This is a genomic window from Caballeronia sp. PC1, assembly GCF_021353155.1.
GTDB lineage: Bacteria > Pseudomonadota > Gammaproteobacteria > Burkholderiales > Burkholderiaceae > Caballeronia > Caballeronia cordobensis.
Genome location: NZ_JAJUBH010000001.1, coordinates 3,080,810 through 3,301,384, shown reverse-complemented (window position 1 = coordinate 3,301,384; position 220,575 = coordinate 3,080,810). Strand labels below are relative to the sequence as shown.

Sequence of the window (220,575 nt, the reverse complement as noted above, 5' to 3'; positions counted from 1 at the left end):
GCCACAACCATACCGGCTTGCGCTGCGAAATGGGTTTACGTCACCGCGCAAATTGTTGTGCGCGCGCCGCGCTCGCGCGACAGCGATACATCCTCCTCAGCTCACGCGTGCATAGTATCGCGCCGGGTGCTTGCGCATCGCTGTCAGATCAATGCCCTCCAGCAGCCAATGCAGTTGCTCGACGCTCAGTTCCAGTACTGGTTCGCTGCGCGGCGGCAGGCAAAGCGGTCAGCCTCCAGGCGGCGCAGCATCAACCAGAACCCGTTACGCTCCCATAGCAGAAGCTTCAGGCGATCGGCACGCCGGTTGCGGAACACGTAGACCGCCCGTGCGAACGGATCGAGTCCCAGTGCCTGCTCCACGATCGTCGAAAGGCCCGTAATGCCCTTGCGGAAATCGACGGCATCGCGGTGAACGTAAACCTTCAGATCAGCGTCGAACCGGAACATGGCACCTTCCCAGCGTCTCGATCATCGTCATCACCAGGCTTGAATCGTCGCCGGCACATTCAAGGATGAGCTTGACACCGTTAGGCAGTTCGGCAATCAGTTGCGACGGCAGCGTGACGCGTTGCGCCTGCCGTGCGAGCGCAACCGGTGCCGCATGAGCCTCGCATGCCGTAACATCGGCATGTCCCGGCTGAACAACCGGGATGAACGTCGGCATTGCCTTGGCCACGCCGTTCGGCGCCCCCTCACTGGTAGCATCGCTTTGATACTGACGAATCCATTTACGCAACAGGTTGGCGTTCAGGCCGTATTCCAGCGCCATCCCGGCGACGGACACCCCTGGTCGCAGACAGGCCAGCACCAGCTCACGCTTGGCCTGTTCGTCAAAGCAACGGCGCTTGCCATCACGCTCAAAGCCCCTTACCAGCCGCTCCTTCAGATTCCTGTCCTCTGCCATGGGTAGTGTCCACTTGAAAGTTGAAGTGGACACCAGCATCGCCTATCACTCATCGCGCGGGAAGGACGCCGACAACGGACCGCTTACGGTGTATCTTTGGACGGCCTATCCGCCAAACGTCGGATCCCCGGCGGTCACGCCGTCCGTCTCGGGTCTACGCTTCCTCCCGCTCGCGCTGCTGATCGCAGTCATTACGCAACGCGATGATCGCCGGTCTACAAAACCGCCGTCCGAATACATCCATCTGATCTGGCTGGCCGGCGTTCTCTGGTCGCCAGAAAGCGCGGCCCAGGTCACAGTCGTCTGGTGGCCGTATTACGTATGGCGTTGCGCTCGAAGCGGCCGGAACGTCTTGCATGCGAATGTCCGCCTGGCTTGCTGGCTGATCGCGACCTTCGTCGCCTTCATCCTTATCTATCGGATCGCGTATGGCGTGTTCCCGAGCCTGACTACCTACCTCGCTTACGTGATGTACCCGCCTGGCCCGCTCCCGATCAACCCGTGGGGCGCAATCTGGTTCTTCGGTCTGGCAGGGCTGGCCGGCATCGTGAGCGTGCGCCGCCAGTTGCGCCGGGCGCCGGACGATCATCGGACGCAGAACCTGGTCGTGTTCGCGCTGGCATCGTTCGGTGCCGCCTCTTATTACCTTGGACGAAGCCACGACAACAATCTTCTGAATGTCTCCGTCTTTTTCCTGCTTCTGCTGCTCGCAGTACGTGAAATTAGCGACTCGCGCCTCGCGCGCTTCGTGTCGTGCGCGGCGATAGCCGCATTGATCAGCTATCCCGTTCTGTTCGGCTGGAATTCGTGGACAAGCCTGGCGCAGTCCGGCCGACTGTTCGAATTCCGACCGCGAGCGACCGTCTCGAATTTCACTTACACTTCGCCGAGGGGCCAACAGGCGAATACTGCGGGTTCAAGTCTTGCAGCGACCGCTTCCGACGATGCAGACCGCGGCATGCGGACCATCGTGAAGCAGTTCGACGAACCTGTGACCGTTCTGGACGCCGCAATCAATCTGGACGCCTCAAACGCAGGCGTTCCGTGGAGCGCCTGTCACGGCCCGGAGAATTTCGTCTACTTGCCTTCCGCTCTGCGCAGACAGTTTCTCGCCAGCACGGCGGACAGGCTCACACGGCCCGGCTGGCTGCTCATCAGCGCGAACTACGACGCCGCTTCGTTTCTTTCGGACTATGACGCGGTGTATCGTCGAGACAGGCGGCTCGATTTCGGCACCTACTACGCAATCCGCTATGTGCCGCTCGCCGATCGGCCCCGATAACCCGCGCACAGTGGCCACCCGTATTCGGATCTGACATGCAGCAAGAAGCCTTCAAACCAATCTCAGTCAAAGCGCCTTCATCGAACAAGACACTGTTTTGGATCAGATGCCTGCTCGACCTTCAGCTCAAGTCGATCGTGCATCATCTGAAACCAGCGATGGCAACGCTCAATGGCAAGGTATTGGACGTAGGCGCCGGCGAGTCGCCGTGGCGCGAGTGGTTATCGCCCAAGGCCAGTTATCACGGCATCGATATCGGGAACGCCGAAGAATTCGGCATGCATGGCGCCCGACGCGACATCACGTACTACGATGGACGGACCATTCCATTCGCGGACGCCACTTTCGACGCCGCGATCTGCATCGAAGTGCTCGAACATGTCGAGCAACCCGATCTCCTGGTCGCCGAGGTCGCCCGATGCCTCAAGGCGCGCGCTCCGTTTATCGTGACCGTGCCGTGGTCCGCACGGCGGCACCATATTCCCTACGACTTTCATCGATTCACGCGCGAACGGCTGGAGGCGCTGCTGGCCGCGCATGGCTTCACGCAGATCGAGATCGCCGAACGCGGCAACGACATCGGCGCGATCGCGAGCAAACTGGTCGTGTTGAGTCTGCGGCTCGCACCCAGGCCGAAGCTCCGCTCACTCTTGACGTTGCCCTTTTTCGTCCTGGTCGCGCCTGTCACGGCACTGTTTCTTCTCGCCGCACACGTCGCCGACATGACCGGCGCGGGCGCCGCGGAAGATCCGCTGGGATACTTCGTGCGGGCGGTGCGCGCCTGAAGTCGCTGCGGACGACTTCCAGGCGCCGGACTCACTTTGCGTCCTTGGCACGGAATATCTGATAGGCGGGATTTGCCGTCATGCCATCGACGGGTATGAAATTCGACCGGATGTATTGATCGATGAGCGGATGCGAGTTTCGATAACGCAGCTCGTCGCGGCCATCCAACGGAAAATCGAAGATGACCGCGAAGCCCGGCCGTGCCGTTTCGAGCCGGGCGATCTCCTCGCGTTGAAATGCATCGCTTCTGTTCCAGGCCGTGTAGATTTCCCAGTTTGGCGCCTTCTCGCCGAGCAACGCATAGGCGCCGGGCCAGAACGGCGCGGCGAAAAAGCTCCGGCCTTGCCCGGCGAAACGTTCGTCGAGCGCTCTGAGCAGTGCGACATCGCTCGCGGTGCCCGGATCCGCCAGCAGATGATCGTCGCCGATCGTCACGCGCTGGCAGACGCCGGAACTGCCGCATTGCCAGCCGGGATGCTGACCGATCATGGCGATCCAGCCGGCGGCGCAGAGCAGAGCAGCCGCCGAATAGCGCGTCAGCGCGTCGCGCGACGCGGCCCATGCGAGCATGCCGATCAGGGTCGGGAAAATGCCCTGTGCGAGGTGCCCCGGATCAGCTCTGGAGAACGCATAGTGCGCGTAAGGAATCGCCGAAAACGCGCACGCCACGAAGAGCGGCGGCGCAGTCGGCATACCGCGCGCCTTGCGGATCAGTACGTAAAGCATGGACGCGCAGCCGAATACGAGCGTCGAAAGGAAGAAGAGGCCGCTCAGAATCTGGCGCGCCGCTTCGGCAAGCGGAAGCTGGCTCGCTTGCACCTTCCACGGCCAGGGCACCGGAAGCGGCAAGTTGGTCGCCTTGATATCGAAAAGAAACTTGATGCTTTCGATAAAGGCTGGTGCGAAACCCTTCACCGTGAGCAGCATTCCGATGAGCGGCAGATAGCCGACCACGATGCCCGCCGCGAAGCTGAGCGCGTTCATCCACCATATCCGCCAGCTCTCGCAGCGCACGGCAAGGTAGAGAAATACGCCCGCGCCGGCGAGAAGGCCGTACACGCCGTGATTCCGTCCGAAGAAGGCCACGACGCCGAGCACGAGTCCCGCGATGAATGCACGAAAATGCGTGATTCGCTGCAGAAAGAATGCGAACGCGCAGATCAGCGCGATCGAAATCGAAATGTCGAACACCTTGTGACGAGGCACCATCCACACGACCAGCGCGAGCCCGAACATCAGGATCGATGGCAAGTCGGCGCGCTTGCGATCGATCGCAGCGAGAAACCCCAGCGCGGCCGCCAGCGCGAGCGCCTGAAGAACGACCACGGTCGTGCGAACGGCCATGATGCCCTGCGAGCCCGTCAGCGTCATGAGCGACGCACTGAAGTAGTATCGACCTGGGTCATAGGCCTGAAAGTCGCGGATGGGCACCTCGCCCGCCATCACGCGTTGAACGCCATACCACAGGTAGCCTTCGTCCCAAAGACTGAAGCCTTGATGTCCCTCCCAGACGAACATCGCCACGACGATCACGACGCCGAGAATGACCGCACGCGAAAGCCGGAAAGGCAACTGATCGTTATTCATCTTCGTTTATGGATGTTGCTCTGCGTCTTGCTCGCGACAGCAAGCGAGCGTGTCAGAAAAAGGACGTGCATCAGGCAAGCTTGCGGGCGAAGACCCATCGCGACATCAGCACGAACGACATCACGGCAACGACTGGCGAAATCAGCGCCTGACTCTCGATCGCGTTCAGATGCAGCGAAAGCAGCGCCTTGATCGCCAGATAGTTCGACAGGTAGCAGAAAAGATAAACGCTGGCGAATCGCGGCAGGCGGGACAACGAAACCTCCGAGAACACCATCGCGCCGGTGGTGAAGAAGTTGAAGAGAATGCCCGCAACGTTGCCGCCGATCAGCGCGGCCCAGACCGGCGCGCCAAGATAGATCAGAGCGGCATACGCACCGAATCCGAAAGCGGTGTTCAGAATTCCCACCAGCACGAAGCGTACGAACCGCGCTTTGTCGATCACGCGTCGGTTCCTTTGCTCTCGTGCGGCCGATAACCCACCGCGACGGTGTTGCCGACGTTGAAGGACGCCTTGAGCCGGCCCAGCCCGCTCGACGACAGCAGCCGCATCGCGCCCTGCTTCATCGCGGAATTCAAAGGCAACAGGCGCGTCCAGTAGCTGATTGCGTAGCGGTTGACAAACGGCTTCACGGCGACGTCGACATAGCCAGCGTTGCCGAGCAGCGCCGCGATGCTCGATTGCGAGAACAGTTGCATGTGCTCGATATCGATGATCGGAGAACGCCGCCCGAGCAGGCGATTCACCGCGCTTCGGTAGTCGTGCGTAACCGTTACGAAGGCGCCGCCCGGCTTGAGCAGGCGAAGCACCGATTCCGCTATCTCCAGCGGCTCACGAACGTGCTCGAGCGTCATGAAGCAACAGACCAGATCGAACGATGCCGGCTCGTAATCGTGCTCCTGAAAGATGCCTTCGCGAATCCAGGCGCGCCGGTTCGCCGGCGCCGCCGCGATGGCGGCTGGCGACGGCTCGATACCGACGACGCGCGCAAAGCCGCGCTCGACGAGTCCTTCCAGCAAGACGCCCGTGCCTGTCCCGATCTCCAGCGCGCTGTTGCGCTCCACCCGACGCAGCGCCGGCGCGAGTTCGCGCAGATAGGCTGTCGCCGCGTCGTTCGCTTCCTCGACGCTATCGAAGTCCGCCTCGTGATAAGCCTGCGCGAGCGCCTGTTGAGACGGAGGCCGGTCGACGTACACGACATCGCATTTCCGGCAACGCACCATCCGGTAGTTGAAGAACTCCGGCTCCTTTCGAGAGGCGAAGCTGAAGCTATCCAGCGTGGACGGGTCCACACGCTCGTCCAGGAATGCATCGGCATCCGAAGCGGATGCGCGGCACACGGGACACGTGCGCTCCATCCGATCCGACATTTGCGCTGGACGATCAGAAATTTCGGTCGGCATTCGGAAATCCGGGAAACGGTGAAACGAGTCCGGGCGCAAAAGCGACGCAGCCCGGACACGCCTCGTTCATTGCAGGAAACGCTGCGCTTCAGGACTGGCCGGGGCCTGCCGTCTGAACGGTCACGACGCCATGACGGATCAGTGCGGCCCGGATCAGTCGCGGACGCCCCTTTACTTCGATCATGATCTTCCCGATGTACTCGCCGACGAGCCCGATGCCGAACAGATTCAGCGAGCCGAACGCAAGAATGGCGATCAGCAGGGTCGTGGCGCCGCGCGGTGCGATGTCGGGCCATGCGATCCGCAATATGGCGACCACGACGGCTGCGATCATCGAAAGTCCGAGAAGCGCCAGGCCGGCCGTGGTGAGCAAGGTCAGCGGTACATTGCTGAACGAGAAAATGCCCTTCTTGGCCCATCCGATGTTCTTCGACAGCGTATTTGTCGTGTGACCGAACATGCGCTCGGGACGCACGTAGTCCACGCCCACCTGCCTGAAGCCGACATAGGCACGCAGACCGCGCAGGAACAAGTCGCGCTCGGGACACGTCAGAAGCCAGCGCACCACATTGCGATCGATCAGAGAGAAGTCGCCGGCATCGAGCGGTATGTCGACGTAGCTGAAAGCCTTGAAGACCCGGTAGAACGCCTTGTAAAGCAAGCCCCAACGCAAGGGCATCTCCCTCTGCACGCGTCTGCCGTAGACCACGTCATAGCCTTCTTCCCATTTCTCGAAGAAGGCTTCGATCAGTTCGGGCGGGTCCTGGAGATCGCCGTCGAGCAGCACGACCGCGTCTTTCGACGCGAGCTCCATGCCACTGCGAAACGCCATCTGAGACCCGAAGTTGCGCGAATGGGAAATGCCGATGACCGCGGGATCGGACAGCGAAAGCGCGCGAATCGCTTCGGCGCTTGCATCGGGGCTGCAGTCGTTGACGAAGATGATCTCGTGATCGATGCCGAGTTTCGCGAAGGTGTCCTTCAACCGCCGGTACATGATCGGAATGGCCGGCTCGTCCTTGTAACACGCGATGATGGCGGAGATGCTGCGACGCTTCTTGTCGGTCAGACGCTTCGAGCGCCGCGCCAGTTCCTCCGGCGTCAGCGTGGCCACCCACTTCGCCGTCTCCTTCAGCCCTTCTTCGAGCGTGACCTCCGCGCGCCAGCCGAGCGCCGCGAGCGCCTTCGATGGATCGGCGTACCACTGCGCGAGATCCCACGAGCGCCCGGTCATCGAGCCGAATTGCGGCGTTTCCTCGATGCCGAACAACGTGCTGGTCACGCCGGCCAGTTCCCTGATGGTCGTCTTGCGGCCCGAGCCGATATTGAAGCTCTCACCGTAGATATCGGGGTTCATCCGGGCCGCGGCGTACACGAATGCGGCGCATACGTCGTCGATATAAACGAAATCGCGTGACGTTTCCGGATCGACGAACGGCGGCAGCGTTCCGGAAAGCGCCTTGCTCAGCAGATTCGGAATCAGGCGAGAACTGTCCTCCAACGGCCCGAAGACCGAATACAGGCGCAAATTCACGCAGGGAAAGCGGTGATGCTTGCCCATGTATCGCAGGTACTCCGCGCCCGCGACCTTCGAAACCGCGTAATGGCTGTTGGGATCGCAAGGCGCGTCTTCGGCGGGCGCAGCGCTGTTGGTGCCGTATTCCGACGAACTGCCGGCATGCACGAAGGCGGCGATCGAACGTCCCGCAAGAAGGCTCGTCAAGCTCACCAGCGACTGAAAGTTGGTGTCGTAGATCAGGCGAGGATCCTGCTCGAACGAATAGGCGCCGTAGGCGACGCAATCGAACACTGTCTGTGGATCGATCTGATCGATCATGTGCCTGAGCGCGGCGGGATCGTTGACGTTGGCGGCCACGATGTTCGGATCCGCCACGCCTTCCAGACGCCAGTTTCTTGCATTCTGCACGACGACGTACACGTCCTGTCGAACCGCAAGAAGCTTCAGTGCCAGATTGGCTCCGACGAAGCCGCCGCCGCCCGTCACCACAATGGGCCCGCGAAGCGCCCGAATGTGCTGGTTCAAATCGCTCATATCGTTTTAGCCAGCCGCAAGGGCACTGAGGAGACTCCGGGGATCCAGGCCGGACTGGGCCCGGAGATAGTTCTGCGAACCATACCTGGAGTACTGATGAGCGCGAGCGCACAGGTGCTGCATTCTCGCGAAAACACCTTGCCCGAGCATGTATAGCGCGAACTCCGAAGCAAAGCTGCCATGCGCGACGTGCTCTTCAGCAATGCAGAGACGGCCATGCGCGGCCACCCGCTTCATGACTTCGACCGGCGGCGGCGTGAGCGCGAGCGGCAGTTCGGAGACCGCCCAGAATTCGGGGCGCACGTCCTCGGGCATGGCGCGCAGCGCTTCGATATACGTGCCCGCGAGCGGACCGACCGCGATCACCACCGGGCCGTTTCCGGACAAAAGCTTTCGCCACGGCGCGTACCCGGGCACGACATAGCCGGCGGGCGGCTCGCCACGGCCAAGCCGAAGATAGGTCGAGTGCGTGTCCTTGCCCGTTTTGGCGACGACGTGCTCGACGTCTTCATCGAAGACGGGAACGAATACCTTCATGTTCGGTAGCGTCAGCAGGATGCCGTAGTCCTCGATGGCGTGGTGCGTCGGCCCCATGACGCCATAGCCATATCCGCCGCCGTTTCCGATCAGATGCACCGGGAGCTGGTGGAACGTTATGTCGTTGCGTATCTGTTCGAACGGACGCGCATAGCAGAACGGCGCGATGCTGTAGACCCATGCATCGAAACCTTGACGAGACAGGCCGGCCGCCACGGATACCATGTTCTGTTCCGCCACGCCCGCGTTGATGAACCGCTCACCCATCGCCGCCTGTAGCGATTCGAGCGCCATGAATCCGAGATCGCCCGTCAGGAAGACCATCGCCGGATCGCTGGAACGGGCCAGCAACGCGTCACACAACTGCTTTCTCATGGGTTGCTCAACTCCAGCAATGCCTGCTGATACTCCGTTTCCTTGAGCGGCAGATAATGCCACTCCATGCGATCTTCCATGAACGAAACGCCCTTGCCCTTCACGGTTTGCATGACGATGACCTTCAGCCGTTCTGACGCCGCATCGAGCGCGGTGCGCATGGCGTCGAGATCATGGCCGGGTATGACATGAAGGTCGACCTCGAAGCCCTGCAGGCGCTCGAAAAGTGGATGCATCGACGCAATGTCGCCGGTTCGGCCGAAGCCTTGCAAACCGTTATGGTCGATCATCACGGTGAGATTGTTCAGCCGGTGATGGCACGCGAAGATCAGCGCTTCCCAGCTCGACCCCTCCTGCCACTCGCCATCGGACATCAGGCAATACACATGGGCGCGGGAGCGCTGGAAGCGAAATGCCAGCGCCGTGCCCGACGCAAGCGACAAACCGTGCCCGAGACTTCCCGTGGCGAACATGATGTCCGCGATGCCACGCGCGGGCGGGTGCCCCGGAAGCAACGTGTCGTCGCGATGGAAGGTCGTCAGGTCCTCATCCGACAATCGTCCGGCGCTCCAGAGCGCTGCATAGAGCGCGCCGGCCGAATGTCCCTTGGACAGAACGAACCTGTCGTGCTCCTCCATGCGCTCGTTGAACAGCAAGGACAATGCGTCGATCGAAGACAGATTCCCGCCGATGTGGCCCACGCCACTTTCGTAGTGCATGCGGATCAGCCGGCTGCGAATGGCCGTTAGTCGTGCTTGATCGAGTTTCATGGTCATCTGAACCTTCCCCCTCTCCGACGGATAGCCGATGAGCAAAATGACGTCGATAAAAGTGCTGCTCAAGCCGCCGATCGAAATCGCCAGCACGCCCGGCTTCCGTTCGCAGGGGCGAACTGGCGAACCAGGTCGGGTTCCATCGGGCATGAAATGAGCCGGGAGCGCCGCGAATAACGGGACGTCCGTGCTTCTGACGGATGCAGGCACTCGAAGCGTGCGAGCCCGTCTTTTTATGCAATTTTGTAAGTATAACTTGGACGGTTCACGCCGAACTCACGACTCGCAGAGCGGATTTGCGCACGGATCTCGCCGATGCATCGGGCGATGCCTCTATCAAGACATCTTTTGTCCCGATACTTCTTATAATCGGCGTATCGCTTTCGCATGACGTCCCCATGACCTCCAGCCTCGACGAAGCCATCCTCCGCGTGCTGCCCACCGAGCGTGACGCAACCGCCTGGCTTTCGACGCCCGAAATACGCAAGCGGCTCGAAGAGCGCGGTCATCGCGTTGGCTATACGAAGAAAGTGCAGCGCCATCTGACCGCGCTCGAAGCCGACGCACGCGTGGTGTCGATGCTCAATGGACGCGAACTCCTCTGGCAGCGCAAGCCGTGGCTGCATGGGTTACAGGAAGGCGTCAGCGGTCTGATGAGCGCGTCGGAGGCGGTCGCGTTTCACATCCTTCAGCGCTTCGCGGGCAACAAGCTTCCCAATGCGGTCACGCGCGACATCGATCCGCTCTTCAAGGCGGCCGAGTCGCGGCTGTCGCAGGAAAAAGCGGACAGCCGCATCTATCGCGCGTGGGCGGACAAGATCGATTCCGTCGATGGCGCCTTCACGCTGATCCGCCCGAAGCTGCGTCCCGAAATCTTCCAGACCGTGGCGACCGCCACGTTCTTCGAACGCGAACTGCTCGTGCAGTACCGCGCCGCATACAAGAACGACAGCGGCGATTCCCAGAAGACGCGCAAGCTCTGGCCGCTCGCGCTCGTCGAATCCGCCGGCGTGATGTACATGGTCGCGCAAGACCCGAGTCGCGCGCCGCGTCCGGAAAAGGGCGAAACGGAGTGGATGCGCACGCTCTACCGGCTCGATCGCATCCGCTCGGTCACGGAGTCGGGCGAATCCTTCACGTACCCGGAAGACTTCAAGCTGCGCAAGTACATCGAGACGCAGCAGGTGTTCGACTTTCTGCCCGAACCGCCCGTGCTGCTCGAACTCGCCTTCGAAGACAACGCGGGCAATCAGCTGCGCGAATCGCCGATGTCGAAGGATCAGCACATCGACACGCTGCCCGATGGCCGCATGAAAGTCACCGGCACCGTAACGCCAAGCCTGAAACTGCGCTGGTGGCTGCGCGCGCTCGGCGCGGGCGTCGAAATCCTCGCGCCAAAAGCCTTGCGCGACGAATTCGCGGATGACTATCGCAAGCTCGCGAGCCGCTACGGTCAGATGCACGCGTAACGCACGCCGCCGCTCGTCAGCGCATGTAGCGCACGTTGACCCGCGGCCCGAACACCTCACGAACGATATCGACAAGATGATCGTGGTGGCTCAGAAAGATCACCTGCGTGCGTTTCGCGATCTGCGCGAGCACGGCGAGGCCGGCGCGCGCGCGGCCATCGTCGAAATTGATGAAGAGATCGTCGGCGACGAACGGCAGCGCCGGGGCCTTCTCGCCATGCTCTTCCAGCGCCGCGAGCCGTAGCGCGAGGTACAACTGGTCGCGCGTGCCTTCGCTCATCCAGGAAATATCGACGTGCTCGCCGCTCGCCCGGATCGCGGACAGCGCCATCGGCTGCCGGTCGTAATCGACGATGAGCCGCGAGAACGTGCCGAGCGTGAGCGTCGAGAAAATCGTGCTCGCGCGTGAGAGCATCGGGCCCTGCCGGCGCTCGCGATAGCGATCGATCGCCCATTTGAGCAGCGTCGATGCCGTCTCGACCTTCACGAAACGCTCGGCGGCATCGGACATCGCGGCGAGCGCTTCCTGGCGCTTCGCTTCGGCGCGCGCGGCGTTCGCTTCGCCCGAAATGGCATCGAGTTCGCGACGCGCGGCATCGAGCGCAGTGGCCGTCTCGGTCGCGATGCGCACCGACTCCGACAACACCGCGCCGATGCGCGAAAGTTCCGCCTGCACGTTCGCCATGTCCGCGCCCTCCACTTCGGCGACGAGCTCGTCGAGCGCCAGACCGTCGCCGCCCTTGATGAGCGCGGCGCGCGCATCGTCCGCGGCGGCGCTTAGCTCGCGCTTTCTCTGCGATTGCGCGATCAGCGCCTGAAGCACGTCGGGCGCATCGACGCCGGCCAGCTCGTAGAGCGGTCGCAGCGTCGCCTTCGCCTCTTCCACGTCGGCACCGGCTCGCTTCACCTGCTCGCTCGCGGCCGCGTGCGCCTTCTTCAAGCGCTCGCGTTCGGCATGTGCCGCGCATGCGCGATCGAGGCGCGCCGAGAGCGCCGTCGCCTTCGCTTCGGCATCGAGCGTGGCGAGCGAATCGTCGAGTTCGCGCGCGAGCTGCGACGCATCGGCGTCGAGTGCGTCGAGCGCCGCGCGCATCGCGGCGATCTGGCCGGCGCGCATCGTATCGATCTGCGTCAACTGCTCGCCGATGCGCTTCACGATGTCGATGGCCACTTCCGCCGCCGCCTGCGAATCCGCCGCGTTCGCGAGGCCCGCCTTCGCGATCGCCGCCGACCACTCGCGTTGCCAGCACTCGAATGCGTCACGCGCCGCTTTCGCCGCGCTTCGGCGCGCGATGTGTTCGGCTTGCGCTTCGTCGAGTTGCGCCGAAACGTTGCGGCGCGTGACCGCGGCTTCGTCGATCGCGGCGATATGCGCCTCGGCCGTGCCGCACAGCGTATCGAGATCGGCGCGCGCATCGGCTTCTTGCAGATGCCGCGCAAGTGCGTCGCGCCGCACGGCGGCATCGGCCGAATCGCGCAAGCATTCCTCGGTGCGTGCATCGAGCGCTTGCGCCGCGGTCAGCACCTTTTCGCGTGATGCGATCCACGACGGCGCATCGTCGAGCGAAATCCCTGCGATATGCGATTGCTCCGCGAGCGCGTGCCACGCTTCATCGAACTTTTGCAGCGCCGATTCGGCTTCGCGCACCGCCTGCTCGCGCCGAACGAGCATCGCCTCCTCGCTCGCGATGCGCCGCTTCAGCGCGGCGAGCTGGGTCGCGTGACCGACCGAGCCAAGCTGACGATCGGCGAGGCCATCCGCCGCGTGCATCGCCGTTTCGAAGCAGGGCGCGCCCCGATCGAGCGCAATATCGCCGGCTCGGATCGCGCGCCACGCGGCATCGCGCGTCGTGCGGGCATCGCGAACCTGATCGGCGGTGACGACATCGTGCGTTTCGACGAGATCGTCGAGTTCGGTGCGCGTCGCGTGCAGCGTGTCCTGCGCCTCCTGGACGCGATCGGCGGCGAGCGACAGGCGCGACACGAGATCCTGACGTTCCGCGCGCAATGCCGCGATGCGCTCGGCCGCAGGCAGCGTCATCGACTTCAACTCGTCGATCGGGCGCGACCATCGTCCGAGCGATGCGAGACCTGCGTCGAGCGTGTGCTTCGCGTCGCGCCTCGCGTCCTCCAAACGCTGCAGCGCCGCGCCCGCGTCGCGATACTTCTGCGCGGCACGCCACGCCGCGCGCAATCCCGGCGGCACTTCGCCGCTCGCGATCGACGCAAGTCTCGCCTTCAGCATGTCGATCTGCGTCGCGCAGCCATCGGCGGCCTGCTGCGCATTGCGCGCGGCGAGTTCGAGTTCGCCGCGTTCGAGCATCAGGCTCGTAACCGTCTGAAGCGCGAGCGCGCCGGGCATCGCGCGGCGTGCGCCCGCTTCGTCCGGCTGCCAGCCAAGTTGCGCGGCGTCGTGCGCAATGTGCCGCACACACATCTCGACTTCCAGTTCGAGCCGCGCGATATCGCTCGCGTGATTCGCGCAGCGCTGCCGCGCGGCGTCGAGCGCACGGATGCGCGATTGCGCGGCCAGGAGGTCTTGCTCGATGTGCACTGCGTTCAGGTCCGCCTGCAACTGGTCAGCCGTTCGGGCATGCAGGTCCAGTGCGGTTTGCGCGGCCGCGAGGCGCGTGAGCGCGCTGTGCAGCGTCGCCTCGGCGTTCGCGGGCAGATCGACGACATCGCCGAGTTCACGCAAATCCGCCGCCTTCTCGCGCCACACGTTCAAATACGGCGCCACGCGCCTCACGCGTTCTAGCTTGCCGCGTTGCGCTTCGAGTTCTGCACGGCGCGCGTCCTGCTCGCGGCTCCGCTCCTCGGCCTCCTCGACGGCAACATGCGCGCGACGCCATTGCGCCGTTCTCACGCTCGCCGCCTTGAGTTCGGCGGTGGCTTCGTCGTACTGCTTCAAACCGACGTAATACGCGCGATCGCCCGACTTGCGCTTCGCCCAAAGACGATCGGCTTCGTCCGCGAGACGCTGGCGCACGTCGCCGAGACTGGCAATGCCCGCGGCCGACTGAAACAGCACCTGCCCGACATCGCTCGACGCATCGAGAATGGCTTCCCCGCCACGGCGCAGCGCGTCGTGATCGAGGCAGTACATCTGCTCGAAAAAACCCTTGTCGGCGGCGCCGAGAAAAGCGGCGAGCGCGTCGGCGGGCAGCGCGTCGCCGTTGGGCATGGCGAGCGGCGCCTTGCGGCTTTTCGAGCGATGAAACGCCAGCGTCTCGCCACCCGTTTCGATCGACGCGCCGAGCCGCAAGTCGCTTTGCGGATGCACGAACGCGAGCGGCGAGCTGTGCGGCATGCCGAAAAGCAATTCGGAAATCGCATTCCGGATGGTCGATTTACCGGCCTCGTTCGGCCCGACGACGAAATGAAAGTCGTGCTCCGCCGCCGGAAACTCCACGGCGTGGTCGGTGAACTTGCCATAGCGGATGAGTTCGAGCGTGCCGATGCGCATTGCCTTACTCCGCGTCCGCAAGCTGCGCGATCAGACCGGAGCGCACGTCGCCCACGAGCTTCGCGAGTTCGCCGTTGCGCACGTGCTCCAGTTCGGGCACGAACTTCTGCAATTCACTCGGCGCCTGCGACGCCAGCGCGATGAGTTTGTCCTTCAGCATGCTCAGGAATTCCGGGTCCGACTCGGCTTCCATCAACAGGCCGTGCAGATCGGCGAGCGCATCGGCGCGGCCGCTTGCCGGTTCGCCGTGAACGAGCGGCACGGTCGCGATCTTCACTCTTTCCAGCCACAGCCGGTCGTGGCTGATCGCCGCGATCTGCGCGAGCACTTCCGCGCGCAGTTGCGCTTCCAGACCGAAAAGCTCGCCATGCGCGCCGGTCGCGCCGATGATCGTCACGCGCACCGCATGCGGCACAAGCGACGCCGACGATTCGACCAGCGCTTCGAGCGCACGCCCGACCGCGCGCGCGACTTCGTCGAGCGTGTTCGCCTGCGACGCATCGACGGTGACGGACTCCCAGCGCAGCACGTCGATAAAAAGCCGCTCGACACTGACCGTTTCCGCCTCCGACACGGTGACGATCACCGCGCCGCGCCGGCCCGTCTCGCGGATGTTGCGGCCCTGCAGATTGCCAGGAAACACTATCGTCGATGCGTCCTGCCAGATCGCGTAATCGTGCACGTGGCCGAGCGCCCAGTAGTGATATTCCTTCGCGTGGAGTTCAGCGACGGAGCACGGCGCGTAACTCGCGTGCATCGAGCCGCCTTCCAGCGCGGTATGCAGCACGCCGATATTGAAATAGCCCGCCACGGGCGGCGGATACGCGGTCACGAGATTCGTGGTGACCGCTTTCTCCTTGAAGCTGTGGCCGTGCAGCGCGACCTTCAGCGCGTCGATGCGAAACGTCTGCGGCTTTCTCGTCGAAAACGTGTGGACGTTGTCGGGCAACTGAAGCTGGCTCGTCATTTCGCTTTCGGCGTCGTGATTGCCGAACAGCACGTAGACCGGAATGCCCGCGCGGCGCAGGCGTCCCATCTCACGGCAGAAGAAGATGCCCGTGTTGTGATCGCGCCAGGTGCCGTCGTAGAGATCGCCGGCGATCACCATGAAATCGACGCGTTCGTCCACCGCCACCGACACGAGCTTCGAGAACGCCTCGCGCGTGGCCTGACGCAGCATGTCGGCGGGTGCGTCGGCGTAGGCGGAAAGGCCGTGCAACGGGCTGTCGAGATGAATGTCCGCCGCGTGTATGAAGCGCATGCACTGCCTCCCTTTGTAGATGTCTTCGCGCCCCGCATCGATGGGGACGACGATCATATCAGCCGATTCGGACACATCGCGTCCCGGTTTCGGACGACGCTTCGAGACGTGTTATGTCCCGCCTTGCACGCAGAATTCATCGCTCGGAATCAACGCGACACGAGGCCATTACGATGAATGCAACACTCGAACGACCACGGGAACCAGCGGCCACGATCACGAGCCCGTACACGCCGCGGAATGTCGATGCCGCGATCGGGCATCTGGAGCGCGTGCTCTCGGCGGAAGGCGCCAACTCGCTGTTCGGCCAGACTTACTGGCGCACGCGCGTGCGGCAGGTGAGCGCAACGCGCGGTTTGCAGCGCGAGCAGCGCGCGCGACTGGAACGGCTGATGAAGCTGCTCTCGGATGCCGGCTGCGTTCAGGCCTTCGAGCGCTGAATGGCCTGCGCGAGCGCGACGAATTCCGCAACCGGCACTTCCTCGGCGCGGCGCGCGAGATCGAAGCCGAGGGCGTCGAAATCGATCGTGTCGCGATACGCGCTCAGGTTGTTGCGCAATACCTTGCGACGTTGCGCGAACGCGGCCTTCACCACGTCGCTCAGCACGGCTTCGTCGACTTCCGGCAACTCGTGCGGCGTAAACGGAATCATGCGCACGATCGCGGAATTCACCTTCGGCGGCGGATTGAACGACTCGGGCGGCACGTCGATCAGCTTGTCCATCACGTAGCGGTATTGCAGCATCACCGAAAGACGCCCGTAGTCATTGCTCGCGGGCTCCGCGATCATGCGCTCGACCACTTCGTCCTGCAGCATGAAATGCTGATCGACGACCTTGTGCGCGAACGTCGTCAGATGGAAAAGCAGCGGGCTCGAAATGTTGTACGGCAGATTGCCGACGATACGCAGCGTCGGCTTGTCGCCGTCGAGCGCGAGCGTGGCGAAGTCGAAATCGAGCGCGTCCGCCGAATGCACGACGAGCCTGTCGCCGAAACGCTTCTGCAGCCGGCCAATCAGGTCGCGGTCCAGCTCCACCGCATGCAGCGGCGATGCGGGCGTCGCGAGCCGCTCGATCAGCGGCTCGGTGAGCGCCGCGAGCCCCGGCCCGATTTCCACCATGCGCTCGCCGCGCCGGGGCGCGATGGCATCGACGATGGATTCGATCACGCCCTGATCGACGAGAAAGTTCTGCCCGAAGCGCTTGCGCGCGAAATGGCCTTGGTGTTTGGTCGACATACTGGTTCGGATGAATGCGCGCGCGTTCAGGCGCTGCGCTTGTGGCGCGCCATCGTGACGGCGGCGTCGATCGCGGCGATCATGCTGCCCGGATCGGCGCGGCCCGTGCCCGCGAGATCGAGCGCAGTGCCGTGATCCACCGACGTGCGGATGATCGGCAAGCCGAGCGTCACGTTGATGCCTTCGCCGAATGTCGCGTACTTCAGCACGGGCAAGCCCTGATCGTGGAACATCGCGAGCACGCAGTCGGCGTCTTTGAGATAGCGCGGCTGGAACAGCGTATCGGCCGGATACGGACCGGGTGCGTCGATGCCGCGCGCGCGGGCGCGTTCGAGCGCGGGCGTGATGACGTCGATTTCCTCGCGGCCCAGATAGCCGTTTTCGCCCGCGTGCGGATTGAGACCGGTCACGAGGATGCGCGGCGCGGCGAGCCCGAAATGCGCGCGCAGATCGTGATCGACGATGGTCAGCGTTTCGACGAGCCCGTCGATGCTGAGCGCCGCCGGCACGTCCTTCAGCGGCAAATGCGTGGTCGCGAGCGCGACGCGCAACGGACGCTCGCCCGAGCCCGCCAGCATCATGACGACGCGCGGGGTGTTCGTGCGCTCGGCGAGATATTCGGTGTGGCCGGTGAAAGGCACGCCGGCATCGTTGATCGTGCTTTTTTGCAGGGGCGCCGTGACGATGGCGTCGAAGCGGCCCGATACCGCGCCGTCGATGGCGGCATCGAGCAGGCCGAGCACGTAGCGCCCGTTCGCCGCATTCAGCTTGCCGGCTTGCGCGGGCACGGCGAGCCCGTGATGTTCGATCTCGATCGCCGCGGGCCATGCGCCGCCCGCGCGCGCGGTCAGCAGGTCGCGATCGCCGAGCACCGTGAAGTGCGCCGACGGCCAGCGCTCGCGCGCCGCTGCGAGCGCGGCCGCCGTGAGTTCCGGACCGACGCCGCCCGGCTCGCCAGTCGTGATGGCAATGGCGAGCGGTCGGTCGGAAGCGGAACCGGCGGCGGCGCTCATGGCGTTACTGCTGTTGGGCAGCGATGCCCTTGTACTGCACGTAGGCGGTGTCGCGCAGTTCGCGCAGCCAGTCCGAATACGCCTGCTCAGCCTTGCGCTGGCCGATCGCCTGACGCGCGATATCCAGTTGCTGCGACGCGGAGCCTTCGGCATCGCGGCGGCCGAGCACCTGAATCAGGTGATAGCCGTACTCGCTGCGCACGGGATCGCTGACGGCGCCGTCCTGGAGATTGTTCATCGCGCGCTCGAATTCGGGCACGGTTTCGCCCGGGCTGATCCAGCCGAGATCGCCGCCCTGCGAGGCCGAGCCGTCCTGCGAATACGTGCGCGCGAAGTTGGCGAAGTCGCCGCCGTTCGCGACTTGCTGCTTGATGTCGAGCAGTTTCTGGCGCGCCGACTGTTCCGACATGCCGTCCGACACGCGCAGAAGAATGTGACGCACGTGCGTCTGCACGAGCTTCGGCGCATCGCCCGGCGTGCCCTGGCTCGCGCGGCGATCCACCAGTTTGATGATCTCGAAGCCGCCGTCGGTGCGCAAAAGCGTGGGCACGACCTGGCCCGGACGCAGCGGCGTGACGGCCGTCACGATGCCCGCCGGCAGCGTGCCCGGCGCGCGGAAGCCGAGATCGCCGCCCTTGCTGGCGTCGGTGTCCTGCGAATTGTCCTTCGCGAGCTTCGCGAAATCGGCGCCGCCTTGCGCCTGCTTCAGCACCGCGTCGGCCTTCGCCTGGACGGCCTGAACCTGGGCCTCGGGGGCGTCGGACGGGAGCTTGAACATGATGTGCTGCAAACGCAGATCGCTCGCATTGCGCGCGCCCGGACCGCGCTGGCTCGCAATGTAGTTCGCCACTTCGCCGTCGGACACGGTGACCTTGCTGTCCACTTCCTTCTCGCGCAGCTTGGAGAGCGTGAGCTCCGTGCGCGCGTCGCGCACGAAGGTCGACCAGGGCACGCCCTGTGCCTCGATGCGCGAGCGGTAGACGTCGAGCGTCATCTGGTTTTGCTGCGCGAGACGCGAGAGCGTACGGTTGACGGTGGCGTCGTCGATGACGATGCCGTCTTCCTTCGCGCGCTGCAACTGGATGCGTTCGAGCACCATCTGATCGAGCACCTGACGCTGCAACTGGTCCGCGGGCGGCACCGGCGCGTTCTGCTGCTGCAGACGCTTGGCGATGAGCGCCGTGCGCTCTTGCAGTTCGCGCTGCGTGATGACGCCGTCGTTCACGACCGCGACGACGGAATCAGCGAGCTGCGCATTGCGGTTCGACAACGCCTGCGCACCGGCCGGCGAATTCAGAATCAGCGCGGCAGCGAGTGCGCCCGCTGCAATTGCCATCGATCGAAACTTATTCACGTTTGCCACAGATACTCCATCAAATACGGGCTGCACCCGTTCGTGTCCTGCTTGTGTATGCCGCCGCGCGGCCACCGGCGCGGCGCTCTGCCGCCCCGCGCCGCCTGCCGTGCGCGAACGCCCGGCCCGGCCTTACTCGTAATCGCTGTACCGGGAGAGCGGCGGCGCCGCCGGCGGTGGCGGCTGATAACCCTGCACGCTCGCGCGGAAAGCGCTGACGAGGCCGTTATCGACGTTCGACAGGCCCTTGAACGTCAACTGCGCGAGCACGCGCGTGCCCGAAGCAGGCTGGCCGGAGGTATTCACGCCGTTCGCGTAACGCTGCATGCCGAAGCCGAACGCCCAGCAGTCGGCATCGTACTGGAAGCCCACGAGCCCGTCGACGAGACGATGGCTCGCGAGATCATAATTTACGCGGCCAACGGCGTAGAGGCGATTCGTGAGCGGCCACTCGCCGGACAACAGAATCTGGTTGATCGGCTCGTTTGCGAGCGTGGTCTGGTTCGAACGCGTGTAGCGATAGCCGACGTTGACGACCCTGCGCTCGCCGGGGCTGAACGCGAAACCGATGCTCGAACGCACGAGCTGGTTGTTGTCCACATTATATTGGAACGCAGTTTCCGAAGCGAAACCAGCGCCCAGCTTGATGGCCGCGCCCGCGATCAGGTCCGAGTGCTTCGCCTGGCCGGGCTCCTGGCCCGGCGTGATCGTGACGCGCTGGCTCTGGAAATAATACTGCTGCGCGATGACGAAACGCGCGCGCTCGTCGCCCGTCGCCGGGTTGATGAAGCGCGTCGTCAGGCCGGCGGTGAGGCGGTTCGCGTCGGCGATCCGGTCGTTGCCGACGAACGTGTTCGGCGTGTAGATCTCGGCCAGACCGAAGTCGGCTTCGGCCGTATCGAAGATCGGTGCGAAGTCCTGATTGTGATACGGCGTGTAGACGTAGTAGAGCCGCGGCTCCAGCGTCTGGATGTAATCCTGACCGAAAAGGCGCACCGAGCGGTCGAACACGAGCCCCGTATCGAAGCTGATGGTCGGAATCGACTCGGTGAAATTCTTCGGCTGCCCCGTCACCGGCGGCGACGAGCCCGCGACCTGGCTCGTCGCGATGTGGCTCAGGTCGTACGACGCGAAGTGCCACTGCACCTTCGGCGTGACGAAATAGCCCGGCGCATTGATTCCGTAGCTCAGGTACGGGTTGAAATACAGCCGGTTGCCGTCGGTCGCGCCTTCGGTGGTGATCGTGAAGCGCGTGGCGTCCGCCTCGAAGCCGTAATCGAAGCCGCCGACGTTGTACTTGTTGTACTGAACGTTCACCTGCGGCTCGCGCGCGTACGGCGGCGTCGATGGCTGCAGCGTCTGCCAGCGCTGCTCGCGCGCGAGTACGGACCACGGGCCGTCGTTGTACGTGAGCCCCGCTTCCTGCTGATACAGCAGCTGCGTGCCGTTCAGGAACTGATTCGACGCGTTGCCCAGGTCTTCCGGATATTGATCGTCCGAGACCTTGTTGTAATTGACGTAGCCGCCGAAGCCGCCGCCGAAATTCTGCCGGTGCTGCCAGAAGATCGCATAGCGGTTCGTATGCGTCTCACGGTCGTTCGGCAGATAGTTGACGTCGAGCGAGCCCGAATACGTCGGCGACAGATAGCGGTAATTGCCCTCCATGAGCACGCCGCGGCGCGTCATGATGCGCGGCGTGATGGTCAGATCGCGATTCGGCGCGATATTGAAATAGTACGGGACCGTCAGTTCGACGCCCGTCGTGGAACTGACCGAGAAGGTCGGCGGCAAGAGGCCGCTGCGACGGCCGCTCGTGAGCGGAAACGACAGCCACGGGCTCGCGAACACCGGCACGCCCTGGAAGAACAGCACGCCGTTGTGCGCGATACCGTCATCGGCGCCGGTATCGAAGTCGAACGACGTGCCCTTGATGTACCACGCCGGATCGGATTCGCACTGGCACGCGGTGTACGTGCCGTGATCGACGCGCGTGCGCTCGTTGTCGATCATGTCGATGCGCTCGGCGCTGCCCGAGCCGCCCGTCAGGTTGAAGTGGTACTTCGGGTTCGTCATGAACCCTTCGTTGGCCTCGACCTTCAGATGCGCTTCCGGACCGATGAACGATACGCCGTTGTTTATCAGCCTGACATTGCCGAAAGCATCGGCCATGTCCGTATCCTGATCGTAATGCAGCGCGTCGCCCTTGATGACCGTCACCGTGCGCCGGATTTCCGCCGCGCCTTTCGCCGCCATGTCTTCGTCGGACGTGCCCGTGGCCTTGTCGCTCAGCAGGAAGGTCGAAGGCTGCTGGCCGCCTTGCAGCGGGCGCTCTTCGAGTTGCGGCGCGAGGCGCAGGCTGCCGGGGCCGTCGAGCGGCTGGGGATACGCGGCGTCGCCCACGAGCTGGGCATGCGCGAGAGCGGGCATCAGACCCGGAACGGACAGAAGCGCGGCAACGAGCCGCCGCCTGCGTGGCTTGTCGTCGCCTTGGATTTTCGATACGGGAAACTGTCGTGGCGGCATGTATGGGTGGCGGTTCGATCCCGTTCGCGTCCCACGCGCTCGATGTCGCGAAGCAGACAGCCGCGCTCCTGCGCAGCCGAACTTGACGGTCCGTTGCTTAAGCGGTGACGCTCGCAGTCGTCGGGAGCCTGGCGCCAGGCGTGAAACGGATCGCTTAAAAAAGTCGTGGGGTATTATATGGCAAGATGTTTTGCCTCTCGAATTTATGACGCACATTCCTTCCGACGCCCGTTTCGATCAACTCCGCTCGTGGCTTGAAAACATCGCCGGACCGTACCGGCTGAACCTCGCGAGTCTCGCGCCCGCCTCGGCGGATGCCAGCTTTCGCCGCTATTTCCGGCTCGAAAGCGACTCGGCGCACGGCAAGACGCTCATCGCCGTCGATGCGCCGCCGCCGGAAAAATGCCGCGAGTTCGTGCAGGTCGCAGGCTTGCTGGACGCGGCGGGCGTTCATGTGCCGACAATCCTCGAAGCCGATTTCGAATCCGGCTTCATGCTCGTGACCGATCTCGGCACGACGACCTACATTTCCGTGCTCGACGAGAAGAACGCGCGCCCGCTGATGCGCGCCGCGATCGACACGCTGATCCGCTTCCAGCAAACCGCGCGCGAAGGCGTGCTGCCGCCGTTCGACGAGGCGTTCCTGCGCCGCGAGATGGAGCTGATGCCCGAGTGGTTCATCGGCCGGCATCTCGGCCGCGACGTCACCGCCGAAGAGCGCAAGACGCTCGACGACACGTTCACGCTGCTCGTCGGCAGCGCGCTGAATCAGCCGCAGACGTTCATGCTGCGCGACTTCATGCCCCGCAATCTGATGGTCTGCGAGCCCAATCCGGGCGTGCTGGACTTTCAGGACGCCGTCTACGGCCCGATCACCTACGACATGGCCTCGCTGTTGCGCGACGCGTTCATCAGCTGGGACGAGGAGTTTCAGCTCGACTGCTTCGCGTATTACTGGGAGCGCGCGCGAAAGGCCGGCCTGCCCGTCGATGCGGATTTCGGCGAGTTCTACCGCCAGCTCGAATGGATGGGCCTGCAGCGGCACATCAAAGTGCTGGGACTGTTCGCGCGCATCCACTACCGAGACGGCAAGCCGCGCTATCTCTCCGACTTGCCGCGCTTCATCGGCTATGCGCGCAAGGTCGCAGAGCGCTACGCGCCGCTGTGGCCGTTCGCGCGCCTGCTCGATTCGCTCGAAGGCCGCGCGATCGAAGTCGGCTACACGTTCTGACGGCGCATGAATCATTCGATCAAGACGGCGATGATCTTCGCCGCCGGACGCGGCGAACGCATGCGCCCGCTCACAGATACCTGTCCGAAGCCCCTGCTCGAAGCGGGCGAAAAGCCGCTCATCGTCTGGCAGATCGAGCGGCTGGCGGCGGCGGGCGTCGAGACGATCGTCATCAATCATGCGTGGCTCGGGGCGCAGATCGAATCCACGCTCGGCGATGGTTCGCGCTGGGGCGTCGCATTGCGCTATTCGCCGGAGTCCGAGGCGCTGGAAACGGCGGGCGGCATCGCGAAGGCGCTGCATCTGATCGGCGATGGCGTGTTCATCGCGGTGAGCGGCGACGTGTTCTGCGATTTCGATTACGCCGCGCTTCGCGACCGCGCGGCCGCCCTGTCGGCGCTCGATGAACCCGGCATGCATCTCGTGATGGTGCCGAACCCGCCATTTCACGCCAAAGGCGACTTCGCCCTGCGCGACGACGGCTCGCTCGCGCTCGATGGCGAGCCGCGCTTCACCTTCGGCAACATCGGTCTTTACGACACGCGCATGTTCCGCGATCTCGCCCCCGGCACGCGCCGCGCGCTCACGCCCTACTATCGCGAAACCATCGCGGCCGGGCGTGCTAGCGGCGAACTCTACGCGGGCCGCTGGGAAAACGTCGGCACGCCCGCGCAATTGCAGGCGCTGGACAACGAACTGCGAAGCCGCTGAGCGTCGGGGATTGGGACGCATCCGATGGTAAAATGCGCGGTTCTCCCGTCTTTTCCTTCCGGCTGCGCCTCAATCATGTCCGATATCCGTCCCGATACCCTCTTTGCGCTCACCGCGCTCTCGCCGCTCGACGGCCGCTACGCCGCCAAGACCGAAGCGCTGCGCGACTGGCTTTCCGAAGCAGCGTTCATGCGTCATCGCGTGACGGTCGAGATCCACTGGCTGATCGCGTTGTCGCGCGCGGGCTTCGACGAAGTGCCGCGCTTCTCCGATGCGTCGGAAAAATTCCTGCTCGATCTGGCCGAGCGCTTCACCGCGCGCGACGCCGCGCGCATCAAAGACATCGAGCGCGTCACGAATCACGACGTCAAGGCCGTCGAATACTGGCTCAAGGAATCGGTCAAGGGTCAGCCGGAACTGGAACGCGCAAGCGAGTTCATCCACTTCGCGTGCACGTCGGAAGACATCAACAACACGTCGCACGGGCTGATGCTCGCCGGCGCGCGCGAACGCGTGATCCTGCCCGCACTGCGCTCGGTGCATGAGCGTCTCGTGAAGCTCGCGCACATGCACGCGGAACAGCCGATGCTCTCGCGCACGCATGGCCAGCCCGCCAGCCCGACGACGCTCGGCAAGGAAATCGCGAACGTGGCGGCGCGTCTGTCGCGCGCGATCGAGCGTGTCGCCAGTGTGCCGCTGCTCGGCAAGATGAATGGCGCGGTCGGCAACTACAACGCACATCTGTCGGCGTATCCGGAGTTCGACTGGGAAGCGTTCTCGAAGGATGTCGTCGAAAATCGCCTGAAGCTGACGTTCAATCCGTACACGATCCAGATCGAGCCGCACGACTACATGGCCGAACTGTTCGATGCAGTCGCGCGCGCGAACACCATTCTTCTCGACCTCGACCGCGACGTCTGGGGCTACATCTCGCTCGGCTACTTCAAGCAGAGGACGAAGGCCGGCGAAATCGGCTCGTCGACGATGCCGCACAAGGTCAACCCGATCGACTTCGAAAACTCGGAAGGCAATCTCGGTCTCGCCAACGCGACGCTGCGCCATCTCGCCGACAAGCTGCCGGTCTCGCGCTGGCAGCGCGACCTGACGGACTCGACGGTGCTGCGCAATATCGGCGTGGCGTTCGGCTATTCGCTGCTCGCGTACGACGCGCTGATCCGCGGTCTGGACAAGCTCGAAGTGAACGCGGCGCGTCTGAACGAAGACCTCGACAATACGTGGGAAGTGCTCGCCGAGCCGGTGCAGACGGTGATGCGCCGTTACGGCATCGAGAATCCGTACGAGCAGTTGAAGGAACTGACGCGCGGCAAGGGCATCACGCGCGAGGCACTGCAGACGTTCATCGGCGGACTGGCGATTCCCGCCGAGGCGAAGAAGCTGCTGCTGGAGATGACGCCGGCGTCGTATATCGGCAAGGCGGTCGAGCTGGCGAAACGCATCGCCTAAGTTGAAAAGCCCCGGAAAACCGGGGCTTTTTTCTTGGCGCTTACTGTCGCTTAACGACGGTTACTTACGCGTCTTCAGCTTTTCAAGCACGTTATCGACAATCTGCTCCGGCGTGAGCTCGATGCTCTCCGTGATCGCTTCGTCCTCGCCCGGCTCTTCGAGCGTGTCCAGCTGACTCTGCAGCAGCGACGGATCGAAGAAATGGCCCGTGCGCGAGCCGAGCCGTTCGCGCAGGATCTCCATCGTGCCGTGCAGATAGACGAAGCACACGTCCCGGTCGCCGTCGCGCAGGATTTCGCGATACGAGCGCTTGAGCGACGAACACGTGAACACCGCCGTCTCCCCCGCCCGCTGCTTCTCCTCGATCGCCGCGCGGATCGTCTTCAGCCACGGCCAGCGATCTTCGTCGGTCAGCGGAATGCCCTTGTGCATCTTCTCCTTGTTCGCGGCGCTGTGAAACGCGTCGCCATCGGTGAACGCGCAGTTCAGGCGTTCCGCCAGCATCTCGCCGATGAGCGATTTGCCGGCGCCCGACACACCCATTGCGATCAGAATCATCGATTTCTCCTTACACGAACGCCGCAAGCACGAACGTCAGACCGAGGCCCATCAAGGAAATGATGGTTTCGAGCAACGACCATGTCTTGAACGTCTGGCCGACCGTCATCCCGAAATACTCTTTGATCAGCCAGAAGCCGCCATCGTTCACGTGCGAGAAAATGAGCGAGCCCGAGCCGGTGGCGAGCACCAGCAATTCGGGGCTCGTGTGGCCTCCCGCCGCCGCGGCGATCGGCGCGACGATGCCGCACGCGGTCGTCATCGCTACGGTCGCGGAACCGGTCGCCAGACGAATCAGCGCGGCGACGAACCAGCCGAGCAACAGCGGCGACAGATGCGCCTGCGAAGCGGTAGCGACGATCTGCTGGGAAATGCCGCTGTCGCGCAATACCTGCCCGAAACCACCGCCCGCACCGACGATCAGCGTAATGCCCGCGATCGGCGCGAGACATTCGCCGCAGAACTTCTGGATCTGATCGCGGTTGAAGCCGCGCGCCGCGCCGAAGGTCCAGAAGCTGACAAGCACGGCAATAAGCAGCGCCATGTCCGATTGGCCGATGAAACGCAGCAAGTCGTTCGGCAGGGTTTTCGGCGTGAAGACCAGATCCGCCCAGCTTCCGACGAGCATCAGAATAACCGGCAGCAGAATCGTGAACAGCGTGATGCCGAAGCTCGGCAATTCGCGTTTGACCGAGGTATCGCCGTGCTTTTCGGTGAACTGGTCGGCGAGCGCGTTGGCATCCGGCAGCTTGATGTACTTGTGGATCAGGAGCGCGAACAGCGGGCCCGCGACGATCGCGGTCGGCACGCCGACGATCAGACCATAGGCAATCGTCTTGCCGATATCCGCGTGATATTGCTGCACTGCAAGCAACGCGGCCGGGTGCGGCGGGATCAGACCGTGCACGACCGAGAGACCGGCGACCATCGGCAGACCGATCAGCAGCAGAGACTTGCCCGTGCGCTTGGCGACGTTGAACGCGATCGGAATCAGCAGCACGAAGCCGACCTCGAAGAACACCGGCAAGCCGACGATGATCGCGACGACCATCATCGCCCAATGGATGTTCTTCTCGCCGAACAGATGGATCAGCGTATTGGCGATGCGCTCTGCGCCGCCCGATTCCGCCATCATCTTGCCGAGCATCGTGCCGAGGCCGACGACCACGGCAATATGGCCGAGCGTGTTGCCGTTGCCGGTTTCGAACGACTTCACGATTTTGTCCATCGGCATGCCGACCGCGAGCGCGAGCAGCACGGACACAATCATGAGGACGAGGAACGGGTAAACCTTATAGCGCGCGATCATCAGGATCAGAACTGCGATCGCGATCACCGCGTAGAGCAAGAGCATGCTCCCGTGGACGGCTGGCATAACGCCTCCTTTGATTTTGTTGAGGTTTTTGCGCTATGTATGCGTTTGCCGTCGCTGCACTGCACACCGCGGCAATGTCCGGCAAGCGCAAACACGGCGCTGGGCAACGGAATTTTACTTGTAAGCTGGGAAAGCGGGCGCGAAACGGTGCGCTCGGGCGTGAGCGGCATCGGCGCATCCGCGAGAAAGCACTTCGCGTCGTCGTGACCGCCGTCGTCGCAGCCCGCTACGGTGAACGCACCAGCAGCGTCACATAGCGGCAGGCCGCGCTTCCCACGACTTCGGCAATGCGCAAATCACGGACGACAGACGAACGGAATGACGTGGACGGCGCAGCGTTGAAGCAATCGCATGACCGGAACCGAGGGCGTGCCCTTCGGCGTGGGCCATTTCATCGCCTCGAACGCCAGCGCTTCGGCTACACCGATATACGCCTGACCGCCCCCCGCCCGATGGTCACTGATGCGGCGCGAGTTCACTTGCAGCTCGTGCGAGCCGCGTGACTTCCGCCCAGTCCTGCGCGGCGAGCGCCGCTTTCGGCGTCAGCCACGAACCGCCGACGCACACCACGTTCGGTTGCGCGAGAAAGCTCGTCGCGGTTTCGGCCGTGATGCCGCCCGTCGGACAGATTTTCAGATTCGGAAACGGACCATAGAAGGCTTGCAGCATCGGAATGCCGCCCGCCTGCTGCGCCGGGAAGAACTTGACGATCTCGTAGCCCAGTTCCATCGCCGTGATGATGTCGCTCGGCGTCATGACGCCCGGCAACAGCGGCAATCCGGCGTCCTGCGCGGCCTTGTGCATGTCCTTCGTCAGGCCGGGCGACACGCCGAATTGCGCGCCCGCTTTCTTCGCCTGCGCGCAGTGCTCCGGCTTCGTAATGGTGCCCACGCCAACGACGATATCGTCCGCCAATTGATTCGCGCGCTCGATCGCGGCGATGCCCGCCGGGGTGCGCAGCGTAATCTCCAGCACTTTCACGCCGCCCGCATGCAACGCGCGCGACACGTTTTCGCCCTGCTCGACCGAATCGAAAGCCAGAACCGGAATGACCGGCCCGAGACGCACGATTTCACTTACCGTTTTCATTGATGCTCCTTGTCTGTGCCTGATGGATGCCGCTCAGTGACGCGTGGCATGCGCCTTGTTCAACGCCGATGCCGCCGCGCGCGCGTTTTCGCGCAGCGGATTGCGTTCGTGCCCGGGCGCCGTGGCGTGGGCGTGGCCGTCGTGCGGCGACATCGCGCCGATCAGCGCGCCGAACACCGACGCGCCCTCTTCCGCCGGCAGCGCCGCGCTACGGAACACGCCGAACAGCTCGCGCCCGAAACCCACTTCGTTCTCCGCCTGATGCAGCGGCGCCTGCACGTCGCGAGCGTCCCATTCCTTCGCGTCGATCTCGATGTCGAGCACGCCCGCGGGCGCGTCGATCACGAGCATGTCGCCCGTGCGCACCTTGCCGAGCGGCCCTTGCAACAACGCCTCAGGCGATACGTGAATGACCGCCGGCACCTTGCCCGATGCGCCCGACATGCGCCCATCGGTAACGAGCGCGACGTGGAAGCCCTGATCCTGCAACACGCCAAGCAGCGGCGTCAAACGATGCAGCTCCGGCATGCCGTTCGCGCGCGCGCCCTGGAAGCGCACGACGGCGACGAAATCCCGCTTCAGCTCGCCCTTGTCGAAAGCCTCCTGCACTTGCTCTTGCGAATCGAACACGATGGCCGGCGCCTTCACCACGCGATGCTCCGGCGCGACCGCCGAAATCTTGATGACACCGCGGCCGAGCTTGCCCTGCATCAGGCGCAGGCCGCCGTCCGGCTGGAACGGCTCGCCGATGTGGCGCAGCACTTTCGTGTCGTGACTTTCCGGCGCGCCATCGACCCATTGCAGCTTGCCGTCGATGAGCTTCGGCTCCTTCGTATAGTGCGAAAGTCCCCGGCCTGCGACCGTCTGCACGTCTTCGTGCAGCAGCCCGCCTTCGAGCAGATTGCGCACGAGAAACGCGACGCCGCCCGCTGCGTGAAAGTGATTCACGTCGGCCTTGCCGTTCGGATAAATCTTCGCGAGCAGCGGCACCACTTGCGAGAGTTCGTCGAAATCGTTCCAGTCGATCACGATGCCCGCCGCGCGCGCAATCGCGACCAGATGCAGCGTGTGATTGGTCGAGCCGCCCGTTGCCAGCAGCGCAACGATGCCGTTCACAATCGCTTTTTCATCGACGACATGGCCGATCGGCGTGTAGTTGCCGCGCTCCATCGTCAGATCGAGCACACGGCGCGCCGCCTCGGCGGTGAGCGCATCGCGCAGCGGCGTGTGCGGATGCACGAACGCCGCGCTCGGCAGGTGCAGGCCCATCACTTCCATCAGCATCTGATTGCTGTTGGCCGTGCCGTAGAACGTGCAGGTGCCGTGACTGTGATAAGCCGCCGCTTCCGCTTCGAGCAGCGCGCCGCGGTCGCATTTGCCGGTCGCGAATTCCTGGCGGACCTTGGCTTTTTCGTCGTTCGTGAGGCCGCTCGTCATGGGGCCGGCGGGCACGAAGATCGTCGGCAGATGGCCGAACTGCAGTGCGCCGATCGCCAGGCCCGGCACGATCTTGTCGCACACGCCGAGGCATAGCGCCGCGTCGAACATATTGTGCGTGAGCGCGACGGCCGTGCTCATCGCGATGACTTCACGCGAGAACAGCGAGAGCTCCATGCCCGCGTTGCCCTGCGTGATGCCGTCGCACATGGCGGGCACGCCGCCCGCGAACTGCGCGATGCCACCGTGCTCGCGCGCCGCCTGCTTGATGATGTCCGGAAAACTCTTGTAGGGCGCGTGGGCCGAAAGCATCTCGTTATAAGACGAAACGATGCCGATGTTCGGCTCGCGCACCGCCTTGATCGCGAACTTTTCCTTGTCTTCGAGTCCGGCAAAGCCGTGCGCGAGATTCGCGCATGACAGTGCGCCGCGCGCGGGGAACATGCCGTGCGCCGCGTCGATGCGCGCAAGATAGGCCGCGCGCGTCGGCTTGCTGCGCTCGATGATGCGATCGGTGACTTTTTTGAGTTGCGAATGCGGGGAAACCATCGAAGCTCCTTCGTCTCACTCCCGGCGCGCCTGCCGTCGAGGTTGGGTTGATCACTGCGAGGGACGGCGCTTGATCTTCTATTTGGCCGTGTACGGGCATATTAGTAGAAAAACTACACGATGACAACGGCGTAACGACGCTATCTCATTAAGCGACCGCATAGCTTGAAACCCTTACGTACGCGCGAATCAGGGAAATCCCTGAGGCTTTGGCGCGTTCGAAAATGTAGTATTTGTACAAGCTCGGTCATCGGCTATAGTCCCAAGCAATTTTCAGCATAGGCGAGATTTCCGATGTTGCTGTCCCAAGTCGAAGCGATGCGCGAACAACTGCGGCCGTCCGAGCGCAAGCTGGCAGACTACGTGCTGGAGGCGCCGCGCGAAGTGCTCGACCTTTCCATGACGGATTTCGCCGCGCGCGCCGGCGTGAGCCAGCCCACCATCGCGCGATTCTGTCAGGCGCTTGGCTTTTCCGGCTTCCGCGAATTCAAGATTCGCCTGGCGCAAGGGGTCGCAGGAGATGTGCCCACGGTTTATCGAGACGTGAAAAGCGACGAACCGCCGGCGGGGGTCACGGCGAAGGTGCTTGACCGGACCATAGGTGCGCTGATCGCGGTGCGCAACAGTCTGTCGTCGGACAGCGTCGCCGCGGCTATCGCGATCCTCGCCGAAGCGCGGCGTATTGAGTTCTATGGCGCAGGCGGCTCAGGCATTGCCGCACTCGACATGCAGCACAAGTTCTTCAAACTGGGCGTGCCGTCCGTCGCCTACTCGGATCCGCACACCTACACGACTTCCGCGGCGCTGCTCGGCACGGGCGACGTGGTCGTCGCCATCTCCAATACGGGACGCACGAAAGACATTCTGGATGCGTGCAAATCGGCGCTCGACAGGGGCGCGAAGGTTATCGCGATCACGCACGGCACTTCGCCGCTCGCACGACTGGCGACGGTCGGCCTGTTTGCAAATGTCGATGAAGACACGGATATTTTTTCGCCGATGACATCACGCGTTTCGCATCTTGCGATCGGCGACATTCTGGCGGTGGGGCTGGCGCTGGCGCGCGGTCCGGCGTTGGCGGAGAGGCTCGCCGAGGCGAAAGACGTGCTGGAGAAGCGGCGGGTCGGGGCGTAGCTCAAAACGGCTTGATCACCACCAGCAGCGTCGCGCCGAGCAAACCGAGCACGGGCAGCTCGTTGTACATCCGGTACCACTTATCCGAGCGCGTGTTCTCGCCGCGCTGGAACGTACGCAATAAGCGGCCGCAGTACGCGTGGTAAGCGATCAAAAGCACGACGATGCCAAGCTTCGCATGCAGCCACCCCTGCCCGGCGCCGATTCCGACGACGAGCCACAGCCACAGTCCGCACGCGAGCGCGGGCACCGCGATGAACGTCATGAAGCGAAAGAGTTTCTTCGCCATCAACAGCAGACGCGCGGTGGCCGCCGGATCGGTTTCCATCGCCAGATTCACGAAGATTCGCGGCAGATAAAAGAGCCCCGCGAACCACGAGGCGATCAGCACGATATGCAGCGATTTGATCCAGAGCATCGTTCTCGATTGTTATTGGCGGCTCACTAACGCCTTATTGGCGAATCTCGCCGCGTCCCAGCACCACGTATTTGAGCGATGTCAGGCCTTCCAGCCCGACCGGCCCGCGTGCGTGCAGCTTGTCGTTCGAAATGCCGATTTCCGCGCCCAGGCCGAATTCGAACCCGTCCGCGAAGCGCGTCGACGCGTTGACCATCACGCTCGCCGAATCGACTTCGCGCAGGAAACGCATGGCGCGGTCGTGATCTTCGGTGACGATCGCGTCCGTGTGATGCGAGCCGTATGTGCTGATGTGCTCGATCGCCTCGTCGAGGCCGCCGACGATCTTGATCGACAACACCGGTGCAAGATATTCCGTGCTCCAGTCTTCCTCGGTCGCGTCGACGAGCGAGCCGACGTTCGCCGCTTCCAGCACCGCGCGCGCCTCAGCATCGACGCGCAATTCGACGTCTTTCGCCTGAAATGCCTGCGCGAGTTGCGGCAAGGCCTGCTGCGCGATCCCGCGCGCGACCAGCAACGTTTCCATCGTGTTGCAGGTGCCGTAGCGATGCGTCTTCGCGTTGTCGCAAATGGCCGCGGCCTTCGCGAGATCCGCGCGGTCGTCGACGTAGACGTGACAGATGCCGTCGAGGTGCTTGATCATCGGCACGCGCGATTCTTCCATCAGGCGCGCGATCAGGCTCTTGCCGCCGCGCGGCACGATCACGTCGACGAATTCGGTCATGGTGATGAGTTTGCCGACCGCCGCGCGATCCGCCGTCTCCACGACCTGCACCGCGTCCTGCGGCAACCCGGCCGCGCTCAGCCCGACGCCGATCAGCTTCGCGAGCGCGGTGTTGCATTCGAGCGCCTCGGAGCCGCCGCGCAAAATGGTGGCGTTGCCGGACTTGAGACACAGCGCGGCAGCATCGATCGTCACGTTCGGACGCGATTCGTAAATGATGCCGATGACCCCGAGCGGCACGCGCATCTGCCCGACCTGGATGCCGCTCGGACGGAACTTGAGCCCGCTGATCTCGCCGATCGGATCGGCGAGCGCGGCGACCTGGCGCAAGCCTTCGATCATCGTGTTCAGCGCCTTGTCGGAAAGCGTCAGGCGGTCGATGAAGGCTGCGTCGTGGCCCTTTTCGCGGGCGCGGGCGAGATCGCGCGCGTTCGCCTGCTTGAGCGCCTCACGCTCGCGTTCGATCGCTTCGGCGACCGCCAGCAGCGCGGCGTTCTTCGCGGCCGTCGACGCACGCGCCATCGCGCGCGACGCCGCACGTGCGCGGCGGCCGAGGTCGGTCATGTATTGATCGATGTTCATCGTGGGGTTCTCAGCGCGTTTCGGGCGGCATCCGTTTCGATGCGAATACCGACACCCAGGAAGATGATTCTAAGCCGTTGCGCGAATTGCAACAGCCTGCAACAAAGCGTCCTAGCGACGCGGTCGCGGCGCGGTCGCCGCCTGCGCTGGCTTGCCGCCCGCGACGGCCATCGCCAGTTCGAACATGCCGGCCCACGGATCGGGCGGCGGTTCGCTGCCGCGCTTGCCCGTGCTGCCCGACAGGCCTTTCACCTGCCGATCCAGCCGCGCCGCGAGCGACAGCGCTTTTTCCAGCGCGTCATCGGTCACACGCGCGAGCGCCGGGCCGATCAGCCGTTCGCGCGGCCCCCAGACGCGGTTCTCGCGCAGGAGCGTGGCAAGCGGCTTGCCCGCCGCGACGCCGCGCTTGATGCGCAAGAGCGTACGCACTTCCTCGACGAGCGCCCACAACACGAGCACCGCGGCCTCGCCCTCGCCCTTCAGGCCATCGAGCATGCGCGCGAGCCGGCCGATATCGCCCGTCAGCATGGCCTCGTTGAGCTTGAAGACGTCGTAGCGCGCGACGTTCAGCACGGCGTCGTGGATCTGCTCGAAGGTGAGCACGCCTTCGGGATACAGCAGCCCGAGCTTCTGAATTTCCTGATGCGCGGCAAGCAGATTGCCTTCCACCCGTTCCGCGATGAACGACAGCGCGCGCCGCCCTTCTTCGCCCGGCGCGACGCGCTGGCCTTGCTGCGCGAGGCGCTGGCCGACCCACATCGGTAACTGCGCACGTTCGATCGGATCGATCTTCAACGCGACGCCCGCGCCGGTCAACGCCGTGAACCACGCGGTTTTCTGCGTCGCGCCGTCCACGCGCGGCAGGGTGACGAGCGTGACCACGTCGGGGTTGTCGGCGGCGGCGAGCATCTTCAGCGCTTCGCCGCCTTCCTTGCCCGGCTTGCCCGTCGGAATGCGCAGTTCGATCAGTTGCCGGTCGCCGAAAAGCGACATCGACTGCGTCGCGCCGATAAGCGTGCTCCAGTCGAAACCACGCTCGACGGTGAATACCGCGCGGTCGGTGAAACCGCCCGCGCGCGCCGCCGCCCGGATGCGGTCGCACGCTTCCTGCGCGAGCAGATGCTCGTCGCCGTAGACGACGTATAGACCCTTCAGGCCTTTCGCAAGGTGCGCTTCGAGCGCGTCGAGCTTCAGTTGCATGTGCCAGTCGAATGCGGTCGATCAGAGCGGTGGTACCGGCAGCGGCGCACGTGGCGCGACGCCCGGCGTCTGCTCGCCCGGCGCCGGATGCAGCGAGCGCACCGTGGCGAGCCGGCGCGTCAACTGATCGACGGCGTCGTTGCGCATGTCGTTGTAGAGCAGCGTCGCCTCCTGCGATTTCGCGAGCGTGTACTGATCGCTATACGTCATCGAGCGATTCAGCGCGATGGCGCTCGGCGGAATCAGCACCGTGCCGTCGGCGCCGGTCAGAAAATAGCTCAGGTTGTAGACCAGTTCGTATTCCTGCACCACGCCTTGCGCGTTCAGGCTGAGCGTACGGGAGCCCTGGCCTTCCGACAGATTGAGCGTTGCTTCGGGCTTCTCGGACGGCCGGACGATCACCGTGTCGCTGCCGCCCTGAACCATGCGTTCGAGGCGCGCGACCATCTGCGGCGTGCCGCCCGCGATCGCGAGCCGCTTGAACGCGTAATCCTGCTGGCCGCGCAACTGGAAGCCGCACGCGGACAGCGCCGCCGCGCCGCCCAGCAGCGCCAGAAACGAGCGTCTGCTCATGCCGGCTTCACGATTCACATCGACTCCCCTGATCTTGCGCATCAGACGACCACGTTCACGAGACGTCCCGGCACCACGACGACCTTTTTCGGCGCGCGGCCTTCCGAGAACTTTTCGAACATTTCATGCGCGATGGCGGCCTGTTCGATGCTCTCACGCGACGCATCCTTCGCGACCGTCAGCGCGCCACGCACCTTGCCGTTGACCTGCAGCACAAGCTCGATCTCCGATTGCTCCAGCGCGGCTTCGTCGACTTTCGGCCAGGGCGCGTCGAGCAGCGGACCGAATTCCTTCTCGTAGCCGAGTTCGGACCACAACTGGAACGTCAGATGCGGCACGACCGGATACAGCACGCGCAGCAGCACGCCGAAGGTTTCATTCAGCAGGCCTTCGCCCGCGCTCTTCGCGCCTTCGAGCGCGTTGAGCATCTTCATCGCCGCGGAGACGACCGTGTTGTACTGAAGGCGGCCGTAGTCGAAATCGGCCTGTTTCAGCACGGTGTAGATTTCGCGGCGCAGCGCACGGCCGGCGTCGTCGAGCTTCGACGCATCGAGCTTCGCGTGATGGCGCAGCACCTCGGCATTGCCGTGAGCGAAGTGCCACACGCGGCGCAGGAAACGGCTCGCGCCTTCCACGCCCGCACCCGACCATTCGAGCGATTGCTCCGGCGGGGCCGCGAACATCACGAACAGGCGCGCGGTGTCCGCGCCGTATTGATCGATCAGCGTCTGCGGATCGACCCCGTTGTTCTTCGACTTCGACATCTTCTCGACGCCGCCGAGCACGACCGGCTGACCATCGGCGTTCAGCGTCGCGCCGGTCGGACGGCCCTTGTCGTCGTGCGTGACGGTGACATCGAGCGGGTTGTACCAGGTCTTCTTGCCCGACGCGTCTTCACGATAGAACGTTTCGTTCAGCACCATGCCCTGCGTGAGCAGGTTCTTCGCCGGTTCGCCGAACTTGACGAGGCCCATGTCGCGCATGACCTTGGTCCAGAAGCGCGAGTACAGCAAGTGCAGAATCGCGTGCTCGATGCCGCCGATGTACTGATCCATCGGCATCCAGTAGTCGGTGCGCTCGTCGACCATCGTCTTGGCGTCCGGCGCGCTGTAGCGCGAGAAGTACCAGGACGAATCGACGAAGGTGTCCATCGTGTCGGTTTCGCGTTTGGCCGCCGCGCCGCACTTCGGGCACGCGCAGTTCAGGAACGCTTCGGACTTCGCAAGCGGATTGCCCGTGCCGTCCGGCACGAGATCTTCCGGCAAGACGACGGGCAAATCCTTCTCCGGCACCGGCACGTCGCCGCAGCTCGGGCAGTGGATGATCGGAATCGGCGTGCCCCAGTAACGCTGGCGCGAGATGCCCCAGTCGCGTAGACGCCACGTGACCTGCTTGTCGCCGAGATCCTTCGCTTTCAGGTCCGCGGCGATGGCGTTGATCGCTTCTTCCGTGGTCATGCCGTCGTACTTGCCGCTGTTGATGAGCTTGCCCGCGGTCTTGTCGCCGTACCACTCTTCCCATGCGTCGGTCGAATACGTCTTGCCTTCGATCTCGATGACCTGATTGATCGGCAAGCCGTACTTCTTCGCAAACGCGAAGTCGCGCTCGTCGTGCGACGGCACGCCCATGACCGCGCCTTCGCCATAGGACATGAGCACGTAATTGCCGATCCACACTTCGACCTGCGCGCCCGTCAGCGGATGCGTAACGAAAAAGCCGGTCGGCACGCCCTTCTTTTCCATCGTCGCGACGTCGGCTTCAGCGACGCCGCCGCGCTTGCATTCGTCGATGAACGCCTGCAGGTCCGCGTTGTCGCGCGCAAGGCGCGTGGCGAGCGGATGCTCTGCCGCGACCGCCGCGAAGGTGACGCCCATGATCGTGTCGGCGCGCGTAGTAAAGACGCGCAGCAGTTTCGCTTCGCCGTCGGATTCATACGGGAAGCCGAAGTTCACGCCGAAACTCTTGCCGATCCAGTTCTGCTGCATGATCTTGACGCGCTCGGGCCAGCCGAGCCCTTCGAGATCGTCGAGCAGTTGATCCGCGTAATCGGTGATGCGCAGGTAGTACATCGGGATTTCGCGCTTTTCGACGAGCGCGCCCGAGCGCCAGCCGCGCCCGTCGATGACCTGTTCGTTCGCCAGCACGGTCTGATCGACCGGGTCCCAGTTCACCGTGCCCGTTTTCTTGTACGCGATGCCCTTTTCGAGCATCTTGAGGAACAGCCACTGGTTCCACTTGTAGTAATCCGGCGAGCAGGTGGCGACTTCGCGCGACCAGTCGATGGCGAGGCCCATCGACTGCATCTGCTTCTTCATGTACGCGATGTTCTCGTACGTCCACTTCGCCGGCGGCACGTGGTTGGCCATCGCCGCGTTTTCCGCGGGCATGCCGAACGCGTCCCAGCCCATCGGCATCAGCGTGTTGTAACCGTTCATGCGCAGATAGCGGTACATCACGTCGTTGATGGTGTAGTTGCGCACGTGCCCCATATGCAACTTGCCCGACGGATACGGCAGCATCGAGACGCAGTAGAACTTGGGCTTGGCCGACGTCTCGGTCGTCCGGTAGACGTCGTTCGCGCGCCAGTTGCTCTGCGCGGCGGATTCGACGTCGGCGGGTACGTATTTATCGTGCATGGTGTGGTTTGGCTTTCGGCAAATGCTGGGAACGGACCTCGGGACCGGCCGCTTTCGCTTCAGGGCGTCGGGCGACGAGTCCAAGCGCTGCGGCATTGCTGACACGGCGCGGCGTCGGAATTCGGGCCTGCTGGCTGTAGCCAAGCCCGCCGAACAGGGAAATCGCGATTATACCGTTCGATGCGCGGCAACTCGCGCGCTTATTGCGCCGGGGCCTGCGCCTGGCTTTTTGCCGGCGGCCGAACTGGCTGCGTGACGAAACCGATGCGTTCCAACCCCGCACCCTGCGCCGCGCCCATCACCTGAGCGATGACGTCATAACGCGTCGCGCCCGATGCGCGCACATGCAGCTCCGGCTTCTGCGCCGCCTTCCCCGCCTCGGCGAAACGCGCGCGCATCTGATCGAGACTGACCGGCGAATCGTTCCAGAAAAGCTTGCCGGCGTCGTCGATGGAAAGTGTGATGGTCTGCGGCGTTTCGCGCACGGGCTGCGACGCGACCTTGGGCAAATCCAGCCGGATCGCGTGCGTAAAGAGCGGCGCGGTGATGATGAAGATGACGAGCAGAACGAGCATGACGTCGATGAGCGGCGTCATGTTGATGTCCGCCATCGGCTGGCCGTTGGATTGCTTGTCGAGTCCGCCGAAGGCCATCGCTGCGCGCTCCTACTCCGCCGGGCCGCAGACGAACGCGTGCAGATCGTGCGCGAAGCCGTCGAGCTCCTCGGAAATCTGCCGGACGTAGCGCCCAAGCACGTTGTACGCGAGCACGGCGGGGATTGCGACCACGAGCCCGAACGCCGTCATGATGAGCGCCTCGCCGACCGGCCCTGCGACGTTTTCGATCATCGCCTGCCCGCTCGACGCGATGCTGCTGAGCGCGTGATAGATGCCCCACACGGTGCCGAGCAAGCCGACGAACGGCGCCGTGCTGCCCACCGATGCGAGCAGAACCTGACCGAATTCGAGCCTTCGTTGCGAACGCAGCAACGCGTGGCGCAGTGCGCGCAGCACGCGTTCGCTACGCTCGACGCGCGCGAGCATGGCGCCGGGCATCTCGGCTTCGGACGCGCGCCATGCGGCTTCGGCGAGCGGCAGGAACACACGCTCGCGATCCGCGCGCTGCAAGGCGCCGATGCCGTCTTTCAGGTTCGCCGCCTGCCAGAAGCGCTGCAAGGCGCGCGGGCCTTGCCACTTCGCGCGCGCGAGAATCCACGCCTTCACGAGCAGGAAACACCAGCTCGCGAGCGACATGGCGAGCAGCAAGCCGGCGACCGCGTGCGTGACGGCATCGCCGGATTGCAGATAGTGGATAACGCCCGTTGCGGCCATCGTCGAAAGCAGCGATCAGCGCAGGCCGAGCACGTCCTGCATGTCGAAGAAGCCCTTGTCGTGCCCTTGCAGGAAACGCGCGGCGCGCAGCGCGCCCTGTGCGTACGACAGGCGGTTCGCCGACTTGTGCGTGATCTCGACACGCTCGCCGATGCCCGCGAAGAGCACCGTGTGATCGCCGACGATATCGCCGCCGCGAATCGCGGAAAAGCCGATCGTGGACGGATCGCGCTCGCCCGTCACGCCTTCGCGCGCGTACACGGCGCAGTCCTTCAGATCGCGGCCGAGCGCATGGGCGATGACTTCGCCCATCGCGAGCGCCGTGCCCGACGGCGCATCGACCTTGTGCCGGTGATGCGCCTCGATCACCTCGATGTCGTAGCCCTGCGCGAAGTGCTTCGCGGCGAATTCGAGCAGCTTGAGCGTGACGTTCACGCCAACGCTCATGTTCGGCGCGAATACGACGCCGATCTTCTCGCCCGCCTTGTGGAGTTGCGCCTTTTGTTCGTCGGAGAAACCGGTCGTGCCGACGATCATCTTCACGCCGTGGCGCAGCGCCGCTTCGAGATGCGCGATCGTGCCTTCGGGGCGCGTGAAGTCGATCAGATAATCGGCATCGGCAAAGACGCGCTCGATGTCGTCGGTCAGCAGCACGCCCGTGGTCTTGCCGAGGAACGCGCCCGCATCTTGCCCGAGCTGCGGCACGCCCGGCCGGTCGAGTGCGCCGGCGAGTTGCGCGTCCGGATCGTTGAGAACGGTTTCGATCAGCATCCGGCCCATGCGGCCCGATGCGCCGGCGATGGCGATCTTCATGGCTGTCTCTCGATGAGTCGCGCGACGAACGCGCGGCGAATGATGCGGATGTGCCCTTCTGGCGCGAAGCGCGCCGTGAGGGACGCGCTTCGCGGCCGGAGAGCCGGGTTTATTGCGGCATGGTGAACTGCGTCTGACCGCTCGCGTTGGCCGGTGTCGGCGACGTGCTCGCCGGCCCCACCGCGCTGCTGTCCGGAATGTTGATCGTCTGCGGCCGGCGCTGCAATTGAATCTGCGAATTGCTGCCGGAACTGCTGTTCGATCCGGGCGCGCCGCCGGAGGTCGTCGGCGCATTGCTGAACGCGGACGAACGCTGACGGCCGGTGGGCATGTCCACTTGCGCCGTCGCGCGGTTGGCGGCCTGCGCGGCTTCCTGATTGGCGTCGCCTGCGAAGGCCGCGGAAGCGTTCGGCTGCGTGGACGGCTCGCCGACCGGCGCGGTCACGGCCACCGACGACGACGCGGGCGACGCCGCGGGAACCGGCTTCGCGACCTTGACGCCCTTGTCGCCGTCGATTTCCGCGAGCAGCTCCAGGTTCGACGGAAGGTTCTCGCCGCCCGACCAGCTCACGACCCGGTCGCTCGCGAAGTTCACGACGAAATCACGCTGCTGCACGATGGACGTCGATCCGCGCTTGAAGTAGAAGACGTAGTCCCAGCGGTCCGCGTGAAACATGTCGGTCAAAAGCGGCGTGCCGAGCAGTTGCTTCACCTGGTCGCGCGACATGCCGACCTGCATCTGACTGGCCGCTTCCTGCGAAACGAAGTTGCCCTGCACGACCGTGATCCGATACGGTGTGATGCTTTGCGCGATCTTCTGCGTAACGCTGTCGTACGCCGAACAGCCGGCGAGCAATGCGGCCAAGGTTGCTGCAATCACGGTTCCCCGCATGCGACGGCTCTCCCTGCAATTCGATAAAGATTTTGAAAACATTTGACCTTTCACGCGAGACGCGCCGAGGCCGCGCCCCTTTCGTCCGATTCGCCTTGACTCCTCACGGGATGTCAGGAATTGGAAAAACGCATTACTATGAGAACCTTGAATTGTACTCTAGGGATGCCTAGCCATGACCAATCCCGCCGATCTCAAAAATATCGGGCTCAAGGCGACCCTGCCCCGCCTCAAGATTCTCGAAATTTTTCAGCATAGTCCGGTGCGCCATCTGACCGCCGAAGACGTGTATCGAAGCCTGCTCAACGAAGAGCTGGATATCGGTCTCGCCACGGTTTATCGCGTGCTTACGCAGTTCGAGCAAGCCGGCCTGCTTTCGCGAAGCAATTTCGAATCGGGCAAGGCCGTATTCGAGCTCAACGAGGGATCGCATCATGATCACCTCGTGTGCATCGACTGCGGCCGTGTCGAAGAGTTCTTCGATGCCGAGATCGAACGCCGCCAGCAATCGATCGCGAAGGAACGCGGCTTCAAGCTCCACGAGCATGCGCTCGCGCTGTACGGCACGTGCACGAAGGAAAACTGTCCGCACCGCAAGCACTGAGCGTCGCGCGCCGGTTTTATCGGCTCGAAAGAAAACCGCCGTCCATCTCGCGATGGACGGCGGTTTCGTTTCGCCCTTACGTTCTTGCGTCTGCAACCGATTCGCAGTCGCATTTCGATTCGCGTATTACGCCGCGCGCGCCGCCGACGAGTCGATCAGCGTATAGCGTTCGGGCAAGTCGATCTCGTCGCAATTCGGCAGATCGCCGCCGCGATCCACGACGATGAAATCGCCCGCCGTATCGAGCACGACGAGCGGGTGATGCCACACGCCGCGCGCATAGTTCACGCCCTGCCAGCCGTGCGCCTGGAACGCGCGCAGGCCGGTCGCATCGAACTCGCCCGCCGGCGCCACGACGATGAGATAGCGCACGTCGCCGAGCGGCACGAAGGCCTGGCTGCCGAGCGGATGCCGCTCCATCATCGAGATCACGACCGGCTGCGCGCGCGGCTGTCCTCGAAACACGTTGATGAGCGGCCGCCCGCCGCTTTCGAAGCCGACATCCACGTTCGCGAGATCGTGAAAGCGTTCGGTCGTGCCCGCGTTGATCGGAAAATGGCGCGCGCCTTCGAGTTCGATGACATCGCCGAACGGGGCGAAGGCTTCGCGCGTGAGCGGTTCCAATCTGAGCGATTTCATTCGAGTTCCCCGAAAATGCGCAGCCGCGATACGCCGCCGTCCGGATAGATGTTGAAGCGCACGTGCGTGACGGGCCCGAGCGCGGCAATCTCCTTCTCGAAGCGATGCACGTTGTCCATCGAGAGCTTCTGCTCATCGAGCAGGACAGGCCAGAACATCGCCTGCGTGACGAGCGATTCGTCCGTGCCGCCCTCGACGCGCGCCGCCTGCAGCGAGCAGCGGTCCGGATAGTTGCCCTTGAAGTGCGCGGTATCGACTTCGATGGCGCGGATCACGCCGGGATTCGCCAGCGCGACGATCGCCCAATCGTTGCCGGGCTCGCGACGCCGGCGCGTTTCCCAGCCGTCGCCCATGTTCACGCCGCGTCCGGGCATCAGCATTTGCGATGCGGGGCCGAAGTGCTGATTGTTCGCCGCGACGAGATACGCGCCGTTCTCGATCGCCGCGAGATCGAGCAGCGTGCCGCGTTCGACGCGCGAAAAATCCGTCTTCGGCTGGCCGTAGACGCGCAGCCGCGCGATGCCGCCATCGGGATAAATGTTCACGCGCAGATGCGTGTAGGCGCGCGTATCGGCGATCTCGAGATAGTGATGATGATTGCCCTGCAAGGTCGTCGAGGGCACGATCTCGCGCCAGTCGCCGTCGTCCTGAGGATTCGCGCTTTCGCTATAGCACGCGTCGATCGACGCCGCCGGCGGGAAGTTGCCGGTGAAGTGGCTCGTATCGATGTCGATGCCGTGAATCACGCCCGCGCGCGCCAGTTTGACGATGCAGTAGTCGTAGCCCGTCGTGCGCTTGCGACGCGTTTCCCAGCCGTCCATCCACTTGCCGTGCTCGTCGTACTTGCCGGGGATGAACACGGCGGGCTGCGGCTCCAGCATGCGGTCTTTCGGTGCGAAGAATTCGTCGGTGGCGAAAAGCGCCTGCGCGCCGAGCCGCGGGTCCGCGAGATTCATGTAGCGGCGGGCGAAAGCGGGAGCGTCTGCGTCGAGAATCGGGTTGGCCATTTTGCGTGTCTCTCAGTGATTGACGGGTGATCAGATTGCGTGTGCATGTTCGTTGCCGTGCGCGGGTTCCGGCGCGGCGGGCACGAAGCGGTAATCGGCGTCCTGGTCGAGCACGCGTTTGGCGCGCGCCCGGTCGATGTCGTTTTCCCACACGGCGACGACCACCGTCGCCACGCAGTTGCCGATCAGATTGGTGACGGCCCGCGCAATGCCGACGAACCAGTCGACCGGCAGGATCAGCACGAGGCCGAGCACGGGAATCGCGGGAATCGCCGAAAGCGTTGCAGCAAGAATGACGATCGCCGAGCCGGGAATGCCGTGCGCGCCCTTCGACGTCACCAGCGAGACGAGCACGACGACGATCAGGTCATGCATCGACAACGGCGTGTTGGTCGCCTGCGCAATGAAGATCACCGCGAGCGTGAGATAGATCGAAAAGCCGTCGAGGTTGAACGAGTAGCCGGTCGGAATCACGAGACCGACGGTTGAATCCTTCACGCCCATCCATTCGAGCTTGCGCATGATCTGCGGCAGCACCGCATCCGACGAAGCCGTGCCGAGCACGATCGACAGTTCCTCGCGCAGATACCGCACGAGCTTGAAGATCGAGAAGCCCGCGAGGCGCATCACGATCGCCAGCACGACGAACACGAACAGGAAGCAGCTCGCGTAGAACACCATCACGAGCAGGCCCAGTTGCTTGAGCGACGCCACGCCGTACTGGCCGGTGGTGAACGCAATCGCGCCGAGCACGCCGAGCGGCGCGAGCTTGATGATGAACGCCATGATGCGGAAGAACACGTTCGACAGTTCGTCGATAAAAACCGTCACGCGCTGCGCCTTCTCGCCGAGCATCGAGAGCGCCGCGCCAAACAGGATCGCGAACACGAGCACCTGAAGAATGTCGCCTTTCGCGAAGGCATCGATCGCGGTGTCCGGAATGATCTTCAGCAGGAAGCCCGCCGTGTCCTTCAGGCTCTTCGCGTGCTCCGTGTAGGTCGTGAGCGACGCCGCATTGAGCGTATGCAGATCGATGTTCATGCCGACGCCCGGCCGCGTGACCCACGCGAGAATCGCGCCGATGACGAGCGCAAGCGTGGTCATGATCTCGAAGTAGATCACGGCCTTCAGCCCGACGCGCCCGACCTTCTTGAGATCGCCCGCGCTCGCCATGCCGCTCACGACGACGCAGAACACGATCGGTGCGATCACCATCTTGATGAGCTTCAGAAAACCGTCGCCCAATGGCCGCAACGACTGGCCGAAATGCGGAAACAACGCGCCTACCACCACGCCGATGACCAGCGCGATCATCACTCTGCCGAACAGCGAATTCAGAAATCTCAACACGACCGTCTCCTCGTGTAATGTCCCAGGATCAGAGCAACTGTTCCGACTGGTCGGACCAGTGCTGTGATGGGGAATATTAGAAAGCCGATATAACCCAGTCAAGGAAGTCGTCGTAACGGTTTACCCTGTCTAAAGCAGGCACGGAAATGCACGCCAGACGGTGGTTCACACGGGCGCGCGGGACGCGCATACAATGGCGGTCAGACCGGCCAATACAGTTTTCTTCTTATGAAAAACGTTCCTCACACCGTGACCGACGCCGCGATCGCCACGATTCGCGAGCGCATCGAATCGAGCGTGTATCCGGTCGGGAGCCTGCTGCCGGCGCAGCGGCAGCTATCGGAGGAACTGGCGATCAGCCGGGCGTCGCTGCGCGAGGCGCTTTCCACGCTCGAAGCGCTCGGCATGCTGCATATCCGTCCGGGCAAAGGCGTGTACGTGAGCAGCGCGCAGGCGAGCAACGCGCACCCGTGGCGTTTCGCGGATCAGGCGTCGTTGCCCGATACGTATCAGATGCGTTTTGCGCTGGAAGGATTCGTCGCGCGGCTCGCGGCGCATTCCATCGGCGATGCGGATATCGACTGGCTCGACGACAATCTCGATTCGCTGCATGGCGCGTTGACGGAATCCGCGCTCGAAGAAGCCGCGCAACTGGATTTCGCGTTCCACATGCGTATCGTGAGTCTCGCGGGCAATGCGGCGATCGAATCGATTCTGCGCGGCAGCGCCGACATCATGAAGGAAAGCCAGCGCCTGCCGTTCTATCGGCGTGAGCTGGTGCTCTCGACGTACCACGAACACGCGGTGATCATCGAAGCATTGAAGGCGCGCGACGGCGAAAAGGCGGGACGCGCGATCGAAGGCCATATCGTGAATGCCGCGCAGCGCGCGGGCGTCCACTTTCCCGTTCCGAACAAGGCATGAAAAAAGCCGCTCCGAAGAGCGGCTTCATGCACAGCTTGAACGCAGCGAAACTTACTTCGCGTTCGCGAGCGCCACGGCCGTGTCCAGCATGCGGTTCGAGAAACCCCACTCGTTGTCGTACCAGCTCGACACCTTCACGAGACGGCCCGACACCTTGGTGAGCGTCGAATCGAACGTCGACGAAGCCGGGTTGTGGTTGTAGTCGATCGAGACCAGCGGCGCGTCGTTGTAGCCGAGCACGCCCTTCAGTTCGCCTTCCGACGCTTCCTTCATGATCTTGTTGATTTCTTCGACCGACGTATCGCGCGCGGCGATGAACGACAGATCGACAACCGACACGTTGATCGTCGGGACGCGGATTGCGTAACCGTCCAGCTTGCCGTTCAGTTCCGGCAGCACGAGGCCGACCGCGGAAGCCGCGCCCGTCTTCGTCGGGATCTGGCTGTGCGTGGCCGAGCGCGCGCGGCGCAGGTCTTCGTGATACACGTCCGTCAGAACCTGGTCGTTCGTGTAGGCGTGGATCGTGGTCATCAGACCGTTCACGAGACCGATCTTGTCGTTCAGCGGCTTGACGAGCGGCGCGAGGCAGTTCGTCGTGCACGATGCGTTCGAGATCACCGTGTCCGATGCCTTCAGCACGTTGTGGTTCACGCCGTACACGATGGTCGCGTCCACGTCCTTGCCGCCCGGCGCCGAGATGATGACCTTCTTGGCGCCGCCCTTGATGTGCGCGCTGGCCTTTTCCTTCGTCGTGAAAAAGCCCGTGCACTCCAGCACCACGTCGACCTTCAGCTCGCCCCACGGCAGCTCGGCCGGGTTGCGGTTCGCCAGCACGCGGATCTTGTCGCCGTTGACGACGAGGTAATCGCCGTCCACCGACACTTCGCCCGGGAACTTGCCGTGCGCCGTGTCGTACTGCGTGAGGTGCGCGTTGGTCTTGGCGTCGCCGAGGTCGTTGATGGCGACGATCTCGATGTCATGCTTCTTGCCGTTCTCGTAGAAGGCGCGCAGCGTGTTGCGGCCGATCCGGCCGTAGCCGTTGATTGCAACGCGAATCGTCATGGTCTATCTCCTTGGCTTAAAAAAACCTGCTTCGCTGACCGCGGATTTTACGCCGCGGCGAGGACGGACTTGGCCGTCGCGACAACATGTTCCACCGTGAATCCGAAGTGCTTGAACAGCGCGCCCGCCGGGGCCGACTCGCCGAACGTGTCGATGCCGACCACGCCGCCTTCCAGGCCCACGTACTTGCGCCAGAAATCGGTCACGCCCGCCTCGATCGCCACGCGCGCCACGCCCTTCGGCAGCACGCGCTCGCGGTATTCGGCGTCCTGCTTGTCGAAGACATTCGTGCAGGGCATCGACACGACGCGTGCGCCGATGCCTTCCTTCGCGAGCGCCTCCACGGCTTCCATCGCGAGCTGCACTTCCGAGCCGGTCGCGAGGAGGATGATCTTGCGCGCGGGGATGTCGTCGTTCCAGTCGCGCAGCACGTAGCCGCCCTTCGCGATGTTGGCGATCTGCACGTCGTTGCGCGCCGAGAATTGCAGATTCTGGCGGCTGAAGATCAGCGTCGACGGACCCTGGTGCGCGATCGCATGCGTCCACGCAACGGCCGTTTCGACCGTATCGGCCGGGCGCCACGTCTGCAGATTCGGAATCAGGCGCAGGCTCGAAACATGTTCGACCGACTGGTGCGTCGGGCCGTCTTCGCCGAGGCCGATGGAATCGTGCGTGAACACGAAGATCGAGCGCGACTTCATCAGCGCGGCCACGCGCAGCGCGTTGCGGCTGTAGTCGGAGAACGTCAGGAACGTGCCGCCGAACGGACGATAGCCGCCATGCAGCGCAATACCGTTGATGGCCGCGCTCATGCCGAATTCGCGCACGCCGTAATTGATGTGATTGCCCCACTGGATGCCCGCGTGCGCCGGGTTCGCGTTTTCCGCGTCGCCCGCCGCGCGAACGGCCTTCGATGCCTTCCAGTTGGTGAGGTTCGAGCCGGTCAGGTCGGCCGAACCGCCGAGCAGTTCCGGCAGCGCGGCCGCGAGACCTTCGATCGTGTTCTGCGATGCCTTGCGCGTCGCGACGGTCTCGGCCTTCTGATTCGCGTCCTCGATGATCTTGGCGGCGGCTTGCGCCCAGTCTGCGGGCAATTCGCCCTTCATGCGGCGCGTGAATTCGGCGGCTTCGGCCGCATACTTCGCGCGATAGGCGTCGAACGCCGCGTTCCACTCGGTTTCGACGTGCTTGCCTTGTTCCTTCGCGTCCCACGCCGCGTACACTTCCTGCGGAATCTCGAACGGACCATAGTTCCAGCCGATCGCCGCGCGCGTTGCCGCGATTTCCTTATCGCCGAGCGGCGCGCCGTGCGCGTCGTGACCGCCCGCCTTGGTCGGCGCGCCCTTGCCGATGACCGTGCGGCAGCAAATCAGCGTCGGCTTGTCGGATTGCTTCGCTTGCGCGATCGCCGCATCCACCGCTTCGACGCTATGGCCGTCCACCGCGCGGATCACGTTCCAGCCATACGCTTCGAAGCGCTTCGGCGTGTCGTCGTGGAACCAGTGCTCGACGTGGCCGTCGATCGAAATGCCGTTGTCGTCGTAGAGCGCGATCAGCTTGTTCAGCTTCAGCGTGCCCGCGAGCGAGCAGGCTTCGTGCGAGATGCCTTCCATCAGGCAGCCGTCGCCGAGGAACACGTACGTGTGGTGATCGACTATCTTCGCGTCCGCCTTGTTGAACTCGGCGGCGAGCAGCGCTTCGGCGAGCGCCATGCCGACCGCATTGCCCACGCCCTGGCCGAGCGGGCCGGTGGTGGTTTCGACGCCCGGCGTCATGCCGACTTCCGGATGCCCCGGCGTCTTCGAGTGCAACTGGCGGAAATTCTTCAGTTCGCTCATCGGCAGGTCATAGCCGGTGAGGTGCAGCAGCGAATACAGCAACATAGAACCATGACCGTTCGACAGAACGAAACGGTCGCGATCGAACCAGTGCGGATTCGTCGGATTGTGCTTCAGATGACGCGACCACAGCGCGACGCCGATTTCCGCCATGCCCATGGGCATGCCCGGGTGTCCGGAATTGGCTTGTTGAACGGCGTCCATGGCGAGCGCGCGGATTGCGTTGGCCATGAGGGCGGTTTGGCTGGAAGTCGGGGTCGTCATGTCGTATCGAGTGCTTCGGGCTGGAACTGGAATGATGCGTGGTGAATCCGAGCGTCGTAACTGACCGTCGTAAGTAAGGCGCCGGACCCGCGGCACACAACGCTTTCAGGACCGGAACGACGAGAAACGACGAGGATCGTGAGCCCGTCATTCTAGCAGACCAGTCCGATTGACACCCGCCGGCGGGCGGCCCCCGAACGCATCGGCGCGCCTCGCGCGGGCACGTTCCGTGCAGCGAAAGCCGGCAAAACGCCACCTTACACGATCCTGTACGCCGCCAGCGGACGTACATTCGGCGAAATCCGTCCTCGACGTGGCGGCGAATGTTCGTACGGCTTCGTGGCAAAATGTTTGTCAACGTGCAGCAAGGCTTCAAGGAGTGTTTTCGATGACCGACCCTCGCCCCGCCGACGTGCCCTGGCTCACTCCGTACCTCACCGTGCGCGATGCGCGTGTGAGCATCGCGTTCTATGAGAAGGCGCTAGGCTTCGCGGTGCGCGACAGCGTGAACGACGACGGCACGATCATCCACGTCGAGATGACCTATCGCGGGCAGTTGATCGTGATGTTCGCGCCCGAAGGCGCGTACGGCTCGCAGGCGCGCACGCCGAAAAGCGCGGGGCAGATGGCGCCGCAGTCGTTCTATCTCTACGTGGACGACGTCGACGCGATCTTCCACAAAGCGCTCGCTGTCGGCGCGAAAGCGCTCATCGAGCCGCAGGATCAGTTCTGGGGCGACCGATTCGCGCAGATCGAAGATCCGGACGGTTATCGCTGGGCGATTGCGCGACATCTACGCTGAGTTTCAGGCAATTTCACTATCCGCGGACAACCGGTCCGCGATCGAACCTACATGCCACGATTTCATGTCGACGGCCCGCTCTCCGTGGGTCAAACCTTAGCCCTTCCCGACGACGTCGTGCGCCACGTGCACGTCCTGCGCCTGCAAACGGGCGATCCGATCACGCTCTTCGATGGCGCCGGCGGCGAATATCGCGGCACGCTCGTCGATATCGCGAAACGCGCGGCGACGGCGCGCCTCGACGAGCACAGCGATCGCGAGGCCGAGCCGCCCTATCGCGTGACGCTCGCACAAGGCGTGGCGGGTGGCGACAAGATGGACTGGCTGATCGAAAAGGCGGTGGAACTCGGCGTCGCCGGCATTGCGCCGATCACGGCGGAGCGCGGCGTCGTGCGGCTCGCCGGGGAGCGCGCGCTGCGGCGTCAGGCGCACTGGCAGGCGCTCACGCGCGCGGCCTGCGAGCAATGCGGACGCAACCGCGTGCCCGACGTCGCACCGCCGCGCGATCTCGACGCCTGGCTCGCCGACCTGCCCACCGCTATCGATGGCGAATGGCGGCTCTTGCTGTCGCCGCGCGCCGAAGTGAATTTCGCGTCCTTGCCCGCCGATGCGCCGCACGGCCCGGTGACGTTGCTCATCGGCCCCGAAGCGGGCTTTTCGCCGGCGGAAGAAAGCGCGATCGTCGATGCGGGTTTCGCCGCGCTCGGACTCGGCCCGCGCGTGCTGCGCACCGAGACGGCGGGCATCGCGGTGCTCGCGGCATTGGCCGCGCGCTGGGGCGGCTGGTAAGTTTCGCGTCGCCCGAAACGAAAAAGCCCGATGGACCGTGCCATCGGGCTTTTTTGAGCGTGGCCGCCGTCAGACGAACGAATAGAACACGCGGAAGGCCACTTTCCGTTCGGCCCAGAACTCCGCGGCGTCCCGAAACACATCGAGCAGGACTTCGCGGCCTTCCTTATCGAACTTCTGCGCAATCGGCAGTTGTTCGAGCACGATCACGAAGCCAGGCTGCGAGCCCGCCTGCTGAACGAGATCGGTGAGCGAATCGTACAGCGCGTCGTAGTTCTTGCCGAAATGCTTGGGAAAGAGAAACGAGAGTGCGATGGTCTCGAGCACTTCCTGCTTGCTCTGCGCCTGGCCGAGATACGCGTAGAGAAAATGCTGACCGAGGCGGCTGGCTTCGTCCGCGAGCTCCTGCACGCGGAACGCGCGTATCGACTGCACGATGTTCGGCCGCACCGTCGCGAACAGCGCTTCCGGATCACCCTCTTGCAGATGGGACTCCTCAGGCCTGGTCTCGTCGTCGGGTCTGTTGTCGTGTTCTGTCATGCGTAGCCGCAATACTCGCTGGAACAGGTTGCCATCGCCGGTGGCGAAAAGATCACTCGCGACGCTGTGGTCGTGCGCGTAGATGTTGTCGCTCATGCCGTTAATCCCGTAATTAATCCGCAATACGTTTGAAACTGGAGTAGTGGTCGTCCGAGTAGTAGCAATCACCGGTCTGTCTCTTCGGGCCGCCGCACACGATCCGGCGCGCGCCGCGATCCCTCGCGCGAGGCGTGGGAACGGTGTATTCGTGGTAGTAGCCGCGTGGATGCCGCGGAAGCAAACGCTCGCGATTGCCGAACACGACGCCGTCCTTCTCGTAAGGGAAAGGGCCGCCCGCTTCGATCAGCCGCAATGTCGCGACCGCCTGCCTGGGCAACTGCGCAATGTGGACGGTGGCCAGCCCGTCAACCGGCCCGCCGGTCGCTCCCGGCTGCCGCACCTGCGGCTCCTGGACCGACTCCGCCTGCGAAACCGGCAACTGACTCGCCGAAGCAACCGGCTCCCCGACGCTTCGAGGCTCGTCCTTGCCGCACGCGCCCAGAAAGACGCTCAGGGCGACGATAGAGGCGAGTGCCCTCGCGCGTATCACCAAGCGGTTGTCCTCGCGTTACACCAGAATCCGGCGACCATGAAAGATGTAAGGGTATCGCTAATGACAGAGCGAAGCAACGTTGCGCGGAAAATCGGAATTTTTTTCTCAATTTTGGTCTGTTATGCAATTCCGAACGGAGTTTGCTTTAACGATTTAGCCCAGATCTGAGAGATTTTTATCTTGCCCGAGATAATAATTTCGCTGTGGAATCTTGAGGCCTCTGGGCGGGTTGCCTCACCCGTCGTCAGCTTCACGGCAGCGCGCTCTGCCGCCGGTTCTGCCTTTATGCGGTTATTAGCAGACTAGTTCCTGCTTCTCGCAAGCGTGCCGTGGTCACACGGCACGCTCTTTTTTGCCCGGACAAAGAAAAAAGCGGCGAGAGAATCCGCCGCTTTCGTCGGACCAACTCCGCGATCAGCGTGCCGCCGATGCATCCGCCACCAGCAGCGCCGTCATATTGACGATGCGCCGCACCGTTGCCGACGACGTCAGCACGTGCACCGGCTGCGCCGCGCCGAGCAGGATCGGCCCGATGGCGATGTTGTTGCCCGCCGCCGTCTTCAGCAGGTTGTATGAGATGTTCGCCGCATCGATGTTCGGCAGGATCAGCAGATTCGCATCGCCTTCGAGCGTCGATTCAGGCAGCACGTCCTTGCGCAGGCGCGCGTCGAGCGCGACGTCGCCGTGCATTTCGCCATCCACGTCGAGATCCGGCGCGCGTTCCTTCAGGATCGCGAGCACGTCGCGCATCTTCTGCGCCGTCGGCGCGTTGCTCGTGCCGAAGTTCGAATGCGACAGGAGCGCGATCTTCGGCATGATGCCGAAGCGCTTCACCTCTTCGGCCGCCATGATCGTGATCTCGGCGAGTTGCTCGGGCGTCGGATCGACGTTCACGTGCGTATCGACGATAAAGATCTGGCGGCCTGGCAGCACCAGCGCGTTCATCGCCGCGTAGACCTTCGCGCCTTCCTTCTTGCCGATCACCTGATCGATGAAGTGCAAATGGCGATGCGTCGTGCTCACCGTGCCGCAAATCATGCCGTCCGCTTCGCCCTTCTTGACGAGCATCGAGCCGATCAGCGTCGTGCGGCGGCGCATTTCGAGCTTGGCCATCTGCTCGCTGATGCCCTTGCGCGCCATCATCTTGTAATAGGTCTGCCAGAAGTCGCGGTAGCGCTCGTCGTGATCCGTATCGACGACCGTGAAATCCGTGCCCGGCGTGAGACGCAGGCCGAACTTCTGGATGCGCTGCTCGATGACCGCCGGACGGCCGATGAGAATCGGCTTGGCGATTTTTTCATCGACGGCGATCTGCACCGCGCGCAGCACGCGCTCTTCCTCGCCTTCCGCGAACACGATGCGCTTTTTCTCCGGCTCGACGCTGCGCGCGAGCTGGAACACGGGCTTCATCGTCGTGCCGCTGTGGTAGACGAACTGCTGCAGATGCTGCTCGTACGCTTCCATGTCCTCGATCGGACGCGTCGCGACGCCGCATTCCATCGCGGCCTTCGCCACCGCCGGCGCGATCTTGACGATGAGACGCGGATCGAACGGCTTCGGAATCAGATATTCCGGACCGAACGACAGATCCTGAATGCCATAAGCCGTCGCGACGATATCGCTTTGCTCCTGACGCGCCAGTTCCGCGATCGCGTTGACCGCCGCGATTTCCATTTCCTTCGTGATGACGGTAGCTCCAACATCGAGCGCGCCGCGGAAGATGAACGGGAAGCACAGAACGTTGTTGACCTGATTCGGATAGTCCGTGCGGCCGGTGGCGAGCACCGCGTCCGGGCGCACTTCGAGTGCGAGTTCCGGCAGGATTTCCGGCGTCGGGTTCGCGAGCGCGAGAATCAGCGGCTTCGCGGCCATGCCCTTGACCATGTCCTGCTTGAGCACGCCGCCGGCCGAAAGGCCGAGGAACACGTCCGCGCCGTCGATCACTTCGGCGAGCGTGCGCGCGCTGGTTTCGCGGGCGAACAGTTCCTTGTCCGGGTCCATCAGTTCCGTGCGGCCCTTGTAGACCACGCCGGCCAGGTCCGTCACGAAAATGTTCTCGCGCTTCATGCCGAGATCGACGAGCAGGTTCAGGCAGGCGAGCGCCGCAGCACCCGCACCCGAGGCGACCAGTTTCACTTCGCCGATATTCTTGCCGACCACCTTCAGACCATTGGTGATCGCCGCCGCGACGACGATGGCCGTGCCGTGCTGGTCGTCGTGGAAAACGGGAATCTTCATGCGCTTGCGGCACTCGCGCTCGACGATGAAGCAATCCGGCGCCTTGATGTCTTCCAGATTGATGCCGCCGAAGGTCGGCTCCAGCGCGGCGATCACGTCGACGAGCTTGTGCGGATCGGTTTCGTTCAGCTCGATATCGAACACGTCGATGCCGGCGAACTTCTTGAACAACACGGCCTTGCCTTCCATGACCGGCTTCGACGCGAGCGGTCCGATATTGCCGAGGCCCAGCACGGCCGTGCCATTGCTCACGACACCCACGAGGTTGCTGCGCGCGGTGAAACGCGCGGCGTTGAGCGGATCTTCGACGATCGCCTCGCACGCGAATGCGACGCCCGGCGAGTAGGCGAGCGCTAGGTCGCGCTGGTTGATCATCTGCTTCGTCGGCGCGATCGCGATCTTTCCGGGGACGGGAAATTCGTGATAGTCGAGCGCGGCTTCGCGCAACTTGGTATTGGCGTCAGTCGTCATAAGGCGGGCTAGCGGTGCGGGAATTAGAATGGAAGTTCGAACGCATTGTAGCGCCAATCCAAGGCGGTTTCGGGCCGCGGCCCATGCATTTCGGCTACAAGTGCCGTGACTGGAAAAGGCCTGATCGGTCCGTGCGGCAAGCCTTCGCGGGCGAGAGCCGCTTATTTTTGGGATGCCGCGCGGGTTTTTCTGCGCGCCGTTTTCATCGTTGCATCGCAACAATCCAACTTCATTCGCCGACGCATGCTCTCCGAGTTTTCATTGATCGACCGTTTCTTCGCCCGCCGCGCGTCGGCGCCCGCGCCGCGCAATGAGGACGAGGCCGCGACGCCCCTTGGCATCGGCGACGACTGCGCGCTTATTGCGCCGCCCGCCGGCCATCAACTCGCCATTTCGACGGATATGCTGGTCGAAGGCCGCCATTTCTTCCCCGATGTCGATCCTTACGCGCTCGGCCACAAGGCGCTGGCGGTGAATTTATCGGATCTCGCGGCGATGGGCGCAAAGCCGCACGCGTTCACGCTCGCGCTCGCCTTGCCGCGCGCCGACGAAACGTGGCTCGAAGCGTTCAGCGACGGCCTCTTCGCGCTCGCCGAACGTCACGATTGCGCGCTCGTCGGCGGCGACACGACGAGCGGGCCGCTTAATATCTGCATCACCGTGTTCGGCGACGTTCCCAACGGCGCGGCCTTGCGCCGCGACGCCGCACAGCCCGGCGACGACATTTACGTGTCCGGCGCGTTGGGCGATGCGCGCGCGGGCCTCGGCGCGATCCGCAGCGAGTGGCCCGCGCCGGAAGGTTCGGACTGGCGGCGCGCGCTCGAGCGCCCGGAACCGCGCGTCGCGCTGGGGCTCGCGTTGCGCGGCGTCGCGCACGCGGCGCTCGATATCTCCGATGGCCTCGCGGGTGACCTCATGCACATCCTGAAGCGCTCGGGCATGCGCGCGATCGTCGACGCCGACGCCGTGCCGTGCTCGAACGCCGTGCGCGCGCTGCCCGAGGCCGCGCGCCGCCAGTGCACGCTCGCGGGCGGCGACGACTACGAACTGTGCTTCACCGCGCCCGTCGCGGCGCGAAAAACGCTCGCGAATATCGCGACGAGCGTGAATGTGCCGCTCACGCGCATCGGTACAATCGAATCATCCGGTGCGCCGGCCATTGCCTGGCGCGATGCCGCGGGCGCTCCGCTCTCCCTGACGTTGCAAGGCTTCGATCATTTTCATGCAGACTGACCCCACGCTTGCGGGTAACGCTTCGCCGCAAAATCCCAAGCCGCGCAAGGCGAGCGCGCGTTTCATGCTCGACCATCCGCTGCACATTCTGTCGCTCGGCTTCGGCAGCGGGCTTTCGCCCGTCGCGCCCGGCACCGTCGGCACCCTCTTCGCCTGGGTGTCGTTCGTCGTGTTCAATCCGCATCTGACGGTTGCGGAATGGGGCGCGCTGATCGTGGCCGGCTTCATCGCCGGATGCTGGTTCACCGGCTTCACCGCGAAGAAAATGGGCATTTCCGATCCGTCGCCGGTCGTGTGGGACGAAATCGTCGCGTTCTGGCTCGTGCTGCTGCTCGTCACGCCCGCGACCTTCACCGGCCAGTTGTGGGCGTTCATCGTGTTCCGCTTCTTCGATATGGTGAAACCGCCGCCGATCCGCTATTTCGATCGCCGTTTGAAAGGCGGCTTCGGCATCATGTTCGATGATCTCGTCGCGGCGTTCTTCACGCTGCTCGTAATCGCGCTCTGGCGCATGACCGTCTGATTTCTTCCTTCCCTTCGAGAACACCGCCATGCCAACCGACACTGTCGTTCACCAACTCGCGATTCGCGTCGGCAACAAGCTGCGCGACGAACGGCTGATGCTCGCGACCGCCGAATCGTGCACGGGCGGCATGGTCGCGACCGCCATCACGGATATTTCGGGCAGCAGCGCGTGGTTCGAGCGCGGCTTCGTCACCTATTCGAATCTGGCGAAGATCGAGATGATCGGCGTGCCGGCCGCGCTCATCGAGCAGCACGGCGCGGTGAGCGAACCGGTCGCGAAAGCGATGGCCGAAGGCGCGCTGCGCAACAGCCGCGCGCAGGTGTCGGTGGCGATCACGGGCGTCGCGGGCCCGGCGGGCGGCAGCGAGGCGAAGCCGGTCGGCACGGTGTCGTTCGCGTGGAGCAACCGACTGCATACCGGCGTGGAAACGCAGCACTTCAAGGGCGACCGCGAGCAGGTGCGCTCGCAGGCCGCGGCGCATGCGCTGAGGGCATTGCTGGAGTTTCTGGATCAGCGCGAGCGGTGAGTTCGAATCCCATTGTGTCTACAGCTTCACTCAAGTACACCCAGGATCACGTTGCCCGATGGATGGGCACGAAGACCTTCGACAAAGCACTCGGCTATGTCCGCGCCGTCGATCGGCTTCGCTGGATCGACGGCGTGCTCGTCGCAAGCGTGAAGGGAACGCAGCCTAAGGCGTACGCGGTCGAAGTCAATTTCCAGAAGGGTCGCCCGCACGGCTATTGCTCGTGCCCGGTCGGATACGACTGCAAGCATGTCGCGGCTGCGCTTCTGGCGAATTTATCGCACGAAACTTCGGCATCCCAGACCGGCGTGCGCCCGGAAGTCGAATGGTGGCTGTCGAGCTTCCGCACGCGCGTTCAGCAGGCGCGGCAGGCGCAGGCCCGGGCGGCGAAGCCCGCGACCGGCGCAACGTATCGGATCGTATATGTGCTCACGCCTTCCGCTTACGAGGACGCGTCGTTCGAGCTCGTGACGATGAAGGCGCGGCTCGGCGTGGATGGCGCGATCCGCGCGGCGGACGCCTGGACGCCGAATTACGCAGCCTGGAACAATCCGCCCAAGTTCGTTTCCGCGGACGACGCAGCGATCGTCCGCGCGCTCAAAAGCGAACTCAACTTCTCGGGCAGTCGCTTTCTGCTGACAGGCAGAAAAGGTGCCGCAGTCTGGCAGATGATGCTCGCAACCGGCGCGCTCTACTTCGAACCGGACCTCCGCGCCATGAGATTCGAGCGTCCCTTGCGCGAAGGTGAGCGGCGTCGTGCCAATATCGAGTGGATTCCGCACGGCGACGACATGATTTTCGCGTCGCTCGAGACCGAACCCGATTCCGGTCTCGTGCTGCCGATCGAGCCGCCGTGGTACGTCGATGTCATGGCGAACGAGACAGGAGCCGTCGACGCGCCGATGCCTGACGAGTTGCTCGCCGACTACCTGAAGATGCCGGTGCTCACGCTCGGCGAGGCGGCCATCGTGGGGGCGGCACTGCAGGAATTCGCACCGTCGCTGCCCGCGCCACCCGCGGAGGGCGACACGGGCCTGCGCACGATCGACGTTGCGCCGACGCCGGTGCTCACGCTCGACACGCTGCCAATGGATACGCCTCGCAAGCTGAATGCGAGCGCGCTGGAGCTCGACCTCGCCCTGCTCGACTTCGACTACGGCGCGATCACGATTCCGGCTGGCAGCCCCGAAGTGCTGACCCGGCTCGCCGACAGCGAACTGGCGCGGATCATCCGCCGCGCCGATCTGGAAGCCGCATGCATCGAACGCCTCGCCGGGTGCGGGCTGAAACGGATATTCGAGGCGTCGGTCAACCGCGACGAATCGCCCTTCGCGGGCGGTTTCATCATGCCGGAGCGCGACGCATGGCCCGCGTTCGTCAGCAATGAGATTCCCGCGTTGCGCGATGCCGGATGGCGCATCCAGATCACGCCGAATTCGCGCTTCGACAGCGTGGAAATCGAGACCATCGATACACTCGCGCACGCCACCGATAACGGCTGGTTCGATCTCGAACTGGGTATCACGGTGGACGCAGAGCGCGTGCGTCTCGAACCGCTTCTCGCCGATCTTTTCGCGCGCGACAGGCGCTGGCTCGACGGCTCGCTCGACACCATCGACGACGCCGTCGCTGTCGAATTCCGCAGCCAAGAAGGCCGGCGTTTCGTGCTGCGCGCCGCGCGCATCAAACCGCTCGTGCGCACCTTGATCGACCTGTTCGATCGCATCGACCCGCACGCCGATACGACGTTGCGCATGTCGACGCTCGAAGCCGGTCGTCTCACCGAAGATGAAAAACTGCGCTGGCAGTTCAACGGCGATGCGTCGATCATCAATCTGGCGCGGCGGCTGCGTCACGCCGATGCGCCGCGCAAGATCGAGCCACCGCGCGGACTGAAGGCGACGCTGCGGGAATATCAACGTGAGGGCGTCGACTGGATGCAGTTTCTGCGCGAACACGGTCTCGCCGGCGTGCTCGCCGACGACATGGGCCTCGGCAAGACCGTGCAGACGCTCGCGCATATTCTGGTCGAGAAGGAAGCGGGCCGGCTCACGCAGCCGGCGCTGATCGTCGTGCCGACCACGCTCGTCGCGAACTGGCAGGATGAGGCGCGACGGTTCGCGCCGAAACTGAAAATCCTCGATCTGCACGGACCGAAGCGTCACGAGCGCTTTGCCGCGATCGCTTCGAACGACCTGATTGTCACGACCTATCCGCTGATCTGGCGCGATCACGAGGCGCTCGCGCAGCACGACTATCATCTGCTCGTGCTCGACGAAGCACAGAACGTGAAAAACGCATCGAGCAAGGCGGCGGGCGTCATCCGCAAGTTGCGGGTGCGGCATCGGCTATGTCTTACGGGCACGCCGCTCGAGAACCATCTCGGCGAGCTCTGGTCGCAGTTCGATTTTCTGCTGCCGGGCTTTCTCGGCACACAGAAAGACTTCGCGGCCCGCTGGCGCAAGCCGATCGAGAAGCAAAACGACATGACGCGCCGCGATCTGCTCGCGCGCCGGATTCGTCCGTTCATGCTTCGCCGCCGCAAGGACGATGTCGCCAAGGAATTGCCGCCGAAAACCACGATCGTGCGCAGCGTCGCGCTGGAAGGTGGGCAGCGCGATCTCTATGAAACCGTGCGCGCCTCAATGCAGAAGAAAGTGCGCGACGCCATTTCGGAGCAGGGTTTCGCGCGCAGCCATATCGTGATGCTCGACGCGCTTCTGAAGCTGCGGCAGGTGTGTTGCGATCCTTCGCTCGTCAAGCTGCCCGGCGCGAAAAAAGCGCAGGATTCGGCCAAGCTCGCCCTGCTGCTGGAGATGCTGCCCGATCTCATCGAAGAAGGACGGCGCGTGCTGGTGTTCTCGCAGTTCACGAGCATGCTAGCGATCATCGCCGGCGCGCTCGACGATGCGAACATCGCCCGTGTCATGCTAACGGGCGAAACGACCGACCGAAAAACGCCCGTGACGCGCTTTCAGGCCGGCGAAGTGCCCGTTTTCCTGATCAGCCTGAAGGCGGGAGGCGTGGGCCTGAATCTGACCGCCGCCGATACCGTCATTCACTACGATCCGTGGTGGAACCCGGCTGCCGAGAATCAGGCGACAGATCGCGCGCACCGCATCGGACAGGACAAACCTGTGTTCGTGTACAAGCTGGTGGCGGCGGGCAGCATCGAAGAAAAGATTCTCGACATGCAGGAGCGCAAGGCCGCGCTCGCGGCAGGCATTCTGTCCGAGGACGCGCAGGCCGTTTCGAAGTTCTCCGCGGAGGACATCGACGCGCTGTTTGCGCCGATCCCCGACTGAAGCGCGTTACCGGTACGCGTTGATCGCGTCACGCGTCTTCTTCGCCGCTTCCGCCGCGGCCGGCGCGTAGTCATCGCCCTTGCTTGCGTAGATGATCGCGCGCGACGAGTTGATCAGCATGCCCGTGCCGTTCGCGGTGCGGCCCGCGCGCACGGTCGCTTCGACATCGCCGCCCTGCGCGCCGATGCCCGGAATCAGCAACGGCATCTCGCCGACGATGCCGCGCACCGTTTCGATTTCCTTCGGGAACGTCGCGCCGACGACCAGCCCGAGCTGGCCCTTGTCGTTCCACTTCTGCGCCGCGAGCCGCGCGACGACCTGATACAGCGGCGTGCCATCGGACGTCGTCAGAAATTGCAGGTCCGAGCCGCCCGCGTTCGACGTGCGGCACAGCACGATCACGCCTTTGCCTTCGTGCGCGAGATACGGCTCGATCGAATCGAAGCCCATGTACGGATTCACCGTGACGGCGTCGGCCTTATAGCGCTCGAACGCTTCCTTCGCGTATTGCTCGGCCGTGCTGCCGATATCGCCGCGCTTGGCATCGAGAATCACCGGAATGCCGGGATGCTTCTCGTGGATATGCGCAATCAACGCTTCGAGCTGATCTTCCGCGCGATGCGCCGCGAAGTACGCGATCTGCGGCTTGAACGACGACGCAAAGGGCGCGGTTGCATCCGCGATGGTCTTGCAGAACTCGAAGATCGCATCGGCGCGGCCGTTGAGCGCGCCGGGAAATTTCGACGGCTCGGGATCGAGGCCGACGCACAAAAGCGATTGAGTCCGCGACCACGCGGCGTTGAGCGATTCGATGAAGGACATGGCGGGATTTCGTTGAACGTCGATGCCACGCATTTTAACGTGCGGGCATCGGGTTTCCTGTGGCGTCAGCGCGCCGCCGCTCTCGCCCTTGCCTTGGGCCTCGCACGCCGCGCGGCTTCGCCGGTGCGCTCGACGGTGAAGCGGAACTGGCGCGACAGCCGCTCGCCGGGCGCGAGCACCGTCATGCCGTGCGCTTCGCCGCCGCCCGGCAGGTTCACCGCGTTGATCGGATGATCGACCGGCTCGAAGCAAAAGAAGCTCTCGCCGGGCGGCACGTACAGCACGTAATAGTCGGTATCGGCGGCGATCGTCAGCGACAGCCGGCGTTTCGGCCACAGCACGCTCGTGCGGCCGCTCCATCCGGTGAACGCGTTGTTCACCATCTCGGACGGCATCGGATACGCGACGCCGAACTGCCACGCCGGCGGCGTCGGCACATGCCGCACCGGCAGCCAGTCGTCGCCGCACAGCCACACGCCGCCCGCCGCCGCGGAAAGCTCCGTGTCCGCCTCGCGCATCAGAAAGGGATGCAGCCCGAGGCCGAACGGCAGCGCGTCGACGCCGGTGTTCTGCACGTCGAGCGTCACGACGAGCGTGGCATCCTCGAGCGCATAAGTCTGCGCGGCGCGAAACGCGTACGGCTCGCCGTCGCTGCGATCCAGCGTGAACCGCGCGCGCCCCGCCGTTTCCTCTTCGACCTCCCACGCGCCGAGCCAGCCGTCGCCGTGCAGCGGCAGCGGTTCGCAGGCGCGGTTGCGCGGCACGTCGATGGAGCGTCCCGAAAACTGAAAATGCCCGTTGCCGATGCGGTTCGAATACGGCAAAAGCGGATAGCACGCGAGTTGATTCGGATCGGTGTCCGGACCGGGCGCAACGCACGGCCGGAAGATCGGCACCAGCGCGCCGTCGTCCCGCCAGTCGAACCGCGTGATGCCGCCGCCGAGCGACGGCGCGAGTTCGAGCCGCAGATGCGCGTTCGAGAGCGTGATGCAGCCTTCGGCATTCGCCCCGCCGATCGCCACGGCCGCCGTGCCCGGGCCGGGGCGTATCGGCGGTTCGGCCGCGGCGGCCAGCCGCGATCGGCGGGCGTTCGCCTGCGCCGTGGACGTCGATGCAGGATTCGGTCTTTGCTCTGTGCGCGCAACAGTCATGACTCGTGCTCCATCGAGAGGCGAAGAACCCGGCGCGGCCGGTGTCGGTCGGACGGCGCGTCGTTGCGCACCGCCTCGTGTTGTCAGGCTTTTCCGGCGAATACGGCTTCGGCGATGCCACGCGCGCCCGGCGTCGCGACGAACACGCCGCCCGCGTGTGCATCGGTTTCATCGAGGCCGATGCGCGCCGTCGTGATGTACAAGGTGCTCAGATCAGCGCCGCCGAACGCGGCGCAACTCGGCTGCGCGGTGGGCATCCCGATACGCGCCGTCTCGCGGCCGTCGGGTGCGTAGCGCACGACGCGCGCGCCGCCCCACTGCGCATTCCACAGGCCGCCTTCGGCATCGACGATGGAACCGTCGGGCACGCCCGTCGCATCGGACAGTTCGGCGAACACGCGATCGTTCGCGAACGTCGGGTAATCGCAGACGCGAATCTGGCGCGTCGGCGAATCGCAGTAGTACATCGTCTTGCCGTCCGGGCTGAAGCCGATGCTGTTCGAAATCGCGCAATTGCCCAGCGGCAGGCGTTCGAGCGAGAGATCGCGGTTCAGCCGATAGAACCCGCCGATGGCTTGCGCGTCGTCCACATCATGCTTGGTGCCGAACACGAAGCGCCCTTCGCGGTCGCAGCGGCCGTCGTTCAGGCGCGTCGGCAGATCGGCTTCGACTTCCATGATGGTCTCGATCGTGCCCGTCGTGATTTCATAGAACGCGAGCCGCGACGCGAGCCCGAGCAGCAGGAAGCGCGCATCGGCGCAGGGCGTGAAGCACGCGAGGCGTTCGGGCATGGCGAACGAATCGGTCGAGCCGTCGCGCGGATCGTGGCGCCACAGCTTCTTGCCTTCGATATCGGTCCACCAGAACTGGCCGCTCGCGGCGCACCACGTCGCGCCTTCGCCGAGCGAGCACTGGCTGTCGATCAACAACGTGGCGCCTGGCTTGTTCATCAGACCCATCCTCCATCGACGATCATGTCCTGCGCGGTGATCATGCTGCTGTCGTCCGATGCCAGAAAGAGCGCGGCGCGCGCGAGATGCGCGGGCATCAGTTCCGCGTCGATGCACTGGCCTTGCTTGATGGCTTCGCGGCCGGCGTCGTCGAGCCAGAGACGCTTTTGCTTCTCGGTCATGACCCATCCCGGCACGAGCGTATTCACGCGGATGCCGAACTTGCCGAGATCGCGCGCAAGGCCGCGCGTCATGCCTTGCACCGCGGATTTCGACGTCGTGTAGACAGGGAAGTTGCCTTGCTTGAGCATCCAGCTGATCGAGCCGAGATTGATGATCGAGCCGCCGCCTGCGCGCTTCATGTCGTCGATCACGGCCTGCGCCGCGAAGAACTGATGCCGGATGTTGACCGCGATGCCCGCATCGTAGGACTCGGGCGTGACGTCTTCGATCGCGTGGCGCTTGTCGTTGGCGGCGTTGTTGACGAGCACGGTGATCGCGCCTAGCGCGGCTCGTACATCTTGGATGCCTTTTCTCAATGCGTCGATGTCCGTGAGGTCGACGTTGAGGAACATCGGTCGCGATTTGCCCGGCGCGAGATTTGCGCCCAGGCGGTCGGCGAGCGCTTCGCCCGCGTTCGTGTCGATGTCGAAGAAGGCGACCTTCGCGTTCTGGTCGAAGAAGTGCTCGACGAAGGCCTCGCCGATGCCGGTGGCGCCGCCGGTTATCAGTACGGTTTTGCCTTCCAGGCTGGGGTAGCTTGCTAGTGACTTGCTGATGGGTGCCATGTGTCTATTTTCTCTCTTTCTCTTTGCTTGCGCTTTTGTCGTGGAATCCTGATTTCACGTCGGTCTATTGGCTCTGCCCCTCCCCGGGGCGGGGGTAACTTTCTTTGCTGCTGCAAAGAAAGTCACCAAAGAAAGCAGCTTTCTCACCGCCCGCGGTCACACGCACGTTGGCCACTCTTCTCCTCGGGAACGGCACTCGCCTAAAGAGTGACCCCATAAGCCTAACCGGGCTTGGATCGCGCACGATCCGTCACATCGCACCGCACGACAAACCGGTACAGCCATTTCAAGTTCCGGCCCGCTTCGCGGCCGACCGGTGAATCAGGTGCGCGGGTGCGCGGGCGCCCGCGCTTCGTTCCTGCCGGTTTCCCTCGCAGACCCGGCGGCAGCGCGTAGCGCTGTGCCGGATCTATTTCGTGCTGAACCAGCGTGCTAAACGTTCTGGCTCCTCAGACCGTGCGCGGTCCAAACCCGGCACGGCAACGGGAACACTCGCTACTCTGGGTTCCATTCAACCAATCGCCTGTGCCGCGGCCGGCGTGAAGTGCTTAGGCTGGGGAGAGCTGCTTTCTTTGGTGACTTTCTTTGCAGCAGCAAAGAAAGTTACCCCCGCCCCGGGGAGGGGCAGTGCTAATAGACCGCCAAGAAAACAGGATTCCACGAAGCCCCAAGAAGACCCACAAACAGCCCGAGCTCACGAAAAAATCCTAATCCCGCGCCCCACGATTCTTCAACTGATCGAGCAACACAGCAGCGAGCAGAATAGCCCCTCTGACAAGGTACTGATAAAACGCATCGATATTGAGAAGATTCATGACGTTCTCAACAGTACCCATGATGAGCACGCCAATCACGACACCCGAAATCGTAGCCCTGCCGCCGAGCAGCGAAACCCCACCCAACACACAAGCCGAAATCACATTGAGCTCAAACCCCTGAGCAGCATTCGGCTGCCCCGAAGTAATCCGCGAGGCGAGAATCACACCCGCCAGCGCGGTGACAGCGCCCTGAATCAAAAAGATCCACACCCGGGTGCGCTCGACATTGATCCCCGCCAGCCGCGAGGCTTCAGGATTCCCGCCGATCGCCAATGTATTACGTCCATACACCGTCTGGTTGAGCAATACGCCAAAAACGATGAAACACGCAAGCGTCACCCAGATAGGCAGGGAAATCCCCAGCATCGACAGACCGCCAAGCGCGATGAAGGTATCCGACGACACGCCCACCGCCTGTCCATGCGACACGATGAAGCCAAGCCCGCGCACGATTTCCATCGTGGCCAGCGTAGTAATCAACGCATTGATGCGCAGATAAGCGATCACCGCGCCGTTCACGAAACCGATCACCGCGCCCGCCGCCACCGCCGCGATGATCGCAATGAACGTGTTGTCCGTGGCGTTCAGCACCATCGCGCAAAGCACGCCGGCGAAGGCAATCGTCGAGCCGACCGACAAGTCGAAGTCGCGCGACGCGAGACAGAACATCATCGTGCACGCGACCATGCCGATCTGCGAGATCGACAGCGCGAGACCCAGCATGTTCTCGATCGAGAAGAAGTGATCGACGGACAGCGACATCGTCACGAACATCACGATGAAGATCACGATCAGGCTGTACTCCGTGATCTGCTGCCACCACTTCTGTTTGTCGCTCTTTTGCGGGATCAGCGCGTTCGCGACGCTTTCCGTCGCCTGACCCACGATGTTTTCTCTTGCTTCCATGATTCGCTCCTCTTGTCTTTATGCCGCCTGCGCGACGCTCTCGCTCTGCGGCAGCGCGAGACTCAGCACCGCCTGTTCGCTCGCCTTCTCACGCGGCAGCTCGCCCGCGATCCGCCCCTGCCGCATCACGACGATGCGATCGGACACGCCGAGCACTTCAGGCAATTCCGACGAAATCATCACGATCGCGCAGCCGCGCTCCGCAAGCTGATAGATCACGTTATAAATCTCGTGTTTGGCGCCGACGTCGATGCCGCGCGTCGGTTCGTCGAGAATCACGACCTTCAGATCCGGCTCCGCAAGCCAGCGCGACAGAATCGCCTTCTGCTGATTGCCGCCCGACAGAAAGCGGATGCGCTGCTTGCGGCTCGGCGTCTTGATCTTCAGCAACTGGATGAAGCGGTCGGCCGTCTGCGATTCCTTCTTGCGGTCGAGAAACAGGCCGCCGCGCAAATAATGACGGCGGCACGAGATGTTGATGTTCTCCGCGACCGTCGCCATCGCGACGATGCCCTCTTCCTTGCGATCCTCCGGGCACAGCACGATGCCGTGGCGAATCGCTTCGCCCGTGCTGCGCACCTTGATCGGCTGGCCGTCGAGCACAATCTCCCCGTGCTTCTTCTTGTCCGCGCCGTAGACGAGATGCATCAGCTCGCTGCGGCCCGCGCCGACCAGACCGAAAAATCCGACGATCTCGCCGCGCTTCACATCGAAGCTCGCGGGCGCGCTCAAGGCATCGCCTTCGACGTTCTTCACCGAGAACCGCGTTTCGCCCAGCGGACGCGCGCGATAGTCGTAAATGTCGCTAATTTCGCGGCCGACCATCTCCTGCACGAGCGTGTCGCGCGGCACCTCGGCGAGCGCCAGATGCGACGCGATCTTGCGGCCGTCGCGGAAAATCGTGCACGCGTCGCACAGTTCGTAAATCTCGTCCATGCGGTGTGAGATGTAGATCAGCGCGCGGTTGTCCGCCTTCAGATCGCGCACGAGCTTGAAGAGCACTTCCGTCTCGCGATGCGACAGCGACGAAGTCGGCTCGTCGAGCGCGATCACGCGCGCGTTGCGCAGCAGCGCCTTGCAGATTTCGACCATCTGGCGTTGTGCGATCGAGAGCTTGCGCAGCTTGGCGTTCGGATCGAGATCGACGCCCATTGCCGCGAGCCGCTCGCGCACATGCGCTTTCGCCGCGCGCTTGTTGACCCAGCCGAGCCGGTTCGGCAGCGCGCCGAGCAGCAGATTCTCGGACACGGTCAGATCCGGCACGTACTGCAATTCCTGATGAATCACCGCGATGCCCGACGCGATCGAAGCCGCCGCGCTCGCGAAATGCACTTCTTTTTCATCGATGAGCACGCGCCCCGAATCGGGCTGGTACTCGCCGCCGAGAATCTTGAGCAAGGTCGATTTACCCGCGCCGTTCTCGCCCATCAGGCCGTGAACTTCGCCGGCGTTGACGTCGAACGACACGCCGTCGAGCGCGCGCACGCCTGGAAACACCTTGCCGATATTGTCAAAACGCAGCGTCGCTGACACATCGCCTCCTTTTCATGCGCGGGCCGCGCGCATGCGAGCGGCCCGCCATTGCACCTTTAGTTCGACGCCAGGCCCATCTGCTGACGCACCGACGCGACGTTCTCGCGCGTCGCCAGCATGCCGGTCGTGAGCGTGAGCGGCGGCGGCGCCTTGCCGTCCTTGATCCACGCGTACATCAGCTCGGACGTCTCTTCGCCGTGGCGCTTCGGGCTGATGATGACGGTGCCGAAGAAGCCCGTCGGATTCGGCTTCTTGAATTCGTTCAGCGCCGAGTCCGAACCGCCGATGCCGATGCCGATCATGTTGTCCGCCTTGAAGCCGCGGCCTTCCGCCGCGCGCACTGCGCCGAGCACGCCTTCGTCGTTGAGCGCATAGGCGACCCAGTGCTTGAATTGCGGATTTTTCGTGAGCGCGATGTTCGCGGCGTTGAACGCGTTTTCCGTATCGGTCTTCGCTTGCGGCGCGGCGATGATGTTCGCCTTCGGGAAGCCCGCCGCGACGAGCGCGTCGGTCGCGCCGGCCGTGCGGTCATGCGCGGTCGGCAACTGTTCGTAGGTCACGTCGATCGCGCCGACATCCTTCATGTCCCAGCCGCGCTTCTTGATCTCGGCGGCAATGCCGTCGCCTACCTGCTTGCCGATGTTATAGGCGGAAATGCCCATGTGCGGCACGGATTCGATCGGCTTGCCGGAACCGTCGACGAGGCGGTCATCGACTGTCATCATCTTGAGCTTGTCGGCCTTCGCCTTGGCGACGATGCCCGGTCCGAGCTTCACGTCCGGCGTGCAGATGATGAAGCCCTGCGCCTTCTGCGCGGCGAGGTTGTCGATGGCGCTCATCACCTTTTCACCCGACGGCGCGCCGATCTTCACGAGCGTGAAGCCCTTGTTCTTGGCGGCGATTTCGGCGAACTTCCATTCGTCCTGGAACCACGGTTCTTCCGGCTGCTTCACGAGGAAGCCGATCTTGACTTCGTCGGCCGCCTGCGCGACGGGCGCCGCGATCATGGAAGCGCTCGTTGCCGTGGCGGCGGCGATCAGCGTGAGGAACAGTCTGCGTTTCATTTTTTGTCTCCCGACTTTTTCCGATGTCGAAAAATGCCCGCGCGCGGGCGCTACGAAGGTGGTGGCCGTGTCTTGTATTTATGAGGCGCACCGCGGCCAGTGCGTCGTCATTCTTTTGCTGGTTCTCGTTCAGGTCTTTCAGTCGTGGTACAGCGCCGAGCGCCCGCCATCGACCGTGATGCAACTCGCGTTGATGAACGGCGCCTCGTCCGATGCGAGAAACACCGCCGTCATCGCCACTTCCTGCGGCTGGCCGATGCGCTTCATCGGCTGCAGATCGAGCGTCGCCTGGCGCGCGGCTTTCGGGTCCGCTTGCGCATCCCACCAGTCGAGCGTCAATTGCGTTTCGATGTAACCCGGCGCGATCGCATTCACCCGCACGTTGTTCGGCGCGTATTCGATGCCGAGCGCGCGCGTCAGGCCGATCACGCCGTGCTTGGCCACCGGATACGGAAAGCAGCCCGGAATGATCCTGAAGCTGTGCGTCGACGCGATATTCACGATGCTGCCGCGCCCGCGATCGACCATGCCGGGCAGCACCGCGCGGCAGCCGTTCCACACGCCGTCGAGATCGACGGCGAAGCAGCGGCGCCAGTCTTCGTCGGTCATCGTGAGCGGGTCGCAGAACACGTTGATGCCCGCGTTGTTCACGAGCACGTCGAGCGGGCCGAACCGCGCTTCGGTCTGCGTCACCGCTGCTTGCACCGATGCGCTCTGCGTGACGTCGGTTTCGAGCGCGATCACGTTCGCCGCGCCGGTTTCGTGTCCGATGCGTTCCGCCGTTTCACGCGCCGCCGCGATGTCCAGTTCCGCCAGCGCGACGCACGCGCCCTCGCGCGCGAACGCCAGCGCGATCGCCGCGCCGATGCCGCGTCCCGCGCCCGTGACCATCGCGACTTTGCCGGCCAGGCGGTTCATTTCGCCTCGCCTCGCGCCAGCGCCAGCCCGTCGATGAACGCCTTCGCGTGCGACGCCGTGACATCCGCGCTCTGGCCCGGCTTGTACAGCGCGGAACCGAGGCCGAAACCGTTCGCGCCCGCGGCGAGAAACGGTCCCATGTTGTCCGGCGCAATGCCGCCGACCGGCACGAGAGGCACGTCCTTCGCGATCACCGCGCGCCATGCCTTCGTGATCGCCGGGCCAAGCTGCTCGGCGGGAAACATCTTCAGCACGTCCGCGCCGTTCTTCAGTGCGAGAAACGCCTCGTTCGGCGTCGCGACGCCCGGCGCGCACGCAAGACCTTGCGCTTTCGCTGCGCGTACGACATCGGCATCGCTGTGCGGCATGACGATGAGCTCGCCGCCCGCGGCCTTCACGCTATCGACGTAACTCGGATGCAGCACCGTTCCCGCGCCGACGATCGCGTCGCGCGGCAGCGCCTGGCGGATGGCCGCGATGCTGTCGAACGGCTGCGGCGAATTGAGCGGCACCTCGACGATGCGAAAGCCCGCTTCGTACAGCGCGCGGCCATGACCGGCGGCTTCGGCCGGCGTGACGCCGCGCAGGATCGCGATCAGCGGGCACGCGGCGAACGCCTTCGCGAGACCGTCGTGCATGCCGTACGGCGCGGGCAGATTGATGGGGGGCTGCATCGTGTTGGCTCCTTGTCAGGCTGCGCGGGCGGGCGCGGCGATCAGGCCCGCTCGTGCGGCGATTCGGTGAAGGCCGTGCTCGGTGGCGTGCGCGACCGTCGGGGCATCGTGGCAGCCGAAGCGCGCGAGCGCCGCGCGATAGCGGTTGCACAGCGCGTCGTTGCCGATCAAGCGCAGCGTCCTGCCCGAAAGCGACGACTGCTGGCGCGCGAGCACTTCGTTCAGTCCGCGCAACTCGTGGCCGATCAGAAGTCCGGACAGATAATCCGGCTGCTGTTCCGCCGAAAGCTGGCCGGTCAGGCCGAGCGTGCGCGTGCTGAAGATCGTCGCGAGAAGCCCGGGATGACCGGCATCGCGCGCCGTATCGACGCCGCGCAGAAACGCCGGCTCGTCGTGCGTCGCGCTCGGATGCATCGTGCGACCGAGAATCGTGTGATCGCGCAGCGCGCCGAAGGTCTCGCCCGTCATGAAGGTGTAGAAACGTTCGATGCGCGCATCGGCGACGAATGCCCATTTCGCATGCGTGCCCGGCAGGCCGATCAGCGCGCCTTCGGCTGCGTTCAGCGACGCATCGCTCGACAGCGCGCCGAAGATCTGCGTTTCCTCGCCGCGCATTACATTGGGCAGCGCGCCTTGCTGCAGCACGCCCGGCACGACATGCAAAGTCACGCCGCGCGCCGTTTTCACCGTGACGATGCCGGCGACGAGCGCATCGGCATTGGCGGGCGTCTCGACATACGGCGCCTCGACCCAACCCTGCGCGCTGCCGACCATGCCCGCCGCGATGACGGGTAGCCGCGCATGCGCGTCGAGCCACATGCCGCAAGTGTCCTCGAACGCCTGATCGAAGCCGCCCGCGGGCAGATTCATAATGCCCGCCGCCGACGTGCGCGTATCGAGCGCAAGGCCGTCGCTGCCGAGCAGATAGGCGCGCAGGGACGTCGTGCCCCAGTCGAGCGCGATGAGTGCGGGGTTCGATCCGGATGAAGTCATCGCTTGATCCTGCGGGCGGGCTGCGGAGCCCGCCAGCCGAGTTCCTCGGAAATCGAGCGTGCCTCGCGCTGCACGACCGGGATCAGTTCTTCCATGCGCTCGTGGGGCATATAGGGAATCGTGCTCGCCACCGACAGCGCCGCGACGATCGCACCCGACGCATCGCGCACGGGCGCGGCGACGCAGCGGATCGACGCTTCGTTCTCTTCGAGGTCGAAGGTGAAGCCGCCCTGCGCATAACGCGTCATGCGCTGGTTGAACGTGTCGAAGTCGGGGCGATTATCGGGCTTGAAACTCGTCTTCGCGAGCGCGCGATGCGACGCTTCGAGCAGCCGCTTCCACGCGACCGATTCGAGGTCGAGCATCATCGCCTTGCCGATGCCCGTCGACGCGAGCGGCATGCGATGCCCGACGCGCGAGCGCATTTCCAGCCCGCGCGTGCCGGGAATCTTGTCGATGTAGAGGACGTCGTCGCCATCGCGCACGCCGAGGTGAATCGTGTCGTGCGTGTGATCGGCGAGCGCCTGCAGATGCGGGCGCGCAACGGCGGTGAGCGGCATTTGTTCGAGCGCGATCGTGCCCAGTTCGATCAGCTTCGGCCCGAGCAGATAGCCGCCCTGCACTTGCCGCAGATAGCGCGCCTGCACGAGCGAGCTGACCAGCCGGTGCGTCGTGCTGCGCGTCGTGCCGAGCGCAGCGCCGAACGAGCGCAGATCGCGCGCGCCGTTCGCGGCGGCTTCGAGAATCGCGAGACCGCGCAGCAGCGTCTGGGTGCCGGCCTGCTGCGGCGTGATGTCGACGAGCGCGCTGGGCAGTGCGATCGCGTCGGGATCGGGCGCGTGCTTCGGCGCGCTCGTGCCGACGGGCTTCACGCGAGGACCGCTCGTATGCGCGGCTTGCGCTTCGGCGTCGGTTTCCGGGTTCTGGAACTTGGTCATGGCGCGGGTCTCCCGGCTGTCACGATGCGCGCCGGTCCGCGCACGCGGGTGCGGATCGGGCGTGCAAGTCGAGCGAAGTGGCCCGCGCGTGCGGGCAGGCAATCGGATGCATGACGGTGTCTCCATTGTTCTGGTCATACGCGCCGATGGGTTTCGGGCCGTCGCACGACTATGCCGTTCAGGCTTTGGTCGGATTGTAGTTCCGGCTCTTTGATTTATTCAATATGTGACCGCACCGCTCACATAATGGGAATAAAGCTGACCACCGACAGCTTTCGCAAAACAAAAAAGCCCTGAAAAATCAGGGCTTTATATTGTTTAGCGCGGCGAACTAAATTTCATTGAGGCAGTTCCGCCGCGCCCATCCGGCGCGCGATCACACCCGCGCGCTGCGACAGATACGGCGCGTTCCGGTGATCGTCGAAATACTTCGGGCGCGGCAGCATCACGGCGAGGCGCGCGCCTTGCCACGCGGTAAGTTTCGCCGCCGAGGTTTTGTAGTAGTAATGCGCCGCCGCCTCCGCGCCGTACACGCCGTTGCCCCACTCGACCGAATTCAGATAGATCTCGAAGATGCGTTCCTTGTCCATCCAGAATTCGAGCATCCATGTGATGGCGAGCTCCTGCGCCTTGCGCACATAACTCTTTTCGCGCGAGAGGAAGAGATTGCGCGCGAGCTGCTGCGAAATGGTCGAACCGCCCGCGACGATCTTCCCGCGCGCCTTGTTCTTCTCCCACGCCTGCAGAATCGCGTCGGTCTCGTAGCCGTTGTTGTTGACGAAGTTGGCGTCTTCCGATGCGATGATCGCGCGCTTCAGATTGCGCGAAATCTGGTCATACGGCACCCACGTGCGCTGCAGCGCAACGCCGGGATGCGTCTTCGCGAGCGTCCAGGCGTCGGCGCGCATGAACGCGGTCGGACCGGGGTTCACGACCGTCCATACACCGATCTGCGCGAAGAAATAAAGCTGCGTGGCGATGAACGCAATGCCCAGCACCGACACGCCATACGCGATCCAGCGCGCCGGCCCGAGCCGCACCGCCTTGTGCGCGCGCGGCGTGCGGTGGTCGCGGCTGCCGATAGGCGCGGTGGTCATTTTCAGGCTTTGGCTGCGAGCATCTGGCGCAATTCGCGCAACACCGCGCCGCCGTCCGGGCGCACGCCGCGCCAGATGAAAAACGATTCGGCCGCCTGCTCGACCAGCATGCCGAGACCGTCCGACGCGCGCGCGCCGAGCTTCGTTGCATGCTGCATGAAAACCGTGGGCTGCGCGCCGTACATCATGTCGTAGGCGAGCGTGTTCGCGCCGAACGCGCCGTCGTCGCAATCGGGCAAGGCGGCGTCGAGGCTGCCCGCGGTCGCGTTGACGATCACGTCGTAGCACGCGCTATCGACGATTCCGGCGCTGTCCGCGCCGCCGCCCGAGAAGCGCACGCCGCAGTCGGCCGCGTTCTGCGCGAACTGATCGACGAGCTGATGTGCCTTCGCCGCCGTCCGGTTGACGATGGTGAGCGCCGCCGGTGCGCGATCGAAGATCGGCAGCACGACGCCGCGGGCAGCGCCGCCCGCGCCGAGCAGCAAAATACGCGCGCCCTTCAGACTCACGCCCAGATTCACTTCGATGTCGCGCACGAGCCCGACGCCGTCGGTGTTGTCGCCGCGCACGCCGTCGGGACCGAATGCCAGCGTGTTCACCGCACCCGCCGCCGCCGCGCGCGGCGACAGCGAATCCGCGAACGCGTGCGCGTCGAGCTTGAACGGCACGGTGACGTTCATGCCGCGCCCGCCCGACGCGATGAATTGCCTGACTTCACGCTCGAAGCCGCCGAGCGGTCCGAGAATGCGCCCGTATTCGACCGGCTCGCCGGTCTGCGCGGCGAATTTCGCGTGGATCCAAGGCGACTTGCTGTGCTCGATCGGATTGCCGATCACCGCGTATTGATCTTTCATGGCGTCGGTTCCTGCGCGTTGCCGGGCGTTTCGGAGGGTTGGGCCGTCGATGCTTCCGCCTGCGCTTCGGCTTCGCTTTCGGCGGAGAGATCGTCGGCCTCGATGATTTCTTCTTCCGCCTCGTCTTCCTCGACCGCCGCGCCCGGCGCATCGATCACGTTCAGCAGACGGCACGACGCTTCGACGGTGAGTTCATCGATGGATACGACTTCGAGCATCACACGCGTGCCGCGCGCATGCACGCCCAGGCCGGGCACGTGCAGGATCAGCGGAATCTCTTCGAGACGCACGAGATCGTCCTTGATGACCGATGCCGGAACGTGCCGCTTGTTTTCCTGCTTCAGCCAGCGCAGACACCAGAAATACTCCATGCGGCGCTGATGATCGGCGTACGCGGTGTAGGTATCGTCGAAGCCTTGCACCACGGCGAAGAGGTCGGCGTCCTTCGGCTTGAACGGCGCGGCGAGCTTCGCGGTCACGCCGTGCTGCGCGCACGCGATCAGTTGCCATTGATTGACGAGATCGACATAGCGGCGCAGCGGCGACGTGCTCCACGCATATTGCGCGACGCCGAGCCCTTCGTGCGGCGCGGGCGTCGTCTGCATGCGCGTGCGCTTCGGGCCCGGACCGCCGAAACCGCGCTGCGAACGGTAGATGCCCGGCACGCCGTGATCGTTGAGGAACGCGCCCCACGACGAATTCGCAAGAATCGCCAGCTCCGCGACGATCAGATCGAGCGGCGAACCGCGGCGGCGCGGCGTGATAGTGATGTGCTCGCCATCCACGTAAAAATTGAAGTCGTTGTTGCGCTGCACTTCGCGCTTCAGGCCATACGTGGCACGCGCCTGCTGGCGCTTTTCGAAGAGCGCCTGCGCGAGCGGCCACAGCACGGCGATGTCTTCCTTGTGCGGATAATCGCCCGTGCCGGCGGCGAGGCTTTCCTCGGTGACGTGCTCGTCGAGATGGTTGTGGCGCAGGTTGCTTTTCACGAACACGCGTTCGGCGCGCGTTTCGGTCGCGACGATATCCTGCGTCTCGCGATTCACGATGATGTAGAGCGACAGCGCCGGGCGCAATCCGCCTTCGCCGAGCGTGAATACATCGACGATGTTATCCGGCAGCATCGTGATCTTGTCGCCGGGCATGTAGACGGTCGACAGACGCCCGCGCGCGATCGCGTCGATGGCGTCGCCGCGCGCGATGCCGAGCGCCGGCGCCGCGATGTGAATGCCGATACGCACGCGGCCATCGGAAAGATCCTCGACAGAGAAGGCGTCGTCGATTTCGGTCGTGGTGACGTCGTCGATGGAGAACGCCTGCACGTTCGCTTCGGGCAGATCCTCCGGCAGTGGCCCCGGCTGCACCGACGGAAAGCCGATGCCGTGCGGAAAGTACTCCGACAAAAAGCGCGCTTCGTGCAGCGCCCGCGGCGACGCGATGCCGCCGCATTCGAGCATCAGCCGCGCCTGCGAAATACCGCGCGCGGCGGCCGCCGCTTCGAGCGCCTTGTATTCGATGGAATTCTTGTCGGGCTTCGTGAGCAGGCCGAGCGCCTTGCCCTTGAGCGCCTCGGGCAGTTTGCCCGCCTTCAGCTCGTCTTCGTAGCCTTGCTGCACGAGCGCCTGCTGACGCTTGCGTTCGAGGCCGGCGAGCGCCATCTGCAATTGCTCCTGCGGCGCGCGCTGATACTGCCCGCGCCCCTTGCGGCGGAAATACACCGGCGCGCCGTGCATGCGCAACACCAGCGCAGCGCGTTCGGAGGGGCCGAATTTGTCGCCGAAATAATCCGCGCCGAGCGCGGCGAACGGAAACTCGTCGTCGGGCGCGCATTCCCACAGAAAGTCGAGATCGATCTCCTGCGCGATGGCGTCGGCTTCCTGCATCAGGTCGCCGGCGGCGGGTTTCTCGAATTCGATCAGCACGTCTTTCGCGCGCACCTTCGCGCGCCGCCCGCCCGGCAACTCGACCTGGAACGCGTCGCCCTGTTTGGACAGCACCGATCCGGCCTTGAAACTACCCGATTCCTCGAAGAAAACGTTCACTCAATACTCTCGTAAGACGGTGGACCGGGTCGCGTCGTTCGCGCCGGTGGTTGAATGGTGTCAGGCTGCCGCGGGTGTCGCGAGCGGCGGCGGCGTCTGATCGCAGAACGCGATGACATCGGCGAGATAGGCCGGAAAGTCGCTGATCGCGTGATCGCCGCCCTGAATCAGCGTGGTCCGCACGCCGGGATAGTGGTCGAGCATGGTGCGGTAATCGAGCACTTCGTCGCCGGTCGCCGCGATCAGATAGTAGCGCTCGGGCCGCGTGATCGTTTCGACCGCGAGCGCGCGCAGTTCGTCGAGATGACGCGGCAATACGGTGATGCTGCCGTCGCCATGCCAGAGCGGCTGCTCGCCGAGATAGTGGCTCAGATCGCGATCCGGCACCACGGCGGGGTTGAGCAGCACGGCGCGCCAGCCGTGCTTTTCCGCGAGATGCGTGGCGTAGTAGCCGCCGAGCGAACTGCCGACGACGGTGACATCGCGCGCCTCGGTGCCCGCCGCGAGCGATTCCGCCAGCGCGACGGCCTCGAACGGCGACACCGGCAGCGTCGGGCACTGCCATTCGCCAAGCCGCCCGAGTTCCGCGAGCCGCGCGTGCATGACGCGCGCCTTGAACGACTGGGGAGACGAGCGAAAGCCGTGCAGATAGAGAATCACGAATGTCCTCCTGCGCCACGCGCCGAAAGCGCGTCGAGCAGTTTCTGATGCACGCCGCCAAAGCCGCCATTGCTCATCACGAGCACGTGGTCGCCGGGGCGCGCGGCGGCCGTGACCGCCTTCACCAGAGGTTCGATTTCGTTGAACGCCCGCGCCTTGTCGCCGAGCGGGGACAGCGCTTCGGCAAGGTCCCAGCTGAGCTTGTCGCGGCCTTCGCGCGCGCCATAGCCGAATACCAGATCGGCGTCGGCGAGACTCGCGGGCAACTGCGCTTTCATCGTGCCGAGCTTCATCGTGTTCGAGCGCGGTTCGAGCACGGCGAGAATGCGCGTGTTGTCCGACTTGCCGATGCGCGTGCGCAAACCGGCGACCGTCGTTTCGATGGCGGTCGGATGATGCGCGAAGTCGTCGTAGACCGTGACGCCGTCGACGCCGCCTTTCACTTCCATGCGCCGCTTGACGTTGCGAAACGCGGCGAGCGATTTCACCGACTGCGCCGCCGGCACGCCGACCGAGCGCGCCGCCGCGATCGCCGCGAGCGCGTTCATGCGATTGTGCTCACCCTGCACCTGCCAGTCGACGACGCCCTGCCGCACGCCTTCCCAGTACACGGCGAACTGCTCGTCGGCGCGCGCGCCTTCTTCCGCGGGCAGCGCCTGCCAGCCGCCCTCGACGCCGAAGCGCTCCACGCCCGACCAGCAGCCACGCGTCAGCACGCGTTCGAGCGCGGCTTCGCGCCCGTTTGTCACGATGCGGCCGATGCCCGGCACCGTGCGCACGAGATGATGGAATTGCGTTTCGATGGCCGCGAGATCGGGGAAGATGTCGGCGTGATCGAATTCGAGATTGTTGAGCACGGCCGTGCGCGGGCGATAGTGGACGAACTTCGAGCGCTTGTCGAAGAACGCAGTGTCGTATTCGTCGGCCTCGATGACGAAGAAGCTCGAATCGGTCAGGCGCGCGGAAATGCCGAAGTTGAGCGGCACCCCGCCGATGAGAAAGCCCGGATTCATGCCGGCGTCTTCGAGCAGCCACGCCAGCATGGAGCTCGTCGTGGTCTTGCCATGCGTGCCCGCGACCGCGAGCACCCACTTGCCGTTCAGCACATGTTCGCCGAGCCACTGCGGGCCGGACGTGTACGGCAGCCCGCGATCGAGAATGGCCTCCATCAGCGGATTGCCGCGCGTCACCACATTGCCGATGACGAACAGATCCGGTTCGAGCGAAAGCTGCTCGACGCCATAGCCTTCGATCAACTCGATGCCCTGCGCTTCGAGCTGCGTGCTCATCGGCGGGTAAACGCCCGCGTCGCAGCCAGTGACCTTGTGGCCCGCTTCGCGCGCCAGAACCGCGAGTCCGCCCATGAAGGTGCCGCAGATGCCGAGGATGTGGATATGCATAAAACGTGTCGCGCCGCGCGGGCGATTGAGATGCGAATCAGGGACGGCGCCGTTGCGTGCAGCTAAGAGCAACCTAAGGGCAAACCCGTGCAGAAAGGCGCCTGAAGGCGCATATTGTAACCGAGCGGGCTAAGCCTTCCGCCGCCTGCGCAAGCCCGCCGCACCCGGTCCGCAAAAGGGCCGCCCGAGGTTATCTAGTATCATTCCGGCATGGTTCGCAAATCACATTTCGATCCGCAACGCGTGCGCGAGGAAATCGCGATCGCGGCTGCGCGGATGATCGCCGAAGACGGCCTCGACTACTCCACCGCCAAGCGCAAGGCCGCTAAGCTCGTGGTCGGCGAGACGAAGATCGGCGGCGAATTCCTGCCCGACAACGATCAGATCGAAGAGGAAATCCGCGAATATCAGGCGATTTTCCAGAGCGACAGCCAGCCGGCCGTGCTGCGCCGCATGCGCGAGATCGCGCTCGACTGGATGGAGCGTCTCAAGCCCTTCGATCCGTATCTGACGGGCGCGGTGCTCAACGGCACGGCGGGCGAGCATTCCGACATCCATTTGCAATGCTTCTGCGACAATCCGAAGGAAGTCGCGATTTACCTGTTGAACGCGAACATACAGTACGACGTGTCGGAGACTCGGCATTTCGCCGGGCGCGGCTACGTGGAGACGCTGAGTTTTCTGCATCGGACGCGCGGCGAGGAGCCGGTCGGCGTGCATATCGCGCTCTATGGCCCCGATGACCTGCGCGGCGCCGTGCGCGCGGACGGCCGCGGACGCCTCGCGCGCGCGAATACGGCGGCGGTGCGCGCGCTGCTCGACCATCCCGACGCCCCGTCGCTCGAAATCGGCGGCTGATCTATCTTCCGGACGCTCATGAAAAGCACACGCATTCTTGCGGCTCTAGTGGTCGCGGTCGCCGCGACTATCGGCGGCTTCTACGCGGGCCACGTGTTCACCGGCAGCGACACCGTCGCCGCGACAACCCAGCCGGGCGGCAACGCCGTTGATCAACTTTGGAAGGCCACGCCGCCCGGCGCGTCCGGCACGGCTCAGCCGCTTTCGTCGTTCAAAGGCAAGCCGGTCGTCGTCAACTTCTGGGCGTCGTGGTGCGGTCCGTGCGTGAAGGAAATGCCCACGCTCTCCGCGATGCAGCGCGAATACGAGAAGAAAGGCATCACGTTCATCGGACTTGGCGTCGATAGCGAGAAGAACGTCAACGACTTCCTGCACAAAGTGCCCGTCGCCTATCCCGTCTACGTGACGGGTTTCGGCGGCGCGGACCTTGCGCGCAGCTTCGGCAATAATGCCGGTGGCCTGCCTTTCACGGTGGTGATCGATTCGAAGGGCGAGATCCGCTCCACGAAACTCGGCGAAGTCGATCCGGCCGAGCTGCGCCACACGCTCGACAACCTGTAAAAATTCGCAGCCGATAGACAGCGAGTTGCGTGAAGTAAGCTGTGAGTTAGCGGGCTTTACACGGAACTTGCGGAAAATTCGCCATATCGGGCGAAACCGCGCGGTAATTTGTCCCGCCGTTTCAGACGGGACCGCACAGTAAAACTAGACAAAATTCTCTAAACGGCGCTAAAGTGCGCCCAATTCCGCACAACCCGAAGCGACTATGACTACACCGCTGGCGCCAAAAGGCAAGCTCGCCGTCGAGTCCGGCTACCGTGAAACCGGTGCCGGCCGTCGCGAGGCGTCGCCAGCAGTCATGCGTGTGCGGTTCGGGCGCGCGCTTCAAAGCGACCATGCCGATGCGTTCGATTCGAACGTATCCGGCGTGTCGATCGATTCTGCCGTCGATTTTCCCGGCGGCGCATGCACGGGCGCGACACTGCGCCACGCGTCTGCGCGCGCTGAACGGTTGGCCGCGCTGGCTCGCCGCTGAAGTTAGAACACCCACAAATCAAGTCAAGTGCCGGGCCGATTCCCGGTCTCCAAGTATTGAAAGGGGATTTTTCGATGGACCTTCGTAAACTCAAAACGCTGATCGACCTCGTCTCGGAATCCGGCATCTCGGAGCTGGAAGTGACGGAAGGCGAAGGCAAGGTTCGCATCGTCAAGAACGCCGCGCCCGTCTACATGCAGGCGCCGCAGCAGTACGCGCCGCAAGTGCAGGCATCGGCAGCGCCGCAATTCGCCGCCACGGGCGAAGCGGGCGCGCCGGCACCCGCCACGCCCGCGGCATCCGCGCCGCAGGGCCATATCGTGACCTCGCCGATGGTCGGCTCGTTCTACCGCGCGCCATCGCCGGGCGCGGACCCGTTCATCCAGGTCGGCGATACGGTGAAGGAAGGCCAGACGATCTGCATCATCGAAGCGATGAAGCTCTTGAACGAGATCGAAGCGGACAAGGCTGGCGTCGTGAAGGAAATCCTCGTCGAGAACGGCCAGGCGGTCGAGTACGGCCAGCCGCTCTTCGTGATCGGCGACTAAAGGCGCGCCGGGCCGTGCCGCGGATGCTTCGCGCAGCCGCCGCCGGCTTCACCGCGCCGGCGCCCGAACGACCTCGATTCGTCGAGAAATGTGTCGAGAAGCGCGCCGCCGATTCGATCCCCGAGGGCCGCTCGCGCGTGCCCGTTGATGAGCCGACCCACTATGTTTGAAAAAATTCTCATTGCGAACCGCGGCGAAATCGCGCTTCGCATCCAGCGCGCGTGCCGCGAACTGGGCGTCAAGACAGTCGTCGTCTATTCCGAAGCCGACAAGGAAGCGAAGTACGTCAAACTGGCCGACGAAGCCGTGTGTATCGGACCGGCGCCTTCGAATCTCTCCTATCTGAACATGCCGGCGCTCATCAGCGCGGCCGAAGTCACCGACGCCGAAGCCATCCACCCCGGCTACGGCTTCCTCTCTGAAAACGCCGATTTCGCCGAACGCGTCGAGCAATCGGGTTTCACCTTCATCGGCCCGCGTCCCGAAACCATCCGGCTGATGGGCGACAAAGTCACCGCCAAGCAGACGATGATCAAGACCGGCGTGCCTTGCGTGCCGGGTTCGGAAGGCGCATTGCCGGACGATCCGCGCGAGATCGTGAAGATTGCGCGCACGATCGGCTACCCCGTCATCATCAAGGCGGCGGGCGGCGGCGGCGGGCGCGGCATGCGCGTGGTGCATACGGAAGCGGCGCTCGTGAACGCGGTCAACATGACGCGCGAGGAAGCGGGCCGCGCCTTCGGCAACCCGCAGGTGTACATGGAGAAGTTTCTCGAGAACCCGCGCCACATCGAGATTCAGGTGTTGTCGGACTCGTTTCGCAACGCGATCTGGCTCGGCGAGCGCGACTGCTCGATGCAGCGCCGTCACCAGAAGGTGATCGAGGAAGCGCCGGCGCCGGGCATCGCGCGCCGTCTGATCGAGCGCATCGGCGACCGCTGCGCGGACGCGTGCAAGAAGATGGGCTATCTCGGCGCGGGCACGTTCGAATTCCTGTACGAGAACAACGAGTTCTACTTCATCGAAATGAACACGCGCGTGCAGGTCGAGCATCCGGTGACGGAACTCATCACGGGCGTCGATATCGTGCAGGAACAGATTCGCATCGCGGCGGGCGAGAAGCTCGCGATCCGCCAGAAGGACATCCAGTTCAAGGGACACGCGATCGAATGCCGGATCAACGCGGAAGATCCGTTCAAGTTCACGCCGTCGCCGGGGCGCATCACGTCGTGGCACACGGCGGGCGGTCCGGGCATTCGCGTCGATTCGCACGCTTACGCCAATTACTTCGTCCCGCCGAACTACGATTCGATGATCGGCAAGCTGATTGCCTACGGCGCGACGCGCGAGCAGGCGATCAACCGCATGCGCATCGCGTTGTCGGAAATGGTCGTGGAAGGCATCTCGACCAACATTCCGCTGCATCGCGAGATGATGATCGATGCGAAGTTCGTCGAGGGTGGAACGAGCATCCACTATCTCGAGAACAAGCTGGCCGCGCGCCAGGCCGCGGTGGCGGAAGAGTCGTAAGCAAGGACGAGAGACACGAGCATGAGTTACCGGGAACTGATCGCCGAGCTGGATCGCGAGCACGCCGAAGCGCTGTCGGATGCGCTGCTTGAAGTCGGCGCGCTCTCGGTGTCCGTCGAAGACGCCGACGCCGACACGCCCGACGAGCAGCCGCTCTTCGGCGAACCGGGACTCGTGCCCGAAAAGAGCGCGTGGAAGCATTCGCGCGTGGTCGCCTTGCTCGCCGAAGACGCCGATCCGGCCGTGCTGCTCACGGCCGCCGCGAACGAAATCGGCTTGCAGCACGCGCCCGCGTTCACCGTGCGCGACGTCGAGGAGCAGGACTGGGTGCGTCTCACGCAGGCGCAGTTCGATCCGATTTCCATTGGCGAGCGCATCTGGGTCGTGCCCTCGTGGCACGACGCGCCCGATCCCGACGCACTCGTGCTCGAACTCGATCCGGGCCTTGCCTTCGGCACGGGCAGCCATCCGACCACGCGTCTTTGCATGGAGTGGCTGGAGCAGTCGGTGAAGCCGGGGCAATCGCTGCTCGATTACGGCTGCGGCTCCGGCATCCTCGCCATTCTCGCGAAGAAGTGCGGCGCGAATCCCGTGGTCGGCATCGACATCGACCCGCAGGCGGTCGAGTCGGCGCGCCAGAACAGCGAACGCAATCGCGCGGACGTGACCTACGGCTTGCCGGATGCCTGTCCCGATGGCGAGTTCGATATCGTCGTCGCGAATATTCTTTCGAATCCCCTCAAGCTGATGGCGTCGATGCTCGCCGCGAAGGTGAAGCCGGGCGGCAGGATCGCGCTGTCGGGCGTGCTTGCGCGGCAGGCCGACGAAGTCGCGGCGGTCTACGCGCAGTGGATCGATATCGGCGTCTGGCGCGAGCACGAAGGCTGGGTGTGCCTCGCGGGAACGCGGCGCGAAAGCCTTTAAAATAGCGCCATCTTCCACGATCAGGCCGTCAGGCCTACGGCACTTCTTATATGGCGCTGGCAACCCGCTGCCCCCACTGCGAAACCGTATTCAAGCTGGACCCGCATCTGCTCGCGCCGCATGACGGCCGCGTGCGCTGCGGACATTGCCAGGAAGTATTCGATGCCGCGCATCATCGCTTCGAGCTTCCCGACGAGCCAGCTGCGGCAGGCGCCGCGCAACATGCCGCGATCATCGACGACGACGTCGCCGTCGGTCCCGCGACCAGTTCGGGCGCCGGTCCCGTTCGCGCGCCGGAACTGCCCGCGCATGCTGCAACCGTCCCCGAACCGCCGCTGAAGCCGAAGCCCTTCGCACCGCGCAACCTGGAACTCGGCGCGGCAAAGCTCCCTGATACGCCAACTCCGTCAGCCAGCGCCGCTCCTGGCGAGCAGGACGAGCGCACGCTCTACGCGAACGCGCCCTCCTTCGCGGGCGCGCCCGGGCAAACGCGGACCGCGCCGCCGCGCGCCGAGGCGTCGCACGGCGCGGCGAACGAGCCTTCCGCGCTGCCCGCCGAACCGGGGCCGATCAAACAATTCGTGCGCGTGGGCGCGGCCCATCCCGAAGCGGCCAATTCGGCCCGAACCGGCGCCGATGCGCCGCCGCCCGGCGAGTTGCCCGCCCCGCCGTTCGATCCGCTGAAAGATCGCGCGGAGCCGTTCATCGGACCCGCGCCCCGAGTGGATGCGCCGCCTCCCCGCCCTGCGCCGGAGCCGCCCGCGTCACCCGCGTGGCGCGACGACGCCGAGCCCGCCTTCGCCGACGAGCCGCCCGCCGCGCCGCGCCGCTCGAGTGCGAACGAGAAGTTTCCGGTCATTCGCGAATCGCGCGCGGCCAGCCAGCCGCGCGAATTCCACCCGCCGGCGCGCGCGGCCGCGAGCAAGGGCAAGCGCATCGCGGGCATCATCGCCGCAGTGCTGCTGGCGCTGCTGCTCCTCGTGCAACTCGCATGGTGGCAGCGCGAAAGCGTGATGGTGCTCGTGCCCGGCTCGCACATGCTCTACTCGAATGTCTGCGATCAGATCGGCTGCACGATCTCGCTGCCGCGCGATATCGACGGCTTGCAAATCGAGAGCTCGGGGCTGCGTCAGGTGGACGGCCCGCACAAGCTCGAACTGAAGCTGTCGCTGCGCAACCGTCTGGACGTGGCGCTCGCGTATCCGGCGCTCGAACTCACGCTGCTCGACGACAAGAACAACGTCGCCATCCGGCGCGTCCTCTGGCCGCAGGATTACGCGCGACCGGGTACGATATTCGCCGTCGGCCTCGCGCCGCAGAGTGCGCAACCGGTCATCGTCCGGCTCGATACGGGCGATGCGGTTGCCGCGAATTACCGGGTTCAGGTCTTTTATCCCTGATTTCGCGACAGGCAGCGCGGCTTCGATGCCGCGTTGTCCGTCGCGCAAAGGGCTGAATCCCGTGCCGCACGACGCGCGTCGCTGCCTCAAGGCTTCGCACGCGCGATTTTCCCGTCAGCATCTGACAATTCTCTGGAGCGCAACATGAGTCAAGTTACCCTCGGCGGCAATCCCATCGACGTCGGCGGCACGTTTCCGGGCGCGGGCCAGCAGGCGCCCGAATTCACGCTCGTCGGCACGGATCTCGGCGACATCAAGCTCGCGAACTTCGCGGGCAAGCGCAAGGTGCTGAACATCGTGCCGAGCCTCGACACGCCGACCTGCGCCACCTCGACGCGCAAATTCAACGAAGCGGCAACGAAGCTCGACAACACGGTCGTCCTCGTGGTCTCGGGCGATCTGCCGTTCGCGGCGAAGCGCTTCTGCACCACGGAAGGCATCGAAAACTGCGTGACGGCGTCGACCTTCCGCGGCCACGAATTCGCGCAGGCCTATGGCGTCGACGTGACGAGCGGCCCGCTCAAAGGCCTGACGGCCCGCGCGGTCGTCGTGCTGGACGAGAACAACAAGGTTCTGCATTCGGAGCTCGTGACCGAAATCAAGCAGGAACCGAACTACGACGCCGCGCTCGCCGCACTGAAGTAAGTTTTGCGATGGACCGCCCGCATGCGGAGCGGTCCGCGCATACGAGGCGCGGTGAACCCTTCGCCGCGCGCCGTCTGCGCCTCTTCCATTCATAAAGGACGTTCGCCTTGGCTACGCTCATCTGCGGCTCGCTCGCCTACGACAACATCATGACTTTCCAGGGCCGCTTCGGCGACCACATCCTGCCGGACCAGGTGCATATGCTGAACATCAGCTTCCTGGTGCCGACGATGCGGCGCAACTTCGGCGGCTGCGCGGGCAACATCGCGTATGCGCTGAAGCTGCTCGGCGGCGACCCGAAGATCATGGCGACGCTCGGCGCGGCCGATTCGCAGCTCTATATCGACCGGCTCGACGCGCTCGGTCTGTCGAAGGACTACGTGCGCGTGCTGGCCGATCAGCACTCGGCGCAGTGCTTCATCACGACCGATCTCGCCAACAATCAGATCACCGCGTTCCACCCCGGCGCGATGATGGAATCGCACCTCAACCGTGCCGACGAGGCACAAGGCATCTCGCTCGGCATCGTCGCGCCCGATGGGGCACAAGGCATGCGTGAGCACGCCGAAGGCCTGGCGCGCGCGGGCGTGCCGTTCGTGTTCGACCCGGGCCAGGGATTGCCGATTCTCGAAGGCGTGGAACTTTGTCGCATGATTGAACTCGCCACCTACGTGGCGGTCAACGATTACGAAGCCAAGTTGCTGAGCAACAAGACCGGCTGGTCGATCGAAGACATCAAAAGCCGCGTCGAAGCCCTCGTGATCACACGTGGCGAACACGGCGCGCAGATCTATCATGAAGGTGGCGTGCTCGAGATTCCCGTCGTGAAAGCGGCTCAGGTGGTCGATCCGACCGGTTGCGGCGACGCATTTCGCGGCGGCCTGCTGTACGGCATCGAAAACAAGCTTGGCTGGGAGAAAACGGGTCGTCTCGCGAGTCTGATGGGTTCGCTGAAAATCGAACATCAGGGGCCGCAAACCTACGCGCCGACGCGCGCCGAAATCGAAGAGCGTTTCAAGCAGGCCTTCGGAAGCAGCCTGTTCTGAATGATTGGAGTAAAGGAATGAAAACGGTAAGTCGTATCGCGCTGGGAATGGCGCTCGTCGGCTCGGTGGCGCTGACCGGCTGCGCCTACAACAGCAGTTCTTCGGACGTCTACACGGCGTCCCAGGCGCAGCGCGAGGAAACGGTGCGCATGGCGACCGTCGAAAGCGTGCGCGGCGTGAAGATCAGCTCGAACAACGGCCAGCCGACCGGTCTCGGCACCATCGGCGGCGGCGCGCTTGGCGGCGTCGCGGCGGCGAGCGCGATCGGCGGCGGCAATGGCTCGATCATCGCGGGCATCATCGGCGGCCTGGCGGGCGCCGTGGCGGGCAACGCGGTCGAGAACAGCGTCGCGATGAAGAACGGTCTGGAGATCACCGTACGCCTCGATAACGGCGATCTTCGCGCGATCACGCAGACGGCGAACGGCGAAGTCTTTCAGGCGGGCGAGCGGGTGCGTCTGCTGTCGAGCGGCGGCGTCACGCGCGTGACTCACTGAGGCATTCAACCGAGGAATAGGCGCCGCCGCCGGCGAGCGCCTCGCTCAACAAAGCGCATGTATCGAAAGATGCATGCGCTTTTTGTTTGCCGCGCAAAAGCGCGCGGCCGAAGCTCGATGTGATTCGTTGGCCGAAGTGAAAAACCCGCCGCCGGATTTCTCCGGCGACGGGTTCGGGCCGGGTAGGCCTACCCGGCTAAGGGCACAGCGAAGTGTGCCTGGGTGTCGCGTACCGCGAGACGTTACGGACGGCTGCCCGTCGGGAACGGCCATGCCGCTGCCGGGTTCAACGCCGTCTTGACCGCAGCGGCCGGAGCCGGAGCAGGCGCCGATACGGTCGTTGCCGTCGTTGCAGGAGCGGCAGCCGTGGTCTTCTTCGCAGCAGCGGCCTTCTTGGCCGGAGCCTTCTTCGCGGGGGCCTTCTTCGCAGCAGGAGCAGGCGCAGGGGCAGCGGCTGCGGTCTTCGCAGCAGCCTTTTTCGCGGGGGCTTTTTTCGCAGCGGCCTTCTTCGCTGCGGCCTTCTTCGCGGGCGCCTTCTTCGCCGCGGCCTTCTTCGCAGGCGCTTTCTTCGCTGCAGCCTTCTTCGCCGCTACCTTCTTGGTCGCGACTTTCTTTGCTGCGGCCTTTTTCGCCGGCGCCTTCTTGGCTGCGACCTTCTTCGCCGCGACCTTCTTCGCCGCAACCTTCTTCGCCGCTACCTTCTTTGCAGCGACTTTCTTGGTTGCCACTTTCTTCGCTGCGACCTTCTTGGCCGCGACCTTCTTCGCTGCTACTTTCTTCGCTGCAACCTTCTTCACAGCGACCTTCTTAGCGGCAACCTTCTTCGCCGGAGCGGCCTTCTTGGCGGTGACTTTCTTTGCTGCAGCCTTTTTCGCGGCGGGTTTTTTCTTGGCAACTGCCATGATTTTCTCCTTCAGGTTTTCAGATGAGAGTCAGTTCAAACAACACCCTTCGTCAAAACCCGCTTCCCACGTGTCGCCTTCTCGATAACGCACGCTACGAAGCGGATTATTCATCGGCGTACGCTGATCCCACCTGCTTACGCTAATGAATACGGCAAGGCGCGCCGTGCCCCGAGGCACCGCGCGCCAAATTAAGTCAGCACCGCTTCTTCGCGGCGCCGGCCATCGCTTGATCGAGCCAGCGAGCTTGCCGCTGGCATTTTCCGGGGGGAAGTTTGCCCATCCCTTTGCAGGGAACGCAAAACGCCTGTCTTCTATTCGAGCCACTTGGCCCGCTAAGTCAGTAGGCGCACTTTGCATCAGGCGACCGTTCTCCTAAACCTTGTCGGCCGGGCGCGCGTGAGCGACACGCTGCTGCCCGTCCATCCCATCGATTTCGTCTGCAACACGTCCTGGATTTTTATTATTCCCAGGTCAGCGCGCCGCCGGTTTGATACTCAATCACGCGTGTCTCGAAGAAGTTGCGTTCCTTCTTCAAGTCGATCATTTCGCTCATCCACGGGAACGGGTTTTCCTCGTTCGGGAAGAGCGGGTCAAGCCCGATCTGCTGGCAACGCCGGTTGCAGATGAAGCGCAAATAGCTCTTGAACATCGACGCATTCAGGCCGAGCACCCCGCGCGGCATGGTGTCTTCAGCGTAGCGATATTCGAGATCGACAGCCTGCTTGAAGAGCTCGCGAATCTCCGCCTTGAATTCGGCGGTCCACAGTTGCGGCTCTTCCAGCTTGATCTGGTTGATGAGGTCGATGCCAAAGTTGCAGTGCATCGACTCGTCGCGGAGGATGTACTGGTACTGCTCCGCCGCGCCCGTCATCTTGTTCTGGCGACCCAGCGCCAGAATCTGCGTGAAGCCCACATAGAAGAACAGCCCTTCCATGATGCAGGCGAACACGATCAACGACTTCAGCAATTTCTGGTCCGCTTCCAGCGTGCCGGTGGTGAAGGCCGGGTCTGTCAGCGTATTGATGAACGGAATGAGGAACTCGTCCTTGTCGCGGATCGACTTCACTTCGTGATACGCGTTGAAGATCTCGCTCTCGTCGAGGCCCAGCGATTCGACGATGTACTGGTACGCGTGCGTGTGGATCGCCTCTTCGAACGCCTGGCGCAGCAGGAACTGGCGGCACTCCGGAGCGGTGATGTGACGGTACGTGCCGAGCACGATGTTGTTCGCGGCGAGCGAGTCCGCCGTGACGAAGAAGCCGAGATTGCGCTTGACGATGCGGCGCTCGTCGTCCGAGAGACCGTTCGGGTCTTTCCACAGGGCGATGTCGCGCGACATGTTCACTTCCTGCGGCATCCAGTGGTTCGCGCAACCGGCGAGGTACTTCTCCCACGCCCACTTGTACTTGAACGGAACGAGCTGATTGACGTCGGTCTGGCCGTTGATGATGCGCTTGTCGGCGACATTGACGCGCGCTTCGCTCTGCGCGGCGATCGCGCCGGCGGATGGAATTGCGGCTGCGGGCGGAACGAAGCCATCGGAAAAGATGTTGTTCGCCTGAGCAGTGTGATGGGCAGCTTGATGAGCCGCAGCTTGCGCTGCCTGCGTACCGAAAGTCGTGCCTTGAGCGTGACGCAACGCGTTCGGTTGCGAAGCGCTCGAGGGAGCTACGGCAGTGGTCTCGTCATCCCAGTTGAGCATAAATTCTCACCATCAATTTAGATCGGTTTGTACCATCTTTTCATGAGCGATAAAAGAGTTTGCTCATGAAAATTCTCGTTTTCATGCGATTTAGATTCGGCGTTGCTACCTGCATACAACACTTGGCTCTTCGCTTCATGTTCGAAGCTCGATGCCCTGCGTCTCGAATCGTGTGTGAAGCGGTCCTGATCGAGTGATGTCGAATGCTTCGCGATGTGCTTCGAGCGCTTCGTATCGATGCCCTGAAAGCCGCGCCGCGCAAGGCGTTGCGGCCGGTGCTCCGTGTGCCCCCGCAACGCGCGCCGTGCTTCGCTGCGAACATCGGCGCGTTGATGCGTTCGATAACGAACGCTTCGCAAGCGCTCTCACTTTGCTCATCGACCGATGTCTTCGCGACCACACTCGATGCGATGCGAAACATGGCTCAACGAGTGATCGATTTGCCCGCGCTTCGATGCGCTTCGATGCATGCCGTCGAACGCGCCTTGCTTCACTTCAAACATGCTCGCGCGGGCGTCTCGCATCACGCTCCGTTGCCAGCCGCGCGCCTCGAAAACCGTTGCCGAAGTCTAGCATTCTGCGTCTCTAATTTCCACAATATCTTGTGCTTGCAAATACCATTTCTACAACCTATAGCGTGTTTACGCGACGATGCTTTTCACGGCAAAAGCGCTCATCTGCCACGCAGAGGATCGAGCAGCGAGCGCAGATTGTTATGGTCGATCTCGTGCATCAACGCGAGCAGCGCACCGAGCTTGCCCTGTGGAAAACCCTCACGCGCGAACCACGCGAGATAGTGGCCGGGCAGATCGGCGAGCACGCGATCCTTGTACTTGCCGTAAGGCATCGTCTGCGTGACGAGCCGTTGCAGATCCTGCGGGTCCATCGCTTCTTCACTCCTCGTTCAATGTTCATCGCGGCACGTAGCACGCTTCGATCGCTCAGCGACCGCTCCATATCGGTGCCATAATCGCCGCTCTTGCCGCCAAGTGTCGATCGCGATTCACCATGCCGCTCGCCGTCAAAGCTTTCATCGCCCCTCTCATCGTCGCGTGCGCGATGTTCATGGAAAGCGTCGACGCGAATGTGATCGTCACCGCGATTCCCGAAATGGCGCGCGCCTTCGGGCGCGATCCCGTTACGTTGAAGGTTGCGGTCACGAGCTACGTGCTCGGGCTCGGCGTCTTCATTCCGATCTGCGGCTGGGTCGCCGACCGTTTCGGCGCACGCGCCGTATTCCGCGCGGCCATCGGCGTGTTCGTCGTCGGCTCGCTGCTCTGCGCGGCATCGACATCGCTCGGACCGTTCACCGTCGCGCGCTTCATTCAGGGTCGGCTGGGTCGCCGACCGTTTCGGCGCACGCGCCGTATTCCGCGCGGCCATCGGCGTGTTCGTCGTCGGCTCGCTGCTCTGCGCGGCATCGACATCGCTCGGACCGTTCACCGTCGCGCGCTTCATTCAGGGTGTCGGCGGCGCGATGATGGTGCCCGTCGGCCGCATCATCATCTTTCGCTCGGTGCGCCGCTCGGAGTTCATTCGCGCGATGAACTATCTCTCCGTGCCCGCAATGCTCGGACCCGCGGTCGGGCCGCTGCTCGGCGGCTTCATCACGACCTATCTGCACTGGCGCCTGATCTTCTTCATCAACATCCCGATCGGCATCATCGGCATCTATTTGACCAACCGCTACATCGCCAACTCGCACGAGGAGCATCCGGGCCGGCTCGACTGGTTCGGCTTTTTCCTCTCGGCGGGCGCGGGCGTGCTGCTCTTGCTCGGGCTCTCGCTCGTCGGCGGCGAACTGATTCCGCAAGGCACCGCCTACGCGATGTGCGCCGCCGGCGCGCTGATGGTCGTGCTGTACTGCGTGCACGCGCGGCGCGCGGAAAAGCCGCTGCTCGATTTGCGCTTCTTCCGTGTGCCGACCTTCCAGGCGAGCGTGCTGGGCGGCTCGATGTTTCGCATCGGGCTCGGCGCGGTGCCGTTTCTTCTGCCGCTCGCGCTGCAGGAAGGCCTCGGCATGACCGCGTTCAAGTCCGGCGCGATTACCTGCGCGTCCGCGTTCGGCGGCATGTTCATGCGCTCGCTCGCATCGCGCGTGCTGCATCGCTTCGGCTTCCGGCAGACGCTCTTCTACAACGCGGCGCTGTCGGGCATCGCCATCGCGGCGTGCGGCGCGTTCTTTCCCGGCACGCCGACGTGGGTGATCTGGGCTGTCGTGCTGCTCGGCGGCTTCTTTCCCGCGTTGCAGTTCACGAGCCTCAATTCGCTCGCGTATGCGGAGATCGAAACACGCGATGTCGGCCGTGCGACCAGTCTCGCGAGCTTTGTGCAGCAGGTGTCGCTGGGGCTCGGCGTGACCGTCGCGGGGATCACGCTCGAACTCTCGCAATATCTGAACGGTCATGCGAGTGTGCAATGGTCGGATTTCTGGCCTGCGTTTGTTGTTGTTGGGTTTTTCTCGTTTCTTTCCATGCCGATTACGGCGCGGCTTGCGCATGATGCGGGGACTGAGATTTCCCGCGGCACGCGGGGGTGAGGGTTGTTTGCTGCCTTCTTGCTTCTGCTGGCTTCTTGCCCCTTGCTCAGTAACCGCCTCCCCGGCGGAGGGGTAACTTTCTTTGCTGCTGCAAAGAAAGTCACCAAAGAAAGCAGCTCGTTCAGGCCCGCGGTCACACGCACGTTGGCCACTCTTCTCCTCGGGGAACGGCCCTCGCCTAAAGAGTGCCCCCATAGGCCCATCGGGCTTGGATCGCGCACGGTCCGTCACATCGCACCACGCAACGAACTGGTACAGCCATTCCAAGTTCCGGCCCGCTCCGCGGCCGACGGGAAGCGCGGGTTTGCGAGCGCCTTCGTGTCCCACTGGTTTCCCTCGCATACTCAGCGGCAGCGCGTAGCGCTGTGCCGAAGCTATTTCGTGCTGAACCAGCGCGCTCGAAGTGATGGCGAGTCAGACCGTGCGCGATCCAAGCCCGGTTGATTCTTGAGGGCGACACTTAGGCGAGGGCCGTTCCCCGAGGAGAAGAATGGCCAAACTGCGTGTGACCGCGGGCGGTGAGAAAGCTGCTTTCTTTGGTGACTTTCTTTGCAGCAGCAAAGAAAGTTACCCCCGCCCCGGGGAGGGGCAGAGCCAATAGACCACCAAGAAAACGGGATCCAGCGAAAAAAAAGCAAAACGGACCGACACCGAAAGCAAGCACAACCCTGCCCCGATACCGGCCCGCTCCGACTCACTCAGTCGAACCTTACTGACAAGCCTCGCACTCGTCGAACCCCGGATCCCCCGGACGCATCATGCACACGGGACCGTCCGCCTCGGGAGCCGCTTCGGCCGCCGGTGCGCTCGCCGCCGCGTTAAAGCCGCCATTGCCAGCTGCCGCAGCACCACCGCCTACGCCACCACCAAAGCCGCCAGCCGCGCCGGAACCGCCATCACCCGAAGGCACCGCATTCAACGCACCATGCGCCACCGTCGACTTCTCGACGTGCGTCGCCGCCATCGTGCGGAGGTAGTACGTTGTCTTGAGGCCGCGAATCCACGCCAGCTTGTAGACCTCGTCGAGCTTCTTGCCCGACGCGCCCGCCATGTAGATGTTCAGCGACTGCGCCTGGTCGATCCACTTCTGACGGCGCGACGCCGCCTCGACCAGCCACTTCGGATCGACTTCGAACGCGGTCGCGTAGATCGCGCGCAGATCGGCCGGAATGCGGTCGATGCGCGAGAGCGTGCCGTCGAAGTACTTCAGATCCGACACCATCACTTCGTCCCACAGGCCGCGCGCCTTCAGGTCACGCACGAGGTAATCGTTCACGACCGTGAATTCACCCGACAGATTCGACTTCACGTACAGGTTCTGGAACGTCGGCTCGATACACGCCGACACGCCGATGATGTTCGAAATCGTCGCCGTCGGTGCGATCGCCACGCAGTTCGAGTTGCGCATGCCGTACTGCGAGATGCGCGAACGCAGCGCGGGCCAGTCCATCGATTCGGACGAATCCACTTCCACGTAACCGCCGCGCGCGTCAGCCAGCAGCTTGAGCGAATCCTGCGGAAGAATGCCGCGATCCCACAGCGAGCCGCGATACGTCGCGTAACGGCCGCGCTCTTCCGCCAGCTCCGTCGATGCGTAGTAGGCGTAGTAGCAGACGGCTTCCATCGAGCGATCCGCGAACTCGACCGCGTCGCCCGACGCGTACGGCGTGCGCAGCAAGTGCAGGCAGTCCTGGAAGCCCATGATGCCCATGCCCACCGGACGATGCTTCAGGTTCGAGTTACGCGCCTTCGGCACCGCGTAGTAGTTGATGTCGATGACGTTGTCGAGCATGCGCATCGCGACGCTAATGGTGCGCTTGAGCTTCGCGTGATCCAGCGCGTACGTGCCATCAGCCTGCTTGACCATGTGCGCGACGAGGTTCACCGAGCCGAGGTTACACACGGCGATTTCCGTCTCGCTCGTGTTCAGCGTGATTTCCGTGCACAGGTTCGACGAATGCACGACGCCCACGTGCTGCTGCGGCGAGCGCACGTTGCACGGGTCCTTGAACGTGATCCACGGATGGCCGGTCTCGAACAGCATGCCCAGCATCTTGCGCCACAGTTGCGCCGCCGGCAGCTTCTTGAACAGCTTGATCTCGCCGCGCGCGGCTTTCTCTTCGTAAGCGACGTAGGCCTTCTCGAAGTCCGCGCCGAACAGATCGTGCAGGTCCGGGCAGGTCGACGGCGAGAACAGCGTCCAGTCGCCGCCTTCGACGACGCGCTTCATGAACAGGTCGGGAATCCAGTTCGCCGTGTTCATGTCGTGCGTGCGGCGACGGTCATCGCCTGTGTTCTTGCGCAGTTCGAGGAATTCCTCGATGTCGAGGTGCCACGACTCCAGATACGCGCACACCGCGCCCTTGCGCTTGCCGCCCTGGTTCACCGCGACGGCCGTGTCGTTCACGACCTTCAGGAACGGCACCACGCCTTGCGACTTGCCGTTCGTGCCCTTGATGTGCGAGCCGAGAGCGCGCACGCGCGTCCAGTCGTTGCCGAGACCGCCCGCGAACTTCGAGAGCAGCGCGTTTTCCTTGAGCGCTTCGTAGATACCGTCGAGGTCGTCGGACACCGTCGTCAGATAGCACGACGACAACTGCGAGCGGTGCGTGCCCGAGTTGAACAGCGTCGGCGTCGACGACATGAAGTCGAACGACGACAGCACGTTGTAGAACTCGATGGCGCGCGCTTCGCGGTCGATTTCGTTGAGCGACAGGCCCATCGCGACACGCATGAAGAATGCCTGCGGCAACTCGATGCGCGTGCCTTCAACGTGCAGGAAGTAGCGGTCGTACAGCGTTTGCAGACCGAGGTAGCCGAATTGCAGATCGCGGTTCGCGTCGAGCGCGGCGCCGAGGCGCTTCAGGTCGAACTGTTGCAGCTTGTCGTCGAGCAGGCCGGCTTCCACGCCGCGCTTGATGAACAGCGGGAAGTACTCGGCGTAGCGCTCGCCCATTTCGGCTTGCGTCACTTCGCCTTCGAGAATTTCGCGGCGGATCGTGTGCAGCAGGATGCGCGACGTGACCTGGCTGTACGCCGGGTCCTTCTCGATCATCGTGCGCGCGGCGAGGATCGCCGAGTCGTAGACCTGCGACATCGGCACGCCGTCGTACAGGTTCTTCACCGTTTCCGCGACGATCGGATCGGCGGACACCGCATCGCCCAGATTGGCGCAGGCGGAGACGATCAGCGCCTTCAGCGCGTCCATGTCGAGCGGATGCGTGACGCCGTTGTCCGTCACGTTGATAGCGCCGCCTTCGTGCGCCTGCGCGTGCTCTCCGGCCGAGCGCTCTTGCGTGCGCTGCTGCGAGCGCTTCTCGCGATACAGCACGTAGGCGCGCGCGACGTTGTGCTCGCCGCCGCGCATCAGCGCGAGCTCGACCTGATCCTGAATGTCTTCGATATGGAACGTGCCGCCGTGCGGACGGCTGCGCACGAGCGCGCGCACGACTGCTTGCGTCAGTTGCTCGACGAGTTCGCGCACGCGCGCGGAGGCTGCGCCCTGGCCGCCGTTCACGGCGATGAACGCCTTCGTCACGGCGATCGCGATTTTCGTCGGCTCGAACGACACCACGCTTCCGTTGCGACGGATGACCTTGTAGTCGGCAAACGTCGTGTTCGGCGCAAGCGCCTCTGCGCCCACGGCTTGCGCGCCGCCCATCGGCTGTGCGGAGGCGCCTTCGAAGGAAGTCGTGGCGTTCTCGGTGGTTTGCATGTGCAAAACTCCTGGTGTTCGAATGGTGCGGATGGTCCGCGGATTTATCACTTATGCCGCGCTTCGCGAGAACTTCACGACGCTCGCGCGGTGTTTTGGCGGTATAGCCGGGCTGTGAATGCAGCAGGCCAGATAACACGAATCGCGGCGCTTACGGCCCGCATTGTTCTTGGCGTCTCATGCGGTGCCCGCGTTGGCGCGCGGTGTCGGTCGACGCAACTCGCGCTCGCTTGCTTGCCTCTTCACGGTGCTGCTCGCTGGCGCCCGATGCACCCGGCGCCCCTCCCTCGCTGAGAGAACCGCCTAGCGCATCGCCCCGGGCCAGCCAAACTTCTTCTACGCCGGAAAGCCGACGGCGCCGGCTCTACTGAGCGGGCGCCGCCACAACAACACAAGATCTAGTGCCAAGTACGTCTTTCGGCACCAAGTATAGTGGACATCCGCGCAGTCTCAAAAAGTTTTATTTGCCTTCGACATGCCGCTGCGGGGTTGACTTTTGCTATGGCGAAGCACGACAAGGCCTCCCGCGCGACCCTGTTGCGCCGCAGCGAGAAAGACCTTACGCGGCGTCAGATGCTGGACAGAAAGGGGAAGAACGACGGCGGCAACGCGCTGTCATGACGCAGGCGCTGCCAGTCGAAGTGGGGACCGGGATCGGTCTTGCGGCCGGGCGCGATATCGGAATGGCCCGCCACCGCATCGATCGGATAGCGCTTCACGATGATGCGCGCCAGCCGCGTAAGCGCTGTGTATTGCGCGTCCTCGAACGGCAGGCGGTCGCTGCCTTCCAACTCGATGCCGATCGAGAAATCGTTGCAGCGCTCGCGTCCGCAGAACGACGAGACGCCCGCGTGCCACGCACGTTCGTCGCAGGAAACGAATTGCCGGATTTCGCCGTCGCGGCGGATCACGAAGTGGGCCGACACGCGCATGCCGCGCAACTGATCGAAGTACGGATGCGCATCGTGATCGAGCGTGTTGAGGAAGAACTCGGCGATCGCGTCGGTCGTGAAATCGTCGGGCGGCAGGCTGATGTTGTGCACGACGATGAGCGTCGGCACCGCGCCGTCCGGACGCGCCTCGAAGTTCGGCGACGGCAGGCGCGTCGCGTCCGTGAGCCAGCCTTGCGCGTCGATGTGCGGATCGCGCTTCGATGCGGCGTGAGCGTTCATCGCGCGTCGCGGCCGGTGGGACGGGCCGCGTAATGGCGCGCGTGATCGGCACAACAGAAGCGCTCGCCCGCGACGACGATCGATTCGCTGCGCGGCGTATGCACGCCGCATTGCGCGCAGCGGATGAGCGGATCGGCGAGTTGCGGTGCATCGTGCGGCGCGGCGCCGTTGCCGTTGCCGTTTCTCGCCCGGCGCGCGCCGAACGCGCCGCCGGCGGTCGCCCCGCCCGCTTGTGCGTCGCCTTGCTGCGCGCGCTCGTTCGCGCGGCGCAGTTTCTTCAGGAGCCATTGGCACACGAAGAAGAGGACGATCAGGAAGATGAAATTTCGCATCGATTCAATGCCGGTAAAGAGTGCGCGCTTCCCGCGCTCAGACGACCGCGCGATGCAGCAGCACTTCGAACACGAAGCGGCTGCCGACATACGCGAGCAACAGCGCGGCGAACGAAGCGAGCACCCAGCGCAACGCGGCGCGTCCGCGCCATCCGGAAATGCGGCGGGCGGTAAGCAACGCGCCGAACATCAGCCAGGAGACGAAGGCGAACACGGTTTTGTGATCGAGACGCAACGCGCGATCGACCAGTTGTTCGTTGAACGCGATGCCCGACACGAGCGTGAGCGTGAGCAGCACGAAGCCCGCCACGATCAGGCGGAACAGCAGTTTTTCGAGCGTCAGGAGCGGCGGCAGCGTGTCGAGCCAGCTCGCGAGCCAGCCGTTGCCGGCGTGACGCGTCGCCATGCCGCGCATGCGTTGCAGGCGGCGTTCGAGCATGAGCATGAGCACCGCGTGCAGCGCGGCGATCGCGAAGAGCCCGTAGGCGATGTTCGCGATCAGGAAATGCAGCTTGAACATCGGCGCGGCGGAATACGACAGCACGCGCACGCCGCCGAAAAGAAGTGGCAGCAGCGACGCAACGCACGCGAGCGGCAGCACGAGCAGGCGCAAGCCGTCGAGCGGGAAGAAGAAGCTTTCGATCCAGTAGATGCCCGCGCCGAGCCAGAACATCGCGGAGAGCGCGAACGCGAAGCCGAAGACCATCGCGTTCTGGGGAAAGATCGTGGCGTGCAGAAGCAGGCCGTGCACGAGCAGCGCTACTAATAATAGAGCGCGGCCGAGGTTGCCCATGTCGGCCGGTTTCCTGGGCGCGGCGGCCGGCGCGATGCCCGTGGGCACGCCGGCCAGCGCCGGCTCCACGGCCGTGTGGCGATGCGCGCGCCAGCCCGCCACGGCGAGTCCGCCGTAGAGAAGCGCAGTGAGGGCATACAGTACAATATCCATGTTCGAAGTTTACACTAGGCCCTTGATCCGCGACGTTTTCCCCCTTGCGCCAGCGCGGGGCGGCACGTCGTTTTACGTCGAAAAAGGGCCGCATTCTCTACCGTTTCCCCATGCTCGATAACCTGACTCAACGGATGGCGCGCGTCGTCAAGACGCTGCGCGGCGAGGCTCGGCTCACCGAGGCCAACACGCAAGAGATGTTGCGGGAAGTGCGCCTCGCGCTGCTCGAAGCGGACGTGGCGCTGCCCGTCGTGCGCGAGTTCATCGCAAAGGTGAAGGAAAAGGCGCTCGGCGAGGAAGTGCTGTCGAGCCTCTCGCCGGGTCAGGCGCTCGTCGGCGTCGTGCAGAAAGAACTGACGGCCGTGATCGGCGGCGATTACGAAGGCAAGGCCGCGGAACTGAATCTCGCCGTCGCGCCGCCCGCCGTCATCCTCATGGCCGGCCTGCAGGGCGCGGGTAAAACCACGACCACCGGCAAGCTCGCCAAGCTGCTGCGCGAGAAGAGCAAGAAGAAAGTGCTCACGGTTTCCGTCGACGTGTATCGCCCCGCCGCGATCCGCCAGTTGCAGACGGTGACGGAGCAGGTCGGCGCGGACTTCTTCCCGTCCGAGCCGAACCAGAAGCCCGCCGACATCGCCCGCGCGGCGATCGACTGGGCCAAGCGCCATTATCACGACGTCGTGATCGTCGATACGGCCGGCCGCCTCGGTATCGACGAAGCGATGATGAAGGAAATCAGCGAGCTGCATGGCTTGCTGAAGCCCGCCGAAACGCTCTTCGTCGTCGATGCCATGCTGGGTCAGGACGCGGTCAACACGGCCAAGGCGTTCAACGACGCGCTGCCGCTCACCGGCGTCGTGCTCACCAAGCTCGACGGCGATTCGCGCGGCGGTGCGGCGCTCTCCGTGCGTCACGTCACGGGCAAGCCAATCAAGTTCGTCGGCGTCGCGGAAAAGCTGGACGGCCTCGAAGTGTTCCATCCGGACCGCATGGCGAACCGGATTCTCGGCATGGGCGACATTCTCGCGCTCGTCGAGGAAGCGCAGCGCGGCGTGGATACCGCCGCCGCACAGAAGCTCGCCGACAAGGTCAAGAAAGGCGGCGACTTCGACCTGAACGACTTCAAGGCCCAGCTCGCGCAGATGAAGAACATGGGCGGGTTGTCGTCGCTCATGGATAAATTGCCGGCGCAGTTCCAGCAGGCGGCGCAAGGCGCGGACATGAACAACGCCGAGAAGCAGATGCGCCGCATGGAAGGCATCATCAACTCCATGACCATCAAGGAGCGCGCGAAGCCCGAACTAATCAAGGCGGCGCGCAAACGCCGCATCGCCGCGGGCGCGGGCGTGCACGTTCAGGAAGTGAACCGCATGCTCAATCAGTACGAGCAGATGCGCGGCATGATGAAGAAGCTGAAGGGCGGCAACCTTCAGAAAATGATGCGCGGCATGAAGGGCATGCTGCCCGGCATGCGCTGAACCGCATTTTTATTGAACCCGCGTTCTCTTCGGGCGTCCGACTCGAACGAAGCGCGGGTTTATCATATGGCGCACGCCGCCGTTTTTTTCCACACTAAGTAGTCTGCCTTTCCCCGCTTTCCCTATGAATCGCGAAGAAGCCCTCCATATTTTCAGCCACTCGGAAGAGATCGTGACGGCTGACGAAGTCAACGCATCGATCGGCAAGATGGCCTCGGCCATCAAGGCGGCGACGCAGGACGACTTCCCGCTCGTACTTTCGGTGATGGGGGGCGCGGCCGTGTTCACGGGCATGCTGCTGCCGCATCTGGATTTCCCGCTGGAGTTCGATTACATCCACCTGACACGCTATCGCAACGCCATCAAGGGCGGCAGCGAGATGCAGTGGCGCGTGGCGCCGGCGGAATCGGTGAAGGATCGCGTGGTGCTCGTGCTCGACGACATCCTCGACGAAGGCGAAACGATGGCCGCCATCCGCGACCGCATCATGGCGATGGGCGCGAAGACGTTCCTGTCGGCGGTGCTGTGCGAGAAGATCATTCCGAAGGCGAAGCCGCTGCGACCGGATTTCTGTGGATTCGAGGTGCCGGACCGGTATGTTTTCGGATGCGGGATGGACGCCAAAGGGTATTGGCGGAATTTGCCGACGATTCGGGCGTTGACCGAAGGGGCGTAAGTCAAAAAAAGCGGCCAACCGGCCGCTTTTTTCATTGAAGCTGATGCACGAAGGTGCGTATCCCCGTCAGTATCATCTCGACGGAAATCGCGACGAGCACCAGACCCATCAAGCGCTCGAACGCCGTGACGACACGCTCGCCGAGCCACTGCTGAATCTTCTCCGCAAGAATCAGCACGGTCGCGCAGACGATCATCGTGACCGTGAGCGCGCCGACCCACTCCAGCATCTTGCCGGGCGCTTGCGAGGTCAGCAGCATCACGGTTGCGAGCGCCGAGGGCCCGGCCAGCGCCGGAATCGCGAGCGGCACGATTAGCGGCTCGCCGCCGCGCGAGTCGCCGCCCATCGCGCCGTCCGGATGCGGGAAGATCATGCGCAGCGCGATCAGAAACAACACGATCCCGCCGGCGATGCGCAACGACAAATCCGTGAGGTTCATCGCGCGCAAAAAGCGGTCGCCCGCCATCATGAACACCAGCAGGATCCCGAACGCGATCGCGACTTCCCGCAGGATCACGACGCGGCGACGCTCCTTCGCGACGCCGCGCAACGCGTTGATGAAGATCGGGATATTGCCGAGCGGATCGGTGATCAGCAGCAGCAGGATCGTCGCCGACAGAAAGTTGTACTGCATTACTTCCCGAGCGCGGTCCGCACTTTTCCGATTACGACGTTAGCGGCTTCATCGACCGGCAGCAGCGTGGCTTCGGCATCGCGGCGGCCCTGATATTCGAGCTTGCCTTCCTTCAGCCCGCGATCGCCGATCACGATGCGATGCGGCACGCCGATCAGTTCCCAGTCTGCGAACATCACGCCCGGGCGCTCGCCGCGATCGTCGAGAATCACGTCGATGCCCTGTTGCTGCAGCGTGGCGTACAGCTTGTCGGCCTGCTCGCGCACGGCGTCGCTGCGGTCGTAGCCCATCGGGCAGATCACGACTTCGAACGGCGCGATGGCTTCCGGCCAGATGATGCCGCGGTCATCGAAGTTCTGTTCGATCGCCGCGCCCAGCACGCGCGTGACGCCGATGCCATAGCAGCCCATCTGCATCGGTGCGGGCTTGCCGTTTTCGTCGAGGAAGGTCGCGCCCATCGAATCGGAATACTTCGTGCCCAGCTGGAACACGTGGCCCACTTCGATGCCGCGGCAGATTTCGAGCGCACCCTTGCCGTCCGGCGACGGATCGCCCGCGACGACATTGCGGATATCCGCCACTTCCGGTTCCGGCAGATCGCGGCCCCAGTTCACGCCGGTGGTGTGGTAATCGACCTCGTTCGTGCCGACCACGAAATCGCTCATGTTCGCGACCGTGCGGTCTGCAATGACGCGCACCGGCTTCTTCGTGCCGATCGGGCCGAGATAGCCCGGCGGCGTGCCGAACCATTCGATGATCTCGGCTTCCGTCGCGAAACGATAGCCCGCAAGACCCGGCAGCTTGCCCGTCTTGATGTCGTTGAGCGAATGATCGCCGCGCAGCATCAGCAACCAGATGGTCGGTTCGGCGCCTTCGTTCTCCGTGGCGAGCACGATCGACTTGATGGTCTTCTCGAGCGGAATGCTCAGAAGCTGCGCGACCGCCTCGCATTTCGCCGCGCCGGGCGTCGGCGTCTTCTTCAGTTCTTCCGTGGGCGCGGCGCGTTCTGCGATGAGCGGAAGCGCGTCGGCGGCCTCGACATTCGCCGCGAAGTCCGAGGTCGGGCAATATGCGATGTCGTCCTCGCCCGTATCGGCGATCACGTGGAACTCGTGCGAGCCGCTGCCGCCGATCGAGCCGTTATCCGCCGCGACCGCGCGGAACTCCAGGCCGATGCGCGTGAAGATGCGCACGTACGCCTCGTACATCTTGCGATACGACTCGGCGAGGCCGTCGAGGTCCTTATCGAAGGAATAGGCGTCCTTCATGATGAACTCGCGACCGCGCATCACGCCGAAGCGCGGACGAATTTCGTCGCGGAACTTCGTCTGGATCTGGTAGAAGTTCACCGGCAACTGGCGATAGCTCTTGATGTCGCGCCGCGCGATGTCCGTCACGACTTCCTCGTGCGTCGGGCCGACGACGAAATCGCGCTCGTGACGATCCTTGAAGCGCAGCAGTTCCGGGCCGTACTGCTCCCAGCGGCCCGATTCCTGCCACAGTTCGGCGGGCTGCACGGCGGGCATCAGCAATTCGAGCGCGCCCGCGCGGTTCATCTCTTCACGCACGATGGCTTCGACCTTGCGCACCGAGCGCAGGCCGATCGGCATGTAATCGTAGATGCCGCCCGCGACACGGCGGATCATGCCGGCGCGCATCATCAGCTTGTGGCTGACAATTTCGGCGTCGGCGGGAGCTTCTTTCAGGGTGCCGATGAAGAAACGGGATGCTTTCATTCAAATTTTCCAAAAGCGGCGCGCGCTGCGGAGCCTGTGTGGCGCCGGAGCTGGCGTATCAAGGTGAACGACTGAAACGGTCGACGGCTTTGCATGAAGAAGAAGATTTTGCCGTCTTCCGGAAACCCTGGCAAAGAGCCGCAAACCCGGCGCGGAAATTCATGCCCCGCCGCCGGGGTGCGCGCCGCGGGTTCGAACCGATGCGCGGGGTCCGTTATCTGTTTATAATCAAAGCAATTTTAAAGGATTTGAAGGTGGCTGTATGCTGGATCGTGAAGGCTTTCGCCCGAACGTCGGCATCATCCTCTTGAACGCGCGCAACGAAGTGTTTTGGGGCAAACGACTGCGTGAACATTCCTGGCAGTTTCCGCAAGGGGGCATCAAATACGGCGAGACCCCCGTGCAAGCCATGTATCGGGAGTTACACGAAGAAACCGGTCTGCTTCCGGAGCACGTGAAAGTTGTCGGTCGCACACGCGACTGGCTGCGTTATGAGGTGCCGGACAAGTTCATCAAGCGCGAGGTGCGCGGTCATTATCGCGGTCAGAAACAGATCTGGTTTCTGCTGCGCATGGTAGGCCGCGATTGCGACATCTGTCTGCGCGCGACGGACCATCCGGAGTTCGATGCCTGGCGCTGGAACGAGTATTGGGTGCCGCTGGACGCGGTTATCGAGTTCAAGCGCGACGTTTATCAAATGGCTCTCACCGAGCTGTCCCGCTTCCTGCGGCGCACCAACTCCCGCGGAGAACGCGGCGAGCGCGCCGCGCATCATGGGCCGCGCTACCCGCGCGTGCTCCAGACGATGACGATCGAAGCACCTGCTGTCACTGCCTCCGGCGCGGCGGTTCAGGCAGAATGCACGGTCAGCGAAGAAGTGCATGTGATCGTCCACCGCTCGTCGTGAGAGCGGTCGCGGCGGTTCCTCGCACACTTTGACACTCAACTCGATTGCGATCGATGGCACGGCGAACTTCTCGCCGTGCCATCTCGCTTTGTTTCGCGGGCCGGCTTTTCGAGGGCCGCGCGCATGTTTCCGGGAAGACCCAATTGAAAGTGAACGCCACACTCGCGGTAATCGCGGCATCCGCGGCAGCGCTGGCCGTGCTCGCCGGCTGCTCCAGCAACAAAGCGCCGTCCACGCAAGACGACGGCGTGTTCACCTATCTGCTCGATCGCAAGCCGAACTGGACCGAGGAAAAGATCGAGACGCTGCCGCCTTTGCCGCAAGCGTCGAATCTGCTTGCGTTCAACGTTTCGCAGAACACGCCGCTCACCTTCTCCGTCGACAAGACTTCGCTCACGGTCGGCAAGGACGGCGTCGTGCGCTACGTGGTCGTCGTGACGAGTCCGGCGGGCGCGCGCAACGTCAACTATGAAGGCATTCGTTGCGATACCTACGAATGGCGCCGCTACGCGAGCATCAACGACGATCAGAACGGCTGGGATCAGGGCGTCGCCTTCGATTTCAAGCGCATCGAGAATGGCGAGCTGAACGCGTATCAGGCCGCGCTTTATCAGGATTATTTCTGCGCGAGCAAGCTGCCGGTCGGTACGGCGAAACAGATCGTCAACAACATTCAGTACAAGCGCACGCAGAGTTCGATCAACTCGCGCTGATTTTCACCGCGCCCAAAGCACAACGCCCGCTGGACTTCAGCGGGCGTTTTCGTTTTTCGGCTCAGACGAGCACGAGATTGTCTCGATGGATCAGCTCGGGCTCCAGCATGTAGCCGAGCACGGTTTCGATCTCCCCGCTCGGCCGCCGATGAATCAGCCGCGCTTCCGAACTGCTGTAGTTCGTGATGCCGCGCGCGACCTCACGCCCCTGATTGTCGATGCAGGCGATCACCTCGCCGCGATCGAACGCGCCCTTCACGTCGATCACGCCGATCGGCAGCAGACTCTTGCCGTCTGCGGTGAGCTTGTTGACCGCGCCTTCGTCGATCACGACGTGCCCGCGCACCTGCAAGTGATCCGCCATCCACTGCTTGCGTGCAGCCATGCGCGCCATGCGCGCGATGAGTTGCGTGCCGATCAATTCGCCCGACGCGAGCCGCGTCAGCACGTCGGCTTCGCGGCCGCTCGCAATCACCGTGTTCGCGCCGCTATGCGCCGCGCGCTTCGCCGCGAGAATCTTGGTCAGCATGCCGCCGCGCCCGAGGCTCGAACCCGCGCCGCCTGCCATCTGCTCCAGCTCCGGCGTGCCGGCGTCGGCCTGCTCGACGAGCGTCGCGTTCGGGTCCTTGCGCGGATCGGCGGTGAACAGGCCGCGCTGATCGGTGAGGATGACTAGCGCATCGCCTTCAATCAGATTCGCGACCAGCGCGCCGAGCGTGTCGTTGTCGCCGAACTTGATTTCATCGGTGATGACGGTGTCGTTTTCGTTGATGATCGGCACCGCGCCCAGGCGCAGCAGCGTGAGCAGCGTCGAGCGCGCGTTCAGATAACGTTCGCGATCGGCGAGGTCCGCGTGGGTCAGCAGAATCTGCGCGGTGCGGATGCCATGCGCGCCGAAGCTGCTTTCATACACCTGCGCGAGCCCCATCTGACCGACCGCGGCGGCGGCCTGCAATTCGTCGATCTCGCGCGGACGCTTGGTCCAGCCGAGCCGGTGAATGCCTTCCGCGATCGCGCCCGAACTCACGAGCACGACTTCCTTGCCCTGCTCGCGCAGCGCCGCGATCTGCGCCGCCCAACGAGAAATGGCTGCATGGTCGAGCCCGCGCCCGTCGTTGGTGACGAGGCTGGACCCTACTTTCACTACGATTCGCTTCGCAGCGGCGATGACCGAACGCATCGTGCGCTTTCTCCTCGTGGTTGCTCTTATTCCTTCGTTGCGTCGCCGCGCGCTTCGTCCCGAAAGCGCACGTCGGCGGCCAGATCTTCCGCTTCCGCCGCGCGCGACGCGTCCGAATGCTGGGAAATATAGTCGTAGATCGCGTAGGTCAACGCTTCGCAGCCCTGGCCCGTCAGCGCGGAAATCTCGAAGACCGGGCCGTCCCACTCGAAGCGCTCGACGAAATCGGCGATGCGCGCTTCGCGCTCGTCTTCCGGCACCATGTCGAGCTTGTTCAGCACGAGCCAGCGCGGCTTCTCGTAGAGCGTCTCGTCGTACTTGCGCAATTCGTTGACGATCGCCTTCGCTTCCGCGGCCGGATCGACGTTTTCATCGAACGGCGCCATGTCGACGAGATGCAGCAGGACGCCCGTGCGCTGCAAGTGCCGCAGAAAGCGATGCCCGAGCCCGGCGCCTTCCGCCGCGCCTTCGATCAGACCCGGAATATCGGCGATGACGAAGCTCTTGCTCGGCCCGACACGCACCACGCCGAGATTCGGCGCGAGCGTCGTGAACGGGTAATCCGCGATCTTCGGCCGCGCGTTCGACACCGACGAGATGAAGGTGGACTTGCCCGCGTTCGGCATGCCGAGCAGGCCGACATCGGCGAGCACTTTCAGTTCGAGCTTGAGCATGCGGCGCTCGCCCGGCTTGCCGTCGGTTTTCTGACGCGGCGCGCGATTCGTGCTCGACTTGAAGTGCAGGTTGCCGAGGCCGCCCGCGCCGCCCTGTGCAATCTGCACCTGCTGATTGTGCTCGGTCAGGTCCGCGATGATCTCGCCGGTTTCCTGATCCGAAATGATCGTGCCGACCGGCATGCGCAGCGTGATGTCGTCGCCGCCCTTGCCGTAGCAATCCGCGCCGCGGCCGTTTTCGCCGTTGCGCGCCTGATGCTTCTTGGAGAACCGGTAATCGATCAGCGTGTTGATATTGCGATCGCCGATGGCATAGACGCTGCCGCCGCGGCCGCCGTCACCGCCGTCCGGTCCGCCGAACGGGACGAACTTTTCGCGGCGCATCGACGCGCTGCCATCTCCCCCGTCGCCGGCGATGACTTCAATCCTCGCTTCGTCAATGAACTTCATGCGTTGCTCCGTCCCGTGTTTGCTGTATTTTGCCGTGACCGACTTTCCCGGTCACTCATGATTCGATTTGACGCACCAAATAAAAATGGCCCCGCAAACTTCGCGGGGCCATTTTTCCGGTCCTGAAGCCCGTGCGTAAGAACTTACGCTGCCGGGACGACGACGACCGTATGCTTGCGTGCTGCGCCCTTGGTCACGAACTTGACGTGGCCGTCAGCCAGCGCGAACAAGGTGTGATCCTTGCCGATGCCGACGTTCTCGCCCGGGTGCATGCGCGTGCCGCGCTGGCGAACGATGATGCCGCCTGCATTGATTGCCTGGCCGCCGTACACCTTCACGCCGAGTCGTTTGCTCTCGGAGTCGCGGCCGTTGCGGGAAGACCCGCCTGCTTTTTTGTGTGCCATTTGCTTAGCTCCTTACCGGTGCGCTTACGCGTTGATCGCGTCGATGCGCAGTTCGGTGTAGTTCTGGCGATGGCCAGCGTGCTTTTGGTAGTGCTTCCGGCGACGCATCTTGAAGATGGTCACTTTCTTGTGACGACCTTGCGACACGACGGTAGCCTTGACGGAAGCCCCACTGACCAGCGGCGTACCGAACTTAATCGATTCGCCTTCGCCTACTGCGAGAACCTGGTCGAGCGTGATTTCAGCGTCAATGTCTGCCGGTATCTGTTCTACTTTCAATTTTTCGCCAACGGCAACTTTGTACTGCTTGCCGCCGGTTTTTATGACCGCGTACATTGAGAACCTCACTCAGAATTCTTCCCGCTCGCGCGGGAAACTTCAAATTTCCCACGCACCACGCGGGGGAAAACACGCGATTATACATAGAGTTACGCTTGACGTCAAAGCGCAATAGCCTGCCCGGCGCGGGCGTGCGGCCGGCGCGATCCTCGGCGAAAACCCGTCGAACCACGCGCGATTTTCAGCGACACGGCGCGATTCGACACCCCGAACACCCGTCGGCTGTCGGATTCGCCTTATAATCCGCCGGATTACCCTTAATGCCGATCATGTCGTCCACCGCCACTTCCTCTCCCAACGCCGCCGCGCTGCTTGCCCCGATCGCCGAGGACATGCAGCAGGTCAATCGCGTCATCCGGCAGCGCCTGGCATCAGAAGTGATGCTGATCAACCAGATTTCGGAGTACATCATCGGCGCGGGCGGCAAGCGGCTGCGTCCGGCGCTCCTGCTGCTGGTGTCGGGCGCGCTCGGCGACACGACCGGACATCGGCACGAACTCGCGGCGGTGGTGGAATTCATCCACACGGCGACGCTCCTGCATGACGACGTCGTCGACGAATCCGACCTGCGCCGTGGCCGCAAGACCGCGAACGCGCTATTCGGCAATGCGGCAAGCGTGCTGGTCGGCGACTTCCTCTATTCGCGCTCGTTCGAGATGATGGTGAGCGTCGGCAAGATGCGCGTGATGGAGATTCTCTCGGTCGCGACCAACATCATTTCCGAAGGCGAAGTGCTGCAGTTGCTCAACATGCACGACCCGGACGTCGATGAAGCGCGTTACATGCAGGTGATCCGCTACAAGACGGCGAAGCTGTTCGAGGCGGCGGCGCAACTGGGCGCGGTGCTCTCGGGCGCGGATGCGCGCACCGAAGCGGCGGCGGCGGAGTTCGGCCGGCGCATCGGCACGGCGTTCCAGATCATGGACGACTGGCTCGACTACACCGGCACGCCGGAATCGATGGGCAAGAACGCCGGCGACGATCTGCGCGAAGGCAAGCCCACGCTGCCGCTCATCTATTTGATGGAGCACGGCACCGCCGAGCAGGCGGCGCTCGCGCGCGAGGCGATCGAGCAAGGCGGCACGGATCGTTTCGATACGATCTTCTACGCGATCACGACTTCCGGCGCGCTCGATCACACGCTGAAGTGCGCGCGGAAAGAAGCCGAAGCGGCAGCGAAAGCAATTTCTTCGTTTCCTGATTCCATTTTCAAAGAAAGCCTGTTAGAATTATGTTCTTACTCGACGTCGAGACAGTCTTAAACGAGACTGAAACGGCGAAGCAGTACAGATCGAGTACAAGTTGGTCGAATTCGGGGTGTAGCTTAGCCTGGTAGAGCGCTACGTTCGGGACGTAGAGGCCGGAGGTTCGAATCCTCTCACCCCGACCAGAATTGCAAAAACCCGCATGGTCCGCCATGCGGGTTTTTTATTTTTGCGCACGAAAGCGCGTCCGCTGGCCGAAAGGCCTAGGGCAAGCGCCGCGTCCCGTCTGCTATATTGCCTCCCATCTCCGCCCCTATCCGACCATCGCGTGGACACCCTTCCCTTATGGGCGCAAATTTGCGCCATTTTTCTGCTTCTTTTCCTTTCCGGCTTCTTCTCGATCTCCGAAACGTCGATGATGGCGCTCAATCGCCATCGGCTGAAATATCTGGCTAGCCAGGGATCGCTGCGCGCCCGCACCACGCAAGGACTGCTCGCGAAGACCGACCAGCTTCTTTCCGTGATCCTGATCGGCAACAACCTGATCAACACGATCATCCCGGTGCTCACCACGTCGATCGCGCTGCGCACGTTCGGCCATAACAATCTGGTCCTGTCGATCACCACGGGCGTCATCGCGTTTCTGATCATCGTGTTCGCGGAGATCGCGCCGAAGATCGTCGGCGCGACGTATCCGGAGAAAGTCGCGCTGCCCGCGAGTCTCGTGCTCGCGCCGCTCATGCGCATCGGGCGGCCGCTCATCTGGTTCGTCAATCTGTTCGCGAATGCGATTCTGGCGGCGCTGCACATCAACACCCGAACCAAGAGCGATCAGCGCCTCTCGCCCGAAGAACTGCGCACCATCGTGCTGGAAACCGGCAGCTTCATGCCGACCAAGCACCGCAGCATCCTGCTCAATCTGTTCGATCTGGAGAACATCACCGTCGATGACGTGATGATTCCGCGCCGCCGCATCGAAGCGCTCGATTTCGACGCGCCGTTCGAGCAGATCCTGCATCAACTCGAAACCTGCTATCACAACAAGCTGGTGGTGTTTCAGGGCGACATCGACCGCGTGCTCGGCGTCCTGCACGTGCGCAAGACGCTCTCCGCGCTGCATAACCAGGAACTGGAGCGCGACACGTTGCGCGAGTTGCTCGCCGAACCGTATTTCGTGCCGGCCGGGACGCCCGTCTTCCAGCAATTGCAGTTCTTCCAGGAAAGCGGCCACCGCATCGCGATCGTGGTCGACGAGTACGGCGAGTTGCAGGGCCTCGTCACGCCGGAAGACATCATCGAGGAACTGATCGGCGAATTCACGACGACGATTCCGCGCGGCGCGGGCTCGCGAGGCGGCTGGGACGAGAACGGCGAGTGCATCGTCGCGGGCAGCATGCCGCTGCGCGAACTCAACCGCTGGCTGCATCTGACGTTGCCGACGGACGGACCGAAAACGCTCAACGGCCTGATTCTCGAAACGCTCGAAGACATTCCTGACGGCGATATTTCGATGCGCATCGCCAACGTGACCTTCGAAGTCATGCGCAGCGACGACCAGGCGATTCGCACGGTGAAGATCTTTCATCCGGACGGGCCGCCGAAACGCGCGCTGCGTTAGCCATTCGGACGACTGGGCGAAGGCCTTCGCGGGCGGGATGATCGGATCATCTCGACCCCGACCGCACGACGCCCATGATCTCCCCTTCCCGCGACGCCTTCGATACTTTCACGCGCCCCGCTCGCCCGCCCGGCGCTACGGCGGAAGCCGTGTCCGAACACGATACGCCCGCCGTCTCGCTGCTCGCCGAAACGCTGCGCGAAGCCGCTGAGCGCGGCGCATCCGACATTCACGTCGAACCGGCCGAACACGACTGGCGCATCCGGCTGCGCGTCGATGGCGCATTGCATGTGCTCAGGCGCCCGCCGCCGCACTTGCGCGACGCGTTCGTCACGCGCATCAAGGTGCTGTCGCGCATGGATATCGCGGAGCGGCGCGTGCCGCAGGACGGCCGGCTGCGTCTGAGTCTGCCGGGCGGGCGCACCGGCGACTATCGCGTCAATTCGTTGCCGACGCTCTTCGGCGAAAAGCTCGTCCTGCGCCGGCTCGACACACTGCCGCCAGACCTGTCGCTCGGCGCGCTCGGCCTCGATGACGCGCAAAGCCGCACGGTCGAATCGGCGATTCGCGCGCCGCACGGTCTGGTGCTCGTGACAGGTCCGACCGGCAGCGGCAAGACCCTGTCGCTCTACTGCTTCCTGCAAATGCTCAACGCCGAAGCGCGCAACGTGTGCTCGGTCGAAGATCCGGTCGAAATCCAGCTCGCGGGCATCAATCAGGTGAGCGTGCGTGAAAAGGCCGGGCTGACGTTCGCCATGGCGCTGCGCGCGTTCATGCGCCAGGACCCGGACGTCATCATGGTCGGCGAGATCCGCGACGCCCAGACCGCCGACGTCGCGGTGAAGGCCGCGCAGACGGGACACCTCGTGCTTTCGACCCTGCACACCAACGGTGCGCCCGCCGCGATCGCACGTCTCATCGACATCGGCGTGGCGCCTTATAACCTCGCCTCCGCGCTGCGGCTGGTCACGGCGCAGCGGCTCGTGCGCAAGCTGTGCGAGGTTTGCCGCGCGCCCTCCGCGCTGCCGCTCGCCGACGGTTTTCATCCGTTCGAGCCGCGCGGTTGTCCGGCGTGTCACGGCATTGGGTATCGCGGACGTGCCGGGGTGCATCAGGTGATGCCGGTTTCGGATGACATACGCGAGCTGATCGTGTCGCGCGCGGCGACTCATGCGATCGCGCGCACGGCGCAGACGCAAGGCATGCCCGCGTTGCGCGATGCGGCCTTCGCACGCGTGCGCGAGGGCGTGACCAGCGTCGCCGAAGCCGCGGATGCCACGGAGATCGAATGATGCGCGAGGTTTCGTCGGAGATTCGCTTTGAGTGGCGCGGCATGGACGCCGAAGGCCAGGAGAAACGCTGAAAGATCATCGCCGCCGATGCGCCCGCAGCACGCGCGACGTTGCGGCGTGAAGGCGTCATCGTGGTCGCGCTCGAGACGCTCGGCGTCGCGCCGCCGCCCAAGACGAAGGCCGCCGAAGTCACGCTTTTCACGCGCCAGCTCGCGGGATTGCTGAACGCGGGACTGCCGCTCGCGGGCGCGCTCGAACTGCTTTCGGGCAGCGCAACGGGCGGCGGACTTCCGCGCGTCGTCGGCGCCGTGGGCCGCGATATCACGCGCGGCGTGCCCTTCTCCGCGGCGCTTGCGCAACATCCTGCGGCGTTCGGCGCGCTCTACTGCCAGCTAGTCTCGGTCGGAGAAACGGCGGGCGCGTTGCCGGCCGTGCTCACCCGTCTCGCGGACGATCGCGAGCGAGCCGCCTCGCAGCGCGCCCGGCTACGCGCGGCCCTCACCTATCCGGTCATGGTGCTGCTGCTGTCGCTCGCGATCACGGCGGGTTTGCTGATCGGCGTCGTGCCGACCTTCAAGACCATCTTCGACGGTTTCGGCGCGGCGCTACCCGCGCCGACGCGTTTCGTGCTCGCGCTTTCGGATGGCGTCGGCAGCGTTGGCGTGCCGCTGGTCATCGCGTGTTCGGCCGTGGGCGTCGTCCTGCTGCGCTGGATGAAGCGCTCTCCCGACGCACGCGAATCCGCCGATCGCGCCGCGCTGCGCCTGCCGCTCGCGGGCAAGCTGCTACGCTCGCTCGCCGTCGCCCGATGGAGCCGCGCGCTCGGCACCTTGCTCGCCGCCGGCACACCGCTTGCCGACGCCTTCGACTCGCTCGCGCAGGCCACGGGGAACCGCGTATTCGACCGCGCGACCGTGGAGATCGCCGCGCGCCTGCGCAACGGCGAGCGCCTCGCCGCCGCAATGCGTGCCGCCGGATGCTTCCCGCAAGACGTGGTGCAGCCGATCGCGGTCGCGGAAGAATCGGGCTCGCTCGATTCGATGCTGCTCGATCTCGCCACGCTCGCCGACCGGCAAGTGGACGAGCGCATCGGCGGCTTCGCGAGCCTGTGCGAGCCGGTCGTCATCACGGTGCTGGGCGCGCTCGTGGGCGGACTTGTCATCGCGATGTATCTTCCTATCATTCAGCTCGGCAACGTGGTGTAGCATCGCGGGCCAGAGCCATCGTTCGTTCATCATGCAGCCTTCGTTTGATCCATCCGCCGCGCACTTCGCGAGCCGCTACGTGTCGGCGTTCGCGGCGCTTCCCTTCGCCATGCAGTATGGCTTCGCCGTGGTGTTCGGCCTCGTGATCGGCAGTTTTCTCACGGTCGTCGTGCATCGCCTGCCCGTGCTGCTCGAACGCGCGTGGCGCGCCGAAGTCGAAGCCGCGATGCCGGACGCGGCCGATCTGCCCAAACCCGCCGCCGACCCGTATCCCGAGCGCTTCAATCTCGCCGTGCCCCGCAGCGCATGTCCGCATTGCAAGCACGTGCTGCGCGCGTGGGAGAACATTCCCGTCATCAGCTATCTCGCGCTGCGCGGCCGTTGCTCGGCATGCGGCGCACGCGTGAGCCCGCGTTATCCGCTGATCGAACTGGCAACCGGCGCGCTGGCGGCGCTCTCGCTCTATGCTTTCGGCCCGTCCTGGCCCGCTTTCGCGGCGTTCGGCCTGTGCGCGACCCTGCTCGCGGCTGGCCTCATCGACTACGACACGCGCTATCTTCCCGATGTGCTGACACTGCCGCTGCTGTGGGCCGGACTCATCGTCAATTTCGGCGAGGGCGGGTTTGCGACGCTGCACGATGCTGTCACGGGCGCGATCGCGGGCTATCTGTTCCTGTGGTGCGTCTACTGGCTTTTCAAACTCGTGCGCGGCGTGGAAGGCATGGGATACGGCGACTTCAAGCTGCTCGCTGCAATCGGCGCGTGGCTCGGCTGGGCGTCGCTCGCGCAAGTCCTCCTGATCGCGGCGGTCGCGGGCGCGGCGTTCGGCATCGTCGCGACATGGAAGAAGCGCATGCGTTTCGAAGAGCCCTTGCCTTTCGGGCCGTTTCTCGCGGCGGGCGGCGCCATCACGCTTTTCGTCGGCACGCCGCTTTACGCATTGTTCGGATGAAGGAGCGCGACGGATGTTCAGCATTGGTCTCACCGGCGGAATCGGCAGCGGCAAGAGCACGGTCGCGGATCTTTTCGCGGCGCGCGGCGTCACGCTCGTCGACACCGATCTGATCGCGCATCGGATCACGGCGACGGGCGGCGTCGCGATGCCGCTCATCGCGAGCGAGTTCGGCGACGATTTCATCGCGGCGGACGGTTCGCTCGACCGCGCGAAGATGCGCGCGCTCGTCTTCGCCGACGACACCGCCAAAGCGCGTCTCGAAGCCATCGTGCATCCGCTGATTCGCGCCGAAACGGAGCGTCAGCGCAATGCGGCGCCGGGGCCGTATCACATCGTCGTCGTGCCGCTGCTCGTCGAATCGGGCGAATGGGCAGCGCGGGTGTCGCGCGTGCTGGTCGTGGATTGTCCGGTCGAGACGCAGATCGCGCGCGTCATGCGGCGCAACGGCTTCTCACGCGAACAGGTGCTTGCGATCGTCGCAAAACAGACAACGCGCGAAGCCCGCCTCGCCGCAGCGGATGACATCGTCGTCAACGACGAAAGCGCCACGCTCGCCGCGCTCGGGCAGCAAGTCGACGCGTTGCACGCGCGCTATCTGTCTTTGGCGTCCGCCTAAGAAAACGCGTCCGCCTGAGTCGGCGAAATGCCCGAAAAGTTCCCAGTTCGGCACCGAAACACGCGGTTTGTCGCACAAACAGGCCCCGATTTGCTAGGGTGAGGATGCGGCATTAGAATGTGCTCACTTCCGCTCATGGAAGCAACCGACCCACGCCGAGGCGAGCGCTTGATCCTTTACGAGTATCCCTTCAACGAGCGTATCCGGACGCTGCTGCGGCTCGAAGATCTGTTCGAGCGCTTCACGTTCTTTCTGACTCAGGAAGACGCGCGAGAACATCACGTCGCGCTCACGACGCTCTTCGAGATCGCCGAAGTCGCAGGCCGCACGGATCTCAAGGCCGATCTCATGAAGGAACTGGAGCGGCAGCGGCAAACGCTCGCGCCATTCCGCGGCAATCCGGGGATCGAGCAGGAAGCGCTGGAAGCCGTGCTAGGCGAAATCGAGCAGACGCTCGCCGGACTCACCGACATGCACGGCAAGACCGGCCAGCATCTCGCCGACAACGAATGGCTCGCGAGTATCCGCAGCCGCACGATCATTCCCGGCGGCACCTGCAAGTTTGATTTGCCGTCGTACTACGCGTGGCAGCAGTTGCCGGTGGAAGAACGCCGGCAGGACATCGCGCAATGGGTCACGCCGATGCTCGCACTGCGCGACGCGGCCACCATCGTGCTGCGTCTCGCGCGCGAATCGGGTCAGGCATCGAAAGTCATGGCGATGCAGGGCAGCTATCAGCAGATGTTGTCCGGCCGCACCTATCAGTTGATGCAGGTGCGCGTTTCGCCGGACACGCGCGTGATTCCCGAGGCCAGCGCGAACAAGTACATGCTGTGGGTACGTTTCACGGTGCAGGACGGCGACCTGAAACCGCGCGCCGTCGATGTCGACGTGCCCTTTCATCTGACGCTTTGCAGCCTTTGAACCGGGAACGGTTTGGCCTCATATGGTCAAATATCGTTCGTTAGTCCGTTCCAGGCTCGATTCGCAACTGTCATGATCACTGTCGTCAAATGCCCGACCTGCAGCAAGGAAGTCCGCTGGGTCCCTGAAAACCGTTTTCGGCCGTTCTGCTCGGAACGCTGCAAGCAGATCGATCTCGGCGCGTGGGCGGCCGAAAAGTACAAAATATCGGGAAATTCGCAGGAAACGCCGCCGGACGACGACTCGCACGGCGGCCTGAACTAAGCGCGAATCTTTATTCGCGCTCTTCCTCTTCGAGCCATTCGAGAATCGGAAGGGCGGCGGGCAGCAGGGGCGCGACTTCCACCGGAAGCGTCTGCCATGCGATCGCCTGACCTTCGCGCCCGCGCGGCGTGCCCTTCCAGTCCGTCACCTTGCAGAAGAACAGACGCACGTAGGCGTGCGGATAGTCGTGTTCGAGCGTGCGCCAGAGCTGGCACGCGGTGACGTCGATGCCCAGTTCCTCATGCAGTTCGCGTCCGAGCGCCGCCTCGACGCTTTCGCCCGCTTCCAGCTTGCCGCCGGGAAATTCCCAGTAACCTTCGTACGGTTTGCCTTCCGGCCGCTGCGCGAGCAGATAGCGTCCGTCGTGCTGCACCATCACGCCGACGGCCACTTCGGTCACCTTGCGACCATCGGGTGCGATGTCGCTCGTCGAATCGGTCATTGCTTGCGTCCCGACCAGTCGCGCGCGAATTGCCAGGCGACGCGGCCCGAGCGCGATCCGCGTTCGAGCGCCCAGACGAGCGCATCGCCGCGCGCGCTTTCGATCTCCGTGGCGTCGCAGCCGAAATGCTTCAGCCAGTGGCCGACGATCGACAGATAGTCGTCCTGCTTGAACGGATAGAAGCTGACCCACAGCCCGAAGCGCTCGGACAGCGAAATCTTCTCCTCGACCACTTCGCCGGGGTGAATTTCGCCATCGGACGTATGCTTGTACGTCTCGTTGTCGCTCATGTATTCGGGCAGCAAATGGCGGCGGTTCGACGTTGCGTAGATCAGCACATTGTCGGATTGCGCCGTAACGGACCCGTCGAGCGCGACCTTCAGCGCCTTGTAGCCCGACTCGCCTTCCTCGAAGGAAAGATCGTCGCAGAACACGATGAAGCGCTCGGGCCGCGCCGAGATCAAATCGACGATATCGCCGAGATCGTGCAGATCGTCCTTGTCGACTTCGATCAGGCGCAGGCCGTCCTTCGACCACGCGTTCAGACACGCCTTGATGAGCGACGACTTGCCGGTGCCGCGCGCGCCCGTCAACAACACGTTGTTCGCGGGCAGCTTCTTCACGAATTGCATCGTGTTCTGCTGGATCAGGCCTTTCTGCCGATCGATGTTCTGAAGGTCATCGAGCGAGATGTTCGAAATGGCCGCGACGGGTTGCAGGAAACCGCGCCCCTGACGCTTGCGCCAGCGGAACGCCACCGCGGATTGCCAGTCGATATCGGGCGTCGCTGGCGGCAACATCCCTTCGATACGCGCCAGCACCGCCTCGGCGCGCGTGAGAAATTGTTCGAGTTTGTCCATTGTCTCTTCGGTGCGCGCCCGCGTTACGAACGGTAGTCGGCGTTGATGCTCACGTAATCGTGCGAAAGATCGCACGTCCAGACGGTCGCCGTCGCGTTGCCTCGTCCGAGCACGACGCGGATCAGAATCTCACTCTTCTTCATCACGCGCTGGCCGTCCTCTTCCTTGTAGGCCGGATTGCGGCCGCCCGCTTTCGCGACGAGCACGTCATCGAGATACAGATCGATTTTGCCGACGTCGAGATCCGTCACGCCCGCGTAGCCGATGGCCGCGAGAATGCGGCCCAGGTTCGGGTCCGACGCGTAAAACGCGGTCTTCACGAGCGGCGAATGGCCGATTGCGTACGCAATCTGGCGGCACTCCGCCGCGTCCGTGCCGCCTTCGATCGTCACCGTCATGAACTTGGTCGCGCCCTCGCCATCGCGCACGATGAGTTGCGCGAGTTCCTGCGCGACTTCCGTCACGGCATCGCGCAATGCGGCGTAGGCGGGCGAATCCGTCGACGTGATCGCGGGCAGGCTCGATTTGCCCGATGCGATCAGGATGAAGGAATCGTTCGTCGACGTATCGCCGTCGATCGTGATGCAGTTGAACGAGCGATCGGCGACGTGCTTCACGAGCTGATCGAGCACCGGCTGCGCGACGTTCGCGTCGAAGGCGAGGAAGCCGAGCATCGTCGCCATGTTCGGCTTGATCATACCCGCGCCCTTGCTGATGCCCGACAGCGTGACCACATGCCCGTCGATCGTGACCTGACGCGAGGACGCCTTCGGCAGCGTGTCCGTCGTCATGATGGCTTGCGCCGCGTCGAACCAGTGCGCGGCCTTCTGATTCGCGAGCGCGGCGGGCAAACCGGCCTTCAGGCGGTCGATCGGCAGCGGTTCGAGGATCACGCCGGTCGAGAACGGCAGAATCTGTTGCGCATCGACGCCCGCGAGACGCGCGAGCTCCGCGCAGGTTTCGCGCGCGTGCGCCATGCCCGGCTCGCCCGTGCCCGCGTTCGCGTTGCCGGTATTGACGACCAGCGCGCGAATGCCCTTGCCTCCTTCGCTCACGGCGGCGAGATGCTCGCGGCTGACGGTCACCGGCGCGGCGCAGAAGCGGTTCTGCGTGAACACGCCCGCGACGCTCGCGCCTTCGTCGACCCGAATGACGAGCACGTCTTTGCGATTGGGCTTGCGAATGTTCGCCTCGGCCCAGCCTAGCGTGACGCCGGCGACGGGATGAAGCGCTGCGGGATCGATCGAGGGGAAATTGACGGCCATGTTCGCGTCTCGCTGATGGTGGCGAGTGCCGGCAAGAACCACCGGCACGCTATGAAAGACTGACGCCGCTTCGCGGAACGAATTCGGCGCCGTGAATGATGGGTCCTGCAAAGACAAACGACGCATCGCTGCGTCGCTTGGTTCTGGTCAGCAGCCGATTACGCCAGCTTGCCGTGACAGTTTTTGTACTTCTTGCCGCTGCCGCACGGGCAGGGATCGTTGCGGCCGACCTTCGGCACTTCGTCGGAAGGGCGCGTCGCCACGCTGATGTCGTCGCCGGAGGCCATCGCCTGGCTGACCATCTGCGCGGTGGCGCTCGCCGCTGCCACCGCCGGCGTCGGGTCCGCCGCCGGTGCGTTGAAGTCCGCGTGCGTGAACGACACGTTCTCCAAGTGGCTGCCCTTCTCTTCGTACTGCTCGGCGGCCTCTTCGAGTTGCTCGGGTGACTGGATCTGCACGTTCATCACGACGCGCGTGACTTCCTGCTTCACGGCATCGAGCATGGCGGCGAACAGTTCGAACGCCTCGCGCTTGTATTCCTGCTTCGGATTCTTCTGCGCGTAACCACGCAGATGGATACCCTGACGCAGATGATCGAGCGCGGCGAGATGCTCGCGCCAGCGGCTGTCGAGCGTCTGCAGCATGATCGAACGCTCGAACGCGCTGAACGATTCGCGGCCCACCATCGCGACCTTCGCCTCGTAGGCTTCGTCGGCGGCGGCGAGCACGGCTTCGCAGATTTCCTCGGCGTCGATCGAGTTCGACTCGTTGATCATTTCCTGCACGGCTAGATCGAGCGACCAGTCGTTGCGCAGCACTTCTTCCAGTTCCGGCGCTTCCCACTGCTCTTCGATGCTGCCCGCCGGCACGAACGTGCGCACCACGTCGCCGATCACGCTCTGACGCATCGCGGCGATGGTTTCCTGCACGTCGTTCGCTTCGAGCAGTTCGTTGCGCTGCTGGTAGATCACCTTGCGCTGATCGTTCGAGACGTCGTCGTATTCGAGCAGTTGCTTGCGGATGTCGAAGTTGCGCGCTTCCACCTTGCGCTGCGCGCCTTCGATCGAGCGCGTGACCATGCCCGCCTCGATCGGCTCGCCTTCGGGCATCTTCAGGCGATCCATGATGGAGCGCACGCGATCGCCCGCGAAGATGCGCAGCAAAGGATCGTCCAGCGACAGATAGAAACGCGACGAGCCCGGATCGCCCTGACGGCCCGCGCGGCCGCGCAGCTGATTGTCGATACGGCGCGACTCGTGACGCTCGGTGCCGATGATATGCAGACCGCCCGCCGCCTTCACGTGATCGTGCAGCGCCTGCCATTCGTCGTGCAGCTTCTGGATGCGCGTGGCCTTCTCGTTCTCGGGAATCGACAGATCCGCTTCGATGAACGACGCCTGCTTCTCGACATTGCCGCCGAGCACGATGTCGGTGCCGCGGCCGGCCATGTTGGTCGCGATCGTGACGACGCCCGGACGGCCCGCTTCGGCAACGATCGCCGCTTCGCGCGCGTGCTGCTTTGCGTTGAGCACTTCATGCTTCACGCCCTGCTGGCCCAGCAGGCTGGAGAGCAGCTCGGACGCTTCGATCGACGTCGTGCCGACGAGCGTCGGCTGGCCACGTTCGACGCAATCGCGGATGTCGCGAATCACCGCGTCGTAACGCTCTTTCGAGGTCTTGTAGATCTGATCCTGCTTGTCGACGCGCTTCGGCGGACGGTTGGTCGGAATCACGACCGTTTCGAGGCCGTAGATTTCCTGGAATTCGTAGGCTTCCGTGTCCGCCGTGCCGGTCATGCCGGACAGCTTCGCGTACATGCGGAAATAATTCTGCAGCGTGATGGAGGCGAGCGTCTGGTTCTCGGCCTGAATCTGGACGTGCTCCTTCGCCTCAACTGCCTGATGCAGACCGTCCGACCAGCGGCGGCCCGTCATCATGCGGCCCGTGAATTCGTCGACGATCACGACTTCGCCGTTCTGCACCACGTAATGCTGATCGCGCAGGAAGAGCGTATGCGCGCGCAACGCGGCATAGATGTGGTGCATCAGCGTGATGTTCTGCGGCGCATAGAGGCTTTCGCCCTCGCCGATCAAACCCCACTCGGCGAGCAGGCGCTCGGCCTTTTCGTGCCCCGATTCCGTCAGGAACACCTGGCGCGCTTTTTCATCGAGCGTGTAGTCGCCCGGCTTCTCGACGCCGGTGCCGTCCGCCTTCTCCTCGCCGATCTGCTGTTCGAGCAGCGGCGGCAGCGCGTTCATGCGCACGTAGAGGTCGGTGTGATCTTCCGCCTGGCCGGAGATGATGAGCGGCGTGCGCGCCTCGTCGATGAGGATCGAGTCCACTTCGTCGACGATCGCGAAATTGAGCGGCCGCTGCACGCGCGAGTTGGTCTCGTAGACCATGTTGTCGCGCAGATAGTCGAAGCCGAACTCGTTGTTCGTGCCGTAGGTGATGTCCGCCGCGTACGCTTCCTGTTTCTGCCCGTGCTCCATCTGCGACAGGTTCACGCCGCACGACAGGCCGAGGAAGTTGTAGAGGCGCGCCATCCATTCGGCGTCGCGCTGGGCGAGGTAGTCGTTCACCGTGACGACATGCACGCCGCGGCCCGACAGCGCGTTGAGATACGCCGCGAGCGTCGCAACGAGCGTCTTGCCCTCGCCGGTGCGCATTTCGGCGATCTTGCCGTAGTGCAGGACCATGCCGCCGATGAGCTGAACGTCGAAGTGGCGCATCTTCAGGATGCGCTTGCTCGCCTCGCGGCAAACCGCGAAAGCCTCCGGCAGGATCACGTCGAGCGATTCGCCGCCCGCGACGCGCTGGCGGAACTCGTCGGTCTTGGCGCGCAGCTGGTCGTCCGAATACTTCTCGACGGTCGGCTCGAGGGCATTGATCGCCGCAACGGTCTTTTGATACTGCTTGACCAGCCGCTGATTGCGGCTGCCAAAAATCTTCTGAAGGAAACCGGTCGTCATCGGATCAGTGTCTGCGTCGCGGCTTCGGACGGGCGGCAGCGCCAGGCTGCGTCCGGCCTCGGAGAACCTCGGCGACTTAAGTCCATAGGGTGAAATCGAATCGGGAATTTTAGCACGCGAGTTTGTCAGACCTTGTGTCGGCGTGCCCGCCCGGGCGTCGGCGCGGCGCGACAGTCAACGGGTTGAAAGCTTGGCTGGAAGCAGCCTCCGGAAAGACCGCCGGCCGCCGGACAATGATCCGCCTCGCGTACAATCAAACGTTCCATCGGGCGTTCGCCTCAACGAAAATGAGCCGCTTTTCTACAAATTCAAGGTCACGCTTCGATCCGCGCCGGCCGCAGGCCGTCTCGGACGTGCTCGATCGCACGGATGCCTTTCTCGCGCTGCGTGCGGGCGTCGAGCAGGTGGCAGCGCTGCAGCGAGACCTGAGCGCGCTGTTGCCGGATTATCTGGCGTCGAACGTGGAGCCGGGTTTCATCAAAGATGGCGTGCTCGCGCTTTTTGCCGCTCACAATGCGCTCGCGGCGCGATTGCGGCATCTGGAGCCGCGCCTGCTCGCCGATCTCCAGCAGCGCGGCTGGGCCGTCGATGCGCTGAGAATCCGCGTGCGCCCGCAGCCGATGAAAGAAGCCGCCCCGCCGAAGCAGGCGCGGATGTCGCCTGCGGGCGCCTCGGCGCTTCAGGAACTGGCCGAGACGCTCGAACCTTCGCCGCTGAAGGAAGCGCTCGCGCGCATGGCCGCGCGTCATCAGGCGGGAAAAGACAAGAAGTGACATCGCCCGGATTCGGGCGTGGACGCATCGAGATTTCCGTAAATCCGTCCGCCGTCAATCGCGAATATCGATCCGCAAAAATGCAAAAAATAATTGCGCGAAAATAATCTCGGTATTCGTTGATAATCGTTTAGGCGCGCACAATTTTTATCACATCGCATTTATCCTCATTGCTAGAATTCAGCGAACTCTCGTTCTTCTAGCCCCGCCGCTCGCTATCCGCGTCAGTCAATCGTAGTAAGCCTCCCGGCATGAAATCCGGTCATTCTCAAGCGGCTGGAGGCTTACGCACGCTTGAACGCTGCGATAGGGCATTTGCTTCTCGGATTTTCCCGCCGAGCAATGACTGGCTTCGCAATGTTAAGTATTGTCTCAATCGACGCCCTTATCTCCTGTCTCGTATTTGTCGCCGCGGCTTATTCGATCGTCGCCGCATTGGCGATGCCGCGGTTCGAACGGCGTATTGCGAAGACATCCAAAAATGCAGTCGACGACCACGGCATCAGCGTGCTCAAACCGCTTTGCGGCGCGGAGCCGCGCTTGTTCGAAAACCTCGCGACATTTTGCGAGCAATCGCATCGCGAGTTCGAACTGATTTGCAGCGTTGCTTCGCCGAACGACGCGGCCATCGAAACCGTTCGCCGCCTGCAGGCCGCTTATCCGAATTGCGCGATTCGCCTCGTGGTCGATTCGCGCGTATATGGCCGTAATCTCAAGGTCGGCAATCTCATCAATGCGGCGCAGCACGCGCGCCACGGCATCTTCGTCGTGGCCGACAGCGATATCGCCGTGACGCCGCGCTATCTGCGTACCGTCACCGCGCCGCTTGCCGATCCGACAGCCGGCGTCGTCACGTGTCTCTATCGCGCGGGCCCGGTTGCAGCCTTCTGGTCGCGCGTCGGCTCGCTTTTCGTCAACGAGTGGTTCGCCCCGTCCGTGCGCATCGCGCATGGCGGCGGCTCGCGGCGCTATGGCTTCGGCGCGACGCTCGCGCTCACCCGCGCGACCCTCGACGCAATCGGCGGATTCCACGCGCTCAAAGACTGCCTCGCGGACGACTATTACCTGGCCGAGTATCCGCGCCGCCTCGGACTGCGCACGGTGCTCGCGCCGATGATCGTCGGCACCGACGTGGCCGAGTCGAGCCTGTCCGCGTTGTGGCAGCGTGAAACGCGCTGGCTGCGCACGATCCGCTCGATCAATCGCGCGGGCTTCGCGTTTCTGTTCATCACGTTCACCTTTCCGTGGATGGTCGCCGGCGCGGCGCTCGCGCTGGCGGACTCGACGTCGCCCGTGGCCATGCCGCTGCTCGTTGCGTCATGCGCCGGCAGCGCCGCGCGGCTCGCGCTTCACGCGCGCGAGTCGCGCCACGCGCGTTCGTTCTGGCGCGACCTGGCGCTCGTGCCGCTGCGCGACGGCCTGCTGGCGCTCGAATGGCTCGCGGCCGCGTTCGGTTCGAGCGTCGTCTGGCGGGGCGTGCAGTTGCCCGTTGAAGGCGGCGTGCTGCCCGAAGCGTCGGCCTCGATGCCGTCGCGACGTTAGACCCGCGATTTCCCGCGCGGCGCGTCGGCCAGGCGCGCGCATTTCATTCCATTTTTCATCGCAACATACTTTGCCGGACCTTTCATGAAGACGCTCTTTCTTCAGGCGCCGTCGTTCGACGGCTTCGACGGCGGCGCCGGTTCGCGTTATCAGGCGAAGCGCGAGATCCGCTCGTTCTGGTATCCGACGTGGCTCGCGCAGCCCGCCGCGCTCATCGCCGATAGCCGCGTGCTCGATGCCCCCGCCGATAGCCTGACCGTCGAAGCGACGCTCGATATCGCCGCGCAATACGAACTCGTCGTCATCCACACGAGCACGCCCTCGTTTCCGTCCGATGCGCTCTTCGCCGAGCATCTGAAACAGCGCGCGCCTTCGATTCTCATCGGCGTGGTCGGCGCGAAAGTGGCGGTCGATCCGCACAATTCGCTCACGGCGAGCGATGCGATCGACTTCGTGTGCCGCGAGGAATTCGACTACACCTGCAAGGACATTGCCGAGGGCCGGCCGTTTGCCGAAATCCAGGGCCTGAGCTATCGCGCGAAAGACGGCTCGATCGAGCACAACGCAGCGCGTCCGATTCTCGAGAACATGGACGAGTTGCCGTTCGTCGCGCCGGTCTACAAGCGCGATCTGAACCTGAAGAACTACTTCATCGGCTATCTGAACTATCCGTACGTGTCGATCTACACGGGACGCGGTTGCCGTTCGCGCTGCACGTTCTGCCTGTGGCCGCAGACGGTGGGCGGGCATCGCTATCGCGTGCGTTCGGTCGAGAATGTGCTCGAAGAAGTGAAGTGGATTCGCGACAACATGCCTGAAGTCAAGGAAATCATGTTCGACGACGACACCTTCACCGACTTCAAGCCGCGCGTCGAGGAAATCGCGCGCGGGCTCGGCAAGCTCGGCGTCACGTGGTCGTGCAACGCGAAGGCCAACGTGCCTTACTCGACGCTCAAGATCATGAAGGAAAACGGGCTGCGTCTTTTGCTGGTCGGCTACGAATCCGGCGACGATCAGATCCTGCTGAACATCAAGAAGGGCTTGCGCACGGATATCGCGCGACGCTTCGCCGACGATTGCCGCACACTCGGCATCAAGGTGCATGGCACGTTCATTCTCGGCTTGCCGGGTGAGACGAAAGAGACGATCGAAAAGACGGTTCGTTACGCCAAGGAAATCAATCCGCACACGATTCAGATTTCGCTGGCCGCGCCTTATCCCGGCACGACGCTCTATAACCAGGCCGTCGAGAACGGCTGGCTCGAAGAGAACAAGGCGATCAATCTCGTCAGCAAGGAAGGCGTGCAACTGGCCGCGATCGGCTACCCGCATCTGTCGCGTGACGAGATTTATCACGAGCTCGAACGCTTCTATAAGCGCTTCTATTTCCGTCCGTCGAAGATCTGGGAGATCGTGTGCGAGATGCTCACGAGCTGGGACATGATGAAGCGGCGCCTGCGCGAAGGCGTCGAATTCTTCCGTTTCCTGCGCGCGCACGAGGCGTGATGCAGTGCGCGGCCTGATCGTCACCGCAGATGACTTTGGCCTGCATGAGCGCGTGAATGATGCGGTCGCGCGCGCGCATCGCGAAGGCGTGCTCACGTGCGCGAGCCTGATGGTCGGCGCGCGCGCCGCCCGCGATGCCGTCGAGGTCGCGCGAGCGCATCCGCGTTTGCGCGTCGGCCTGCATATCGTGCTCGCGGACGGTCATGCGGTCTTGCCGCCCGCCCGCATTCCCGCGCTCGTCGATGAGAACGGCCGCTTCGCGGATCGCATGGTGCGCGACGGCTTTCGCTTCTTCTTTCTGCCCGACGTGCGCCACCAGCTGGCGCGGGAAATCCGCGCCCAATTCGAGGCGTTCGCCGCGACCGGACTCACGCTCGATCACGTCAATACGCACAAGCATTTCCATTTGCATCCGACGGTGCTGTCGCTGATTCTCGACATCGGGCGGGACTTCGGCATGCGCGCGATGCGCCTGCCGTTCGACAGCGGCGCGCCGCTCGCGCTTCGTCCGTGGATCGCGCTGATGCGCGCACGGCTCGCGCGCGCGGGCATTGCGCATAACGATCACGTGTTCGGCATGATGGCGAGCGGCGCGATGGACACCGCCGCGATACTTCGCGCGCTTGCGCATCTGCCACCCGGCGTCACGGAAATCTACTGCCATCCCGCGACGCACGCCGATGCGCCGATCACCGAATCAATGCGCGACTATCGTCACGCCGACGAACTCGACGCGTTGCTCTCGCCGCGCGTCGCGTCGGCTATCGCCTCATCCGGTGCGATTTGCGGCGGGTTCGCAGATCTCTTTCCTTCCGAGACATGAAACGCCTGCTGCGCTGGGCGACGCTGCCCGTCGGCATCGTCGCGTTGATTGCATTCGTGCTGCATCAGGGCGTACACGACGTCGCCGCTGCCATCGACAAAGCCGGGCGGGCGCTGCTGTGGCTCGTGCCCTTTCATGCGCTGCCGCTGCTGCTCGACGCGCAAGGCTGGCGCGTGCTGCTGGGCGGCCGCGCGTCGCTCGGCTTTCTGTGGTGGGTCGCGGCCGTGCGCGAAGCGGTGAGCCGGCTGCTGCCCGTTGCGAGCATCGGCGGCGAAGTGGTCGGCATGCGGCTCGCCCGATGGCGCGTGCGTGACGCGACGGCCGTGAGCGCGTCGGTGATCGTGGAAGTGCTGGTGACGATGGGCGTTCAGTACGCCTTTTCGGCGCTCGGCATTGTGCTCGCACTGACTTCACGGCGCGGCGCGGGCATCGAGTCGATCGGGCTCGGCCTGATGTTGTCGCTGCCTCTGCCCGTGCTCGCCTTCGCCCTCGTCAGAAAAGGCGGATGGTTCCAGGCGATCGAGCGTTTCGCGGCGCGGATGTTCGGCGCGTCGCATCCTTTGACGCAAGGCATCGGCGGCGCGCATCTCGATACCGCGCTCGATGCGCTCATGCGCCGCCCCGGCATGCTGCTAAGCGCGTTCGGATGGCAACTCGCCGGTTACATGCTCGGCGCGCTCGAAGTCTATTGGGCGCTGGCTCTGCTCGGCGCGCCGGTGAGCGCCGGCGAGGCGCTCGCGATCGAAGCGCTGACGCAGGCGGTTCGGCACGCCGCGTTCATGGTGCCCGCCGGGCTCGTCGTGCAGGAAGCAGCCGTGCTGGCGTTCGCGACCCTATTCGGTGTGCCGATGGACGCGGCGATTGCGCTGCCGCTCATCAAGCGCATGCGGGAAACGGTCTTCGGCTGCATTGCGCTGGCTAGCTGGCAGATCGCGGAAATGACGCGGCGCCGGCGAACGCGCGACGCTTCGGCGATCGGCGATCGGCGCAAACGGCCGTTGATACGCGTCACGCGCAAAAAAAATGAGCGGCGCTTTCGCTGCCGCTCATTCCTCACTGCTCCGTGGACGCCTGCTATCAGGCAAACGCCGTTTGCGTATCGAATCCGAAACCGCGCGGCGCCTTCTGCGTGTCCTCGAACGTGACGATCTCGTACGCGTCTTCGTTCGCAAGCAATTCGCGCAGCAGCATGTTGTTCATCGCATGGCCGCCCTTGTACGCGTTGTACGACGCCAGCAACGGATGACCGACCACGTACAGATCGCCGATTGCGTCGAGCATCTTGTGCTTCACGAACTCGTCGTCGTACCGCAGGCCGTCGTTGTTCAGGATGCGGTATTCGTCCAGCACGATCGCGTTGTCCATGCTGCCGCCGCGCGCGAGACCGAGCTCGCGCATCATTTCGACTTCGTGAGCGAAACCGAAGGTGCGCGCGCGCGCGATTTCACGCACATACGACGTCGTGGCGAAATCCACTTCCAGCGCCTGACCGGTCTTGTCGACAGCCGGATGGCGAAAATCGATGGTAAAGCTCAGTTTGAAGCCGAAATACGGTTCGAGGCGCGCGAATTTGTCGCCGTCACGCACTTCGACCGGCTTCGTCACCTTGATGAACTTCTTCGGCGCGTTCTGTTCCTCGATACCCGCCGACTGAATCAGGAACACGAACGAAGCCGCGCTGCCGTCCATGATCGGGATTTCTTCGGCGGTGACATCGACATACAGATTGTCGATGCCGAGGCCCGCGCACGCCGACATCAAGTGCTCGATGGTGGACACGCGCGCGCCGTCTTTCTGCAGCACGGACGCGAGACGGGTGTCGCCGATCGACATCGCGGACGCGGGAATATCGACCGGCTCGGCCAGATCGACACGCGAAAACACGATGCCCGTGCCAATGGGCGCAGGACGCAGGGTCAAGTCGACCTTGCGGCCGGAATGGAGCCCGATACCCACGGTCTTGACGACGGTCTTGATTGTTCGCTGCTTCAACATGATGTTCTTCCGATGTGTTTTTCCTATAAAGGAAATCAATCGCTCATTAAACACTAATAGCTCGAATTATACTCCATTCATCGCGCGCCGTCCTGATCCGGGGAGTATCAACTGTTTCCCTGTGTTACGCGGAATCGGCGTCAAAGTGAAGTAGAACGGGCCGATGCCCGGAATGGAGGCATTTCCGGTCATCGGCCCCAAGTTGCGGCCTGGTACGAGGGCGCTTTGAGCGTTGCGCGCGGGCAACGCAGCGCCGCTGCACTCAGCGCAACGTCGCCAGGATGCTTTGAGCGTCGCTGACTTCGAACTTGCCGGGCGCTTCGACGGACAGCGTCTTGACCACGCCGTCGTCTACCACCATGGCGTAGCGCTGGGAACGGATTCCCATGCCACGCGCGGACAAATCCTGATCCAGTCCGAGTGCCTGGGTAAAACGCGCACTGCCGTCCGCGATCATCCTCACCTTGCCCGAGGTTTGAAGATCGCGTCCCCACGCGCTCATCACGAACGTGTCGTTGACGGAAACGCACCAGACTTCGTCGATGCCGGCCGCGGACAGGTCCGCCGCCGCTTCGACATAACCGGGCACGTGTCTGGCGGAGCACGTCGGCGTGAACGCGCCCGGCAATCCGAAGATCACCACGCGTTTGCCTGCGCACCGCTCGCGCACCGGGAACGCATTCGGTCCCACGGCGCAGCCTTCGGTTGCCTCTTCGATGAACTCGAAAATGCTGACATCCGGCAACGTTTCACCCACTTTGATCATGCTCGGTCCTTCCCTCATCAGTGCTCGCGACATTCTCGCGATCGCATCGTCCCGCGGCGTTGCCGAACTGCGTTGCGGCGATCCCGGCTTCAACCTGCCTTCCTTGACGTCAGGGGCAAATTCGTGGGGGTCGGCTGGCCACGGCCCGGCGTCCATTTAAATCAGGACGCGGCCTTGGACAGTCGCCCCACGCGAAGCCAGCATCATCCGCGCCGGTCGTTCAGCGCGTGCACGCGGTGGGCTGCGTCGTCATGACGAACTCAGCAGCAAATACCGTGCGTGCGCTTAGTCCGCTTGCTTGCGCAGGAACGCCGGAATGTCGTACGTATCGACGCCCTTTTCCTGCAGCGCCTGAACGTGCGATGCCGCCGTCTCACGCGTCGAACGCCATACGGCCGGCGTGTCGAGCTGACCGTAATCGGTCGTGCCCTGGCCATGCTGCGTGCCGTACGAATTGTGCGGAGCGTGATGCGCATGCGCGACCGGCTGGTTGTCGGTGCCCGTGCGCAGCAGGGTCATCGGCGCTTGCTGCTGCTTCTTCGCCGCGCGGCCCAGGCCCGTTGCGACCACCGTCACGCGCAGTGCGTCGCCCATCGCGTCGTCGTACACCGCGCCGAAGATCACCGTGGCGTCGTCGGCTGCATACGACTTGATGGTGTTCATCACTTCACGCGTTTCCGACAAACGCAGCGAACGGCTCGACGTGATGTTCACCAGCACGCCACGCGCACCCGACAGATCCACGCCTTCGAGCAGCGGGCTCGCCACCGCCTGTTCCGCAGCGAGACGCGCGCGATCGACGCCGGCAACGGTTGCCGTGCCCATCATCGCCTTGCCCTGCTCGCCCATCACCGTTTTCACGTCTTCGAAGTCGACGTTCACGAGGCCATCGACGTTGATGATTTCCGCGATACCGGCCACAGCGTTGTTCAGCACGTCGTCCGCGCACTGGAAGCACTTGTCCATCTCGGCGTCATCGCCCATCACCTCGAACAGCTTGTCGTTCAGCACGACGATCAGCGAGTCGACGTGATCCTCCAGTTGTTGCGAGCCGGCTTCGGCCACGCGCATGCGGCGGCCGCCTTCGAACTCGAACGGCTTGCTCACGACGCCAACGGTCAGAATGCCCATTTCCTTCGCGATCTGCGCCACGACCGGCGCCGCGCCCGTGCCCGTGCCACCGCCCATGCCCGCGGTGATGAACACCATGTGCGCGCCGCGCAGTGCGTCAGCGATACGCTCGCGTGCGTCTTCCGCTGCTTCCTTGCCCTTGTCCGGCTTCGCACCCGCGCCGAGACCGGTCATGCCGAGCTGCAGCACCGTCGGGGCGCGCGAACGAGCGAGCGCTTGCGCGTCGGTGTTCATCACGATGAAGTCCACGCCCTGCACGCCGCGCGTGATCATGTGCTGCACCGCGTTGCCACCCGCACCACCAACACCGACGACCTTGATGATCGTTCCGTTGGTTTCCGTTTCCAGCATTTCGAAATCCATGTTGCCTCCGTCAAGAATGAAGATCGGCGTTATTCGATGAGAGATCGGGCAACCTCACATCGCGCGCCAGCCGCCGGTACCAGCGCGAAGTTCTTGTGATGCTTCTTCTTAGAAATTCCCGAGGAACCAGTCCTTCATCCTCGTGAACACTTGTCCCATCGATCCGTTCTGCACCGCGACCTTGCGGCCGCGCATGCGTTGCGAGCGTCCTTCGGCAAGCAGGCCCATGGCAGTGGAGTAGCGCGGATTGCGCACCACGTCCGCGAGGCCGCCCGCGTATTCCGGCACGCCGATGCGCACCGGCTTCAGGAAGATGTCTTCACCGAGCTCGACCATGCCGGGCATCATCGCCGCGCCGCCGGTCAGCACGACGCCGCTCGACAACAACTCTTCGTAGCCCGACTCGCGCACGACTTGCTGCACGAGTGAGAACAACTCTTCGACGCGCGGTTCCACGACCGCGGCCAGCGCCTGGCGCGACAGCGTGCGCGGACCGCGTTCGCCGAGACCCGGCACTTCGATCATTTCGTCCGGATCGGCGAGCGCCTGCTTCGCGATGCCGTAGCTCACCTTGATGTCTTCCGCGTCGGGCGTCGGCGTGCGCAGCGCCATGGCGACGTCGCTCGTGATCTGATCGCCGGCGATGGGGATCACGGCCGTATGACGGATCGCGCCTTCACTGAAGATGGCGATGTCCGTCGTGCCGCCGCCGATATCGACCAGCACCACGCCCAGTTCCTTCTCGTCCTCGGTCAGCACCGCGAGCGACGACGCGAGCGGTTGCAGAATGAGGTCGTTCACTTCGAGCCCGCAGCGGCGCACGCACTTGACGATGTTCTGCGCCGCGCTCACCGCGCCCGTCACGATATGCACCTTCACTTCGAGACGGATGCCGCTCATGCCGATCGGCTCGCGCACGTCCTCCTGCCCGTCGATGATGAATTCCTGCGTCAGGATGTGCAGCACCTGCTGATCGGTCGGAATGTTGATCGCCTTGGCCGTTTCGATCACGCGCGCGACATCCGCCTGCGTGACTTCCTTGTCCTTGATCGCGACCATGCCGCTCGAATTGAAGCTGCGGATATGGCTGCCCGCGATGCCCGTGAAAACGTTCGTGATCTTGCAGTCCGCCATCAGCTCGGCTTCTTCGAGCGCGCGCTGGATGGATTGCACCGTGGCCTCGATGTTGACCACGACGCCCTTCTTCAACCCCTTCGAGTCGCTCTGACCGAGTCCGATCACCTCGTAGTGGCCTTCGCCCTTCAGTTCGGCGACGATCGCGACCACCTTCGACGTTCCGATGTCGAGGGAAACCAGCAGGTCTTTGTAGTCTTTGCTCATAGCGTGCTCATTGCCCGTGATGTCTGCTTACTTCTTGGCCTTGTCGGTGTCGTTGATGAAACGCATGTTCGCTGCGCGTATCGCGAAGCCGTTCGGGTAACGCAAATCCGCATATTCGATGTCCTTCCCCCATCTTCCCGTCACGGACGGCCACGACGCGACGAAACGCTTGCAGCGCTCGTTCAGCGTGTCCTGATTGCGCTCGCGGCCGAGCTCGATCTGCGTGCCGTTCGAGAGCTTGACCGTCCACGCGAAGCGCGGCGACAGCGTCACTTCGTCCGGCTGCGCGTCGAGCGGCGCGAACCACTTCTGGAAATCGTGATACCGCGCAACCACTTCCTTCGCCGTGCCTTCGGGACCGTCGAACGCGGGCAAGTCGTCGTCGAGCTCGCCCTGATTCGCGGTGAAGAGTTCGCCGTCGACGCTCACCAGCTGATCGTTGCCCCAGGTACCAAGCGGCTTGTACTCCTCCAGCGTCACCGCGAGCGCGTTCGGCCATACGCGCCGCACGCTCGCATGACGCACCCACGGCACCTGCTCGAACGCGGTGCGCGCCGCGTCCAGATCCACCGTGAAAAAATTGCCCTTCAAATGACCGACCACGCTCGCGCGCACGACCGGCGAACTGATGTGCGTCGTATCGCCGTCGATCTGAAGTTCGCGCAGGCGAAACTCGGGACGCTGGATCGCCCAGTAACCCGCGGCGGCCAGCAGCAGCAGCACGAGCACGACGTGCAGCGCATTGGCGGCGAGGTTGAGTTGGCGAACGTTGTTCCACATGGTTTCGCTTATTCGTGTCCGGTGTGTGTTCGACCTAATTCTTCAGCGTGAGCGAGAGCACTTTCACGACGAGATCCTTGTAGCTGATACCGACCGCGCGCGCGGCCTTCGGTGGCAGCGAGTGGTCCGTCATGCCGGGCGCCGTGTTCACTTCGAGGAAGTACGGGTTGCCGTTTGCATCGAGCATGAAGTCGGCGCGGCCCCAGTCGGTGCAGCCGAGAATCTCGAAGGAGCGCTTGGTCAGCGCCTTCATGCGCGTTTCTTCGGCGTCTGTGAGACCGCACGGAATCAGGTATTGCGTGTCGTTGGCGACGTACTTCGCGTGATAGTCGTAGAACTCGCCCGCCGGCACGATCTTGATGACCGGCAAGTCGAGATCGCCCGCGATGCAGCACGTGTACTCGCCGCCGCCTTCGATGCTCTTCTCGACGATCACGATCTTGTCGTACTTGACTGCTTCTTCGAGCGCCGGCACGAGCGTTTCCGCGCTCTTCACCTTGATGACCGCGACGCTCGACCCTTCGCTCGCCGGCTTCACGAAGAGCGGCAGCCCCAGCTTCGCGACGATGTCCTGCGCGCGCGCCGCGTAGTCTTCGCCGCGGAAGACGGTTTCGAACGGCGGCGTGGGGATGCCGGTCTGCTGCCACACGAGCTTCGTGCGCAGCTTGTCCATGCCGAGCGCCGAACCGAGCACGCCGCTGCCCGTGTAACGGATGCCGTAGAAGTCGAGCGCGCCTTGCAACTGGCCGTTCTCGCCATAGCCGCCATGCAGCGCGATGAACGCGCGCACGAAGCCTTCGGCCTTCAGATCCGAAAGCGGACGCCGCGCCGGATCGAACGCGTGCGCGTCGATACCTGCTTCGCGCAGGCCTTCGAGCACGAGACGCCCCGAATTGAGCGAGACCTCGCGCTCGGCGGAATTCCCGCCCAGCAGCACCGCGACTTTGCCGAATACGGCCGGATCGATTTGATTCACTTGGTTGCTCATTGTCTTGCTCTTACTGAGGCTGGGGGTTAGCCAGCTTTCCGCACACGCCGCCGATGGACCCCGCGCCCATCGCGATCACCACGTCGCCGTTGCGCGCGATGGTCGTGACCGCGTCGGGCACTTCATCCACCGTTTCGACGAACACCGGCTCGACCTTGCCCGCGACGCGGATCGCACGCGCGAGCGCACGGCCATCCGCCGCGACGATGGGCGCTTCGCCGGCCGCATAGACATCGGTGAGGACGAGGGCATCGACCGTCGACAGCACTTTCACGAAATCTTCGAAGCAGTCGCGTGTGCGCGTATAGCGATGCGGCTGGAACGCGAGCACGAGACGCCGGTCGGGGAACGCACCGCGCGCCGCCGCGATCGTCGCGGCCATTTCGACCGGGTGATGACCGTAATCGTCGATCAGCGTGTACGCGCCTTCGTCGCTCGTCGTGCTCACTTCGCCGTAACGCTGGAAGCGCCGGCCCACGCCGTTGAATTCCGCGAGCGCACGCTGGATATCGGCATCGGCGACTTCGAGTTCGGTCGCGATCGCGATGGCCGCCAGCGCGTTCTGCACGTTGTGCGTGCCCGGCAGGTTCAGCACGATGTCGAGCGCCGGCGCGTCTTCGCGCAGGGTCGTGAAATGCATGCGGCCGTCGCGCGCCTCAACATTCACCGCGCGCACCTGCGCTTCCGCGCCGAGACCGTAGCGGATGATCGGCTTCGACACGAACGGCAGGATTTCGCGCACGTTCGGATCGTCGACGCACAGCACGGCGATGCCATAGAACGGCAGCCGGTGCGTGAACTCGATGAACGCCTGCTTGAGCCGCGCGAAGTCGTGGCCGTAGGTGTCCATGTGATCGGCGTCGATGTTCGTGATGACTTCGATCACCGGGAAAAGATTGAGGAACGACGCATCGGATTCGTCCGCTTCCGCGACGATGAAATCGCCCGTGCCGAGCCGCGCGTTCGCGCCCGCGCTGTTCAGCCGACCGCCGATGACGAAGGTCGGATCGAGCCCGCCCGCCGCCAGCACGCTCGCGACGAGCGAGGTCGTCGTGGTCTTGCCGTGCGTGCCCGCGATCGCGATGCCCTGCTTCAGCCGCATGAGTTCCGCGAGCATGACGGCGCGCGGCACGATCGGCACGCGGCGATGGCGCGCGGCCAGCACTTCGGGATTGTCCGGACGCACGGCCGTCGATACGACGACCGCATTCGCGCCTTCGATGTTCTGCTCGTGATGGCCGATCTCGACGCGCGCGCCGAGCGCCCGCAAGCGCTCGGTGACGGCGCCGTTCGAGAGATCCGAGCCGCTCACGTGATAGCCGAGATTCAGCAGCACTTCGGCGATGCCGCTCATGCCCGCGCCGCCGATCCCGACGAAATGAATATGTTTGACGATGTGCTTCATTTAATGTGCCTCCCGAGCTTGCGCGTCGAAACGCGCGCCGGCCACGTCGGCGCAAATGCTCGCGACTTTTTCGGTCGCATCCGGTTTTGCCAGCGCGCGCGAGCGCTCGGCCATGGCCGCGAGCGTGTCGCGCGTCTGCGCACGTAACCAGTCGGCGAGCTTTTGCGCCGACAAATCGCGTTGTTGTATCAGTTCAGCCGCGCCGTTCTTCGCGAGGAACGCGCCGTTGGTCGTCTGGTGATCGTCGACGGCGAACGGGAACGGCACGAAGAGCGCGGCCACGCCGACCGCCGCGATTTCCGAGACGGTCATCGCGCCCGAGCGGCAAATCACGAGATCCGCCGACGCGTACGCATTCGCCATGTCCTCGATGAACGGCACGAGCTGCACGTCCGCGCCCGGCGCGAAACCCGCCGCCGCGTAATTCGCTTCGAGTGCTTCGATATGCTTCGCGCCCGCCTGATGCACGATGCACGGACGCTCTTGCGGCGACAGCATCGCGAGCGCTTTCGGCACCGTTTCGTTCAACGCGGCAGCGCCCAGACTTCCACCAACGACGAGCACGTTCAGGCGTCCCGAACGCGCGGCGTAGCGTTCTTTGGGTGGCAATGCGCGCGTTAGTTCCGCGCGGATCGGATTACCGGTCCATTCGGCATTCGGCAGCGCATTCGGAAACGCGACCAGCACGCGCTTCGCGAGACGCGCGAGCACCTTGTTTGCGAGACCCGCGATCGAATTTTGTTCGTGCAGCACGAGCGGGCAGCCGGCGAGCTTCGTCATGATGCCCGCCGGAAACGTGATATAGCCGCCCATGCCGAGCACGACGTCCGGCTTCACGCGACGCAACGCGGCGAGGCTTTGCGAGCACGCGCGCAAGAGATTGACCGGCAACATCAGCTTGGTCTTGATGCCCTTGCCGCGCACGCCGCCGAAGCGCACGCATTCCATCGGAATGCCGTGCTTCGGCACGAGCGTCGCTTCCATGCCGCTCGCGTTGCCGAGCCACACCACGCGCCAGCCATGCGCCTGCATCCAGTGCGCGACCGCGAGCCCCGGAAACACGTGGCCTCCGGTGCCGCCCGCCATCACCATCAAGGTGCGATCGCGTTGCGCGGTCATACTTTTCCTCCGCGCATCAAGACACGATTCTCGTAATCGACACGCAGCAAAACGGCCAGCGCGACGCAGTTCAGCAAGATGCCCGAGCCGCCGTAGGAAACCAGCGGCAACGTAAGACCTTTGGTCGGCAAGAGGCCCAGATTCACGCCCATGTTGATGAACGTCTGCGCGCCGAACCAGATGCCGACGCCCTTGGCCATCAGACCGGCGAACGTGCGATCGAGCGCGAGCGCCTGGCGGCCGATTTCGAACGCGCGGCGCACGATCCAGTAGAACAGCAGAATCACGCAGATCACGCCGATGAAACCGAGCTCCTCACCGATCACGGCAAGAATGAAGTCGGTATGCGCTTCCGGCAGATAGTTGAGTTTTTCGACACTGCCGCCCAGGCCCACGCCGAACCATTCGCCGCGCCCGAACGCGATCAGCGAGTGCGTCAACTGATATGCCTTGCCTTGCGCGTAGCGGTCGTCCCACGGATCGAGGTACGCGAAGATCCGTTCACGGCGCCACGGCGACGCCCACACGAGCAGCGCGAACGTGCCGACCGCCGTCGCAACCAGGCCGCCGAACAGCTTGCCGTTCACGCCACCGAGGAACAGCACGCCCATGGCGATCGCGGCGATCACCATGAACGCGCCCATGTCGGGTTCGAGCAGCAGCAGCGCGCCCACCGCGCCCACCGCGACCGCCATCGGCAGAAAGCCCTTGCCGAAGCTGTGCATGAATTCCTGCTTGCGCACGGTGTAGTTCGCCGCGTAGATCGTCACCGCGAGCTTCATGATTTCCGACGGCTGCATGTTCGTGATGCCGAGCGGAATCCAGCGGCGCGCGCCGTTCACGCCTTTGCCGACGTGCGGAATCAGCACGATGACGAGCAGCACCAGCGCGACGAGAAAAAACTTCGGCGCATACTTTTCCCACATCTTGATGGGAATCTTGAACGCGATGGTCGCGCCGACGAGCGCCGTCGTGATCGAGATCAGATGGCGCACGAGAAAGTGATAGTCGCGGTAGCTCGCGTACTTCGGCGAATCGGGCATGGCGATCGACGCCGAGTACACCATCACGATGCCCAGACCGAGCAGCGCGATCATCACCCACAGCAGCGAATAGTCGTAGTCGAGCATGCGCGAGCGCGCGGGACGCACGCCGTTCACCGCGCTCGAAATGCCGCCGCGCGCACCGCCGTGGCCGCGCCCGGCGAGCGTGTCGTTCGGAACCGCGTTGCGCTGTCCGGTCAGTTTGGATCCGAAGCGTTCCGACCAGCTCATAGCATCACTCCCCGCGCGGCGGCGATATCTTCGACCGCGCCGCGAAACACGTCGGCGCGATGTGCGTAGTTCCTGAACATGTCGAGGCTCGCGCACGCGGGCGAGAGCAGCACGGCGTCGCCGGCTTCCGCGATGCGCGCGGCGGCGTTCGTCGCGGCTTCGAGCGTCGCGTGATCTTCGAGCGGCACGTTCGTCGCTGCGAGCGTCTCGCGAATGCGCGGCGCATCGCGGCCGATCAGCATCACCGCGCGCGCCCAACGCGCGACGGGCGCTTCGAGCGGCGAAAAGTCCTGGCCCTTGCCGTCGCCGCCGGCGATCAGCACGACGCGTTGCGCGAGGCCGTCGAGCGCGGCGACGGTTGCGCCGACGTTCGTGCCTTTGCTGTCATCGACATAATCGACGCCGTCGATCTGCGCGATCACTTCCACGCGATGCGGCTCGCCGCGATACTCGCGCAAGCCATGCAGGAGCGCCGCGAGCGGCAGATCGATCGCGCGTGTGAGCGCGAGCGCTGCGAGCGCGTTCGCGGCGTTGTGCAGGCCGCGGATGCGCAGCGCGTCCGACGGCATCAGCCGCTTCGACACGACGGTCGGCGCGGTTTCGTCCTTCTTGCGACGGCGCGACGGCGCTTCGTCCGACGCGTCCTGATCGACGCCCGCGGCCAGCCACGACATGCCGTTATCACGCAGCAGACCGTAATCGCCGACGTGCAACGGCTCGTTCAGGCCGAACGTCACGACGCGGTCTTGCGCGACGTACGCCGCGAGCTTCATGGTGCGGTTGTCGTCGCGGTTCAGCACGCGCGTCGTGCGCGGGCCGAAGATGCGGCCTTTCGCGGCGGCGTAGGCGTCGAGGCCGCCGTGCCAGTCGAGATGATCCTGCGTGATGTTGAGCACCGCGGCGGCATCGGGCGCGAAAGTGTGCGCAGTTTCGAGCTGGAAGCTCGACAGTTCGAGCACCCAGACATCGGGCAGCGCGGTTTGATCGATGGCTTCGGTCAGCTTGTCGAGCATGGCCGGGCTAATGTTGCCCGCGACCGCCACCGTCTTGCCCGCGCGCTCGCACAGAAGCCCGGTGAGCGCGGTCGTCGTGGTCTTGCCGTTCGTGCCGGTGATCGCGATGACCTTCGGCGCGTAGCCGTTCGCGCCGAGCCCGGCGAGCGCCTGCGCGAACAGTTCGAGTTCGCCCCAGACCGGAATGCCGCGCTCCTTCGCCGCGGCGATCAGCGGCGCGAGGTCGTCGGCGAGCGGAGACAGTCCCGGGCTGATCGCGACGAGTTCGATCCCGCCATCGAGCAACGCCGGCGTGAACGCGCCGCCGACGAAGTCCGCATCGATCTTGTGAATGGCGAGTTCGGACAGATTCGGCGGTGCTTCGCGCGTGTCGGCGATCCGCAGGCGGCAACCGTGCCTGGCGCACCAGCGCGCCATCGCCAGACCGGATTCACCCAGTCCCAGCACGAGCACCATCGGACTTTGCCGACCGACAAACTTCTCGCCAAACATCGCTTTACCTTTCCCGAAAACCTGAAGAACCGCACGAATGCAAAAAGATCAACGCAGCTTGAGCGTCGACAAACCGAAGAGGCACAACATCAGCGTGATGATCCAGAAGCGCACGACCACTTGCGTCTCCGTCCAGCCCGACAATTCGTAGTGATGATGCAGCGGCGCCATCTTGAAGAAGCGGCGGCCTTCGCCGTAACGGCGCTTCGTGAACTTGAACCAGAAGACCTGCAGCATCACCGAGAGCGTTTCCGCCACGAACACGCCGCCCATGATGAACAGCACGACTTCCTGACGGACGATCACCGCGATCGTGCCGAGCGCGCCGCCGAGCGCGAGCGCGCCCACATCGCCCATGAAGACCTGCGCGGGGTGCGTGTTGTACCAGAGAAACGCGAGTCCCGCGCCACCCATCGCGGAGCAGAAGATCAGCAGTTCGCCCGCGCCGGGAATGTGCGGGAACAGCAGATACTTCGAATAGACCGACGAACCCATGACATACGCGAATGCACCCAGCGACGCGCCCACGAGCACCACGGGCATGATGACGAGACCGTCGAGACCGTCGGTGAGATTGACCGCGTTGCTCGACCCGACGATCACGAAGTACGTCATCGCGATGAAGCCCCACACGCCGAGCGGATACGTGATCGACTTGAGAAACGGCAGCATGAGGTCGGCGCGCGCGGGCAGGCCCATCGACAGACCGCTGCGCACCCACGCCATGAAGAGGTCGAACACGCGCGCGTTGTTCGCTTCGGAGACGGAAAACGCGAGATACACCGCCGCGAAAATGCCGATGACCGACTGCCAGAAATACTTCTCGCGCGAGGACATGCCGCGCGGGTCCTTGTGCACGACCTTGCGATAGTCGTCTACCCAGCCGATCACGCCATAGCCGAAGGTGACGAGCATCACGATCCACACGAAGCGGTTCGTGAGATCGGCCCACAGCAACGTGGACACAGCGATGCCGATGAGGATGAGTACGCCGCCCATGGTGGGCGTGCCGGACTTGACGAGGTGCGTCTGCGGGCCGTCCTTGCGCACGGCCTGGCCGACCTTGAGCAAGGTCAGCTTGCGGATGACCCACGGCCCGCAGACGAGGCCGATCAGCATCGCCGTCGCCGTTGCGCCGACCGCGCGAAACGTGATGTAGGTGAACACGCGCATGAAACTGGCGTCATTCTGGAGCCATTGCGCGAGTGCGAGTAGCATACCGGTCCTTCTCTTCAGTGAATCAATGAGCCGCGGGCGTGCTGCCCGCGGCGGGTTGTTGTGGGCTCGTCAAGGCGTCCACCACGCGCTCCATCTTCATGAAGCGCGAGCCTTTTGCGAGATACGTGGCTTTGTCGCCGTAGCCGGAACTTTGAAGCGCTGCGACCATTTTGATGAAGTCATCAAAATGGTTCGCGGTCTGCTTCGATGCCTTCGCGTTGAATGCGTTCACCGAATCGAGGCTTGCGTCGCCGAGCGCGAAGAGCGCTTCGATGCCGCGCTCGGCCGCATATGCGCCGACTTCGCGATGAAACGCCGGACCTTCCTCGCCGACTTCGCCCATGTCGCCCATCACGAGCACGCGCGGCGCGGGCTGCGAGGCGAGCACGTCGATGGCGGCGCGCATCGAATCGGGATTCGAGTTGTAGGTGTCGTCGATGACGGTCGCGCCCGCGAGCGCACCAAGCACGGCGCGCTTCACTTGCAGGCGGCCCTTCACCGGCTGGAACGCTTCGAGACCGCGCCTGACCACGTCGAGCGACATGCCCGCCGCCAGCGCCGCCGAGGCCGCCGCGAGTGCGTTGCGCGCGTTGTGCTCGCCGAGCACGTTGAGCGCGACATCGATCTCGCCCTGCGGCGTGCGCATCGTGACCGTCGTGCCTTTCAGCGTGCCGGTGACGGCGGCTTTCGAGGCGTCGTCGGTCAGTGCGAAGTCGACGATCGGGTTGCCCGTCGCGGCCGTGCGCCAGAAGACGGCGTATTGATCGTCGGCGGGAAACACGGCGGTGCCCGTTTCGCCCAGCGCATGAATGACCGACGCATGTTCGAGCGCGACGGCTTCTACCGTCGCCATGAATTCCTGATGCTCGCGCTGCGCGTTGTTGACCACGGCGACGTCCGGCGCGGCGATCTTGCCGAGCACTTCTGTTTCGCCCGGATGATTCATGCCGAGCTCGACGACAGCGAGCTTGTGCGACGCGTTCAGACGGAACAGCGTGAGCGGCAAGCCGATGTCGTTGTTGAAGTTGCCCGCCGTCGCGAGCCGTGCGTCTTCGCCCACCGCGGCCGTGAAAATCGACGCGATCATCTCCTTGACCGTCGTCTTGCCGTTGCTGCCGGTTACGGCGACGAGCGGCATCGTGAAGCGCTTGCGCCAGCCGTGCGCCAGCGCACCGAGCGCGGCGCGCGTGTCCTTTACCTTGATGACAGGAAGAGGCCAGGCACCGGAGTTGCTCGGTTCGCGTGACACGAGCGCCGCAGCCGCGCCGCTCTTCGCAACCTGCTCAAGGAAGTCATGCGCATCGAAGCGATCGCCCTTCACCGCGACGAAAAGATCGCCGGCCTGAACGCCGCGGCTGTCCGTCACGACGCGATCGATCGCCACGTTTTCATCGCCCTTCAGGACGGCGCCGGGAATCATCGCGGCGGCTTCGCGAAGCGTGAACATCGTCATTCGCTGCCTCCGCGCTGTTGCGTGGCGCGCGCGGCAAGCGCGAGGCGCGCGTGATCCTGATCCGAGAACGCGCGCTTCTTGCCCATGATTTCCTGCGTGGCTTCGTGCCCTTTTCCGGCGAGCACGACGACATCCTCACGCGCGGCGCTTCGGATTGCTTGCAAAATCGCGCTCGCGCGGTCTTCGATGCGGCGCGCCTTCGCGGCGTCGCTCATGCCGGCCGCGATCTGGTCGATGATGGATTGCGGCTCTTCGCTGCGCGGGTTGTCGCTCGTGATGACGACCTGGTCCGCGAGACGTTCGGCGATCGCGCCCATGAGCGGACGCTTGGTCGCGTCGCGGTCGCCGCCGCATCCGAACATGCAGACAAGATCGCCGCCGCGCGCCTGTGCGATCGGGCGCAGCGCGGTGAGCGTCTTGTCGAGCGCGTCGGGCGTGTGGGCGTAATCGATCACGACGAGCGGCTCGTCGCTCTGGATGCGCCCGCCCAGGCGCTCCATGCGGCCATTGACCGATTCGAGCTTGGCGATATGCCCGATCGCGGTATTGAACGGCACGCCGACTTCGAGCAGCACGGCGAGCACGGAAAGCAGATTGCTCACGTTGAACGTGCCGAGCGTGCCGACTTCGACATCGGCTTCGCCCCAGTCGGACGACAGATGGAACGCGGTGCCCGTCGCGGTGGCGCGGACCTGGCTTGCGAGCAGCATGGCGTCGGCGCTGGGGGCGGCATCGGCGCGCATTTCGACGCCGTACGCGATCGTGCGCACCTTGCCGCGCAGCGATTCGATCAGCCGCTCGCCGGCCGCGTCGTCGCGATTGACGATCGCCGTTTTCAACGACGGCCACGCGAAGAGGCGCGCCTTCGCCGCTTCGTACGCGTCGAACGTGCCGTGGTAATCGAGATGATCCTGCGTGAGATTCGTGAAAATGGCGATGTCGAAATCGACGCCATTTACGCGTCCCTGATGCAGCGCATGCGACGACACTTCCATCGCCACACCTTCCGCGCCCTTGGCCTTCAGTTGCGCGAGACTGCGCTGAAGTTGCGCCGCATCGGGCGTGGTGAAACCGCTATGCACGAGCTTGCCCGGCATGCCGATGCCGAGCGTGCCGACGATGGCGCACGGACGGCCGAGCGCGGTCAGCGCGGTCGCGATCCACTGGCTGCACGAGGTCTTGCCGTTCGTGCCCGTCACGCCGATCGTGAGCATCGATGCCGTCGGCTCGCCGTACCATGCGGACGCGATCGGACCGGCGAGTTCGTCGAGCGCCTTCACGGCAAGCGCCTTCGATGCATCCGGCTTGCCCGCGAAATGCTCCGGCTGATAGAGCGCCGCAGCCGCGCCCGCCGCAAGCGCGGCGTCGAGATACGGACGGTTGTCCGCGCCCTCGACCGCATAGGCGAGGAACACGTCGCCGCTTTTGAGCGAGCGCGTGTCGGCGTGCAATTGCGCGTCGGGCTGCGCATGCGCGCGCAGCCATTGAATGGCGTGTGATACGTCCTTTTGCATCTTGCTCTGACGGGCTTGCGCGCTCATCGCACGACTCCCGGGTGCGTCTTCATATTGCTCGACACCGCGACTTTCTTCGCGGTGTTCGCGTTGTTTCTGTTCACCGGCGGCTGCGCGGCGGCTTGCGCGGCGGAGTTCGAATCGTCCGTCACGACCATCTGCTTGACCGGCATGTCGGGCGGCACGTTGAGCGCGCGCAGCGTGTCGCCGACGATGCCCGAAAACACCGGCCCCGACACCTGGCCGCCGAAGTGGCTGCCGACCGTCGGCTCGTCGACCGATACCGCCACGACGATGCGCGGATTCGGCATCGGCGCCATGCCGACGAACGAGGCGCGGTACTTCGAGTGGTCATAGCCGCGCCCCGCGTGCTTGTACGCCGTGCCCGACTTGCCGCCGACGCGATACCCCGGCACCGCCGCATCCGGCGACGTGCCGCCCTTCGCCGTCACGGTTTCGAGCATCGCGCGCACTTGACGCGCAGTGGTCGGCGAGAAAACCTGCTGACCGACGACCGGCTGATCGCCCGGCGTGCGGAAAATGGACACCGGCATGACCTCGCCATCGTGCGCGATCGCGGTGTACGCGCGCGCAAGCTGGAACAGCGACGCGGACAGGCCGTAGCCGTACGACATCGTTGCCTGCTCGATGCGCCGCCAGCTCTTCCACGGCCGCAAACGCCCCGTTACCGCGCCCGGAAAGCCGACTTTCGGCGCCTGCCCGAGTCCGAGGCTCGTGTACATGTTCCACATTTCTTCGGCCCGCAATTGCATCGCAATTTTGGTCGCGCCGATATTGCTCGACTTCTGAATCACGCCGCCGACGGTGAGCGTGCCGAAGCCGGCGTCGTCCGTGATGCGCGCGCCGTCGAGCACGAATACGCCGCCGCCGGTTTCCACGAGCGTGTTCGGCGTCACGCGATGCAGATCGAGCGCGAGCGAAACAGTGAACGGCTTCATGATCGAGCCGGGCTCGAAAGTGTCCGTGAGAATGCGGTTGCGCAACTGTTCGCCGGTCATGCGCGAACGGTCGTTCGGGTTGTAAGTGGGATAGTTGACGAGCGCGAGCACCTCGCCCGTCTTCGTGTCGATCACGATCGCCGCGCCTGCCTTCGCCTTCGATTTCTCGACGGCGGCCTTCAGGTTCGTGTACGCGATGTACTGAATCTTGCTGTCGATCGAGAGTTCGACGTCCGTACCATTGTGCGGCACGATTTGCTCGTCGACGTCCTCGACGATATTGCCCATGCGGTCCCGGATGACGCGACGCATGCCCGGCGTGCCAGCGAGGACATGCTGGTCGCCGAGTTCGACGCCTTCCTGTCCCTTGTCTTCAATATTAGTAAAGCCGATCAGGTGCGCGGTGATTTCGCCTTCGGGATAGAAACGCTTGTATTCGCCGCGCGAATAAATGCCCGGAATGTCAAGCGCGGCGACTTTCTGCGCGGTTTCGAGCGAGACCTGGCGCTTCACGTAGACGAAGGTCTTGTCCATCGAGAGCTTGGCGCGGAGTTCTTTCTCCGGCATCTCGAGCAGCTTGGACAATTGCGCGAACTTCTCCGCGCCGAGATCGTTCGGCACGGCTTCGGGAATGGCCCAGATGGCCTTCACCGGCAGGCTGGTCGCAAGCACGAGGCCGTTGCGGTCGCGAATCTGGCCGCGCGTGGCCGGCAGTTCGAGCGTGCGCTGATAGCGGCTTTCGCCCTGCTTCTTGAAGAAGGCGTTGCCCGGTCCCTGAATCCAGAATGCGCGTGCAGCGAGCGCGACGAACGCCATGAACAGCAGGAACACGACGAACTTCGAGCGCCACATCGGCAGGCGCACGGCGAGGAGCGGATTGGGCGTATGAGCGATGTCTTTCTGCTTCGCGGATTTTTTCATCGCTTGGCTCCGCGTGCAGGCGGCGCCGACGCGGGCAGCGGCGGCGGCATGGGTGCGTCGGCGGCCTTGTTGGCGGCCGTGTCGTAGGTGAGATATTGCGTGCGGCCGGTCGTCACGGGCTGCATCTTCAGCGAGTTGGTGGCCAACTGCTCGATGCGCGAGGTCTTCGACAGCGCGCTCTGCTGGTATTGCAACTGCGCGTAATCCTGTTGAAGCTGGCGCTCTTGCGATTGCGCCCGCTGCAACTCGATGAAGATTTCCCGCTGCTGGTTGGTCGAGCTGACGACCGACAGCGCGCACCCGAGCACGATGATCAGCAGGAAAATATTGAGGCGGTTCATGGCGCGATCCGCTCCGCGATACGCATCACCGCGGATCGGGCGCGCGGGTTGGCGGCCACTTCGGCTTCACTCGGAAACACGCGACCGACCACGCGCAGCGGCGGGCTGGGCAGGTCGACCGCGCGGATCGGCAAGCGACGGTCAACCGCCGGCGCGCTCGCGTGCGCCTGCATGAACCGCTTGACGATCCGGTCTTCGAGTGAATGAAAGCTGATCACGACCAGCCGCCCCCCTTGCTCCAACAATGCCAATGCCGACTCGAGTACTACTTGCAGCTCCGCAAGCTCTTGATTGACGTGAATCCGTATAGCCTGAAAGGTGCGAGTTGCCGGGTCCTTGCCCTTTTCACGGGTTTTGACGACGTTACCCACGATTTCGGCAAGCTCGCGCGTGCTGTCGAGAGGCCCAAGACGGTCGGACTCTGCCCTGCGAGCAACAAGCGCCTTTGCAATCTGAAAAGCAAACCGTTCTTCCCCATAATCTCTGATGACCTCCGTCAGTTCCTGCACCGTGGCTCGCGCGAGCCACTCTGCTGCCGACTCGCCGCGAGTCGGGTCCATCCTCATGTCGAGCGGACCTTGCGCGCGGAAGCTGAAGCCGCGCTCCGGGTCGTCCACTTGCGGCGACGACACGCCAAGGTCGAGCAATACGCCCGACACCCGCCCTACCCCTCGCTCGCTCGCCGCATCGCGCAACGCCGCGAAGCTGTCATGCACGATCGAAAAGCGCGAGTCCTGAATCTGTTGCGCCGTGGCGATTGCGAGAGGATCCTTGTCGAAAGCGATGAGCCGCCCCGCATCCCCCAAGCGCTGCAAAATCGCCCGGCTATGACCGCCGCGCCCGAACGTGCCGTCTATATAGACGCCGTCCGTGCGCGTGATCAGTCCATCCACCGCTTCCTGCAGCAGCACCGTGCGATGCTGCAGTTCGTTTCCCGACGAATTCGCCATGCTCTTCAGCGCCGCGTCAGAAAGTGAAGTTCTTCAGCGCTTCGGGCATGCCCTGCGCCATCGCCGCGGCTTCCTTCGCCGCGTACGTCTGCGAATCCCACAACTCGAAATGCGCGCCCATGCCGAGCAGCGTCACGTCTTTTTCCAGCGACGCGGCTGCGCGCAGTTCGGGCGAAACCAGTACGCGCCCGGCGCTGTCGAGGTCGAGATCCATTGCATTGCCGAGAAAGATGCGCCGCCACCACATGGCATCCATAGGAAGCGCCGCAACCTTGGCGCGAAAGACTTCCCACTCGGGGCGGGGAAACAGCAACAAACATCCATCCGGGCTCTTCGTGAGCGTCACCCGGCCTTCCGCCTGCCCTTGCAGCGCCTCCCGATAGCGCGACGGAATCGACATCCGTCCTTTCGCATCGAGCGTCAGCGCCGACGCCCCTTGGAACACTTGTGCTCTCCCCGTTCCAGACGCCCACCATGACGCCTGCCCCCACTCCGTTTTGATCGAAAATGGCCTGTGAATCACACAAAAGACCACTTTCTCACACTGTCTCCCACTTTAGAGGAACGCATTTCCTCGGTCAAGACGCGCGCCTTTTTTTCGAGTGCTTTTTATTTGCTAGAACAAGGACTTAGCGCAGGAGCTTGAAGTGGCGACAAAAGAGAAAAGCGTTATGAATTAGAGAGCTACTGAGGGATGTGAAGGTAGTACGTGAAATCTGCTGCTGAAATGAGGGAAATGTAACGGTCTTTTTGCCCGATTTGTGGGCCGCAGGTGGGATGCGGCCGCGAGTTACCGGCCGTATCGCTATGGATCCGGCCGGGCGATCGGTGCGCTATATGTAATAGGCGGTGCGCGTCATGACTTTCGAAGCCGCGCGCATCAATGCACGAACCGGAAACGGCACTTCAGTTCCCCCTGCGCCGATGGCGGCGGCGGCATGCGCGCTCTCATCGAGACGCATTTGCTCGACGATCGCGCGCGATGCGTGATCGTTCGCGGGCAAAGTTTTCATGTGACCGTCGAGGTGCTGCTCGACCTGCCGCTCGGTTTCCGCCATGAAGCCGAGACTCGCGCGATCGCCGAAACGACCCGCAACGAAACCGATGGCAAGCGCGCCCGCGTACCAGAGCGGATTGAGCAGGCTCGGCCGCGCATCCAGATCGTTCAGGCGTTTCGACGTCCACGCCAAATGATCTTCTTCTTCGCGAGCCGCCTGTTCGAAGCTCGCCTTCAGTTCGGGCGAATTCGTGGCGAGCTTTTGCGCCTGATAAAGCGCCTGCGCGCAGACCTCGCCGACATGATTCACGCGCATCAGCCCGGCCGAGTGGGCGCGCTCTTTTTCGGTGAGCTGCAACTCTTCGGAGAGGGGATCGTTCTGGAGATCGGAACCGGATATCGCCGATTCGGGCATGGGGCGCGACATGCGGCTTATTCCAGTCATGGAGCGCAAACCCCGATCGAACTCGCTGATGACTTCATCGAGCGTCATGTTGTCACCTCTCTTCATGGTCGCCGGCACAACGCGGGCTACTGCAGCAATTCATATTCTCCGCCCGTCGTCGCCTGTCGGTACGGAACAATCAGCAAGCTGGCGTTTCGCGCAAATCGCGGATTCTAGCGCACATCGACGCGAGCGACGCCCGCCCCTCGGTTCCGAACACGGCCTCGATAGGCCAACGACGGGGCACGAAACAACAGTTACTAAGCATCCGTTTTGATAATTAGGGCAAATACGGGTCGCAAAAATCCAGCAAAACCAACATCTTAGCGCCTGTTGCGTAAACGTCACATGTGTCGGGCGGACCGCCCCCTTTTCCTTTGTCCGTCAAAGGCTCTTTGTTACATTACGTCTCAACTTCGTTAAGAAGCCCGGCAGGGACCGTCAACACACTGGCGCTAGAACAGTGGCCTTGCCAACCAAGTCGCAAACACTCCCTGGAGATCTAATCAATGAAAAAGTCGCTTCTCGCTCTCGCTGCATTGGGCGCTTTCGCTGGCGCCGCACATGCGCAGAGCAGCGTGACGCTGTACGGCATCATCGACGCAGGCTTCGCGTACAACAACAACAGCAACGGCCAAAAGCTGTATGCAATGAACAGCGGCAACCTGCAGGGCAGTCGTTGGGGCCTGCGTGGCACGGAAGACCTCGGTGGCGGTCTGAAGGCCATCTTCGTGTTGGAAAACGGCTTCAACGTGTTCAATGGCCAGCTTGGTCAGGGCGGCGCTGAATTCGGCCGTCAGGCGTATGTCGGTCTCGGCTCGCAGTTCGGCACGGTCACGCTGGGTCGCCAGTACGACTCCGTGGTCGACTTCACCGGCGCATTCGAAGTCGGTAGCCAGTGGGCTTCGTACTTCGGCGCGCACCCGGGTGACCTGGACAACATGAACAACTCGAATCGCGTGAACAACGCGATCAAGTTCACGAGCGCGAACTACGCTGGCTTCACGTTCGGCGGCCTGTACAGCCTGGGCGGCAACGCTGGCCAGTTCAACCGTAACCAGATCTGGTCGGTTGGTCTCGGCTACTCGCAAGGCCCCCTGCAGTTGGGCGCGGGCTACTTGAACGTCAAGGACCCGAACTACTCGTTCTTCGGCAACACCCCGAACAGCCGCACGGCGACGACCGCGGGCGCGACGACGTCGAACTTCGGTTCGAGCCGCGTGATCAACGGTTACGCTTCGGCCAAGACGCAGCAAGTGATCTCGGCTGGCGGTGCTTACACGTTCGGCGCGGCGACTGTCGGCGCAACGTATAGCAACACGCAGTTCAAGGATCTCGGTTCGGAGCCGGGCACGGGCCTGACGCCGACGGGCGGCTTCACGGGCGGCACGGGCAAGTTCCACAACGCCGAAATCAACTTCAAGTATCAGTTGACCCCGGCTCTGCTGCTGGGCGTGGCGTACGACTACACGAAGGGCTACGGCCTGGGTGACGCCAAGTACCATCAGGCAATGCTCGGCGCGGACTACTTCCTGTCGAAGCGCACGGACGTGTACATCGACGGCGTGTACCAGCACGCAAGCGGCACGGATTCGACGAACCGTACGGCTGTGGCAAACATCAACGGTCTGTCGCCGTCGTCGACGTCGAACCAGGTTGCTGCTGTCGTCGGCATCCGTCACAAGTTCTAATAAGGTCGTAACAAAGCAGTACGCTCTGAAAGGCGCCTTCGGGCGCCTTTTTTTCGTCCTGACGGCGAAAGGCGCGTCACGTCCGGCCAACAAAAAGCCGTCGCGTCTCACGACGCGACGGCTTTCTATCTGCGGGCGGCGGCCTGACGGCTACGCGCGGCCGTCGCGCAGTTCGCGCCGCAGGATCTTGCCGACATTGCTCTTCGGCAGATCGTTGCGGAACTCGATCGTCCGCGGACGCTTGTAGCCCGTGAGCCGCTCCTTGCAATAGGCCATGACGTCGGCTTCGGTCAGACTCTGATCCTTGCGCACGATAAAAAGCTTCACCGCCTCGCCGGACGCCTGATCCTTCACGCCGACCGCCGCAACTTCGAACACGCCCGGCAACATGGCCACGACGTCCTCGATCTCGTTCGGATACACGTTGAAACCCGACACGAGGATCATGTCCTTCTTGCGATCGACGATCTTCACGAACCCTCGATCATCCAACACGCCGACATCGCCCGAACGGAAAAAGCCGTCGTCGGTCATGACCTTCGCGGTTTCGTCGGGCCGGTTCCAGTAGCCTGCCATAACCTGAGGACCGCGAATGCAGATCTCGCCGGGCTGGCCGAGCGGCACCTCGTTGTTGTCATCGTCACGAATGGAGATTTCTGTCGACGGAAGCGGCAAGCCGATGGTGCCCGTGTATTCGGTCGCCGTGACCGGGTTGCAGGTCACGCACGGCGAAGTTTCGGAAAGGCCGTAGCCTTCCACGATCGGCACGCCGGTCGCGGCGAACCACCGTTTGGCCACGGCCTCCTGGACCGCCATGCCGCCGCCGTTCGCCGCGATGAGCTTGGAAAAATCGAGCTTGCCGAAGTCCGGATGATTCAACAGCGCGTTATAGAGCGTGTTGACAGCCGGGAACGTGTTGATCGGAATGCCCTTCAACTCCTTGATCGTTCCCGCAATATCGCGCGGATTCGGTATGAGCACGCCGAGGCCGCCAGTGCGGATCGTCAGCATGCCGCACACCGTCAGCGCGAAGATGTGATAAAGCGGCAGCGCGACCACGCAGACGAACTGGTCGATATCCGGTCGGCGCTTGCGGGCCGGATCGAGCCAGACTTCGGATTGCAGCGTGTTTGCGATCACATTGCGATGCGTGAGCGTCGCGCCCTTGGCCACACCCGTCGTACCGCCTGTGTATTGCAGGAACGCGATGTCGTCGGGCGTCTGCGCGACCGACTGCAGCGTGATGCGTGCGCCATCCGCGAGCGCGTCATTGAAACGGACGCTGCCGGGGATGGACCATTCGGGCACCATTTTCTTCACGTGCCGCACGACCAAGTTCACCAGGAGCCCCTTCATGCCCATAAGATCGCCCATCGACGCGACGACCACATGCTTGATCGCTGTATTCTTGACGACGGCCTGGAGCGTGGCCGCGAAATTCTCGAGAATGACGATCGCTTCCGCGCCGCAGTCCTTGAGCTGATGCTCGAGTTCGCGCGGCGTATAAAGCGGATTCACGTTGACGACGATGTAGCCGGCGCGCAGCACCGCCGCGATCGCAACGGGATACTGCAGGACGTTCGGCATCATCAGCGCGACGCGTGCGCCCGGCTTCATGCCTCGCCGCTGGAACCACGCGGCCAGCTTTTTCGACATCGCGTCGAGCTCGCCATAGGTGATCGACTGGCCCATGCATACGAACGCGCGGCGATCGCGGTTCGCGCGGAAACTGTCTTCGAGCAACTCGGAAACCGACCGATACGCGGATGCGTCGATCTCGGCAGGCACGCCGGCCGGATAGGATTTCAGCCAGGGTTTCTCCATACGGCGTCTCCTTTATAAGATTTTAGAATGGTCGTGCGGAAACGAGATCCTAGCTTTTCGACACGTCTCCGACAACTGGGTTAGACGCCATGCCTCAGACTCGTCCGAGCCCGCCGTTCCGATACGGGTCAATGCATCCGCTCCACTTCGACCAGGCAGTCGTAGAAGGTTGCCGACCGGCCGAGGTCGGTCAATGCCTGGCTCGTGACTTGATTGGCGTTGCAGCCGTCCGGCGATAACTTCTTCCACCAGATCGACAGACCGACGACCACGCCTTCGCGCGCGCGCGGCGTCAGGCGAGCGCGTGCCTGCATCGAGCCGCGGTCGTTGAAAATTCGCACGAACGCGCCGTCGGAGATACCGCGCGCTTCGGCGTCGTCGGGATGAATGTCCAGATGCGGTTCGCGCTCCGCGGCGCGCAAACTCTCGATGTTCACGAAGCTGCTGTTTAGAAAATTGCGTGCGGGCGGCGAGATCATCGCGAGCGGATAGCGGGCGGCCAGTTCCGGCGAACCATCGACGGATTCGTACGGCGGCAAATAATCCGGCAGCGGATCGAGGCCTTCGCGCGCCAGACGCTCGCTATAGAACTCGCATTTGCCCGACGGCGTGCGAAACGCGCCGTCGGCGAGCGGTGCGTCGGCGATATCGAGCTTCAGCCAGCCCGAGGCCTTCAGCGTCTCCCAACTCTGCCCTTCGAGCGTGCGGTCGTCCCAGCGAAAGGCTTGCGATGCGATCTGCTCGTCGGTCTCGAAAAGCGCCGGCTCGGTGAGCCGCATCGCGCGCGCGAGACCGCGGAAGATTTCCGTGTTCGGGCGCGCTTCGCCGACGGGTTCGATCGCCGGCAGATTCGCCATGACGTGCGTGTGCCCGTATGACTTGTGGACGTCGAGGTGTTCGAGCTGTGTCGTCGCGGGGAAGATCAGATCGGCATAGTCAGCGGTGTCTGTCTGGAAGTGTTCGAGCACGATTGTGAACAGATCCTCGCGCGCGAAACCCGCCGCGACCTTCGCCGAATCGGGCGCAACCGCGACCGGGTTCGAGTTGTAGACGATCAGCGCTTCGATTTTCGGCCCGAAGGTTTCATCGCCCGGATGCAGCAGCGCGTCGCCGATCGCATTCATGTTGATCGCCCGGGGCATCTTCGACGGCCCGTCGGGCAACAAATCCGGGCGCTCGAGTGCGCTGCCGTCGATGGGCGCCCAACCCGACGACGAGAGCAACAAACCGCCGGCACGCTCGCGCCACGCGCCCGTCAACGATGGCAGGCAGGCGATCGCGCGGACGGCATTGCCGCCACCGCGCACGCGCTGCATGCCGTAGTTGAGGCGGATCGCGGCCTTTTTCGTTGCCCCGAAAGCGCGCGCGAGCTCGACGATCTCGCTTTCCTCGATGCCGCAGACCTGCGCTGCGCGCGCGGGCGGGTACTGCGCGGCACGCGCCGCGAGTTCGTCGAAACCTACGGTATGTGCGCTCACATAGTCGTGGTCGATCAGATTTTCGCGGATGAGCACTTCGATCATGCCGAGCGCGAGCGCGGCATCGGTGCCCGGGCGCAGCGCGATGTGCTGATGGCATTTCTCCGCCGTCAACGATCTATACGGGTCGATCGCGATCAGTTTCGCACCGCGTCGCTTGGCCTCCTGCGCACGCGTCCAGAAGTGCAGGCTCGATGCGATCGGGTTCGAGCCCCAGATCAGAATCAGCTCGCTTTCTTCGTAAAACTCGCTATGCATGCCGATGCTCGCGCCATACGTGTAGCGCAGGCCGGCCGCGCCCGCGGCGGCGCAAATGGTGCGCTCAAGGCGCGATGCGCCCAAGACGTTGAAGAACCGGGCAGCGATGCTTTCGCCTTGCACCAGGCCCATCGTGCCGGCGTAGCTATACGGAACGATGGCTTCCGGCGCTCGCCGGGCCACCGTTTCCAGACGTTCGGCGGCAAGCTGCAATGCCTCGTCCCAGCCGATCGGTTCGAATCGGCCCTCGCCCTTTTTTCCGACGCGCCGCAGTGGCGTCAGCAGCCGATCCTTGTGATGCGTGCGCTCGGCGTAGCGTGTGACCTTGGTGCACAACACGCCTTGCGTCGGTGGGTGATCGGGATCACCGCTGATCTTGACCGCTTTGCCGTCCTTGACCGCTACGCGCATCGCGCATGTGTCGGGGCAATCGTGCGGGCAAACGGCTCGGGCAAACTCGGCTGGAGCGTTCATCGAAAAGTCCGGTAAATCAGAATAAAGGGCGGCAAATGATGGAATTCTATTACGCGAACTATGCGATCGACCGTCCGGTACGGGAAATAGTGGCGACGTAGAATGAAGAACCAGGCGCGGTCCAAACGCACAATCCGAATTCAATCGAGAGAGCAGTTCAAATGAATCTGATCCCGGAAATGGAAGCATCGCACGAGGAAATCAAAACGCTCCGACGAACGATCCACGCTCACCCGGAATTGCGCTACGAGGAGGTTGGCACGGCGAAGCTGGTCGCCGATAACCTCGAACGATGGGGAATCGAAGTCCATCGGGGAGTGGGCAAAACGGGAGTCGTGGGCGTGCTGAAGCGCGGCTCTGGCGCAAAGTCGATTGGACTTCGCGCGGATATGGACGCACTGCCTATTCAGGAGATGAACACGTTCGGGCATCGATCGACAAACGACGGTCGCATGCACGCGTGCGGCCACGACGGGCATACGGCGATGCTGCTCGGCGCTGCGAAGCATCTGGCCGAGCACGGTACGTTCGACGGGACTGTCGTTTTCATCTTTCAGCCGGCTGAAGAAGGCGGCGCGGGCGCGAAGGCCATGATCGAAGATGGTCTTTTCGATCGCTTTCCGGTGGATGCGGTGTTTGGCATTCACAATTGGCCCGGCATCCCCGCTGGTCATTTCGGTGTGACCGAAGGGCCGATCATGGCGTCGAGTAACGAGTTTCGCATCACGATCTGCGGTACCGGTTCGCACGCGGCCCTGCCTCACAATGGGCGCGATCCTGTGTTTACCGCGGTTCAAATCGCCAACGGGCTTCAGAGCATCATTACGCGAAACAAGAAGCCGATCGATACGGCGGTCCTCTCGATCACTCAGATCCACGCTGGCGAGGCGGCGAACGTCGTTCCGGATCGAGCCTGGCTTGGCGGGACCGTGCGCACCTTCACTGTGCAAACGCTCGATCTGATCGAAGAGCGCATGCGCAAGATTGTCGAAGCGACGGCTGCCGCCTATGACTGCGACGTGGAAGTGCACTTCAACAGGAATTATCCGCCGACGATCAACGCGCCTGAGGAAGCGAGATTCGCGGCGGAAGTCATGGCAGAGGTCGTAGGGAAGGAAAAAGTCGATGACGCCGTCGAACCGACGATGGGCGCGGAGGACTTTTCGTTCATGCTTCTCGAAAGGCCTGGATGCTATGCCTTTCTGGGCAATGGCGATGGCGGACATCGCGAACACGGCCATGGTGCCGGGCCATGCATGTTGCATAACGCCAGCTATGACTTCAACGATGATCTGCTGTCGATCGGATCGACTTATTGGGTACGTTTGGCTGAACGCTTTATGGCGCGCTGAAAGCGTAGCAGCGTGGATGGTTGCTGCGGCTTCCGATGGTCACACGGAGCGTTTTGAATCGCTAGGGCGCGCCGAAATGCAAAAACCCCACCTTTGCGGGGTGGGGTTTTTATTTGCGGCATGAGGAGCCTGACGATTACCTACTTTCACACGGGTGATCCGCACTATCATCGGCGTGGAGTCGTTTCACGGTCCTGTTCGGGATGGGAAGGGGTGGTACCGACTCGCTATGGTCATCAGGCATGACTTGTTGCTGTGTCGTCTTGGGGACGCGACAGCCAATCTGGGAAGAAGTAGCAGTGTTTGGGGTGGTGATCGTGGCACAACGATACTCAACCAGGAAGACACACTGGTTATAGGATCAAGCCTTACGGGCAATTAGTATCAGTTAGCTCAATGCATTACTGCACTTACACACCTGACCTATCAACGTCCTGGTCTGGAACGACCCTTCAAGGGGCTCGAAGCCCCGGGGATATCTCATCTTAAGGCGAGTTTCCCGCTTAGATGCTTTCAGCGGTTATCTCTTCCGAACATAGCTACCCGGCGATGCGACTGGCGTCACAACCGGTACACCAGAGGTTCGTCCACTCCGGTCCTCTCGTACTAGGAGCAGCCCCCTTCAAATATCCAACGCCCACGGCAGATAGGGACCAAACTGTCTCACGACGTTTTAAACCCAGCTCACGTACCTCTTTAAATGGCGAACAGCCATACCCTTGGGACCGGCTACAGCCCCAGGATGAGATGAGCCGACATCGAGGTGCCAAACACCGCCGTCGATATGAACTCTTGGGCGGTATCAGCCTGTTATCCCCAGAGTACCTTTTATCCGTTGAGCGATGGCCCTTCCATACAGAACCACCGGATCACTATGACCTGCTTTCGCACCTGCTCGACTTGTCGGTCTCGCAGTTAAGCACGCTTATGCCATTGCACTATCAGCACGATTTCCGACCGTACCTAGCGTACCTTCGTACTCCTCCGTTACACTTTGGGAGGAGACCGCCCCAGTCAAACTGCCTACCATGCACTGTCCCCGATCCGGATCACGGACCAAGGTTAGAACCTCAAACAAACCAGGGTGGTATTTCAAGGACGGCTCCACCAAGACTAGCGTCCTGGTTTCATAGCCTCCCACCTATCCTACACAGATCGGTTCAAAGTCCAATGCAAAGCTACAGTAAAGGTTCATGGGGTCTTTCCGTCTAGCCGCGGGAGATTGCATCATCACAAACACTTCAACTTCGCTGAGTCTCGGGAGGAGACAGTGTGGCCATCGTTACGCCATTCGTGCAGGTCGGAACTTACCCGACAAGGAATTTCGCTACCTTAGGACCGTTATAGTTACGGCCGCCGTTTACCGGGACTTCAATCAAGAGCTTGCACCCCATCATTTAATCTTCCGGCACCGGGCAGGCGTCACACCCTATACGTCCACTTTCGTGTTTGCAGAGTGCTGTGTTTTTATTAAACAGTCGCAGCCACCAGTTTATTGCAACCCTTTCACCCTCCTGGCGCAGGCCAGTCAAGCTACAAGGGCGTACCTTATCCCGAAGTTACGGTACCAATTTGCCGAGTTCCTTCTCCCGAGTTCTCTCAAGCGCCTTAGAATACTCATCTCGCCCACCTGTGTCGGTTTGCGGTACGGTCACTATTAGACTGAAGCTTAGAGGCTTTTCTTGGAACCACTTCCAATTGCTTCGCTTCCGAAGAAGCTCGCGCCACACCCTTGAATTACGTGCCCGGATTTGCCTAAGCACCTTCTCCAATGCAGCGACCGGGACTTCCAACACCCGGACAACCTTCCGCGATCCGTCCCCATCGCATCTAACAATGGTGCAGGAATATTGACCTGCTTCCCATCAGCTACGCATTTCTGCCTCGCCTTAGGGGCCGACTCACCCTACGCCGATGAACGTTGCGTAGGAAACCTTGGGCTTACGGCGAGGGGGCTTTTCACCCCCTTTATCGCTACTCATGTCAGCATTCGCACTTCCGATACCTCCAGCATGCCTTTCGACACACCTTCGCAGGCTTACGGAACGCTCTCCTACCACACGCACTTACGTGCGCATCCGCAGCTTCGGTGACTGGCTTGAGCCCCGTTACATCTTCCGCGCAGGACGACTCGATCAGTGAGCTATTACGCTTTCTTTAAAGGGTGGCTGCTTCTAAGCCAACCTCCTGACTGTTTTAGCCTTCCCACTTCGTTTCCCACTTAGCCAATCTTTGGGACCTTAGCTGGCGGTCTGGGTTGTTTCCCTCTTGACACCGGACGTTAGCACCCGATGTCTGTCTCCCGTGATTGCACTCTTCGGTATTCGGAGTTTGCTATGGCGTAGTAATCCGCAATGGACCCCACAACCATGACAGTGCTCTACCCCGAAGGTGATACACGAGGCACTACCTAAATAGTTTTCGGAGAGAACCAGCTATTTCCAAGTTTGTTTAGCCTTTCACCCCTATCCACAGCTCATCCCCTAACTTTTCAACGTTAGTGGGTTCGGTCCTCAGTACGTGTTACCGCACCTTCAACCTGGCCATGGATAGATCACTTGGTTTCGGGTCTACGCCCAGCAACTGATCGCCCTATTCGGACTCGCTTTCGCTACGCCTGCCTTAATCAGTTAAGCTCGCTACTGAACGTAAGTCGCTGACCCATTATACAAAAGGTACGCCGTCACCCCTTGCGAGGCTCCGACTGTTTGTATGCATGCGGTTTCAGGATCTATTTCACTCCCCTCCCGGGGTTCTTTTCGCCTTTCCCTCACGGTACTGGTTCACTATCGGTCGATCACGAGTATTTAGCCTTGGAGGATGGTCCCCCCATCTTCAGACAGGATTTCACGTGTCCCGCCCTACTTGTCGTACCCCTAGTTCTTCCATCCTATTTTCGTCTACAGGGCTATCACCTGCTATGGCCGCACTTTCCAGAGCGTTCGACTAATACGATATATAAATATTACAGTCTGGTCCCATTTCGCTCGCCACTACTTTGGGAATCTCGGTTGATTTCTGTTCCTGCGGTTACTTAGATGTTTCAGTTCACCGCGTTCGCTCCACGCAACCTATGTATTCAGTTGCGGGTGACCCATACGGGCCGGGTTTCCCCATTCGGATATCGGAGGATCAAAGCTCGTTTGCCAGCTCCCCTCCGCTTTTCGCAGGCTACCGCGTCCTTCATCGCCTGTGATCGCCAAGGCATCCACCACATGCACTTGTTCGCTTGACCCTATAACGAGTGTGTCTCTCGACTCACCACGTCATAGGCTGAGTATTCGCGTTGTGCCGTATTCCAAAGCAATCTTTCGATCACCTTTTCATACTTGATACAATCACTACCCTGACTACCCGACTCGCACCCATCTCTAAGTGCTTTTAGATAGTCTCTTTACTACTTCTTCCAGATTGTTAAAGAACGTTTAGCCGACAGGATCACTTCAACTCCTGCAGCATCAACTGGCTTCAATCGCCAATGCTTAATGTTCACGCTTAGTGAACACTAGGCATTGAGGATTGGTGGAGGATGACGGGATCGAACCGACGACCCCCTGCTTGCAAAGCAGGTGCTCTCCCAGCTGAGCTAATCCCCCAAGTCTCTCGAGTCTGCTCGATCATCCGATCGACTCATCCTGACCGTGGTGGGTCTGGATGGATTCGAACCATCGACCCCCGCCTTATCAAGACGGTGCTCTAACCGACTGAGCTACAGACCCAAAGCCTGTCTTAAACAACAGCCGATAAGCGTGAGCGCTTAACTTTAAGTGCGAAGCTCGAGAAAGGAGGTGATCCAGCCGCACCTTCCGATACGGCTACCTTGTTACGACTTCACCCCAGTCATGAATCCCACCGTGGTAAGCGCCCTCCTTGCGGTTAGGCTACCTACTTCTGGTGAAACCCACTCCCATGGTGTGACGGGCGGTGTGTACAAGACCCGGGAACGTATTCACCGCGGCATGCTGATCCGCGATTACTAGCGATTCCAGCTTCACGCAGTCGAGTTGCAGACTGCGATCCGGACTACGATCGGTTTTCTGGGATTGGCTCCACCTCGCGGCTTGGCAACCCTCTGTTCCGACCATTGTATGACGTGTGAAGCCCTACCCATAAGGGCCATGAGGACTTGACGTCATCCCCACCTTCCTCCGGTTTGTCACCGGCAGTCTCCTTAGAGTGCTCTTGCGTAGCAACTAAGGACAAGGGTTGCGCTCGTTGCGGGACTTAACCCAACATCTCACGACACGAGCTGACGACAGCCATGCAGCACCTGTGCGCCGGTTCTCTTTCGAGCACCCCCACCTTTCAGCAGGGTTCCGACCATGTCAAGGGTAGGTAAGGTTTTTCGCGTTGCATCGAATTAATCCACATCATCCACCGCTTGTGCGGGTCCCCGTCAATTCCTTTGAGTTTTAATCTTGCGACCGTACTCCCCAGGCGGTCAACTTCACGCGTTAGCTACGTTACTAAGGAAATGAATCCCCAACAACTAGTTGACATCGTTTAGGGCGTGGACTACCAGGGTATCTAATCCTGTTTGCTCCCCACGCTTTCGTGCATGAGCGTCAGTGTTGGCCCAGGGGGCTGCCTTCGCCATCGGTATTCCTCCACATCTCTACGCATTTCACTGCTACACGTGGAATTCTACCCCCCTCTGCCACACTCAAAGCCTGCCAGTCACCAATGCAGTTCCCAGGTTAAGCCCGGGGATTTCACATCGGTCTTAACAGACCGCCTGCGCACGCTTTACGCCCAGTAATTCCGATTAACGCTCGCACCCTACGTATTACCGCGGCTGCTGGCACGTAGTTAGCCGGTGCTTATTCTTCCGGTACCGTCATCCCACCACCATATTAGGGCGATGGTTTTCTTTCCGGACAAAAGTGCTTTACAACCCGAAGGCCTTCTTCACACACGCGGCATTGCTGGATCAGGGTTGCCCCCATTGTCCAAAATTCCCCACTGCTGCGCCTCCCGTAGGAGTCTGGGCCGTGTCTCAGTCCCAGTGTGGCTGGTCGTCCTCTCAGACCAGCTACAGATCGTCGCCTTGGTAGGCCTTTACCCCACCAACTAGCTAATCTGCCATCGGCCGCCCCTATAGCGCGAGGTCCGAAGATCCCCCGCTTTCTCCCTTAGGTCGTATGCGGTATTAATCCGGCTTTCGCCGGGCTATCCCCCACTACAGGACACGTTCCGATGTATTACTCACCCGTTCGCCACTCGCCACCAGGGTTGCCCCCGTGCTGCCGTTCGACTTGCATGTGTAAGGCATGCCGCCAGCGTTCAATCTGAGCCAGGATCAAACTCTTCAGTTCAAACCTGTTACTGTTTTCGGTTCCGTTAAGAACCGGTCGCTCACTCAACGTACTGACGATGATTATTCTGTCCTAGAACAGAAAAACCTTCCTCTGATACTTCGTGTGAGACTCTTGATACTTTTGCTATTACTGATCCCGAAAGACCAGCCGCACTCGCTATCAAGCGCCCACACTTATCGGCTGTTAGTTTTTAAAGAGCACATCGCAAGACCCTCTACTTCGCTACCGTCTTGCGTCGCTGCGTTGTCTGCAGCAGAGAAACGAGATTATGAACACCGCTTCGGTTACTGTCAACAAGAATTTCGAAGTTTTCTCGCTGACTGACTGCGCCTCAAACCACCTAAAAGGCACACCAACCGATACCGCTCTCCCGTTCCTTCGCGTTCATCGAATCGCGAAGGAACGGAATTCTAGTGAGTGAGATCGACAAGCGCAAGCGCTTTCTCGATAGAAATCACCGATGCTTGAAAACAGGCTTGCGCTTCTCGACGAAGGCCGCCATGCCTTCCTTCTGATCCTCGGTGGCGAACAACGAATGGAACAGACGCCTCTCGAAATGCACGCCTTCCGCCAACGTCGTCTCGTACGCGCGGTTGACGGCCTCCTTGGCCATCATCACGGCCGGCAAGGAGAATTCGGCGATGATCGTCGCGGCTTCGATGGCCTCATCGAGCAGACGATCCGCCCCGACGATACGCGACACCAGTCCAGCGCGCTCGGCTTCGCTGGCATCCATCATCCGCGCGGTCAGACACATGTCCATCGCCTTGGCCTTCGAAACGGCGCGCGGCAGACGCTGCGTGCCGCCCGCACCCGGAATCACGCCGAGCTTGATCTCCGGCTGGCCGAATTTGGCGGTGTCGGCGGCAATGACGATGTCGCACATCATCGCAAGCTCGCAACCGCCGCCCAGCGCGAAGCCGGCCACTGCGGCAATGACCGGTTTGCGAATCGTGCGGATCGCCTCCCAGTTGCGCGTGATGTAGTCGCCCCTATAGACATCCATATAGGAATAGCTCGCCATCATGCCGATGTCCGCCCCCGCGGCGAACGCCTTTTCGCTACCGGTCAACACGATCGCGCCGATGTTTTCGTCGGCGTCGAACGCCTTGAGCGCTGCACCCAGTTCGTCCATGAGCGCGTCGTTCAGTGCGTTGAGCGCTTTCGGGCGGTTGAGCGTGATGAGTCCAACCCGATCACGCGTTTCGACCAGCAGATTCTCGTAAGCCATTCACTCCCCCTCTCTACCCTCAGGTAAGCCCTAATGAAAAGACATCGTCACAGCATCTCGATAATGCTACCATCACCAACCAACCGGTCGGTTAATTATTAGGCCCGGCACCTTTTCCCCTACTCTTCTCGCGACCATGACACATCCGCTATTCACGAAGCACGAAGCGACGCTCGACAAAGCGCTCGCAGCCATCGAAACGCGCGGCTACTGGAGCCCGTTTGCCGAAATGCCGAGTCCCAAAGTGTACGGGGAAACGGCCAACGCCGACGGCGAAGCCGCGTTCAAGGCGCACTTCGGCAAGACGTTCGAACTCGATCAGCCTTCGACGGGCGACACCGTCGGCAAGGAACGCTCGCCGTTCGGCATCGCGCTCGACATCCGCTATCCGAAAGCCGATCCCGACGCCCTCATCAAAGCCGCTGGCGCTGCGCAGGCTGGCTGGCGCGCCGCCGGCCCGAAGGCGTGGGTTGGCGTCAGTCTCGAAATCCTGTCGCGTCTGAATCACGCCAGTTTCGAGATCGCCTACAGCGTCATGCATACGACCGGCCAGGCCTTCATGATGGCGTTCCAGGCCGGCGGCCCGCACGCGCAGGACCGCGCGCTCGAAGCCGTGGTCTATGCGTGGGACCAGTTGCGCCGCATCCCCGCTGAAGCGCATTGGGAAAAGCCGCAAGGCAAGAACCCGCCGCTCGCGATGCAAAAGCGCTTTGCCATCGTCCCGCGCGGCACCGGGCTCGTGCTCGGCTGCTGCACGTTTCCGACGTGGAACGGCTATCCGGGCATGTTCGCCGATCTCGCGACCGGCAACGCCGTCATCGTCAAACCGCATCCGGGCGCGATCCTGCCGCTCGCCATCACCGTGCGCATCGCGCGCGACGTGCTTCGCGAAGCCGGCTTCGATCCGAACGTTGTCACCCTGCTCGCGACCGAACCCAACGACGGCGCACTCGTTCAGGCGCTGGCCGTCCGTCCGGAAATCAAGCTGATCGACTTCACGGGCAGCACCCAAAACGGCAACTGGCTCGAACGCAATGCGCATCAGGCGCAGGTCTACACCGAGAAGGCGGGCGTGAATCAGATCGTCATCGATTCCGTGGATGACATGAAAGCCGCCGCGCGCAACATCGCCTTCTCGCTCGCGCTTTATTCCGGCCAGATGTGCACGGCGCCGCAGAACATCTACGTGCCGCGCGACGGCATCCGCACGGCCGAAGGCCATCTCAGTTTCGACGATGTCGCGAAATCCATCGCGGGCGCCGTCGGGAAGCTGGCATCCGATCCGGCGCGTGCCGTCGAACTCACGGGCGCGATTCAGAACGACGGCGTGGCGAGCCGCCTCGACGAAGCCCGGGCGCTCGGCGAGATCCTGCTCGATAGCCAATCCCTCGCGCACCCGGCGTTTCCTGAAGCACGCGTGCTTACGCCGCTCATTCTCAAGCTCGACGCGAAAACCGACGAAGCCAAGTTCACGAAGGAATGGTTCGGCCCGATTTCGTTCATCGTCGCCACCGACTCGACCGCGCAATCGCTCGACCTCGCCGGCTCGATCGCGCGCACGCACGGCGCATTGACGTTCGCTGCCTACAGTACCGACGACAAGGTGATCGAAGCCGCGCACGAAGCGGCCATCGAGGGCGGCGTGGCACTCTCGATCAATCTCACGGGCGGCGTGTTCGTCAATCAGACCGCAGCCTTCTCGGACTTCCACGGCACGGGCGCGAACCCGGCGGCGAACGCCGCGCTCTCCGACGCCGCTTTCGTCGCGAACCGCTTCCGCGTGGTGCAGAGCCGGGTCCATGTTGCGCCGATGGCCGCGCCGGCGGAAGCTGGCCAAACGGCATAAGCCCAAGCGACGACGAGAGCACGAAGGGCGAACGCCGTGCAAACGGCTTATGCCCTTCGGCCGAATGGAAAGCAGTCCGCCGCGCGGCTAGTATCGGAAGGTAGAGAAACCGGTCGGCAGCAGCCGTCGCGGCTGGACTCGGCGACATAGGAGAAGCAATGACAGAGAAGTCCGTGTTGTTCCGCATCGATAGCGAGACGCGTGTCGCGACGCTCACGCTCAATCGTCCGGACAAGCTGAACAGCTTCACGCGCGCGATGCATCGCGAGTTGAACGAGGCGCTCACTGAAATCGAGGCCGGCAACGCGCGGGCGCTGGTCATTACTGGCGCGGGCCGCGGTTTCTGCGCGGGCCAAGACCTGGCGGATCTCGATTTCACGCCCGGTTCGATGTCGGATCTCGGCGATCTCATCGACGAGTTCTTCAATCCGCTGGTTCGCAGGCTGCAGGCCATGCGCCTGCCGATCATCGCAGCCGTGAACGGCACGGCCGCCGGCGCCGGCGCGAACCTCGCCATGGCGTGCGATCTCGTCGTCGCGGCGCGATCCGCGAGTTTCATCCAGGCATTCGTGAAGATCGGCCTCGTGCCCGACTCGGGCGGAACGTGGCTCCTGCCGCGCCGCATGGGCGAGGCGCGCGCGCTCGGCCTCGCGCTGACAGGCGAAAAACTCAGCGCTGAAAAGGCGGAGGCCTGGGGAATTGTATGGCGCGTCGTCGAGGACGGCGAACTGCAGCAAGCGGCGGCGCAACTCGCCGCCCAACTCGCGCAACAGCCCGCGCGCGCCGTCGTCGCGATCAAGCAGGCCATCCGCGCGAGCGCCAACAAGACGTTCGACCAGCAACTCGACCTCGAACGCGATCTGCAACGCGAACTGGGCGCGTCGCCCGACTACATCGAAGGCGTGGCCGCATTCAAGGAAAAGCGCGCGCCGCGCTTCGAAGGTCTGTGAGAATCAACCAAATCCGGAGACACCCGTGACGCCACAACAACTCGCGGAAGCCACGGCCAAGGCCATGTACGAATCCGACGCCTGCTCGCGCGCGCTCGGCATCGAATTGATCGAAGTGCGGCCGGGCTACGCGCGGCTGCAAATGGACGTTCGCCCGGATTTTCTCAACGGTCATGCGATTTGCCACGGCGGTCTCATGTTCACGCTGGCGGACTCCGCGTTCGCTTTCGCCTGCAACTCGTACAACATCAGCACCGTTGCGGCGGGCTGCTCGATCGAATTTCTGCGCCCCGTGCAAGGCGGCGACCGTCTGACCGCGGAAGCGATCGAGCAGACGTTGAGCGGGCGCACCGGCATTTACGATATCCGCGTGACGAACCGGGAAGGCGAAGCGGTCGCGATGTTCCGCGGCAAGTCCGCTCAGATTCGAGGCACCGTGATCCCCGCGTGACGGGCTCGTTCATATAACGGACGCGGCATGCAAAGGCCGCGCCGAGAAGTCAGCATCAAGGAGACAGTAATGACCACACCGCTGCCGCTCGATCCGATCGAGAAGGCGAGCCGCGACGAACTCGCGGCGCTGCAGCTGGAGCGCCTCAAATGGTCGCTCAAACACGCCTATGACAATTCGCCGGTGTACCGGCGCAAGTTCGACGAAGCCGGCGTCCATCCGGATGAAGTCACGTCGCTTTCGGATCTGGCGCGCTTTCCCTTCACGACCAAGAAAGACCTGCGCGACAACTATCCCTTCGGCATGTTCGCGGTGCCGCAGGAGCGCGTCTCGCGCATTCACGCATCGTCCGGCACGACGGGCAAGCCAACGGTCGTCGGCTACACGACGCAGGATCTCGACAACTGGGCGAATCTCGTGGCGCGCTCCATTCGAGCCGCCGGCGCACGCCGCGGGGACAAGGTCCACGTGAGCTATGGATACGGGCTCTTCACCGGCGGTCTCGGCGCGCACTACGGCGCGGAGCGTGCGGGGCTCACGGTCATTCCTTTCGGCGGCGGGCAGACCGAGAAGCAGGTGCAACTGATCCAGGACTTCCGGCCTGACATCATCATGGTCACGCCGAGCTACATGTTGTCGATCGCGGACGAACTGGAGCGTCAAGGTCTCGATCCGGCGGCCTGCTCGCTGCGGATCGGCATTTTTGGCGCGGAGCCATGGACGAACGACATGCGACGCGCAATCGAAACGCGCATGGGCATCGACGCGGTCGATATCTACGGACTCTCCGAAGTGATGGGCCCGGGCGTCGCGTCGGAATGCGCCGAAACCAAGGACGGCCCGACGATCTGGGAAGATCACTTCTATCCGGAGATCATCAATCCCGAAACCGGCGAAGTGTTGCCCGACGGCGAATTCGGCGAGCTCGTCTTCACGTCGCTCACGAAGGAAGCGCTGCCGATCATCCGCTATCGCACGCGCGATCTGACGCGCCTTCTGCCCGGCACCGCGCGCACGATGCGCCGTATGGAAAAGATCACCGGCCGCTCAGACGACATGATGATCGTTCGCGGCGTCAACGTGTTCCCGACCCAGATCGAAGAATTGCTGCTGAAGCGTCCGGTGCTCGCGCCGCATTATCAGATCGTACTCACGAAGGAAGGTCCGCTCGACGTTTTGACCCTGAACGTGGAACCTTGCCCGGAGTCGGCGCCCGATCTCGCCGCGCTCGACAGCGCGAAGGCCGCGCTCGCCTACGACATCAAGGCGTTGATCGGCGTAAGCGCCGTGGTGAACGTGCTCGCGGTGAACGGCATCGAACGTTCGGTCGGCAAGGCGCGGCGCGTGATCGACCGGCGCAATAAATAGCATCAAAAAAGCTCGCGGACCTTGCGGGCCGCGAGCTTTTCGGAAAATCACCAGACCGAATCAGGAATTCGGCATCAGCAACCACATTCTGCCGCCCTGCTTCATGCGGCCTGCGAGATCGCCCGCATCGTCGCCGAGACCCCAGAAGTAGTCCGCGCGCACACCGCCCTTGATCGCTGAACCGGTGTCCTGTGCGAACACGAGGCGGTTCATCGGCTGATTGCTGAGCGGACGCGTCGTCTGCAGGAACACCGGCGTGCCGAGCGGAATCGCCGAGGGATCGACGGCGATCGAACGCTCGGGCGTCAACGGCACACCGAGCGCGCCCACCGGGCCATCGCCGAGACTTGCCGTGACCGTGTCGTTCGCGGGCATCTCGCGGAAAAACACGAAGCGCGGATTCACATCGAGCAGCGCATCGACGCGCGCCGGGTTCGCCTTCGCCCATGCCTTGATGCCCTGCATCGTCGCCTGCGCGGGCGTCAGTTCGCCGCGATCGAGCAGTTCCTTGCCGATGGATCGATACGGCTGATTGTTCGTACCGCCGAAGCCAACGCGCATCACGCTGCCGTCTTCCATCGTGACGCGTCCCGAACCCTGCACCTGCAGGAAGAACGCTTCGATCGGATCGTCCACCCACACGAGCTCGTTGCCGTTCAAGACGCCCGAACGTTCGAGCTGCGCCCGCACGGGCAACGCCGAACCCGGCTTGTACTTGTACGGCCAGCGATAAAGCGCGTACTGATATATGCCGTGACGCGTGCGCGAGCCGCGCAGAAGCGGCTCGTAATAGCCGGTCACGAGACCGTCGAGCGTGCCGTCGGTATTGGCAAGCTGAAATGGCGTGAAGTACGTTTCGAAGAAGCTGCGCGCCGCCGACATGTCGAGGTCATCGAGCCGCAGCGCCGCCGCGCACGCCCTCTGCCAGTTGGTCTGACGCGCGAGCCGGCTGCAGTTCTGACGCAGCGCGGCCGTTGCGCCGATCAGCGAATCGTCCTGCCAGCCCGGCACCTGCTGCCAGCTTACCGCCGTCAGCCGCGACGCGGCGCGCTGGCCGGTGGTAATCGGCGTGCTCGTCGCGGTGGCGGGGCCAGGCTTCACGTAGCTGCCGCCGCCGCACGAGGCCAGCAGGACAGCGGTTGCAATCGATGCGGCCCAGGCCGCCACACGCGCGGTCGGCCGCGCGAAACGCATACAATGCTCGTTCTTGATGGGAACCGCCATGTCTGATCTGTTCGACGAATATCCAATGCTTATTTTTGCGCTCGAGTCGCTCGTGGCGCTCGCCTTGCTGATCTTCATCGTCGTGTGGACGGCATCGGGCAAGAAGAAAAACCAGAACCGCTCGAACGATCCAGCCAATCGGCGCTGAGTTGCGCCGCGTGCCGCGAGTCTTCGCTCAGTGGAGCGTGCGCGGCATATGCAACGCAAATTCCGCTATGGGCGCTTCGAAGCGCTCGCCATCTTCCGCCACGCAGAAATACTCGCCGCGCATCGTGCCGACCGGCGTCGCGATCACGGCCCAGCTCGTGTATTCGAACTGTTCGCCCGGCGGCAAGAGCGGCTGATGTCCAACAACGCCGAGCCCCTTCACGTCCTGCACGTGATTGTTGCTGTCGGTGATGATCCAGTGCCGCGAAATCAGTTGCGCCGCGACCTGGCCGGTGTTGCGAATCGTCAGCGTGTAGGCGAACGCATACTGGCGGCTATCCGGGTCGGACTGTTCCGGCAAATACCGCGTCTCCACGGAAACGCTGAATTCGTACTGGCTCATCGTTGTTCCAATTCCCATTCGATTGGCCGCTGCGCCGGCTGACGCGGGCGCGCCGCTATTTCGTCTGGCATTCTGCTTGATGCAGGCCGCGCCCGCAACACGCTTGGCGGCGAGACGCCACATCCGCGCTCGCCCGTTGGCCGTTCGGACGAGCGACCCGATCTAAAAACGCGGGTTAAAATCACGGCTTTAGGCCGCTACCCGCATACGTCCATGGCGCAATTCCACATCGCTCCCAGCATCCTGTCCGCCGATTTCTCCCGCCTTGGCGAGGAAGTCCGCAACGTCGTCGCCGCTGGCGCCGACTGGATCCACTTCGACGTCATGGACAACCACTACGTGCCGAATCTCACGATCGGCCCGATGGTGTGCGAGGCCATCCGCCCGCACGTCGACGTTCCCATCGACGTGCATCTGATGGTGCGTCCGGTTGACCGCATCGTGCCCGATTTCGCGAAAGCCGGCGCCAATGTGATCAGTTTTCATCCGGAAGGTTCGGATCACATCGACCGCACGCTGTCGCTGATCCGCGATCACGGCTGCAAGGCGGGGCTCGTGTTCAATCCCGCGACGCCGCTCAATTATCTGGATCACGTGATGGACAAGGTCGATCTCGTGCTGATCATGTCGGTCAACCCGGGTTTCGGCGGACAGTCGTTCATTCCCGAAGCGCTCAACAAGCTGCGCGAGGCGCGCGCGCGCATCAATGCGTATCGCGATCGCACGGGCCGCGAGATCCATCTCGAAGTCGACGGCGGCGTGAAGGCCGACAACATCGCGGAAATCGCGGCGGCCGGCGCCGACTCGTTCGTCGCCGGCTCGGCCATTTTCGGCAAGCCCGACTACAAGCAGGTCATCGACGCGATGCGCGCGGAACTGGCGAAAGCCGAATCGGGAGCGAAAGCATGAGCGAGATCGCAGCGGCGCAGCCGCCTTTCGTGAACCGTCCGATCCGCGCGGCGATCATCGATCTCGACGGCACCATGGTCGATACCGCGGACGATTTCGTCGCCGCGCTGAACGCCATGCTCGCGCGCATCGGCATCGAACAGCACGTCACACGCGAGGAAGTCACGGACTATGTCGGCAAGGGCTCGGAAAATCTGATTCGCAGCGTGCTGGCGGTGCGCCTGTCGCCGTCCCAGGCGGCGGCGCAGTTCGACGATGCGCTCGCGATCTATCAAAGCGAATACGCGAAGGTCAACGGCAAGCATTCGGCGCTCTTTCCCGAAGTGAAGGAAGGTCTCGTCGCGATGCGCGAAAGCGGCATCGCGCTCGCGTGCGTGACCAACAAGCCGCATCGGTTCGCCGTGGAGTTGCTCGCGCACTTCGGCATCGCGGATTTCTTCAAGGTGATTCTGGGCGGCGACTCCCTTCCCGCGAAGAAGCCCGATCCGCTGCCCATGCTCACCGCATGCGAACGGCTGGACGTATTGCCGCGCGAAACGGTGGCGGTCGGCGATTCGGAGAACGATGCGCTCGCGGGGCGTGCGGCAGGCCTCGCAACCTTGACGGTTCCGTACGGTTACAACCATGGGAAGCCTGTACAGTCGGTGAAATCCGATGGTATAGTTTCCTCGCTGCGCACTGCAGCACTGGCGATTGCCGCCACATTGGCGCCGCCGGACACCACACTGACTGAATAAGTCCATCCACATGTTTCTCAACAGAAAACGGAGTCTGAGCAGCATCGACCGGGGAGCCTGGCCCTGGCGTCGCTGGTCGCGCTAACCTCGCCCGAGGTGCGCTGAAGCCATCTTCCGATCGCGCTTCAGCATCCGTTTTTTGTTTCGCTGCGCATCTCTCTGCGCCGTTTCCGTCGAATCGCAACCCGTCGAGCTTCGCTCGTGCGTGCGCCGCTCCGTCTCAGGTCAGCCGCTGATCTGAAGCGGCGAGGCCTTCGTGTGCGATCATCACGGGATACGGCCGACCGCAGCGTCCCCAGCTCTCCCCGATGCCGCGCCGCCCAAGAACGCGCGTGTCGATAAAGGATCGCAACATGACCGAACTCGAATTCCAATCGCTGGCGAACGAAGGCTACAACCGCATTCCGCTCATTGCCGAAGCCCTCGCCGACCTCGAAACGCCGCTCTCGCTGTATCTCAAGCTCGCGCAAACCGAGCGCAATGGCGCCAACTCGTTTCTGCTCGAATCCGTCGTGGGCGGCGAGCGCTTCGGGCGCTACTCGTTCATCGGCTTGCCGGCGCGCACGATCGTCAGCGTGCAGAACGGCAAGTCGCAGGTGCTCACGGACGGCAACGTCGTCGAAACGGACGAAGGCGATCCGCTCGCGTTCATCGAGCGCTATCAGAAGCGCTTCAAGGTCGCGACGCGGCCCGGCCTGCCGCGTTTTTGCGGCGGTCTCGCCGGTTATTTCGGCTACGACGCCGTGCGCTATATCGAGAAGAAGCTCGCGCACACGGCGCCGCCCGACGATCTCAATCTTCCCGACATCCAGTTGCTGCTCACCGAAGAAGTCGCGGTCATCGACAACCTCGCGGGCAAGCTCTATCTGATCGTCTACGCCGATCCGACGAAGCCCGAAGCGTATGCCAAGGCGAAGCATCGTCTGCGCGAACTGCGCGCGCGTCTGCGTGTCACCGTGCAGCCGCCGGTGACATCGTCGAGCGTGCGCACCGAGACGTTCCGCGAGTTCAAGAAGGACGACTATCTGAACGCCGTGCGCAAGGCGAAGGAATACATCGCCGCAGGCGAGCTGATGCAAGTGCAGGTCGGCCAGCGTCTCATCAAGCCGTTCCGCGACAACCCGCTTTCGCTGTATCGCGCGCTGCGTTCGCTGAATCCGTCGCCGTACATGTACTACTACAACTTCGGCGGCGATGTTCACGTGGTCGGCGCATCGCCGGAAATTCTCGTGCGGCAGGAAAAGCGCGCGGAAGATCGCATCGTGACGATCCGCCCGCTCGCCGGCACGCGCCCGCGCGGCAATACGCCGGAACGCGACGCGGAACTTGCCACCGAACTGCTGAACGATCCGAAGGAAGTTGCCGAGCACGTGATGCTGATCGACCTCGCGCGCAACGACGTGGGCCGCATCGCGCAGACGGGTTCGGTTTCGGTGACGGACAAGATGATCATCGAAAAGTATTCGCACGTTCAGCACATCGTGAGTTCGGTCGAAGGCAAGTTGAAGGACGGCATGAGCAACTTCGACGTGCTGCGCGCGACGTTCCCGGCCGGCACGCTGTCCGGCGCGCCGAAGGTCCGCGCGATGGAACTGATCGACGAACTGGAGCCGGTCAAGCGCGGACTGTACGGCGGCGCAGTCGGCTATCTCTCGTTCAGCGGCGAGATGGACCTGGCCATCGCGATCCGCACCGGCCTCATCCACAAGGGCAATCTCTACGTTCAGGCAGCGGCGGGCGTCGTGGCGGACTCCGTGCCGGAATCCGAATGGCAAGAAACCGAGAATAAAGCGCGCGCCGTGCTGCGCGCCGCCGAGCAAGTGCAAGACGGCCTCGACAGCGACTTCTGAGGAGACAAGACCATGCTGCTGATGATCGACAACTACGATTCCTTCACCTACAACCTGGTCCAGTACTTCGGCGAACTCGGCTGCGACGTGCACACGTATCGCAACGACGAAATCACGCTCGATGACATCGCGAAGCTGAATCCCGAGCGCATTTGCCTTTCGCCCGGACCGAGCAATCCCCAACACGCGGGCATCACGCTCGACGTGCTGCGCGAGTTCTCCGGCAAGCTGCCGATTCTCGGCGTGTGCCTCGGCCATCAGGCGATCGGCGAAGCATTCGGCGGCCGCGTCGTGCGCGCGCAGACCATCATGCACGGCAAGGTGAGCCAGATCGAAACCGACTGTAAAGGCGTGTTCTCCGATTTGCCCAAACACTTCAACGTGACGCGCTATCACTCCCTCGCAATCGAGCGCGAGTCTTTGCCCGACTGTCTCGAAGTGTCCGCATGGACGCCGGATGGTGAAATCATGGGTGTTCGTCACCGTGAACTGGAAGTGGAAGGCGTGCAGTTCCATCCGGAATCGATTCTTTCCGAGCACGGCCACGCGCTGCTCGAAAACTTCGTCAAGAACACCACGACCGGAAAGCGAGCGTAAACATGATCACCGCACAGGAAGCGCTGCAGCGCACGATCGAGCATCGCGAGATATTCCACGACGAAATGCTGCACTTGATGCGCCAGATCATGCGCGGCGAGATGTCGCCCGTGATGGCCGCCGCGATCATCACCGGCTTGCGCGTCAAGAAGGAAACCATCGGCGAGATCGCCGCGGCCGCCACCGTGATGCGCGAGTTCGCGAATCATGTCGAAGTCGAGGACAACTCGAATTTCGTCGATATCGTCGGAACCGGCGGCGACGGCTCGCATACTTTCAACATTTCCACCGCGTCGATGTTCGTGGCGGCAGCGGCAGGCGCGAAGGTCGCGAAGCACGGCAATCGCGGCGTGTCGAGCAAATCCGGCAGCGCGGACGTGCTCGAAGCGCTCGGCGTCAACATCGATCTGACACCGGAACAAGTGGCCGCGTCGATTGCCGAAACCGGCATGGGCTTCATGTTCGCGCCGAATCATCATCCGGCGATGAAGAACATCGCGCCGGTGCGCCGCGAACTCGGCGTGCGCACCATCTTCAATATCCTCGGGCCACTCACGAACCCGGCGGGCGCGCCGAATCAGCTTCAGGGCGTGTTCCACGAAGATCTGGTCGGCATACAGGTGCGCGTGATGCAGCGTCTCGGCGCGAAACACGTGCTCGTCGTGTACGGCAAGGACGGTATGGACGAAGTCTCGCTCGGCGCAGCCACCAAGGTCGGCGAGCTGAAGAACGGTGAAGTCACGGAGTACGAGATCCACCCCGAGGATTTCGGCCTGCAGATGGTGTCGAATCGCACGCTGAAAGTGCAGGACGCGCAGGAGTCGAAGGCCATGCTGCTCGGCGCGCTGAACAACAAGGCGGGCGTGGCGCGCGAAATCGTCACATTGAATGCGGGCACGGCGCTTTATGCCGCGGATGTCGTCGATACGATCGAAGCCGGCATGGCCGCCGCGCGCGAAGCGATCGAAAGCGGCGCGGCGCGCGAGAAGATCGACGTGCTCGTGAAATTCACGCAGCAATTCGCGAAGAAATAACGGAAGCCAACATGAGTGACATTCTGGATCGCATCATCGCGGTCAAGCGCGAGGAAATTCGGGCCGCGGAGCAAAGCGCGCCGCTCGAAGAGCTGAAGCTCGAAGCCAGTTCGCGCGACCTGCGCGATTTCGTCGGCGCGTTGCGCGCGAAGCATGCGGCGAATCAGGCCGCCGTCATCGCGGAAGTGAAGAAAGCGAGCCCGTCGAAGGGCGTGCTGCGCGAGCATTTCGTGCCCGCCGACATCGCGCGTTCGTACGAAAAGGGCGGCGCCGCCTGTCTTTCGGTGCTCACCGACGTGCAGTTCTTCAAAGGCAGCGTCGCGTATCTGGAGGAAGCGCGCGCCGCGTGCAGCCTGCCGGTGCTGCGCAAGGACTTCATCATCGATCCGTATCAGATCATCGAGGCGCGCGCGATGGGCGCGGACTGCATCCTGCTGATCGCCGCCGCGCTCGAACTCTCGCAAATGCAGGATCTCGAAGCCTACGCGCATTCGCTCGGCCTCGCGGTGCTGGTCGAAGTGCACGACGCCGACGAACTGCGCGACGCGCTCACGCTCAAGACGCCGCTCATCGGCATCAACAACCGCAACCTGCGCACCTTCGAAACGACGATCGAGACGACCATCGGCATGCTGGAAAGCGTTCCGGACGACCGCATCGTCGTGACGGAGTCGGGCATTCTGTCGCGTGTCGACGTGGACCGGCTGCGCGCCATGCGCGTGCACTCGTTCCTCGTCGGCGAGGCGTTCATGCGCGCCGACGATCCGGGCGCCGAGCTTGCGCGCATGTTCTTCTGAATTCATCGAAAGGACCGTATTTTGGGTATCGAACGGGAACTCAAGCTCGCGCTCGCGCCGTCGCAGCACGACGACATCGCGCGCTTCTTCGACGAACGCACCGGCGCGGGCAAGCCGATCGAGCTCGCCAACGTCTATTTCGATACGCCGGACTGCGCGCTCGCGAAGGCGAAAGCCGCGCTGCGCCTGCGCCGCACGCCGGATGAATGGCTGCAGACGTACAAGACGCTCGGCAAGACGGTCGGCGGCCTGAGCAGCCGGCACGAGTGGGAATTGCCGGTCGCGGGCGAAGCGCTCGACATCGACGCGCTGCTCGCCGCCTGCGAAAGCGAGGATGCGTGCGATGCGCTGGAACGCGCCGCGCCCGATCTCATCGCGCTCTTCAAGACGAACGTTCGCCGCATCGTGTGGGATATCGAACGCGAGGGCTCGCAGATCGAAGTGGCGCTCGATCTCGGCGAGATCACCGCCGAAGTCGACGGCAAGACGCGTCGCGCGGAAATCAGCGAACTCGAACTGGAATTGAAATCGGGCGAAGAAAGCGCGCTCTCGATGCTCGCGGCGGAACTGCGCGGTGCGTTCCCCGAACTCACGCCCGAAGATCAGAGCAAGGCGCAGCGCGGCTATCTGCTGCGCGAGCAGCCCGCCGGCAAGACACGCGACGCCTGAGCATGAGCCGACAGCCTTCGCTCTTCGCGGATAACGAAGCCGCGAGCGCACCGTCGAACGTTCCGACGCTCGAAAGCCAGTTCGACGCGCTGCCCGCCGACTGGCGCAAGCATCTGAAGCCGTTCATCGGCGGCACGCATTACGCAGCGCTGTGCGCATTTGTCGATGCCGAGCGCGCCGCCGGCAAAACGGTCTATCCCGCCGATGTCTTTCGCGCGCTGCGTCTCACGAATCCCGCCGACGTCAAAGTCGTGATCCTCGGCCAGGACCCGTATCACGGCGAGGACAAGGGCGCGCCGCAAGCGCACGGACTCGCGTTTTCGGTGCCCGCGCCGGTGCGCCCGCCGCCGTCGCTGCGCAATATCTTCAAGGAAATTCACGCGAGCCTGGGCTTTCCCGCGCCCGCGCACGGTTGTCTCGATTCGTGGGCGAAGCAAGGCGTGCTGCTGCTCAACACGTCGCTGACCGTCGAGCGCGACAAGGCGGGAAGCCATGCGAAGCGTGGCTGGGAGCAATGCACCGATACGCTCATCCACGAAATGGCGATGCGTCACGACGGGCTCGTGTTCATGCTTTGGGGCGCGCACGCGCAAGCGAAGCGCGGGCTGATCGATGGAACCGCGAAATCGCATTGCGTGCTGGAGTCGGCGCATCCGTCCCCGCTGTCGGCGTATCGCGGATTCTTCGGTTGCGGACATTTCGCGCTCGCGAACGACTATCTGACGAAATGCGGCCGCGAACCGATCGACTGGCGATTGCCCGCCGCGCCCGAATTGCTGGCCTAAAAACGCAAAAAACCCCGCCCTCATGAAAAAACACCCCAAATCGTTGAACGGGTGTCCAACTTTTGGGGTGCAGTTCACACGCGGGGTTTTTTGCTGGAACAGAACCGCTTAAACCGCCGCGATCGCCTCACGCGCCGACGCCAGCGCCGCGCCTGCCGCTTCCGGCCCCATGTTCAGGCCTTCGGCGTAGATGAAGTTCACGTCGGTCATGCCGAGGAAGCCGAGGAACGTCTTGAGGAAGGGCGTTTGCGAATCGTTCGGGGTACCCGCGTACTTGCCACCGCGCGCCGACACGACGTGCACCTTCTTACCCTTAACGAGACCTTCCGGGCCGTTCGCGGTGTAGCTGAACGTGATGCCGGCACGCGCGATCCAGTCGAAATACGTCTTCAGTTGCGACGAAATGCCGAAGTTGTAAAGCGGCGCGGCGATCACGACGATATCCGCAGCTTGCAGCTCGGCGATCAGCGCTTCGCTCTTCGCGTTGATCGCGGCTTGTTCCGCGGTGCGCTGATCGGCGGGCGTGAAGAACGCGCCGAGCGTGGCGTCGTCCAGGTGAGGGATCGCGTCGCCCAGCAGATTGCGCACGACCACCTTCGAGCCCGGATTGCTTTGTTGCAGTTTCGCGGTCAGTTCGTCGGCGAGCAGCGTCGATTGAGCGCCTTGCGAACGGGCGGCGGAGTTGATTTGCAGAATCGTCGTCATGATGGCTTCCTATCTCTGTGAGGTTTCGGGCGCCTCAGGCGTCCGGCTTAGGAAGCATTCTTCTCATTTCGACCCTCGGGAAAAAGCCATCCGATTGTGACGGATCGTTGCACTGGTGGAACAATCCGCCACCTTCCCCCGCTCAGCCTTTCAGCCAGCGCTCGCGCCATTGTTTCGACGGTCCGCGCCCGTCGATGGCCGTGAGCGCATAACGCGCGATTTCAGGACCATCGAGCTTCAGTTCGGTGCGGCGCAGTTCGTCGCGGCGGAAGGCATGCACTTCCACCTTCGCGCCCGGCACGTAGCGCGACAGCAGCGCGTCGAGATTCGATCCGGTGACGCGCAGCCCGTCGATAGCGACGAGCACGTCGCCCGCCGACAATCCCGCCTTCTGCGCCGCGCTGCCCTCGTGGACGACCGCCAGCGTGCAATCCGCGCCGCCGCGCACGCGCGCGCCGAGCGTCGGTTTCAGCGACGCACCGTTGCCCGGCAAATCCGGGGCGAGCGCAATGCCGAACGGCTCGAACAATGCGTCGAGCGGCAAATCGCGCGTGCCGCGCACGCCTTCGCGGAAAAGCGAGCGCAGGTCCGCGCCCGTCGCTTCGGCGAAAAGCGCCTCGATGTCTTCCTCCCGCACGCCGCGCGGCTTGCCGTGATAAAAATCGCGGCCGTAGCGCTGCCACAGAAGGCGCATCACGTCGTCGAGCGATTTGCGGTTGTCGGTTTGGGCGCGAATCGAGAGATCGAATGCGAGCGCGACGAGCGAGCCCTTCTGGTAATAGCTGACGATCGCGTTCGGCGCGTTTTCGTCGGCGCGGTAGTACTTCACCCACGCGTCGAATGAGCTTTGCGCGACGGATTGCTTGAGCCGCCCGCTGCCGCGCAGAACACCGCCGATCGTCTTCCCAAGCAGGCTGAAGTAATCGCCCGTCGAAATCAGGCCGCTGCGCACGAGCATCAGATCGTCGTAGTACGACGTGAAGCCTTCGAAGAGCCACAGCAGCGTCGTGTAATTTTCCTGCGACAGATCGTAGGGCGCGAACGCCGCCGGCTTGATGCGCTTCACGTTCCACGTATGGAAATACTCATGGCTGCACAGGCCGAGATACGTCCGATAACCGTCGGTCATTTCCGGCCGGCCCTGCACCGGAAGATCCGTGCGATTGCAGATCAGCGCCGTCGATGCGCGATGCTCCAGGCCGCCGTAGCCATCGCTCACGGCGACGGTCATGAACACGTAGCGGTCCATCGGCGCTTTCTTCGTGCGCGGCTCGAAAAGCGCAATCTGCGCTTCGCACACGCGCTTGAGATCCGCCGCGAGACGGTTCATGTCGAGACTGACCACGCGCCCCGAGATCACGATGTCGTGCTTCACGCCGTGCGCGCTGAAGCTGCCGAGCGCGAATTCGCCGAGCGTGACGGGATGATCGGCGAGTTCGTCGTAGTTCGCCGCTTCATACGCGCCGAAGCCGTAGCGCTTCGTGCCGCGCGCTTCCGGCAAGGCGGTGGCGACGCGCCAGTTGCGGTACGCCCCGCCCTGCGGCGGCTGGATATCGACGATGCATGGCGCGCCCGACTGCCCTTCCACGGCGAGGAACGTGCTCGTGGCGTTGAAGAAGCCGACGGTATCGTCGAGATGCGCGGCACGCACCGACATGTCCCACGCGTAGACCTCGTAGCGCAGCATGATCGGACCGTCGGTTGCCGCGGCCTGCCACGCGTGCTTGTCGATTTTTTCGATGGCGATCTTGCGGCCGGCCGCGTTGAACGCCTGCAGCGTCACGATATTGCGCGCGAACTCGCGGATCATGTAGCTGCCCGGAATCCAGACCGGCAGCATGAAACGCTGGCCGGCGGGATCGGGCTCGGCGACCGTCAGCGTCACTTCGAAGAGATGCGCGGCGGGATTTTTCGGAACGATGCTGTAGCGCACGGGCTGCGCGGCTTGCATGAGCGATGTCATCTCGATGTCCTTGTTCTTGTTCTGGACGTGCGCTCGAGAATGAACGTGAACGAGCGCGTCCGGCGCCTTGCTTCTTTACGCTGCGCTTTCGCAAAAGCAAGGCCGTAAAAACAGAGAAGGCGCATGACGCGCCTCCCTTCCTCGTTTCGCCTCGCGCTCAGCGCACGGCGGACAGTTCTTTTTCGAGCCGGTCGGCGGGCACGGCGCCCGGCAGACGCCGGCCATCGGCGAGAAACACGGTTGGCGTGCCGGTGACGTTCATCGAGCGGCCGAGCTTCAGATTCTTGTCGATGGCGGTCGTGTCGCACGATGCCGCCATGCTCGGCGCCTTGTGATCGAGCATCCAGCTTTCCCACGTCATGCCGCGATCCTTCGAGCACCAGATCGACTTCGACTTGGCCGTCGAATCGGGCGAGAGGACCGGATACAGGAAGGTGTAGACGGTCACGTTGTCGATGGACTTCAGCGTCGATTCGAGCTGCTTGCAGTACGGGCAATTCGGATCGGAAAACACCGCGATCTTGCGGCTGCCGTTGCCCTTCACGACCTTCACCGCGTTTTCGAGCGGCAGCTTCGCGAAATCGATCTTGTTGGTTTCCGCGAGCCGCGCTTCGGTGAGATTCCGGCTGCTGCGCGTATCGACGAGATCGCCAATCAGCACGTAGTTGCCGGTCGCATCGCTATAGACGATCTGCGAGCCGAGATTCACTTCGTAGAGGCCCGGAATCTCGGTCTTCTGGATGCTCTTGACGGTGGCGTCGCCCATGCGCGATTCCAGCGTCGATTTGAGTTTGTCGGTGGTCTGGTCGGCCTGCGCCGAGCAGCCCAGGCCGAGCGTCACGGCGAATGCGGCGGCCGTCGCGAGGGCAAAGCGGGAAATGGTTTTCATGCGGTTTCCTGTGGGTCGCTATGTTTCGCGCGGCGTCGCGCCCGCGAGTGTGTGTTTTCAGCCAAGCGCCGCCGACACCAGCCAGCGCTTGACGAGCGGCTGCGCGCCGACGAACGCCATGCCCGTGTTGCGGACTGCGCGCGCGAGCGTGCCCGGCACGGCGAAGAGACGCTGCAGGCCATCGGTTGCGAACATGAGCTTCTGAATGTCTTCGCGGCGCGCGCGTTCGTAGCGGCGCAGCAAAATGGGATCGCCGAGATCGCGGAACGACTCCTTGTTCGCGATGACATCCGCGAGCGCGGCGACGTCGCGCAGGCCGAGGTTCATGCCCTGCCCCGCGAGCGGATGAATCAGGTGAGCGGCATCGCCGACGAGCGCGACGCGCGGCGCGACCAGCTTGTCGACGGTCTGCAGCCCGAGCGGAAAACCCTGCGCGGGCGTGACGCAGTCGAGCGCGCCGAGCATGTTTTGCGTCGCGTGCTCGACTTGCGCGGCGAGTTGCGCGGGATCGAGCGCGAGCAGTTCGTCCGCGTGCTCCGTGCGCGCCGACCAGACGAGCGACACGTGATCGCCCGGCAACGGCAGCAGCGCGATGATTTCGGTGTCGCGAAACCATTGATACGCCGTCTCGCCGTGCGGCTTTTCGACCTTGAAGTTCGCGACGACGCCCGTTTGCCGGTAATCGCGCCGGTTCATCTTCGCGCCCATTTGCGCGCGCACCCAGGAATGCGCGCCGTCCGCGCCGATGATCAGATCCGTTTCGAGCATCTCGCCGCTTGCGAGCGCGACGTGCGCAGCGTCGGACTCGACCGTCATGCCCTGCGCGCGCGATTCGAACCACGAGAGGCTCGGCTGAAAGCGCAGCGCGGTATCGAGCGATTGCTCGATCAGCGACGATTCCACGATCCACGCGAGCTGCGACACCGACGCCTGGAACGCCGAGAAATGCAGTTCCGCGTGGGCGTCGCCGAACACCCGCATGTCGAACACGGGGCCGAGACGCGAGCGATCGAGCGCTTGCCAGACGCGCAGTCGTTCCAGCAGCGTCTGCGAACTCGACGACAGCGCGTAGATGCGCGAATCGAACGCGGCGCCCGGCGGCAGGCCGGCCACGCGCGATGCGACGAGCGCGGTGCGCAGCCCGGATTGCGCAAGCGCGAGCGCGGCCGTCTTGCCGACGAGCCCGCCACCGACGACCACGGCGTGAAATTTAAGGGGATGCGGAGTCATGCGGGCATTATAGCCGTGGGGTTCGGACGGGATTGGCGGCAGCGGACGACGCTTGCACGCGTATGCGCGGCGGTACAATAGCGGTTTGCCTGGCCGCGGGACGCGGCCGCCGCATGGGCGGAATTTTTTGCCGACCCATCGCGCACCATTTTGACGAAACCCGCGCGGCGCAGCGCCGTGACACCAGTTCGAAGGATTCCATGAGCCTCCAATGCGGCATCGTCGGCTTGCCTAACGTCGGCAAGTCCACGCTTTTCAATGCTTTGACCAAGGCGGGCATCGCCGCCGAGAATTATCCGTTCTGCACGATCGAGCCGAATGTCGGCGTGGTCGAAGTGCCGGACGCGCGTCTGACCGCGCTGGCCGAGATCGTGAAGCCCGAGCGCATTCTGCCGGCGGTGGTCGAATTCGTCGATATCGCAGGTCTGGTCGCGGGCGCGTCGAAGGGTGAAGGCCTCGGCAATCAGTTCCTCGCGAACATCCGCGAAACGGATGCGATCACGCACGTCGTGCGCTGCTTCGAAGACGAGAACGTGATCCACGTCGCGGGCAAGATCGACCCGATCGCGGATATCGAAGTCATCAACACCGAACTCGCGCTCGCCGATCTCGCGACTGTCGAGAAGGCGTACACGCGTTATTCGAAGGCGGCGAAGTCGGGCAACGACAAGGAAGCCGCGAAGCTCGTCGCCGTGCTCGAAAAAGTGCGCGCGCAGCTCGACCAGGCGAAGCCGGTGCGCGGCCTTTCGCTCACGGACGAAGAACAGTTGACGATCAAGCCGCTTTGCCTGATCACGTCGAAGCCGACGATGTACGTCGCGAACGTGAAGGACGACGGCTTCCAGAACAATCCGTATCTCGACGCGGTGCGCAAGCATGCGGAAGCGGAGAATGCGCCGGTGGTCGCGGTGTGCGCGGCGATCGAAGCGGAAATCGCCGATCTCGACGATGCCGACAAGCAGGAATTCCTCGCCGATATGGGCATGGACGAGCCGGGTCTGAACCGCGTGATTCGCGCGGGTTTCAAGCTGCTCGGGCTACAGACGTATTTCACGGCGGGCGTGAAGGAAGTGCGCGCGTGGACGATTCATATCGGCGATACGGCGCCGCAAGCGGCTGGTGCGATTCATACGGACTTCGAGCGCGGGTTCATTCGCGCGCAGACGATTTCGTTCGATGACTATGTCGCGTATAAGGGCGAACAAGGGGCTAAAGAGGCCGGGAAGATGCGGGCGGAAGGGAAGGAATATGTCGTGCATGACGGGGATGTGATGAACTTTTTGTTTAACGTCTGACGTTCGACATAACAAGCGTCAAAGCTGCTTGTCTCGCAAAGCGGAGTGTCTTTTCATAGGCACTCCGCTTTTTTCTTATGCGGACGAGGCAGCGCAACACCGCGCTTCAGAAAAACAAAGAGAGAACAACAAAAATGAAGAGACTCACCCCGATGCGCGCACTGCGCGCCTTCGCAATCGCCGCGCTCGTCGTGGCCAACGCCGCGTGGACACCCGACGCGTTCGCTTATCGCGGCAACGCCTACCAGTATCAACCCCAACCCGACGAATCCGACCTCGATTCCCACGGCCACTACATCAACCGCGACGGCAACTCCGTCCACTCGCCCGCGCACTCCCGCTCCGGCGCCGTTCCGCAAGGCGCGAGCGCCCAGTGCCGCGACGGCACCTACAGCTTCAGCCAGCACCACAGCGGCACATGCTCGCGCCACGGCGGCGTAGCGAGCTGGCAGTGACCGATAAGTGACCGGCCGCACCGCGAAGTACAATGCGACTTGATCCCGCCCGCGCCGCCTGACGCCGCCTCGGGAATGCGCGCCAGACCGCGCCACCGACTCGCATCGAACGCAGGACGTTCGCACCCTCCATCACACCATCACAGACACTGGACATGGCCCAATACGTCTTCACCATGAACCGCGTCGGCAAGATCGTCCCGCCGAAGCGTCAGATCCTGAAAGACATCTCCCTCTCGTTCTTCCCCGGCGCGAAGATCGGCCTGCTCGGCCTGAACGGTTCGGGCAAATCCACGCTGATCCGCATCATGGCCGGCGTCGACAAGGACATCGAAGGCGAAGCCACGCCGATGCCCAACCTGAACATCGGCTATCTGCCGCAGGAACCGCAGCTCGATCCGCAGCAGACCGTGCGTGAAGCCGTCGAACAAGGTCTCGGCGATGTCTTCGAAGCGCAGAAAAAACTCGACGAAATCTACGCCGCCTACGCCGAACCCGACGCAGACTTCGACAAGCTCGCCGCCGAACAGGCGAAATACGAAGCCATTCTCGCGACCAGCGACGGCGGCAGCCCCGAGCAACAGCTCGAAGTCGCCGCGGACGCGCTGCGCCTGCCCGCGTGGGACGCGAAAATCGAACACCTGTCGGGCGGTGAAAAGCGCCGCGTCGCGCTCTGCAAGCTGCTGCTGCAAAAGCCCGACATGCTGCTGCTGGACGAACCGACCAACCACCTCGACGCCGAATCCGTCGAGTGGCTCGAACAGTTCCTGACGCGCTATCCGGGCACGGTCGTCGCGGTCACGCACGATCGCTACTTCCTCGATAACGCCGCCGAATGGATTCTCGAACTCGACCGCGGCCACGGCATTCCGTGGAAGGGCAATTATTCGAGCTGGCTCGATCAGAAAGAAGACCGCCTGAAGCAGGAAGAAGCGAGCGAATCCGCGCGTCAGAAAGCCATCAAGAAAGAACTCGAATGGGTGCGCCAGAATCCGAAGGGACGTCAGGCGAAATCGAAGGCGCGTATCGCGCGATTCGAAGAGCTCAACAGCCAGGAATATCAGAAGCGCAACGAAACGCAGGAAATCTTCATTCCGGTCGGCGACCGGCTCGGCAATGAAGTCATCGAGTTCAAGAACGTCAGCAAGGCGTATGGCGATCGCCTGCTCATCGACAATCTCAGCATGAAGATTCCGGCAGGCGCGATCGTCGGCATCATCGGGCCGAACGGCGCGGGTAAGTCCACGCTGTTCCGCATGCTGACCGGCAAGGAGCAGCCGGATTCGGGCGAAATCGTCAAAGGACCGACGGTCAAGCTCGCGTACGTCGATCAGAGCCGCGACGCGCTCGGCGGCGATAAAACCGTCTTCGAAGAGATCTCCGGCGGGGCGGATGTCCTCACGGTCGGCAAGTACGAAACGCCGTCGCGCGCGTATATCGGCCGCTTCAACTTCAAGGGCAGCGATCAGCAAAAGCTCGTCGGGAATCTGTCGGGCGGTGAGCGCGGGCGGCTGCATCTCGCGAAGACGCTGATCGCGGGCGGCAACATGCTGCTGCTCGACGAGCCGTCAAACGATCTCGACGTCGAAACGCTGCGCGCGCTCGAAGACGCGCTGCTCGAATTCGCCGGCTCGGTGATGGTGATTTCGCACGATCGCTGGTTCCTCGACCGCATCGCGACGCACATCCTCGCGTTCGAAGGCGATTCGCACGTCGAATTCTTCGATGGCAACTATCAGGAATACGAGGCCGACAAGCGCAAGCGTCTCGGCGAAGAGGCCGCGAAGCCGAAGCGTCTGCGCTACAAGCCGATCACGCGCTAAGCTCTGAAGAAAAGGCCTATGCGGGCGCGCGCACCGACATCAGGCACAAAAGTGGCGACTGTGTACGACGCAGTCGCCGCTTTTTTTTCGAGCGGACATCGATAAGAGGAGACACACGCAGATGGCGGGATCGAGCGCGCAGCGGGGAGCGCTTTGGGCAATCGGGATCGTCGTGGCGCTCGCCGTATTAAGCATCGGCGGCTGGCTCTTCGTCGTGCATCAGATGAAGGAGCGCATCATCGAGACGCTCGGCCCGAACGGTTCGGTCGAGGAAATCGATGTCGGCTTCGGTCATGTGACGCTCTCGCGCGTGCGCCTGCGCGGCCCGAAAGACTGGCCGACTAACGACGCGATGCGCGCCGAACGCATCGTGCTCGACGTCGATATGCGCTCGCTCATATCCAGACCGATTCATCTGCGCAGCGTGAGCGTCGACAATTATTATCTTTCGATCGTCCGCTCGGCCGATGGGCGCGTGCGCATGCTGCCGGGCCTCAAGGAAACGGCGAGCGAAGCCGATGCCAGGCCCGGAAACACGGAACGCGAAAAGCACGCGCAAGAAGAAAAGCTGATCGATCGCGTGTCGTTCGAGCGCGGTTCGATGGAGTTCTACGACAGCACCGTGCAGAATCCGCCGTACCGCGTGCTGATCGGCGATGCGCGCGCCACGGTCGAGCATATTCGCCTGCCCGCCCTCACCGACCGCACCGAACTCACGATGACCGGCTCCATCAAAGGCCCGTCGCACACGGGCACCGTGACCTGGGGCGGCTGGATGGTGATTGCGAACAAGGACTCGCAGACGCGCGCGACCCTGCGCAATGTCGATGTCGCGACGCTCGATCCGTATCTGCTGAAGAAAGCGGGCGCGAAAGCGGCGGTGACGGGCGGCACCATCGATCTGGTCGTCGACGCCACCGTGAAGGACTACCGCATCCACGCGCCGGGCACGCTCACGCTGAATCACCTGCAGATCAGCGATACGGGCAATCCGCTCGACACCTTCCTCTCGATTCCGACCAAGGCCGCGATCGCCGCGCTGAGTAATCGCAAGGAACAGATCAAGCTCGATTTCGTGCTCGACGGCGATTTGCGCGATCCGAAGTTCTCGCTCAACGAAAGTCTGTCGAAGAAGCTCGCGGCGGGTTTTGCGAAGGCGCTTGGCGTGAGCGCGGAAGGCGTCGCGCGCGGCGCCGGCGATACGGTGCGGGGCATCGGCAACGCGCTGAAGAATCTGTTGGGGCAGTAGCGCGCCTCAGAGCGGCAGCGCCAGTTCCCGCAGCTTCGTCTCCGTTTCCAGCGCGCCGGTGTAGTGAACGCCGTGCCAGCCGAGCGCGGTCGCGGCTTGCGCGTTTTTCACGTTGTCGTCGATGAAAACGAGTTCCTGCGGCTGGATGCCCGGCAGATGCCGTTCGATCTCCGCGTGCATCAGGCCGAAAATCCGCGGATCGGGCTTGACGAGACCGACGCGCCCCGACACGACGATCTCGCGAAACTTGCGCAGCACGTCGAAGCGTTCCCACGCGTACGGAAACGTCTCAGCCGACCAGTTCGTCAGCCCGAAAAGCGGCACGCGCGCAGCCTCCAGCCGATCGACGAGCGCCACACCCTCTTCGAGCTCGCCCGACACCATCTCCGGCCAGCGCGCATAGAACGCGCGGATCAGCGCTTCGTGTCCGGGGTGAAGCGCGATCAGCTCAGCGGTGCCTTCCTCGATGGTCTGCCCGCCGTCCTGCTGCACGACCCATTCCATCTTGCAGACGTTGTCGAGAAACCAGCGGCGCTCGGTTTCGTCAGGAATCAGCTGCTTGTAGAGATACTCGCGATTCCAGTCGATGAGCACGCCGCCGAAATCGAACACGACTGCTTTGATGGTCATGCGAGCTCCGTTTGCAGGGTGTCGGAAAGTGCGGACACCTTCACGCCGTTGCCGGTCATTGACGAATTCGACCAGACGTAATTTTGGTGCTCGACGATTTTGTCGGCCCGCAAATGCGCCTTGTCCGACGTCGTATGCAGATCCGAAACGATCGTGGTGCGCAGCCCGAGCAGCTCCGCGCGCCGCGCGGTCGCGTTGACGCAGAACTCCGTGGCGTAGCCGCAGAGCAGCAAGGAATCGATTTCGAGACGCTGAAGCCGCTCGGCCAGCCGCGTGCCCTGAAACGAATCCCCGACGGTCTTATGAATCGATTCGTCGCCGGGTTCGCGCACGAGCGACGCGGGCGAACGCCACGCGTCGCTGCCGCGCGCCAGCGGCCCGTTTGCATCGCTCTCGTGCTGCACGAAGAAGACCGGCGCATTCGCACGGCGCGCGGCCGCCGTGAGTTGATTGATGCCGTCGATGACATCGCCCGCGCGATACGCAGGCTTCGATCCGCCGAAAAACATCTCCTGCACGTCGATCACGACAACTGCGGGTCTCGCCATGATCAAACCGCCTGCGTCCGCGCTTCGAGCCAGGCGAGCGCCTTGCCCGACACATGTGGCGACACGCGCGCGCGCACCGTCGCGTGATACGCGTTGAGCCACGTGCGCTCGTCCTCACGCATCAGCGACAGGTCGATGCAGCGAGTATCGATCGGACACAGCGTCAGCGTTTCGAATTCGAGGAAATCGCCGAACTCGGTTTTGCCGGCCGGCTGGTTCATCACCAGATTTTCAATGCGGATGCCCCACTTGCCCGGCCGATAGATGCCCGGCTCGATCGACGTGATCATGCCCTCTTCCATCGCGGTCCACGGTTCGGCGGGCGCGTAGTGCGAAATCACTTGCGGCCCTTCGTGCACGTTCAAAAAGTAGCCGACGCCGTGCCCCGTGCCGTGACCGTAGTCCGCGCCCGCTTCCCAGATCGGCGCGCGCGCGATCGAATCGAGCATCGGCGAACGGATGCCGCGCGGAAAGCGCGCGCGCGACAGCGCGATGGTGCCTTTGAGCACGGTCGTGAAATCGCGCCGGTGTTCCGCGCCGATCTCGCCGATGGGCACGACGCGCGTGATATCCGTCGTGCCGCTCAGATACTGGCCGCCGGAATCGATCAGCAGCAAGCCGTTGCCTTCGATCACCGCGTGCGACGCCGCAGTCGCGCGGTAATGCGGCATCGCGCCGTTCGCGTTGAAACCGGCAATCGTGCCGAAGCTCAGCGTGACGAAGCCCGGCCGGCGCGCGCGCGCTGCGGTCAGCTTCTCGTCGATGGTCAGTTCGGTAATGCGTTCGCGGCCGAGCGCCTCTTCGAACCACGCGAAGAATTCGGCGAGCGCGGCGCCGTCCTGCTCCATCGTCGCGCGAATATGCTCCGCTTCCGCCGCCGTTTTGCGCGATTTCGCGAACGTCGACGGATTCACCGCCTCGACGATTTTCACCGTCGCGGGCACTTCCTCCAGCAGGCCGTGCGTGATGCGGCGCGGGTCGATCAAAAGCGTCGAGCCCGCCGGCAGCGACGCAAGCGCTTCGGGCGCGCCGGCGTATGCGGCGACGCGGACGCCATCGCGCGCGAGCGATTCGACGAGCGCGGCTGGAACCTTGCCATCGGCGACGAAGAGTGTCGCGTCGTCGAGCCCGATGAGCGCATGCGCGACGAACACCGGGTTGTAGCTCACGTCGCCGCCGCGCAGGTTGAAAAGCCAGGCGAGATCGTCGAGCGTGGACACGAAGTGCCATTGCGCGCCTTTTGCGCGCATCGTCTCGCGCACGGTCGCGAGCTTCGCGGCACGCGCGACGCTCGCATGCGGCGCGGCGTGCTCGTAGACGGGCGCTTCCGGCAATCCGGGGCGCGCCGGCCACACGGCATCCAGCACATCGAGGTCGGTGCGCAACACGATGCCGCGCGCGCTCAGTGCATCGGACAAGGCGCGCGCCGCCGCGACGCCGAGCACGGCGCCATCGACCGCGACGGTCGCGCCCGCCGACACGTTTTCCGCAAGCCAGTCGATATGCGGCGCGGTCTGCTGGCCGCCCATCATCTTCATCAATTCGATGCCGGTGCCGGCGAGTTGCGTATCGGCCTGCATCCAGTAACGGCTGTCCACCCAGACGCCCGCGAAATCCGCCGTCACCACGAGCGTGCCGACCGAGCCGGTGAAGCCCGAAAGCCATTGGCGTCCCTGCCAGCGTTCGGGCAGATATTCGGAAAGATGCGGGTCCGCGGACGGAATGAGCACGGCGGCGAGCTTGTCGCGCGCCATCTGGCCGCGCAGCGACTCGATGCGTCGCGCGAACATAGCGGGTTCGGGAATGGCTGAATCTGCGATGCGATCGTTCATGAAATCACCTGCTTGAAAGCCCGCGTGGGGCGCGAAGAGCACGCGGGCGGCGAGGATCGCTCACCGCCCGCCAGATAAAGAGTTCAGCGGCGCGCCGCCAGCCCGACCGTCGCCGTTACGACGATGAGCGCGAAGACCGCGCACGCCAGCCATTCGAGCGTATCGCCGTCGTGATACACATCGACGATATTACCCAGCATGCGCGCGACGACCGTCGCCAGTATGCCAGCCGCGACGGCCGTCCAGATGCGGCCAGCCGGACCGCGCGCGACGCGGCCCGCGCGGCGCAGCGGATGCAGCCACCAGCCCGCCGCACCGATGACCGCGCCGAGAAAAATCAACCCGATCCAGCCCATCAGCGGCGGAACTCCGGCAAATTCGATTTGCTGCTGAGCGGAACACTTCGGGTGACAGGCATGGCTTGGAATCTCGGTAACGCGACTAGCGGATGAGTTTAGGGGCCGGATTTGGCGATGGCAAGGCTCGCACCTTTGCCTGCCGCCAGGCGGTTTGCCTTCGACACGAACCCGTCGGCGTTGGCAATCGATCTATGATTTTTCCGATTTTCGCGAATTCCTTCGCCTGCTACCTTCAAACGCCGGCAACATCACACGTTCGATTTCATATGACAGCAACCCATCTGATATCGCTGCGCGGCCTCGAACTGATCATTTCGTATCGCGGTCGCAGCGAGGAGAGGCGCGATAACTTGCGCGGCGTTCTGCGGCATCTGAACCGCACGTACTCGGATTACCAGATCTGGCTGATCGAGGCCGACGCCGCGCCCACGTTCAATTGGTCCGAATTCGGCGATCCGAAGATCAGGCATGTCTTCGTGCATGACACCGGCCCTTTTCCGAAAGCGCGGCTCGTCAATCTCGGCGCGCTCATGGCGAAGAGCCCGATTATCTGCATGCACGACGCCGATATGATCGCCAATCCGTTTTACTTCAGCGCCGCGATCAACGCGCTCATGGACGACGACAAAAGCGACGTGCTCTGCCCGTTCATGCGCGTGCTGAACGTGTCGGGCGGCCTGCGCGAGTCGTTCATCGAATCGGGCGATTTCAGCCAGTTGGCGCCGTTTCTCGATGGTGAACCGCCCGCCAATATCAGTACGCTGTACATCAGCACACCGGGCGCGATCAATCTCTTCAGGCGCGCGGAATTCATTCGCGTCGGCGGCCTCGACCCTGTTGTTGTCGGATGGGGCGGCGAAGACGACGATCTGCTGCTCCGCGCCGGACGGCTCGGCGTGCGCTGGCATTCGTTCGGCGACCCGCATGCCGCACTTTTCCATTTGAATCACGATTCCGCGTCGCGCGAGCAGTCGTTCGACGAAGAAGATATCGCAAGGAACCGCCAGCGCGCCTTTCGAACGGGCGATGTCACGATCGGCGAACTGGAAGCGCGCGCCGTCGAATTGTCGAAGTATTTCCGCTGAAAACCGCGCCGCGGCCTACTGTCACAGGCCGCAGGCAGCGGTTTGCCGCAGCCGCCGAGTGCCCCGCGGCGCGGGCTCTCGCGCTGCTCGCGCCCCAAATGCCACCTATAAATGAAGAAATACGCAAAAGGCTATAATATTGGGCTATCTGAAAGGCCATCGGCTTAGGCCCAAAGCATCGTCCAAAACAATGCAGCTCCTCACGATCGGAATCAATCACCACACTGCGCCTGTCGCCTTGCGCGAACGCGTGGCGTTTCCGGTCGAGCAGCTCAAACCCGCCCTCGGCGCGCTCAAGGACATCTGGCTGGGGCCGCTTGCGAAGGTATCGCCCGAGGCGGCGATTCTTTCGACCTGCAACCGCACCGAACTCTACTGCGCCACCGACGACTCCGCCGCCCGCGAAGCCGCGATCCAGTGGCTCTCGAAGTATCACCACATTCCCGTTCCCGAACTCGCGCCGCACGTGTATGCGCTGCCGCAGTCGGAAGCGGTGCGCCACGCGTTCCGCGTCGCGTCGGGACTGGATTCGATGGTCCTCGGCGAAACGCAAATCGTCGGACAAATGAAGGATGCCGTGCGCACGGCGTCCGAAGCCGGCGCGCTCGGCACGTATCTCAATCAGTTGTTCCAGCGCACCTTCGCCGTCGCGAAGGAAGTGCGCACGACGACCGAAATCGGCGCGCAGTCCGTGTCGATGGCCGCCGCCGCCGTGCGTCTCGCGCAGCGCATCTTTGAAGACGTCGCAAGCCAGCGCGTGCTGTTCATCGGCGCGGGCGAAATGATCGAGCTGTGCGCCACGCACTTCGCCGCGCAGAATCCGCGTGAACTGGTCATCGCGAACCGCACCGCCGAACGCGGAGAAAAGCTCGCCGGGCGCTTCAATGGCCGCGCGATTCCGCTCTCCGAACTGCCCGCGCGCATGCACGAGTTCGACATCATCGTGTCGTGCACGGCGTCGACGCTGCCGATCATCGGGCTCGGCGCGGTCGAGCGTGCGGTGCGGGCGCGCCGTCATCGGCCGATCTTCATGGTCGATCTCGCCGTGCCGCGCGACATCGAGCCGGAAGTCGGCGATCTGAAAGACGTGTTCCTCTACACCGTCGACGATCTCGGCGCGATCGTGCGCGAAGGCAACGCGTCGCGTCAGGCCGCGGTCGCGCAGGCCGAGGCGATCATCGAGACGCGCGTCGCCAATTTCATGCAGTGGCTCGACGCGCGCAGCATCGTGCCGGTCATTCGCCACATGCACACGCAGGCCGACTCGCTGCGCCGTGCCGAACTCGAACGCGCGCGCAAGATGCTCGCGCGCGGCGACGACCCCGCGGCCGTTCTGGAAGCGCTGTCGCAATCGCTCACGAACAAGCTGATTCACGGCCCGACGCATGCGCTCAACCGCGCGACGCGCGAGGAGCGCGGCCAGCTCATCGACCTGATGAGCGGCTTCTATCGCCACGGCTCGCCGTCCGATTCGTCGGAACGTTAGCGGCCTTCTCTTTGCTATTCTCCAATGCCACGCGCGACTAGCGCGGCGGCGTCCTTCGAATTCGCAGTTTCTCAGGAGCACCGAGCTCCTTCTCCGCCCGATGAAAACGAGCATGCAAAGCAAGCTCGACCAGCTTGCAAAACGGCAGGTCGATCTCAACGATTTGTTGAGCCGCGAAGATGTGACGTCCGATATGGACCAATATCGCAAGCTCACGCGCGAGCACGCGGAAATCAGCCCGATCGTTGATCAATACGCGCTCTGGCGTCAGGCGCTCACCGATGAAGCGACCGCGCAGGACCTGCTCGCCGATCCGTCCATGCGCGATTTCGCCGAAGAGGAAATCGGCGAGGCGCGAGAGCGCATGACGAAGATCGAAAGCGATCTGCAGACCATGCTGCTGCCGAAAGATCCGAACGACGAACGCAACATCTTCATCGAAATTCGCGCGGGCACGGGCGGCGACGAATCGGCGCTGTTCGCGGGCGATCTGCTGCGCATGTATCTGCGCTACGCGGAACGCAATCGCTGGACGGCCGAAACGATGTCGGAGAGCGTCTCCGATCTCGGCGGCTACAAGGAAGTGATCGTTCGTATCGCCGGACAAGGCGCGTATTCGCGGCTCAAGTTCGAATCGGGTGGGCATCGCGTGCAGCGCGTCCCGGCGACGGAAACGCAGGGGCGCATCCACACGTCCGCGTGCACGGTCGCCGTCATGCCTGAAGCCGATGAAATCAGCGAAGTCGTGATCAATCCGGCGGATTTGCGTATCGACACGTTCCGCGCGTCGGGCGCGGGCGGGCAGCACATCAACAAGACGGATTCCGCCGTGCGCGTGACGCACTTGCCCACGGGCATCGTCGTCGAGTGTCAGGACGACCGTTCGCAGCACAAGAACAAGGACCGCGCGCTCAAGGTGCTCGCCGCGCGCATCAAGGACAAGCAGTATCACGAGCAGCACGCGAAGGAAGCCGCGACGCGCAAGAGCCTGATCGGCTCGGGCGACCGCTCGGAGCGCATCCGCACGTACAACTTCCCGCAAGGGCGCATGACGGATCACCGCATCAATCTGACGCTCTACAAGCTCGAATACATCATGGACGGCGATATTGACGAACTCATCGGCGCGCTAGTGTCCGAGCATCAGGCGGAGCAGTTGGCGGCGCTTGGGGAAGCGGAGTGACGGTTGCCGATTTGCTGCGCGCGTCGCCGCTGCCGCCACTCGAAGCGCGCATTCTGTTGATGCACGTACTCGGCTGGCGGCGCACGGAACTCATTACGCGCGATCTTCTGCCGCTTTCGGAAGACGCGGTCGCGCGATTCGGCGCGCTGTCGGCGCGGCGTATGGCGGGCGAGCCGATCGCGCAGCTCACCGGCAAGCGCGAATTCTTCGGTCTCGAATTCGACGTCACGCCGGATGTGCTGATTCCGCGCCCGGAAACCGAATTGCTCGTGGAACTCGCGCTCGAAGTCATCGCCGATACGCCGAACGCGCGCGTGCTCGATCTCGGCACGGGCACGGGCGCGATCGCGGTGTCGATTGCGCATGCACGGCCCGATGCACGCGTGTGGGCGGTGGATCGCTCGGACGCTGCCTTGCAGATCGCGCGAGGAAACGGCGCGCGCCTTCTGACTAAAAACGCGGTGACGTTCATGCAAAGCGACTGGACGGCGAACATCGATCCGTCGCTGCGGTTCGACGTGATCGTCAGCAATCCGCCGTACATCGCGAGCGACGATCCGCATCTCGAACAAGGCGATTTGTGCTTCGAGCCGCGCGGCGCGCTCACCGACGACGCCGACGGTTTGTCGGCGATTCGCACCATCATCGAAACCGCGCCGTCTCTCTTCGCGAACCGCGGCGCGTTGTGGCTGGAGCACGGCTACGATCAGGCCGACGCCGTGCGCGGCCTGCTGAACGCCCGCGACTTCACCGATGTCCGCTCGATGCGCGATCTAGCCGGCATCGAACGCTGCTCGGGCGGTGTTTTCGCCGCGTGAGCCGGCCTCCGCCCGCGCAATCGAAATCCGCTATCATTTCCAGAACTCTCACCGAAATCTCAAGCGCAGGAACGTCATGGATACGCAAGAACGCATCAAGCAAATCGTCGATCAAAACGCGGTCGTCCTGTTCATGAAGGGCACGGCGCAATTCCCGATGTGCGGCTTCTCCGGCCGCGCCATTCAAGTGCTCAAGGCATGCGGCGTCGATCAGATCAAGACGGTGAACGTCCTGGAAGACGACGAGATCCGCCAAGGCATCAAGGAATTCTCCAACTGGCCGACCATTCCGCAACTTTACGTGAACGGCGAGTTCATCGGCGGCTCGGACATCATGATGGAGATGTATCAATCGGGCGAACTGCAACAGCTCTTCGCCGCAGCCTGAGCTTCTACCGCACGTGAGCGCGCCCGCCGCCGCAAATCGACGACTCATCGTCGCGATTACCGGCGCAACGGGCGCCATTTACGGCGTGCGTCTGCTCGAGACGCTGCGCAAGCTGGGCGGCGTCGAGACGCATCTGCTCGTTTCCAGCGCCGGCTGGCTCAATATCCAGCACGAACTCGATCTCGACAAGGCCGCCGTCCACGCGCTGGCCGATGTCGTCCATAGCGTGCGCGACGTCGGCGCGAGCATTGCCTCGGGCTCCTTCGCGACCGACGGCATGGTCATCGCGCCCTGCTCCATGCGCACGCTCGCGAGCGTCGCGCACGGTCTTTCCGACACGCTCATCATCCGCGCCGCCGACGTCGTGCTCAAAGAGCGCCGCCGTCTCGTGCTGCTCGTGCGCGAAACGCCGCTCAATCTCGCGCATCTGCGCAATATGACCGCCGTCACCGAAATGGGTGGCGTGATCTTCCCGCCGCTGCCGGCGTTCTATCAAAAGCCCGCGAGCATCGACGAGATGGTCGATCACACGGTCGCACGGGTTATCGATCTTTTTGGCTTTGCACAGCCGGTCGCAGCGGCGTGGCGCGGTCTGCGTAGCGAAGCGGCGGATTAGCAACAGCGGCGACACAATTCGTTGCCCGGCCAGCCGTTTATCAACGCGGCTCACGGCTCTACATTGGATGGTAAATCCACCGGAATTTGCCGCCATGACCAGACTGCCTACCGTTTTCATTTCCCACGGCGCGCCCACGCTGCCGATCGACCCGTCCATGCCTTCTTCCGAATTCGCCTCGTTGGGGCGAACGCTTCCGCGCCCGCGCGCCATTTTGATGCTGTCCGCCCACTGGGGCACGGCGCAGCCCATCGCGAGCACAGCCGAGCAGCCGGAAACGATTCATGACTTTTACGGCTTCCCGCGCGCGCTCTACGAATTGCGCTACCCGGCGCCCGGCGCGCCGGATCTCGCGAAGCGCGCCGCGGCGCTGCTCGGCGAGCAGGGCATTCCCGCGACGACCACCGACCACGGGCTCGATCACGGCGCGTGGGTGCCGATGCTGCTGATGTTCCCCGACGCCGATATTCCGGTCGCGCAACTTTCGATTCAGCCGCGACTCGACGCCGCGCATCACTTCCGCATCGGGCGGGCGCTGCGCGAATTGCGCGATGACGGCGTGATGATCGTCGGTTCGGGGCAAATCACGCACAACCTGCGCATGGCCGATTTCAGCGCGCGCCCGGAAGATGCCGATCCGCGCGTGACCGAGTTCACCGATTGGTTCGAAGGGCGCATGGCCGAACGCGATATCGACGCCCTGCTCGACTATCGCGCCCGCGCGCCGCACGCCGCGCTGATGCATCCGACCGACGAACATCTGCTGCCGGTGTTCAGCGCGCTCGGCGCGGCGGCGGACGACTACGAACTCGCGGTGCAGTCGCTTGGCACGTTCCAGCGCGCGCTCGCCATGACGAACTACGTGTTCGCGGACGCCTGAGCGAAAAAAAACCGCCTGATCGCTCAGGCGGTTTCATCGCTTGCTGGAAACGGACGCTCAGGCGCCGATTTCGTGAAGAATGTCGTCGCGGCTTTCGCGTTCGTCGAGATAGCTCGTGCGATAGCCCGTGTGCACGCCCCAGTAGTAGAAAATCAGCGCGAGCACGGCGACGGCGGCCATGTCCCAGCCGTGCGGCAGAAGCCCGTTGCCGCCGAAGTCCTTGCTGCCGATCAGCGACAGCACCGCCATCGACGGCAAATACGCGATGAGCCACCACGCTGCCTTCAGATCTTTCCCCCAACCCGCGAATCCGGTCTTGCCCTGGAAGTAGAAATAGACCGGCAGCGCCACGACCATCAGCAGAATGATTTCGCCGGTCAGCGGCCACTTCGCCCAGTACAGCACGAGCGATGCGCAGACGAACGCGAACGGCGCGACCAGGCCCATCAGCGGAATATTGACCGGGCGGTCCAGATCCGGCGCGGCGCGGCGCAAGGACATCAGGCTGACCGGGCCCGTCAGATACGAGATGACCGTCGCGACGGAAATAACCGCCGCGAGCGTGCCCCAGCCGCGGAAGAAGAACAGGAACACGAAGGACACGAACAGGTTGAACCACATCGCCTGACGCGGCACGCCGTAGAACGGATGCACATTGCCGAAAATCTTCGGCATGGTGTTGTTGCGCTCCATCGCGTAAATCATGCGCGTGGTCGTCGCCATATAGGTCGTGCCGGTGCCGCTCGGACTGACGAACGCGTCGATATACAGCAGGATCGCGAGCCAGTTCAGATTGAGCGCGATGGCGAGTTCGGCAAACGGCGAAGCGAAATTGAAATGCTGCCAGCCCTTTGCCACGTCGGCCGGATTCACCGCGCCGATATACGCGATCTGAAGCAGCACGTAGATCACGAGCGCGATCAGGATCGAGCCGATAACCGCGAACGGAATGCTCGTCGAAGGATGGCGCGCCTCGCCCGCCAGATTCACCGGGCTCTGGAAACCGTTGAAGCTGAACACGATGCCGCTCGTCGCCACGGCGGTGAGCACCGCGGACCATCCGAACGGCGCGAAATTCGACGCCGTGCCGAAGTTCTCCGAATGGAAGCCGGAAAACACGAGACCGGCGATCGTCAGGCCCGGAATCAGAAACTTGAAGATCGTGATGATCGAGTTCGCGCGGGCGAAAAGCTTCACGCCCCAATAGTTCAGCAGGAAATAAACGATGACGAGCAACGCCGAGAGCACCAGCCCCATGGTCGTCAGCGTATGACCGACGAACAGGTTATGCGCCCACTCGTACGGCCAGGTGCTCATGTACTGGATGGACGCTTCCGCTTCGATCGGAATAACCGAGACAATCGCGATCCAGTTCGCCCACGCGCTGATGAATCCGACGAGCGCGCCATGCGAATAGCGCGCGTAGCGCACCATGCCGCCGGATTCCGGGAACGTCGCGCCGAGTTCGGCGTAGGTCAGCGCGATCGCCAGAATAACCACCGCACCGATGACCCACGCGCAAATCGCGGCGGGCCCGGCAATCTGCGACGCCTTCCACGCGCCGAACAGCCATCCCGATCCGATGATGGACCCGAGCCCCGTCAGCATCAGCGCCCACGGACCGATATTTCGTTGAATCGACTTCTCTGTCACATCTTCCTCCATATGTCTCGCATCGCAGAACCGGAGCCGCTTTCGCAGCCGCGCCGCGTGGGAGAGCAACAAACGTGTCTGACATCCGGCCATGCCGGTGCAACCTTTTGGGTCGGCGCGTAGTGTAACGGTTGCACCTTTCGAATGCCGTGCGTGCTGGGAAGAAAATGACTGAAAATTCAGCTTTTTGAGGTCAATCGAAATGCGAATTGCAAGTTTTGTAATGTTTGCTTACGCATCTCGAAAATATCCCCTCAGACTTGTCGGAAATTAATTGACCGGGATACTGTTTCGCCGTATAAACCTTCTTGCAGGATTTCAAGTGGCGAGTGAATTGGTTCTTTCGAGTTCGCCATCACGGTACTCCGGTTGGTCCCATTGCCCCTTCCTTGATTTTCCGCACCCCTGGGCTTCGGCCTTATTCATCATTTTTTTGGAACAAGTAACATGGAAACCGGTACCGTCAAGTGGTTCAATGACGCAAAGGGCTTTGGCTTCATCACTCCGGATGGCGGCGGCGAAGATCTGTTCGCGCACTTCTCGGAAATCCGCATCGAAGGCTTCAAGACGCTTCAGGAAAACCAAAAGGTTTCCTACGAAGTGAAGACTGGCCCGAAGGGCAAGCAAGCTGCGAACATCAAGCCGGTCTAAGCTTCACGCACCGCTAGAATTCGTATGAAAAACCCCGCTCACGCGGGGTTTTTTGTTTTTGGCTTCGGTTGCCGCGCGGGCGTCACGCAAAGACGCGTTGCGCGTAGATGCCAAGCCCCTTCGCCACGCTGGCGAGGCGGTCGCCGAAGACCGGCTGCGCGCCGGGAAAGGCCGCCGACAGCGCTTCCGATAGAAACCGCAGCCCGGTCGTGCCGCCGGTGAAATAGACGGCGTTCACGTCGGCGGACGCGACGCCCGCGCGCCTGAGCGTTTCCTCTGCCGCCTCGACGATGCGCCGCGTTTCGTCCGCGCCCGCCGCGATCAGTTGCGATTCGTCGAACGCCACGCGCAGCGCTTCTTCCACCTCTTCCATGTCGATTTCCGTCGTGCCGCCCGCCGCGACGTCGATCTTCGCTTCTTCCGCGTGCGCCGTCAGCGCGTGCCCGAGACGGCGGTCCACGACGCGCATCAGCCGGTCGTGATGACGCAGGTCCGTGTAGAGATGGCGTATCAGTTGCAATTCGCTCACGCGCTTGGGCGTGTAGACGGTATTGATCAGATGCCACGTCGCGAGATCGAAGTAGACGGGGCTAGGCAGCTCGCGCCCTTTCGGATCGAGCGACTGGTAGCCGAGCTCGCGCAACACCGTCACGAGTTCGACGCGACGATCGAAGTCCGTTCCCGCGACATGCACGCCGTGATGCGCAAGCACATCGCCCTTGCGCTCCAGATGACGCGCGCGCTCCGGCCCGACGCGCACGAGCGAAAAGTCCGATGTACCGCCGCCGATATCCGCGACCAGCACGAGCCCTTCTTTCGTCAGGCCGGCTTCGTAGTCGAACGCCGCGGCGATCGGCTCGTACTGGAAATGGATCTCGCGCAGACCGACCGCGTGCGCGCAGGCTTCGAGCTGCTTTTGCGCCAGATGGTCCGCGCGCGGATCGTCATCGACGAAAAAGACCGGACGGCCGAGCACCGCGCGCGTGAGCGGCTCGGGGGCGATCGCCTGCGCCTTCTGCTTCAAATGCTGCAGAAAGAGCGTGATGACGTCGGTGTACTTGATCGCCGAGCCGTCGCCGAGGTCGGTGCTGTTGTCCGCGAGCGGCGAGCCGAGAATGCTTTTCATCGAGCGCATCAGGCGGCCATCGAAACCGTCGATGTACGCTTCGAGCGCCGCGCGGCCGTAGGACTGGTTATTCTCGTCGGTGTTGAAGAAAACCGCGGTGGGCAGCGTGGTCGCCTCGCCTTCCACCGGCGCCAGCCGGACCGACAGGCCGTCCGGCAGCGCAACGGCGGAATTCGATGTGCCGAAATCGATCGCGCAATAAGTCATAGGCATCGGCGGCGTCGCGCTGGACGCCGCAATCTAATGTGGACGGCGTTTTTAACATGTTCCGGCACGTGCATCAACCGCGTTTGAGATAAAGTTAAACCACAAGGTTTATTTCCGAAAAGCGGAATGCGGTTTGCTCGACCGCCGGCAATCTCTTCACTTTTTTGCGTGTGTGGTAGCAGTAGAGCACGCTTCGGACCATGAGCGAAACCGCTGCGAATCAGGAGAACCGTTTGAGCGAAAACGCCAGCGCGCGCCCGGGCATTATCGAGACCGATTTGCCCGGCCGCCTCGACCGCTTGCCGTGGGGACGCTTTCACACGTTGATCGTGCTCGCGCTGGGCATCACCTGGCTGCTCGACGGGCTCGAAGTAACGCTTGCGGGCGCGGTCGCGAGCGCGCTCAAGTCGAGCCCGACGCTGCAGTTTTCCAATGCCGATGTCGGTATCGCGGGCAGCGCGTATATCGCCGGCGCGGTGCTCGGCGCGCTGGGTTTCGGCTGGCTCACCGACCGGCTGGGTCGCCGCAAACTGTTTTTCATCACGCTCTTTCTCTACGTGGCCGCCACCGCCGCCACCGCGTTTTCGTGGAATCTCGCGACCTTCGTGCTGTTTCGCTTTCTGACCGGCGCGGGCATCGGCGGCGAATACACGGCGATCAACTCGACGATTCAGGAGTTCACGCCGGCCCGGCTGCGCGGCTGGACCGATCTCGCGATCAATGGCACGTTTTGGGTCGGCGCGGGAATCGGCGCGGCGGGCTCGATCGTGCTGCTCGATCCCGGCCTGCTTCCGCCCGATTGGGGGTGGCGCGCCTGTTTTCTCATCGGCGCATTGCTCGGGCTGACGATTCTCCTCATGCGCATGTGGGTGCCGGAAAGCCCGCGCTGGCTCATCACGCACAATCGCGCGGACGAAGCGAGGCGCATCGTCGAAGAGATCGAAGCGCATTTCCGGCAGCACGGCGTCGAGATTCCGAATGCGCCGGTCAAGCCGCTGCGCCTGCATGCGCGTGAAGCAACGCCGCTGCGCGAGGTGTTTCATACGCTTTTCAAGGCGCATCGCAGCCGCTCGCTCGTCGGACTGACGCTGATGACCGCGCAGGCGTTCTTCTACAACGCGATCTTCTTCACCTACGCGCTCGTGCTGACGGACTTCTATCACGTGCCCGGCGATCATATCGGCTGGTACGTGCTGCCTTTCGCGGCGGGCAATTTCCTCGGTCCGTTGCTGCTTGGCAGGCTCTTCGACGTGCTCGGACGTCGCAGGATGATCGCGTTCACCTACGCGATGTCCGGCGTGCTGCTGACGATCAGCGGCTGGATGTTCATGCACGGCATGCTCACTGTGACGACGCAGACCATTGCGTGGATGGTGATTTTCTTCTTCGCGTCGGCGGCGGCGAGCTCCGCGTATCTGACGGTGAGCGAAACCTTTCCGCTGGAAATTCGCGCGCTCGCGATCGCCGTGTTCTACGCGTTCGGCACGGCGCTCGGCGGCATCATCGGGCCCACGCTGTTCGGTCAACTGATCGATACGCATCAGCGCGGTCCGGTATTCGCGGGCTATCTGATCGGATCGTTTCTGATGATCGCGGCGGCGGTCGTCGCCGGAATCTGGGGCGTGGCGGCCGAGCGAAAGTCGCTCGAAGATGTCGCTCGTCCGCTTTCGGCGGCGGACGAGCCGTGAGCGCTTATTCGAAGCGCTTATTCGAAGCGCTTATTCGAAGCGTTTCTCCCAAGCGCCTTCGAAGACCGTTTCGCCCAGCGTTCGGCGCGCGCGCGGCGCGGCTTCACGCTCGCGCAACGTCTCGTCGAGCTGACTCGCGTCGCCGTGATGGCCGATCGCCATCATCGCGATGATTTCGACGTCCGCGGGAATCGAGAACGCCTGGCGGAAGGCATCGCGGTCGAAGCCGCCCATCTGGTGCGTCGCCAGGCCGAGCGCGTGCGCCTGAAGGGTGAGCGCAAGCGCGGCCGCGCCGGTGTCGTAGCTGGCGGTGCGGTTCGTGTCGCCCTTCGGCGTGAGCGTGAAAGCCGTCACGCAGACGAGCACCGGCACCGTCACGTTCCACTTCTGATTGCCGGGCATGAGCGTGTCGAATGCGCGCTGGAACGCGGCTTCGTCGCGATGACGGTCGAACACGATGAAACGCCACGGCTGCTGATTGTTCGACGACGGCGACCAGCGCGCCGCTTCCAGCACGCGGTGCAACTGCGCGCGCTCGACGGGCGCACTGGAGAAGGCGCGCGGGCTCCAGCGGCCGGCGATCAGTTCATGGATGTCGACATCGGTCGGAGCGGGCTTGGCGGACATGAAGCGTTTCCTCGTTCGATGAATAAATGAACGACAAGGATAAACAAGCCCGCGCCCGTTTGCAGATCGTCAAGTCGCGGCGACGCCCATCGTCCGTCCCGCGCGGTTGATGCGCAGTACGGTGACTGCCGCCACGAGGCACAGGCCGCCCGAGATCATCGTCGCGACGGTGTAGCTGCCGAGGCTCGATCGGAGCATCCCGCCGCCGAGAGCCGCGAACGCCGCGCCGAGCTGATGGCCCGCGACGACCCAGCCGAACACGATCGGCGCCGAATCCTTGCCGTAGACATCGGTCGCGAGGCGCACGGTCGGCGGCACGGTGGCGATCCAGTCGAGACCGTAGAACACGGCGAAGAGCGGCAGGCCGAAGAAATCGATGCCGAACGCGTACGGCAGATAAATCAGGGACAGCCCGCGCAGGCCGTAGTACCAGAACAGCAGCACGCGCGCATTGAAGCGGTCCGAGAGCCAGCCCGACAAGGTCGTGCCGAAGAGGTCGAAGATGCCCATTACCGCGAGCAGCGTCGCGCCTTGCACTTGCGTCATGCCGTAGTCGGAGCACATGGCGATCAGATGCGTGCCGACGTAGCCGTTCGTGCTCGCGCCGCAGATAAAGAAGCTGAAGAAGAGCAGCCAGAAATCGCGCGTCTTGCTGGCCGACGCGAGCGTGCCGAACGCCAGCTTGATGGGATTTTTCGGCGGCGCAATCGCGGCGGGCGGCAGATCGGCCTGTTCGCCCACGGGACGCAGGGAAAGATCCGCCGGCCGCTCGGGCAGGAGCCACGCGACGAGCGGCAACACGATCGCCGCAGCTGCTGCGACGAGCAACACGACCGGCCGCCAGCCGAAGCGCTCGGAAATGGATGCGAGGAACGGCAGGAACACGAGCTGACCGGTTGCGGAACTCGCGGTAAGAATGCCCATGGCGAGGCCGCGATGCGTGGAAAACCAGCGGTTCACGATCGTCGCTGAGAGCGTGAGCGCCGCCACGCCCGTCGCGCTCCCGACCATCACGCCCCAGACGAGCACCATCTGCCACGGCTCGGTCATCATCGACGAAATGCCGACGCCCGCCGCCAGCGTGGCGAGCGCGGTGAGCACCGTCGGACGCACGCCGAAGCGCTGCATCGCCGCCGCGGCGAACGGACCCGCGAGGCCGTACAGCGCCAGGTTGATCGAAATGGCGAGCGAGATCGTGCCGCGCGACCAGCCGAACTGCTTTTCGAGCGGCAACATCATGACGCTCGGCGTCGCGCGCGTGCCCGCCGCGGCGAGCAACACGAAAAACACGACGCCCACCGCGATCCAGCCGTAATGCACGCGGCCATTCAGCCGTCTCGCTACCCAATTCATTGCTGCTCCGTTCCGTTGATTTTTGTCCCGCGACGTTACCGCTCTGTCACATCAGAGTTGCGAGCTTAGTTACCGATCGGTAACATGTCAAGCATGCAGCAGAAATCCGAGGAACCGACTTTGACACGATCAACGAGCGACCCGCCGAAAACCCGCACCCGCCGCAGTGTCCGCACCGACGGCGCGACGGCCCAGGAGCAACTGCTCGACGCCGCGCAGGAGTTGTTCTATCGCGACGGCATCCGCGCGATCGGCGTCGATGCCGTGGTGGAGCGCGCGGGCGTCAACAAGATGAGTCTGTATCGGCGGTTCGCGTCGAAGGACGAGCTCGTCGTCGCGTATCTGGACCGCATGGACGAGGGTTTCCGGCGGCGTTTCGAGGCGAGCATCGCGAAACACCCGGAAGAGCCGGCGAAGCAGATGGTTCAGGCGCTGGAAGATCTGGTGCAGCGGGCGTCCCAGCCGGACTATCGCGGCTGCCCGTTCGTGAACATCGCGTGCGAATTCGGCGATCCGGCGCATCCCGCGCGGCAATCGGTCGATCGCAACAAAAGCTATCTGATGACGCGTCTGGTCGAGATTTCGACGGCGGCCGGCGCGGATAATCCCACGGAACTGGCCGAATCGCTTGCGCTTCTGGTCGACGGCATTTACGCGACAAGTCAGACTTACGGTCCCGGCTCCGGCCCGCTGCTCGCGGCGCCGCGCATCGCGCGAACCTTGATCGCGGCGGCGTGCCCCGCGCTTCGCAAACAGGAAGATTCATGACTGACAGCAGCACCCGCGACGAGGTGATCGCGGCGACCCGGCACTGGCTCACCCGCGCGGTGATCGGCCTGAATCTATGCCCGTTCGCGAAGAGCGTGCATGTGAAGGAGCAGATTCGCTACGTGGTGAGCGAAGCGCGCGGCGTCGACGATCTGGTCGTAGAACTGACCGACGAGCTTCGACTTCTGCGTGACACCGATCCGGAATCCATCGACACGACGCTTTTCATCACGCCGCACGCATTCGCCGATTTCGCCGATTACAACGACGCCCTCTTTTTCGCCGAACGGCTGCTCGACCAGTTGGGGCTCGCGGGCGAACTGCAGATCGCGAGCTTCCATCCGGACTATCGCTTCGAAGGCACCGCGCCCGACGATATCGACAACTACACGAACCGCGCGCCGTATCCGACGTTTCACCTGATTCGCGAAGCGAGCATCGATCGGGCGGTCGCCGCGTTCCCCGACGCGTCCGATATCTACGAACGCAATATCGAAACGCTGCGCCGCCTCGGACACGACGGCTTCAAGGCGTGGATGAACAAAAGCTGATCAGTGCGCGGGCGTGAAGAAGCGCTCGCGCAATTCGTCGAGTCCCAAGGTTTCGAGCACGTCGGAGAGCCTTTGCGCGGGCCGTCCGCGCGGCAGATCCTTGAATTGCGCGATGATCAGCTCGTTCTTCATCGAGTGCTCCCAGCCGACGAGTTCCGTCACGCTCACCTGATAACCGTGCGACTCCAGTTGCAGGCAGCGCAGCACGTTCGTGATCTGGCTGCCGAATTCGCGCGTGTGCAGCGGGTGCCGCCACATTTCCGTCAGCACGTTCTTCGAGAGCGAATGGCCCTTGTTCTTGCGCAGCACGGACGCCACTTCCGCCTGACAGCACGGCACCACGACGATGTACTTCGCCTTCTTTTGCAGAGCGAAGTGGATGGCGTCGTCGGTGGCGGTGTTGCACGCGTGCAGCGCCGTGACGATATCGATCGATTCCGGCAAACGATCCGAACCGATTGATTCGGCCACCGACAGATTCAGGAACGACATCCCGTCAAATCCGAGACGCTGCGCCAATTCCTCGGATTTTTTTACGAGCTCTTCGCGCGTCTCGATTCCAAAGATGTGTGACCGATCGCGCAGAGTCTTGAAGAAGAGATCGTAGAGAATAAACCCAAGATAGGATTTGCCCGCTCCATGATCCACGAGTGATACGGCCCCTTGGCTCGCATGCACGTCGGAGAGAAGCGGTTCGATGAACTGATAGAGGTGATACACCTGTTTCAGTTTGCGACGGCTGTCCTGGTTCATTTTGCCGTCGCGCGTAAGGATGTGGAGTTCCTTCAGCAGTTCGATCGACTGGCCTGGACGGATGTCGTGTTTGGTGGAGGGGTCGGGTGTGCCCGGAGCCGACGCGGAAGACTTCCTGGTCATCGTGGAGGTATGTCGAATAAAAAAGCGGAGCATGTTCGCGCCGAATGTGCGCTAACCGCTGGTTCTGCCGTCTCAAAAGGGGAAGTTTACCCAAAAGCGCAAAGACGCTCTTTGTTCCGTCACCGCTTATCGGCGAATGCGCCGAGGCAAACGCATGGAACGGTTTGTGCATCGTCCCGACAATGAGGCCATTGGAAAAGACGACACGCGTGGCTTCGGGGCCACGTACCGATGCAGCAAGCAGGAGCAACAAGCTGGTAACAATCCCGCGCCTCGACACGTGAGCGTCGTCACCCGCGCCCGGTCATTGTTACGTAACACCTAACGCACAGCGCGGCGAATGCGACTCGCCGGCGCCATGAACATGAGAGGACGGCGATGGATGCGATCCCGGACAAGAAGGCAGAGAAACAATTTCAGGAGATGCTCGCGGCACTGACCGCGATGCCCGCGTGGAGTGAAAAGCAGCAACTCGAACTCGAAATGGCCCGAGAGATTTCCGTGGAGATGTTGCGCCTCGCCGAATCGATGCGCGACGGCTCCACCGACATCGAAACGTGCCTGACGATGCTGAAGTACGCCAAAGTGATGGACTTCGTCCTGACGACGCTCGCCTCGCGCCGTGAGATCGCGCCGCAAACGCTGCGCGTGATCTTCAAGCTAGCGGGTCTGAAGGTCGATGAAGCCTATCCGGGCTAGCGCGGTCACGTTTCTCAAACCGGCGCGCGTTCCGAGCGCGCGCCGCGCTCAGGCTTTGCGCCTCGTCATGAGCCGCGCCGCGGAATGACGCATGTGCCGCTGCATGGCGGCCTGCGCCTGAATGGCATCGCGCGCTTCCAGCGCCTCCAGAATCTCGCGATGCTCGCCGAGCGCCGCCGCCCACGTTTCCTCCCCTTCGAAGTGCCCACGCAGCGTCGATGACAGCGGGCTGTGCCGTTCGTCGTACAGGCTGCCGACCGTGCGCACCAGAACGTCGTTGCCCGTCATCTGCGCAATCGCAATGTGAAACGCGCGATCCGCGGCCATCGGCACCTGGCCGTGTTCGACTTCGCGCGCCATCGTCTCGTACACGGCGCGCAGCGTCTTCAGCTCCTTCGGCTTCGCGAACGGCGCGACGCTCGCCGCGATCGCGCCTTCGATCACGCTGCGCGCGTTCATGATCTCGATCGGGCTCTCGCCCAGTTCCGCTTCGGCCGTCGCGGGCTTGGCGGCGGGCGCGGCGACGATATACACGCCCGAACCCATGCGAATCTCGACGCGGCCTTCCAGTTCCAGCGCAACGAGCGCCTCGCGCACCGACGGCCGCGACACGCCGAGCGTCTGCGCAAGCTCGCGTTCGGACGGCAGTCGGCCGTTGGGCGCGAAATCCTGGTGCTCGATCAGCCCGCGCAGCTTGTCGGCGATCTGCAGATAGAGGCGGCGCGTCTCGGCTGGTTTCACGCTCACGTGCTGGCTCCTGATTTTGTCTCGGGGAAAACGTGGATTGTAATCAGCGGAAGCGCTGACGCACCGCGCGGCGGGCGTCGGCCGTTTCACAGCCGCTTACAAGTGGCTTGACCAATTCTATTTCAAGCCACTAGTATGCAATCCGGTAAGGCCAGGTGGCCAATTTTTTTTCGGTCAGCTGGAACCGTTCCCACCGAATACATCACGACGCGCCCGACGATGAGCAATCCGATTCTCCAATTCGGCACCAGCCGTTTCCTGCAGGCGCACGTCGATTTCTTCGTAGCCGTCGCGGCGCGCCGCGATCCGGCGTTGGCGCTTGGCAAGATCACCGTCGTTCAGACCACGGCAAGCAGCGACAGCCGCGCGCGCATCGACGCATTGCGCTCGGCCGGACGCTATCCGGTGCGCATTCGCGGACGCCGCCGCGACGAAACCGTCGACACGACCGTCGAGTGCGATTCGATCACCGAAGCGCTGCACACGAGCGAAGACTGGCCTCTACTGATCGAGCGCGTGAAGCGCGACGTCAAAGTGATCGTGTCGAACACGGCGGATGCCGGCTACGCGCTCTTCGACGAAGACACCGCCGATCTGCTCGACGGCCAGCGCACGCCGCGCGGTTTCGCGGCCAAGCTCGCCGTGCTGCTGCATGCGCGCTTTCAGGCAGGCGCCGAGCCGATCACGCTTTTGCCCTGCGAACTGGTTTCGCGTAACGGCGACACGCTGCGCGATCTGGTGGTCGGCGTGGCGCGCGGATGGAACGCCGGCGATGCGTTCATCGGCTATCTGACGAAAGACTGCGTGTGGGTGAACTCGCTCGTGGACCGCATCGTTTCGGAGCCGATCCAGCCGGTTGGCGCGATCGCCGAGCCGTACGCGTTGTGGGCGATCGAACGGCAGGCGGGCATGCTGCTGCCGTGCGAGCACGAAGACATCGTCGTTACCGACGATCTCGCGCATTACGAGCGTCTCAAGTTGCTGCTGCTGAACCTCGGCCACACGATGCTCGCGCAGATCTGGCGCAGTCGCGACGGTTCGCCCGACATGACCGTGCTCGACGCCATGCGCGATCCGGCCTATCGCGATCCGCTCGAAGCGACGTGGCGCGATGAAGTGCTGCCGGTGTTCGCGGCGCTCGGCAAGCGCGACGTCGCGACCGAATATCTGGCGAGCGTACGCGACCGTTTCGAGAACCCGTTCCTCGTGCATCGGCTCGCGGATATCGCGCGCAATCACGACGAGAAGAAGATTCGGCGCTTTCAGCCTGTGATCGATCTCGCGCGCGAACTTAAGCTCGACATCGAACAGACGCGTCTGCGCGACGCGCTCGAATCCGCCTGAAGAGCGGAAGACCCTTTTTGAATCACGGCTCGCCGCGCCGGCATCGCGGATCGGGCCGGAATGAATGAAGTGCCGCCCCATTGAGGAGACAAACGATGCGCAAAATGCGTTGGGTAGTGATATTTCTGGCCTTTCTGGCAATCGCGATCAATTACATCGATCGTGCGAACCTGGCGGTCGCCGCGCCGCAGATCGAAAAAGCGCTCAATATCGGCCCGGCCGAAATGGGCTTCATCCTGAGCGGCTTCTTCTGGAGCTACGCGCTCATGCAGATGCCGTTCGGCTGGTTCGTCGATCGCGTCGGCGCGCGCATCGCGCTGCCGCTCGCGGTGGGCTGGTGGTCGGTATTCACGGCGCTCACCTCCGCCGCGACGAGTGTGGTCGGCATGTTCGGCTGCCGCCTGATGCTGGGCGTCGGCGAAGCCGGTGCGTACCCGTCGTGCGCGAAGCTCGTGTCGCAATGGTTCACGAAATCGCAACGCGCGTTCGCAACGAGCATCTTCGACTCCGGCTCGCGTGTGGGTTCGGCGCTGTCGATTCCGGTCGTCGCGTTCATCATCAGTTCGTTCGGCTGGGAGGCGTCGTTCGTCATCACCGGCGTGATCGGCTTCGTGTGGATTCTCGGCTGGTTCCTGATCTACCGTAACAAGTCGAAGGGCGATCTGACGGGCGAAACGGACGTCGCGCCGGTGCCGGTCGCGCCGAAGAACAAGGTCTCGTGGGGCTCGCTCTTCAAGTACCGCACGCTGTGGGGCATGATGCTCGGCTTCTTCTGCCTGAACTTCGTGATCTACTTCTTCATCACGTGGTTTCCGAGCTATCTCGTGCAGGCGCACGGCTTCTCGCTCAAGTCGCTCGGCACGCTCGGCACGATTCCCGCGCTGATGTCGATTCCCGGCGGCTGGCTGGGCGGCTTCGTGTCCGACTCGCTCTTCAAGCGCGGCTGGAGCCTCACCGCGGCGCGCAAGACCTGCATGGTCGGTGGCATGCTGATGTCGTCCGTCATCACGCTCTGCGCGTTCGTGACCAACATTTATCTGATGCTCGCGTTCTTCGGCATCGCGTACGCCAGCCTTGCGTTCGCCGCGGCGTCGATCTGGTCGCTGCCGAGCGACGTCGCACCGACGCCGGATCACGTCGCGTCGATCGGCGGCATTCAGAACTTCGCGTCGAATCTGGCGGGCATCGTCATCACGACCTTCACCGGCGTGATGCTCTCGATCACCAAGGGTTCGTTCGTGATTCCGCTGTGCGTCGCGGGCGGTTTCTGCTTCCTCGGTGCATTCAGCTATCTTGTGATTGTCGGCAAAATCGAACCGCTCAATCGCGCCGACGAAGAGCAAACCCGCCGCGACGACGGTCGCGCGCCTTCCACGGTCTGAGAATAAAACCATGTCCACCACATCCACCGACCATGCGGTCATCCGGCTGCATCCCAACGACGATGTCGTGATCGCGACGCGTCAGTTGCTCTCCGGCGCGCGGATCGCGTCGGAGGATCTCGTCGTCGCCGGCCTGATTCCGCCGGGCCACAAGATCGCGACGCGCGATATCGCCGCGGGCGCGCCCGTGAAGCGTTACAACCAGATCATCGGTGTGGCGCGCGAGGCGATCTCGCGCGGACAGCACGTGCACACGCAAAACCTGTCGATGGCCGATTTCGCGCGCGAGCACGAATTCGGCGTCGATATGCATCCGACGCCGTTCGTCGATGCGCCCGCGACGTTCATGGGCATTCGCCGCGACGACGGCCGCGTGGCGACGCGCAATTTCGTCGGCGTGCTGACGAGCGTGAACTGCTCGGCGACGGTCGCGCGCGCGATCGCCGATCACTTCCGGCGCGACGTGCATCCGGAAGCGCTCGCGGATTATCCGAATGTCGATGGCGTGATCGCGCTGACGCACGGTCTCGGATGCGGTATCGACATGCAGGGCGAAGGACTCGGCATTTTGCGCCGCACGCTCGCGGGCTACGCGGTGCATCCGAACTTTCATTCGGTGCTGTTCGTGGGTCTCGGATGCGAAACGAACCAGATTTCGGGCGTGCTCGAATCGAGCGGGCTCAAGGACGGCGAGAAGCTGCGCAGCTTCACGATTCAGGACAGCGGCGGCACGCGCAAGACGATCGAGCACGGCATCGCGCTGGTCAAGGACATGCTCTCGGATGCGAATCGCGTGCAGCGCGAACCGGTGCCGGCATCGCATCTGATCGTTGGCTTGCAGTGCGGTGGATCGGACGGTTACTCGGGCATCTCCGCGAATCCGGCGCTCGGCGCGGCGGTGGATAAGCTCGTCGCGCATGGCGGCACGGCGATTCTGTCGGAGACGCCGGAGGTTTATGGCGCCGAGCATCTGCTGACGCGTCGCGCGGTGAGCCGCGAAGTCGGCGAAAAGCTGCTGACGCGCATCAAGTGGTGGGAAGAATACTGCGCGCGCAACGGCGCGGCGATGGACAACAATCCGTCGGCGGGCAACAAGGTCGGCGGATTGACGACGATCCTCGAAAAATCGCTCGGCGCGGTCGCGAAGGGCGGCACGACGAATCTCGTCGAAGTGTACGAATACGCGCAGCGGATCGACGCGAAGGGCTTCGTCTTCATGGATTCGCCCGGTTACGATCCGATGTCGGCGACGGGTCAGGTCGCGTCGGGCGCGAATCTGATCTGCTTCACGACGGGCCGCGGCTCGGCGTATGGATGCGCGCCCTCGCCTTCGCTCAAGCTCGCGACGAACACCGCGTTGTGGGAGCGCCAGGAAGAGGACATGGATATCAACTGCGGCGGCGTGATCGACGGCTCCGCTACCATCGAGCAACTCGGCGAGCAGATCTTTCAGATGATGCTCGACTGCGCGTCAGGCGTGGCGTCGAAGAGTGAAGTGCATGGGTACGGCCAGAGTGAATTCGTGCCGTGGCAGGTGGGCGTGGTGACTTGAAGCCGTTGGCTTGAATCGAATAAAGGCGCGCCGTGTCCCGGCGCGCCTTTTTTATGCGATTGCCGCGTGCTCGCTCATCATCTTCAATGCGACGGCTTCCGCGACTTCGATGCCATCGATCGCCGCCGAATAGATGCCGCCTGCATAACCCGCGCCCTCGCCCGCCGGGTACAGACCCTCGACATTGACGCTCTGATAATCGTCCTTGCGGCGCACACGCAACGGCGACGACGTGCGCGTTTCGACGCCGGTCAGCACGGCGTCGTGCATCGCGAAACCTTTGATTTTCTTGTCGAGCTCGGGCAGGGCTTCCCGAATCGCCTCGATGACGTAGTCGGGAAGCGCGGTGCTCAAGTCGGTCGGCTTCACGCCCGGCTTGTATGAAGGCACGACCGAACCGAGCGACGTCGATGCTCGCCCGGCGATGAAATCGCCGACGAGTTGGCCCGGCGCGGAATAATCGCCGCCGCCCAGCTCGAACGCGCGCTCTTCCCACTTGCGCTGGAACGCGATACCGGCGAGCGGACCGCCCGGATAGTCGTCCGGCGTAATGCCGACGACGATACCGGCATTCGCGTTGCGCTCGGCACGCGAATACTGACTCATGCCATTGGTCACGACACGCCCCGGCTCCGACGTCGCCGCGACCACCGTGCCGCCCGGGCACATGCAGAAGCTGTAGACCGCGCGCCCGTTGCTGCTGTGATGAACCACTTTGTAGTCGGCTGCGCCCAGCCGCTCGTGGCCGGCGAACTTGCCGAAGCGGCTCCGATCAATCACACCCTGCGGATGCTCGATGCGAAAGCCGAGCGAGAACGGCTTGGCTTCCATGTAGACGCCGCGATCGTGCAGCATCTGGAACGTATCGCGCGCGCTGTGGCCGATGGCCAGCACGACGTGATCGCAGCGCAGCGTTTCGCCCGTCGACAGGCGCAGGCCGCGCACCTTGCCGTTATCGATGTCGATATCTTCGACGCGCTGCTGAAATCGCACCTCGCCGCCGAGCTGGTGAATCTCTGCGCGCATCTTCTCGACCATGCTGACGAGCCTGAATGTGCCGATATGCGGGCGGCTCAAATACAGAATGTCTTCGGGCGCGCCGGCTTTGACGAATTCGTCCAGAACTTTGCGGCCGTAATGCTTCGGGTCCTTGATCTGGCTGTAGAGCTTGCCATCCGAGAACGTGCCAGCGCCGCCTTCGCCGAACTGCACGTTCGACTCGGGATTCAGTTCGTTGCGTCGCCAGAGTCCCCACGTGTCCTTGGTCCGTTCGCGCACGGCCTTACCGCGTTCGAGGATGATCGGGCGAAATCCCATTTGCGCGAGGATCAGTCCGGCGAAAAGACCACACGGTCCCATGCCGATGACCACGGGGCGCGGCTGTGCCGAATGCGCGGGCGCTTGCGCGACGAAGCGATACGTCATGTCAGGCGTGACGCCACAGTGCGATTGCGGGCTCGACTCAAGACGCTTCAGGACGGACGCTTCGTCATTCAACTCCACATCGATGATGTAATTGAGCTTGATATCGGCGCGCTTGCGGGCGTCGTGTGCGCGGCGAAATACGTGAAAGCGCACGAGTTGGCTGGCTTCGACGCCGATCTCCGCGAGACGCGCGAGAACCGCAGGTTCGATAGCCGATTCGGGATGATCGAGCGGGAGCTTGATTTCGCTTAGACGTAGCATCGGGAACTCGACGGCGTCAGCCGTCCTTGTGGGAATACGTACACGGATTTTAGCGCTTGAGCGGAACAGGCTTCGACGCTTGGGTACGCTTGGCGCGCCTGAACGCAAAAACCCCACCTTTGCGGGGCGGGGTTTTTGTTTTGCGGCATGAGGAGCCTGACGATTACCTACTTTCACACGGGTATCCGCACTATCATCGGCGTGGAGTCGTTTCACGGTCCTGTTCGGGATGGGAAGGGGTGGTACCGACTCGCTATGGTCATCAGGCATGACTTGTTGCTGTGTCGTCTTGGGGACGCGACAGCCAATCTGGGAAGAAGTAGCAGTGTTTGGGGTGGTGATCGTGGCACAACGATACTCAACCAGGAAGACACACTGGTTATAGGATCAAGCCTTACGGGCAATTAGTATCAGTTAGCTCAATGCATTACTGCACTTACACACCTGACCTATCAACGTCCTGGTCTGGAACGACCCTTCAAGGGGCTCGAAGCCCCGGGGATATCTCATCTTAAGGCGAGTTTCCCGCTTAGATGCTTTCAGCGGTTATCTCTTCCGAACATAGCTACCCGGCGATGCGACTGGCGTCACAACCGGTACACCAGAGGTTCGTCCACTCCGGTCCTCTCGTACTAGGAGCAGCCCCCTTCAAATATCCAACGCCCACGGCAGATAGGGACCAAACTGTCTCACGACGTTTTAAACCCAGCTCACGTACCTCTTTAAATGGCGAACAGCCATACCCTTGGGACCGGCTACAGCCCCAGGATGAGATGAGCCGACATCGAGGTGCCAAACACCGCCGTCGATATGAACTCTTGGGCGGTATCAGCCTGTTATCCCCAGAGTACCTTTTATCCGTTGAGCGATGGCCCTTCCATACAGAACCACCGGATCACTATGACCTGCTTTCGCACCTGCTCGACTTGTCGGTCTCGCAGTTAAGCACGCTTATGCCATTGCACTATCAGCACGATTTCCGACCGTACCTAGCGTACCTTCGTACTCCTCCGTTACACTTTGGGAGGAGACCGCCCCAGTCAAACTGCCTACCATGCACTGTCCCCGATCCGGATCACGGACCAAGGTTAGAACCTCAAACAAACCAGGGTGGTATTTCAAGGACGGCTCCACCAAGACTAGCGTCCTGGTTTCATAGCCTCCCACCTATCCTACACAGATCGGTTCAAAGTCCAATGCAAAGCTACAGTAAAGGTTCATGGGGTCTTTCCGTCTAGCCGCGGGGAGATTGCATCATCACAAACACTTCAACTTCGCTGAGTCTCGGGAGGAGACAGTGTGGCCATCGTTACGCCATTCGTGCAGGTCGGAACTTACCCGACAAGGAATTTCGCTACCTTAGGACCGTTATAGTTACGGCCGCCGTTTACCGGGACTTCAATCAAGAGCTTGCACCCCATCATTTAATCTTCCGGCACCGGGCAGGCGTCACACCCCTATACGTCCACTTTCGTGTTTGCAGAGTGCTGTGTTTTTATTAAACAGTCGCAGCCACCAGTTTATTGCAACCCTTTCACCCTCCTGGCGCAGGCCAGTCAAGCTACAAGGGCGTACCTTATCCCGAAGTTACGGTACCAATTTGCCGAGTTCCTTCTCCCGAGTTCTCTCAAGCGCCTTAGAATACTCATCTCGCCCACCTGTGTCGGTTTGCGGTACGGTCACTATTAGACTGAAGCTTAGAGGCTTTTCTTGGAACCACTTCCAATTGCTTCGCTTCCGAAGAAGCTCGCGCCACACCCTTGAATTACGTGCCCGGATTTGCCTAAGCACCTTCTCCAATGCAGCGACCGGGACTTCCAACACCCGGACAACCTTCCGCGATCCGTCCCCATCGCATCTAACAATGGTGCAGGAATATTGACCTGCTTCCCATCAGCTACGCATTTCTGCCTCGCCTTAGGGGCCGACTCACCCTACGCCGATGAACGTTGCGTAGGAAACCTTGGGCTTACGGCGAGGGGGCTTTTCACCCCCTTTATCGCTACTCATGTCAGCATTCGCACTTCCGATACCTCCAGCATGCCTTTCGACACACCTTCGCAGGCTTACGGAACGCTCTCCTACCACACGCACTTACGTGCGCATCCGCAGCTTCGGTGACTGGCTTGAGCCCCGTTACATCTTCCGCGCAGGACGACTCGATCAGTGAGCTATTACGCTTTCTTTAAAGGGTGGCTGCTTCTAAGCCAACCTCCTGACTGTTTTAGCCTTCCCACTTCGTTTCCCACTTAGCCAATCTTTGGGACCTTAGCTGGCGGTCTGGGTTGTTTCCCCTCTTGACACCGGACGTTAGCACCCGATGTCTGTCTCCCGTGATTGCACTCTTCGGTATTCGGAGTTTGCTATGGCGTAGTAATCCGCAATGGACCCCACAACCATGACAGTGCTCTACCCCCGAAGGTGATACACGAGGCACTACCTAAATAGTTTTCGGAGAGAACCAGCTATTTCCAAGTTTGTTTAGCCTTTCACCCCTATCCACAGCTCATCCCCTAACTTTTCAACGTTAGTGGGTTCGGTCCTCCAGTACGTGTTACCGCACCTTCAACCTGGCCATGGATAGATCACTTGGTTTCGGGTCTACGCCCAGCAACTGATCGCCCTATTCGGACTCGCTTTCGCTACGCCTGCCTTAATCAGTTAAGCTCGCTACTGAACGTAAGTCGCTGACCCATTATACAAAAGGTACGCCGTCACCCCTTACGAGGCTCCGACTGTTTGTATGCATGCGGTTTCAGGATCTATTTCACTCCCCTCCCGGGGTTCTTTTCGCCTTTCCCTCACGGTACTGGTTCACTATCGGTCGATCACGAGTATTTAGCCTTGGAGGATGGTCCCCCCATCTTCAGACAGGATTTCACGTGTCCCGCCCTACTTGTCGTACCCCTAGTTCTTCCATCCTATTTTCGTCTACAGGGCTATCACCTGCTATGGCCGCACTTTCCAGAGCGTTCGACTAATACGATAGATAAAGAGTACAGGCTGGTCCCATTTCGCTCGCCACTACTTTGGGAATCTCGGTTGATTTCTGTTCCTGCGGTTACTTAGATGTTTCAGTTCACCGCGTTCGCTCCACATGACCTATGTATTCAGTCATGGGTACTCCATAAGGAGTGGGTTTCCCCATTCGGATATCGGAGGATCAAAGCTCGTTTGCCAGCTCCCCTCCGCTTTTCGCAGGCTACCGCGTCCTTCATCGCCTGTGATCGCCAAGGCATCCACCACATGCACTTGTTCGCTTGACCCTATAACGAGTGTGTCTCTCGACTCACCACGTCATAGGCTGAGTATTCGCGTTGTGCCGTATTCCAAAGCAATCTTTCGATCACCTTTTCATACTTGATACAATCACTACCCTGACTACCCGACTCGCACCCATCTCTAAGTGCTTTTAGATAGTCTCTTTACTACTTCTTCCAGATTGTTAAAGAACGTTTAGCCGACAGGATCACTTCAATTCCTGCAGCATCAACTGGCTTCAATCGCCAATGCGCAGTGCTTCACGAAACACTGTGCATTGAGGATTGGTGGAGGATGACGGGATCGAACCGACGACCCCTGCTTGCAAAGCAGGTGCTCTCCCAGCTGAGCTAATCCCCCAAGTCTCTCGAGTCTGCTCGATCACGCGATCGACTCATCCTGACCGTGGTGGGTCTGGATGGATTCGAACCATCGACCCCCGCCTTATCAAGACGGTGCTCTAACCGACTGAGCTACAGACCCAAAGCCTGTCTTAAACAACAGCCGATAAGCGTGAGCGCTTAACTTTAAGTGCGAAGCTCGAGAAAGGAGGTGATCCAGCCGCACCTTCCGATACGGCTACCTTGTTACGACTTCGACCCCAGTCATGAATCCCACCGTGGTAAGCGCCCTCCTTGCGGTTAGGCTACCTACTTCTGGTGAAACCCACTCCCATGGTGTGACGGGCGGTGTGTACAAGACCCGGGAACGTATTCACCGCGGCATGCTGATCCGCGATTACTAGCGATTCCAGCTTCACGCAGTCGAGTTGCAGACTGCGATCCGGACTACGATCGGTTTTCTGGGATTGGCTCCACCTCGCGGCTTGGCAACCCTCTGTTCCGACCATTGTATGACGTGTGAAGCCCTACCCATAAGGGCCATGAGGACTTGACGTCATCCCCACCTTCCTCCGGTTTGTCACCGGCAGTCTCCTTAGAGTGCTCTTGCGTAGCAACTAAGGACAAGGGTTGCGCTCGTTGCGGGACTTAACCCAACATCTCACGACACGAGCTGACGACAGCCATGCAGCACCTGTGCGCCGGTTCTCTTTCGAGCACCCCCACCTTTCAGCAGGGTTCCGACCATGTCAAGGGTAGGTAAGGTTTTTCGCGTTGCATCGAATTAATCCACATCATCCACCGCTTGTGCGGGTCCCCGTCAATTCCTTTGAGTTTTAATCTTGCGACCGTACTCCCCAGGCGGTCAACTTCACGCGTTAGCTACGTTACTAAGGAAATGAATCCCCAACAACTAGTTGACATCGTTTAGGGCGTGGACTACCAGGGTATCTAATCCTGTTTGCTCCCCACGCTTTCGTGCATGAGCGTCAGTGTTGGCCCAGGGGGCTGCCTTCGCCATCGGTATTCCTCCACATCTCTACGCATTTCACTGCTACACGTGGAATTCTACCCCCCTCTGCCACACTCAAAGCCTGCCAGTCACCAATGCAGTTCCCAGGTTAAGCCCGGGGATTTCACATCGGTCTTAACAGACCGCCTGCGCACGCTTTACGCCCAGTAATTCCGATTAACGCTCGCACCCTACGTATTACCGCGGCTGCTGGCACGTAGTTAGCCGGTGCTTATTCTTCCGGTACCGTCATCCCACCACCATATTAGGGCGATGGTTTTCTTTCCGGACAAAAGTGCTTTACAACCCGAAGGCCTTCTTCACACACGCGGCATTGCTGGATCAGGGTTGCCCCCATTGTCCAAAATTCCCCACTGCTGCCTCCCGTAGGAGTCTGGGCCGTGTCTCAGTCCCAGTGTGGCTGGTCGTCCTCTCAGACCAGCTACAGATCGTCGCCTTGGTAGGCCTTTACCCCACCAACTAGCTAATCTGCCATCGGCCGCCCCTATAGCGCGAGGTCCGAAGATCCCCCGCTTTCTCCCTTAGGTCGTATGCGGTATTAATCCGGCTTTCGCCGGGCTATCCCCCACTACAGGACACGTTCCGATGTATTACTCACCCGTTCGCCACTCGCCACCAGGGTTGCCCCCGTGCTGCCGTTCGACTTGCATGTGTAAGGCATGCCGCCAGCGTTCAATCTGAGCCAGGATCAAACTCTTCAGTTCAAACCTGTTACTGTTTTCGGTTCCGTTAAGAACCGGTCGCTCACTCAACGTACTGACGATGATTATTCTGTCCTAGAACAGAAAAACCTTCCTCTGATACTTCGTGTGAGACTCTTGATACTTTTGCTATTACTGATCCCGAAAGACCAGCCGCACTCGCTATCAAGCGCCCACACTTATCGGCTGTTAGTTTTTAAAGAGCACATCGCAAGATCCTCTACTTCGCTACCGTCTTGCGTCGCTGCGTTGTCTGCAGCAGAGAAACGAGATTATGAACACCGCTTCAGTTACTGTCAACAAGAATTTCGAAGTTTTCTTGCCGACTATCTACATCTTCCTACCGACCGCAAAGCAAACGGGTCGTGCAAACATCGCACGACCCGTCGACATCAGTCTTGGTGCCGGCTGCAGGACTCGAACCCGCCACCTGATGATTACAAATCAACTGCTCTACCAGATGAGCTAAGCCGGCGAAGCACGAGATTCTACTTCATTTGACGACTTTCAGGTGAGACCTCGCGGGCGATTTCGAAGAATCGTCCTCGGCGTTCTCCTGAGAGTCATCCTGTGCGGCCGAACCGGAATCCGCCGCACCGGCAGCGGACTCCTCGATCTGCCGATCACGCTCGACCGGCCGCGACCCGACGGGAGCGCTCCCCAAATCCGCACCCGAATGCGACGCCGGCTCGACCGGGAACGCCATGCCCTGTCCGTTCTCGCGCGCATAAATGGCGAGCACGTTTGCAACCTGCACTTCGATCTTGTGGGACTTGCCCGAAAAGCGCGCGCTGAACTCGATCCACTCGTTGCCCATCTGCAGTTGGCTCGTCGCCTCGAAACTGATGTTCAACACGATCTCGTCGTTGCGCACGAACTGTCGCGGCACGCGCGTGGCCGCATCGACGCGCACGGCGATGTGGGGCGTAAAGCCATTGTCCGTGCACCACTCATACAGCGCGCGCAACAAATACGGCTTGGTGGAAATCTCTTGCATCAACTTTCCTCTGTCGGAACGCGACCGCGCGAAACGGCGCAGCCGCCTCCCAACGCATGCAAACTATCGACGCATCACCTTCTCGGAAGGCGTCAGCGCTTCAATATAAGCCGGGCGGCTGAAGATCCGCTCGGCGTACTTCATCAACGGCGCAGCATTCTTCGACAACTCTATGCCATAGTGATCCAGACGCCACAGGAGCGGCGCGATCGCGACGTCGAGCATCGAAAACTCTTCGCCCAGCATGTACTTGTTCTTCAGGAAGATCGGCGCAAGCTGCGTCAGGCGATCGCGGATCGCGCCACGCGCTTTCTCGTGATTCTTCTCGGCGGCCTTGCCCTTCTCGTTCTCGAGCGTGCCGACATGAACGAACAGTTCCTTCTCGAAGTTCAGCAGGAACAGGCGCGCGCGGGCGCGCTGCACCGGATCTGCCGGCATGAGTTGCGGATGCGGGAAGCGCTCGTCGATATATTCGTTGATGATATTCGACTCGTACAGGATCAGGTCACGCTCGACGAGAATCGGCACCTGTCCGTAAGGGTTCATTACCGCGATGTCTTCCGGCTTGTTGAACAGATCGACGTCGCGGATCTCGAAATCCATGCCCTTTTCGAACAACACCAGCCGGCAGCGCTGGGAGAAGGGGCAAGTAGTGCCGGAATACAGAACCATCATGTTTTTAAAGTTCCTTCAGTAAACTCGAAGGGCCGGCCGCGACGCTCCCTTCCGGGGAACGCCGTCGCGCCGACCCACGCCGTCGAGGGCGCGCTATTTGATATCTTTCCAGTATGCCGCGTTCAGGCGCCACGCGAGGAAGCTCAAGAGCGCCAGGAACAGCAGAACCCAGACGCCGAGCCGCTTGCGCGTCTGCTGCGCGGGTTCCGACATCCACGACATGTACGAAACGAGATCGGCCACACTTGAATCATAATCCACGGATGACATGGCACCAGGTGTAACCTGCGTGTAACCCACGAATCTTCTTACCTTTTCGCCGGTGTGCTCGTCCGTATCCGTCTCGAATTTGGCGTCGCGGATACCCTGGAGCGTCCACAGTACATGCGGCATTCCGACATTTTCGTACACGCGATTGTTCCAGCCGGTCGGCCGCGCCGGATCCCGGTAGAAACTCCGCAAATACGTATAGAGCCAGTCCTTGCCGCGCGCCCGCGCTTCCACCGACAAATCCGGCGGCGATGCACCAAACCATGCTTTCGCATCTTCCGGGCGCATCGCGATCGACATCGTGTTGCCGACCTTGTCGGTCGAAAACAGCAGATTTTCCTGGATCTGCTTTTCGCTGATGCCGATATCGGTCAGCCGGTTGTACCGCATCAGATTCGCACTGTGGCAGTTCAGGCAGTAGTTTACAAAGATTTGAGCGCCGTGCTGCAAGGACGCGAGATTGTCCGAGCTATCGGGCGCACGATCGAGCACCGCTTCTTCCTCCGCGTGCACGGGCGCCGCCGCGAACGCGAACAGCACCGCGGCGATCATCGATATTGTAGAGAGCCATTTTTTCATCGTATTTGTCTCCGGACGTGCGCTCAGTGAGGTTTGTAGTGCACGCGCTCAGGCGGCGTCTTGAACTTGCCGCGCGGCGTCCAGAAAGGCATGCCGAGGAAGAATGCGAAGTAGATCAGCGCGCATATCTGCGCGATCAGCGTCGCGGCTGGCGATGGCGGTCGCGTGCCGAGGAATCCGAGCAACAGGAACGCGAACACGAAAATCGCATAGAAGACTTTGTGGAAAAGCGGCCGGTAACGAATCGACTTCACCGGGCTCCTGTCCAGCCACGGCAGGAAGAACAGCGAAACGACCGCCGTGCCCATCACGACCACGCCCCAGAACTTCGATTCCGTCAGCGCCATGAAAATCAGCACGAGCACCGCGAGCACCGGCAGGCCGAGACGCCACTTGCCGCGCGCGCGCAAAAGCGCGAGCAGCGCGAGCGCCGCGATCACGATCATCAACACGATCTTGAACGGATCGGTGGTCGCGCGAAGCATCGCGTAGAACGCCGTGAAGTACCACACGGGTGCGATTTCCGGCGGCGTTTGCAGCGGATTCGCCGGCACGAAGTTGTTCGCTTCGAGGAAGTAACCGCCCATCTCCGGCGCGAAGAAAATGATCGCCGCGAAGATCAGCAGGAACACGCACACGCCCAGGAAGTCGTGCACCGAGTAGTACGGGTGAAACGGAATGCCGTCGAGCGGAATGCCGTTCGCGTCCTTCTTCGCCTTGATCTCGATGCCGTCCGGATTGTTCGAGCCGACCTCATGCAGCGCGACCAGATGCGCGACCACGAGACCGATCAGCACCAGCGGAATCGCGATCACGTGGAACGCAAAGAAGCGGTTCAGCGTCACGTCCGACACGACATAATCGCCGCGAATCCACAGCGACAGATCCGGTCCGATGAACGGAATCGCCGAGAACAGGTTCACGATCACCTGCGCGCCCCAGAACGACATCTGCCCCCACGGCAGCAGATAGCCGAAGAACGCTTCGGCCATGAGGCACAGGAAGATCGCGCAGCCGAAAATCCACACGAGCTCGCGCGGCTTGCGATACGACCCGTACATCAGCCCGCGGAACATGTGCAGATAGACGACCACGAAGAACATCGACGCGCCCGTGGAGTGCATGTAGCGGATGAGCCAGCCCCACGGCACCTCGCGCATGATGTACTCGACCGATGCGAACGCGAGCGTCGCGTCGGGCTTGTAGTTCATCGTCAGGAAAATGCCCGTGACGATCTGATTCACCAGCACCAGCAGCGCGAGCGAGCCGAAGAAGTACCAGAAGTTGAAGTTCTTCGGCGCGTAGTATTCGGATACGTGTTTCTTCCACGTCGACGTCATCGGGAACCGGCGGTCGATCCAGCCGACCAGCCCCGTCGTCTCGACTTCCTTTTCTGCGGTCGCCATTTACGCCTCTCCCTTTTCGTCCTTGCCGATCACGAGTTGCGTCGCGGAGGTGAACATGAACGGAGGAATGTCCAGGTTCTGCGGCGCGGGCTTGTTCTTGAAGACGCGGCCGGCCATGTCGTAGGTCGAGCCGTGGCACGGGCACAGGAAGCCGCCCGGCCAGTTATCGGGGAGATTGGGTTGAGGACCTTCGGTGAAGCGCGGCGTCGGCGTGCAGCCCAGATGCGTGCACACGGCAACCGCCACGAAAATGTTCTTGTGATCGGCGCGCGACCGGAACTCGTTGTTGCAGTACTCCGGCAACGGCATCGAAAATTCCATCTTCGACTGCGGGTCGGCCACTTCGTTGTCGGCCTTCTTGACGTCAGCCAGCATCTCGTCGGTGCGGTTCACGATCCACACCGGCTTGCCGCGCCAGGCGACGGTCATCATGTCGCCGGGCTTGAGTCCGCTGATATCGACCTCGACCGGCGCGCCCGCCGCCTTGGCCTTCGCGGACGGCGCAAACGAACCTACGAACGGAACCAGCGTCGCCACACCTCCGATACCACCTGTTACGGTCGTCGCAATCAGCCAGGTACGGCGGCCGCCGTCGACGCGTTTTTCTTCCTTGTCTCGCATCACACGCCCCACTTCTGAGTTGGATTTATACCGTCACATCAGTCGTTCCGCCGCTAGTGTGCGCGAATGGAGTTGGCATTTACAAGGGCCGAATAGCAAAAATCACTCGAAGTGATTGATGCTTCAGGGTTTTCCCCACGTTTTTCGCGCAATCTCGTGAAACGTTCATTTAAGCCAGCCGCACACGACAATAATCGCCGACAGGCCTTAATAGTGCATTAAACCGGATTATCGATATCGATAAAAACATGTTCGAGATCGAATTGCTCGGACAGATGCGCGCCCACTGCCTGCACGCCATAGCGCTCAGTCGCGTGATGTCCGGCCGCGATGTACGCGACACCCGATTCCGCCGCGATATGCATGGTCTGCTCGGAGACTTCGCCGCTGAGATACACGTCCGCGCCGGCCGCGATGGCGTCTTCGAAATAACCTTGCGCGCCGCCCGTGCACCACGCCACGCGCCGCAGTTCCTTGTCCGTATCGCCGAACACGAGCGGCTTGCGACCGAGCGCGTTCTCGACCATCGCGCTGAAGTGTTCGAGCGGAAGCGGCATGCCGAGCGTCGCGACCCAGCCGAGATCCTGATCGGCGAAACGGCTGTCCGCGATCAACCCGAGCCGCGCGCCGATCTGCGCGTTGTTGCCGAGTTCCGGATGCGAGTCGAGCGGGAGATGGTAGGCAAAAAGATTGATGTCGTTCGCAATCAGCGTGCGCAATCGCCGATGCTTGCGCCCTGTAATCTGCGGCGCTTCGTTGCGCCAGAAGTAGCCGTGATGCACGAGCGCGGTGTCCGCGCCCCACTCCGCCGCGGCTTCCAGAAAGGCGAGCGACGCCGTCACGCCGGTCGCGATCTTCCGCACGCGGCGCGCGCCTTCAACCTGCAGGCCATTAGGGCAATAGTCCTTGAAGCGGCCGATTTCCAGCAGATTGTTCAGATACAATTCGAGTTCGATCCGATCCATGAAATCCTCTATCCCTTCAAATGCTTAGACGCTTCTGGCTATTTTTTGCCCAAGCGGTCACCGTGCTTTTGGCCCTGATGTTCATCATCGCGACCTTGAAACCGCAGTGGCTTCAACGTCAAGGTCAATTCGGCAAGCAGCTTGCCGAGCCGATCGTCGCGTTGCAGGAAGTGGCGCCGAGCATAGGCTCGCGACCGCTCCAGTCGTCCTTTTCG

General features: G+C 63.0%; 193 protein-coding genes, 6 tRNA genes, 6 rRNA genes and 2 pseudogenes (1 of these 207 running past the window's edge). 82 read left to right on the top strand and 125 right to left on the bottom strand.

Annotated features, from left to right (window positions below; all coding sequences use genetic code 11):
- Window positions 1–185: 185 nt before the first annotated feature.
- Both tnpB and LY284_RS15820 read right to left on the bottom strand, forming a co-directional pair.
- Window positions 186–449, bottom strand: a complete 264-nt coding sequence (tnpB, locus tag LY284_RS15825) for an IS66 family insertion sequence element accessory protein TnpB (protein ID WP_233387112.1) — start codon at window positions 447–449, stop codon at window positions 186–188.
- A complete protein-coding gene (locus LY284_RS15820) occupies window positions 430–945 on the bottom strand; it encodes a transposase (protein WP_080443120.1) in 516 nt (171 codons plus the stop codon). Before LY284_RS15820 ends, tnpB begins: the two co-directional genes overlap by 20 nt.
- Between LY284_RS15820 and LY284_RS15815 the strand changes: the two genes are divergently transcribed.
- Window positions 932–2,188 (top strand): hypothetical protein, encoded by a 1,257-nt coding sequence (locus tag LY284_RS15815; protein WP_233387110.1) that lies wholly within the window; start codon window positions 932–934, stop codon window positions 2,186–2,188. The two genes, LY284_RS15820 and LY284_RS15815, sit on opposite strands and share 14 nt — an antisense overlap.
- Before the next feature lie 158 nt (window positions 2,189–2,346).
- Entirely contained in the window at window positions 2,347–2,973 is a 627-nt protein-coding gene (locus LY284_RS15810) for a bifunctional 2-polyprenyl-6-hydroxyphenol methylase/3-demethylubiquinol 3-O-methyltransferase UbiG (RefSeq protein WP_233387108.1), read from the top strand.
- Between the two features lie 31 nt (window positions 2,974–3,004).
- Here the strand turns inward: LY284_RS15810 and LY284_RS15805 are convergent, their stop codons facing one another.
- From LY284_RS15805 to LY284_RS15780, 6 genes are all read right to left on the bottom strand, one after another.
- Window positions 3,005–4,561, bottom strand: a complete 1,557-nt coding sequence (locus LY284_RS15805; protein WP_233387105.1) for a hypothetical protein — start codon at window positions 4,559–4,561, stop codon at window positions 3,005–3,007.
- A 70-nt stretch (window positions 4,562–4,631) separates the two neighbouring features.
- Entirely contained in the window at window positions 4,632–5,006 is a 375-nt protein-coding gene (locus LY284_RS15800; RefSeq protein ID WP_233387103.1) for a GtrA family protein, read from the bottom strand.
- Window positions 5,003–5,965: a class I SAM-dependent methyltransferase gene (locus tag LY284_RS15795; RefSeq protein WP_233387101.1), complete on the bottom strand. Its 963-nt coding sequence runs from the start codon at window positions 5,963–5,965 to the stop codon at window positions 5,003–5,005. The genes LY284_RS15800 and LY284_RS15795 overlap by 4 nt, the downstream gene beginning before the upstream one ends.
- A gap of 88 nt (window positions 5,966–6,053) precedes the next feature.
- Complete coding sequence (locus LY284_RS15790) at window positions 6,054–8,018, bottom strand: NAD-dependent epimerase/dehydratase family protein (RefSeq protein WP_233387099.1); 1,965 nt, start codon at window positions 8,016–8,018, stop codon at window positions 6,054–6,056.
- A 6-nt stretch (window positions 8,019–8,024) separates the two neighbouring features.
- Window positions 8,025–8,993 (bottom strand): transketolase, encoded by a 969-nt coding sequence (locus LY284_RS15785; RefSeq protein WP_233387098.1) that lies wholly within the window; start codon window positions 8,991–8,993, stop codon window positions 8,025–8,027.
- A complete protein-coding gene (locus LY284_RS15780) occupies window positions 8,927–9,913 on the bottom strand; it encodes a transketolase (protein WP_233387096.1) in 987 nt (328 codons plus the stop codon). The genes LY284_RS15785 and LY284_RS15780 overlap by 67 nt, the downstream gene beginning before the upstream one ends.
- 188 nt (window positions 9,914–10,101) lie before the next feature.
- On the opposite strand from LY284_RS15780, the gene LY284_RS15775 reads away from it, so the two are divergent.
- Window positions 10,102–11,172, top strand: a complete 1,071-nt coding sequence (locus tag LY284_RS15775) for a YafY family protein (protein ID WP_233387095.1) — start codon at window positions 10,102–10,104, stop codon at window positions 11,170–11,172.
- A gap of 16 nt (window positions 11,173–11,188) precedes the next feature.
- Here LY284_RS15775 and LY284_RS15770 read toward each other — a convergent pair whose 3' ends face one another.
- Both LY284_RS15770 and LY284_RS15765 read right to left on the bottom strand, forming a co-directional pair.
- Entirely contained in the window at window positions 11,189–14,638 is a 3,450-nt protein-coding gene (locus LY284_RS15770; RefSeq protein WP_233387093.1) for a YhaN family protein, read from the bottom strand.
- A 4-nt stretch (window positions 14,639–14,642) separates the two neighbouring features.
- A complete protein-coding gene (locus tag LY284_RS15765) occupies window positions 14,643–15,899 on the bottom strand; it encodes a DNA repair exonuclease (protein WP_233387091.1) in 1,257 nt (418 codons plus the stop codon).
- A gap of 173 nt (window positions 15,900–16,072) precedes the next feature.
- Between LY284_RS15765 and LY284_RS15760 the strand changes: the two genes are divergently transcribed.
- The gene (locus tag LY284_RS15760; protein ID WP_014192233.1) at window positions 16,073–16,339 is read left to right on the top strand and encodes a hypothetical protein; all 267 of its coding nucleotides are present in this window, start codon (window positions 16,073–16,075) and stop codon (window positions 16,337–16,339) included.
- On the opposite strand, the gene rsmA is transcribed toward LY284_RS15760, so the two are convergent.
- The 4 genes from rsmA to LY284_RS15740 all read right to left on the bottom strand — a co-directional run bounded on the left by rsmA (window position 16,321) and on the right by LY284_RS15740 (window position 22,026).
- Window positions 16,321–17,136: a 16S rRNA (adenine(1518)-N(6)/adenine(1519)-N(6))-dimethyltransferase RsmA gene (gene rsmA / locus LY284_RS15755; protein ID WP_233387090.1), complete on the bottom strand. Its 816-nt coding sequence runs from the start codon at window positions 17,134–17,136 to the stop codon at window positions 16,321–16,323. The two genes, LY284_RS15760 and rsmA, sit on opposite strands and share 19 nt — an antisense overlap.
- Before the next feature lie 26 nt (window positions 17,137–17,162).
- Window positions 17,163–18,149 carry a 4-hydroxythreonine-4-phosphate dehydrogenase PdxA gene (pdxA, locus tag LY284_RS15750; protein WP_233387088.1) on the bottom strand — a complete coding sequence of 329 codons (987 nt, stop codon included), beginning with the start codon at window positions 18,147–18,149 and terminating at the stop codon, window positions 17,163–17,165.
- A gap of 4 nt (window positions 18,150–18,153) precedes the next feature.
- Entirely contained in the window at window positions 18,154–19,485 is a 1,332-nt protein-coding gene (locus tag LY284_RS15745) for a peptidylprolyl isomerase (protein WP_233387086.1), read from the bottom strand.
- Window positions 19,486–19,635: 150 nt separating this feature from the next.
- Complete coding sequence (locus LY284_RS15740; RefSeq protein WP_014192237.1) at window positions 19,636–22,026, bottom strand: LPS-assembly protein LptD; 2,391 nt, start codon at window positions 22,024–22,026, stop codon at window positions 19,636–19,638.
- Between the two features lie 205 nt (window positions 22,027–22,231).
- On the opposite strand from LY284_RS15740, the gene LY284_RS15735 reads away from it, so the two are divergent.
- The 3 genes from LY284_RS15735 to purB all read left to right on the top strand — a co-directional run bounded on the left by LY284_RS15735 (window position 22,232) and on the right by purB (window position 25,432).
- Entirely contained in the window at window positions 22,232–23,257 is a 1,026-nt protein-coding gene (locus LY284_RS15735; protein ID WP_041730632.1) for an aminoglycoside phosphotransferase family protein, read from the top strand.
- Window positions 23,258–23,263: 6 nt separating this feature from the next.
- A complete protein-coding gene (gene murU / locus LY284_RS15730; RefSeq protein WP_233387084.1) occupies window positions 23,264–23,968 on the top strand; it encodes an N-acetylmuramate alpha-1-phosphate uridylyltransferase MurU in 705 nt (234 codons plus the stop codon).
- A gap of 75 nt (window positions 23,969–24,043) precedes the next feature.
- On the top strand, window positions 24,044–25,432 hold the full coding sequence (purB, locus tag LY284_RS15725) for an adenylosuccinate lyase (protein ID WP_233387082.1): 1,389 nt from the start codon (window positions 24,044–24,046) through the stop codon (window positions 25,430–25,432).
- A gap of 60 nt (window positions 25,433–25,492) precedes the next feature.
- Here the strand turns inward: purB and LY284_RS15720 are convergent, their stop codons facing one another.
- Both LY284_RS15720 and LY284_RS15715 read right to left on the bottom strand, forming a co-directional pair.
- Window positions 25,493–25,990 (bottom strand): gluconokinase, encoded by a 498-nt coding sequence (locus tag LY284_RS15720; RefSeq protein WP_233387079.1) that lies wholly within the window; start codon window positions 25,988–25,990, stop codon window positions 25,493–25,495.
- 10 nt (window positions 25,991–26,000) lie between these two features.
- Window positions 26,001–27,365, bottom strand: coding sequence for a GntP family permease (locus tag LY284_RS15715; RefSeq protein WP_045451034.1), 1,365 nt, complete (start codon window positions 27,363–27,365; stop codon window positions 26,001–26,003).
- On the opposite strand from LY284_RS15715, the gene LY284_RS15710 reads away from it, so the two are divergent.
- Window positions 27,351–27,572, top strand: coding sequence for a hypothetical protein (locus tag LY284_RS15710; RefSeq protein ID WP_148276058.1), 222 nt, complete (start codon window positions 27,351–27,353; stop codon window positions 27,570–27,572). The genes LY284_RS15715 and LY284_RS15710 overlap by 15 nt on opposite strands.
- 249 nt (window positions 27,573–27,821) lie before the next feature.
- On the opposite strand, the gene eda is transcribed toward LY284_RS15710, so the two are convergent.
- On the bottom strand, window positions 27,822–28,454 hold the full coding sequence (eda, locus tag LY284_RS15705) for a bifunctional 4-hydroxy-2-oxoglutarate aldolase/2-dehydro-3-deoxy-phosphogluconate aldolase (protein ID WP_233387077.1): 633 nt from the start codon (window positions 28,452–28,454) through the stop codon (window positions 27,822–27,824).
- Between the two features lie 33 nt (window positions 28,455–28,487).
- Window positions 28,488–30,440 (bottom strand): phosphogluconate dehydratase, encoded by a 1,953-nt coding sequence (gene edd / locus LY284_RS15700; RefSeq protein ID WP_045451035.1) that lies wholly within the window; start codon window positions 30,438–30,440, stop codon window positions 28,488–28,490.
- A gap of 294 nt (window positions 30,441–30,734) precedes the next feature.
- On the opposite strand from edd, the gene LY284_RS15695 reads away from it, so the two are divergent.
- On the top strand, window positions 30,735–31,574 hold the full coding sequence (locus tag LY284_RS15695; RefSeq protein ID WP_045451036.1) for a MurR/RpiR family transcriptional regulator: 840 nt from the start codon (window positions 30,735–30,737) through the stop codon (window positions 31,572–31,574).
- A 1-nt stretch (window position 31,575) separates the two neighbouring features.
- Here LY284_RS15695 and LY284_RS15690 read toward each other — a convergent pair whose 3' ends face one another.
- The 9 genes from LY284_RS15690 to LY284_RS15650 form a co-directional block, all read right to left on the bottom strand.
- Window positions 31,576–31,992, bottom strand: a complete 417-nt coding sequence (locus LY284_RS15690) for a CopD family protein (RefSeq protein WP_053568759.1) — start codon at window positions 31,990–31,992, stop codon at window positions 31,576–31,578.
- Between the two features lie 34 nt (window positions 31,993–32,026).
- The gene (locus LY284_RS15685) at window positions 32,027–33,298 is read right to left on the bottom strand and encodes a glutamate-5-semialdehyde dehydrogenase (protein WP_233387075.1); all 1,272 of its coding nucleotides are present in this window, start codon (window positions 33,296–33,298) and stop codon (window positions 32,027–32,029) included.
- A 111-nt stretch (window positions 33,299–33,409) separates the two neighbouring features.
- Window positions 33,410–34,498, bottom strand: a complete 1,089-nt coding sequence (holA, locus tag LY284_RS15680) for a DNA polymerase III subunit delta (protein ID WP_233387073.1) — start codon at window positions 34,496–34,498, stop codon at window positions 33,410–33,412.
- Between the two features lie 21 nt (window positions 34,499–34,519).
- Window positions 34,520–35,071 carry an LPS assembly lipoprotein LptE gene (gene lptE / locus LY284_RS15675; RefSeq protein ID WP_233387062.1) on the bottom strand — a complete coding sequence of 184 codons (552 nt, stop codon included), beginning with the start codon at window positions 35,069–35,071 and terminating at the stop codon, window positions 34,520–34,522.
- 41 nt (window positions 35,072–35,112) lie between these two features.
- Complete coding sequence (gene leuS, locus LY284_RS15670) at window positions 35,113–37,707, bottom strand: leucine--tRNA ligase (RefSeq protein WP_233387053.1); 2,595 nt, start codon at window positions 37,705–37,707, stop codon at window positions 35,113–35,115.
- A 200-nt stretch (window positions 37,708–37,907) separates the two neighbouring features.
- Window positions 37,908–38,360: a biopolymer transporter ExbD gene (locus tag LY284_RS15665; RefSeq protein ID WP_045451040.1), complete on the bottom strand. Its 453-nt coding sequence runs from the start codon at window positions 38,358–38,360 to the stop codon at window positions 37,908–37,910.
- Window positions 38,361–38,372: 12 nt separating this feature from the next.
- Window positions 38,373–39,038: a MotA/TolQ/ExbB proton channel family protein gene (locus LY284_RS15660; RefSeq protein WP_233387037.1), complete on the bottom strand. Its 666-nt coding sequence runs from the start codon at window positions 39,036–39,038 to the stop codon at window positions 38,373–38,375.
- Window positions 39,039–39,053: 15 nt separating this feature from the next.
- A complete protein-coding gene (gene dapB, locus LY284_RS15655) occupies window positions 39,054–39,851 on the bottom strand; it encodes a 4-hydroxy-tetrahydrodipicolinate reductase (RefSeq protein WP_014192254.1) in 798 nt (265 codons plus the stop codon).
- A gap of 109 nt (window positions 39,852–39,960) precedes the next feature.
- Window positions 39,961–40,743, bottom strand: coding sequence for an outer membrane protein assembly factor BamE (locus LY284_RS15650; protein ID WP_014192255.1), 783 nt, complete (start codon window positions 40,741–40,743; stop codon window positions 39,961–39,963).
- 175 nt (window positions 40,744–40,918) lie between these two features.
- Here LY284_RS15650 and fur point away from each other — a divergent pair, with 175 nt between their 5' ends.
- Window positions 40,919–41,347, top strand: a complete 429-nt coding sequence (gene fur / locus LY284_RS15645) for a ferric iron uptake transcriptional regulator (protein WP_014192256.1) — start codon at window positions 40,919–40,921, stop codon at window positions 41,345–41,347.
- A gap of 126 nt (window positions 41,348–41,473) precedes the next feature.
- Here fur and LY284_RS15640 read toward each other — a convergent pair whose 3' ends face one another.
- From LY284_RS15640 to LY284_RS15630, 3 genes are read right to left on the bottom strand one after another with little or no spacing between them, the layout of a single operon-like run.
- Window positions 41,474–41,986: an ureidoglycolate lyase gene (locus LY284_RS15640; protein ID WP_233387035.1), complete on the bottom strand. Its 513-nt coding sequence runs from the start codon at window positions 41,984–41,986 to the stop codon at window positions 41,474–41,476.
- Window positions 41,983–42,993, bottom strand: a complete 1,011-nt coding sequence (gene alc / locus LY284_RS15635) for an allantoicase (RefSeq protein WP_233387034.1) — start codon at window positions 42,991–42,993, stop codon at window positions 41,983–41,985. The genes LY284_RS15640 and alc overlap by 4 nt, the downstream gene beginning before the upstream one ends.
- 30 nt (window positions 42,994–43,023) lie before the next feature.
- Window positions 43,024–44,343 carry a C4-dicarboxylate transporter DctA gene (locus tag LY284_RS15630; RefSeq protein ID WP_014192259.1) on the bottom strand — a complete coding sequence of 440 codons (1,320 nt, stop codon included), beginning with the start codon at window positions 44,341–44,343 and terminating at the stop codon, window positions 43,024–43,026.
- A gap of 228 nt (window positions 44,344–44,571) precedes the next feature.
- Between LY284_RS15630 and LY284_RS15625 the strand changes: the two genes are divergently transcribed.
- Window positions 44,572–45,267: a FadR/GntR family transcriptional regulator gene (locus LY284_RS15625; protein ID WP_014192260.1), complete on the top strand. Its 696-nt coding sequence runs from the start codon at window positions 44,572–44,574 to the stop codon at window positions 45,265–45,267.
- 51 nt (window positions 45,268–45,318) lie between these two features.
- Here the strand turns inward: LY284_RS15625 and gap are convergent, their stop codons facing one another.
- A complete protein-coding gene (gap, locus tag LY284_RS15620; RefSeq protein WP_014192261.1) occupies window positions 45,319–46,329 on the bottom strand; it encodes a type I glyceraldehyde-3-phosphate dehydrogenase in 1,011 nt (336 codons plus the stop codon).
- 47 nt (window positions 46,330–46,376) lie between these two features.
- Window positions 46,377–48,431, bottom strand: coding sequence for a transketolase (tkt, locus tag LY284_RS15615; protein ID WP_233387032.1), 2,055 nt, complete (start codon window positions 48,429–48,431; stop codon window positions 46,377–46,379).
- 388 nt (window positions 48,432–48,819) lie between these two features.
- On the opposite strand from tkt, the gene LY284_RS15610 reads away from it, so the two are divergent.
- Complete coding sequence (locus LY284_RS15610; protein WP_014192263.1) at window positions 48,820–49,233, top strand: glyoxalase/bleomycin resistance/extradiol dioxygenase family protein; 414 nt, start codon at window positions 48,820–48,822, stop codon at window positions 49,231–49,233.
- Between the two features lie 51 nt (window positions 49,234–49,284).
- Complete coding sequence (locus tag LY284_RS15605) at window positions 49,285–50,022, top strand: 16S rRNA (uracil(1498)-N(3))-methyltransferase (protein ID WP_233387030.1); 738 nt, start codon at window positions 49,285–49,287, stop codon at window positions 50,020–50,022.
- 69 nt (window positions 50,023–50,091) lie between these two features.
- On the opposite strand, the gene LY284_RS15600 is transcribed toward LY284_RS15605, so the two are convergent.
- The 3 genes from LY284_RS15600 to LY284_RS15590 form a co-directional block, all read right to left on the bottom strand.
- Entirely contained in the window at window positions 50,092–50,658 is a 567-nt protein-coding gene (locus tag LY284_RS15600; protein WP_041730641.1) for a barstar family protein, read from the bottom strand.
- 16 nt (window positions 50,659–50,674) lie between these two features.
- Window positions 50,675–51,151 (bottom strand): ribonuclease, encoded by a 477-nt coding sequence (locus LY284_RS15595; RefSeq protein ID WP_014192266.1) that lies wholly within the window; start codon window positions 51,149–51,151, stop codon window positions 50,675–50,677.
- 417 nt (window positions 51,152–51,568) lie between these two features.
- Window positions 51,569–53,863 (bottom strand): NADP-dependent malic enzyme, encoded by a 2,295-nt coding sequence (locus LY284_RS15590; RefSeq protein ID WP_014192267.1) that lies wholly within the window; start codon window positions 53,861–53,863, stop codon window positions 51,569–51,571.
- Window positions 53,864–54,106: 243 nt separating this feature from the next.
- On the opposite strand from LY284_RS15590, the gene thiL reads away from it, so the two are divergent.
- The 4 genes from thiL to LY284_RS15570 all read left to right on the top strand — a co-directional run bounded on the left by thiL (window position 54,107) and on the right by LY284_RS15570 (window position 59,453).
- Entirely contained in the window at window positions 54,107–55,096 is a 990-nt protein-coding gene (thiL, locus tag LY284_RS15585) for a thiamine-phosphate kinase (RefSeq protein WP_233387028.1), read from the top strand.
- Window positions 55,086–55,619, top strand: a complete 534-nt coding sequence (locus tag LY284_RS15580) for a phosphatidylglycerophosphatase A (protein ID WP_014192269.1) — start codon at window positions 55,086–55,088, stop codon at window positions 55,617–55,619. The genes thiL and LY284_RS15580 overlap by 11 nt, the downstream gene beginning before the upstream one ends.
- Before the next feature lie 28 nt (window positions 55,620–55,647).
- On the top strand, window positions 55,648–56,148 hold the full coding sequence (locus LY284_RS15575; RefSeq protein ID WP_014192270.1) for a CinA family protein: 501 nt from the start codon (window positions 55,648–55,650) through the stop codon (window positions 56,146–56,148).
- 62 nt (window positions 56,149–56,210) lie between these two features.
- Window positions 56,211–59,453, top strand: coding sequence for a DEAD/DEAH box helicase (locus LY284_RS15570; protein WP_233387193.1), 3,243 nt, complete (start codon window positions 56,211–56,213; stop codon window positions 59,451–59,453).
- Between the two features lie 6 nt (window positions 59,454–59,459).
- Here the strand turns inward: LY284_RS15570 and pyrF are convergent, their stop codons facing one another.
- The 16 genes from pyrF to mpl all read right to left on the bottom strand — a co-directional run bounded on the left by pyrF (window position 59,460) and on the right by mpl (window position 77,154).
- Window positions 59,460–60,275: an orotidine-5'-phosphate decarboxylase gene (gene pyrF / locus LY284_RS15565; RefSeq protein ID WP_014192272.1), complete on the bottom strand. Its 816-nt coding sequence runs from the start codon at window positions 60,273–60,275 to the stop codon at window positions 59,460–59,462.
- A 65-nt stretch (window positions 60,276–60,340) separates the two neighbouring features.
- Window positions 60,341–61,426 (bottom strand): aldose 1-epimerase, encoded by a 1,086-nt coding sequence (locus LY284_RS15560; RefSeq protein WP_233387026.1) that lies wholly within the window; start codon window positions 61,424–61,426, stop codon window positions 60,341–60,343.
- Window positions 61,427–61,509: 83 nt separating this feature from the next.
- Window positions 61,510–62,385: an SMP-30/gluconolactonase/LRE family protein gene (locus LY284_RS15555; protein ID WP_233387024.1), complete on the bottom strand. Its 876-nt coding sequence runs from the start codon at window positions 62,383–62,385 to the stop codon at window positions 61,510–61,512.
- Window positions 62,376–63,164 carry an SDR family NAD(P)-dependent oxidoreductase gene (locus LY284_RS15550; protein WP_014192275.1) on the bottom strand — a complete coding sequence of 263 codons (789 nt, stop codon included), beginning with the start codon at window positions 63,162–63,164 and terminating at the stop codon, window positions 62,376–62,378. Before LY284_RS15550 ends, LY284_RS15555 begins: the two co-directional genes overlap by 10 nt.
- 707 nt (window positions 63,165–63,871) lie before the next feature.
- Window positions 63,872–64,888 carry an L-arabinose ABC transporter permease AraH gene (gene araH, locus LY284_RS15545; RefSeq protein ID WP_014192276.1) on the bottom strand — a complete coding sequence of 339 codons (1,017 nt, stop codon included), beginning with the start codon at window positions 64,886–64,888 and terminating at the stop codon, window positions 63,872–63,874.
- 18 nt (window positions 64,889–64,906) lie between these two features.
- Complete coding sequence (araG, locus tag LY284_RS15540) at window positions 64,907–66,421, bottom strand: L-arabinose ABC transporter ATP-binding protein AraG (RefSeq protein WP_233387022.1); 1,515 nt, start codon at window positions 66,419–66,421, stop codon at window positions 64,907–64,909.
- A gap of 56 nt (window positions 66,422–66,477) precedes the next feature.
- Complete coding sequence (locus tag LY284_RS15535) at window positions 66,478–67,485, bottom strand: arabinose ABC transporter substrate-binding protein (RefSeq protein ID WP_014192278.1); 1,008 nt, start codon at window positions 67,483–67,485, stop codon at window positions 66,478–66,480.
- A 138-nt stretch (window positions 67,486–67,623) separates the two neighbouring features.
- Window positions 67,624–68,403 (bottom strand): SDR family oxidoreductase, encoded by a 780-nt coding sequence (locus tag LY284_RS15530; RefSeq protein ID WP_014192279.1) that lies wholly within the window; start codon window positions 68,401–68,403, stop codon window positions 67,624–67,626.
- Entirely contained in the window at window positions 68,400–69,077 is a 678-nt protein-coding gene (locus tag LY284_RS15525) for a 2-dehydro-3-deoxy-6-phosphogalactonate aldolase (protein WP_014192280.1), read from the bottom strand. The genes LY284_RS15530 and LY284_RS15525 overlap by 4 nt, the downstream gene beginning before the upstream one ends.
- Before the next feature lie 15 nt (window positions 69,078–69,092).
- Window positions 69,093–70,070, bottom strand: coding sequence for a 2-dehydro-3-deoxygalactonokinase (locus LY284_RS15520; protein ID WP_233387020.1), 978 nt, complete (start codon window positions 70,068–70,070; stop codon window positions 69,093–69,095).
- Window positions 70,067–71,008: an IclR family transcriptional regulator gene (locus tag LY284_RS15515; protein ID WP_014192282.1), complete on the bottom strand. Its 942-nt coding sequence runs from the start codon at window positions 71,006–71,008 to the stop codon at window positions 70,067–70,069. The genes LY284_RS15520 and LY284_RS15515 overlap by 4 nt, the downstream gene beginning before the upstream one ends.
- 338 nt (window positions 71,009–71,346) lie before the next feature.
- Window positions 71,347–72,105, bottom strand: coding sequence for a monofunctional biosynthetic peptidoglycan transglycosylase (gene mtgA, locus LY284_RS15510; RefSeq protein ID WP_050878326.1), 759 nt, complete (start codon window positions 72,103–72,105; stop codon window positions 71,347–71,349).
- A 2-nt stretch (window positions 72,106–72,107) separates the two neighbouring features.
- Complete coding sequence (aroE, locus tag LY284_RS15505) at window positions 72,108–72,959, bottom strand: shikimate dehydrogenase (RefSeq protein ID WP_014192284.1); 852 nt, start codon at window positions 72,957–72,959, stop codon at window positions 72,108–72,110.
- Window positions 72,956–75,001: a ribonuclease catalytic domain-containing protein gene (locus LY284_RS15500; protein WP_233387018.1), complete on the bottom strand. Its 2,046-nt coding sequence runs from the start codon at window positions 74,999–75,001 to the stop codon at window positions 72,956–72,958. Before LY284_RS15500 ends, aroE begins: the two co-directional genes overlap by 4 nt.
- Window positions 75,002–75,061: 60 nt before the next feature.
- On the bottom strand, window positions 75,062–75,661 hold the full coding sequence (locus LY284_RS15495; protein WP_014192286.1) for a YqiA/YcfP family alpha/beta fold hydrolase: 600 nt from the start codon (window positions 75,659–75,661) through the stop codon (window positions 75,062–75,064).
- Window positions 75,658–77,154, bottom strand: a complete 1,497-nt coding sequence (mpl, locus tag LY284_RS15490; RefSeq protein WP_375294261.1) for a UDP-N-acetylmuramate:L-alanyl-gamma-D-glutamyl-meso-diaminopimelate ligase — start codon at window positions 77,152–77,154, stop codon at window positions 75,658–75,660. Before mpl ends, LY284_RS15495 begins: the two co-directional genes overlap by 4 nt.
- A gap of 117 nt (window positions 77,155–77,271) precedes the next feature.
- Between mpl and LY284_RS15485 the strand changes: the two genes are divergently transcribed.
- The 10 genes from LY284_RS15485 (at window position 77,272) to LY284_RS15440 (ending at window position 85,545) form a co-directional block, all read left to right on the top strand.
- Window positions 77,272–77,919, top strand: coding sequence for a hypothetical protein (locus LY284_RS15485; RefSeq protein WP_014192288.1), 648 nt, complete (start codon window positions 77,272–77,274; stop codon window positions 77,917–77,919).
- Between the two features lie 18 nt (window positions 77,920–77,937).
- The gene (locus tag LY284_RS15480; protein WP_014192289.1) at window positions 77,938–78,480 is read left to right on the top strand and encodes a TlpA disulfide reductase family protein; all 543 of its coding nucleotides are present in this window, start codon (window positions 77,938–77,940) and stop codon (window positions 78,478–78,480) included.
- 205 nt (window positions 78,481–78,685) lie between these two features.
- Entirely contained in the window at window positions 78,686–78,955 is a 270-nt protein-coding gene (locus LY284_RS15475) for a hypothetical protein (protein WP_045451062.1), read from the top strand.
- 74 nt (window positions 78,956–79,029) lie between these two features.
- On the top strand, window positions 79,030–79,503 hold the full coding sequence (gene accB, locus LY284_RS15470; protein WP_014192290.1) for an acetyl-CoA carboxylase biotin carboxyl carrier protein: 474 nt from the start codon (window positions 79,030–79,032) through the stop codon (window positions 79,501–79,503).
- Window positions 79,504–79,665: 162 nt separating this feature from the next.
- On the top strand, window positions 79,666–81,033 hold the full coding sequence (accC, locus tag LY284_RS15465) for an acetyl-CoA carboxylase biotin carboxylase subunit (protein WP_014192291.1): 1,368 nt from the start codon (window positions 79,666–79,668) through the stop codon (window positions 81,031–81,033).
- Between the two features lie 21 nt (window positions 81,034–81,054).
- A complete protein-coding gene (gene prmA / locus LY284_RS15460) occupies window positions 81,055–81,957 on the top strand; it encodes a 50S ribosomal protein L11 methyltransferase (RefSeq protein WP_014192292.1) in 903 nt (300 codons plus the stop codon).
- 50 nt (window positions 81,958–82,007) lie between these two features.
- Window positions 82,008–83,357: a DUF3426 domain-containing protein gene (locus LY284_RS15455; protein ID WP_233387015.1), complete on the top strand. Its 1,350-nt coding sequence runs from the start codon at window positions 82,008–82,010 to the stop codon at window positions 83,355–83,357.
- A 144-nt stretch (window positions 83,358–83,501) separates the two neighbouring features.
- Window positions 83,502–84,002, top strand: a complete 501-nt coding sequence (tpx, locus tag LY284_RS15450; protein WP_014192294.1) for a thiol peroxidase — start codon at window positions 83,502–83,504, stop codon at window positions 84,000–84,002.
- A gap of 107 nt (window positions 84,003–84,109) precedes the next feature.
- Complete coding sequence (locus LY284_RS15445; RefSeq protein ID WP_014192295.1) at window positions 84,110–85,048, top strand: carbohydrate kinase family protein; 939 nt, start codon at window positions 84,110–84,112, stop codon at window positions 85,046–85,048.
- Window positions 85,049–85,065: 17 nt separating this feature from the next.
- Window positions 85,066–85,545, top strand: a complete 480-nt coding sequence (locus LY284_RS15440; protein ID WP_014192296.1) for a glycine zipper 2TM domain-containing protein — start codon at window positions 85,066–85,068, stop codon at window positions 85,543–85,545.
- 242 nt (window positions 85,546–85,787) lie between these two features.
- Here LY284_RS15440 and LY284_RS15435 read toward each other — a convergent pair whose 3' ends face one another.
- The 5 genes from LY284_RS15435 to LY284_RS39045 form a co-directional block, all read right to left on the bottom strand.
- Window positions 85,788–86,447, bottom strand: a complete 660-nt coding sequence (locus LY284_RS15435; RefSeq protein ID WP_045451067.1) for a histone H1-like DNA-binding protein — start codon at window positions 86,445–86,447, stop codon at window positions 85,788–85,790.
- Window positions 86,448–86,477: 30 nt separating this feature from the next.
- Window positions 86,478–86,807, bottom strand: coding sequence for a hypothetical protein (locus LY284_RS15430; protein ID WP_075644240.1), 330 nt, complete (start codon window positions 86,805–86,807; stop codon window positions 86,478–86,480).
- 103 nt (window positions 86,808–86,910) lie between these two features.
- Entirely contained in the window at window positions 86,911–88,152 is a 1,242-nt protein-coding gene (locus tag LY284_RS15425; protein ID WP_041730658.1) for a ribonucleotide-diphosphate reductase subunit beta, read from the bottom strand.
- 673 nt (window positions 88,153–88,825) lie between these two features.
- The gene (locus tag LY284_RS15420; RefSeq protein ID WP_014192300.1) at window positions 88,826–89,038 is read right to left on the bottom strand and encodes a DUF3820 family protein; all 213 of its coding nucleotides are present in this window, start codon (window positions 89,036–89,038) and stop codon (window positions 88,826–88,828) included.
- A 55-nt stretch (window positions 89,039–89,093) separates the two neighbouring features.
- Complete coding sequence (locus LY284_RS39045; protein ID WP_233387013.1) at window positions 89,094–89,312, bottom strand: hypothetical protein; 219 nt, start codon at window positions 89,310–89,312, stop codon at window positions 89,094–89,096.
- Between LY284_RS39045 and LY284_RS15410 the strand changes: the two are divergent.
- Both LY284_RS15410 and LY284_RS15405 read left to right on the top strand, forming a co-directional pair.
- A pseudogene (locus LY284_RS15410) lies at window positions 89,212–89,454 on the top strand (MFS transporter); the annotation flags it as partial. The gene LY284_RS39045 and the pseudogene LY284_RS15410 overlap by 101 nt on opposite strands.
- An 85-nt stretch (window positions 89,455–89,539) precedes the next feature.
- Window positions 89,540–90,691, top strand: coding sequence for an MFS transporter (locus LY284_RS15405; protein ID WP_375294249.1), 1,152 nt, complete (start codon window positions 89,540–89,542; stop codon window positions 90,689–90,691).
- 709 nt (window positions 90,692–91,400) lie between these two features.
- Here LY284_RS15405 and LY284_RS15400 read toward each other — a convergent pair.
- The 4 genes from LY284_RS15400 to LY284_RS15385 all read right to left on the bottom strand — a co-directional run bounded on the left by LY284_RS15400 (window position 91,401) and on the right by LY284_RS15385 (window position 96,856).
- Window positions 91,401–94,406, bottom strand: coding sequence for a ribonucleoside-diphosphate reductase subunit alpha (locus LY284_RS15400; RefSeq protein ID WP_014192302.1), 3,006 nt, complete (start codon window positions 94,404–94,406; stop codon window positions 91,401–91,403).
- Between the two features lie 569 nt (window positions 94,407–94,975).
- Window positions 94,976–95,578: a 1,6-anhydro-N-acetylmuramyl-L-alanine amidase AmpD gene (ampD, locus tag LY284_RS15395; protein ID WP_045451073.1), complete on the bottom strand. Its 603-nt coding sequence runs from the start codon at window positions 95,576–95,578 to the stop codon at window positions 94,976–94,978.
- The gene (locus tag LY284_RS15390; RefSeq protein WP_014192304.1) at window positions 95,575–95,910 is read right to left on the bottom strand and encodes a PP0621 family protein; all 336 of its coding nucleotides are present in this window, start codon (window positions 95,908–95,910) and stop codon (window positions 95,575–95,577) included. The genes ampD and LY284_RS15390 overlap by 4 nt, the downstream gene beginning before the upstream one ends.
- 37 nt (window positions 95,911–95,947) lie before the next feature.
- On the bottom strand, window positions 95,948–96,856 hold the full coding sequence (locus LY284_RS15385) for an inner membrane protein YpjD (RefSeq protein WP_233387010.1): 909 nt from the start codon (window positions 96,854–96,856) through the stop codon (window positions 95,948–95,950).
- A gap of 110 nt (window positions 96,857–96,966) precedes the next feature.
- On the opposite strand from LY284_RS15385, the gene ffh reads away from it, so the two are divergent.
- Together ffh and LY284_RS15375 are read left to right on the top strand one after the other, a co-directional pair.
- Window positions 96,967–98,334, top strand: a complete 1,368-nt coding sequence (gene ffh, locus LY284_RS15380) for a signal recognition particle protein (RefSeq protein ID WP_014192306.1) — start codon at window positions 96,967–96,969, stop codon at window positions 98,332–98,334.
- Window positions 98,335–98,458: 124 nt separating this feature from the next.
- Window positions 98,459–99,010 (top strand): hypoxanthine-guanine phosphoribosyltransferase, encoded by a 552-nt coding sequence (locus tag LY284_RS15375; RefSeq protein ID WP_014192307.1) that lies wholly within the window; start codon window positions 98,459–98,461, stop codon window positions 99,008–99,010.
- A gap of 31 nt (window positions 99,011–99,041) precedes the next feature.
- Here the strand turns inward: LY284_RS15375 and LY284_RS15370 are convergent, their stop codons facing one another.
- Both LY284_RS15370 and LY284_RS15365 read right to left on the bottom strand, forming a co-directional pair.
- A complete protein-coding gene (locus LY284_RS15370; RefSeq protein WP_014192308.1) occupies window positions 99,042–99,644 on the bottom strand; it encodes a MarC family protein in 603 nt (200 codons plus the stop codon).
- Window positions 99,644–101,380, bottom strand: a complete 1,737-nt coding sequence (locus tag LY284_RS15365) for a proline--tRNA ligase (protein ID WP_014192309.1) — start codon at window positions 101,378–101,380, stop codon at window positions 99,644–99,646. Before LY284_RS15365 ends, LY284_RS15370 begins: the two co-directional genes overlap by 1 nt.
- Between LY284_RS15365 and LY284_RS15360 the strand changes: the two genes are divergently transcribed.
- The 3 genes from LY284_RS15360 to LY284_RS15350 all read left to right on the top strand — a co-directional run bounded on the left by LY284_RS15360 (window position 101,371) and on the right by LY284_RS15350 (window position 103,000).
- Complete coding sequence (locus tag LY284_RS15360) at window positions 101,371–101,691, top strand: hypothetical protein (RefSeq protein WP_143281721.1); 321 nt, start codon at window positions 101,371–101,373, stop codon at window positions 101,689–101,691. The two genes, LY284_RS15365 and LY284_RS15360, sit on opposite strands and share 10 nt — an antisense overlap.
- On the top strand, window positions 101,643–102,287 hold the full coding sequence (locus LY284_RS15355; protein ID WP_014192310.1) for an RNA pyrophosphohydrolase: 645 nt from the start codon (window positions 101,643–101,645) through the stop codon (window positions 102,285–102,287). Before LY284_RS15360 ends, LY284_RS15355 begins: the two co-directional genes overlap by 49 nt.
- 149 nt (window positions 102,288–102,436) lie before the next feature.
- Complete coding sequence (locus tag LY284_RS15350; protein WP_014192311.1) at window positions 102,437–103,000, top strand: CNP1-like family protein; 564 nt, start codon at window positions 102,437–102,439, stop codon at window positions 102,998–103,000.
- 61 nt (window positions 103,001–103,061) lie between these two features.
- Here the strand turns inward: LY284_RS15350 and proB are convergent, their stop codons facing one another.
- The 4 genes from proB to rplU form a co-directional block, all read right to left on the bottom strand.
- Window positions 103,062–104,180: a glutamate 5-kinase gene (gene proB, locus LY284_RS15345; protein ID WP_014192312.1), complete on the bottom strand. Its 1,119-nt coding sequence runs from the start codon at window positions 104,178–104,180 to the stop codon at window positions 103,062–103,064.
- Window positions 104,181–104,206: 26 nt separating this feature from the next.
- Complete coding sequence (gene cgtA, locus LY284_RS15340) at window positions 104,207–105,304, bottom strand: Obg family GTPase CgtA (protein ID WP_233386999.1); 1,098 nt, start codon at window positions 105,302–105,304, stop codon at window positions 104,207–104,209.
- Window positions 105,305–105,447: 143 nt separating this feature from the next.
- Complete coding sequence (gene rpmA / locus LY284_RS15335; protein ID WP_014192314.1) at window positions 105,448–105,708, bottom strand: 50S ribosomal protein L27; 261 nt, start codon at window positions 105,706–105,708, stop codon at window positions 105,448–105,450.
- Between the two features lie 24 nt (window positions 105,709–105,732).
- The gene (gene rplU / locus LY284_RS15330; RefSeq protein WP_014192315.1) at window positions 105,733–106,044 is read right to left on the bottom strand and encodes a 50S ribosomal protein L21; all 312 of its coding nucleotides are present in this window, start codon (window positions 106,042–106,044) and stop codon (window positions 105,733–105,735) included.
- Between the two features lie 272 nt (window positions 106,045–106,316).
- Here rplU and LY284_RS15325 point away from each other — a divergent pair, with 272 nt between their 5' ends.
- The 9 genes and pseudogenes from LY284_RS15325 to yacG all read left to right on the top strand — a co-directional run bounded on the left by LY284_RS15325 (window position 106,317) and on the right by yacG (window position 114,126).
- On the top strand, window positions 106,317–107,309 hold the full coding sequence (locus LY284_RS15325; RefSeq protein WP_233387191.1) for a polyprenyl synthetase family protein: 993 nt from the start codon (window positions 106,317–106,319) through the stop codon (window positions 107,307–107,309).
- Window positions 107,310–107,360: 51 nt separating this feature from the next.
- Window positions 107,361–107,437 (top strand) — tRNA-Pro (locus LY284_RS15320).
- A 143-nt stretch (window positions 107,438–107,580) separates the two neighbouring features.
- Window positions 107,581–108,870 (top strand): HlyC/CorC family transporter, encoded by a 1,290-nt coding sequence (locus LY284_RS15315; protein WP_014192317.1) that lies wholly within the window; start codon window positions 107,581–107,583, stop codon window positions 108,868–108,870.
- Between the two features lie 74 nt (window positions 108,871–108,944).
- Window positions 108,945–110,162 carry a GspE/PulE family protein gene (locus LY284_RS15310; RefSeq protein ID WP_233386997.1) on the top strand — a complete coding sequence of 406 codons (1,218 nt, stop codon included), beginning with the start codon at window positions 108,945–108,947 and terminating at the stop codon, window positions 110,160–110,162.
- Window positions 110,159–111,367, top strand: a pseudogene (locus LY284_RS15305) (type II secretion system F family protein). Before LY284_RS15310 ends, LY284_RS15305 begins: the two are co-directional and overlap by 4 nt.
- A gap of 31 nt (window positions 111,368–111,398) precedes the next feature.
- Entirely contained in the window at window positions 111,399–112,319 is a 921-nt protein-coding gene (locus tag LY284_RS15300) for an A24 family peptidase (RefSeq protein WP_233386989.1), read from the top strand.
- 13 nt (window positions 112,320–112,332) lie between these two features.
- A complete protein-coding gene (gene coaE / locus LY284_RS15295; protein WP_233386987.1) occupies window positions 112,333–112,938 on the top strand; it encodes a dephospho-CoA kinase in 606 nt (201 codons plus the stop codon).
- Between the two features lie 168 nt (window positions 112,939–113,106).
- Window positions 113,107–113,862, top strand: a complete 756-nt coding sequence (gene zapD / locus LY284_RS15290; RefSeq protein ID WP_045452205.1) for a cell division protein ZapD — start codon at window positions 113,107–113,109, stop codon at window positions 113,860–113,862.
- A gap of 72 nt (window positions 113,863–113,934) precedes the next feature.
- On the top strand, window positions 113,935–114,126 hold the full coding sequence (gene yacG / locus LY284_RS15285) for a DNA gyrase inhibitor YacG (RefSeq protein WP_014192323.1): 192 nt from the start codon (window positions 113,935–113,937) through the stop codon (window positions 114,124–114,126).
- Between the two features lie 10 nt (window positions 114,127–114,136).
- Here the strand turns inward: yacG and LY284_RS15280 are convergent, their stop codons facing one another.
- From LY284_RS15280 to secA, 4 genes are all read right to left on the bottom strand, one after another.
- On the bottom strand, window positions 114,137–114,568 hold the full coding sequence (locus LY284_RS15280; protein WP_045451083.1) for an NUDIX domain-containing protein: 432 nt from the start codon (window positions 114,566–114,568) through the stop codon (window positions 114,137–114,139).
- Complete coding sequence (locus tag LY284_RS15275) at window positions 114,565–115,428, bottom strand: ATP-binding protein (RefSeq protein ID WP_014192325.1); 864 nt, start codon at window positions 115,426–115,428, stop codon at window positions 114,565–114,567. Before LY284_RS15275 ends, LY284_RS15280 begins: the two co-directional genes overlap by 4 nt.
- A 23-nt stretch (window positions 115,429–115,451) precedes the next feature.
- Window positions 115,452–116,693 (bottom strand): bifunctional glutamate N-acetyltransferase/amino-acid acetyltransferase ArgJ, encoded by a 1,242-nt coding sequence (gene argJ, locus LY284_RS15270; protein WP_233386985.1) that lies wholly within the window; start codon window positions 116,691–116,693, stop codon window positions 115,452–115,454.
- A gap of 158 nt (window positions 116,694–116,851) precedes the next feature.
- Window positions 116,852–119,665, bottom strand: coding sequence for a preprotein translocase subunit SecA (gene secA / locus LY284_RS15265; protein WP_233386983.1), 2,814 nt, complete (start codon window positions 119,663–119,665; stop codon window positions 116,852–116,854).
- Between the two features lie 287 nt (window positions 119,666–119,952).
- On the opposite strand from secA, the gene LY284_RS15260 reads away from it, so the two are divergent.
- The 5 genes from LY284_RS15260 to LY284_RS15240 all read left to right on the top strand — a co-directional run bounded on the left by LY284_RS15260 (window position 119,953) and on the right by LY284_RS15240 (window position 125,454).
- Window positions 119,953–120,438 (top strand): DUF721 domain-containing protein, encoded by a 486-nt coding sequence (locus tag LY284_RS15260; protein WP_077157548.1) that lies wholly within the window; start codon window positions 119,953–119,955, stop codon window positions 120,436–120,438.
- 357 nt (window positions 120,439–120,795) lie between these two features.
- On the top strand, window positions 120,796–121,980 hold the full coding sequence (gene hpnI / locus LY284_RS15255) for a bacteriohopanetetrol glucosamine biosynthesis glycosyltransferase HpnI (RefSeq protein WP_375294248.1): 1,185 nt from the start codon (window positions 120,796–120,798) through the stop codon (window positions 121,978–121,980).
- Window positions 121,981–122,064: 84 nt separating this feature from the next.
- Entirely contained in the window at window positions 122,065–123,486 is a 1,422-nt protein-coding gene (gene hpnJ, locus LY284_RS15250) for a hopanoid biosynthesis associated radical SAM protein HpnJ (RefSeq protein ID WP_233386967.1), read from the top strand.
- A gap of 4 nt (window positions 123,487–123,490) precedes the next feature.
- The gene (hpnK, locus tag LY284_RS15245) at window positions 123,491–124,309 is read left to right on the top strand and encodes a hopanoid biosynthesis-associated protein HpnK (RefSeq protein ID WP_233386957.1); all 819 of its coding nucleotides are present in this window, start codon (window positions 123,491–123,493) and stop codon (window positions 124,307–124,309) included.
- A complete protein-coding gene (locus LY284_RS15240; RefSeq protein WP_233386948.1) occupies window positions 124,306–125,454 on the top strand; it encodes a lysylphosphatidylglycerol synthase domain-containing protein in 1,149 nt (382 codons plus the stop codon). Before hpnK ends, LY284_RS15240 begins: the two co-directional genes overlap by 4 nt.
- Here LY284_RS15240 and lpxC read toward each other — a convergent pair.
- The 18 genes from lpxC to coq7 form a co-directional block, all read right to left on the bottom strand.
- Complete coding sequence (gene lpxC, locus LY284_RS15235; protein WP_041730670.1) at window positions 125,387–126,304, bottom strand: UDP-3-O-acyl-N-acetylglucosamine deacetylase; 918 nt, start codon at window positions 126,302–126,304, stop codon at window positions 125,387–125,389. The two genes, LY284_RS15240 and lpxC, sit on opposite strands and share 68 nt — an antisense overlap.
- 262 nt (window positions 126,305–126,566) lie before the next feature.
- Window positions 126,567–127,070 carry a peroxiredoxin gene (locus LY284_RS15230; protein WP_233387189.1) on the bottom strand — a complete coding sequence of 168 codons (504 nt, stop codon included), beginning with the start codon at window positions 127,068–127,070 and terminating at the stop codon, window positions 126,567–126,569.
- Between the two features lie 285 nt (window positions 127,071–127,355).
- The gene (ftsZ, locus tag LY284_RS15225; RefSeq protein WP_014192334.1) at window positions 127,356–128,564 is read right to left on the bottom strand and encodes a cell division protein FtsZ; all 1,209 of its coding nucleotides are present in this window, start codon (window positions 128,562–128,564) and stop codon (window positions 127,356–127,358) included.
- A 108-nt stretch (window positions 128,565–128,672) separates the two neighbouring features.
- Complete coding sequence (ftsA, locus tag LY284_RS15220) at window positions 128,673–129,905, bottom strand: cell division protein FtsA (RefSeq protein ID WP_014192335.1); 1,233 nt, start codon at window positions 129,903–129,905, stop codon at window positions 128,673–128,675.
- A 27-nt stretch (window positions 129,906–129,932) separates the two neighbouring features.
- Window positions 129,933–130,685, bottom strand: a complete 753-nt coding sequence (locus LY284_RS15215) for a cell division protein FtsQ/DivIB (RefSeq protein ID WP_014192336.1) — start codon at window positions 130,683–130,685, stop codon at window positions 129,933–129,935.
- A 34-nt stretch (window positions 130,686–130,719) separates the two neighbouring features.
- Entirely contained in the window at window positions 130,720–131,661 is a 942-nt protein-coding gene (locus tag LY284_RS15210; RefSeq protein WP_014192337.1) for a D-alanine--D-alanine ligase, read from the bottom strand.
- 22 nt (window positions 131,662–131,683) lie between these two features.
- The gene (gene murC, locus LY284_RS15205; protein ID WP_014192338.1) at window positions 131,684–133,078 is read right to left on the bottom strand and encodes a UDP-N-acetylmuramate--L-alanine ligase; all 1,395 of its coding nucleotides are present in this window, start codon (window positions 133,076–133,078) and stop codon (window positions 131,684–131,686) included.
- A complete protein-coding gene (gene murG / locus LY284_RS15200; protein ID WP_014192339.1) occupies window positions 133,079–134,197 on the bottom strand; it encodes an undecaprenyldiphospho-muramoylpentapeptide beta-N-acetylglucosaminyltransferase in 1,119 nt (372 codons plus the stop codon). It abuts the gene before it with no gap.
- Entirely contained in the window at window positions 134,194–135,471 is a 1,278-nt protein-coding gene (gene ftsW / locus LY284_RS15195; protein WP_014192340.1) for a putative lipid II flippase FtsW, read from the bottom strand. Before ftsW ends, murG begins: the two co-directional genes overlap by 4 nt.
- Complete coding sequence (murD, locus tag LY284_RS15190) at window positions 135,468–136,976, bottom strand: UDP-N-acetylmuramoyl-L-alanine--D-glutamate ligase (RefSeq protein ID WP_014192341.1); 1,509 nt, start codon at window positions 136,974–136,976, stop codon at window positions 135,468–135,470. The genes ftsW and murD overlap by 4 nt, the downstream gene beginning before the upstream one ends.
- A gap of 48 nt (window positions 136,977–137,024) precedes the next feature.
- Complete coding sequence (mraY, locus tag LY284_RS15185) at window positions 137,025–138,194, bottom strand: phospho-N-acetylmuramoyl-pentapeptide-transferase (protein WP_014192342.1); 1,170 nt, start codon at window positions 138,192–138,194, stop codon at window positions 137,025–137,027.
- 22 nt (window positions 138,195–138,216) lie between these two features.
- A complete protein-coding gene (gene murF / locus LY284_RS15180) occupies window positions 138,217–139,647 on the bottom strand; it encodes a UDP-N-acetylmuramoyl-tripeptide--D-alanyl-D-alanine ligase (RefSeq protein WP_233386939.1) in 1,431 nt (476 codons plus the stop codon).
- On the bottom strand, window positions 139,644–141,188 hold the full coding sequence (locus LY284_RS15175; protein WP_233386937.1) for a UDP-N-acetylmuramoyl-L-alanyl-D-glutamate--2,6-diaminopimelate ligase: 1,545 nt from the start codon (window positions 141,186–141,188) through the stop codon (window positions 139,644–139,646). The genes murF and LY284_RS15175 overlap by 4 nt, the downstream gene beginning before the upstream one ends.
- On the bottom strand, window positions 141,185–143,041 hold the full coding sequence (locus tag LY284_RS15170; protein WP_014192345.1) for a penicillin-binding protein 2: 1,857 nt from the start codon (window positions 143,039–143,041) through the stop codon (window positions 141,185–141,187). Before LY284_RS15170 ends, LY284_RS15175 begins: the two co-directional genes overlap by 4 nt.
- On the bottom strand, window positions 143,038–143,382 hold the full coding sequence (gene ftsL, locus LY284_RS15165; RefSeq protein WP_014192346.1) for a cell division protein FtsL: 345 nt from the start codon (window positions 143,380–143,382) through the stop codon (window positions 143,038–143,040). The genes LY284_RS15170 and ftsL overlap by 4 nt, the downstream gene beginning before the upstream one ends.
- The gene (gene rsmH, locus LY284_RS15160; protein WP_045451100.1) at window positions 143,379–144,332 is read right to left on the bottom strand and encodes a 16S rRNA (cytosine(1402)-N(4))-methyltransferase RsmH; all 954 of its coding nucleotides are present in this window, start codon (window positions 144,330–144,332) and stop codon (window positions 143,379–143,381) included. Before rsmH ends, ftsL begins: the two co-directional genes overlap by 4 nt.
- 16 nt (window positions 144,333–144,348) lie before the next feature.
- Window positions 144,349–144,777 (bottom strand): division/cell wall cluster transcriptional repressor MraZ, encoded by a 429-nt coding sequence (gene mraZ / locus LY284_RS15155; protein WP_014192348.1) that lies wholly within the window; start codon window positions 144,775–144,777, stop codon window positions 144,349–144,351.
- Between the two features lie 388 nt (window positions 144,778–145,165).
- The gene (gene coq7, locus LY284_RS15150; RefSeq protein ID WP_014192349.1) at window positions 145,166–145,822 is read right to left on the bottom strand and encodes a 2-polyprenyl-3-methyl-6-methoxy-1,4-benzoquinone monooxygenase; all 657 of its coding nucleotides are present in this window, start codon (window positions 145,820–145,822) and stop codon (window positions 145,166–145,168) included.
- Between the two features lie 461 nt (window positions 145,823–146,283).
- Between coq7 and LY284_RS15145 the strand changes: the two genes are divergently transcribed.
- Entirely contained in the window at window positions 146,284–147,465 is a 1,182-nt protein-coding gene (locus LY284_RS15145; protein WP_014192350.1) for a porin, read from the top strand.
- Window positions 147,466–147,615: 150 nt separating this feature from the next.
- On the opposite strand, the gene LY284_RS15140 is transcribed toward LY284_RS15145, so the two are convergent.
- Window positions 147,616–149,289: a long-chain fatty acid--CoA ligase gene (locus LY284_RS15140; RefSeq protein WP_233386935.1), complete on the bottom strand. Its 1,674-nt coding sequence runs from the start codon at window positions 149,287–149,289 to the stop codon at window positions 147,616–147,618.
- 128 nt (window positions 149,290–149,417) lie between these two features.
- On the bottom strand, window positions 149,418–151,499 hold the full coding sequence (locus LY284_RS15135) for a molybdopterin-dependent oxidoreductase (RefSeq protein WP_233387187.1): 2,082 nt from the start codon (window positions 151,497–151,499) through the stop codon (window positions 149,418–149,420).
- Between the two features lie 161 nt (window positions 151,500–151,660).
- On the opposite strand from LY284_RS15135, the gene LY284_RS15130 reads away from it, so the two are divergent.
- Complete coding sequence (locus tag LY284_RS15130; RefSeq protein WP_233386933.1) at window positions 151,661–152,851, top strand: M20 aminoacylase family protein; 1,191 nt, start codon at window positions 151,661–151,663, stop codon at window positions 152,849–152,851.
- 127 nt (window positions 152,852–152,978) lie between these two features.
- Here LY284_RS15130 and rrf (LY284_RS15125) read toward each other — a convergent pair.
- The 6 genes from rrf (LY284_RS15125) to LY284_RS15100 form a co-directional block, all read right to left on the bottom strand.
- Window positions 152,979–153,092: ribosomal RNA gene (rrf, locus tag LY284_RS15125) — 5S ribosomal RNA — on the bottom strand.
- A 116-nt stretch (window positions 153,093–153,208) separates the two neighbouring features.
- A 23S ribosomal RNA gene (locus LY284_RS15120) occupies window positions 153,209–156,086 on the bottom strand.
- 285 nt (window positions 156,087–156,371) lie between these two features.
- Window positions 156,372–156,447, bottom strand: a tRNA-Ala gene (locus LY284_RS15115).
- Between the two features lie 46 nt (window positions 156,448–156,493).
- Window positions 156,494–156,570 (bottom strand) — tRNA-Ile (locus LY284_RS15110).
- 62 nt (window positions 156,571–156,632) lie between these two features.
- Window positions 156,633–158,166, bottom strand: a 16S ribosomal RNA gene (locus LY284_RS15105).
- The 16S, 23S and 5S rRNA genes sit together here with 2 tRNA genes alongside, the layout of an rRNA operon.
- Before the next feature lie 457 nt (window positions 158,167–158,623).
- Window positions 158,624–159,400, bottom strand: a complete 777-nt coding sequence (locus tag LY284_RS15100) for an enoyl-CoA hydratase (protein ID WP_233386931.1) — start codon at window positions 159,398–159,400, stop codon at window positions 158,624–158,626.
- 136 nt (window positions 159,401–159,536) lie between these two features.
- On the opposite strand from LY284_RS15100, the gene paaN reads away from it, so the two are divergent.
- The 4 genes from paaN to paaK all read left to right on the top strand — a co-directional run bounded on the left by paaN (window position 159,537) and on the right by paaK (window position 164,015).
- Complete coding sequence (gene paaN, locus LY284_RS15095) at window positions 159,537–161,246, top strand: phenylacetic acid degradation protein PaaN (protein WP_233386929.1); 1,710 nt, start codon at window positions 159,537–159,539, stop codon at window positions 161,244–161,246.
- A 158-nt stretch (window positions 161,247–161,404) separates the two neighbouring features.
- Entirely contained in the window at window positions 161,405–162,196 is a 792-nt protein-coding gene (gene paaG / locus LY284_RS15090; RefSeq protein WP_233386919.1) for a 2-(1,2-epoxy-1,2-dihydrophenyl)acetyl-CoA isomerase PaaG, read from the top strand.
- 64 nt (window positions 162,197–162,260) lie between these two features.
- Window positions 162,261–162,647, top strand: coding sequence for a hydroxyphenylacetyl-CoA thioesterase PaaI (paaI, locus tag LY284_RS15085; protein WP_231927744.1), 387 nt, complete (start codon window positions 162,261–162,263; stop codon window positions 162,645–162,647).
- 69 nt (window positions 162,648–162,716) lie between these two features.
- Window positions 162,717–164,015: a phenylacetate--CoA ligase PaaK gene (gene paaK / locus LY284_RS15080; protein ID WP_233386911.1), complete on the top strand. Its 1,299-nt coding sequence runs from the start codon at window positions 162,717–162,719 to the stop codon at window positions 164,013–164,015.
- Between the two features lie 60 nt (window positions 164,016–164,075).
- On the opposite strand, the gene LY284_RS15075 is transcribed toward paaK, so the two are convergent.
- A complete protein-coding gene (locus LY284_RS15075; RefSeq protein WP_233386902.1) occupies window positions 164,076–165,317 on the bottom strand; it encodes a murein transglycosylase A in 1,242 nt (413 codons plus the stop codon).
- A 97-nt stretch (window positions 165,318–165,414) separates the two neighbouring features.
- Entirely contained in the window at window positions 165,415–165,789 is a 375-nt protein-coding gene (gene apaG / locus LY284_RS15070) for a Co2+/Mg2+ efflux protein ApaG (protein ID WP_041730679.1), read from the bottom strand.
- 213 nt (window positions 165,790–166,002) lie between these two features.
- On the opposite strand from apaG, the gene rpe reads away from it, so the two are divergent.
- The 8 genes from rpe to LY284_RS15030 all read left to right on the top strand — a co-directional run bounded on the left by rpe (window position 166,003) and on the right by LY284_RS15030 (window position 173,167).
- The gene (gene rpe, locus LY284_RS15065) at window positions 166,003–166,698 is read left to right on the top strand and encodes a ribulose-phosphate 3-epimerase (RefSeq protein WP_233386900.1); all 696 of its coding nucleotides are present in this window, start codon (window positions 166,003–166,005) and stop codon (window positions 166,696–166,698) included.
- A complete protein-coding gene (locus LY284_RS15060; protein WP_053568830.1) occupies window positions 166,695–167,435 on the top strand; it encodes a phosphoglycolate phosphatase in 741 nt (246 codons plus the stop codon). Before rpe ends, LY284_RS15060 begins: the two co-directional genes overlap by 4 nt.
- A gap of 353 nt (window positions 167,436–167,788) precedes the next feature.
- Window positions 167,789–169,285 (top strand): anthranilate synthase component I, encoded by a 1,497-nt coding sequence (gene trpE / locus LY284_RS15055; RefSeq protein ID WP_041730681.1) that lies wholly within the window; start codon window positions 167,789–167,791, stop codon window positions 169,283–169,285.
- Between the two features lie 12 nt (window positions 169,286–169,297).
- The gene (locus LY284_RS15050) at window positions 169,298–169,882 is read left to right on the top strand and encodes an aminodeoxychorismate/anthranilate synthase component II (protein WP_014192364.1); all 585 of its coding nucleotides are present in this window, start codon (window positions 169,298–169,300) and stop codon (window positions 169,880–169,882) included.
- A gap of 2 nt (window positions 169,883–169,884) precedes the next feature.
- Entirely contained in the window at window positions 169,885–170,916 is a 1,032-nt protein-coding gene (trpD, locus tag LY284_RS15045) for an anthranilate phosphoribosyltransferase (RefSeq protein ID WP_014192365.1), read from the top strand.
- Between the two features lie 11 nt (window positions 170,917–170,927).
- The gene (trpC, locus tag LY284_RS15040; RefSeq protein ID WP_233386890.1) at window positions 170,928–171,713 is read left to right on the top strand and encodes an indole-3-glycerol phosphate synthase TrpC; all 786 of its coding nucleotides are present in this window, start codon (window positions 170,928–170,930) and stop codon (window positions 171,711–171,713) included.
- A 21-nt stretch (window positions 171,714–171,734) separates the two neighbouring features.
- Entirely contained in the window at window positions 171,735–172,382 is a 648-nt protein-coding gene (locus LY284_RS15035) for a CYTH domain-containing protein (protein WP_053568831.1), read from the top strand.
- Window positions 172,383–172,384: 2 nt separating this feature from the next.
- Complete coding sequence (locus LY284_RS15030; protein WP_233386888.1) at window positions 172,385–173,167, top strand: uracil-DNA glycosylase; 783 nt, start codon at window positions 172,385–172,387, stop codon at window positions 173,165–173,167.
- A gap of 108 nt (window positions 173,168–173,275) precedes the next feature.
- On the opposite strand, the gene LY284_RS15025 is transcribed toward LY284_RS15030, so the two are convergent.
- The 4 genes from LY284_RS15025 to LY284_RS15010 form a co-directional block, all read right to left on the bottom strand.
- On the bottom strand, window positions 173,276–173,872 hold the full coding sequence (locus tag LY284_RS15025; protein ID WP_014192369.1) for an FMN-dependent NADH-azoreductase: 597 nt from the start codon (window positions 173,870–173,872) through the stop codon (window positions 173,276–173,278).
- Between the two features lie 142 nt (window positions 173,873–174,014).
- Window positions 174,015–175,835 (bottom strand): M61 family metallopeptidase, encoded by a 1,821-nt coding sequence (locus LY284_RS15020; RefSeq protein ID WP_233386886.1) that lies wholly within the window; start codon window positions 175,833–175,835, stop codon window positions 174,015–174,017.
- Between the two features lie 157 nt (window positions 175,836–175,992).
- A complete protein-coding gene (locus LY284_RS15015; RefSeq protein ID WP_041730684.1) occupies window positions 175,993–176,724 on the bottom strand; it encodes a DsbC family protein in 732 nt (243 codons plus the stop codon).
- A 57-nt stretch (window positions 176,725–176,781) separates the two neighbouring features.
- On the bottom strand, window positions 176,782–177,954 hold the full coding sequence (locus LY284_RS15010) for a UbiH/UbiF family hydroxylase (protein ID WP_233386883.1): 1,173 nt from the start codon (window positions 177,952–177,954) through the stop codon (window positions 176,782–176,784).
- A 200-nt stretch (window positions 177,955–178,154) separates the two neighbouring features.
- On the opposite strand from LY284_RS15010, the gene ychF reads away from it, so the two are divergent.
- From ychF to LY284_RS14990, 4 genes are all read left to right on the top strand, one after another.
- Window positions 178,155–179,249 carry a redox-regulated ATPase YchF gene (ychF, locus tag LY284_RS15005; RefSeq protein ID WP_045452214.1) on the top strand — a complete coding sequence of 365 codons (1,095 nt, stop codon included), beginning with the start codon at window positions 178,155–178,157 and terminating at the stop codon, window positions 179,247–179,249.
- Between the two features lie 152 nt (window positions 179,250–179,401).
- Entirely contained in the window at window positions 179,402–179,704 is a 303-nt protein-coding gene (locus LY284_RS15000; RefSeq protein ID WP_045452217.1) for a DUF3761 domain-containing protein, read from the top strand.
- Between the two features lie 155 nt (window positions 179,705–179,859).
- Window positions 179,860–181,527 (top strand): energy-dependent translational throttle protein EttA, encoded by a 1,668-nt coding sequence (ettA, locus tag LY284_RS14995; protein WP_045451137.1) that lies wholly within the window; start codon window positions 179,860–179,862, stop codon window positions 181,525–181,527.
- Window positions 181,528–181,648: 121 nt separating this feature from the next.
- On the top strand, window positions 181,649–182,776 hold the full coding sequence (locus tag LY284_RS14990; protein WP_045451140.1) for a DUF748 domain-containing protein: 1,128 nt from the start codon (window positions 181,649–181,651) through the stop codon (window positions 182,774–182,776).
- A 6-nt stretch (window positions 182,777–182,782) separates the two neighbouring features.
- On the opposite strand, the gene LY284_RS14985 is transcribed toward LY284_RS14990, so the two are convergent.
- The 4 genes from LY284_RS14985 to LY284_RS14970 all read right to left on the bottom strand — a co-directional run bounded on the left by LY284_RS14985 (window position 182,783) and on the right by LY284_RS14970 (window position 186,142).
- Window positions 182,783–183,406 carry an HAD family hydrolase gene (locus LY284_RS14985; RefSeq protein ID WP_045451143.1) on the bottom strand — a complete coding sequence of 208 codons (624 nt, stop codon included), beginning with the start codon at window positions 183,404–183,406 and terminating at the stop codon, window positions 182,783–182,785.
- Window positions 183,403–183,954 (bottom strand): isochorismatase family protein, encoded by a 552-nt coding sequence (locus tag LY284_RS14980; RefSeq protein WP_045451148.1) that lies wholly within the window; start codon window positions 183,952–183,954, stop codon window positions 183,403–183,405. The genes LY284_RS14985 and LY284_RS14980 overlap by 4 nt, the downstream gene beginning before the upstream one ends.
- A gap of 2 nt (window positions 183,955–183,956) precedes the next feature.
- Complete coding sequence (locus tag LY284_RS14975; RefSeq protein ID WP_375294260.1) at window positions 183,957–185,744, bottom strand: aminopeptidase P family protein; 1,788 nt, start codon at window positions 185,742–185,744, stop codon at window positions 183,957–183,959.
- Window positions 185,745–185,869: 125 nt separating this feature from the next.
- Window positions 185,870–186,142: a hypothetical protein gene (locus tag LY284_RS14970; protein WP_014192379.1), complete on the bottom strand. Its 273-nt coding sequence runs from the start codon at window positions 186,140–186,142 to the stop codon at window positions 185,870–185,872.
- Between the two features lie 269 nt (window positions 186,143–186,411).
- On the opposite strand from LY284_RS14970, the gene LY284_RS14965 reads away from it, so the two are divergent.
- The 7 genes from LY284_RS14965 to LY284_RS14935 all read left to right on the top strand — a co-directional run bounded on the left by LY284_RS14965 (window position 186,412) and on the right by LY284_RS14935 (window position 192,601).
- On the top strand, window positions 186,412–187,230 hold the full coding sequence (locus LY284_RS14965; protein ID WP_045452219.1) for a glycosyltransferase family 2 protein: 819 nt from the start codon (window positions 186,412–186,414) through the stop codon (window positions 187,228–187,230).
- A 190-nt stretch (window positions 187,231–187,420) separates the two neighbouring features.
- Window positions 187,421–188,716 (top strand): glutamyl-tRNA reductase, encoded by a 1,296-nt coding sequence (hemA, locus tag LY284_RS14960; protein ID WP_014192381.1) that lies wholly within the window; start codon window positions 187,421–187,423, stop codon window positions 188,714–188,716.
- 100 nt (window positions 188,717–188,816) lie between these two features.
- Window positions 188,817–189,899 (top strand): peptide chain release factor 1, encoded by a 1,083-nt coding sequence (gene prfA, locus LY284_RS14955; protein WP_014192382.1) that lies wholly within the window; start codon window positions 188,817–188,819, stop codon window positions 189,897–189,899.
- On the top strand, window positions 189,896–190,717 hold the full coding sequence (gene prmC / locus LY284_RS14950; protein WP_233386874.1) for a peptide chain release factor N(5)-glutamine methyltransferase: 822 nt from the start codon (window positions 189,896–189,898) through the stop codon (window positions 190,715–190,717). The genes prfA and prmC overlap by 4 nt, the downstream gene beginning before the upstream one ends.
- Before the next feature lie 76 nt (window positions 190,718–190,793).
- Entirely contained in the window at window positions 190,794–191,105 is a 312-nt protein-coding gene (grxD, locus tag LY284_RS14945) for a Grx4 family monothiol glutaredoxin (RefSeq protein ID WP_014192384.1), read from the top strand.
- A gap of 13 nt (window positions 191,106–191,118) precedes the next feature.
- Complete coding sequence (locus LY284_RS14940; protein WP_045451156.1) at window positions 191,119–191,721, top strand: UbiX family flavin prenyltransferase; 603 nt, start codon at window positions 191,119–191,121, stop codon at window positions 191,719–191,721.
- Window positions 191,722–191,815: 94 nt separating this feature from the next.
- Entirely contained in the window at window positions 191,816–192,601 is a 786-nt protein-coding gene (locus tag LY284_RS14935) for a class III extradiol ring-cleavage dioxygenase (protein WP_045451159.1), read from the top strand.
- Window positions 192,602–192,658: 57 nt separating this feature from the next.
- On the opposite strand, the gene LY284_RS14930 is transcribed toward LY284_RS14935, so the two are convergent.
- Window positions 192,659–194,266, bottom strand: a complete 1,608-nt coding sequence (locus LY284_RS14930) for an APC family permease (RefSeq protein WP_045451162.1) — start codon at window positions 194,264–194,266, stop codon at window positions 192,659–192,661.
- Window positions 194,267–194,701: 435 nt separating this feature from the next.
- Here LY284_RS14930 and LY284_RS14925 point away from each other — a divergent pair, with 435 nt between their 5' ends.
- Window positions 194,702–194,905, top strand: coding sequence for a cold-shock protein (locus LY284_RS14925; protein WP_007000074.1), 204 nt, complete (start codon window positions 194,702–194,704; stop codon window positions 194,903–194,905).
- A gap of 82 nt (window positions 194,906–194,987) precedes the next feature.
- Here LY284_RS14925 and LY284_RS14920 read toward each other — a convergent pair whose 3' ends face one another.
- Entirely contained in the window at window positions 194,988–196,238 is a 1,251-nt protein-coding gene (locus LY284_RS14920; protein ID WP_233387185.1) for an Hsp70 family protein, read from the bottom strand.
- Between the two features lie 200 nt (window positions 196,239–196,438).
- On the opposite strand from LY284_RS14920, the gene LY284_RS14915 reads away from it, so the two are divergent.
- The gene (locus tag LY284_RS14915) at window positions 196,439–197,926 is read left to right on the top strand and encodes an MFS transporter (RefSeq protein WP_045451167.1); all 1,488 of its coding nucleotides are present in this window, start codon (window positions 196,439–196,441) and stop codon (window positions 197,924–197,926) included.
- 30 nt (window positions 197,927–197,956) lie between these two features.
- Here LY284_RS14915 and LY284_RS14910 read toward each other — a convergent pair whose 3' ends face one another.
- Together LY284_RS14910 and LY284_RS14905 are read right to left on the bottom strand one after the other, a co-directional pair.
- Complete coding sequence (locus LY284_RS14910) at window positions 197,957–198,553, bottom strand: nitroreductase family protein (protein ID WP_045451170.1); 597 nt, start codon at window positions 198,551–198,553, stop codon at window positions 197,957–197,959.
- A gap of 69 nt (window positions 198,554–198,622) precedes the next feature.
- The gene (locus LY284_RS14905) at window positions 198,623–199,906 is read right to left on the bottom strand and encodes an MFS transporter (RefSeq protein ID WP_045451173.1); all 1,284 of its coding nucleotides are present in this window, start codon (window positions 199,904–199,906) and stop codon (window positions 198,623–198,625) included.
- Window positions 199,907–199,999: 93 nt separating this feature from the next.
- Here LY284_RS14905 and LY284_RS14900 point away from each other — a divergent pair, with 93 nt between their 5' ends.
- Together LY284_RS14900 and LY284_RS14895 are read left to right on the top strand one after the other, a co-directional pair.
- On the top strand, window positions 200,000–200,674 hold the full coding sequence (locus LY284_RS14900) for a TetR/AcrR family transcriptional regulator (RefSeq protein ID WP_045451176.1): 675 nt from the start codon (window positions 200,000–200,002) through the stop codon (window positions 200,672–200,674).
- Window positions 200,671–201,225, top strand: coding sequence for a DUF1415 domain-containing protein (locus tag LY284_RS14895; protein WP_045451179.1), 555 nt, complete (start codon window positions 200,671–200,673; stop codon window positions 201,223–201,225). The genes LY284_RS14900 and LY284_RS14895 overlap by 4 nt, the downstream gene beginning before the upstream one ends.
- Here the strand turns inward: LY284_RS14895 and LY284_RS14890 are convergent, their stop codons facing one another.
- Window positions 201,226–202,101, bottom strand: a complete 876-nt coding sequence (locus LY284_RS14890) for an SAM-dependent methyltransferase (RefSeq protein ID WP_045451182.1) — start codon at window positions 202,099–202,101, stop codon at window positions 201,226–201,228.
- 378 nt (window positions 202,102–202,479) lie between these two features.
- Here LY284_RS14890 and LY284_RS14885 point away from each other — a divergent pair, with 378 nt between their 5' ends.
- On the top strand, window positions 202,480–202,800 hold the full coding sequence (locus LY284_RS14885; protein WP_008344375.1) for a hypothetical protein: 321 nt from the start codon (window positions 202,480–202,482) through the stop codon (window positions 202,798–202,800).
- A 48-nt stretch (window positions 202,801–202,848) separates the two neighbouring features.
- Here LY284_RS14885 and LY284_RS14880 read toward each other — a convergent pair whose 3' ends face one another.
- The gene (locus tag LY284_RS14880; protein WP_045451186.1) at window positions 202,849–203,547 is read right to left on the bottom strand and encodes a FadR/GntR family transcriptional regulator; all 699 of its coding nucleotides are present in this window, start codon (window positions 203,545–203,547) and stop codon (window positions 202,849–202,851) included.
- A 219-nt stretch (window positions 203,548–203,766) separates the two neighbouring features.
- On the opposite strand from LY284_RS14880, the gene LY284_RS14875 reads away from it, so the two are divergent.
- The 3 genes from LY284_RS14875 (at window position 203,767) to LY284_RS14865 (ending at window position 207,825) form a co-directional block, all read left to right on the top strand.
- Complete coding sequence (locus tag LY284_RS14875) at window positions 203,767–204,891, top strand: D-mannonate oxidoreductase (RefSeq protein WP_045451197.1); 1,125 nt, start codon at window positions 203,767–203,769, stop codon at window positions 204,889–204,891.
- Between the two features lie 95 nt (window positions 204,892–204,986).
- Complete coding sequence (locus tag LY284_RS14870) at window positions 204,987–206,273, top strand: MFS transporter (RefSeq protein ID WP_045451200.1); 1,287 nt, start codon at window positions 204,987–204,989, stop codon at window positions 206,271–206,273.
- Between the two features lie 10 nt (window positions 206,274–206,283).
- On the top strand, window positions 206,284–207,825 hold the full coding sequence (locus LY284_RS14865) for a UxaA family hydrolase (protein ID WP_045451203.1): 1,542 nt from the start codon (window positions 206,284–206,286) through the stop codon (window positions 207,823–207,825).
- Between the two features lie 51 nt (window positions 207,826–207,876).
- On the opposite strand, the gene LY284_RS14860 is transcribed toward LY284_RS14865, so the two are convergent.
- The 13 genes from LY284_RS14860 to LY284_RS14800 all read right to left on the bottom strand — a co-directional run bounded on the left by LY284_RS14860 (window position 207,877) and on the right by LY284_RS14800 (window position 220,360).
- Window positions 207,877–209,511 carry an NAD(P)/FAD-dependent oxidoreductase gene (locus LY284_RS14860; RefSeq protein ID WP_045451205.1) on the bottom strand — a complete coding sequence of 545 codons (1,635 nt, stop codon included), beginning with the start codon at window positions 209,509–209,511 and terminating at the stop codon, window positions 207,877–207,879.
- Between the two features lie 154 nt (window positions 209,512–209,665).
- Window positions 209,666–209,778: ribosomal RNA gene (gene rrf / locus LY284_RS14855) — 5S ribosomal RNA — on the bottom strand.
- A 116-nt stretch (window positions 209,779–209,894) separates the two neighbouring features.
- A 23S ribosomal RNA gene (locus LY284_RS14850) occupies window positions 209,895–212,777 on the bottom strand.
- 280 nt (window positions 212,778–213,057) lie between these two features.
- A tRNA-Ala gene (locus LY284_RS14845) sits at window positions 213,058–213,132 on the bottom strand.
- Between the two features lie 46 nt (window positions 213,133–213,178).
- Window positions 213,179–213,255, bottom strand: a tRNA-Ile gene (locus LY284_RS14840).
- A 62-nt stretch (window positions 213,256–213,317) separates the two neighbouring features.
- Window positions 213,318–214,850: ribosomal RNA gene (locus LY284_RS14835) — 16S ribosomal RNA — on the bottom strand.
- 396 nt (window positions 214,851–215,246) lie between these two features.
- Window positions 215,247–215,322: transfer RNA gene (locus tag LY284_RS14830), tRNA-Thr, on the bottom strand.
- Between the two features lie 18 nt (window positions 215,323–215,340).
- The gene (locus tag LY284_RS14825; RefSeq protein ID WP_045451208.1) at window positions 215,341–215,844 is read right to left on the bottom strand and encodes a ClpXP protease specificity-enhancing factor; all 504 of its coding nucleotides are present in this window, start codon (window positions 215,842–215,844) and stop codon (window positions 215,341–215,343) included.
- Between the two features lie 63 nt (window positions 215,845–215,907).
- Window positions 215,908–216,519: a glutathione S-transferase N-terminal domain-containing protein gene (locus tag LY284_RS14820; protein ID WP_014192402.1), complete on the bottom strand. Its 612-nt coding sequence runs from the start codon at window positions 216,517–216,519 to the stop codon at window positions 215,908–215,910.
- A gap of 93 nt (window positions 216,520–216,612) precedes the next feature.
- Window positions 216,613–217,368 (bottom strand): cytochrome c1, encoded by a 756-nt coding sequence (locus LY284_RS14815; RefSeq protein ID WP_014192403.1) that lies wholly within the window; start codon window positions 217,366–217,368, stop codon window positions 216,613–216,615.
- A 23-nt stretch (window positions 217,369–217,391) separates the two neighbouring features.
- Complete coding sequence (locus tag LY284_RS14810; protein WP_045451214.1) at window positions 217,392–218,774, bottom strand: cytochrome bc complex cytochrome b subunit; 1,383 nt, start codon at window positions 218,772–218,774, stop codon at window positions 217,392–217,394.
- The gene (gene petA, locus LY284_RS14805; RefSeq protein ID WP_041730699.1) at window positions 218,775–219,395 is read right to left on the bottom strand and encodes a ubiquinol-cytochrome c reductase iron-sulfur subunit; all 621 of its coding nucleotides are present in this window, start codon (window positions 219,393–219,395) and stop codon (window positions 218,775–218,777) included. It abuts the gene before it with no gap.
- A 218-nt stretch (window positions 219,396–219,613) separates the two neighbouring features.
- Window positions 219,614–220,360 (bottom strand): Nif3-like dinuclear metal center hexameric protein, encoded by a 747-nt coding sequence (locus LY284_RS14800; RefSeq protein WP_045451217.1) that lies wholly within the window; start codon window positions 220,358–220,360, stop codon window positions 219,614–219,616.
- Window positions 220,361–220,380: 20 nt separating this feature from the next.
- On the opposite strand from LY284_RS14800, the gene LY284_RS14795 reads away from it, so the two are divergent.
- A protein-coding gene (locus LY284_RS14795) for a S1C family serine protease (RefSeq protein ID WP_014192407.1) crosses the window boundary here: on the top strand, window positions 220,381–220,575 show its start. The gene runs 1,029 nt beyond the window's last position; only the first 195 of its 1,224 coding nucleotides appear in the window; its start codon is at window positions 220,381–220,383; its stop codon lies off the right edge, out of view.

What these genes read in the sequence shown, in the direction of transcription:
- tnpB (WP_233387112.1), bottom strand. Translation starts at nt 449, where the DNA reads ATGTTCCGGTTCGACGCTGATCTGAAGGTTTACGTTCACCGCGATGCC.
- LY284_RS15820 (WP_080443120.1), bottom strand. Translation starts at nt 945, where the DNA reads ATGCTGGTGTCCACTTCAACTTTCAAGTGGACACTACCCATGGCAGAG.
- LY284_RS15810 (WP_233387108.1), top strand. Translation starts at nt 2,347, where the DNA reads ATGGCAACGCTCAATGGCAAGGTATTGGACGTAGGCGCCGGCGAGTCG.
- LY284_RS15805 (WP_233387105.1), bottom strand. Translation starts at nt 4,561, where the DNA reads ATGAATAACGATCAGTTGCCTTTCCGGCTTTCGCGTGCGGTCATTCTC.
- LY284_RS15795 (WP_233387101.1), bottom strand. Translation starts at nt 5,965, where the DNA reads ATGCCGACCGAAATTTCTGATCGTCCAGCGCAAATGTCGGATCGGATG.
- LY284_RS15790 (WP_233387099.1), bottom strand. Translation starts at nt 8,018, where the DNA reads ATGAGCGATTTGAACCAGCACATTCGGGCGCTTCGCGGGCCCATTGTG.
- LY284_RS15775 (WP_233387095.1), top strand. Translation starts at nt 10,102, where the DNA reads ATGACCTCCAGCCTCGACGAAGCCATCCTCCGCGTGCTGCCCACCGAG.
- LY284_RS15770 (WP_233387093.1), bottom strand. Translation starts at nt 14,638, where the DNA reads ATGCGCATCGGCACGCTCGAACTCATCCGCTATGGCAAGTTCACCGAC.
- LY284_RS15765 (WP_233387091.1), bottom strand. Translation starts at nt 15,899, where the DNA reads ATGCGCTTCATACACGCGGCGGACATTCATCTCGACAGCCCGTTGCAC.
- LY284_RS15760 (WP_014192233.1), top strand. Translation starts at nt 16,073, where the DNA reads ATGAATGCAACACTCGAACGACCACGGGAACCAGCGGCCACGATCACG.
- rsmA (WP_233387090.1), bottom strand. Translation starts at nt 17,136, where the DNA reads ATGTCGACCAAACACCAAGGCCATTTCGCGCGCAAGCGCTTCGGGCAG.
- pdxA (WP_233387088.1), bottom strand. Translation starts at nt 18,149, where the DNA reads ATGAGCGCCGCCGCCGGTTCCGCTTCCGACCGACCGCTCGCCATTGCC.
- LY284_RS15745 (WP_233387086.1), bottom strand. Translation starts at nt 19,485, where the DNA reads ATGGCAATTGCAGCGGGCGCACTCGCTGCCGCGCTGATTCTGAATTCG.
- LY284_RS15740 (WP_014192237.1), bottom strand. Translation starts at nt 22,026, where the DNA reads ATGCCGCCACGACAGTTTCCCGTATCGAAAATCCAAGGCGACGACAAG.
- LY284_RS15735 (WP_041730632.1), top strand. Translation starts at nt 22,232, where the DNA reads ATGACGCACATTCCTTCCGACGCCCGTTTCGATCAACTCCGCTCGTGG.
- murU (WP_233387084.1), top strand. Translation starts at nt 23,264, where the DNA reads ATGAATCATTCGATCAAGACGGCGATGATCTTCGCCGCCGGACGCGGC.
- purB (WP_233387082.1), top strand. Translation starts at nt 24,044, where the DNA reads ATGTCCGATATCCGTCCCGATACCCTCTTTGCGCTCACCGCGCTCTCG.
- LY284_RS15720 (WP_233387079.1), bottom strand. Translation starts at nt 25,990, where the DNA reads ATGATTCTGATCGCAATGGGTGTGTCGGGCGCCGGCAAATCGCTCATC.
- LY284_RS15715 (WP_045451034.1), bottom strand. Translation starts at nt 27,365, where the DNA reads ATGCCAGCCGTCCACGGGAGCATGCTCTTGCTCTACGCGGTGATCGCG.
- eda (WP_233387077.1), bottom strand. Translation starts at nt 28,454, where the DNA reads ATGAAAACGGTAAGTGAAATCGTGCGTCTCGGGCCGGTCATTCCGGTT.
- edd (WP_045451035.1), bottom strand. Translation starts at nt 30,440, where the DNA reads ATGGTTTCCCCGCATTCGCAACTCAAAAAAGTCACCGATCGCATCATC.
- LY284_RS15695 (WP_045451036.1), top strand. Translation starts at nt 30,735, where the DNA reads ATGTTGCTGTCCCAAGTCGAAGCGATGCGCGAACAACTGCGGCCGTCC.
- LY284_RS15690 (WP_053568759.1), bottom strand. Translation starts at nt 31,992, where the DNA reads ATGCTCTGGATCAAATCGCTGCATATCGTGCTGATCGCCTCGTGGTTC.
- LY284_RS15685 (WP_233387075.1), bottom strand. Translation starts at nt 33,298, where the DNA reads ATGAACATCGATCAATACATGACCGACCTCGGCCGCCGCGCACGTGCG.
- holA (WP_233387073.1), bottom strand. Translation starts at nt 34,498, where the DNA reads ATGCAACTGAAGCTCGACGCGCTCGAAGCGCACCTTGCGAAAGGCCTG.
- lptE (WP_233387062.1), bottom strand. Translation starts at nt 35,071, where the DNA reads ATGAGCAGACGCTCGTTTCTGGCGCTGCTGGGCGGCGCGGCGGCGCTG.
- leuS (WP_233387053.1), bottom strand. Translation starts at nt 37,707, where the DNA reads ATGCACGATAAATACGTACCCGCCGACGTCGAATCCGCCGCGCAGAGC.
- LY284_RS15665 (WP_045451040.1), bottom strand. Translation starts at nt 38,360, where the DNA reads ATGGCCTTCGGCGGACTCGACAAGCAATCCAACGGCCAGCCGATGGCG.
- LY284_RS15660 (WP_233387037.1), bottom strand. Translation starts at nt 39,038, where the DNA reads ATGGCCGCAACGGGCGTTATCCACTATCTGCAATCCGGCGATGCCGTC.
- dapB (WP_014192254.1), bottom strand. Translation starts at nt 39,851, where the DNA reads ATGAAGATCGCCATCGCCGGCGCATCGGGCCGCATGGGCCGGATGCTG.
- LY284_RS15650 (WP_014192255.1), bottom strand. Translation starts at nt 40,743, where the DNA reads ATGCGGGGAACCGTGATTGCAGCAACCTTGGCCGCATTGCTCGCCGGC.
- fur (WP_014192256.1), top strand. Translation starts at nt 40,919, where the DNA reads ATGACCAATCCCGCCGATCTCAAAAATATCGGGCTCAAGGCGACCCTG.
- LY284_RS15640 (WP_233387035.1), bottom strand. Translation starts at nt 41,986, where the DNA reads ATGAAATCGCTCAGATTGGAACCGCTCACGCGCGAAGCCTTCGCCCCG.
- alc (WP_233387034.1), bottom strand. Translation starts at nt 42,993, where the DNA reads ATGGCCAACCCGATTCTCGACGCAGACGCTCCCGCTTTCGCCCGCCGC.
- LY284_RS15625 (WP_014192260.1), top strand. Translation starts at nt 44,572, where the DNA reads ATGAAAAACGTTCCTCACACCGTGACCGACGCCGCGATCGCCACGATT.
- gap (WP_014192261.1), bottom strand. Translation starts at nt 46,329, where the DNA reads ATGACGATTCGCGTTGCAATCAACGGCTACGGCCGGATCGGCCGCAAC.
- tkt (WP_233387032.1), bottom strand. Translation starts at nt 48,431, where the DNA reads ATGACGACCCCGACTTCCAGCCAAACCGCCCTCATGGCCAACGCAATC.
- LY284_RS15610 (WP_014192263.1), top strand. Translation starts at nt 48,820, where the DNA reads ATGACCGACCCTCGCCCCGCCGACGTGCCCTGGCTCACTCCGTACCTC.
- LY284_RS15605 (WP_233387030.1), top strand. Translation starts at nt 49,285, where the DNA reads ATGCCACGATTTCATGTCGACGGCCCGCTCTCCGTGGGTCAAACCTTA.
- LY284_RS15600 (WP_041730641.1), bottom strand. Translation starts at nt 50,658, where the DNA reads ATGAGCGACAACATCTACGCGCACGACCACAGCGTCGCGAGTGATCTT.
- LY284_RS15590 (WP_014192267.1), bottom strand. Translation starts at nt 53,863, where the DNA reads ATGACGACTGACGCCAATACCAAGTTGCGCGAAGCCGCGCTCGACTAT.
- thiL (WP_233387028.1), top strand. Translation starts at nt 54,107, where the DNA reads ATGCTCTCCGAGTTTTCATTGATCGACCGTTTCTTCGCCCGCCGCGCG.
- LY284_RS15580 (WP_014192269.1), top strand. Translation starts at nt 55,086, where the DNA reads ATGCAGACTGACCCCACGCTTGCGGGTAACGCTTCGCCGCAAAATCCC.
- LY284_RS15575 (WP_014192270.1), top strand. Translation starts at nt 55,648, where the DNA reads ATGCCAACCGACACTGTCGTTCACCAACTCGCGATTCGCGTCGGCAAC.
- LY284_RS15570 (WP_233387193.1), top strand. Translation starts at nt 56,211, where the DNA reads ATGGGCACGAAGACCTTCGACAAAGCACTCGGCTATGTCCGCGCCGTC.
- pyrF (WP_014192272.1), bottom strand. Translation starts at nt 60,275, where the DNA reads ATGTCCTTCATCGAATCGCTCAACGCCGCGTGGTCGCGGACTCAATCG.
- LY284_RS15560 (WP_233387026.1), bottom strand. Translation starts at nt 61,426, where the DNA reads ATGACTGTTGCGCGCACAGAGCAAAGACCGAATCCTGCATCGACGTCC.
- LY284_RS15555 (WP_233387024.1), bottom strand. Translation starts at nt 62,385, where the DNA reads ATGGGTCTGATGAACAAGCCAGGCGCCACGTTGTTGATCGACAGCCAG.
- LY284_RS15550 (WP_014192275.1), bottom strand. Translation starts at nt 63,164, where the DNA reads ATGGCACCCATCAGCAAGTCACTAGCAAGCTACCCCAGCCTGGAAGGC.
- araH (WP_014192276.1), bottom strand. Translation starts at nt 64,888, where the DNA reads ATGGAAGCAAGAGAAAACATCGTGGGTCAGGCGACGGAAAGCGTCGCG.
- LY284_RS15535 (WP_014192278.1), bottom strand. Translation starts at nt 67,485, where the DNA reads ATGAAACGCAGACTGTTCCTCACGCTGATCGCCGCCGCCACGGCAACG.
- LY284_RS15530 (WP_014192279.1), bottom strand. Translation starts at nt 68,403, where the DNA reads ATGAACCGCCTGGCCGGCAAAGTCGCGATGGTCACGGGCGCGGGACGC.
- LY284_RS15525 (WP_014192280.1), bottom strand. Translation starts at nt 69,077, where the DNA reads ATGCAGCCCCCCATCAATCTGCCCGCGCCGTACGGCATGCACGACGGT.
- LY284_RS15520 (WP_233387020.1), bottom strand. Translation starts at nt 70,070, where the DNA reads ATGACTTCATCCGGATCGAACCCCGCACTCATCGCGCTCGACTGGGGC.
- LY284_RS15515 (WP_014192282.1), bottom strand. Translation starts at nt 71,008, where the DNA reads ATGACCAAGTTCCAGAACCCGGAAACCGACGCCGAAGCGCAAGCCGCG.
- mtgA (WP_050878326.1), bottom strand. Translation starts at nt 72,105, where the DNA reads ATGACCACCGCGCCTATCGGCAGCCGCGACCACCGCACGCCGCGCGCG.
- aroE (WP_014192284.1), bottom strand. Translation starts at nt 72,959, where the DNA reads ATGAAAGATCAATACGCGGTGATCGGCAATCCGATCGAGCACAGCAAG.
- LY284_RS15485 (WP_014192288.1), top strand. Translation starts at nt 77,272, where the DNA reads ATGGTTCGCAAATCACATTTCGATCCGCAACGCGTGCGCGAGGAAATC.
- LY284_RS15480 (WP_014192289.1), top strand. Translation starts at nt 77,938, where the DNA reads ATGAAAAGCACACGCATTCTTGCGGCTCTAGTGGTCGCGGTCGCCGCG.
- LY284_RS15475 (WP_045451062.1), top strand. Translation starts at nt 78,686, where the DNA reads ATGACTACACCGCTGGCGCCAAAAGGCAAGCTCGCCGTCGAGTCCGGC.
- accB (WP_014192290.1), top strand. Translation starts at nt 79,030, where the DNA reads ATGGACCTTCGTAAACTCAAAACGCTGATCGACCTCGTCTCGGAATCC.
- accC (WP_014192291.1), top strand. Translation starts at nt 79,666, where the DNA reads ATGTTTGAAAAAATTCTCATTGCGAACCGCGGCGAAATCGCGCTTCGC.
- prmA (WP_014192292.1), top strand. Translation starts at nt 81,055, where the DNA reads ATGAGTTACCGGGAACTGATCGCCGAGCTGGATCGCGAGCACGCCGAA.
- LY284_RS15455 (WP_233387015.1), top strand. Translation starts at nt 82,008, where the DNA reads ATGGCGCTGGCAACCCGCTGCCCCCACTGCGAAACCGTATTCAAGCTG.
- tpx (WP_014192294.1), top strand. Translation starts at nt 83,502, where the DNA reads ATGAGTCAAGTTACCCTCGGCGGCAATCCCATCGACGTCGGCGGCACG.
- LY284_RS15440 (WP_014192296.1), top strand. Translation starts at nt 85,066, where the DNA reads ATGAAAACGGTAAGTCGTATCGCGCTGGGAATGGCGCTCGTCGGCTCG.
- LY284_RS15435 (WP_045451067.1), bottom strand. Translation starts at nt 86,447, where the DNA reads ATGGCAGTTGCCAAGAAAAAACCCGCCGCGAAAAAGGCTGCAGCAAAG.
- LY284_RS15430 (WP_075644240.1), bottom strand. Translation starts at nt 86,807, where the DNA reads ATGCAAAGTGCGCCTACTGACTTAGCGGGCCAAGTGGCTCGAATAGAA.
- LY284_RS15425 (WP_041730658.1), bottom strand. Translation starts at nt 88,152, where the DNA reads ATGCTCAACTGGGATGACGAGACCACTGCCGTAGCTCCCTCGAGCGCT.
- LY284_RS15420 (WP_014192300.1), bottom strand. Translation starts at nt 89,038, where the DNA reads ATGGACCCGCAGGATCTGCAACGGCTCGTCACGCAGACGATGCCTTAC.
- LY284_RS15400 (WP_014192302.1), bottom strand. Translation starts at nt 94,406, where the DNA reads ATGCAAACCACCGAGAACGCCACGACTTCCTTCGAAGGCGCCTCCGCA.
- ampD (WP_045451073.1), bottom strand. Translation starts at nt 95,578, where the DNA reads ATGAACGCTCACGCCGCATCGAAGCGCGATCCGCACATCGACGCGCAA.
- LY284_RS15390 (WP_014192304.1), bottom strand. Translation starts at nt 95,910, where the DNA reads ATGCGAAATTTCATCTTCCTGATCGTCCTCTTCTTCGTGTGCCAATGG.
- LY284_RS15385 (WP_233387010.1), bottom strand. Translation starts at nt 96,856, where the DNA reads ATGGATATTGTACTGTATGCCCTCACTGCGCTTCTCTACGGCGGACTC.
- ffh (WP_014192306.1), top strand. Translation starts at nt 96,967, where the DNA reads ATGCTCGATAACCTGACTCAACGGATGGCGCGCGTCGTCAAGACGCTG.
- LY284_RS15375 (WP_014192307.1), top strand. Translation starts at nt 98,459, where the DNA reads ATGAATCGCGAAGAAGCCCTCCATATTTTCAGCCACTCGGAAGAGATC.
- LY284_RS15370 (WP_014192308.1), bottom strand. Translation starts at nt 99,644, where the DNA reads ATGCAGTACAACTTTCTGTCGGCGACGATCCTGCTGCTGCTGATCACC.
- LY284_RS15360 (WP_143281721.1), top strand. Translation starts at nt 101,371, where the DNA reads ATGCTTTCATTCAAATTTTCCAAAAGCGGCGCGCGCTGCGGAGCCTGT.
- LY284_RS15365 (WP_014192309.1), bottom strand. Translation starts at nt 101,380, where the DNA reads ATGAAAGCATCCCGTTTCTTCATCGGCACCCTGAAAGAAGCTCCCGCC.
- LY284_RS15355 (WP_014192310.1), top strand. Translation starts at nt 101,643, where the DNA reads ATGCTGGATCGTGAAGGCTTTCGCCCGAACGTCGGCATCATCCTCTTG.
- proB (WP_014192312.1), bottom strand. Translation starts at nt 104,180, where the DNA reads ATGCGTTCGGTCATCGCCGCTGCGAAGCGAATCGTAGTGAAAGTAGGG.
- cgtA (WP_233386999.1), bottom strand. Translation starts at nt 105,304, where the DNA reads ATGAAGTTCATTGACGAAGCGAGGATTGAAGTCATCGCCGGCGACGGG.
- rpmA (WP_014192314.1), bottom strand. Translation starts at nt 105,708, where the DNA reads ATGGCACACAAAAAAGCAGGCGGGTCTTCCCGCAACGGCCGCGACTCC.
- rplU (WP_014192315.1), bottom strand. Translation starts at nt 106,044, where the DNA reads ATGTACGCGGTCATAAAAACCGGCGGCAAGCAGTACAAAGTTGCCGTT.
- LY284_RS15325 (WP_233387191.1), top strand. Translation starts at nt 106,317, where the DNA reads ATGTCGTCCACCGCCACTTCCTCTCCCAACGCCGCCGCGCTGCTTGCC.
- LY284_RS15310 (WP_233386997.1), top strand. Translation starts at nt 108,945, where the DNA reads ATGATCTCCCCTTCCCGCGACGCCTTCGATACTTTCACGCGCCCCGCT.
- LY284_RS15300 (WP_233386989.1), top strand. Translation starts at nt 111,399, where the DNA reads ATGCAGCCTTCGTTTGATCCATCCGCCGCGCACTTCGCGAGCCGCTAC.
- coaE (WP_233386987.1), top strand. Translation starts at nt 112,333, where the DNA reads ATGTTCAGCATTGGTCTCACCGGCGGAATCGGCAGCGGCAAGAGCACG.
- yacG (WP_014192323.1), top strand. Translation starts at nt 113,935, where the DNA reads ATGATCACTGTCGTCAAATGCCCGACCTGCAGCAAGGAAGTCCGCTGG.
- LY284_RS15280 (WP_045451083.1), bottom strand. Translation starts at nt 114,568, where the DNA reads ATGACCGATTCGACGAGCGACATCGCACCCGATGGTCGCAAGGTGACC.
- LY284_RS15275 (WP_014192325.1), bottom strand. Translation starts at nt 115,428, where the DNA reads ATGGACAAACTCGAACAATTTCTCACGCGCGCCGAGGCGGTGCTGGCG.
- argJ (WP_233386985.1), bottom strand. Translation starts at nt 116,693, where the DNA reads ATGGCCGTCAATTTCCCCTCGATCGATCCCGCAGCGCTTCATCCCGTC.
- secA (WP_233386983.1), bottom strand. Translation starts at nt 119,665, where the DNA reads ATGACGACCGGTTTCCTTCAGAAGATTTTTGGCAGCCGCAATCAGCGG.
- LY284_RS15260 (WP_077157548.1), top strand. Translation starts at nt 119,953, where the DNA reads ATGAGCCGCTTTTCTACAAATTCAAGGTCACGCTTCGATCCGCGCCGG.
- hpnI (WP_375294248.1), top strand. Translation starts at nt 120,796, where the DNA reads ATGTTAAGTATTGTCTCAATCGACGCCCTTATCTCCTGTCTCGTATTT.
- hpnJ (WP_233386967.1), top strand. Translation starts at nt 122,065, where the DNA reads ATGAAGACGCTCTTTCTTCAGGCGCCGTCGTTCGACGGCTTCGACGGC.
- LY284_RS15240 (WP_233386948.1), top strand. Translation starts at nt 124,306, where the DNA reads ATGAAACGCCTGCTGCGCTGGGCGACGCTGCCCGTCGGCATCGTCGCG.
- lpxC (WP_041730670.1), bottom strand. Translation starts at nt 126,304, where the DNA reads ATGTTGAAGCAGCGAACAATCAAGACCGTCGTCAAGACCGTGGGTATC.
- LY284_RS15230 (WP_233387189.1), bottom strand. Translation starts at nt 127,070, where the DNA reads ATGATCAAAGTGGGTGAAACGTTGCCGGATGTCAGCATTTTCGAGTTC.
- ftsZ (WP_014192334.1), bottom strand. Translation starts at nt 128,564, where the DNA reads ATGGATTTCGAAATGCTGGAAACGGAAACCAACGGAACGATCATCAAG.
- ftsA (WP_014192335.1), bottom strand. Translation starts at nt 129,905, where the DNA reads ATGAGCAAAGACTACAAAGACCTGCTGGTTTCCCTCGACATCGGAACG.
- LY284_RS15215 (WP_014192336.1), bottom strand. Translation starts at nt 130,685, where the DNA reads ATGTGGAACAACGTTCGCCAACTCAACCTCGCCGCCAATGCGCTGCAC.
- murC (WP_014192338.1), bottom strand. Translation starts at nt 133,078, where the DNA reads ATGAAGCACATCGTCAAACATATTCATTTCGTCGGGATCGGCGGCGCG.
- murG (WP_014192339.1), bottom strand. Translation starts at nt 134,197, where the DNA reads ATGACCGCGCAACGCGATCGCACCTTGATGGTGATGGCGGGCGGCACC.
- ftsW (WP_014192340.1), bottom strand. Translation starts at nt 135,471, where the DNA reads ATGAGCTGGTCGGAACGCTTCGGATCCAAACTGACCGGACAGCGCAAC.
- murD (WP_014192341.1), bottom strand. Translation starts at nt 136,976, where the DNA reads ATGTTTGGCGAGAAGTTTGTCGGTCGGCAAAGTCCGATGGTGCTCGTG.
- mraY (WP_014192342.1), bottom strand. Translation starts at nt 138,194, where the DNA reads ATGCTACTCGCACTCGCGCAATGGCTCCAGAATGACGCCAGTTTCATG.
- murF (WP_233386939.1), bottom strand. Translation starts at nt 139,647, where the DNA reads ATGACGATGTTCACGCTTCGCGAAGCCGCCGCGATGATTCCCGGCGCC.
- LY284_RS15175 (WP_233386937.1), bottom strand. Translation starts at nt 141,188, where the DNA reads ATGAGCGCGCAAGCCCGTCAGAGCAAGATGCAAAAGGACGTATCACAC.
- LY284_RS15170 (WP_014192345.1), bottom strand. Translation starts at nt 143,041, where the DNA reads ATGAAAAAATCCGCGAAGCAGAAAGACATCGCTCATACGCCCAATCCG.
- ftsL (WP_014192346.1), bottom strand. Translation starts at nt 143,382, where the DNA reads ATGAACCGCCTCAATATTTTCCTGCTGATCATCGTGCTCGGGTGCGCG.
- rsmH (WP_045451100.1), bottom strand. Translation starts at nt 144,332, where the DNA reads ATGGCGAATTCGTCGGGAAACGAACTGCAGCATCGCACGGTGCTGCTG.
- coq7 (WP_014192349.1), bottom strand. Translation starts at nt 145,822, where the DNA reads ATGACGCTCGATGAAGTCATCAGCGAGTTCGATCGGGGTTTGCGCTCC.
- LY284_RS15145 (WP_014192350.1), top strand. Translation starts at nt 146,284, where the DNA reads ATGAAAAAGTCGCTTCTCGCTCTCGCTGCATTGGGCGCTTTCGCTGGC.
- LY284_RS15140 (WP_233386935.1), bottom strand. Translation starts at nt 149,289, where the DNA reads ATGGAGAAACCCTGGCTGAAATCCTATCCGGCCGGCGTGCCTGCCGAG.
- LY284_RS15135 (WP_233387187.1), bottom strand. Translation starts at nt 151,499, where the DNA reads ATGAACGCTCCAGCCGAGTTTGCCCGAGCCGTTTGCCCGCACGATTGC.
- LY284_RS15130 (WP_233386933.1), top strand. Translation starts at nt 151,661, where the DNA reads ATGAATCTGATCCCGGAAATGGAAGCATCGCACGAGGAAATCAAAACG.
- LY284_RS15100 (WP_233386931.1), bottom strand. Translation starts at nt 159,400, where the DNA reads ATGGCTTACGAGAATCTGCTGGTCGAAACGCGTGATCGGGTTGGACTC.
- paaN (WP_233386929.1), top strand. Translation starts at nt 159,537, where the DNA reads ATGACACATCCGCTATTCACGAAGCACGAAGCGACGCTCGACAAAGCG.
- paaG (WP_233386919.1), top strand. Translation starts at nt 161,405, where the DNA reads ATGACAGAGAAGTCCGTGTTGTTCCGCATCGATAGCGAGACGCGTGTC.
- paaI (WP_231927744.1), top strand. Translation starts at nt 162,261, where the DNA reads ATGTACGAATCCGACGCCTGCTCGCGCGCGCTCGGCATCGAATTGATC.
- paaK (WP_233386911.1), top strand. Translation starts at nt 162,717, where the DNA reads ATGACCACACCGCTGCCGCTCGATCCGATCGAGAAGGCGAGCCGCGAC.
- LY284_RS15075 (WP_233386902.1), bottom strand. Translation starts at nt 165,317, where the DNA reads ATGAAGATCAGCAAGGCGAGCGCCACGAGCGACTCGAGCGCAAAAATA.
- apaG (WP_041730679.1), bottom strand. Translation starts at nt 165,789, where the DNA reads ATGAGCCAGTACGAATTCAGCGTTTCCGTGGAGACGCGGTATTTGCCG.
- rpe (WP_233386900.1), top strand. Translation starts at nt 166,003, where the DNA reads ATGGCGCAATTCCACATCGCTCCCAGCATCCTGTCCGCCGATTTCTCC.
- LY284_RS15060 (WP_053568830.1), top strand. Translation starts at nt 166,695, where the DNA reads ATGAGCGAGATCGCAGCGGCGCAGCCGCCTTTCGTGAACCGTCCGATC.
- trpE (WP_041730681.1), top strand. Translation starts at nt 167,789, where the DNA reads ATGACCGAACTCGAATTCCAATCGCTGGCGAACGAAGGCTACAACCGC.
- LY284_RS15050 (WP_014192364.1), top strand. Translation starts at nt 169,298, where the DNA reads ATGCTGCTGATGATCGACAACTACGATTCCTTCACCTACAACCTGGTC.
- trpD (WP_014192365.1), top strand. Translation starts at nt 169,885, where the DNA reads ATGATCACCGCACAGGAAGCGCTGCAGCGCACGATCGAGCATCGCGAG.
- trpC (WP_233386890.1), top strand. Translation starts at nt 170,928, where the DNA reads ATGAGTGACATTCTGGATCGCATCATCGCGGTCAAGCGCGAGGAAATT.
- LY284_RS15030 (WP_233386888.1), top strand. Translation starts at nt 172,385, where the DNA reads ATGAGCCGACAGCCTTCGCTCTTCGCGGATAACGAAGCCGCGAGCGCA.
- LY284_RS15025 (WP_014192369.1), bottom strand. Translation starts at nt 173,872, where the DNA reads ATGACGACGATTCTGCAAATCAACTCCGCCGCCCGTTCGCAAGGCGCT.
- LY284_RS15020 (WP_233386886.1), bottom strand. Translation starts at nt 175,835, where the DNA reads ATGACATCGCTCATGCAAGCCGCGCAGCCCGTGCGCTACAGCATCGTT.
- LY284_RS15015 (WP_041730684.1), bottom strand. Translation starts at nt 176,724, where the DNA reads ATGAAAACCATTTCCCGCTTTGCCCTCGCGACGGCCGCCGCATTCGCC.
- LY284_RS15010 (WP_233386883.1), bottom strand. Translation starts at nt 177,954, where the DNA reads ATGACTCCGCATCCCCTTAAATTTCACGCCGTGGTCGTCGGTGGCGGG.
- ychF (WP_045452214.1), top strand. Translation starts at nt 178,155, where the DNA reads ATGAGCCTCCAATGCGGCATCGTCGGCTTGCCTAACGTCGGCAAGTCC.
- LY284_RS15000 (WP_045452217.1), top strand. Translation starts at nt 179,402, where the DNA reads ATGCGCGCACTGCGCGCCTTCGCAATCGCCGCGCTCGTCGTGGCCAAC.
- ettA (WP_045451137.1), top strand. Translation starts at nt 179,860, where the DNA reads ATGGCCCAATACGTCTTCACCATGAACCGCGTCGGCAAGATCGTCCCG.
- LY284_RS14990 (WP_045451140.1), top strand. Translation starts at nt 181,649, where the DNA reads ATGGCGGGATCGAGCGCGCAGCGGGGAGCGCTTTGGGCAATCGGGATC.
- LY284_RS14985 (WP_045451143.1), bottom strand. Translation starts at nt 183,406, where the DNA reads ATGACCATCAAAGCAGTCGTGTTCGATTTCGGCGGCGTGCTCATCGAC.
- LY284_RS14980 (WP_045451148.1), bottom strand. Translation starts at nt 183,954, where the DNA reads ATGGCGAGACCCGCAGTTGTCGTGATCGACGTGCAGGAGATGTTTTTC.
- LY284_RS14975 (WP_375294260.1), bottom strand. Translation starts at nt 185,744, where the DNA reads ATGTTCGCGCGACGCATCGAGTCGCTGCGCGGCCAGATGGCGCGCGAC.
- LY284_RS14970 (WP_014192379.1), bottom strand. Translation starts at nt 186,142, where the DNA reads ATGGGCTGGATCGGGTTGATTTTTCTCGGCGCGGTCATCGGTGCGGCG.
- LY284_RS14965 (WP_045452219.1), top strand. Translation starts at nt 186,412, where the DNA reads ATGACAGCAACCCATCTGATATCGCTGCGCGGCCTCGAACTGATCATT.
- hemA (WP_014192381.1), top strand. Translation starts at nt 187,421, where the DNA reads ATGCAGCTCCTCACGATCGGAATCAATCACCACACTGCGCCTGTCGCC.
- prfA (WP_014192382.1), top strand. Translation starts at nt 188,817, where the DNA reads ATGAAAACGAGCATGCAAAGCAAGCTCGACCAGCTTGCAAAACGGCAG.
- grxD (WP_014192384.1), top strand. Translation starts at nt 190,794, where the DNA reads ATGGATACGCAAGAACGCATCAAGCAAATCGTCGATCAAAACGCGGTC.
- LY284_RS14935 (WP_045451159.1), top strand. Translation starts at nt 191,816, where the DNA reads ATGACCAGACTGCCTACCGTTTTCATTTCCCACGGCGCGCCCACGCTG.
- LY284_RS14930 (WP_045451162.1), bottom strand. Translation starts at nt 194,266, where the DNA reads ATGGAGGAAGATGTGACAGAGAAGTCGATTCAACGAAATATCGGTCCG.
- LY284_RS14925 (WP_007000074.1), top strand. Translation starts at nt 194,702, where the DNA reads ATGGAAACCGGTACCGTCAAGTGGTTCAATGACGCAAAGGGCTTTGGC.
- LY284_RS14920 (WP_233387185.1), bottom strand. Translation starts at nt 196,238, where the DNA reads ATGACTTATTGCGCGATCGATTTCGGCACATCGAATTCCGCCGTTGCG.
- LY284_RS14915 (WP_045451167.1), top strand. Translation starts at nt 196,439, where the DNA reads ATGAGCGAAACCGCTGCGAATCAGGAGAACCGTTTGAGCGAAAACGCC.
- LY284_RS14910 (WP_045451170.1), bottom strand. Translation starts at nt 198,553, where the DNA reads ATGTCCGCCAAGCCCGCTCCGACCGATGTCGACATCCATGAACTGATC.
- LY284_RS14905 (WP_045451173.1), bottom strand. Translation starts at nt 199,906, where the DNA reads ATGAATTGGGTAGCGAGACGGCTGAATGGCCGCGTGCATTACGGCTGG.
- LY284_RS14900 (WP_045451176.1), top strand. Translation starts at nt 200,000, where the DNA reads ATGCAGCAGAAATCCGAGGAACCGACTTTGACACGATCAACGAGCGAC.
- LY284_RS14895 (WP_045451179.1), top strand. Translation starts at nt 200,671, where the DNA reads ATGACTGACAGCAGCACCCGCGACGAGGTGATCGCGGCGACCCGGCAC.
- LY284_RS14890 (WP_045451182.1), bottom strand. Translation starts at nt 202,101, where the DNA reads ATGACCAGGAAGTCTTCCGCGTCGGCTCCGGGCACACCCGACCCCTCC.
- LY284_RS14885 (WP_008344375.1), top strand. Translation starts at nt 202,480, where the DNA reads ATGGATGCGATCCCGGACAAGAAGGCAGAGAAACAATTTCAGGAGATG.
- LY284_RS14875 (WP_045451197.1), top strand. Translation starts at nt 203,767, where the DNA reads ATGAGCAATCCGATTCTCCAATTCGGCACCAGCCGTTTCCTGCAGGCG.
- LY284_RS14870 (WP_045451200.1), top strand. Translation starts at nt 204,987, where the DNA reads ATGCGCAAAATGCGTTGGGTAGTGATATTTCTGGCCTTTCTGGCAATC.
- LY284_RS14865 (WP_045451203.1), top strand. Translation starts at nt 206,284, where the DNA reads ATGTCCACCACATCCACCGACCATGCGGTCATCCGGCTGCATCCCAAC.
- LY284_RS14860 (WP_045451205.1), bottom strand. Translation starts at nt 209,511, where the DNA reads ATGCTACGTCTAAGCGAAATCAAGCTCCCGCTCGATCATCCCGAATCG.
- LY284_RS14825 (WP_045451208.1), bottom strand. Translation starts at nt 215,844, where the DNA reads ATGCAAGAGATTTCCACCAAGCCGTATTTGTTGCGCGCGCTGTATGAG.
- LY284_RS14820 (WP_014192402.1), bottom strand. Translation starts at nt 216,519, where the DNA reads ATGATGGTTCTGTATTCCGGCACTACTTGCCCCTTCTCCCAGCGCTGC.
- LY284_RS14815 (WP_014192403.1), bottom strand. Translation starts at nt 217,368, where the DNA reads ATGAAAAAATGGCTCTCTACAATATCGATGATCGCCGCGGTGCTGTTC.
- LY284_RS14810 (WP_045451214.1), bottom strand. Translation starts at nt 218,774, where the DNA reads ATGGCGACCGCAGAAAAGGAAGTCGAGACGACGGGGCTGGTCGGCTGG.
- petA (WP_041730699.1), bottom strand. Translation starts at nt 219,395, where the DNA reads ATGCGAGACAAGGAAGAAAAACGCGTCGACGGCGGCCGCCGTACCTGG.
- LY284_RS14800 (WP_045451217.1), bottom strand. Translation starts at nt 220,360, where the DNA reads ATGGATCGGATCGAACTCGAATTGTATCTGAACAATCTGCTGGAAATC.